General features: G+C 59.8%; 217 protein-coding genes, 7 tRNA genes and 4 pseudogenes (2 of these 228 cut by a window edge). 121 read left to right on the plus strand and 107 right to left on the minus strand.

All coding sequences use genetic code 11. The features are described 5' to 3' along the window. The 3 genes from ACSBPU_RS07890 to ACSBPU_RS07900 all read right to left on the minus strand — a co-directional run. Nucleotides 1-21, minus strand: partial view of a YciE/YciF ferroxidase family protein gene (locus ACSBPU_RS07890; protein WP_442597028.1) — the 5' end (the start) only. The gene continues 480 nt to the left of window position 1, outside the view; only the first 21 of its 501 coding nucleotides appear in the window; it begins with the start codon at nt 19-21; its stop codon lies off the left edge, out of view. A gap of 178 nt (nt 22-199) precedes the next feature. Continuing rightward, nucleotides 200-766, minus strand: coding sequence for an SAM-dependent methyltransferase (locus ACSBPU_RS07895; RefSeq protein WP_442597030.1), 567 nt, complete (start codon nt 764-766; stop codon nt 200-202). 32 nt (nt 767-798) lie between these two features. Then, entirely contained in the window at nt 799-2190 is a 1392-nt protein-coding gene (locus ACSBPU_RS07900; RefSeq protein WP_442597032.1) for an APC family permease, read from the minus strand. 196 nt (nt 2191-2386) lie between these two features. Here ACSBPU_RS07900 and ACSBPU_RS07905 point away from each other — a divergent pair, with 196 nt between their 5' ends. The 3 genes from ACSBPU_RS07905 to ACSBPU_RS07915 all read left to right on the plus strand — a co-directional run bounded on the left by ACSBPU_RS07905 (nt 2387) and on the right by ACSBPU_RS07915 (nt 6185). Continuing rightward, nucleotides 2387-3229 (plus strand): methyltransferase domain-containing protein, encoded by an 843-nt coding sequence (locus tag ACSBPU_RS07905; RefSeq protein WP_442597034.1) that lies wholly within the window; start codon nt 2387-2389, stop codon nt 3227-3229. A 135-nt stretch (nt 3230-3364) separates the two neighbouring features. Continuing rightward, nucleotides 3365-5752, plus strand: coding sequence for a mechanosensitive ion channel domain-containing protein (locus ACSBPU_RS07910; protein ID WP_442597036.1), 2388 nt, complete (start codon nt 3365-3367; stop codon nt 5750-5752). A gap of 103 nt (nt 5753-5855) precedes the next feature. Continuing rightward, entirely contained in the window at nt 5856-6185 is a 330-nt protein-coding gene (locus ACSBPU_RS07915) for a DHCW motif cupin fold protein (protein ID WP_442597038.1), read from the plus strand. 16 nt (nt 6186-6201) lie between these two features. Here ACSBPU_RS07915 and ACSBPU_RS07920 read toward each other — a convergent pair whose 3' ends face one another. Continuing rightward, a complete protein-coding gene (locus ACSBPU_RS07920) occupies nt 6202-6975 on the minus strand; it encodes a TrmB family transcriptional regulator (RefSeq protein WP_442597040.1) in 774 nt (257 codons plus the stop codon). 339 nt (nt 6976-7314) lie between these two features. Between ACSBPU_RS07920 and ACSBPU_RS07925 the strand changes: the two genes are divergently transcribed. The 9 genes and pseudogenes from ACSBPU_RS07925 to ACSBPU_RS07965 all read left to right on the plus strand — a co-directional run bounded on the left by ACSBPU_RS07925 (nt 7315) and on the right by ACSBPU_RS07965 (nt 14965). After that, nucleotides 7315-8613, plus strand: a complete 1299-nt coding sequence (locus ACSBPU_RS07925) for an ABC transporter substrate-binding protein (RefSeq protein WP_442597042.1) — start codon at nt 7315-7317, stop codon at nt 8611-8613. Between the two features lie 13 nt (nt 8614-8626). Continuing rightward, complete coding sequence (locus ACSBPU_RS07930) at nt 8627-9529, plus strand: branched-chain amino acid ABC transporter permease (protein ID WP_180067428.1); 903 nt, start codon at nt 8627-8629, stop codon at nt 9527-9529. Beyond that, nucleotides 9526-10482 carry a branched-chain amino acid ABC transporter permease gene (locus ACSBPU_RS07935; protein WP_442597045.1) on the plus strand — a complete coding sequence of 319 codons (957 nt, stop codon included), beginning with the start codon at nt 9526-9528 and terminating at the stop codon, nt 10480-10482. Before ACSBPU_RS07930 ends, ACSBPU_RS07935 begins: the two co-directional genes overlap by 4 nt. Further along, a complete protein-coding gene (locus ACSBPU_RS07940) occupies nt 10479-11225 on the plus strand; it encodes an ABC transporter ATP-binding protein (RefSeq protein ID WP_442597047.1) in 747 nt (248 codons plus the stop codon). The genes ACSBPU_RS07935 and ACSBPU_RS07940 overlap by 4 nt, the downstream gene beginning before the upstream one ends. After that, nucleotides 11226-11909 (plus strand): ABC transporter ATP-binding protein, encoded by a 684-nt coding sequence (locus ACSBPU_RS07945; protein WP_442597049.1) that lies wholly within the window; start codon nt 11226-11228, stop codon nt 11907-11909. Nucleotides 11910-11925: 16 nt separating this feature from the next. Next, nucleotides 11926-12867: a carbon-nitrogen hydrolase family protein gene (locus ACSBPU_RS07950; protein WP_442597051.1), complete on the plus strand. Its 942-nt coding sequence runs from the start codon at nt 11926-11928 to the stop codon at nt 12865-12867. A gap of 27 nt (nt 12868-12894) precedes the next feature. After that, a complete protein-coding gene (locus tag ACSBPU_RS07955) occupies nt 12895-13524 on the plus strand; it encodes a DJ-1/PfpI family protein (protein WP_442597053.1) in 630 nt (209 codons plus the stop codon). 12 nt (nt 13525-13536) lie between these two features. Continuing rightward, the gene (locus tag ACSBPU_RS07960) at nt 13537-14562 is read left to right on the plus strand and encodes a histone deacetylase family protein (RefSeq protein WP_442597055.1); all 1026 of its coding nucleotides are present in this window, start codon (nt 13537-13539) and stop codon (nt 14560-14562) included. 167 nt (nt 14563-14729) lie between these two features. Further along, a pseudogene (locus tag ACSBPU_RS07965) lies at nt 14730-14965 on the plus strand (BrnA antitoxin family protein). A 151-nt stretch (nt 14966-15116) separates the two neighbouring features. Here the strand turns inward: ACSBPU_RS07965 and ACSBPU_RS07970 are convergent. Beyond that, complete coding sequence (locus ACSBPU_RS07970) at nt 15117-15260, minus strand: hypothetical protein (protein ID WP_442597057.1); 144 nt, start codon at nt 15258-15260, stop codon at nt 15117-15119. A gap of 353 nt (nt 15261-15613) precedes the next feature. Between ACSBPU_RS07970 and ACSBPU_RS07975 the strand changes: the two genes are divergently transcribed. From ACSBPU_RS07975 to ACSBPU_RS07985, 3 genes are all read left to right on the plus strand, one after another. Continuing rightward, nucleotides 15614-15817, plus strand: coding sequence for an Arc family DNA-binding protein (locus ACSBPU_RS07975; protein WP_442597059.1), 204 nt, complete (start codon nt 15614-15616; stop codon nt 15815-15817). Nucleotides 15818-16014: 197 nt separating this feature from the next. Then, nucleotides 16015-16914, plus strand: coding sequence for a manganese catalase family protein (locus ACSBPU_RS07980; RefSeq protein WP_442597061.1), 900 nt, complete (start codon nt 16015-16017; stop codon nt 16912-16914). A gap of 424 nt (nt 16915-17338) precedes the next feature. Continuing rightward, the gene (locus ACSBPU_RS07985; protein ID WP_442597063.1) at nt 17339-18079 is read left to right on the plus strand and encodes an ISL3 family transposase; all 741 of its coding nucleotides are present in this window, start codon (nt 17339-17341) and stop codon (nt 18077-18079) included. A gap of 113 nt (nt 18080-18192) precedes the next feature. Here the strand turns inward: ACSBPU_RS07985 and ACSBPU_RS07990 are convergent. Beyond that, nucleotides 18193-18268 (minus strand) — tRNA-Thr (locus tag ACSBPU_RS07990). Between the two features lie 67 nt (nt 18269-18335). Between ACSBPU_RS07990 and ACSBPU_RS07995 the strand changes: the two genes are divergently transcribed. Then, nucleotides 18336-18482 (plus strand): DUF2141 domain-containing protein, encoded by a 147-nt coding sequence (locus ACSBPU_RS07995; RefSeq protein ID WP_442597065.1) that lies wholly within the window; start codon nt 18336-18338, stop codon nt 18480-18482. 20 nt (nt 18483-18502) lie between these two features. Next, complete coding sequence (locus tag ACSBPU_RS08000) at nt 18503-18871, plus strand: MAPEG family protein (protein WP_442597067.1); 369 nt, start codon at nt 18503-18505, stop codon at nt 18869-18871. Nucleotides 18872-18975: 104 nt separating this feature from the next. On the opposite strand, the gene ACSBPU_RS08005 is transcribed toward ACSBPU_RS08000, so the two are convergent. The 3 genes from ACSBPU_RS08005 to ACSBPU_RS08015 all read right to left on the minus strand — a co-directional run bounded on the left by ACSBPU_RS08005 (nt 18976) and on the right by ACSBPU_RS08015 (nt 21881). Beyond that, nucleotides 18976-20070 (minus strand): AI-2E family transporter, encoded by a 1095-nt coding sequence (locus tag ACSBPU_RS08005; RefSeq protein ID WP_180067420.1) that lies wholly within the window; start codon nt 20068-20070, stop codon nt 18976-18978. Nucleotides 20071-20134: 64 nt separating this feature from the next. Further along, nucleotides 20135-21316: an AI-2E family transporter gene (locus tag ACSBPU_RS08010; RefSeq protein WP_442597070.1), complete on the minus strand. Its 1182-nt coding sequence runs from the start codon at nt 21314-21316 to the stop codon at nt 20135-20137. Between the two features lie 43 nt (nt 21317-21359). After that, nucleotides 21360-21881 (minus strand): DUF2569 family protein, encoded by a 522-nt coding sequence (locus ACSBPU_RS08015; protein ID WP_442597072.1) that lies wholly within the window; start codon nt 21879-21881, stop codon nt 21360-21362. 268 nt (nt 21882-22149) lie between these two features. Between ACSBPU_RS08015 and ACSBPU_RS08020 the strand changes: the two genes are divergently transcribed. Then, a complete protein-coding gene (locus ACSBPU_RS08020; protein ID WP_180067417.1) occupies nt 22150-22890 on the plus strand; it encodes a YjbE family putative metal transport protein in 741 nt (246 codons plus the stop codon). Nucleotides 22891-22899: 9 nt separating this feature from the next. On the opposite strand, the gene ACSBPU_RS08025 is transcribed toward ACSBPU_RS08020, so the two are convergent. Then, entirely contained in the window at nt 22900-23541 is a 642-nt protein-coding gene (locus ACSBPU_RS08025) for a carbonic anhydrase (RefSeq protein ID WP_180067416.1), read from the minus strand. A 185-nt stretch (nt 23542-23726) separates the two neighbouring features. Between ACSBPU_RS08025 and ACSBPU_RS08030 the strand changes: the two genes are divergently transcribed. The 5 genes from ACSBPU_RS08030 to ACSBPU_RS08050 all read left to right on the plus strand — a co-directional run bounded on the left by ACSBPU_RS08030 (nt 23727) and on the right by ACSBPU_RS08050 (nt 26197). Beyond that, nucleotides 23727-24143: a VOC family protein gene (locus tag ACSBPU_RS08030; protein WP_442597075.1), complete on the plus strand. Its 417-nt coding sequence runs from the start codon at nt 23727-23729 to the stop codon at nt 24141-24143. A gap of 198 nt (nt 24144-24341) precedes the next feature. Further along, the gene (locus ACSBPU_RS08035; protein WP_442597076.1) at nt 24342-24578 is read left to right on the plus strand and encodes a hypothetical protein; all 237 of its coding nucleotides are present in this window, start codon (nt 24342-24344) and stop codon (nt 24576-24578) included. Nucleotides 24579-24630: 52 nt separating this feature from the next. Further along, the gene (locus tag ACSBPU_RS08040) at nt 24631-25467 is read left to right on the plus strand and encodes an alpha/beta hydrolase (protein ID WP_442597078.1); all 837 of its coding nucleotides are present in this window, start codon (nt 24631-24633) and stop codon (nt 25465-25467) included. Nucleotides 25468-25536: 69 nt separating this feature from the next. Further along, entirely contained in the window at nt 25537-25956 is a 420-nt protein-coding gene (locus ACSBPU_RS08045) for a RidA family protein (RefSeq protein ID WP_442597080.1), read from the plus strand. 164 nt (nt 25957-26120) lie between these two features. Continuing rightward, nucleotides 26121-26197: transfer RNA gene (locus ACSBPU_RS08050), tRNA-Met, on the plus strand. Between the two features lie 165 nt (nt 26198-26362). Here ACSBPU_RS08050 and ACSBPU_RS08055 read toward each other — a convergent pair. Beyond that, nucleotides 26363-26593 (minus strand): hypothetical protein, encoded by a 231-nt coding sequence (locus tag ACSBPU_RS08055; protein ID WP_442597082.1) that lies wholly within the window; start codon nt 26591-26593, stop codon nt 26363-26365. Nucleotides 26594-27113: 520 nt separating this feature from the next. Between ACSBPU_RS08055 and ACSBPU_RS08060 the strand changes: the two genes are divergently transcribed. Then, nucleotides 27114-27521 carry a GNAT family N-acetyltransferase gene (locus ACSBPU_RS08060; RefSeq protein WP_442597084.1) on the plus strand — a complete coding sequence of 136 codons (408 nt, stop codon included), beginning with the start codon at nt 27114-27116 and terminating at the stop codon, nt 27519-27521. A 91-nt stretch (nt 27522-27612) separates the two neighbouring features. On the opposite strand, the gene ACSBPU_RS08065 is transcribed toward ACSBPU_RS08060, so the two are convergent. Then, nucleotides 27613-27688, minus strand: a tRNA-Asn gene (locus ACSBPU_RS08065). Nucleotides 27689-27928: 240 nt separating this feature from the next. Between ACSBPU_RS08065 and ACSBPU_RS08070 the strand changes: the two genes are divergently transcribed. Then, nucleotides 27929-28864: a DMT family transporter gene (locus ACSBPU_RS08070; RefSeq protein ID WP_442597086.1), complete on the plus strand. Its 936-nt coding sequence runs from the start codon at nt 27929-27931 to the stop codon at nt 28862-28864. Between the two features lie 126 nt (nt 28865-28990). Here the strand turns inward: ACSBPU_RS08070 and ACSBPU_RS08075 are convergent, their stop codons facing one another. Both ACSBPU_RS08075 and ACSBPU_RS08080 read right to left on the minus strand, forming a co-directional pair. Further along, nucleotides 28991-30187 (minus strand): DUF3734 domain-containing protein, encoded by a 1197-nt coding sequence (locus tag ACSBPU_RS08075; RefSeq protein ID WP_442597088.1) that lies wholly within the window; start codon nt 30185-30187, stop codon nt 28991-28993. Then, nucleotides 30184-31101: a LysR substrate-binding domain-containing protein gene (locus tag ACSBPU_RS08080; RefSeq protein WP_442597089.1), complete on the minus strand. Its 918-nt coding sequence runs from the start codon at nt 31099-31101 to the stop codon at nt 30184-30186. The genes ACSBPU_RS08075 and ACSBPU_RS08080 overlap by 4 nt, the downstream gene beginning before the upstream one ends. A gap of 98 nt (nt 31102-31199) precedes the next feature. Between ACSBPU_RS08080 and ACSBPU_RS08085 the strand changes: the two genes are divergently transcribed. Beyond that, nucleotides 31200-32270: a YeiH family protein gene (locus ACSBPU_RS08085; RefSeq protein WP_442597091.1), complete on the plus strand. Its 1071-nt coding sequence runs from the start codon at nt 31200-31202 to the stop codon at nt 32268-32270. Between the two features lie 90 nt (nt 32271-32360). Here ACSBPU_RS08085 and ACSBPU_RS08090 read toward each other — a convergent pair whose 3' ends face one another. Then, nucleotides 32361-32735, minus strand: coding sequence for a SirB2 family protein (locus ACSBPU_RS08090; protein ID WP_442597093.1), 375 nt, complete (start codon nt 32733-32735; stop codon nt 32361-32363). Nucleotides 32736-32788: 53 nt separating this feature from the next. Beyond that, the gene (locus tag ACSBPU_RS08095) at nt 32789-34603 is read right to left on the minus strand and encodes an ABC transporter ATP-binding protein/permease (RefSeq protein WP_442597095.1); all 1815 of its coding nucleotides are present in this window, start codon (nt 34601-34603) and stop codon (nt 32789-32791) included. A 278-nt stretch (nt 34604-34881) separates the two neighbouring features. Between ACSBPU_RS08095 and ACSBPU_RS08100 the strand changes: the two genes are divergently transcribed. Continuing rightward, nucleotides 34882-35256 (plus strand): tautomerase family protein, encoded by a 375-nt coding sequence (locus ACSBPU_RS08100; protein ID WP_442597097.1) that lies wholly within the window; start codon nt 34882-34884, stop codon nt 35254-35256. Nucleotides 35257-35355: 99 nt separating this feature from the next. On the opposite strand, the gene norR is transcribed toward ACSBPU_RS08100, so the two are convergent. Next, nucleotides 35356-36948 carry a nitric oxide reductase transcriptional regulator NorR gene (gene norR / locus ACSBPU_RS08105; RefSeq protein WP_442597099.1) on the minus strand — a complete coding sequence of 531 codons (1593 nt, stop codon included), beginning with the start codon at nt 36946-36948 and terminating at the stop codon, nt 35356-35358. A 154-nt stretch (nt 36949-37102) separates the two neighbouring features. On the opposite strand from norR, the gene ACSBPU_RS08110 reads away from it, so the two are divergent. Next, nucleotides 37103-37624: a hemerythrin domain-containing protein gene (locus tag ACSBPU_RS08110; RefSeq protein ID WP_180067402.1), complete on the plus strand. Its 522-nt coding sequence runs from the start codon at nt 37103-37105 to the stop codon at nt 37622-37624. Next, entirely contained in the window at nt 37617-39896 is a 2280-nt protein-coding gene (locus ACSBPU_RS08115) for a nitric-oxide reductase large subunit (protein ID WP_442597102.1), read from the plus strand. The genes ACSBPU_RS08110 and ACSBPU_RS08115 overlap by 8 nt, the downstream gene beginning before the upstream one ends. Before the next feature lie 174 nt (nt 39897-40070). Here the strand turns inward: ACSBPU_RS08115 and ACSBPU_RS08120 are convergent, their stop codons facing one another. Together ACSBPU_RS08120 and cadR are read right to left on the minus strand one after the other, a co-directional pair. After that, the gene (locus tag ACSBPU_RS08120) at nt 40071-41339 is read right to left on the minus strand and encodes an alpha/beta hydrolase family protein (RefSeq protein WP_442597104.1); all 1269 of its coding nucleotides are present in this window, start codon (nt 41337-41339) and stop codon (nt 40071-40073) included. Between the two features lie 128 nt (nt 41340-41467). After that, on the minus strand, nt 41468-41899 hold the full coding sequence (gene cadR, locus ACSBPU_RS08125; RefSeq protein WP_442597106.1) for a Cd(II)/Pb(II)-responsive transcriptional regulator: 432 nt from the start codon (nt 41897-41899) through the stop codon (nt 41468-41470). 167 nt (nt 41900-42066) lie between these two features. Here cadR and ACSBPU_RS08130 point away from each other — a divergent pair, with 167 nt between their 5' ends. Then, entirely contained in the window at nt 42067-43710 is a 1644-nt protein-coding gene (locus ACSBPU_RS08130; protein WP_442597108.1) for a SulP family inorganic anion transporter, read from the plus strand. A gap of 74 nt (nt 43711-43784) precedes the next feature. Here the strand turns inward: ACSBPU_RS08130 and ACSBPU_RS08135 are convergent, their stop codons facing one another. From ACSBPU_RS08135 to ACSBPU_RS08160, 6 genes are all read right to left on the minus strand, one after another. Beyond that, nucleotides 43785-43979 (minus strand): ribbon-helix-helix protein, CopG family, encoded by a 195-nt coding sequence (locus ACSBPU_RS08135; RefSeq protein ID WP_180067397.1) that lies wholly within the window; start codon nt 43977-43979, stop codon nt 43785-43787. Between the two features lie 103 nt (nt 43980-44082). After that, nucleotides 44083-44649 (minus strand): disulfide bond formation protein B, encoded by a 567-nt coding sequence (locus ACSBPU_RS08140; protein WP_442597111.1) that lies wholly within the window; start codon nt 44647-44649, stop codon nt 44083-44085. A gap of 4 nt (nt 44650-44653) precedes the next feature. Further along, nucleotides 44654-44812, minus strand: a complete 159-nt coding sequence (locus ACSBPU_RS08145; protein ID WP_442597113.1) for a DUF5993 family protein — start codon at nt 44810-44812, stop codon at nt 44654-44656. Between the two features lie 78 nt (nt 44813-44890). Next, entirely contained in the window at nt 44891-45670 is a 780-nt protein-coding gene (locus ACSBPU_RS08150) for a lipoyl protein ligase domain-containing protein (RefSeq protein ID WP_442597115.1), read from the minus strand. Nucleotides 45671-45673: 3 nt separating this feature from the next. Then, entirely contained in the window at nt 45674-46141 is a 468-nt protein-coding gene (locus ACSBPU_RS08155; RefSeq protein ID WP_180067394.1) for an NINE protein, read from the minus strand. Between the two features lie 70 nt (nt 46142-46211). Further along, complete coding sequence (locus ACSBPU_RS08160; protein ID WP_442597117.1) at nt 46212-47363, minus strand: methyltransferase; 1152 nt, start codon at nt 47361-47363, stop codon at nt 46212-46214. Nucleotides 47364-47539: 176 nt separating this feature from the next. Between ACSBPU_RS08160 and ACSBPU_RS08165 the strand changes: the two genes are divergently transcribed. Both ACSBPU_RS08165 and ACSBPU_RS08170 read left to right on the plus strand, forming a co-directional pair. Next, nucleotides 47540-47863 carry a helix-turn-helix domain-containing protein gene (locus ACSBPU_RS08165; protein ID WP_180067392.1) on the plus strand — a complete coding sequence of 108 codons (324 nt, stop codon included), beginning with the start codon at nt 47540-47542 and terminating at the stop codon, nt 47861-47863. Nucleotides 47864-47872: 9 nt separating this feature from the next. Continuing rightward, nucleotides 47873-49174, plus strand: coding sequence for a type II toxin-antitoxin system HipA family toxin (locus ACSBPU_RS08170; protein WP_442597119.1), 1302 nt, complete (start codon nt 47873-47875; stop codon nt 49172-49174). Here ACSBPU_RS08170 and glpK read toward each other — a convergent pair. After that, entirely contained in the window at nt 49171-50664 is a 1494-nt protein-coding gene (gene glpK / locus ACSBPU_RS08175; RefSeq protein WP_442597121.1) for a glycerol kinase GlpK, read from the minus strand. The genes ACSBPU_RS08170 and glpK overlap by 4 nt on opposite strands. A gap of 139 nt (nt 50665-50803) precedes the next feature. On the opposite strand from glpK, the gene ACSBPU_RS08180 reads away from it, so the two are divergent. Continuing rightward, complete coding sequence (locus ACSBPU_RS08180) at nt 50804-52396, plus strand: FAD-dependent oxidoreductase (RefSeq protein WP_442597124.1); 1593 nt, start codon at nt 50804-50806, stop codon at nt 52394-52396. 139 nt (nt 52397-52535) lie between these two features. Here ACSBPU_RS08180 and ACSBPU_RS08185 read toward each other — a convergent pair whose 3' ends face one another. Further along, nucleotides 52536-53063, minus strand: coding sequence for a C40 family peptidase (locus ACSBPU_RS08185; protein ID WP_442597126.1), 528 nt, complete (start codon nt 53061-53063; stop codon nt 52536-52538). Between the two features lie 350 nt (nt 53064-53413). On the opposite strand from ACSBPU_RS08185, the gene flhD reads away from it, so the two are divergent. From flhD to flhF, 14 genes are all read left to right on the plus strand, one after another. Continuing rightward, a complete protein-coding gene (gene flhD, locus ACSBPU_RS08190; RefSeq protein WP_442597128.1) occupies nt 53414-53737 on the plus strand; it encodes a flagellar transcriptional regulator FlhD in 324 nt (107 codons plus the stop codon). A gap of 20 nt (nt 53738-53757) precedes the next feature. Beyond that, nucleotides 53758-54372, plus strand: a complete 615-nt coding sequence (gene flhC / locus ACSBPU_RS08195) for a flagellar transcriptional regulator FlhC (RefSeq protein WP_180067387.1) — start codon at nt 53758-53760, stop codon at nt 54370-54372. Nucleotides 54373-54537: 165 nt separating this feature from the next. Next, nucleotides 54538-55410 (plus strand): flagellar motor stator protein MotA, encoded by an 873-nt coding sequence (gene motA, locus ACSBPU_RS08200; protein WP_442597130.1) that lies wholly within the window; start codon nt 54538-54540, stop codon nt 55408-55410. A 6-nt stretch (nt 55411-55416) separates the two neighbouring features. After that, nucleotides 55417-56355: a flagellar motor protein MotB gene (motB, locus tag ACSBPU_RS08205; protein ID WP_180067385.1), complete on the plus strand. Its 939-nt coding sequence runs from the start codon at nt 55417-55419 to the stop codon at nt 56353-56355. Nucleotides 56356-56476: 121 nt separating this feature from the next. Next, complete coding sequence (gene cheA, locus ACSBPU_RS08210; protein ID WP_442597132.1) at nt 56477-58603, plus strand: chemotaxis protein CheA; 2127 nt, start codon at nt 56477-56479, stop codon at nt 58601-58603. Nucleotides 58604-58631: 28 nt separating this feature from the next. Continuing rightward, on the plus strand, nt 58632-59132 hold the full coding sequence (locus ACSBPU_RS08215) for a chemotaxis protein CheW (RefSeq protein WP_180067383.1): 501 nt from the start codon (nt 58632-58634) through the stop codon (nt 59130-59132). Nucleotides 59133-59190: 58 nt separating this feature from the next. Next, complete coding sequence (locus ACSBPU_RS08220; protein ID WP_442597134.1) at nt 59191-60933, plus strand: methyl-accepting chemotaxis protein; 1743 nt, start codon at nt 59191-59193, stop codon at nt 60931-60933. Between the two features lie 33 nt (nt 60934-60966). Then, entirely contained in the window at nt 60967-61776 is an 810-nt protein-coding gene (locus tag ACSBPU_RS08225; protein WP_442597136.1) for a CheR family methyltransferase, read from the plus strand. A gap of 44 nt (nt 61777-61820) precedes the next feature. Further along, nucleotides 61821-62873, plus strand: a complete 1053-nt coding sequence (locus ACSBPU_RS08230) for a protein-glutamate methylesterase/protein-glutamine glutaminase (RefSeq protein ID WP_442597138.1) — start codon at nt 61821-61823, stop codon at nt 62871-62873. A gap of 45 nt (nt 62874-62918) precedes the next feature. After that, nucleotides 62919-63308: a chemotaxis response regulator CheY gene (gene cheY, locus ACSBPU_RS08235; RefSeq protein ID WP_180067379.1), complete on the plus strand. Its 390-nt coding sequence runs from the start codon at nt 62919-62921 to the stop codon at nt 63306-63308. Nucleotides 63309-63318: 10 nt separating this feature from the next. Continuing rightward, nucleotides 63319-63966 (plus strand): protein phosphatase CheZ, encoded by a 648-nt coding sequence (cheZ, locus tag ACSBPU_RS08240; protein ID WP_442597140.1) that lies wholly within the window; start codon nt 63319-63321, stop codon nt 63964-63966. A 298-nt stretch (nt 63967-64264) separates the two neighbouring features. Further along, complete coding sequence (flhB, locus tag ACSBPU_RS08245) at nt 64265-65425, plus strand: flagellar biosynthesis protein FlhB (protein ID WP_442597142.1); 1161 nt, start codon at nt 64265-64267, stop codon at nt 65423-65425. Beyond that, a complete protein-coding gene (gene flhA, locus ACSBPU_RS08250; protein ID WP_442597144.1) occupies nt 65422-67536 on the plus strand; it encodes a flagellar biosynthesis protein FlhA in 2115 nt (704 codons plus the stop codon). The genes flhB and flhA overlap by 4 nt, the downstream gene beginning before the upstream one ends. Then, entirely contained in the window at nt 67533-69905 is a 2373-nt protein-coding gene (gene flhF, locus ACSBPU_RS08255; RefSeq protein WP_442597146.1) for a flagellar biosynthesis protein FlhF, read from the plus strand. Before flhA ends, flhF begins: the two co-directional genes overlap by 4 nt. A 172-nt stretch (nt 69906-70077) precedes the next feature. Here the strand turns inward: flhF and ACSBPU_RS08260 are convergent, their stop codons facing one another. The 3 genes from ACSBPU_RS08260 to flgA form a co-directional block, all read right to left on the minus strand. Continuing rightward, nucleotides 70078-70545 (minus strand): flagella synthesis protein FlgN, encoded by a 468-nt coding sequence (locus ACSBPU_RS08260; protein ID WP_442597148.1) that lies wholly within the window; start codon nt 70543-70545, stop codon nt 70078-70080. A gap of 13 nt (nt 70546-70558) precedes the next feature. Then, on the minus strand, nt 70559-70855 hold the full coding sequence (gene flgM / locus ACSBPU_RS08265) for a flagellar biosynthesis anti-sigma factor FlgM (protein WP_442597150.1): 297 nt from the start codon (nt 70853-70855) through the stop codon (nt 70559-70561). A gap of 106 nt (nt 70856-70961) precedes the next feature. Then, nucleotides 70962-71672, minus strand: coding sequence for a flagellar basal body P-ring formation chaperone FlgA (flgA, locus tag ACSBPU_RS08270; protein ID WP_442597152.1), 711 nt, complete (start codon nt 71670-71672; stop codon nt 70962-70964). 196 nt (nt 71673-71868) lie between these two features. Here flgA and flgB point away from each other — a divergent pair, with 196 nt between their 5' ends. The 14 genes from flgB to ACSBPU_RS08340 all read left to right on the plus strand — a co-directional run bounded on the left by flgB (nt 71869) and on the right by ACSBPU_RS08340 (nt 86140). Beyond that, the gene (gene flgB, locus ACSBPU_RS08275) at nt 71869-72282 is read left to right on the plus strand and encodes a flagellar basal body rod protein FlgB (RefSeq protein ID WP_442597154.1); all 414 of its coding nucleotides are present in this window, start codon (nt 71869-71871) and stop codon (nt 72280-72282) included. Between the two features lie 19 nt (nt 72283-72301). Next, entirely contained in the window at nt 72302-72718 is a 417-nt protein-coding gene (flgC, locus tag ACSBPU_RS08280; RefSeq protein ID WP_180067370.1) for a flagellar basal body rod protein FlgC, read from the plus strand. A gap of 26 nt (nt 72719-72744) precedes the next feature. After that, nucleotides 72745-73440, plus strand: a complete 696-nt coding sequence (locus tag ACSBPU_RS08285) for a flagellar hook capping FlgD N-terminal domain-containing protein (protein ID WP_442597157.1) — start codon at nt 72745-72747, stop codon at nt 73438-73440. Between the two features lie 107 nt (nt 73441-73547). Beyond that, nucleotides 73548-74795: a flagellar hook protein FlgE gene (gene flgE / locus ACSBPU_RS08290; RefSeq protein WP_442597159.1), complete on the plus strand. Its 1248-nt coding sequence runs from the start codon at nt 73548-73550 to the stop codon at nt 74793-74795. A gap of 10 nt (nt 74796-74805) precedes the next feature. After that, nucleotides 74806-75549 carry a flagellar basal-body rod protein FlgF gene (gene flgF, locus ACSBPU_RS08295; RefSeq protein WP_442597161.1) on the plus strand — a complete coding sequence of 248 codons (744 nt, stop codon included), beginning with the start codon at nt 74806-74808 and terminating at the stop codon, nt 75547-75549. 2 nt (nt 75550-75551) lie between these two features. Beyond that, nucleotides 75552-76337 (plus strand): flagellar basal-body rod protein FlgG, encoded by a 786-nt coding sequence (flgG, locus tag ACSBPU_RS08300; protein ID WP_180067366.1) that lies wholly within the window; start codon nt 75552-75554, stop codon nt 76335-76337. Between the two features lie 3 nt (nt 76338-76340). Beyond that, nucleotides 76341-77027 (plus strand): flagellar basal body L-ring protein FlgH, encoded by a 687-nt coding sequence (locus tag ACSBPU_RS08305; RefSeq protein WP_442597163.1) that lies wholly within the window; start codon nt 76341-76343, stop codon nt 77025-77027. 4 nt (nt 77028-77031) lie between these two features. Further along, entirely contained in the window at nt 77032-78174 is a 1143-nt protein-coding gene (locus ACSBPU_RS08310; RefSeq protein ID WP_442598273.1) for a flagellar basal body P-ring protein FlgI, read from the plus strand. 8 nt (nt 78175-78182) lie between these two features. Then, nucleotides 78183-79172, plus strand: coding sequence for a flagellar assembly peptidoglycan hydrolase FlgJ (gene flgJ / locus ACSBPU_RS08315; RefSeq protein WP_442597165.1), 990 nt, complete (start codon nt 78183-78185; stop codon nt 79170-79172). 103 nt (nt 79173-79275) lie between these two features. Continuing rightward, a complete protein-coding gene (flgK, locus tag ACSBPU_RS08320; RefSeq protein ID WP_442597167.1) occupies nt 79276-80955 on the plus strand; it encodes a flagellar hook-associated protein FlgK in 1680 nt (559 codons plus the stop codon). 17 nt (nt 80956-80972) lie between these two features. Next, on the plus strand, nt 80973-82505 hold the full coding sequence (gene flgL, locus ACSBPU_RS08325) for a flagellar hook-associated protein FlgL (RefSeq protein WP_442597169.1): 1533 nt from the start codon (nt 80973-80975) through the stop codon (nt 82503-82505). 79 nt (nt 82506-82584) lie between these two features. Next, nucleotides 82585-84042, plus strand: coding sequence for a methyl-accepting chemotaxis protein (locus tag ACSBPU_RS08330; protein ID WP_442597171.1), 1458 nt, complete (start codon nt 82585-82587; stop codon nt 84040-84042). Continuing rightward, the gene (locus tag ACSBPU_RS08335) at nt 84042-84404 is read left to right on the plus strand and encodes a hypothetical protein (protein WP_442597173.1); all 363 of its coding nucleotides are present in this window, start codon (nt 84042-84044) and stop codon (nt 84402-84404) included. Before ACSBPU_RS08330 ends, ACSBPU_RS08335 begins: the two co-directional genes overlap by 1 nt. A gap of 17 nt (nt 84405-84421) precedes the next feature. Then, nucleotides 84422-86140: a methyl-accepting chemotaxis protein gene (locus ACSBPU_RS08340; protein WP_442597175.1), complete on the plus strand. Its 1719-nt coding sequence runs from the start codon at nt 84422-84424 to the stop codon at nt 86138-86140. A gap of 108 nt (nt 86141-86248) precedes the next feature. Here ACSBPU_RS08340 and ACSBPU_RS08345 read toward each other — a convergent pair whose 3' ends face one another. The 5 genes from ACSBPU_RS08345 to ACSBPU_RS08365 all read right to left on the minus strand — a co-directional run bounded on the left by ACSBPU_RS08345 (nt 86249) and on the right by ACSBPU_RS08365 (nt 91855). Continuing rightward, complete coding sequence (locus tag ACSBPU_RS08345) at nt 86249-88138, minus strand: hypothetical protein (RefSeq protein WP_442597177.1); 1890 nt, start codon at nt 88136-88138, stop codon at nt 86249-86251. A gap of 118 nt (nt 88139-88256) precedes the next feature. Continuing rightward, the gene (locus ACSBPU_RS08350; protein ID WP_442597179.1) at nt 88257-89072 is read right to left on the minus strand and encodes an SDR family oxidoreductase; all 816 of its coding nucleotides are present in this window, start codon (nt 89070-89072) and stop codon (nt 88257-88259) included. Continuing rightward, a complete protein-coding gene (locus tag ACSBPU_RS08355; RefSeq protein WP_442597180.1) occupies nt 89069-90016 on the minus strand; it encodes a tripartite tricarboxylate transporter substrate binding protein in 948 nt (315 codons plus the stop codon). Before ACSBPU_RS08355 ends, ACSBPU_RS08350 begins: the two co-directional genes overlap by 4 nt. A 59-nt stretch (nt 90017-90075) precedes the next feature. After that, nucleotides 90076-90909, minus strand: a complete 834-nt coding sequence (locus ACSBPU_RS08360; RefSeq protein ID WP_442597182.1) for an amidohydrolase family protein — start codon at nt 90907-90909, stop codon at nt 90076-90078. Next, nucleotides 90902-91855: an isocitrate lyase/PEP mutase family protein gene (locus ACSBPU_RS08365; RefSeq protein WP_442597185.1), complete on the minus strand. Its 954-nt coding sequence runs from the start codon at nt 91853-91855 to the stop codon at nt 90902-90904. The genes ACSBPU_RS08360 and ACSBPU_RS08365 overlap by 8 nt, the downstream gene beginning before the upstream one ends. A gap of 104 nt (nt 91856-91959) precedes the next feature. Here ACSBPU_RS08365 and ACSBPU_RS08370 point away from each other — a divergent pair, with 104 nt between their 5' ends. Continuing rightward, complete coding sequence (locus tag ACSBPU_RS08370) at nt 91960-92895, plus strand: LysR family transcriptional regulator (RefSeq protein ID WP_442597187.1); 936 nt, start codon at nt 91960-91962, stop codon at nt 92893-92895. A 100-nt stretch (nt 92896-92995) separates the two neighbouring features. Here ACSBPU_RS08370 and fliR read toward each other — a convergent pair whose 3' ends face one another. The 13 genes from fliR to fliF form a co-directional block, all read right to left on the minus strand. After that, nucleotides 92996-93784, minus strand: a complete 789-nt coding sequence (gene fliR, locus ACSBPU_RS08375; RefSeq protein ID WP_180067353.1) for a flagellar biosynthetic protein FliR — start codon at nt 93782-93784, stop codon at nt 92996-92998. A 22-nt stretch (nt 93785-93806) separates the two neighbouring features. Then, complete coding sequence (gene fliQ, locus ACSBPU_RS08380; RefSeq protein ID WP_180067352.1) at nt 93807-94076, minus strand: flagellar biosynthesis protein FliQ; 270 nt, start codon at nt 94074-94076, stop codon at nt 93807-93809. 12 nt (nt 94077-94088) lie between these two features. After that, the gene (fliP, locus tag ACSBPU_RS08385) at nt 94089-94880 is read right to left on the minus strand and encodes a flagellar type III secretion system pore protein FliP (RefSeq protein ID WP_442597190.1); all 792 of its coding nucleotides are present in this window, start codon (nt 94878-94880) and stop codon (nt 94089-94091) included. A 1-nt stretch (nt 94881) separates the two neighbouring features. After that, a complete protein-coding gene (gene fliO / locus ACSBPU_RS08390) occupies nt 94882-95208 on the minus strand; it encodes a flagellar biosynthetic protein FliO (RefSeq protein ID WP_442597192.1) in 327 nt (108 codons plus the stop codon). 7 nt (nt 95209-95215) lie between these two features. Continuing rightward, a complete protein-coding gene (gene fliN / locus ACSBPU_RS08395) occupies nt 95216-95764 on the minus strand; it encodes a flagellar motor switch protein FliN (RefSeq protein ID WP_442597194.1) in 549 nt (182 codons plus the stop codon). A gap of 10 nt (nt 95765-95774) precedes the next feature. After that, the gene (gene fliM, locus ACSBPU_RS08400) at nt 95775-96767 is read right to left on the minus strand and encodes a flagellar motor switch protein FliM (RefSeq protein WP_442597196.1); all 993 of its coding nucleotides are present in this window, start codon (nt 96765-96767) and stop codon (nt 95775-95777) included. Next, on the minus strand, nt 96768-97262 hold the full coding sequence (locus tag ACSBPU_RS08405; protein ID WP_180067347.1) for a flagellar basal body-associated FliL family protein: 495 nt from the start codon (nt 97260-97262) through the stop codon (nt 96768-96770). Nucleotides 97263-97387: 125 nt separating this feature from the next. Next, complete coding sequence (locus ACSBPU_RS08410; protein WP_442597198.1) at nt 97388-98776, minus strand: flagellar hook-length control protein FliK; 1389 nt, start codon at nt 98774-98776, stop codon at nt 97388-97390. Between the two features lie 12 nt (nt 98777-98788). After that, the gene (gene fliJ, locus ACSBPU_RS08415) at nt 98789-99238 is read right to left on the minus strand and encodes a flagellar export protein FliJ (RefSeq protein WP_442597200.1); all 450 of its coding nucleotides are present in this window, start codon (nt 99236-99238) and stop codon (nt 98789-98791) included. After that, nucleotides 99231-100715 (minus strand): flagellar protein export ATPase FliI, encoded by a 1485-nt coding sequence (gene fliI / locus ACSBPU_RS08420; RefSeq protein WP_442597202.1) that lies wholly within the window; start codon nt 100713-100715, stop codon nt 99231-99233. The genes fliJ and fliI overlap by 8 nt, the downstream gene beginning before the upstream one ends. After that, entirely contained in the window at nt 100712-101458 is a 747-nt protein-coding gene (gene fliH, locus ACSBPU_RS08425; RefSeq protein WP_442597204.1) for a flagellar assembly protein FliH, read from the minus strand. The genes fliI and fliH overlap by 4 nt, the downstream gene beginning before the upstream one ends. Next, nucleotides 101451-102452, minus strand: coding sequence for a flagellar motor switch protein FliG (gene fliG, locus ACSBPU_RS08430; RefSeq protein ID WP_180067342.1), 1002 nt, complete (start codon nt 102450-102452; stop codon nt 101451-101453). Before fliG ends, fliH begins: the two co-directional genes overlap by 8 nt. After that, the gene (gene fliF, locus ACSBPU_RS08435) at nt 102439-104136 is read right to left on the minus strand and encodes a flagellar basal-body MS-ring/collar protein FliF (RefSeq protein WP_442597206.1); all 1698 of its coding nucleotides are present in this window, start codon (nt 104134-104136) and stop codon (nt 102439-102441) included. Before fliF ends, fliG begins: the two co-directional genes overlap by 14 nt. 337 nt (nt 104137-104473) lie before the next feature. Here fliF and fliE point away from each other — a divergent pair, with 337 nt between their 5' ends. Beyond that, nucleotides 104474-104809, plus strand: a complete 336-nt coding sequence (fliE, locus tag ACSBPU_RS08440) for a flagellar hook-basal body complex protein FliE (RefSeq protein ID WP_442597208.1) — start codon at nt 104474-104476, stop codon at nt 104807-104809. Between the two features lie 143 nt (nt 104810-104952). Here fliE and ACSBPU_RS08445 read toward each other — a convergent pair whose 3' ends face one another. From ACSBPU_RS08445 to ACSBPU_RS08470, 6 genes are all read right to left on the minus strand, one after another. Then, nucleotides 104953-105258: an EscU/YscU/HrcU family type III secretion system export apparatus switch protein gene (locus tag ACSBPU_RS08445; protein WP_180067339.1), complete on the minus strand. Its 306-nt coding sequence runs from the start codon at nt 105256-105258 to the stop codon at nt 104953-104955. After that, a complete protein-coding gene (gene fliK, locus ACSBPU_RS08450; protein WP_442597211.1) occupies nt 105255-106652 on the minus strand; it encodes a flagellar hook-length control protein FliK in 1398 nt (465 codons plus the stop codon). The genes ACSBPU_RS08445 and fliK overlap by 4 nt, the downstream gene beginning before the upstream one ends. Next, entirely contained in the window at nt 106649-106987 is a 339-nt protein-coding gene (locus ACSBPU_RS08455) for a flagellar protein FliT (RefSeq protein ID WP_442597213.1), read from the minus strand. Before ACSBPU_RS08455 ends, fliK begins: the two co-directional genes overlap by 4 nt. Nucleotides 106988-107095: 108 nt before the next feature. Continuing rightward, complete coding sequence (fliS, locus tag ACSBPU_RS08460) at nt 107096-107533, minus strand: flagellar export chaperone FliS (protein WP_180067336.1); 438 nt, start codon at nt 107531-107533, stop codon at nt 107096-107098. After that, nucleotides 107530-108954: a flagellar filament capping protein FliD gene (gene fliD / locus ACSBPU_RS08465; RefSeq protein WP_442597215.1), complete on the minus strand. Its 1425-nt coding sequence runs from the start codon at nt 108952-108954 to the stop codon at nt 107530-107532. The genes fliS and fliD overlap by 4 nt, the downstream gene beginning before the upstream one ends. Nucleotides 108955-109087: 133 nt before the next feature. Beyond that, complete coding sequence (locus tag ACSBPU_RS08470) at nt 109088-109486, minus strand: flagellar protein FlaG (protein ID WP_180067334.1); 399 nt, start codon at nt 109484-109486, stop codon at nt 109088-109090. Between the two features lie 192 nt (nt 109487-109678). On the opposite strand from ACSBPU_RS08470, the gene ACSBPU_RS08475 reads away from it, so the two are divergent. The 3 genes from ACSBPU_RS08475 (at nt 109679) to ACSBPU_RS08485 (ending at nt 113010) form a co-directional block, all read left to right on the plus strand. Then, on the plus strand, nt 109679-110455 hold the full coding sequence (locus ACSBPU_RS08475) for an RNA polymerase sigma factor FliA (RefSeq protein WP_442597217.1): 777 nt from the start codon (nt 109679-109681) through the stop codon (nt 110453-110455). Nucleotides 110456-110686: 231 nt separating this feature from the next. Continuing rightward, nucleotides 110687-111100, plus strand: a complete 414-nt coding sequence (locus tag ACSBPU_RS08480) for a hemerythrin domain-containing protein (RefSeq protein ID WP_442597219.1) — start codon at nt 110687-110689, stop codon at nt 111098-111100. A gap of 155 nt (nt 111101-111255) precedes the next feature. Beyond that, the gene (locus tag ACSBPU_RS08485; protein WP_442597221.1) at nt 111256-113010 is read left to right on the plus strand and encodes a methyl-accepting chemotaxis protein; all 1755 of its coding nucleotides are present in this window, start codon (nt 111256-111258) and stop codon (nt 113008-113010) included. Here ACSBPU_RS08485 and ACSBPU_RS08490 read toward each other — a convergent pair whose 3' ends face one another. Both ACSBPU_RS08490 and ACSBPU_RS08495 read right to left on the minus strand, forming a co-directional pair. Next, the gene (locus ACSBPU_RS08490) at nt 113011-113730 is read right to left on the minus strand and encodes a transglycosylase SLT domain-containing protein (RefSeq protein WP_442597223.1); all 720 of its coding nucleotides are present in this window, start codon (nt 113728-113730) and stop codon (nt 113011-113013) included. It abuts the gene before it with no gap. 233 nt (nt 113731-113963) lie between these two features. Then, nucleotides 113964-115502 (minus strand): serine hydrolase, encoded by a 1539-nt coding sequence (locus tag ACSBPU_RS08495; RefSeq protein ID WP_442597225.1) that lies wholly within the window; start codon nt 115500-115502, stop codon nt 113964-113966. A 221-nt stretch (nt 115503-115723) separates the two neighbouring features. On the opposite strand from ACSBPU_RS08495, the gene ACSBPU_RS08500 reads away from it, so the two are divergent. The 14 genes from ACSBPU_RS08500 to hutG are packed head-to-tail and all read left to right on the plus strand — an operon-like array spanning nt 115724 to nt 129814. Continuing rightward, complete coding sequence (locus ACSBPU_RS08500) at nt 115724-116623, plus strand: glycine betaine ABC transporter substrate-binding protein (RefSeq protein ID WP_442597227.1); 900 nt, start codon at nt 115724-115726, stop codon at nt 116621-116623. Between the two features lie 2 nt (nt 116624-116625). Further along, nucleotides 116626-118158: an HAL/PAL/TAL family ammonia-lyase gene (locus ACSBPU_RS08505; protein ID WP_442597229.1), complete on the plus strand. Its 1533-nt coding sequence runs from the start codon at nt 116626-116628 to the stop codon at nt 118156-118158. Then, nucleotides 118155-118775, plus strand: coding sequence for an ABC transporter permease subunit (locus ACSBPU_RS08510; RefSeq protein ID WP_180067329.1), 621 nt, complete (start codon nt 118155-118157; stop codon nt 118773-118775). The genes ACSBPU_RS08505 and ACSBPU_RS08510 overlap by 4 nt, the downstream gene beginning before the upstream one ends. Then, nucleotides 118772-119422, plus strand: coding sequence for an ABC transporter permease (locus ACSBPU_RS08515; RefSeq protein WP_442597231.1), 651 nt, complete (start codon nt 118772-118774; stop codon nt 119420-119422). Before ACSBPU_RS08510 ends, ACSBPU_RS08515 begins: the two co-directional genes overlap by 4 nt. Next, the gene (locus ACSBPU_RS08520; RefSeq protein WP_442597233.1) at nt 119419-120375 is read left to right on the plus strand and encodes an ABC transporter ATP-binding protein; all 957 of its coding nucleotides are present in this window, start codon (nt 119419-119421) and stop codon (nt 120373-120375) included. The genes ACSBPU_RS08515 and ACSBPU_RS08520 overlap by 4 nt, the downstream gene beginning before the upstream one ends. Further along, on the plus strand, nt 120368-121087 hold the full coding sequence (hutC, locus tag ACSBPU_RS08525; protein WP_442597235.1) for a histidine utilization repressor: 720 nt from the start codon (nt 120368-120370) through the stop codon (nt 121085-121087). The genes ACSBPU_RS08520 and hutC overlap by 8 nt, the downstream gene beginning before the upstream one ends. A gap of 52 nt (nt 121088-121139) precedes the next feature. Next, the gene (locus ACSBPU_RS08530) at nt 121140-122117 is read left to right on the plus strand and encodes a Bug family tripartite tricarboxylate transporter substrate binding protein (protein ID WP_442597237.1); all 978 of its coding nucleotides are present in this window, start codon (nt 121140-121142) and stop codon (nt 122115-122117) included. 31 nt (nt 122118-122148) lie between these two features. Then, entirely contained in the window at nt 122149-123159 is a 1011-nt protein-coding gene (locus ACSBPU_RS08535; protein ID WP_442597239.1) for an ornithine cyclodeaminase family protein, read from the plus strand. 1 nt (nt 123160) lies between these two features. Continuing rightward, nucleotides 123161-123979, plus strand: coding sequence for a phosphate/phosphite/phosphonate ABC transporter substrate-binding protein (locus ACSBPU_RS08540; RefSeq protein ID WP_442597241.1), 819 nt, complete (start codon nt 123161-123163; stop codon nt 123977-123979). Nucleotides 123980-124004: 25 nt separating this feature from the next. Beyond that, nucleotides 124005-125723 (plus strand): urocanate hydratase, encoded by a 1719-nt coding sequence (gene hutU, locus ACSBPU_RS08545; protein WP_442597243.1) that lies wholly within the window; start codon nt 124005-124007, stop codon nt 125721-125723. 12 nt (nt 125724-125735) lie between these two features. Further along, nucleotides 125736-126344, plus strand: a complete 609-nt coding sequence (locus tag ACSBPU_RS08550; RefSeq protein WP_442597245.1) for a HutD/Ves family protein — start codon at nt 125736-125738, stop codon at nt 126342-126344. Then, on the plus strand, nt 126344-127600 hold the full coding sequence (hutI, locus tag ACSBPU_RS08555; RefSeq protein WP_442598275.1) for an imidazolonepropionase: 1257 nt from the start codon (nt 126344-126346) through the stop codon (nt 127598-127600). Before ACSBPU_RS08550 ends, hutI begins: the two co-directional genes overlap by 1 nt. Continuing rightward, nucleotides 127597-128982 (plus strand): formimidoylglutamate deiminase, encoded by a 1386-nt coding sequence (locus tag ACSBPU_RS08560; RefSeq protein ID WP_442597247.1) that lies wholly within the window; start codon nt 127597-127599, stop codon nt 128980-128982. Before hutI ends, ACSBPU_RS08560 begins: the two co-directional genes overlap by 4 nt. A 10-nt stretch (nt 128983-128992) precedes the next feature. After that, complete coding sequence (gene hutG, locus ACSBPU_RS08565; RefSeq protein WP_442597249.1) at nt 128993-129814, plus strand: N-formylglutamate deformylase; 822 nt, start codon at nt 128993-128995, stop codon at nt 129812-129814. A 119-nt stretch (nt 129815-129933) separates the two neighbouring features. Here the strand turns inward: hutG and ACSBPU_RS08570 are convergent, their stop codons facing one another. Next, complete coding sequence (locus ACSBPU_RS08570) at nt 129934-130323, minus strand: type II toxin-antitoxin system VapC family toxin (protein ID WP_442597251.1); 390 nt, start codon at nt 130321-130323, stop codon at nt 129934-129936. Then, on the minus strand, nt 130323-130535 hold the full coding sequence (locus tag ACSBPU_RS08575; protein WP_442597253.1) for an AbrB/MazE/SpoVT family DNA-binding domain-containing protein: 213 nt from the start codon (nt 130533-130535) through the stop codon (nt 130323-130325). The genes ACSBPU_RS08570 and ACSBPU_RS08575 overlap by 1 nt, the downstream gene beginning before the upstream one ends. Before the next feature lie 169 nt (nt 130536-130704). On the opposite strand from ACSBPU_RS08575, the gene ACSBPU_RS08580 reads away from it, so the two are divergent. After that, nucleotides 130705-131553 carry a hypothetical protein gene (locus ACSBPU_RS08580; RefSeq protein WP_442597255.1) on the plus strand — a complete coding sequence of 283 codons (849 nt, stop codon included), beginning with the start codon at nt 130705-130707 and terminating at the stop codon, nt 131551-131553. A 91-nt stretch (nt 131554-131644) separates the two neighbouring features. Here ACSBPU_RS08580 and ACSBPU_RS08585 read toward each other — a convergent pair whose 3' ends face one another. Beyond that, on the minus strand, nt 131645-133180 hold the full coding sequence (locus ACSBPU_RS08585; protein WP_442597257.1) for a diguanylate cyclase: 1536 nt from the start codon (nt 133178-133180) through the stop codon (nt 131645-131647). A 453-nt stretch (nt 133181-133633) separates the two neighbouring features. Between ACSBPU_RS08585 and ACSBPU_RS08590 the strand changes: the two genes are divergently transcribed. The 3 genes from ACSBPU_RS08590 (at nt 133634) to ACSBPU_RS08600 (ending at nt 139538) form a co-directional block, all read left to right on the plus strand. Next, a complete protein-coding gene (locus ACSBPU_RS08590; protein WP_442597260.1) occupies nt 133634-135316 on the plus strand; it encodes a FliC/FljB family flagellin in 1683 nt (560 codons plus the stop codon). A gap of 190 nt (nt 135317-135506) precedes the next feature. Further along, complete coding sequence (locus ACSBPU_RS08595; protein WP_442597262.1) at nt 135507-139022, plus strand: O-linked N-acetylglucosamine transferase family protein; 3516 nt, start codon at nt 135507-135509, stop codon at nt 139020-139022. Between the two features lie 27 nt (nt 139023-139049). Beyond that, on the plus strand, nt 139050-139538 hold the full coding sequence (locus ACSBPU_RS08600) for an acyltransferase (protein WP_442597264.1): 489 nt from the start codon (nt 139050-139052) through the stop codon (nt 139536-139538). 185 nt (nt 139539-139723) lie between these two features. Here the strand turns inward: ACSBPU_RS08600 and ACSBPU_RS08605 are convergent, their stop codons facing one another. The 6 genes from ACSBPU_RS08605 to rfbF are packed head-to-tail and all read right to left on the minus strand — an operon-like array spanning nt 139724 to nt 144949. Further along, nucleotides 139724-140476, minus strand: coding sequence for a cephalosporin hydroxylase family protein (locus ACSBPU_RS08605; protein ID WP_442597266.1), 753 nt, complete (start codon nt 140474-140476; stop codon nt 139724-139726). Further along, nucleotides 140473-141297, minus strand: coding sequence for an NAD-dependent epimerase/dehydratase family protein (locus tag ACSBPU_RS08610; protein WP_442597268.1), 825 nt, complete (start codon nt 141295-141297; stop codon nt 140473-140475). Before ACSBPU_RS08610 ends, ACSBPU_RS08605 begins: the two co-directional genes overlap by 4 nt. Before the next feature lie 31 nt (nt 141298-141328). Further along, on the minus strand, nt 141329-142555 hold the full coding sequence (locus ACSBPU_RS08615) for a methyltransferase domain-containing protein (protein ID WP_442597270.1): 1227 nt from the start codon (nt 142553-142555) through the stop codon (nt 141329-141331). Further along, nucleotides 142552-143112 carry a dTDP-4-dehydrorhamnose 3,5-epimerase family protein gene (locus ACSBPU_RS08620; RefSeq protein WP_442597272.1) on the minus strand — a complete coding sequence of 187 codons (561 nt, stop codon included), beginning with the start codon at nt 143110-143112 and terminating at the stop codon, nt 142552-142554. The genes ACSBPU_RS08615 and ACSBPU_RS08620 overlap by 4 nt, the downstream gene beginning before the upstream one ends. Further along, nucleotides 143109-144185, minus strand: coding sequence for a CDP-glucose 4,6-dehydratase (gene rfbG, locus ACSBPU_RS08625; protein ID WP_442597274.1), 1077 nt, complete (start codon nt 144183-144185; stop codon nt 143109-143111). Before rfbG ends, ACSBPU_RS08620 begins: the two co-directional genes overlap by 4 nt. Continuing rightward, nucleotides 144179-144949: a glucose-1-phosphate cytidylyltransferase gene (gene rfbF / locus ACSBPU_RS08630; protein ID WP_442597276.1), complete on the minus strand. Its 771-nt coding sequence runs from the start codon at nt 144947-144949 to the stop codon at nt 144179-144181. Before rfbF ends, rfbG begins: the two co-directional genes overlap by 7 nt. Nucleotides 144950-145214: 265 nt before the next feature. Between rfbF and ACSBPU_RS08635 the strand changes: the two are divergent. Continuing rightward, nucleotides 145215-146544: pseudogene (locus tag ACSBPU_RS08635) on the plus strand (IS3 family transposase); the annotation flags it as partial. Here the strand turns inward: ACSBPU_RS08635 and ACSBPU_RS08640 are convergent. Continuing rightward, a complete protein-coding gene (locus tag ACSBPU_RS08640) occupies nt 146458-147708 on the minus strand; it encodes an IS256 family transposase (protein WP_442593333.1) in 1251 nt (416 codons plus the stop codon). The pseudogene ACSBPU_RS08635 and the gene ACSBPU_RS08640 overlap by 87 nt on opposite strands. A gap of 53 nt (nt 147709-147761) precedes the next feature. Here ACSBPU_RS08640 and ACSBPU_RS08645 point away from each other — a divergent pair. Further along, nucleotides 147762-147920, plus strand: a pseudogene (locus ACSBPU_RS08645) (IS3 family transposase); the annotation flags it as partial. Between the two features lie 265 nt (nt 147921-148185). On the opposite strand, the gene ACSBPU_RS08650 reads toward ACSBPU_RS08645, so the two are convergent. Next, the gene (locus ACSBPU_RS08650) at nt 148186-149133 is read right to left on the minus strand and encodes a LysR family transcriptional regulator (RefSeq protein WP_442597278.1); all 948 of its coding nucleotides are present in this window, start codon (nt 149131-149133) and stop codon (nt 148186-148188) included. Nucleotides 149134-149330: 197 nt separating this feature from the next. On the opposite strand from ACSBPU_RS08650, the gene ACSBPU_RS08655 reads away from it, so the two are divergent. Then, nucleotides 149331-150308 carry a Bug family tripartite tricarboxylate transporter substrate binding protein gene (locus tag ACSBPU_RS08655; protein WP_442597280.1) on the plus strand — a complete coding sequence of 326 codons (978 nt, stop codon included), beginning with the start codon at nt 149331-149333 and terminating at the stop codon, nt 150306-150308. Between the two features lie 9 nt (nt 150309-150317). Beyond that, nucleotides 150318-151760, plus strand: coding sequence for a sulfatase-like hydrolase/transferase (locus ACSBPU_RS08660; RefSeq protein ID WP_442597282.1), 1443 nt, complete (start codon nt 150318-150320; stop codon nt 151758-151760). A gap of 86 nt (nt 151761-151846) precedes the next feature. Here the strand turns inward: ACSBPU_RS08660 and ACSBPU_RS08665 are convergent, their stop codons facing one another. Continuing rightward, entirely contained in the window at nt 151847-152764 is a 918-nt protein-coding gene (locus ACSBPU_RS08665) for a LysR family transcriptional regulator (protein ID WP_442597284.1), read from the minus strand. Nucleotides 152765-152946: 182 nt separating this feature from the next. Here ACSBPU_RS08665 and ACSBPU_RS08670 point away from each other — a divergent pair, with 182 nt between their 5' ends. The 6 genes from ACSBPU_RS08670 (at nt 152947) to ACSBPU_RS08695 (ending at nt 157347) form a co-directional block, all read left to right on the plus strand. Next, nucleotides 152947-153399: a MaoC family dehydratase gene (locus ACSBPU_RS08670; protein ID WP_442597286.1), complete on the plus strand. Its 453-nt coding sequence runs from the start codon at nt 152947-152949 to the stop codon at nt 153397-153399. Next, nucleotides 153396-153851: a MaoC family dehydratase gene (locus ACSBPU_RS08675; protein ID WP_442597288.1), complete on the plus strand. Its 456-nt coding sequence runs from the start codon at nt 153396-153398 to the stop codon at nt 153849-153851. The genes ACSBPU_RS08670 and ACSBPU_RS08675 overlap by 4 nt, the downstream gene beginning before the upstream one ends. Before the next feature lie 110 nt (nt 153852-153961). Further along, nucleotides 153962-155155 (plus strand): ATP-grasp domain-containing protein, encoded by a 1194-nt coding sequence (locus tag ACSBPU_RS08680; RefSeq protein ID WP_442597290.1) that lies wholly within the window; start codon nt 153962-153964, stop codon nt 155153-155155. Between the two features lie 11 nt (nt 155156-155166). Further along, nucleotides 155167-156087: a succinate--CoA ligase subunit alpha gene (locus ACSBPU_RS08685; protein WP_442597292.1), complete on the plus strand. Its 921-nt coding sequence runs from the start codon at nt 155167-155169 to the stop codon at nt 156085-156087. 48 nt (nt 156088-156135) lie between these two features. After that, on the plus strand, nt 156136-157122 hold the full coding sequence (locus ACSBPU_RS08690) for a Bug family tripartite tricarboxylate transporter substrate binding protein (RefSeq protein ID WP_442597294.1): 987 nt from the start codon (nt 156136-156138) through the stop codon (nt 157120-157122). 75 nt (nt 157123-157197) lie between these two features. Next, nucleotides 157198-157347, plus strand: coding sequence for a L,D-transpeptidase family protein (locus tag ACSBPU_RS08695; RefSeq protein WP_442597296.1), 150 nt, complete (start codon nt 157198-157200; stop codon nt 157345-157347). On the opposite strand, the gene ACSBPU_RS08700 is transcribed toward ACSBPU_RS08695, so the two are convergent. The 7 genes from ACSBPU_RS08700 to ACSBPU_RS08730 all read right to left on the minus strand — a co-directional run bounded on the left by ACSBPU_RS08700 (nt 157338) and on the right by ACSBPU_RS08730 (nt 164844). After that, nucleotides 157338-159029 (minus strand): methyl-accepting chemotaxis protein, encoded by a 1692-nt coding sequence (locus ACSBPU_RS08700; protein ID WP_442597298.1) that lies wholly within the window; start codon nt 159027-159029, stop codon nt 157338-157340. The genes ACSBPU_RS08695 and ACSBPU_RS08700 overlap by 10 nt on opposite strands. Nucleotides 159030-159282: 253 nt before the next feature. Next, nucleotides 159283-161172 carry a TRAP transporter large permease gene (locus tag ACSBPU_RS08705; protein ID WP_442597300.1) on the minus strand — a complete coding sequence of 630 codons (1890 nt, stop codon included), beginning with the start codon at nt 161170-161172 and terminating at the stop codon, nt 159283-159285. Further along, nucleotides 161172-161801 (minus strand): TRAP transporter small permease subunit, encoded by a 630-nt coding sequence (locus ACSBPU_RS08710; RefSeq protein WP_442597302.1) that lies wholly within the window; start codon nt 161799-161801, stop codon nt 161172-161174. The genes ACSBPU_RS08705 and ACSBPU_RS08710 overlap by 1 nt, the downstream gene beginning before the upstream one ends. A gap of 82 nt (nt 161802-161883) precedes the next feature. After that, nucleotides 161884-163047: a TRAP transporter substrate-binding protein gene (locus ACSBPU_RS08715; RefSeq protein WP_442597304.1), complete on the minus strand. Its 1164-nt coding sequence runs from the start codon at nt 163045-163047 to the stop codon at nt 161884-161886. Between the two features lie 323 nt (nt 163048-163370). Continuing rightward, nucleotides 163371-163589, minus strand: coding sequence for a hypothetical protein (locus ACSBPU_RS08720; protein ID WP_442597306.1), 219 nt, complete (start codon nt 163587-163589; stop codon nt 163371-163373). Between the two features lie 123 nt (nt 163590-163712). Continuing rightward, the gene (locus ACSBPU_RS08725; protein WP_442597308.1) at nt 163713-163892 is read right to left on the minus strand and encodes a hypothetical protein; all 180 of its coding nucleotides are present in this window, start codon (nt 163890-163892) and stop codon (nt 163713-163715) included. Nucleotides 163893-163968: 76 nt separating this feature from the next. Continuing rightward, nucleotides 163969-164844: a DUF72 domain-containing protein gene (locus tag ACSBPU_RS08730; protein ID WP_442597310.1), complete on the minus strand. Its 876-nt coding sequence runs from the start codon at nt 164842-164844 to the stop codon at nt 163969-163971. 137 nt (nt 164845-164981) lie between these two features. Between ACSBPU_RS08730 and ACSBPU_RS08735 the strand changes: the two genes are divergently transcribed. After that, on the plus strand, nt 164982-167417 hold the full coding sequence (locus tag ACSBPU_RS08735; protein ID WP_442597312.1) for a DUF3772 domain-containing protein: 2436 nt from the start codon (nt 164982-164984) through the stop codon (nt 167415-167417). Nucleotides 167418-167430: 13 nt separating this feature from the next. Here ACSBPU_RS08735 and ACSBPU_RS08740 read toward each other — a convergent pair whose 3' ends face one another. From ACSBPU_RS08740 to ACSBPU_RS08760, 5 genes are all read right to left on the minus strand, one after another. Beyond that, nucleotides 167431-168798, minus strand: coding sequence for an MFS transporter (locus ACSBPU_RS08740; RefSeq protein WP_442597314.1), 1368 nt, complete (start codon nt 168796-168798; stop codon nt 167431-167433). A 98-nt stretch (nt 168799-168896) separates the two neighbouring features. Further along, entirely contained in the window at nt 168897-169058 is a 162-nt protein-coding gene (locus ACSBPU_RS08745) for a DM9 repeat-containing protein (RefSeq protein WP_442598277.1), read from the minus strand. Between the two features lie 44 nt (nt 169059-169102). Continuing rightward, nucleotides 169103-170611 (minus strand): IS5 family transposase, encoded by a 1509-nt coding sequence (locus tag ACSBPU_RS08750; protein ID WP_442593432.1) that lies wholly within the window; start codon nt 170609-170611, stop codon nt 169103-169105. 545 nt (nt 170612-171156) lie between these two features. Next, the gene (locus ACSBPU_RS08755; protein WP_442597316.1) at nt 171157-172185 is read right to left on the minus strand and encodes a methionine synthase; all 1029 of its coding nucleotides are present in this window, start codon (nt 172183-172185) and stop codon (nt 171157-171159) included. 27 nt (nt 172186-172212) lie between these two features. Beyond that, nucleotides 172213-173196, minus strand: coding sequence for a DUF1852 domain-containing protein (locus ACSBPU_RS08760; RefSeq protein WP_442597318.1), 984 nt, complete (start codon nt 173194-173196; stop codon nt 172213-172215). A gap of 337 nt (nt 173197-173533) precedes the next feature. On the opposite strand from ACSBPU_RS08760, the gene ACSBPU_RS08765 reads away from it, so the two are divergent. From ACSBPU_RS08765 to ACSBPU_RS08785, 5 genes are all read left to right on the plus strand, one after another. Next, nucleotides 173534-173659 (plus strand): hypothetical protein, encoded by a 126-nt coding sequence (locus tag ACSBPU_RS08765; RefSeq protein ID WP_442597320.1) that lies wholly within the window; start codon nt 173534-173536, stop codon nt 173657-173659. Nucleotides 173660-173749: 90 nt separating this feature from the next. After that, a complete protein-coding gene (locus tag ACSBPU_RS08770) occupies nt 173750-174814 on the plus strand; it encodes an efflux transporter outer membrane subunit (protein ID WP_442598279.1) in 1065 nt (354 codons plus the stop codon). Between the two features lie 99 nt (nt 174815-174913). Then, a complete protein-coding gene (locus ACSBPU_RS08775) occupies nt 174914-175096 on the plus strand; it encodes an AlpA family phage regulatory protein (RefSeq protein ID WP_442598281.1) in 183 nt (60 codons plus the stop codon). 89 nt (nt 175097-175185) lie between these two features. Further along, complete coding sequence (locus ACSBPU_RS08780; protein ID WP_442597321.1) at nt 175186-175434, plus strand: type II toxin-antitoxin system CcdA family antitoxin; 249 nt, start codon at nt 175186-175188, stop codon at nt 175432-175434. Beyond that, the gene (locus ACSBPU_RS08785) at nt 175434-175733 is read left to right on the plus strand and encodes a CcdB family protein (protein WP_442597323.1); all 300 of its coding nucleotides are present in this window, start codon (nt 175434-175436) and stop codon (nt 175731-175733) included. Before ACSBPU_RS08780 ends, ACSBPU_RS08785 begins: the two co-directional genes overlap by 1 nt. A 217-nt stretch (nt 175734-175950) precedes the next feature. On the opposite strand, the gene ACSBPU_RS08790 is transcribed toward ACSBPU_RS08785, so the two are convergent. Then, nucleotides 175951-176244 (minus strand): hypothetical protein, encoded by a 294-nt coding sequence (locus ACSBPU_RS08790; protein WP_442597325.1) that lies wholly within the window; start codon nt 176242-176244, stop codon nt 175951-175953. A 103-nt stretch (nt 176245-176347) separates the two neighbouring features. After that, the gene (locus tag ACSBPU_RS08795; RefSeq protein WP_442597327.1) at nt 176348-176986 is read right to left on the minus strand and encodes a hypothetical protein; all 639 of its coding nucleotides are present in this window, start codon (nt 176984-176986) and stop codon (nt 176348-176350) included. A 291-nt stretch (nt 176987-177277) separates the two neighbouring features. On the opposite strand from ACSBPU_RS08795, the gene mobC reads away from it, so the two are divergent. Beyond that, the gene (mobC, locus tag ACSBPU_RS08800; protein WP_442597329.1) at nt 177278-177592 is read left to right on the plus strand and encodes a plasmid mobilization relaxosome protein MobC; all 315 of its coding nucleotides are present in this window, start codon (nt 177278-177280) and stop codon (nt 177590-177592) included. Then, nucleotides 177582-178826: a relaxase/mobilization nuclease domain-containing protein gene (locus tag ACSBPU_RS08805; protein ID WP_442597331.1), complete on the plus strand. Its 1245-nt coding sequence runs from the start codon at nt 177582-177584 to the stop codon at nt 178824-178826. The genes mobC and ACSBPU_RS08805 overlap by 11 nt, the downstream gene beginning before the upstream one ends. A 162-nt stretch (nt 178827-178988) precedes the next feature. Here ACSBPU_RS08805 and ACSBPU_RS08810 read toward each other — a convergent pair whose 3' ends face one another. After that, nucleotides 178989-180074, minus strand: a complete 1086-nt coding sequence (locus ACSBPU_RS08810) for a pilin (protein WP_442597333.1) — start codon at nt 180072-180074, stop codon at nt 178989-178991. Between the two features lie 379 nt (nt 180075-180453). Here ACSBPU_RS08810 and ACSBPU_RS08815 point away from each other — a divergent pair. Beyond that, nucleotides 180454-180759, plus strand: a pseudogene (locus ACSBPU_RS08815) (replication initiation protein); the annotation flags it as partial. Between the two features lie 104 nt (nt 180760-180863). Here ACSBPU_RS08815 and ACSBPU_RS08820 read toward each other — a convergent pair. Then, nucleotides 180864-182372 (minus strand): IS5 family transposase, encoded by a 1509-nt coding sequence (locus ACSBPU_RS08820; protein WP_442593432.1) that lies wholly within the window; start codon nt 182370-182372, stop codon nt 180864-180866. Here ACSBPU_RS08820 and ACSBPU_RS08825 point away from each other — a divergent pair. Beyond that, nucleotides 182304-183110, plus strand: coding sequence for a hypothetical protein (locus ACSBPU_RS08825; RefSeq protein WP_442598562.1), 807 nt, complete (start codon nt 182304-182306; stop codon nt 183108-183110). The two genes, ACSBPU_RS08820 and ACSBPU_RS08825, sit on opposite strands and share 69 nt — an antisense overlap. A gap of 195 nt (nt 183111-183305) precedes the next feature. On the opposite strand, the gene ACSBPU_RS08830 is transcribed toward ACSBPU_RS08825, so the two are convergent. From ACSBPU_RS08830 to ACSBPU_RS08855, 6 genes are all read right to left on the minus strand, one after another. After that, nucleotides 183306-184043 carry an endonuclease NucS domain-containing protein gene (locus ACSBPU_RS08830; protein ID WP_442597335.1) on the minus strand — a complete coding sequence of 246 codons (738 nt, stop codon included), beginning with the start codon at nt 184041-184043 and terminating at the stop codon, nt 183306-183308. A gap of 62 nt (nt 184044-184105) precedes the next feature. Continuing rightward, on the minus strand, nt 184106-184417 hold the full coding sequence (locus ACSBPU_RS08835) for an H-NS histone family protein (RefSeq protein ID WP_442597337.1): 312 nt from the start codon (nt 184415-184417) through the stop codon (nt 184106-184108). A 53-nt stretch (nt 184418-184470) separates the two neighbouring features. Then, nucleotides 184471-185814, minus strand: coding sequence for a tyrosine-type recombinase/integrase (locus ACSBPU_RS08840; protein WP_442597339.1), 1344 nt, complete (start codon nt 185812-185814; stop codon nt 184471-184473). 81 nt (nt 185815-185895) lie between these two features. After that, nucleotides 185896-185972, minus strand: a tRNA-Met gene (locus ACSBPU_RS08845). A 227-nt stretch (nt 185973-186199) separates the two neighbouring features. Continuing rightward, entirely contained in the window at nt 186200-187876 is a 1677-nt protein-coding gene (locus ACSBPU_RS08850; RefSeq protein ID WP_442597341.1) for an FMN-binding glutamate synthase family protein, read from the minus strand. A 67-nt stretch (nt 187877-187943) separates the two neighbouring features. Continuing rightward, nucleotides 187944-188852, minus strand: coding sequence for a DMT family transporter (locus ACSBPU_RS08855; RefSeq protein ID WP_442597343.1), 909 nt, complete (start codon nt 188850-188852; stop codon nt 187944-187946). 151 nt (nt 188853-189003) lie between these two features. On the opposite strand from ACSBPU_RS08855, the gene ACSBPU_RS08860 reads away from it, so the two are divergent. Beyond that, complete coding sequence (locus ACSBPU_RS08860) at nt 189004-190191, plus strand: diguanylate cyclase (protein ID WP_442597345.1); 1188 nt, start codon at nt 189004-189006, stop codon at nt 190189-190191. A gap of 129 nt (nt 190192-190320) precedes the next feature. Here ACSBPU_RS08860 and ACSBPU_RS08865 read toward each other — a convergent pair. The 4 genes from ACSBPU_RS08865 to ACSBPU_RS08880 all read right to left on the minus strand — a co-directional run bounded on the left by ACSBPU_RS08865 (nt 190321) and on the right by ACSBPU_RS08880 (nt 193285). Next, nucleotides 190321-190405: transfer RNA gene (locus ACSBPU_RS08865), tRNA-Leu, on the minus strand. Nucleotides 190406-190481: 76 nt separating this feature from the next. Next, complete coding sequence (locus ACSBPU_RS08870) at nt 190482-191249, minus strand: class II aldolase/adducin family protein (protein WP_442597347.1); 768 nt, start codon at nt 191247-191249, stop codon at nt 190482-190484. Between the two features lie 16 nt (nt 191250-191265). After that, nucleotides 191266-192276 (minus strand): alpha/beta fold hydrolase, encoded by a 1011-nt coding sequence (locus ACSBPU_RS08875; RefSeq protein WP_442597349.1) that lies wholly within the window; start codon nt 192274-192276, stop codon nt 191266-191268. A gap of 40 nt (nt 192277-192316) precedes the next feature. Beyond that, nucleotides 192317-193285: a Bug family tripartite tricarboxylate transporter substrate binding protein gene (locus ACSBPU_RS08880; protein WP_442597351.1), complete on the minus strand. Its 969-nt coding sequence runs from the start codon at nt 193283-193285 to the stop codon at nt 192317-192319. A 122-nt stretch (nt 193286-193407) separates the two neighbouring features. On the opposite strand from ACSBPU_RS08880, the gene ACSBPU_RS08885 reads away from it, so the two are divergent. Next, the gene (locus ACSBPU_RS08885; RefSeq protein WP_442597353.1) at nt 193408-194355 is read left to right on the plus strand and encodes a LysR family transcriptional regulator; all 948 of its coding nucleotides are present in this window, start codon (nt 193408-193410) and stop codon (nt 194353-194355) included. A gap of 137 nt (nt 194356-194492) precedes the next feature. Here the strand turns inward: ACSBPU_RS08885 and ACSBPU_RS08890 are convergent. After that, nucleotides 194493-194577, minus strand: a tRNA-Leu gene (locus ACSBPU_RS08890). 103 nt (nt 194578-194680) lie between these two features. Here ACSBPU_RS08890 and rnr point away from each other — a divergent pair. From rnr to ACSBPU_RS08920, 6 genes are all read left to right on the plus strand, one after another. Further along, a complete protein-coding gene (gene rnr / locus ACSBPU_RS08895; protein ID WP_442597355.1) occupies nt 194681-197125 on the plus strand; it encodes a ribonuclease R in 2445 nt (814 codons plus the stop codon). Nucleotides 197126-197206: 81 nt separating this feature from the next. Beyond that, nucleotides 197207-197956 (plus strand): 23S rRNA (guanosine(2251)-2'-O)-methyltransferase RlmB, encoded by a 750-nt coding sequence (gene rlmB, locus ACSBPU_RS08900; RefSeq protein WP_442597357.1) that lies wholly within the window; start codon nt 197207-197209, stop codon nt 197954-197956. Between the two features lie 90 nt (nt 197957-198046). Beyond that, entirely contained in the window at nt 198047-199276 is a 1230-nt protein-coding gene (locus tag ACSBPU_RS08905) for a cystathionine gamma-synthase family protein (protein WP_442597359.1), read from the plus strand. Nucleotides 199277-199618: 342 nt separating this feature from the next. After that, complete coding sequence (locus tag ACSBPU_RS08910) at nt 199619-199891, plus strand: HU family DNA-binding protein (protein WP_093970339.1); 273 nt, start codon at nt 199619-199621, stop codon at nt 199889-199891. Nucleotides 199892-200018: 127 nt separating this feature from the next. Beyond that, nucleotides 200019-200094 (plus strand) — tRNA-Val (locus ACSBPU_RS08915). Between the two features lie 209 nt (nt 200095-200303). Then, complete coding sequence (locus ACSBPU_RS08920; RefSeq protein WP_180070845.1) at nt 200304-200765, plus strand: YetF domain-containing protein; 462 nt, start codon at nt 200304-200306, stop codon at nt 200763-200765. A gap of 40 nt (nt 200766-200805) precedes the next feature. On the opposite strand, the gene ACSBPU_RS08925 is transcribed toward ACSBPU_RS08920, so the two are convergent. Next, nucleotides 200806-201168 carry a hypothetical protein gene (locus tag ACSBPU_RS08925; RefSeq protein ID WP_442597361.1) on the minus strand — a complete coding sequence of 121 codons (363 nt, stop codon included), beginning with the start codon at nt 201166-201168 and terminating at the stop codon, nt 200806-200808. Between the two features lie 320 nt (nt 201169-201488). On the opposite strand from ACSBPU_RS08925, the gene ACSBPU_RS08930 reads away from it, so the two are divergent. From ACSBPU_RS08930 to ACSBPU_RS08955, 6 genes are all read left to right on the plus strand, one after another. After that, the gene (locus ACSBPU_RS08930; protein WP_442597363.1) at nt 201489-202310 is read left to right on the plus strand and encodes an energy transducer TonB; all 822 of its coding nucleotides are present in this window, start codon (nt 201489-201491) and stop codon (nt 202308-202310) included. 10 nt (nt 202311-202320) lie between these two features. Further along, the gene (locus ACSBPU_RS08935; protein ID WP_442597365.1) at nt 202321-203181 is read left to right on the plus strand and encodes a MotA/TolQ/ExbB proton channel family protein; all 861 of its coding nucleotides are present in this window, start codon (nt 202321-202323) and stop codon (nt 203179-203181) included. 3 nt (nt 203182-203184) lie between these two features. Further along, nucleotides 203185-203688 carry an ExbD/TolR family protein gene (locus ACSBPU_RS08940; protein ID WP_442597367.1) on the plus strand — a complete coding sequence of 168 codons (504 nt, stop codon included), beginning with the start codon at nt 203185-203187 and terminating at the stop codon, nt 203686-203688. Nucleotides 203689-203741: 53 nt separating this feature from the next. Further along, nucleotides 203742-204425 carry a response regulator gene (locus ACSBPU_RS08945; protein WP_180070835.1) on the plus strand — a complete coding sequence of 228 codons (684 nt, stop codon included), beginning with the start codon at nt 203742-203744 and terminating at the stop codon, nt 204423-204425. Nucleotides 204426-204432: 7 nt separating this feature from the next. Next, nucleotides 204433-205494 carry a sensor histidine kinase gene (locus tag ACSBPU_RS08950; RefSeq protein WP_442597369.1) on the plus strand — a complete coding sequence of 354 codons (1062 nt, stop codon included), beginning with the start codon at nt 204433-204435 and terminating at the stop codon, nt 205492-205494. 100 nt (nt 205495-205594) lie between these two features. Then, nucleotides 205595-207487, plus strand: a complete 1893-nt coding sequence (locus tag ACSBPU_RS08955; RefSeq protein WP_442597371.1) for a potassium transporter Kup — start codon at nt 205595-205597, stop codon at nt 207485-207487. A 48-nt stretch (nt 207488-207535) separates the two neighbouring features. Here ACSBPU_RS08955 and ACSBPU_RS08960 read toward each other — a convergent pair whose 3' ends face one another. The 7 genes from ACSBPU_RS08960 to ACSBPU_RS08990 form a co-directional block, all read right to left on the minus strand. Then, nucleotides 207536-207949: a hypothetical protein gene (locus ACSBPU_RS08960; protein WP_442597373.1), complete on the minus strand. Its 414-nt coding sequence runs from the start codon at nt 207947-207949 to the stop codon at nt 207536-207538. Between the two features lie 105 nt (nt 207950-208054). Continuing rightward, nucleotides 208055-208432 (minus strand): monovalent cation/H(+) antiporter subunit G, encoded by a 378-nt coding sequence (mnhG, locus tag ACSBPU_RS08965; protein WP_442597375.1) that lies wholly within the window; start codon nt 208430-208432, stop codon nt 208055-208057. Continuing rightward, the gene (locus ACSBPU_RS08970; RefSeq protein ID WP_442597377.1) at nt 208429-208710 is read right to left on the minus strand and encodes a K+/H+ antiporter subunit F; all 282 of its coding nucleotides are present in this window, start codon (nt 208708-208710) and stop codon (nt 208429-208431) included. The genes mnhG and ACSBPU_RS08970 overlap by 4 nt, the downstream gene beginning before the upstream one ends. Next, on the minus strand, nt 208707-209195 hold the full coding sequence (locus ACSBPU_RS08975) for a Na+/H+ antiporter subunit E (RefSeq protein WP_442597379.1): 489 nt from the start codon (nt 209193-209195) through the stop codon (nt 208707-208709). Before ACSBPU_RS08975 ends, ACSBPU_RS08970 begins: the two co-directional genes overlap by 4 nt. Continuing rightward, nucleotides 209192-210832, minus strand: coding sequence for a monovalent cation/H+ antiporter subunit D (locus ACSBPU_RS08980; RefSeq protein ID WP_442597381.1), 1641 nt, complete (start codon nt 210830-210832; stop codon nt 209192-209194). The genes ACSBPU_RS08975 and ACSBPU_RS08980 overlap by 4 nt, the downstream gene beginning before the upstream one ends. After that, the gene (locus ACSBPU_RS08985; protein ID WP_180070819.1) at nt 210829-211173 is read right to left on the minus strand and encodes a Na+/H+ antiporter subunit C; all 345 of its coding nucleotides are present in this window, start codon (nt 211171-211173) and stop codon (nt 210829-210831) included. The genes ACSBPU_RS08980 and ACSBPU_RS08985 overlap by 4 nt, the downstream gene beginning before the upstream one ends. Beyond that, nucleotides 211173-214109, minus strand: a complete 2937-nt coding sequence (locus ACSBPU_RS08990) for a monovalent cation/H+ antiporter subunit A (RefSeq protein WP_442597383.1) — start codon at nt 214107-214109, stop codon at nt 211173-211175. Before ACSBPU_RS08990 ends, ACSBPU_RS08985 begins: the two co-directional genes overlap by 1 nt. 255 nt (nt 214110-214364) lie before the next feature. On the opposite strand from ACSBPU_RS08990, the gene hemN reads away from it, so the two are divergent. Continuing rightward, a complete protein-coding gene (gene hemN / locus ACSBPU_RS08995) occupies nt 214365-215786 on the plus strand; it encodes an oxygen-independent coproporphyrinogen III oxidase (RefSeq protein WP_442597385.1) in 1422 nt (473 codons plus the stop codon). Here hemN and ACSBPU_RS09000 read toward each other — a convergent pair. Further along, nucleotides 215779-216198, minus strand: coding sequence for a YbaN family protein (locus tag ACSBPU_RS09000; RefSeq protein WP_442597387.1), 420 nt, complete (start codon nt 216196-216198; stop codon nt 215779-215781). The genes hemN and ACSBPU_RS09000 overlap by 8 nt on opposite strands. Before the next feature lies 1 nt (nt 216199). Here ACSBPU_RS09000 and ACSBPU_RS09005 point away from each other — a divergent pair, with 1 nt between their 5' ends. After that, on the plus strand, nt 216200-216880 hold the full coding sequence (locus tag ACSBPU_RS09005; protein WP_442597389.1) for a Crp/Fnr family transcriptional regulator: 681 nt from the start codon (nt 216200-216202) through the stop codon (nt 216878-216880). 105 nt (nt 216881-216985) lie between these two features. Here the strand turns inward: ACSBPU_RS09005 and ACSBPU_RS09010 are convergent, their stop codons facing one another. Further along, nucleotides 216986-218335 (minus strand): hypothetical protein, encoded by a 1350-nt coding sequence (locus tag ACSBPU_RS09010; RefSeq protein ID WP_442597391.1) that lies wholly within the window; start codon nt 218333-218335, stop codon nt 216986-216988. A gap of 451 nt (nt 218336-218786) precedes the next feature. Here ACSBPU_RS09010 and ACSBPU_RS09015 point away from each other — a divergent pair, with 451 nt between their 5' ends. Then, complete coding sequence (locus ACSBPU_RS09015; protein WP_442598283.1) at nt 218787-219923, plus strand: NAD(P)H-dependent flavin oxidoreductase; 1137 nt, start codon at nt 218787-218789, stop codon at nt 219921-219923. Nucleotides 219924-219979: 56 nt separating this feature from the next. Here the strand turns inward: ACSBPU_RS09015 and ACSBPU_RS09020 are convergent, their stop codons facing one another. Further along, complete coding sequence (locus ACSBPU_RS09020; protein ID WP_442597393.1) at nt 219980-221146, minus strand: YbfB/YjiJ family MFS transporter; 1167 nt, start codon at nt 221144-221146, stop codon at nt 219980-219982. Next, nucleotides 221146-223127, minus strand: partial view of an ATP-dependent DNA helicase gene (locus tag ACSBPU_RS09025; protein WP_442597395.1) — the 3' portion only. Its footprint extends 349 nt past the window's final position; the window shows 1982 of its 2331 coding nt (coding positions 350-2331); the start codon falls outside the window, past its right edge — the gene reads right to left on this strand; it ends in the stop codon at nt 221146-221148. Before ACSBPU_RS09025 ends, ACSBPU_RS09020 begins: the two co-directional genes overlap by 1 nt.

Consider the following 223127-nt stretch of genomic DNA (forward strand, 5'->3'; position numbering starts at 1 on the left):
TTCTAAAGTCTTGACTGGCATGGGTGGCTCCAAATGACGGCGACATGCCGTGCAGTAGGGCGATGCTAGCAACTGCAATGCCTGCCTTTGACTCTTGTACGGTGTCTCCGTCGGAGCTGGGGTCAGACCCCGTACGTGATGGAGTTGGGGTCAGACCCCGTACGGGGTCTGACCCCTCAGCCCCCCGGCAATCGAACCGTCACGGCTTGGGCACGGTCCAAAAGTAGATGCGCTTCTGGTTCACGATCAAAGTCTGATCGGGTTCCCAATCGCCCATGTCGAAAGCATGGGAGACGATGCGGGTGCCGGGCTTGAGCTTGAGCAGCGTGGGGCGTAGCCGCATGTTCAGCGTGGGCAAGAGGTACAGGCTGATGACGGTCGCCTTCGACAAATCCTGTTCGAACAGGTCGCCTTCTATGAAAGTGACCTTGTCGCTGACGCCTTGCTGCTCGGCGTTTGCACGGGCCTCTTTGATGCGGGTCGGGTCGATGTCTATGCCTACGCCGCGCGTGCCATGCCGCTTCGCCGCGGTTACGGGTATGCGCCCGTCGCCCGATCCCAGGTCGTAGAGCACATCGCCGGGGCCGACTTTGGCCACGTCGAGCATGGCATCGACGACTTCCTGCGGCGTGGGAACATAAATGACATCCGGTTCGCGTGTTGCCTGGGCGGTGGCGCCTTGCGACGTTTGCGCTTGTGTGGGAGGAGGAAGGGCGGTGAGGCCCAGTCCCAGGGATACGGCGAGGACACTTAGCGTATGCTTCATGATGGCTCCTTGGAGAGAGGAAAGACGCAAGGCTACGACGACGTTACCGGATTGGATGAAGAGCGCGTAAGCAGTAGCAGCAGCGCGCCCACGGCCAGCACCGACAGGCCGACCAGGGCGCCGATGCCGGTATGGCGGACGCTGGCATACAGAAGGTAGGCGCTGGTGGCGCAGAAGATGAGCGGCAACAGCGGGTACAGTGGGACGCTATATGGCCGGACCCGGTCTGGGAACTTGCGGCGCAGCACGAAAAGCGCCACGCCCGTCAGCACGAAGAAAAGCCAGAAGACCGGGGCGGTGTATTCCACCATGGTGGCGAATCCACTGCGGGTCAGTGCCCCGACCAGGATCAGGCCGAGCACGATGGCCGCTTGCACCCACAGCGCGCGGACCGGGGCATTGCGCTCGGGATGCCAGTGCCCCAAAGCAGAGAACAAGCTGGAATTGCGTCCAAATGCGAAACCGGTGCGGGCGCCGGTAAGTATGGTCGCGTTAGCGGATGTCAGTGCCGACACGGCGATCAGCGTGGCGACGATGCCGGCGCCGGCCGGACCCAGCGCAATCTGCATCATGTCTGCCGCAATCGTGTTCGACTGGCTGAGCGCGGGCAATCCGAGCACGCTGAGATACGCCCAATTCACCAGGAAGTACAGCGTGGTAATCAAGGCCAGGCTGATCGCCAGGGCCCGGGGCAGGTTCTTGCCCGGCCCGAGGACTTCAGCGGAGACGTAGGCGGCCTCGTTCCAGCCACCGTAGGTAAGCATGACGAAGATCAGGACCAGCCCCCAGTTCGAAACATTGCCGGCATCGCCCCAGTCTGGCAGGCCGGATGTTGGCGGCGCATACCAGAATCCGACGCCGATGATCAGCACCACGCCCAGCACCTCGAGCATGGTCAGGATATTTTGCGTGGTCTTGCCCGACTTCAAGCCGACCACATTCAACGCGGTCAGCATCAAGACCATGGTAGCGGCATAGATGGCCGATGAGTACGGCCCGAGCTCATAGAGCTTGGTGGCATAGTCGCCGAACACGAAGCCCAGCAGGGCGATGGATCCGGTCGGAATGATGGTGAGTCGGGCCCAGGCAAACAGGAAACTGACTCTGTGGCCAAAGGCCAGCCGCAGGAAATGGTATTCGCCGCCGGCGCTGGGGTGGGTGGTTGAAAGCTCCGCGTAGCACAGGGCGCCTCCCAGGGAGATCAGGCCGCCCAGCACCCACGCAGCCATCATCTGGGTGACGCTGGAAGAATTGGCGGCGACCAGGGCAGGTGCGCTGAATATGCCGGCGCCTATGACGATGCCTGTGATAATGGCAATGACGTCTATCGTTCCAAGCAGCTGCTTGGGTGAGCTTGCCTCGGTGACGCCCTGGTTGGTGGGGACGGGTGTTGCATGTACGGCCCGATGATCATCACGAGGCATGTGCTGTCTCCTGGAGTCGTGAGTAGGGGGGTACTGCCAGCGTGCTGCGCTGTTCTTGGCTCAACGCGTAGAATAATACATGGGCTTTTGCGGGCTCGTGACGATGGAATCTTAAAAGTTATTTCTGTTGATTACGCCTGCCAACTTTTTGTTTGCATGGCGTACGGTATTAAGGTAGACACAGGAGCATGCAGGTATGTGGGGTTTAAAGAGTGGGGCGTTGGCCGGTTTTGCAGCGGCGGCTTTTCTTGCGGGTTCGGTCGCACACGGGGCGGATCAAGCCGCGAAGGAGCCGGCCAATCAGCCGTTTGCCTATATTGAACTCGATGTCCCTTACGTCCAGACACCAGATGCCGTCGTAGCCCGCATGCTTGAGTTGGCGGACGTGCAGCCATCCGATTTCGTCTATGACCTGGGTTCCGGCGACGGCCGCATCGCGATCGCAGCCGTGCGCGACCGCAAGGCCAAGGGCGCCTTTGGCGTCGAGATCGATCCCAAGCTGGTCGACGAGGCAGGGGCCAATGCAAGGCGGCAGGGCGTTTCCGACCGCGTGAAATTCGACGTCCAGGATCTGTTCACCACCGACTTTTCCCGTGCCACCGTGGTGACAATGTACCTGTTGCCCGATGTGAACTTGAAGCTCAGGCCGACACTGCTCGACATGCCGGCCGGCACACGGGTGGTGTCGCACCAGTTCGACATGGGTGACTGGGCCAGCGATTTCCACGAACGCCAAGGGCGCCGCAATCTGTATCTATGGGTCGTGCCCGCCAAGCTGGGCGGCAAGTGGACGCTCAAGCAAGCGCATGGCGATGACTTGGTGCTTGAGCTCGACCAGCGCTATCAACGCTTTGAAGGCGTGGCTTCCCGTGGCGATACCCGCCATCAGATACGGGACGGCTGGATCCGTGGCAAGGAAGTCCACTTCCAGCTGTATGCCGAATCGGGCGTGCATCATTATGCCGGTCGCGTCGAGGGTGACACCATCGTGCCGTTGACCGGATGGGGTGGCGAGGAAGGGTGGCAGGCGCGGCGCTGAACGTGCCGTCCTGAACGCGCTCGGCCTTTGTCCTTTTCCTTGTATCAGGGCCGCGTATTTTTACCGTGTTACCCTTTTAAAAGCACGTTCCAAGGAACGTGCTTTTTATTTTCATCGAACGACAAAGGGGAGCCCGTGATTTACTTGCCGGCACGCACACGCCTACGTCGGGGCCGATTGTCCCAGATTCTGGCTATCGTTTTCTTTGCGATCCATTTCCTGTTTTTGGCCGCATCGCCGCATGCGCAGCCCGTTGGCGGCGTTGAAAAAACCGTCGGCGCTCCGGCCGAATCCGGGCAGGCGGCTTACGGCGCGCTGGCCGATACGCTGGAAGACCCGGAAGCGCGGCACAGGCTGATCGATGAGTTGCGCGCGCTGGCGCAAGGACGGGAGCTGGCGGCGGTGCAAGGCGGCGACAGACGTGGCGCCCAAGATGGTGCCCAACTGTCGGCGGTCTCGGGCATTGCGGTGCTGTCGCAGCGGCTGGGGAATGTTCTGCAAGAGGTGACTGCGCAGTTGGGCAGCGACATCTCCGCCACTCTGGATGCCGTGGGCCGGCTGGGCAGCAGCGGAGGCGTGACTCAGGGCAAGCTCGATGACCAGATGCCGGCATTGCGTGCGCTGGGGCTGGCAATCGCAGCCACCTTGCTGGCGTATGCCATTTTGCGAGGTATTGCCGGGCTTCTGTTCGGGCGATTGAATGCATGGATACGGCGAAAGCCGGCGGGCGAAGCCCAGGATCAGGCTGCCGAATCGTCTGTCCGGCCGTCCCCGAGACGCGAAGGCCGTCACCGTCTAGGCCGTATCACGCTCAGCCGCAAGCTGCTGGGTGTACTGCTCGCGCTGGTCGTGGATCTCGCCGCATCGTTGTTGGCCGCTTTGGCGGGTTACGTGGCGGTGGTCGGATCGAGCCAGCCGGCATACGGTAGCGCCTTCGCCTTTCAGTTTCTGACGGCCTTCGTGCTGATCGAAGCGGTCAGGTCGATATCCCGGGCGGTGTTCGCCACGCGTTACGATGAATTGCGCCTGCTTCCCCTGCAACCGGCCACGGCCCGTTTCTGGAACCGCTGGATCTCGCTCTTGATTGCCCTGACTGGTTATTGCCTGCTTGTGGTGGTGCCAGTGGGGCAGGTGGTATTTGCACCATCCGTTGGACGTTTGATCGGCTTGGTGATCATGCTTTGCGTCTACATTACCGCGTTGCGAGTGGTCTGGAGCCAAAGGCTGGCGGTGCGTACCGGCCTGATGCAGCGAGCCGATGCGGCCGGTACCGCCATCATGGGGTCCCTGTTGAGGATACTTGCCCGGATCTGGCATTGGGTGGCGTTGGCGTACTTCACCGTGTTGCTGGTAACGAGCCAGGCCGACCAGGCTGCGGCGCTGGCATTCATGCTGTCGGCTACGGTACAGACACTCATTGCCGTCGTGGCCGGCGCACTGCTGGCGGCAGGCCTGCGGCGGCTGGAACTGCGCCGTATCGTGCTGCCGCCTAGCTTGGGTCGTAATTTCCCATCGCTCGAGCAACGCGTCAATGGCTACAAGAATCCCGCCTTGCGTGGGCTGCACCTGGCATTGGTGATTGTCGTGATCCTGGTGGTTCTCGATGCCTGGCACGCCTTCGATTTGGCGGCATGGCTCGACTCTGAGCGTGGCCGTGCCGCCGTAGCGCTGGTGCTGCGGGTTGGTATCGTGCTGGCCATCGCAGCCCTTTCCTGGACCGTGCTGGCCAGCTTGATCGAACATCGGGTCGGCGCAAGGGACGGGCGCGGCGCCAGCGAGCGCGAAAAGACTTTGTTGATGCTGTTTCGCAATGCCGCCGCCATCACCATCGCCACAATGACGGTGCTGATTGTGCTGTCGCAAATCGGCATCGATATCGGGCCGCTAATTGCCGGCGCCGGCGTAGTGGGCCTGGCCATCGGCTTTGGCGCGCAGAAGCTGGTGCAAGACGTGATCACCGGCGTGTTCATCCAGCTTGAAAACGGCATGAATCAGAACGATATCGTCGAGGTGGCGGGGCGTTTCGGCACGGTGGAGAAAATCACGGTCCGTTCGGTCGTGGTCCGGACCTTGGATGGTGGCTACCATCTGATTCCATTTTCGGCGATCGATACGGTCAGCAATCACACCCGCGACTTTGGCTACCATTATGCCGAATACAACATCGCGCACCGTGAAGACGTGGACCAGGCCGTTGCCGAACTCGAGCTTGCATTCAAGGATTTGATGGAAGATCCGGCGCTGGCGGCCCAGGTATTGTCAGAGATAGAGATACCGGGCGTGACCGCATTGAACGAGCGCGGTTTCACCGTGCGGGTGCTGATAAAGACCACGCCGGGCAACCAATGGATGATACAGCGGGGATTCAATCGTTTGGTGAAACGGCGCTTCGACGCCGCAGGCATCGAACTGCCTTACCCGCAGACCGTGGTGCATTTTGGCCGGGATGAAAACGGGCATGCCGCGCCGACGGATGCCAAAGCAATAGAGGTCTTGCGACAGAGCACGCAGACGGCATCATAGGCATGTGGGGCTTGGGGCTGCGTCAATGGCAGACCCCCCGGAGACAGCGTCTTGCGGAGCGGATAAGATGCTCCTCGGCGGTAGTTAAAACATGGGATGAAGAATGAAAATTACTGACTTGCCTTTTTCCACGGTCGATTGGGCCACGGTAGAGCCTACCGAACACGCTGGCGAGCGGGGGATGGCTTTGTGGCGCACGCGCCAGTTTGGGCCTATTCGTGTACGGCTGGTCGAATACAGCCCCGGCTATCTAGCGGACCATTGGTGTTCCAAGGGGCATATATTGTTTTGCGTGGCCGGGACGCTTGAGACGGAGCTGTCGGATGGAAGACGATATGTCCTGACGCCTGGCATGTCCTACCAAGTAGCCGATGAAGCAGAGCCCCACCGCTCGACGACCGAGACCGGCGCAACGCTGTTCGTTGTGGATTAGGGTTGCAGAGCATCTGTCAAGGAGCGTCAGTAGGCTGCCCGGACACGGAAGGCTGCGCTGGTTCAGATGCCATCCAGACTGCTTCGAACAACATGCCTTGATGAGCTGCATACTCCTCGCTTTCGATAATAAGGCCGTAGTTTTCGCGTTTCGATGAAATCAGGGCAACGGTATCGCCGTAGATCAAGGTTGTCATGGCCAGCGTCAGCGTAGGCGGAGTGAAGCGCACTTCGCGCATATCTTCTTTGCTGCTCGGCCAAATCGCGTGCGTGTCTCGGCTGCGTGAACGGATGGCGCGCATGGAAATGTTGCGTTCGATTCGAGTCTGGCGGTATCGCTCTATTTCATCTAGTCCTGGTGTCCCCTCGATTTCGTACATTGAGAACGTGGCGCGCAAGGTCAGCGAGCTATCACGCAGAGAATCCCAGAGCACGGTGCGTATGCCTTCCAGTCCTTCATAGAACCTGATTTGTGGCTTGCCCCTCACGTGGTTGTACATGGATCGCAGTTGCGGCAGCATATCTGTCACCATTTGTCGCCGTGCCGCCACATATTCCATCAATACGCTAGGGTCTCGCGCTACCACGGTTCGCTTGCGTCCGCTGCCTTGAAATTCAACCAAACCCTCCTCTTCTAGCCGCGTTACGGCATCGTAAGTTGTAGTACGCGGTAAGCCTGTGCGCTGTGCGAGGCTTGCCACCGTTGCTGTGCCAACGTCTATGGCGCTTAGATAAACCGTAAAAAGATTGCCGCTGATTCCGAGACGGCCGAGCTTGTCCTGAAGATCCATCCTGTTGCTCCGATAAGTTGCGATGCACGACCGTCGCGAAGATGCCGAAACATTATCCCGACGTGCCGGCCCGGCGACAAGTCCAAGAGTATAGGGCAGCCCTCATCGCCAAGTACAATTTGTCGGATAAAACCGACTAATATTACTAACCAAGTAAATTTTTATAAAAAAATCTCCTATAGTCATTGATATTTATAGGTTTTACCCTAGTAGTAACGGTAAATTAATTGACGGAATATACCGTCGATATTAGTATGGCGATGGCTTGCACGGCAACATGCACTTTTATGCTCGTTCATTGCAAGCGCATGTCTTTCTTCAACGAACAATAGGTGGAGTATGAGCATTTCAAAATGGAAGCAGGCGACTGCGGGGCTAGTGATGGCCTCATTGGCAACATTTCTGCCAGGCGCATCGGCGGTTGCCGGCGAGCCCATCCGAATTGGCGTTTCAACCTTTTTGTCAGGAGCAGGGGCTGTGTTCGGTGTTCCGGCTCAGCAAACCGCACAGTATCTGGTCGAACAGATCAACGAAGCGGGCGGCATCAAAGGCAGTCCGATCGAACTGGCGTTCCTTGATGAAAACCGCGGTGTTGACAACACCGTGGTCGAATTCCGATCATTGGTCGAGAGCAAGCGTGTCGACGCGATGATCATCGGCTTGTCCAGTTCCATTTGTCTCGCCGTGGCGCCTGCCGCCGAAGAGTTGAAGATGCCGACCATGTTCTGGGACTGCGGCACGGAACGTCTCTACGAAGAGCGCAAGTACGACTACGTATACCGGACATCTGACTGGACTCCGCCCAACAATCTAGCCGTAGCGCTTTATATGCTCAAGTCCATGCCGGAGGTCAAGACCGTAGCGGGCATCAACCAGGATTATGCTTTCGGGCGCGATAATTGGGCCGCCTTCAAGCAGGCTGTGCAAGTTCTGCGTCCCGATGTAAAAATCGTGGCGGAGCTGTTCCCCAAGCTCGGCACTGCGGATTACTCGACAGAAATTTCCAGGCTTTCGGCCCTGCGCCCCGATGTGGTCTTTACCTCATTGTGGGGCGGCGATATGAATACCTTTATTCGCCAGTCCTCCTCGCGTTCGCTGTTCCGCAACTCGACCCTAGTTAGCCCCAACGGTGAAAGCTCGCTGCAGCAACTGGGAAAATCCTTCCCCGAGAACGCCATCATCGGAATGCGGGGAGACAGCTGGGCGCTTGATCCCAAGATGAAGGACGTAACCGGCCACCAGGCGTTTATCGACGCGATCAAGGAACGCACTGGCGCTTATCCGAGTTTTCCTTCCTACCATATGGCCCAGGCCATACGTTCGATCCAGGTGGCTCTTGAAAAGAATTGGGATGGGCGTCGTGAGACTCTGCAGCAGGAGTTGCTGGCAGGCTGGAAGGGTCTAAGCCTAAAGGACTTCACCGGCGAACTGGTATTGCGTGAAGACAATCAATCAGTCGAAGGCCAGTTGGTTGGCGTAACGGCTAAAAGCGATGCGCACGACTTCATGATCCTGGATAAGTTGGTGTTGTTTCCCGGCGACTCGATCACGCCACCGGTAGGCGTCAAGGCGCAGGAATGGCTTAAATCCTTGCCAGCGGGAATGCTTGAGCAATTCAACGTTCCCACAAAAAACTGAGTTAGGAGCCCCAATGTTGCAAACCGTCTTATTAGCCATCATGGATGGAGTGGCTCAGGCCTCCGTCTCCTTCATGGTGGCGGTCGGGCTGAGCTTGGTGTTTGGCATTATGCGCATCTTGAACATCGCCCATGGCAGTCTGTATGCCTTGGGCGGTTATACCGCAGCAGCGGTCGGACTCTGGTTCTCGGCGACTTGGGGTGACGGTCCATGGCTGTATTTGGTTCTGGTGCTGTCGGCTTTGGCGATCGGGGTGCCCTTGGGCGCCGTGATCGAGCGGGTCCTGCTGCGCCGCATCTACGGGAAAGAGCACACTCTTCAGCTATTGATAACTTTCGGCATCTTCATGATGCTGGAAGACGCTCAGAAACTGATATTCGGTGTTGAACCGTACTTCAATGATGCGCCGTTGGCCATGCTGGGCGTCATAGAGGTAGGCGGCATTTATTACACCGCTTATCAGTTGTTGGTTTTGCCTTTGGCAGCAGTGACCACCATGCTGGCGCTTGCCTGGTTCTTTAACCGAACGCGCAAAGGCAAGTTGATTACCGCCGTGATCGAAGACTTTGAAATGGCGAGCGTCATGGGAGTCAATGCGCGCAGCGTTTACTTTTGGACGTTCGTGCTGGGCGCTACGTTGGCCGCTTTGGGTGGGGCGCTGTCTTCGCCGGTTACGTCGTTGGTGCCAGGTACGGGCGCGGGGACCATCGTGCTGTCGTTTGCGATCGTGGCGTCGGCCGGCCTAGGCCATTTTCAAGGCGCTGCAGTGACCGCCTTGTTGATCAGCCTGGCTCAAGCGTTTAGCGTGCATTTTTATAGCAGTATCGCGGCGGTGATGCCTTATCTGGTAATGACGCTGATTCTGATCGTCAAGCCCTATGGCTTGTTTGGCAAACCAGAGGTGCGCAGAATATGAATTCGAATTTTCGGGCTTTGTTGCCTCCGATCATCGCGCTCGCCCTGATATCGATAGTGCCCTTGGTATCGCCGTCCTTACGCCCGCTGCTATTGGTCGCCATGAGTATCTCCTTGTGCGCGATAGGTCTGCTTATTCTGTTGCGAGCCGGGCAGGTTTCCTTCGGCCATGCTTTGTATTTCGCCATAGGAGCCTATGTGGTCGCCTTTGCTTCGCGCAAGGGAGGACTGGATCTCTGGGTATTGCTAGGCTTGGCGCTGATCTGCAGCGTCGTGGTGGGAGCGCTGCTGGGAACCATTCTGGTGCGCTATCGCGGTATTTTCTATGGCATGCTCAATTTGGCGTTTTCCATGCTGGGCTACACCATATTCTTACGAGCATACGACTATACCGGTGGAAGCGATGGCCTCAGAGTGGTATCTCCTCCGATTCTAGGCTTCTCATTGGGCGCATATGAGTTCGGTTGGGGCTTGTACTATTGCGCCGTTGCTTTGTTGGCGCTTGTTTTTTGGGTCGTCCACCGCTATTTGCACAGTCCCTTGGGCGCCGCGTTAGGCGCGGTCAAGACCAATGAAGTGCGGCTTGAGTACTTGGGGGTTTCCGCCTATCGCGTCATGTTCGTCGCACACGTCAGCGCGGCCGGTCTGGCCGGGCTGGGTGGCGGTCTGGTGGCTTTTTCAACGGGCCACGTAACGCCGGATCTTGCCTACTGGAGCCTTTCCGCCGAGTTTGTCTTCGTGGCGGTGCTAGGCGGTACGGCCAACGTGGTCGGTGCATTGATCGGCGCCGTTTCTTTCGAGCTTATCCGCGGCTACGCCAGCGCCTACGCCGGGAATGCATGGCAATTGATTCTGGGCGCCGTGCTGGTGTTCGTTGTGCTATTTGCTCCGCAAGGCCTATGGGGCGCCTTGCAGCGGATGTTGCCGATGCGAGCCAAGGGGAAACAACTATGAGCCGCGTCACCGTATTGCAATCAAAAGGCTTGCACGTCGAGTTCGGCGGCGTCAAGGCTGCCAATGGTGTCGACCTAGATCTCTATCAGGGGGAAATGGCATCGATTATCGGGCCCAACGGGTCGGGCAAAACGACTTTTCTTAACTTGTGTACAGGCTACGTCCGGCCGAGCAAAGGCGAAGTGATTTTCGCAGGCAAGGACTTGACCCGCATGCCGCCGCGTGACATCACCCGCCTGGGCGCGGTGCGCACCTTCCAATTACCGCAGCTCTTTACCGAAGACACGGTCATCCAGAACGTTTTGATCGCTTTGGCGGCACGTACCGGGTTCTGGAATTTGCGCGCGCTGGATCGCCCCGCCTTGCGCACAGAGGCGCTGGAGATACTTTCCATTTTCGGTCTGAAGGCGGAAGCGGAGCGCTATATACATTCGCTGCCTGAAGGAGTGCGCAAGCTGGTCGATATCGCCGTTTCCATCGCCTTGTCTCCTTCTTTGTTATTGATGGACGAGCCAACTAGCGGCGTCAGTTCGAGTGAGAAATTCGAAATCATGGATATCCTGATGCCCATCTTGCGCGAACGTAAGATTACAGCGCTGCTGGTCGAGCATGACATGGAGCTGGTAACACGCTATATGGATCGCGTCATTGTTTGGAATGCCGGCCAAGTGATGGCCGACGGCGCGCCAGACGTCGTCCTGCGCGACGAGCGTGTGTTGCGTAACGTGGTGGGGGTTGCCTAAATGACATTGCTCAGAGTGAATCGGGCCGTTGCGGAGATTGCAGGCAGCCAGGTGTTGCGCCAGGTATCCGTCGACATAGCAGCGGGCGAGACCTTGGCTTTGATCGGCCGCAACGGAGCGGGGAAGACGTCGCTACTGCGGGTCATCATGGGTGCGCTGCCCCTAGTCCACGGATCGGTCGAATTCAATGGACGCAATATCGCCATGCTGCCTGCTCATGATCGGGTCGGTTTGGGCATCGGCTACGCCCCCGAAGAGCGGCGCCTTATCGGCAAGTTCACCGTGCGCGAAAACATTCTGCTACCTGCTTGGGCGGGGCGCTTGGGCACGGCTGAGATCCAGGAGCGTCTGGAGCTGATTTATTTCGTGGCGCCTGAACTCAAGGATTTGTCCGCGCGCTTGGGTGGCCTGTTATCAGGTGGGCAACAAAAGATGGTTGCCTTGGGCAGGGCGTTGATGGCAGGCAAGCATATGGTGTTGCTTGACGAGCCGTTTCAGGGTCTTGCTCCCGCCTTGGCGCTGAAATACGCCGATATGCTGCGCGCCCTGCGCGATGCGCGGCCCGACCTAGCCGTTCTGGTGACGGAATCCAATCCTCAGCTTCTACAGCCCATGGCCGACCGCATGATTGTTCTCGAGCGCGGTGAGATCCAGGCTGAAGCAACGGAAAAAGTGACAGTTTAAATAAGGGTTGTAAAACATGAAATTCAAAGCAGCAGTTGTACAGATGGCGTCCGTTCCTTTCGATAACGACGCGACCTGCGCCAAAGTCGTTGGAAAAATACACGAAGCTGGCGCGATGGGTGCCAAATTGATGGTGTTTCCCGAGGCCACCCTGTCTGGTTATCCCAAGGGCGCCGACTTCGGCGCGCGCGTTGGCGGCAGATTACCGCGCGGTCGTGAAGAGTTTCTAGAGTATTACAACGGAGCCATTGACGTCCCCGGTCCGCATACCCAGCAAATTGGCGCAGCTGCCCGCGAGGCCCAGGCCTTTGTGGTCATAGGCGTCATGGAGCGCGATGGCGGTACCTTGTACTGCACGACGCTGTTCTTCTCGCCTGAAGGGCTGCTGATGGGTAAGCATCGCAAGCTTATGCCCACAGCCATGGAACGGCTTGTTTGGGGCTGCGGGGATGGTTCCACCTTGCCGGTGTTCGATACGCCCATCGGCAAGCTGGGATCCGTTATTTGCTGGGAGAACTATATGCCCCTGTTGCGCATGGCCATGTACGACAAGGGCATTCAGCTGTACTGCGTGCCCACCGCCGACGACCGTGAGATCTGGACCAGCTCCATGCAGCACATCGCCATCGAAGGCCGTTGCTTCGTACTGAGTGCTTGCCAGTACGCGACTCGTGCCGATTACCCTGAAGACTACGACGCCATTCAGGGCAATGAGCCTGACACCGTCTTGATGCGAGGCGGCAGTGTCATAGTCAATCCCGCCGGCGAGGTGCTGGCCGGTCCGTCCAATGACGGAGAATGCATACTCACGGCGGAACTTGATTTGAATGACGTGGTGCGTGGCAAGTACGATTTCGATGTCGTAGGTCATTACGCGCGTCCTGACATCTTCAAGTTGATTGTCGATGAGCGGCCCAAGCGCTCGGTGACCCAAGTGAAAGAGTCTGGAGATGATTGAATCTTTTGTCTAAAAAGGAGCAAAGGGATGGATACGCAAGTCGTGTCGATATTGCTGTACGAAGATGTCGAGGTGCTGGACTTTGCCGGGCCATTTGAGGTGTTCAACGTAGCCGGCCTGTTGAGCGGGGTTCGGTGCTTTGATGTTTATACGACGGCGCAGCGGCTTCAGCCGGTTTTGGCGCGCGGCAAGCTCAGTATCAATCCCTCTTACCACTATGGTGACGAGCCGGAACCCCATATTTTAGTGGTACCGGGAGGGCCGGGATCGAGGCGCGAGTGCGTCAATGCAACGACCCTTGATCGTATCCGTAAGCACTACGAAAGAGGCGGCACCATACTGTCGGTTTGCACAGGCGCCTTGATCATCGCCAGTGCCGGGCTGGCCGATGGCAAATCGGCGGTCACTCATGCGGTGGGGCTGCCTATTCTGGAACGTATGGGTAAAGATATAGCGATTTACCCTAAAGCCCGGGTGGTGGACAACGGAAGACTGCTGTTCTCGGCCGGTGTGTCGGCGGGAACGGATGCGGCGCTTTACCTGGTTTCGCGGTTGTTTGGACTGGATATCGCGCAGCAAACGGCCCAATATATGGAGTACGATTGGCGCTACATTCAAGTTGACGGCGTCAATGTCATTGACGCGTGTAAGGCGTAATCCGGCGTAGGTATGAAAACATTCTTCCATCCTGATCAGTTGCTGCATTTTCCTAAAACCTATTTGTCGCGCGGCGCGATGCGCCAGCCACAAGAGGTGCCGGATCGAGCCACGCGCCTGTTGCAGGCGGTAAGCGATCTTGGTTTCGATGTGCAGGCTCCGCGCGACCATGGCATGGAGCCCTTGCTGGCCGTGCATAGCGCCGAGTACCTACGCTTTCTGGAAACGGCCCATGCAAGCTGGATCAATACCTCGCCGGATTGGGGCGATGAGGTCATGTCCAATGTCTACGTGCGCGAGCCCAACCCTTTGCGCGGCATTCTCGCCGAGGCTGCTCGGTATCTGGCAGATGGCAGTTGTCCGGTGGGGCCGATGACTTGGCGGTCCTCATACTGGAGCGCCCAGGATGCCGTCGAGGCTGCTTACGCGGTGCTCGGCGGAGAACGCTACGCCTACGCGCTTTGCCGTCCACCGGGCCACCACGCGCGCAAGGACGCGGCGGGTGGGTTCTGTTACCTGAACTCCGCGGCCATTGCCGCAGAAGTATTGCGACAGCGCTACGGCAAGGTATTGGTGCTGGATACCGATGCTCATCATGGCCAAGGGATACAGGAAATTTTCTACGACCGTGCCGACGTGATGTATATCTCTGTGCACGGGGACCCAACGAATTTCTATCCGGTCGTGGCAGGCCACGCCGACGAGCAGGGCGCCGGCCCCGGAATCGGATACAACCTGAACCTGCCGGTGCCCCATGGAAGTTCGGAATCCGTATTTTTTGAGTATGTTCAGCGCGCGCTGGACGCCGCGCGGGAATTCGCTCCTGATGCGCTGGTATTTTCCCATGGGTTCGACATTTATCTGGAGGACCCTCAAGCGCCGGTGCAGGTAAGCAGCGAAGGTTTTGCAAGATTGGGTGAACTGGTCGCGTCGCTCGATCTGCCTACCGTCGTCGTGCAGGAAGGCGGATACCATATCGATACCCTGGATCGTAACGCTCGCGAGTTCTTCGATGGGCTACTGAACGGACGCCGTTAGGGGCGGATTGCGTGGAGCATCGCTGACTCTTGTGCAGTCTGATCTATATAATCGTCATGCTACCCTGTCTGTGTTGCTACTGAGCAGTGCGATCATAGATGCTCCGTTGAGCCTGCGCAAAGCCAATTCGCGAGAGGTTCGGAACTATGAGCAAACGTAAACTGATCATGCCCACGCCGGAAGAGGATGCGGCAATAAATCGCGGCGTTGCCGCCGACCCGGACACCTACGAGCTGGGCGCGGAAGATTTCAAGCAACTGAAACGAGTGGGCCGGCCACCAAGGTAGCGGTGACGATTCGCTACGACAAGGATGTCATCGAAGCCTTCAAAGCGGACGGCCCCGGCTGGCGGACGCGGATGAATGATGTACTACATGCTTGGCTCAAGACGCGTCGGGCGTAGGGCTGCGAGCGGGCAAAAGTAAATCCGCCGGTGCGGATTGAGAAATACGAAGCCCGCCGTGGAAGCGAAAGAGTGCTTCCTAGAAAAGGGGGCGACATAGCATCATGCCACCACTATTACAAAACAACCAATGCCATGATTGGCGCGCTGCTCAGCCTTGAGGTTTCTCGCCAGTGGCATTTCGGCTGGGGTATTGTTTCGTTAGGTAACGAGAGCGTTCGGCGACTAAGGCTCCGATCAGCGAAATGACAAAGGCATCCTTGGCGTCCTTCTCGGTTGTTTCGTAGCGCTGCATTAGCGCAGCTTCTGGTCTGTCTGCGGATGCGAGACTGTCGCTGATTGTTTTTTGGTGATGGGAGAGTCCGTTCATGGCTGGAGAGGCGATTTACAAAACGATGTGTCCGCATTGCGGCGTGGAGAATATGGGCTTTACTTCGGTAGTTCAAATCCCGATGGATGGTGGGCGCGAGGCGTCTCACGGGTCGTTCTGGAATGTCTTCTTTGCATGTAATGGCTGCCGGGAGCGGTTGGTGGTGAAGGTGCATTCCAGCGCAGACTGTGGGCCGAAGGCTTCCCGGCCCACACGATGATCCCTGGGCCGGGATGGGATAGTAGGCGAAGCAGGATTGATTTTCTGGTCATTGATGCATGCCCCGCGCCTCCAACGCACATAAGCCCGACGGCCTGCGCGACCGCATCAACAAGCTCGCCACACGCAACGGCAGATCCGCAAACAGCGAGATCGTCGCCTTCATCGAGCAGGGTATAAAAAAGCCCACCGAAGCCGACGAACGCCTGGCCCGCATCGAGGCCAAGCTGGATGCGCTGCTGAGCCGGATGGACGGAAAGTAGGGCACCGGGTGAGAAAAACCCCCTCCTACAGGTGTGGCAACACGCTCTAACGTACGGTGGGCCTGGATGGACATCCAAGGCCGGCACGCCTTGACGCGACGGACCAGAAGACGCCTCATCCTGGGCATGCCATTTGCTTTTTTGGACCAGCCCGTCCGTAACTCTTTGGACGGCGCACACCCTAAAGGAGAGTCCCCATGTTTGCTCACAATAAGCGATTGCAATATACGGTAAGAGTTACAGAGCCCAATCCCGGGTTAGCCAACTTGCTACTGGAGCAGTTTGGCGGCCCACAAGGAGAGCTTGCCGCTGCCTGTCGTTATTTCACCCAATACATCGGCGAGGACGACCCCGGACGCAAGGATATGTTGATCGACATTGCGACAGAGGAGCTGAGTCACTTAGAAATTATCGGGCACCTGGTTGCAATGCTCAATAAAGGGGCGAAGGGCGAGTTGGCCGAGGGTGTCGATTCGGAGGCAGAGCTGTACCGCAAATTGCATGGCGCCGGCAATGATTCGCATGTCACCCAAGTGCTCTATGGTGGTGGTCCGCCCTTGACCAATTCAGGCGGCCAACTATGGACATCCGGATACATCGACACTATTGGCGAGCCTACTGCGGATCTGCGTTCAAACATTGCCGCAGAGGCCAGGGCCAAGATCGTTTACGAACGTCTAATCAATGTCACGGAAGACCCTGGCGTCAAGGACGCGCTCATGTTTCTAATGACTCGAGAGGCGGCACATTTGAAGTCGTTTGAGAAGGCCCTGTATTCGATCTCTCCAAATTTCCCGCCCGGGAAACTGCCGCCCGTACCTGAGTTCGCCAATACTTATTTCAATCTATCGCAGGGCGAAGGAGAGATGGAAGGGTCGTGGAATAGCGAAGTAAATTTCGATCGAGTCGATGCATGGGAGCAGATGTCGGCCGTAGATGGCGGTGATGGATCAGCATCAGTGGAGCTCGATGAGGAAGCGGCGAAAGTGGTTCAGGCCATGGCAACGCGTACAGCTTCGGATCCGACATCCAACCCCGAAACGGGCGCCGAGTTGGGCGCTATGATTCCGCCCAAAGAGGCGGGTAGTCCGAAGTAAAGCGCAATCGCTGGCTGTAAAGATAAATCGGAGACTGGTCGCGACCGCGCCCCGAGTCTTGGCGAGGCCGGCGCGCTCGCAAGCAAAAGATAGCCAGCCGGGGCGCGCGCAGAAATAGAGAAGCCCCTCGAGGAGGGGCTGTAGCAACTACTCAATCACACAAACGTAAAGCTGGCTGCTCACTTCTGCTGTCCAGGCTTTTGCCCAGATTGCCCTTGACCGAACTCTAAAATATTCTGGAGCACGAACACAATATGGGGTCGAGGCGGCCGCTCTCCTGCACCTGCTACCCCTTGCTCTTGCTCGGTTTGCCTGAACTGCAATCGGTATTTTCGCCACCGTTTCGCCGACATCCGGCCATGGCGCCGAGCCACCGAGCCACCGAGGCGTATCGCCTGGAGGTCTTCGAGGCCCACGATGGGGAGTGAGCCAGCGCCAACTGATGCGCACGCACCGGATCGGCAGCGCCACCACGCTGGTCGATTTGAAACACCATAAGGTGTTCGATGTGGTGCTGGGCCGCTCCGAAGGGAGTCTGCGGGCCTATTTGAAGCGTTTGCCAGGCCGCGAGCACGTGCGCGTCATTGTGATGGGCCTGTCCGAGACCTATCGGCGCATTGCCCAGGAGTACTTTCCCAATGCCATGATCGTGGCCGACCGCTTTCATGTCGTGCGGTTGGTGAACCAGCATTTTCTGAAGCTATGGCAGCAGCACGATCCTGAAGGGCGCAAGAACCGAGGGCTACTGAGCCTGATGCGCCGCCATCACTGGAATCTGTCATCCGTGCAAAAGGAGCGACTGCGCCAGTACCTGGCCCAGTCGCCGGTGCTGCAGGCGCTGTACTTCGCCAAGCAGCAGTTGAATGGCTTCTTGGTCATGAAGAGTCTGAAAAGAAAGCGCGCCCAGAAGATGATGCCCCAGTTCCTGGCGTTGATCGCGCAGTTTGAACAGAGTCCGGCTCGGGCATTGGCGCAAACGCTTAAGTCGTGGCTGGAACCTATCGTGCGGATGTGGCGCTTCACCAAATCCAACGGTGTCACCGAGGGCTTCCACACTAAAATGGAAATGCTCTCACGCCGTGCGTATGGGTTCAGAAACTTTGAAAATTACCGCATGAGGGTCTTGGCACAGTGCGGCTGGAACGGTGTGATCAACCGTGTCTAGCGGATGCCCATCCCCCGTTTATGGGGTAGAGCCGTGTAATGAATGCCCTGATCCCCCGATAATGAGGAAGAGCCAAAAAAATACCCCAAACCATTTATCGATAAGGGGATTTCTGGTGCCGATGAGAGGAGTCGAACCCCCGACCTTCTCATTACGAATGAGCTGCTCTACCGACTGAGCTACATCGGCCCACGCGGCGTACGAGAAAACATCCCGGATCCGCTAAGCCCGCTATTATACATATCCGCGTGGAAAATTGGAAACGGGCTTCGCCGGCATTCCGCGCAAGGCATACGGATTTTCGAACAGTCCCTCCAGCAGCTTGCACATACCGCGATATGATGAGACTCGGTTCACTATGTCGTCTTTCGACGCTCACGTCGTGATCCGGCTGATTGACTGACTATTTCTCAGGAGCAGCGAATGTCTACCATTACCTGGCTCATGCTCTGCGCCGCCTTTTTGCCCCTGGTCGCCACGGTGGCCGCCAAGGCCGGGGGCAAAGGCTTTGATAACGAAGCCCCGCGTGCCTGGCTGTCCGCGCAGGAAGGGTGGCGGGCCCGGGCGAATGCCGCGCAGGCTAATCTGTTCGAAGGCTTGCCATTCTTTTATGCGGCCGTATTGCTGGCCTTGTTCAAGGAAGCCGACCTGTCATGGCTCGCCGGCTTGATGCTGGCCTGGGTGCTGGTTCGCCTGGCATACATTGCCCTGTATATCGCGGGTTACGGCGTTCTGCGTACCGTCGCATGGGCGCTTGCCCTGGCCTTGAACGTGGCTATTTTGTTCGCTTAAGTGCAGAGGCTGTGGGGTCAGACCCCGTACGGGGTCTGACCCCTGTTGCCCAGCTTCGGGGGGGCAGACCCCTTATGGGGTCTGACCCCTGCTATGACCCTTGTTCACAGCGCGTCCGTGTCCTCGCGGCGCGGCAGCGATTGTTGCTGGTTCATGCGTATGGCCGAGGGGAAAAGATCCCAGCATGCGATGAACAGCGCGGCAAACAGAGGGCCTATGACGAAGCCATTCAAGCCGAATACGGCCAGTCCGCCCAGGGTGGAGATCAGAATCACGTAGTCCGGTATTTTGGTGTCCTTGCCGACCAGCAAGGGGCGCAGCAAGTTGTCGATCAGACCGATGACGAGAACGCCGAAGAGCGTCAGGGCTACGCCCTGCAGGATGGCGCCGGTCACCAGGTAATAGATGGCGACCGGAATCCAGATCAGCGATGCGCCGACGGCGGGAAGCAAGGAAAGAAACGCCATCACCACGCCCCAGAGCAGGGCGCCCTGTATGCCTAGGAAGGCGAACATCAGGCCGCCCAGCGCGCCCTGCGTGGCGGCGACCACCACATTGCCTTTGACGGTGGCCTTGATCACCGTTGCGAACTTGCGGAACAGATGCTGCTTGTGCTCTTCGCTAAGGGGAATCAGATGCCTGGCCTGGCGCGCCAGTTGTACGCCGTCGCGCAGCAGGAAAAACAGCATGTACAGCATGATGCCCAACCCGATCAGGAACTGAGCGGTATTCTGTCCAACATTGACGGCTTGCGTGGCCAGGAACTTGCTGCCCTGCAACGCGCTGGCGCTGAGCTTTTCCCTCAGGCTGAAGATGTCTCCCACGCCGAAGCGGGTCAGGGTGTCATGGACGCTGGCCGGCAGCGCATTCATGATCTGCTCGAAATAGGCGCCAAGATTGAGTTCGCCTGAACTGATCCGCTTATAGATGACGGCGCCTTCTTGAAGCAGGGAGCCGGTGATGAAGATGACCGGCAGAATCACGATCAGGATGATGACGAACAGGCTGATCAGGGCGCAAAGATTGGGGCGGCCCTTGAGGCGGTTTTCCAGGCGCCGTTGCAAGGGCTGGAAGATGATGGCCAGTATGGCGCCCCAGAATATCGCTCCGTAGAAGGGCAGCAGCACCCAGATGAAGGCGACCGTAACGGCCACCAGCAGGAACAGGAAGGACCGAAAGTAGAGTCTGGAATTATTCATTGATATCCGCGAAGAGAAAAGCGCTGAAGGCCGCCGGCCGTTCCGATTCTATGCGATAGAGCGGCTATTCGCTGAGTAGTTCCGCAATCGCATGTAGATCCTCGACATGCTGCGAAACCACTTTGATGACGACGATGACGGGCACGCACAGCAGCATGCCCCATACCCCCCAGAGCCACGCGCCGAACAGCAGCGCCACGAAGACCGCCACGGCGTTCATCTTGGCGATGCGGCCGGTCATCCAGGTGCTGACGAGCATGCCGACGAACGTGGAGATCGCAAGCGTCGCAAACGCTGCCAGCAGCATCATGGAAAATGATTCGAACTGCAGGAACGCGGCGAAGGCGATCAAGGCCATCGCGATCATGGAGCCGAAGTAGGGAATGATGTGCGTGAGCGCGGCAACCAGCGCCCACGCGCCCGCATTGTCCAGGCCGATCCAGTGCAGCGCCAGCCAGGTGAGCAATCCCAGCAGGGTGTTGGTGATCAGCAGCATGAGCATGTACTTCTGAATGGATGTATTGATGTCGTCCAGTATCTGCACCGTTATTTTTTTGTTCGTCAGCGAAGGTCCGGTCAGCTTGACCAGCTTGCGCTTGAATGTGTTGCCCGACACCAGCGCAAAAAACACCAGAAAAAGCACCATGGTCAGCTGGCCGATGAAGGCCGCCGCGCTTTTGGAACCGGCCAGCAGCCAGTCGTTCAGGTCGAAGTCCGGCTGCTTGATGAGGACGGCGGGCGGCGCGGAAACCGAAGTTTCGAGCTTGTTGTCCGCATCATTGTCGGAGCTTGCCGCCTTTTTCAAGGTGTCGGCAGCGTTGCGAAGCTTGTCCAGCGGCCCCTGTTCCCCGTTGTCCAGCTTGCGCAGCGCATTGGTGAGCTTATACGTGGCCACGGGCAATTCGTCCATGATGGCCTGCGCTTCGTTATAGACCGAGCTGACGACCAGGATGCTGGAGCCGAGCAGCGCGAGCATGACGACGGAGCTCGCCAGCGCGCGCGGCATGCGCAGGCGTTCGAGCCAGATGACGACCGGGTTGAGCGTATAGGCGATGAGTATGCCGAAGACGAGCGGTATGAAGAAGTCGCGCGCCCACTGGAGGGCGAAGACGAATGCAAGCGCCGCGATTATCGTCAGCGCGGTGTCGCCGGGGCGTCGAACCGGCGCAACCGGGGCTTCGGGTGACGGGGACGGAATGGCCGGGCTTGTACTTGATGCCGGATCATGATTCTTGGCGGTATCCATCGCTGCCTCTATGGAGTGAACATTTCGGATGGGCGGCAGTCGCCTAGATATAGGTGTTCTTTACCCGGACGGATGTGAGCAGATAGCAGGTCCATACCGTGGCGAACATGACGGTTGCCGCCATGGCTGAGTAATCGTCTTCCACCAGATAATCGCCGAAATAAGTCTTGGCCATCACGAATTCGGTGAGGGCCGCGACAGGTCCGGCTATCCAAAGTGCGGCGATCGTCCGGTGCACGGCCCGCCGATGGCGATTGATCGTGAGCATGGCCGCAGCCCCGATCAGCAGAAACGCCTCCAGCCACGCCAGTCCGAGCGCGTAGCGTATGTATTCCTGGTAGTCGGGGCTTTCGAGTGCGGAGGGAACCAGCACGGCGATTTCGTGGCGCACGCGATAGAACTCCGCCAGCTCCTGCATGGCCCAGAAGACCAGGAAGACGCTGAGTGCGATGAGCCAGCCGCCGTACCCCCCGATATTCGCGCTCTTGCCGCGCCTGCTCGTCCATACTGCGATCAATGTCATGGCGATGAATATCGCGAAATGCCAAAGACTCCAGAACCCCATTGTTGCTTCTCCTGATGGGCAGTCGCCGCGTCACAAAGAGCGAATGGTAAATCTTTGTCACTTCCATGTATAGCAGCCTGGAACCGATTCAATGGCGTCCATGGTGTTACTGCGCGGTACTAGTGTATAGACGAATGACCATGACGGGAACGCCGGTATTAAATGCTTATGGAAAGTTTTATTTAGAATCAGTCAGAAGGGCGCCCTGAGCCGGTCGGTTGCACCTGCCGGCGGCGCTTCCATTCTCTTTTTTCGGACTGGCTGATCCATGCTTGAAATTATCGAGACGCTCCATTGGGGCGCCGTAATTCAAATCATTTTGATCGACATCTTGCTGGGTGGGGACAATGCGGTGGTCATTGCTCTTGCCTGTCGCAACCTGCCGACCGCTCAAAGAATGAAGGGCATACTGTGGGGCACCGCGGGCGCCATTGTGCTGCGCATCATACTGATTGCCTTCGCGCTTGCCCTGCTCGACATTCCCTTCTTGAAGGTAGTGGGCTGCGCCTTGCTGGTGTGGATCGGGATCAAGCTGCTGGTACCGGAAGAGGACGAGCATGGCAACATAACCGGCGGCACGTCGGTATGGTCCGCCATCAAGACCATCATCATCGCCGACTTCGCGATGAGCCTGGACAACATCATTGCAATCGCCGGGGCGGCTCAGAACACCCACGCCGACCATCAACTGTATTACGTGATTTTCGGGTTGTGCGTCAGCGTGCCCATCATCGTATGGGGCAGCACCCTGGTGCTGAAGCTCCTTGACCGCTTCCCGGTAGTCGTGACTTTTGGCGCCGGCCTGCTTGGCTGGATTGCCGGCGGCATGCTGATTACAGACGTCTTCGTCATCGAATGGCTGGGACCGCCCAGCGCCATGCTCAAACTTGCCGTCGAGGCACTGGGGGCGTTGTTCGTGATTGGCATGGGGAAATGGCTGGTCCTTCGCAAGCGGCGCAATTCGCCCATGCGCGAGGAACCCGCCTCCACCAGCGGGATCTCCGAATGACGCAGCGACCTATGCCGCGTCGCGATACGCCACGAATTCCTTGGTGTTCGGGTCGCGTATAAAGAGCAGCCCCGTGCTGATGCCGAAATAAGCGCCATGCAGCGTCAAGGCGCCTTTTTCGACCTCCTCGCGCACCGTCGGGAAGCTCATCAGGTTTTCCAGGCTGTATTCCACGACCGCCCATTCCAGCTGTCGTATCCAGCTTTGGCGGTCGGCGCCCGGCGCGCCGACACGTTCGGCCACCGGCGCGATCTGCGACATCCACTTGCCGATGAAGTCGCGCTTTGTCAGCGGCGGGCTTTGGTTGGCGAAGGCCGCCACGCCGCCGCAGCTGGCATGTCCCAGCACAACGATGTGCTTTACCTTCAAGGCGTTGACGGCGAATTCGATCGCGGCGCTGGTACCGTGGAAAGAAGTCTGGGTGTCCGGTTCGCAAGGAGGGACGAGATTGGCGATATTGCGTATGACGAAAATTTCGCCAGGACCCGCATCGAAGATGATTTCGGGCGCGACGCGCGAATCACCGCAGCCGATGACCATGATCTCCGGATGCTGTCCGGATTCGGCCAGATCCTCATAGCGCTTTTTTTCCCGGCACAGCCGGCCGTCTAGAAAAGCCTTGTACCCGTCATACAGCCTTGATGGAAACACACTGATTCCTTTTGAATTGGTAAACCTGGAAATTTTACGCCCTGTGGCGGGATGCTGACAATAAAACATGGGGACCGAGGTGTTCGACCCCGGATGAGGTTTAGGGGTCAGACCCCGGATGGGGTCTGACCCCATGCGACAGCAATGGTATATTTTTCGTTCGATTATTCGAAGAGAAAAGCGGCATGCAACCACGGATCAATTTCATCACCCTTGGGGTGGATGACCTGGACAGGTCATTGCGCTTTTACCGGGACGGCCTGGGGTTCGAAACCGAAGGAATTGTCGGCAAGGAATTCGACCATGGCGCGGTGGTCTTCTTTGACCTTCAGCCCGGCCTGCGCCTGGCGCTCTGGCCGCGTGCCAGCATCGCGCACGAAATCGGCCGGCCTGTCGGAAGGCCCTCCGCAACCGAGATGATGCTCGCGCATAACGTTACTTCCAAAGCCGAAGTGGACGATGTGATGCGGCAGGCGGAAGCGGCGGGCGCCGTCATCCTGAAGCCGGCGAACGACACCTTCTGGGGCGGCTATGCGGGATACTTTCTGGACCCGGACAATCACGTCTGGGAAGCCGTCTGGAATCCCGCCTGGCAACCATAGGGCCACAGGATCAGTAGATCTATTGCCGGCTGGCCAACGCGGATCTGAGCTGTGCAACGATATGACACACCCCGGTGCTTGCTGCCGAACTATCATGCTTCTCTTGAGGGAAGCGGCATTCGACGAGCACCGGCGGCAGGAAGGGCTCTCGGAGGCGGGTTATGAAAATGGCTACAGCAATTATGTAAGGCAGGGAAAATGTCCATTCGAGCTTTGATCCGATGCGGCGCAGCGCTTTTTTTTGTCGGACTTGTCGCGGGATGCTCCGTGATCGGTTCCGATACCGCGGTTCGCAGCGATGAGTGCAAGGCGAACCGCCGCGCATGCCTTTATGAGGGTTCGTACGAGCCGGGAGAGCGCGACTACGCCGAGCACGAGGCGGCCCGCCTGAATCAGGCTGCGATTGCGAAGCTGCGCCGCAACTCTATCAGATGAGCTGTCACTATTCCGCAAGTGCCGCTTGCAGAGATCGACACGGCACTACGGAATGCGAAAGTCATTGGCGTTCGCCATCATTGCGCCATTGATGGGTCGGGCTGTGGTGCGCGCGACGGCGCATGGCGGCGAAGACATTCTCGTGAGTCGGGCCGTAGGCTGGCAAAAAGGCCTGGAGGCCTTCTTTGTCTGGTGCAAGGAAAACGCCGGCCAGTGCCTCATCAGCGCCGACCCCGAGGGCGGGTTCCGCCAAATGCAGGCCTTGGCCCATAGCCAGCCGGCAACACTGGATTACAAAGGCAGCCCCATCACACTGTCATCGGGCTGGGTAACGCTGCTTTCCGTGCTGCGCATCTACGAAACCACGACCTACCCGCAACTGGCGGAAATGATCCACGCCGCGCTGCAGCCCACGCCCGATTGGCGGCTGTTCCAGACCCGGGCGTCTGATTTCGCCAATAGCGAATCGCTCGGCCCTTCGGTATGGACAAGCTGCATGGACCAGCCGCTGCGGCGGGGAGACGCCTACGAGGCCATGGTCACGCGGGCGGCAGCCGCCGCGCCGCTGACCGGAGCGGTACAAGCCAATATCAATCGGCCCTGTGCCTATTTGCCGGTAGATCCCGATCCGGTGCGGCGCGATTACAAGGCACAAGGTTCCCCGGCCATCATGGTCTGGGGTTCGACGGGCGACCCCGCAACGCCCTATCAGAATTCCCAAGAGGCTGTAGCTCAACTGAGCAATGCGTCGCTGTTCACCTTCGTCGCCAATCAGCATGTGGCCATGGGCGGCGGCCCGGAGCGTAAGGCATGCGTGGTGGACGTGCAGTCCGAATATCTGCTGACGGCGGTACTTAAGCCTCAAGCAGCTCCCTGCCTGGTCGACTGAATAGCGGCGTAGTTGAACGCGCTGGCTTGTCGTTATACTGATCATCAATCCAAATTTCGGAAGACGGTCATGACTGATACATTCCAGAAGCATTTTCATCCTTCTGCTGCATGGTCTCGTGATTTATTCGCCGAGGTTGTAACGGTGAGCGGGCCAGGCACAACGCTCTACCTGTCGGGAATAGGCGCCGAGGCACTTGGCGAGCAGGCAGGCGATATCCAGTGCATAGGCGATGTCTATGCTCAGACACAATTAGCGTATAAAAAGGCCGCGCAAGTCTTGGCCAAGCATGGCGCAGAACTGTCCGATGTCGTCAAAATCACGGCTTATTTGCTGGACGCGCGTTTATTGCCCGAATATCACCGTGCGCGCAAAGAGGCTTTTCAGGGCATGCCTGCACCTGCTCACACTTTGCTGGTGATCTCGGCTTTGGCGTGGCCAGGCATGCTGGTCGAGGTGGATCTGACTGCGGTGCTCGGCAGAGCGTGACGAAACCTTATACGGCGAGGTGGCTCAGGATTCATCAATTAGGATTTATCAATTGACGTAATCCTTTTTCTGTCCTAAAATGCTGTCTATCGATACAGTGCGTTTTGCACTCGATATAAATTTAGAAGCCCCGCCTAATGCGGCGGGGCTTTCATTTGGTCAGACGCGGGATGGAGCAGTCTGGCAGCTCGTCGGGCTCATAACCCGAAGGTCGTAGGTTCAAATCCTGCTCCCGCAACCAGAACAAAGCCCCGGCACGAGAAATCATGCCGGGGTTTTATTTTGCCTTGTCACGTAACATGACTGCGCGAACGAAAGAACAACGGATTCAATAGATGGTCGAGAAATCAGCCCGAGGTTTCAGTCCACCCTTCGAGGTCGACAGGGCTTGCGTTTCTGCGGGACGCTAAGTGTTCTTATTGAGCAGGTACTGCAAACGCTCCTGGTTCGGGTGCGCTTTGATGTCAAGTCGGATGGCATCAACCAAAACGGCAAAAATTTGATCTGAATCCGCTTGGTGTTGATCTGCCAATTCGCGAATCCTATCCGAACGCTGCTGATAGTAGGCGGCGTCGAACTCCTCGACTCCATTCAGTTGGTCGAGTATCTGTAAAGCAAATGCGTAATCGTCTTCCATGCGGCATCCATCGGCTAGACAAGCTTATAGAACGTATCAGTGCCTCGATCAACGAACTCGCCGTTTTGGCTTATGACCGGCAGGCTCTCGACAGTTTCATGCATAAGGGTGTCTCCATGGCTATTTTTGACTGCCCTCAGCGTTGCGATTGCGAGAGTTTTTGCGCTTTTCTATAAGCCGGATCCGATTCCGTACTTGAATGCGAATTTCGTCGTCGGCCTCTATCTCATGCAGAGGGGTAACAGCGGAAGGGAAAGTGGCCGGCGCGCCACTATTGGCGCCCTTGCCGGGCGCCGTCGATGATTGGGGCTTCATATTGGATCCTGTTCACGAGTCGAGGAGGATCCAAGACGAGCATATTATTTTTGCTACCCGACCACTCTACGCCAGATAAGCTCGTTGAAGTGCTTTTCATTTGAAACAATTCATACGGGTCCTGTGTAGCTGAGACTCCATTTTTTGGATACGGACTTTAATGATTCGTTTACAGGTGCTAATGTGCCTTCAGAACGGAGATTGTATGTATATTGAGATTTCGCTTTCCGACAGCGTCACTACGGATGAGGTGCTTAAGTTGTATCGCGCAAACGGATGGTCATCTGCAGAGAAGCCGCAGCAGCTTATGGCCGCGCTTCGGGGCTCTCATACTCTAGTAACGGCGCGCAGTTCCAGCGAGTTGATAGGTTTGGGAAATGCCATCTCAGACGGTCACCTCGTCGTTTATTTTCCTCATATGCTTGTGCTGCCGCAATTTCATAGGCACGGAGTGGGACGGAAGATGATGGAGTCTATGCTAGAGAGATATTCGGATTTTCACCAAATAATGCTTACTGCAGATGGCGAGGCCGTTGACTTCTACAAATCGCTGGGTTTTGTGAGGGCAGGCAGAACGGAGCCCATGTGGATCTACGCAGGCAAGGAGCACTGAAAGTGCGACAGTGTCTCATCGTGCCGTCACAGGCAAGAAAAAAGCCCTTGGCGCATGAAACGCTAAGGGCTTGATTTTCTTCGGTATTCTGTGGCTCCCCGAACTGGGTTCGAACCAGTGACCTGCGGATTAACAGTCCGTCGCTCTACCGACTGAGCTATCGGGGAACATCAAAGAAGCAAGACTATAACATGAAAAATTAAAGGCATGCAAGTTGCACTGGAAGAGCTTCACTCAATTTGCCGCCATGCATCGTCTTGCCGAAGCAGGCAGCATTATAGCGTATCTATTTCAATGGCCTGCCCGCGGCACTTCTTTGCCAGCAACAGGGCATATCGGGCAAAATAGCGCCTTGCTTCTTCGTGCCGTCCGTCTCTTCGGCCGTCTTCATTTCATCGATTCCGTCTATGTCCGCCTCTCTTACCCGCAGCACCAAACCACGAAGCAAGGAATTCTGGCTGGGTTTTGTGTTTGCAGCGACGGGAGCGGTCCTGTTTTCGGCCAAGGCCATCGTGGCCAAGCTGACGTATCGATACGGCGTGGATGCGCTGACCGTCATCGGGTTTCGCATGCTGTTGTCCCTGCCGTTCTTTGCCGTCGTGGCTTGCATGCAGGCCCGGCTGGCCGGTCGCGGTGAACTTCCCCGACTGACTTGGCGGGAGAGCCTGCAGATCATTTTTCTTGGGTTTCTGGGGTATTACCTATCCAGTTATCTGGACTTCCTGGGGCTGGAATATATCTCCGCCGGTCTGGAGCGGCTGATACTGTTTCTTTCCCCCACTTTTGTATTGCTGCTGTCCGCGCTCTATTTGAAGCAAGTCATTTCTCGTGGCCAATGGGCGGCGCTGGCGCTGTCTTACCTGGGCGTCGTCTTTGTCTTTGTCCAGGATTTGTCGCTGACCGGAGATGGTGTCATGCTGGGCTCGGCGTTCGTCATGGGTTCCGCTTTAACTTACGCCTTTTATCTCATTTCCTCGGGCCAGATCATTCAGCGTGTGGGGGCGACCCGCCTGGTCGCCTACGCCATGTCCGTGTCGGCCGGCTTCAGCATCGCCCATTTTCTTGCGATCAAAGGCTTGCCAGGACTTATGCAGCCCGCGCCGGTCTATTGGCTGTCCATTCTGCATGCGGTCGTCCACACCGTCATGCCCACTTTCATGACCATGTGGGCGGTGGCAAGAATCGGCGCGCCCATGACGGCCCAGCTGGGATTGCTGGGGCCGGTGTCGGTGCTGTTTCTTGCAGGTTGGCTGCTGGATGAGCTGATCACCACCTTGCAATTGGTAGGTACCGCCTTTACGCTGGCCGGAGCCGTGGTGCTGGCGCGCACGCGGCGGACTTGATGAAGGGGATGGGGTCAGACCCCGTCCGGGGTCTGACCCCTCGGCCCCCTCGGCTCGAAAGCTGGAGGGGGTCAGACCCCACAAGGGGTCTGACCCCCACTTCGTCCGCGCCCGAGGTCTGACCACTCACTTGCCCGCTCCTCCCATCAGCCGTTCTATTTCCTCTCGATGGACGTCGTGCGTGACAAAGCCGGAGGCGTTTTCGGGCATGGCCAGGCGGGATGGGTCGGCCAGTGTCTGGCGGATGTCCTCCAGCCCGCTGGACCAGTGCTCGCGCATCGTGCTCAGGCCGAACTGGAAGTCCTTGTAGTGTTTCTCGTAAGGGCGGTTGCGGTATATAAGGTGTATGACGTTGTATCGCTTCGCGCAGGCCAACTCCTTCGCCATGCGGCAATATGGGTCGCTGGCGCGAATGTCTTCAGGCACCTTGTCCAGCACATGCTGCATGACATGCCTGACGTACTGTTCCCAGCGCAGGCGCTCGGTGACCATGCGGGTCCGGCTGGAGTACCGGATGTCTTTCATGCGGTCGGAAACTTCGCTCATATTGGTGGGCGGGGCGCCGCGGGCGCTCCATAGGTCGACCTGGAAGGCGAGCGTGTCTTTTTGAGGACGGGTATCCAGCACTTGAGCCAGCGGTGTGTTCGACACCAGGCCGCCATCCCAGTAGCGTTCGCCGTCTATTTCCACCGCTGCGAAAGCCGGTGGCAGCGCGCCGGAAGCCATGAAGTGCTCGGCCCGCAGGCGTATTTTGGCGTTGTCGAAGTAGACGAAGTTGCCGCTGCGCACATTGACCGCGCCCACCGATACTTGCATGGCGCCGGAATTGATGAGGTCGAAGTCGCACAGGTCTTCGAGCGTCTGCTTCAGGGCAGTGGTGTCGTAATAGCTTGCCGTGGCTTCATCGCCGGGTGAGACCGAGGACGGTGGCGGAAAACGGGGACGGAAGAAGCCTTTCTGGCCATTGAAGAGTGCGCTGCCGGCCTGCACGGCGCTCATGGTCTGCCGCACGGTATCGTTGATGTTGAAAAGCGTTTGCTCTATGAAGGGCGACAGGGGCGGGCCTACGTACGGTTGGCAGATCGTTTCCCAGAACTCCAGCAAGCGCTCCACGCGCCGGTGGGGCGGATTGCCGGCGATGATCGCCGTATTCAGCGCGCCTATCGATATGCCGGAAAGGTGGTGCAATTCGATGCCGGCTTCATGCAAGCCCTGGAACACGCCCGCCTGATAGGCGCCCAGCGCTCCGCCGCCCTGCAGAACGAGGGCAATGGTTTCATAGGGAGGCACGGTGATCCGCGACACGGCATCTGCACTGTTCATGGTATGGAGCTCCTGGCGTTGACTGTGTCCGGGTCGGCGGGTATCAAGCTGGCGACGAAGGCTTCGATGAGCACCCCGCGATACCTGGACTTGTGCAGCACCAGCGACAGCCGCCGATGCAGATTGAGAAAAGGCGTGTGCAGGACGACCAGCCTGCCGGTGGAAACCGATTCCGAAACAGCGGCTTGGGGAAGGCAGGCGATGCCCAGGCCGGCGATCACCGCCTGCTTGATGGCTTCCACCTGGCCCAATTCCAAAAGTATCTTGCCCGGCGGCAGGGAACTGAGCGCAAGTTCGGCCTGGGCACGCATGGCCGAGCCGTGCTCGCGCAATATCCACTTCGCATCCTTGAAATGCCGAGTCTTCAGCACAGGCTGATGTGCAAGCGGGTCGGTCGCGGCGGCGCAGACGACCAGGGCGTCATCGCGCCAGGGCAGGGCTTCCAGTTGATGATGATTGACGGGCCCTTCTACGCAGCCGACGTCGAGGCTGTGGTCGAGCAGGCCGGCAGTGATGGCTTCCGTATTGTCGACGCTGACCTGCAGCGAGACTTCAGGATGCCGGCTGACGAAAGGCCCCAGCAAGTCGCCGACCAGGTAATTGCCGACCGTGTTGCTTGCGCCGACTCTCAGTTCGCCCGTCAGGACGATGGGATGGTCGGCCTGGTGCTGCATCTCCTGTATGCGTTCGATGACCTCTTGCGCGGCGGGCAGCAGTTCTCGTCCGCGCGGACTAAGGTGCAGGCGGCCGCGGTCGCGGTCGAACAGTTGGGCGCTCAGTTGCCGCTCCAGCTCGGCCAAGGCCATGCTTACGGCGGGCTGAGTCAGGAACAGGCGTTGCGCCGCCGCGCTGACTGTGCCGGCCGATGCCACCGCCACGAAAACTTCCAGTTGTCGGACGCTGATGCCAAGCATAAATTCGTTTTATATGTCGAATAAAAATTAATGAATTTATTTATTGTAGGCGGATTTCTAAAATAACTCGCAGTTATTACTAAATACGGTTTTCAAGCATGACGGCACCGACTTCTTCCGCAATTCCGGCCACGGCCGCGTCCGCATCGGCGGCGGCTCAGCGCCAGGATACCCTGCCTCGCAATCCCTCGCCGCTTTATGGCCTGGCTTTGGCGGTGGCCGTGGGTATTTTCGCGATGATGCTGGGCCGATGGATGCCCATCATAGGGGGGCCGGTGTTCGGCATTGTGCTGGGAATCGCCATCCGCAATACGGTGGGCGTCGGTCCCGTCTTCCGGCCCGGCTTGCAGTTCGCTTCGAAGCAAATATTGCAATGGTCCATCATCGCCCTGGGTTTCGGCTTGAGCATACAGCAGGTCGCAAAGACCGGCCTGGAATCGTTATGGGTCACGCTGGTCACCTTGGCCGTCGCGTTTCTTTCCGCCTGGCTGCTCGGCAAGTGGCTGGGTATTCCGTCGAAGCTGAAGACACTGATCGGCGTCGGCACGGCTATTTGCGGTGGATCGGCCATTGCGGCGGTCACGCCCATCATCAAGCCGGAAGAACACGAAGTCGCGTTCTCGATCTCCACCATCTTCATCTTCAATATCGTAGCGGTGTTGGCTTTCCCGGTGCTCGGCCACTGGCTGGGCATGTCGGACGAGGGCTTCGGCATGTGGGCCGGTACCGCCATCAACGACACCTCGTCGGTCGTGGCGGCGGGCTACAGCTACAGCGTGGCGGCGGGCGACTACGCCACGATCGTCAAGCTCACACGCGCAACCCTCATCATCCCGATCTGCCTGGCCCTGGCGTTGCTGGTCGCCTGGCGCGAGAAGAAGCAGGGCGGCAGCGATTTCAACCTTGCCCGCATTTTTCCGTGGTTCATCCTGTGGTTTCTGGTCGCCGCCGCATTGCGTTCGACCGGGCTCATCCCGCCGGAGATCACCTCCAGCCTGCATTTGCTGGCCCAGTTCCTCATCGTCGTGGCATTGACCGCCATCGGCCTGTCGTCCGATTTGCGGCGCATGATGACGGCCGGCATCCGTCCCATTCTGCTGGGCCTGGGAGTATGGGTGGCCGTCGCGGGCAGCAGCCTGGCGGTGCAGGGAGCGATGGGCGCCTGGTAGGATTTTTTGGGGTCGGACCCCATCCGGGGTCCGACCCCTTTTTCCAATCGCATGGGGTCAGACCCCGTACGGGGTCTGACCCCTACCTCGTCATGCCCACCACGACAGCGCGCTCTTGGTCATGGCAACGCCCACGATATAGACGAAGATGGCCACGGCGATGATCGCCGCGATGGCGCGCGTTTTGGCTGTCTTGCCGCGTTTGATGGCGATGGTACCCACGCCGATGTAGGCGATCAGCGCAATGATCTTCACCAGTATCCAAGGCTGCTCGGGGCCGATCATGGCCGCGAGCGTAATGCCGGCAAGCAGCAGTACGGTATCGATGACGTGGGGCAGGGTCTTGACCAGCCGGTTCTGCAGCAACGTCGAACCCTGGACGGACCAGAAAGCGCGGACCACGAAAAACAGAATGCTCAGGCCTGCGGCCGTCATGTGCAGGTGTTTGATGAGTAGATAATTCATATGCAGGGATGTCGTGTTGGGGGATGCAGGCGCTATCGTAGCAGCTTCGCTCCTCACGCAGCGGCGGCGACCTCCCAGGCGCCGGTGTTATTCCCCTTCAGGGTCAGCTGCTGGGCATGATGGCTCAGCAGCGTGCCGCGATGGCCCACGCTGACGAGTATCGTGCCGGGCAGCCGTTCCCGCACCAATCGGTACATGGCATCTTCCAGTCCTTCGTCCATGGCTGACGTGGCTTCGTCCAGAAAGGCCGCGAGCGGCCGGGCCAGCAGCAGGCGGCCGAAGGCCAGGCGCTGCTGTTCACCCAGCGAAAGGATGCGGGCCCAGTCCGCCGCTTCGTCCAGTTTGCCGACCAAGTGGCCGAGCTGGACCTGTTTCAGCACGTCGACGGCGGCTGTGTCGGAGCCATGTGGCGTCGCTGCGGCGTCGTGAGGCGAAGGCTGCGGATAATACAAGGCGTTGCGCAGAGTGCCCAGCGGCAAGTACGGCTTCTGGGACAGGAAAAGGACATCGCGCTCGGGCCGGACGATCGTTCCGTCGCAGTATGGCCATAGGCCGGCAATAGCCCGCAGCAGTGTCGTCTTGCCCGCGCCGGATGGCCCCCGTATGAGCAGAGGCTTGCCAGGTTCGACCTCCATTTGCAGCTTGTCCAGCAGCAGATCGCCGCCAGGCGTCTTGACCGTCAATCCCTCCAGCGCGAGCCGCCCGCCTTCGGACCGCAGCTCCGGCTCGGGAAGCGCATGCGCGTCTTCGATGGCGCGGGTAAAGCCGCTCAGCCGGTTCAGCGTGGCGCGGTAGGTTGCAAAGTCGTCATACGCGTTCCGGAAGAAGGACAGGTTGTCCTGCAATCGCCCGAACGCCTGCGAGGTCTGCATCAGGTCTCCCAGGCTGATCTGCTTTGAGAAGAATCGCTGCGCCTGGATGATCAAGGGGAAGACGACGGCGGCCTGCGTGACCGAAAAATTGAAACCCAGAAACTTCAGCGACCGGTACACGATCGCCCAGGCATTGCCGATGACTTGCGCGAACCGGCTGCGCAAGAGGGCGCCTTCGACTTTTTCGCCGGCGTAGAAGGCGATGCTTTCCGAGTATTCGCGCAATCGGACAAGCGCATACCGGTAGTCCGCGTTGAAACGCTCGTTGAGGAAGTTCAGCAGAATCAGCGGCCGGCCGATCTTGATGGCGAAAACCGTCGCCACCAGCACGTAGAGAAATACCAGGAACACCATGGCACGCGGTATTTCTGCGCCGAAGACGGCGATGGGGCCGGAGAGATTCCAGAGGATGATGGTGAAGGCGACCGTGGAAACCAGGGCGTTCACCACACCCATCGACAGGCTGAGCGTCATCTGGGTGAAAACCGTGATGTCCTGCTGGATGCGCTGGTCGGGGTTGTCGACGGCGGTGTCGAGATACTGGCTGCGATAGTAGCTTTGCTTGTCCAGCCATTGGCTCAGCAGCTTTTCGTTAAGCCACTCGCGCCAGCGTATGGTGAATGCTTGCTGCACGTAGAAGTCGAGCAGGGAGCGCAGCACATGGACGGAGGCCAATACCGCGAACAGCAGCATGGCCATCCAGAAGCCGGCTTCGTCCAGCTGCTGCAGCGAGGTATACATGGTGTTGTACCAGTCGGAAAACAGGACATCCAGCCGTACCGCGCATAGGGTAAGGAGCAAAATGAACGCAAGCGTGGCGATCGGCCGCCAATGCCGGCGCGGCGAAAAATAGTCCGCAGCCAAGGCGCTGAACTGGCGGCCCCAGACCGTGTGCCGGGACAGCAGCCACACCGTGACGATAGCGATTGCGATGGTTGCCGCATAAGCTTTTGCCAGCCATATGCCGCTGTCCATCAATGCGGTCTTCCAGTCCATTCGTGCTCCGAGCGACGCGTAAAAACATAAAAGATCGCATTCTGCGGCAAATGTTCCCGGCGCGCCAGGCTGGGAGGGGGTCAGACCCCGGATGGGGTGACCCCGCCACATCCCCCAAGGGGTCGTACCCCGAATGGGGTCCGACCCCAAGCCCAGGCTTCTCAGGGGGGTCAGATCCTTTGGGTCTGACCCCAACAAAACCCAGGCTTGTGGCAATCTCGGTGCGCAGCGATAATCGTGGCTTCTTTCTCTACCATTGACCTGCATTGAGGACAGCCATGCCCTACGTCACCATTACCGCCACTGAAGGATATTCCGAAGAACAGAAGAAGAGGCTGCTCCAGGGCAGCAGCGATGCCGTGGTGGAAAGCATAGGCGCGCCCCTGTCCAGCGTGCGGGTGATGCTGCACACGATCCCCGGCAGCCACTACTTGAACGCGGGCGAATTCAATACGCCCGGGCTGATGTTCGTGGTGGACTTCATCGAGGGTCGCACCGACGCCCAGAAAGATGCGCTGATTGCGGCCTTGAGCAAAGTGGGCGCGGGCGCCGCCAATCTGCCGGAAAGCGAAGTGCGGGTGCGCCTGGTGGATTTTCCGAAGTCGAACATGGGCATGGCCGGCGGCGTAAGCGCGCGCGCCATGGGGCGTTGAAGATAGGGGGGCAGACCCCATGCGGGGTCTGACCCCGGCTGAAGGCGCTTGGATAGAAAGGGGTCAGACCCCGCATGGGGTCTGACCCCCACCCTCGACTCAGGTCCTGGCCTCTTCCAGTCCTTTCAGGCCCAGCTTGCGGGCCATTTTGTGCAGATTGCTTGCGTCGATGTCCAGCATCCGCGCAGCCTGTGCCCAGTTCCCGCCTGAGGCGTCCAGGGCCCGTTGGATGCAGGCTTTCTGGGTATTCTCGAGTGTCAGGCGCAAGGGTTGGATGCCGCCGCTGCGGCCGCCTTCCCATTCCGTCGCCGGCCCGACGGCGCCTTCGGCGCCGTAGAACGGTTCGGTCTCGTACAGGTCTTGCGCCGCATCCGGCCGTCCCGTGTCGACATCCAGAAGCTCGGGGCCCAGTGTCAGGATCTGGTCGCGCGAGGCGCCGCGGGTGAGCATTTTCAGGGCGGCTCGGCTGATCACGTGTTCCAGCTCGCGCACGTTGCCAGGCCAGGCATAGGCCAGCAGCGCCCGTTCCGCGGCATACGACAGCCGCAGGCCGCGCAGGCCCAGACGCGCGCGGTTGAACTCCAGAAAATGGCCGGCCAGGATGAGCACGTCGCGGTCGCGGTCGCGCAGGGGCGGGATATGCACGGGATACACCGAAAGCCGGTGATAGAGATCGGCGCGAAACGTGCCGGCCCGTGTGTTTTCCTTCAATTGGCGATTGGTGGCCGCGATGATGCGGACATCGGTCTTGATGGTGTCGTCGGTGCCCAGGCGCTGGATTTCGCCGTTTTGCAGCGTGCGCAGCAGCTTGGCCTGCACGCCCAGCGGCAACTCGCCGACCTCATCCAGAAAGAGGGTGCCTCCCTGAGCGGCTTCGAAACGCCCCGGACGATCGGCATTGGCGCCCGAGAACGCGCCTTTCACGTGGCCGAAGAGTTCGCTTTCGGCCAGTGATTCGGGCAGGGCGGCGCAGTTGACGTGAATCATGGGCTTGCGGCAGCGCCGCGACCGTCGATGCACGCGCCGGGCAAAGAGTTCTTTGCCCACCCCTGTTTCCCCCAGCAGCAACACGGGCAGATCGGAGTCGGCGACGACGTCGAGTTCATGCAGCAATTGCGAAATGGCTTCGCTTTCACCAATGATTTCATGCAGCTCGCCAAGCGGGCCGGACTCGCCTTGTGCGCTGCCCAACTGGCGAAGGCTGCGGTTTTCTTTCTCGAGCGCGCTGACGCGTATGGCCGCCTCGAGCATGAGCCCATAGCGCTTGAGTTCGGTTTGCATGGCGGCGTCGAAGGTTCCGGTCTTGAGCGCATCGAGCGTCAAGGCGCCCCAAGGCCGGCCCTCGATGTGCAGGCTGATTCCCAGGCAATCGTGCACGGGCAACGGTACCCCCTTCTTGTCGTCCAGCAAGCCATCGTACGGATCGGCCAGGACGCTGCCTGGCTCGAACCAGGTGGGATCGCGCCGCGACATGATGGTGGCGAAGCGCGGGTGCTGCGCCACGATGAATCCCCTGCCCAAGGCTTCGTGTGCGAGCCCCGCCGCCGCCACCAGCCTCAGTGTATCGCCGTCGAGGCGTAGAAGGCCCACTGCGTCGCACATGAAATGCTGGCGCAAAGTATGTACCGCCCGTTGCAAACGGACGGCGTTGGGAAGGTCGGTGACGAGGTCGGCAAGCAAGAGTTGGTCCATAGGGTAGATTATACCCTCAGGGTGAAATCAACCCTCTTGGAAGATGGTGGATTTCACCCATTCCAATTAAAGCTCCATGGAAAACCCTATAAAAAAACTGGCATGCATTTTGCGTAAGCGACAGCGACATTAGCAACAAAAGGATGATGCCACTATGGACACGATTTTGCCGGAGCGGACTACCGACGCCGACTGGCGCGAGGCGTCCGCGGGCGAGCTGGTCAGTTATCTGGTGACGCGCTTTCACGAGCGTCACCGGGTGCAGCTGCCCGAACTGATACGCCTGGCACGGCGCGTTGAGCACGTGCATGCGGGGCGGGAGCTCTGTCCCGCCGGACTGGCCGATGTGCTGGAAGGACTTCAGCAAGAGCTGGAAAGCCACATGTTGAAAGAAGAGCAGGTGCTTTTCCCCATGCTCGCGAACGGCATGGGCGCCAAGGCTCGCGGCCCGATCACCGTCATGCTGTTTGAGCACGACCAGCACAACAGCGCGCTCGAAGCCATTGACCGCATCACGCGGCAATTGACGCTGCCCGCCGACGCCTGCAATACCTGGCAGGCCTTGTATGGGCAACTGGATACGTTCCGCAAGGATCTGACGCGGCATATTCATCTTGAGAACAATGTGCTGTTTTTAAAAGCCTCTAATGCAGGAGAAGGAGCCCATCATGGGTGAATACAAGAAGTTATGGTGGTTGCTGGGCGTGGTCCTGGCCATTACGTTCGGCATACTGGGATGGAGCGGAGTCGAAATCTACAAGCAGGTGCCGCCCATTCCGGAGAAAGTGGTAACGGTCTCCGACAAGGTGTTAATGACCAAAGAAGGCATTCTGGATGGTCAGACCGCATGGCAAAGCACCGGCGGCATGCAGGTGGGTTCCATCTGGGGCCATGGCTCCTATCAGGCTCCCGACTGGACCTCGGACTGGCTGCACCGTGAGCTGACGGCATGGCTGGATCTGGGTGCACAGCAGGAATACGGCATGCCGTTCGCGCAACTGAGCGCCGACCGGCAGGCCGTTCTGCAGGCGCAGCTCAAGACCGAGTATCGCCGCAATACGCTGGACGCGAATACAGGTATCGTCACCGTTACCGACCGGCGCGCGCAGGCCATGGCCCATACCGCCGACTACTACAAAAAGCTGTACGGCGATGATCCCGAGCTCCAGCAGACCCGCGCCAACTTCGCCATGAAGGAAGGAACGCTCCCGAGCGCGGAACGGCGTCACGATCTGACGAACTTCTACTTCTGGACGGCCTGGGCGGCGGCAACGGAGCGGCCCAATTCGCATGTGACCTACACCAACAACTGGCCGCATGAACCGCTCATCGACAACAAGCCGTCGGCGTCCAACGTCATCTGGTCGATTGCCAGCGTGGTCGTGTTGCTGGCCGGCATCGCCTTCCTGGTCTGGGGCTGGGCATTCCTGCATCGCGAGGAGCCCGAGCCGGTCGTGCCCAAGGAGGACCCGCTCAGCCTGGGAGCCTTGACGCCTTCCCAGCGCGCCCTGGGCAAGTATCTGTTCCTGGTCGTGGCCTTGTTCGTCTTCCAGGTCCTGCTCGGCGGCTTCACGGCCCACTACACGGTGGAAGGGCAGACCTTCTACGGTATCGATGTGTCTCAGTGGTTCCCGTATTCCCTGACGCGTACCTGGCACCTGCAGACCGCGCTGTTCTGGATCGCCACGGGCTTTCTCGCGGCCGGGCTTTTCCTTGCGCCGGTCATCAATGGCGGCAAGGACCCCAAGTACCAGAAGCTTGGTGTCGACGTGCTGTTCTGGGCCTTGGTCGTTCTAGTTGTCGGCTCCTACATCGGCAACTTCCTTGCGATCAAGCACATCATGCCCGAGTCCCTGAACTTCTGGCTCGGTCACCAAGGCTATGAATACCTGGAACTCGGCCGCATCTGGCAGATCGTGAAATTCCTGGGCCTCGCCTTCTGGCTGGTGCTGATGCTGCGCGGCATGCTGCCCGCCTTCAAGAAAGAGGGCGACAAGAACCTGCTGGCCCTGCTGGCCGCGTCCACCGTCGCCATAGGCTTGTTCTACGGCACCGGCCTGTTCTACGGCGAACGCACGCACATCACCATCATGGAGTACTGGCGCTGGTGGGTGGTCCACCTGTGGGTCGAGGGCTTCTTCGAAGTATTCGCCACGACGGCACTGGCCTTCATCTTCTCGAGCATGGGCCTGGTCTCCAAGCGCGGCGCAACCATCGCCAGCCTGGCCTCGGCATCCCTGTTCATGCTGGGTGGCGTGCCCGGCACTTTGCACCACCTGTACTTCGCCGGCACGACGACGCCCGTCATGGCCATTGGCGCAAGCTTCAGCGCACTTGAAGTGGTGCCGCTGATCGTGCTGGGCTACGAAGCCTGGGAAAACTGGCGCCTGAAGGCCCGCGCGCCATGGATGGAAGCGGTGCGCTGGCCCCTGATGTGCTTCGTGGCCGTAGCGTTCTGGAACATGCTGGGTGCAGGCGTATTCGGCTTCATGGTCAACCCGCCCATCTCGCTGTACTACATCCAGGGCTTGAATACCACGCCCGTGCATGCCCATGCAGCGCTGTTCGGTGTGTACGGTTTCCTGGCCATCGGCTTCACCTTGCTGGTGCTGCGCTACGTGGTCCCTGGCTTCCAGTTCAACGAAAAAGTCATGCGCACGGGTTTCTGGGGCTTGAACCTCGGCCTGGTGCTGATGATCGCCACCAGTCTGCTGCCCATCGGCATCATCCAGTTCTACGCCAGCGTGACGGAAGGCATGTGGTATGCGCGTAGCGAGGAGTTCATGCAGCAGCCCATCCTGCAGACGCTGCGGTGGGTCCGCACCTTCGGCGACATGGTCTTCATCGTGGGCGCATTCGCCATCTTCTGGCAAGTGGTGCTGGGCCTGATCCAGTCCCGCGGCCGGAAAGTCGGCGTCGCCTACGGCTCCACCGCTGCCGCGGAATAAAACGGTAGTTTAGCAAGCAGGGTCAGACCCGGAAGGGTCTGACCCTTTTGTTTTGGGGTCAGACCCCATACGGGGTCTGACCCCGTGTGCGGAAGGGTCTGACTTTTTTTTGGGGTCAGACCCCGTACGGGGTCTGACCCCGTGCGCGGCGTGTTCGGGGTCAGACCCCTTCATCTATCTAAAGCGCTCATCGAGCCAATCGAACAGCACTGCGGCCGACAAGGGCAGATTGGTCAGCTGGCAATGGGCGTCCGCCCCTTCCGCGTGGGAAAAGACATATTCGTCGACTGGGCCGGCGGCGTGGGTCTTGAAGTACTCCGCTTGCTTCAGGGGTTCGGCGCCTTCTGCCGCGCCGACCATGGACAGGCAAGGGATGCGCAGGTGCGCCAGGTCCTCGCGGCATTTGAATGCGTCCAGCATGCTTACCCATTCCCGCAGCGAATTCGTTCCGAAGCGGAAGAGGGCGATCTTCAACAAGGCGCGCAGGGAGTCCGGCAATTCGGCGGACGGGATGTCGTCGAACCATTCCAGCAGCAGCTCCGGCGGGTCGTCCGCCGTTCCGGGCGGGAAGAATCCCAATTGATAGGCTTTCAGGTCGACGATGGGCGAATTGACGGCCAGCGCTTTGATGCGGGGTTCGTGGCAGGCCACCCGGGTGGCAAAGTAGCCGCCCAGGCTGATGCCATAGCAGGCGATCCGTTCCGGGTCCACGTCGGGTTGGGCGCACAGCCAATCCATGACCGCCATGATCGGGACTTCCCAGTCGGCGCGAAACTTCAGTTGCGGATGCAGGCGGGTCATGCCCGTTTGTCCGGGGCCGTCGATCAGCAGCACGTTGTAATTGCGATCCAACGCCGCGCGGCCCACCTCGAAATACAATTCTTCGCCACTGCCGTCGAAGCCCGTGTTCACCAACAGGGTCTTGCGGCGTTCATGGGGGCTTTCTTCCGGCGAGGCCGTGAAATAGTAGGCCGGTATCCATAGCCCCTCATAGGGTATTTGCACGACCTTGACGGGGATGTCGAGCAGGCTTGCGCCCAGTATGAAGGCTTCGCGGGATGCAATGCCCCAGCGTCGATGGTCAGGCTTGAAGGGGTCGCAGAAGTATTCCGCCGCCCGGTAGTACATGCTGGCTCGCATCAGGTGCTCGCGAGCGCTGACGCGGTGTCCCCGGGCAAGCGCTCGTTGCCCGTACTGCTCTACTTGCTGGGCGAGTGTGGAGAACGAGGCGGTCCAGGCGCGCGCCGGATCCGCCGTTGGAGACTGAGGATCGCGCATCCGTTGTTCGATGTTTTCCCGAGCCACCATGATTTCGCCCAGCGTCCCGCCACCGTAGTTGGAAACCCCCAGCCCCCGCAGCAACTGAAACTCCATTTCGGGTTCGTCGAATCCGCTCAGGCGGGTGGCTCCGCGGGCGACGCCTTCTGTGCTTGGCTCGTTCATGGCTATCCTTTTCTGATTGGGGTCAGGCCCCATACGGGGTCTGACCCCGGCTGCGTCCTTGCTGCGGGGGCGGGGCTCTGATGGGGGGTCAGACCCTGTACAGCGTCTGACCCCTTTGACCCCCGTGTTCAACCAAGATGGGTTTTTGACATTTGCTTTTCCTCGGCGGGCATCGAGGCCAGGCCTTGAATGATGCCGCAGTGGGCAATGGAATCCGCCTGGGCGCAGCGATGACGTAGATCGACCAGCAGGCTTCGTAATGCTCGTAATTCCTTCAGGCGGATGTCGACGTGTCCGATGTGCTCGTCCAGCAATTGGTTCACCGGCCCGCAGCCGCTGTCCGGATCATCCGCGAAACGAAGCAATTGGCGGATTTCATCGTGCGTCATGTCCAGGCTGCGGCAGTTGCGAATGAAGCGCAGGCGTTCCAGATGTTCGTCCCGGTAGTTTCGATAGTTGCCTTCGGTGCGGTCGGGCGCGGGAAGCAGGCCTTCCTTTTCGTAGAAGCGTATGGTTTCCGTGCCGCAGTTGGCCGCCTTGGCCAGTTCGCCGATTTTCATGGCTATCATTCCTGTGCGATTGACCTTGTAGTTACTTTAAGGTCTGTGCGGTCGGCAAGCAAGCGTTTTTTTGTTGCGCAAATAGGACTGCACCCAAGGTGGCGATCTTTAATGGATGCACATTACATTATAATGGCAGGCACATTTCGTATGTCCAAGTGAATAGCATGTTTGTCCTCCTTGAAGCGAAGCGCGCAGGCCTGCTTGGCCGCCGGCATTGGCTGCCCAATATCGTGGCCGGCCTTATCGTGGGCGTGGTCGCCTTGCCTTTGGCCATGGCGTTCGCGATTGCTTCCGGCGTCAAGCCCGAACAGGGCCTGTACACGGCCATCATCGCGGGTATCGCGGTATCGCTGTTCGGCGGCAGCCGCGTGCAGATCGCCGGGCCGACCGGTGCATTCATCGTCATCCTGGCCGGCATTGTCGCCCAGCATGGCGTGGAAGGGCTGCAAATCGCCACGCTGATGGCCGGCATCATCCTCGTGCTTTTCGGCGTCGCGCGCATGGGCGCCGTCATCCGCTTCATTCCGGCGCCGGTCATCGTCGGCTTTACCGCCGGGATAGGCGTGATCATCTGGGTAGGCCAGTGGAAGGATTTTTTCGGCCTGCCGGCGGTGGAAGGCAGGCATTTTCATGAGAAGCTGTGGCAGTTGCTGCAGGTCTTGCCTCAGTTCGACTGGGCCACGACCGCACTGGCTCTTCTGTCGCTGGTGCTGGTCGTCTACACGTCTCGCATTCCCAGGTTCGCGCGCGTGCCGGGGCCACTGGTCGCCTTGGTGGCGGCAACGCTCATACAGGCCGTGTTCGGTTTCGAAACCGTCGCCACCATCGGCAGCACCTTTGGCGAGATTCCGCGCGGCCTGCCGTCTTTCCAGTGGCCTGAAATCACCATGACGCGGCTGGTGGAGCTCATCGGCCCCGCTTTTGCCATCGCCATGCTGGGCGCCATCGAGTCCATGCTGTCCGCCGTCGTAGCGGACGGAATGGCAGGCACGCGGCACAATTCAAATCAGGAACTCATCGGCCAAGGCATCGCCAACGTGCTGTCGCCGCTGTTCGGCGGCATTGCGGCCACCGGCGCCATCGCCCGTACGGCCACCAACATACGCAATGGCGGGAACAGCCCTATCGCGGGTGTCGTGCATGCCCTTACGCTGGTGCTCATTCTTCTTTTTCTTGCGCCGTTCGCGGCAGGCATCCCGCTGGCCGCGTTGGCCGCCATTCTGTTCATGGTGGCCTGGAACATGAGCGAACTGCGGCACGTGGTCAAAATGATCAAGCGCGCGCCAAGGGCCGATGTATTCATTCTTGTGGCGACGTTCTGCCTGACGGTGTTCGCGGACCTGGTGGTCGCGGTGAACATCGGCGTCGTGCTGGCCATGCTGCATTTCATGCGGCGCATGGCTGAAAGCGTGGTGGTCCGCAGGCAAGACGCCGGCTCGCTCAAGCACGAACTGCAGCGCGAAGGCTGGGACGAGTTGCCCGCGAACGTACTCGTATATTCCGTTGACGGCCCATTTTTCTTTGCCGCGGCGGACGCCTTCCAGCGCGCGCTTGGCACCACCCACGGCGATCCACGGATCCTCATCATCCGCCTGGGCCATGTCCCCTTCATCGATGCAACGGGTTTGCAAGCCATGGAAACCGTCGTGCTGAGCCTGCACGAGCGTGGCGTGCGCGTCATCGTCTCCGAGCCGAACCCGAGGGTGTACGGCAAGCTTCGAAAAATGGGCCTGGTGGACAAATTGGGCGCTGATGACGTCGTACCGACGTTTGCCCAGGCGCTGGCCCGTATTGATCAACCGGTCTAGGGGTCTGACCCCGTACGGGGTCAGACCCCATAAGCGGGGGCAGGCCCCTTTCGGAGTCTGACCCCTTGCGGCCGTCAACCAGCCCGGCTCTTCACCTTGGGATTCGTGGTGGGCTTGCCGTAGCTCACGCCATGATCGGCCAGGTAGTCGCGGATCAGTTGCCGTACGACTTGGGAAGGCGTGATGTCCTGGCCGGCGCAAAGTTCTTCGAAGGCTTTTTTCTTGGCCGGATCAATGAGCACGGTAAGGCGTGCAGTCTTGCGTTCCATATCTAGTCATCATTATTTGATGTTAACCAGATTGTAATGCAATTGGACGGGGTCTGCCCCCGAATGGGGTCTGACCCCACAGGGGCCTGGCCTCATTATTTTGCTAAGACAACCACAAGTAGCTGACTGGGTCGTCCGGGCAGGCGCCAAAGCCGCATTCGAGCATGGTCGATACCATGTTGCCCAGGACGAGAATGAAGAAAAGCCACATCACCGCCCCGGCAAGCTTGCTGACGGGACGCGGTATGGCTTGGTCGGCGTAGCGGCGGTCAAGGATCAGCATGAGCCCGCAGTACACCAGGAAGGCCACGAACAGGAAGAGGGCCCAGGTATAGAAATGCAGCCCCAGGAACGGCGGTCCATAGCCCGCGTCGCCTGGTGCGATGTGCAGCAGCACCTGGCGTCCGGCGGCCACGACACCCGCTAGCGCCGATATAACGATCATGCCGTAGTGCATGGGTGATGGACCGAACCGTACGTTCAGGACCAGGGCGATGCCGATCATGGCGAATGCTGCGCGTTGCAGCAGGCACAGGGGGCAGGGCAGGTCGTCGAATGCGATTTGCCAGACGAAAGCAAGCAATAGCACGGCGCAGATGCCGGCCAACGCCAATGTGTTCAGGGTACACGACAGCTGCGGTGATCGGGGGTAGGAGTAATCGGTGGCCATGATCTTACAAAGAGAGTCCGAGAGCATCGGTCATATGGAATTTGCACCAGGCGGCATAGATGACGAGCGTTGCCAGCCAGGCCCAGAGGCATAGCCGGCGCCGGCCACGCATGCCGAACCACGCAGCCAGTGCGCCTGTCAGGAAGGGCAGCATCATGATCATGAAATATCGACTCCAGAATAGAGATGGATGTGATGGAGCGATATTATGTTACGAATTTCGATGCGACGATAGTTTTTATTACATTCGAGCCGTGGCTGCTTTTCGTGCCAGCGCAGCCTTTAAATCCTCCACCAGCGTGCCGTTATCCTTCCGCAGGAGAGTATGTGCCGACACGGTTTTTTCGGGAAAATAGCGCCGACCGCTGCCCAGGGCTTCCTCAAAGGCATTGGCCATGGCGCTGGCCGCTACCACGTCCGTGCGCACCAGGATCAGCGCATGCACCAGTCCGATTTGCTGGAAGCCGCTGCCGTCTGGCAGGGGCCTGCGCCTCCAAAGCTGGGCGGTTCCCGCAATTTTCTTTGCCTGTGCGCCCGTGCCGACGGCCAGGTTGTACCGTCCGTCGCAGAATGAGCCTTCCACTGCCTGGGGATGCGAGGCGATGCCGAACTCCTCCAGGGCCTCGCTGATGAGGCGGCATATGAGCTCATAGGCTGTAGTGGAGTGATCCAGCGGTTTGCCCTGCACGGCGCGTGCAAGGCTGAAATTCACGATGCCCGGCCCCTGCGGCACGATGCCACCGCCCGACTGCCGCACCGAAACCGGCCAGCCTGCTTGCGCGAATTGTTCGCAGGCTGCCGAGAATGCATCGTGATGCGCATACGTACGGGGCACCACCAGGCCTTGCCCGGCCTCCCAGACACAGGCGGCGGGCTGGCCGCTTGAGGCAAGATCGATCAATGCTTCATCGGATTGAGGGGTCTTTGGGGTCAGACCCCGTACGGGGTCTGACCCCTCAATCCGATGAAGCCCCAGACCCCGTACGGGGTCTGACCCCAATGAGCCTACGACGAAAAACATGATTCAGATGCGTACCGGCATGAAATCTTCGTCGCTCATGAAGACATAGCGAATGGCGTCGATCAGTGCCAGGACGATGACCAGCGGCGTGAAGACATAGAAAATGATCAGGTACAGCACACCCCAGCCGATCTGGCCGAGATAGAAGCGATGCGCGCCGAGCCAGCCCAGGAAGATCGCCAGGACGATGGCGATCTTGCGATGCGTATTGGGTTTCTTCAGTTCGTCGCTTTTGCTTTTGATGATCCATAGGCTGATTGGTATGGTCAGCAGCAGGGCAAGAAGGACTTTGGCCGCATGCGCGCGCACGTAATCATGGATGGCGTAGTAGATATCCGAAAAGTTGTGGATGACCAGACCGGTCAGATGGGAAATCCAGGCGAATGCTTCGACGAGTATGGCCTCGCCGAAGGTCAGGGCAACCAGGATGACGACGAATACGGCGATGGCGAGGATGATTTTTTGCAGCATGATCGGCTTGTGACCTGTACGCGTAAAACCCTAGTTTAAATGCTATGCGCCTGCCGCATTCATTGCAAGGTCAAGCATGCCCCAGGCGCCATAGATAAGTGACTTCGCCGGACCGGGCGGCATGCAGCGGATCGTCGGCATTTCTGGACTTGGGGTGCTGGGGACGCGTTTCGAGCTTGCCCAACACCCGCAGGCCGGCCCGCGCGATGGCGTCGGGCAGGAAAGTCCTGTCGCGCAGCCCCAGGCGTTCAGCCAGGTCGGAAAGAATCAGCCAGGCCTCTCCGCCGGGCTCCAGATGGCTGGGAAGGCCTTGCAGGAAGCCCAGCAGCATGCGGTTGCCTGGATCGTATATGGCATGCTCGATGGGAGTCGTCGGCTTGGCGGGTATCCAGGGCGGATTGCACACGATCAAGGGGCTGCGGCCTGCGGGAAACAGGTCGGTTTCCTGAAGCTCGACCACGTGATCGAAGGAAAGGCGCTTCAGATTGTCCCGCGCGCAGTCGAGCGCGCGATCGGAGACATCTGTCGCGATGACTTTCCGTACGCCTCGCTGTGCCAGAATGGCGGCAATCACGCCGCTGCCGGTCCCGATATCGAACGCCAGGCGGTCCGAGGACAGGGGGGCGTCCCACAGCAGCGTCAGGTATTCCCCGCGCACGGGCGAGTACACCCCATGGGGAACGTGTATGTTGTGCTCCAGTCCCGGCACCGGTACCCCTTTCCGAAACCATTCATGGGCGCCGATGAAGCCCTGCAAGGCGCGCAAGGGAAGAAGGAAGGGGGCCGGGACGCTGCCCAGCGCGGACCGGCATGCCTCGGCGATGTCGGGGGCGCGGTTCAGGCCGAGCGTGAACTCGGACCCGGCTTCAACGAGCAGATGATTGAGAAGATCGCTGCGCTGGGCCTGTTTCATACGGTGGCGGTGAAAGGCTTCCGCCGTGCTGGCCGGATTCGCGGTGGGGGGAACGTCTTTTCCGCTTTTTCGGTCCGCCCGCCGGGCAAGAGCCAGCAGCAGTTGCCGTCCGTTATGGAAGTCGCCTCGCCACAGGATCGCGGTGCCTTGGCTTGCCAGCCGGTATGCCGCGTCGGCGCCGAGCGTGTCATCGGCGACGGCGATGCGTTTTGGCGGCTTGCCGAATTGTGGAAGCCAGTAGGCGCTGCGAGGACGGTCCGCTTCGGCCCAGTCGACCGTGACGGGTGGGGTAAGGGTAGGATGGATCATGGCGTGCGCTGGATAGGAAAAGCATTGTAAAGCAGCGAGCCCTTGATTTTATTTATAGGCAATGAGTATTTTAAGTATCTTATTTAGATTAAAGATACTTAAAATACTCATCATCTGGAATTCAGCTTGAAAATAAGATACTATTAATACTCATATCATAGAAAAAGAGTATTTTCATGAACAATATGCTGCGAGAACTGGAAACGGCAAGAAAGCATGCCGCGCTTACCCAGGAAGAGCTTGCGGCGCGCGCGGGCCTCAGCCGCATGACCATACAACGGCTGGAAAGCGGGAAGCTCGATCCCCGATTTTCCACGCTTCAGGAAATCGCACGCGTGCTGGGGCTGGAGATCATGCTGGTGCCGGCTTCACTGCGCAAAGAACTCGAGGGGTTCGTGCGTTCGGGAGGGCGGTTGCTGGGGCAGGCGCCGGGGGCCGACGCCCCGCCGTCCGTCGTCGATCTGCTTACCGGCGGGCGCGGCCCGGCTTCCGAAGGCTAGGGCCTGGCCATGAGCACATTCATCAAGTACCTGCGCATGTATATGCATTTGCCCACCGGGGAAAGAAGAGCCATTGGCTACCTCTCTCAATATGGGGACATTCTGCGCGCTTCCTTCGATACCGATTACATCAACGACCCGGGCAGGCCGCTGCTGTCCCTGGCGTTCCGGGCTGCCGATGAAGCGGGGACCCGTGAAATCCTGTCTTCTCCGCGCGACGCGCGCCTGGTCAGGAACGACGGGCGCTGGCCGGTTTACTTCCAGAATCTGCTGCCCGAGGGCCACAATCGCGAGCGCCTGGCCCAAGAGCGTCACTGCAGCCCGGATGACGAATTCGAGCTCTTGGCGGCGGCGGGCCACGATTTGATGGGAGCACTGGAAGTCGAGCCGGTGCCTGCGTCGGAGGGCGTGCCGGAGGTGGTGCGCCGCTGGCACACGGCCTTGGGGCTGGACGTGCTGGAACCGGGATTCGTCGAGTCGCCGGTCGAAGACGCCGCATCGATACCCGGCGTCGTGCAGAAGTTCTCCGCCGTGCGCGAGGGCAGGCGCTATGTGATACGGCGCAAAGGCGCGGCGGGGTCATTCATCTTGAAGCTGCCAACCAGCCGTCATCCGGACCTTGTGCAGAATGAATACACCTGCTACCAGTTATGCCGCGCCTTGGACCTGAATTGCGCGCAGGCCGAGATCATTTCCCGCCGGGATGCAGATCTGCCTTCGCACTTGCCGTTCGACCAGATGCTGGCCGTCCAGCGCTTCGACCGCGGTCCGGGCGGTTTGCGCGTGCACATGGAAGAATTCGCGCAGGTGCTGCAATACGAACCGCGCCACAAATATGGCCGTGGCATTCTTCACGACTATGGCGGCATGCTCCGTATTCTGGACGCCCTGTCCGGCACGCCGGTACCCGATCTCGAGGAGTTCATCGGGCGCTTCATCGCCTTCATTCTCTTGGGCAACACCGATGCGCACCTGAAAAACTGGGCACTGACCTATCCCGATGGCGTCACGCCGCAGCTTTCCCCCTTGTACGACCCAATCTGCGTGAGCGCCTTGTTCGAAAGCGTGCCCCCCGCCGATTACGCCGTCAATCGGTCCATAGACGCCAAGCTCAGGGCTTTCGGATGGGCGGATCTGGAAGCCCTGTGCCGATCCGCCGGGTTGTTGCGCCCCATGCGCTACGTGGCGCTGGCGCGCCGCCTGCTGCGCCGGGCCCAGGCCGAGTGGCCACGGCTGTTGAACGACGCGCCGCCCGCCGTGCGCGAATCCGTGCTGGAACGCTTGAATGGCGGGGTCGCGCTTGCCGCCTAATCGGCGCAAGCCTGGCGCACCGCATGTTCCCATTTTTGCATGAGCTCATCGGCCTGGCCGGCCGGCATGCCGGGCGTAAAGCGTCGCTCGATCCGCCATAGCGCGGACAGCTCTTCCTTGTCTTGATAGATGCCGTGATGCAGGCCGGCCAGATAAGCCGCGCCCAGCGCCGTCGTTTCGATCATGGTCGGACGCAGGACGGGGATGCCCAGGAGGTCCGCCTGAAACTGCATCAGCAGGTCATTCACGCAGGCCCCGCCGTCGACACGGAGCTCGGCCAGGGGTGCGGCGCCCGCGGCCACGGCATCGCGGCTCATGGCCTGTAGCAGTGCTGCGCTTTGGAACGCGATGCTTTCCAGCGCCGCGCGCGCGATATGCGCCATCGTGCTGCCTCGCGTAAGGCCGGTGATCGTTCCGCGGACATCAGGCTTCCAGTACGGTGCGCCCAGACCGGTAAATGCCGGCACCAGCATGACGCCGCCGGAGTCGGGCACCGATTGCGCGAGCGCTTCGACCTCGCTGCTTTTGTCGAAGGCGCCGAGCCCGTCGCGCAGCCACTGCACCACGGCGCCGGCGACGAAGACACTGCCTTCGAGCGCATATTCGGTTCGCCCGCTGGTCTGGGCCGCGCTGGTCGTGACCAGGCCATTGCGGGAGATCTGAAACTTTCCGCCGGTGTGCATCAGCATGAAGCATCCGGTTCCATACGTATTCTTGGCCATGCCTTCGGAGAAGCACGCCTGCCCGAACAAGGCGCTCTGCTGATCGCCTGCTACGCCGCATATCGGTATGGCACGGCCCAGCCATTCGGCGTCCACGTCGCCGTAATGCGCCGAGGAGGGAAGCACGTCGGGCATCAGGCCTGGCGGGATGTCCAGCAAGCCCATCAGCGCATCGTCCCAGGTGTTGCGATGCACGTCGAACAGCATGCTGCGCGACGCATTGCTGACGTCCGAAGCGTGGATGCGGCCCTTGGTCAATTGCCAGATCAGCCAGCTGTCTATCGTTCCGAACGCCAGCTCTCCTTTCTCGGCCAGCCGGCGCGCCTGCGGCGTGTTGTCCAGTATCCATTTCAGCTTGGTTCCTGAAAAGTAGGCATCCACGCGCAGGCCGGTTTTTTCAAGTATCTGGGTGTCGTGCCCTTGCTCGCGCAGCGCCGCGCACGTGGGTTCCGAGCGCCGGTCCTGCCACACGATGGCCCTGCATACCGGTTCACCGGTCTTGCGATTCCAGACCACCGTGGTCTCGCGCTGATTGGTGATGCCCACGCAGGCGATGTCCGACGCCTTCAGGCCGGCCTTGGCGATCGCATCGCGCGCGGTTTCCAATTGCGTGCGCCATATTTCCATGGGGTCGTGCTCGACCCAGCCCGGCTGGGGGTAATGCTGCGTGAGTTCCTTCTGTGCCAGAGCCGCAATATTTCCCTGTCGATCGAAGACAATGCTGCGTGAGCTGGAGGTTCCCTGGTCGAGCGCGAGTATGTAAGTCATGAGAGCATAGGTGGAAAAATGGACGTTCGAAGTGTAAGGGCAGTCAGCGCGCGCTACAAGCCGCATGGGCGAACCCAACCATTCCGTGCCGGCTGCTTTAAACTTACGGGGCCTCTTCTTTTTTCAGGTTGCCATCCATATGACTAGTCTCGTTCCACCTTTGACCACAGAGCGTTCTCGGCTCATCGCGACGCTGGCGGGATTGGATGCCGTCGACATGGTCGTCATCGGAGGAGGCGCCACCGGGCTGGGCGTGGCGCTGGATGCGGCTTTGCGCGGCCTGTCCGTTGTGCTTCTTGAATCGCATGACTTTGCCAAGGGAACCTCGTCGCGCGCAACCAAGCTGGTGCACGGCGGCGTCCGGTATCTGGCCCAAGGCAATATGGCGCTGGTGCGCGAAGCGCTTCACGAGCGCACGATACTGTTGCGCAATGCGCCGCATCTGGCCCGACCTCTGCCATTCGTCATGCCCGGCTACAAATGTTGGGAAACACCTTTTTATGGGGTGGGCCTGAAGGTCTACGATGCCTTGGCGGGCAAGGCTGGCCTAGGCAGCACCGAGTTCCTCGGGGCAACCCAGACCCGTCGCTGCATACCCGGCGTGCGCGCCCAGGGCCTGAAGGGCGGCGTCAAATATTGGGACGGGCAGTTCGACGATGCCCGGCTGGCGCTGGCGCTTGCCAGGACGGCCGCCGCGCAGGGCGCGCTGCTGATCAACTATTGTCCTGTCACCGGGCTGATCCACGACCAGCAAAAGGTGGCGGGCGTCCAGTGTCGCGACACGGAGACCGGCGCAGTCTATACGATCAAGGCGCGCTGCGTCGTCAATGCGACGGGAGTCTGGGTGGACGGCATCCGGCAAATGGACGGCGATGCCGGCGGCCGCGCGACGCAGGCGATGGTGGCGCCCAGCCAGGGGGTGCATCTGGTGGTGGACCGCGAGTTCTTTCCCGGCGAACATGCCTTGCTGGTGCCCAAGACGCAAGACGGACGCGTACTGTTTGCCGTGCCCTGGCTGGGCAAGGTCATATTGGGCACCACGGATACGCCTTCGGCTAACCTGGACCCCGAGCCGCAAGCCTTTGCGCAGGAAGTCGACTTCATTCTTGGCGAGGCCGCCAAGTATCTGGAACGCGCACCCGGGCGCCAGGATGTCCGCAGCATATGGGTGGGGCTGCGTCCCTTGGTGCGTCCGCCCGACAACGAGGGCGCCAGCACCAAGAAGATCAGTCGCGAGCACACCGTCCTGTCCAGCCCCAGCGGCTTGGTAACCGTTACCGGCGGCAAATGGACCACCTATCGCGCCATGGCCGAAGATGTTCTGGAAAAATGCGTCGAGGCGGGTTTGCTCGATCGCCTGCCGCCCTCCGAGACCGCCGGCTTCGCCTTGGTGGGCGGGCAGGGCGGCCAAGCGCGGTCCGCCATGGCGGCGGCGCCGGGACTGGAAGCCTACGGCAGCGAGGCGGCCTTTGTTCAGTCGCTTCCCGGAAGCGACGTGCTGCTGGCCGATGGGCTTACCGAAGCCATGCTGCGTTTTGCCGCGCGCCACGAATATGCGCGCAAGGTCGAGGACATGCTGGCCAGGCGCTCGCGCCTGTTGTTCCTGGATGCGCGGCTGGCAGAAGAGCTGGCCCCCCGTGTCGCGGAAATCATGCACGAGGAAACCGGCGTCGACCCCGGCCTGGAAGACTTTATCGCCCTGGCCCGCCGCTATCAGACCTTGCCCGGCTGAATCGTAATGGGGTCAGACCCACGGGTCTGACCCCATGCGGAGCCTGACCCCTTCGGGCCATGAGTTGGGGTCGGACCCCGTACGGGGTCCGACCCCTTTTCAAGAGTGGGGTCAGATCCCGCATGGGGTCTGACCCCCTTCACGAGCTGAACAGGGTTCGCGCCGATTCGAAGCGCTGGGCGAAGTAGGGATTATCCAGCGAATCGATGCGGACGCGCCCGCCGCTGGACGGGGCATTGATGAATTTTCCCTCGCCTATGTAGATGCCCATATGCGAATACGGACGATTCAGCGTATTGAAAAAAACGAAGTCGCCGGCCTTCAACTGGCGTTTCGATATCTTGCGGCTGAGCTGCGCAATTTGCGCGGTATTGTGTGGCAGGCTTTGACGCGCCGAGTGGTTGAACACATAGGCCACCAGTCCGCTGCAGTCGAAGCCTGAATGAGGATGGGAGCCGCCGTAGCGATAGTTCGATTCGAGGAGGCTCAGCGCCGTCAGGACGACATCGCCGCGCTGTTGCGGATGCACCGAGATGCTTCGGCCGACGAGGGCAGCGGAATCCCGTCGACCCCTGCTGGGGCCGGCGCATGCGGCAAGCATCGCGGCGAGTCCCGCCACCAGAAAGGAGCGGCGCGGCCGTGTGTTCTGGGTAACAGTCTGCATCATGCTTACATTATGGCGAGTTTTCCCCGCGGTTCAATATATTGATGCCGCCGGCAGTGTTGTTTATTGGCCGGGAACTGTAACTTTGCCTGAGAAAAGCTCTTATTTTATGTAACACAGCTTGGCTGTAATGTAATCAACTATGAATCTTTGATACCATTACGCCTAGTTTCATGCGATATCCGCATAGACACTAGGGGCAAAAAAACCAGCTGGCAAACGTTTTTTGCTGTGGATCAAAAGAGTTGTCATTTTTGCTCACTACAATTGGTTTTGCTTACTTAATTAACAAATTTTGTCGTTACATATACTTTCGTTTTTGTAACGCTAGTTCGATTTCTCAGGAGGGGCAAATGCCCGTCATAGATAACTCAGCATTAAGTGATATTCAAGAAGTCAATTTGTCATACTTGATGCTGGCGCAGCGCCTGTTGCGGGAAAACTACGCAGCGGGTATGTTCCGCCTCGGTCTGGATGCGGACGTTGCGGAAACGGTTATGCGCCTATCGCCTGCCCAATTGGTCAAGCTGGCTTCATCCAGCTCCTTGATCTGCAAGTTTCGACTCAACGACTACGATCTCCTGAGCACCCTTACGCAAGACGTCCTGGGCGGCGTGCTGCAGCAAGCACACTCCACCATCTTGCTGGCCCAGCAGCCTGTCCAGCAAAACGTCTGATTCGACGCGGGTATACAAGCATGGCAACCAAGAGCGTGGCGAAAGAAGCGGAAGAAATTCTGCTGGCCACCGAAATGATCCGTCTCGGAGCCCGCCTGCAGGTGCTGCAAGCGGAGACCAATCTCAGCTACGACCGCCTGGCCCGTTTATACAGGGAAATCAAGGGCTGCTCGCCACCCAAGGGCATGCTCCCGTTTTCGGTGGACTGGTTCATGACGTGGCTACCCAACATACATTCCAGCCTGTTCTACAGTGTCTACAAGTACATGGACACCTACACGCCGGCCAAGAAGGCCCATGCGCTGGTGCAGGCTTACCGCATGTACCTGGAACAGGCTTCCGCGGGCCGCCCCGACGATACGGACGACGAACCGGTGCTCAGCTTCACGAGGGCATGGATGCTGGTGCGCTTCTTCGACAGCAACATGCTGCAGTTGTCCAGCTGCACGCGTTGCAAAGGCGGCTTCGTCGCGCATGCCCACGACCCCCAGGGTGATTTCGTATGCGCCATTTGCAGGCCGCCTCCGCGTGCCGGCAAGACTCGCGCGCGCAAGACGGCAATGGGCAACCCCACGGCCGCGCTGCGAACCGCCCGCAAGGCAGCGGCCCAGCAGTCCGGCTCATTGACCGGCTGATGCGCCGCCGGCGGGCGCCGCCACGGAAACGCGCCGCCTCGGCATGCCGGGGCGGTTTTTTTTGCCTAGAGCGGGGATTTAGGCTCAAAAAGCCCCTTTGAATGGCGCTTTTGCGCACGTGAAAAAAGGGATCATATACGCCATGTGTTTAATGAAGGCCCATCCGTGTTTATTCTCGTCGGTTTCCTGATCGTATTTTTTTCGGTGTTCGGAAGCTTCATTGCTTTGGGCGGACACCTCGGGGCCTTGTATCAGCCCTTTGAATTCGTGCTGATCGGCGGCGCGGCGCTGGGCGCCTACATAGCGGCCAGCAGCGGCAAATCGGTCAAGTTGCTCGTCGATGCCTTGCCCGCCGTCGTCCGCAAAAGTCCTTACAGCAAAGAGCTGTACATGGAGCTCATGGCGCTGCTGTACGTATTGCTCAACAAAGCCAGGCGGGACGGCCTGATGTCCATCGAGACGGACATCGAAGAACCGGAGTCGAGCGCGATCTTTGCGGAATACCCGCGTATTCTGCGCGACAAGAAACTCATGGAGTTCCTGACGGATTACCTGCGCTTGATGGTCAGCGGCAACATGAGCCCCTATGAAATCGAAACCCTGATGGATCAGGAAATCGACACCCATCTGCATGAACTCAACATTCCTTGCCATGCATTGCGTGCCGTGGCCGACGGCTTGCCGGCCTTCGGGATCGTCGCGGCGGTGCTGGGTGTGATCAAGGCGCTGGCTTCCGTGGATCAGCCTCCCGCCATTCTTGCCGACCTGATTTCCAAAGCCATGGTGGGTACCTTCCTGGGCATCTTGCTGGCCTATGGCTTCGTCGCGCCCTTGGCGTCGGTGATCGAGCGCCGCTCGGTGGCGTCGGCCAAGGTGCTGGAATGCATCAAGGTGACGCTGCTGGCCAGCATGAACGGCTATCCGCCGCCACTAGCCGTCGAGTTCGGCCGCAAGGTGCTGTACTCATATGTGCGGCCCTCGTTCATGGAACTCGAAGACCACGTCCGCCAGACTCGCAATCCGGGCAAGAAAGCGTAAGGCTCCATGAAGAAGACGGAACCGCGCATCGTAACGCGCCGCAAGCGCAAGCATATCGAGCCTCATCACGGCGGCAGCTGGAAGATCGCGTACGCGGACTTCATGACCGCCATGATGGCGTTCTTTCTCGTGATGTGGCTGTTGTCGCTGGTCACCCCCAGGGATCTCCAGATCATCGCCGAATATTTCCGCATGCCCCTCATGACCGCCGTCACGGGCGGCATGAAGGACGACCGGAGCGCCAGCGTCATTCCCGCGGGGTCGCCCAGCATCATCCCGAATCCCATGCCGGTTCCTTCGCGAGGCGATACGCATACCGAAGGCGACATCCGAGATGTCCAGCGGCTGGAGCGCTTGCGCGAGGAACTCGACAACATGATAGAAACCGATCCGGTGCTGCAGCAGTTCCGGCCGCAGTTGCTGCTGGACATGACGCCCGACGGCTTGCGGATACAGATCGTGGACAAGCAGAATCGTCCCATGTTCGCGACCGGCAGCGCGCAGGTGCAGCCATACATGCGCAGCATCCTCCGGCAACTGGGGCCGGCGTTCAATCAATTGCCGAACAGCATCACCATTGCGGGACATACCGATTCCGCCCAGTACGCCACCGGGGAGCGTCACTACAGCAATTGGGAGTTGTCCGCGGACCGGGCCAACGCGGCGCGGCGCGAGCTGGTCGCGGGCGGACTGTCCGAAAACAGGATCAAGCGGATACTGGGCCTGGCGGACAGCGTCAGCCTTGTTAAAGATAACCCGGCCGCCGCCGTTAACAGACGCATCAGCATTGTTGTGCTGAATCGCCGTGCCGAGCAGCGTATCGACGACATGAACGCGTCCGCCGGCGCGGGCGCCAATATCACGGAGCTTCTGGCCCCGGTACCCGCGCCGATGTTGAACGTGCCTGGCATGCCGATCACGCCGGTACCTCCCCTTGAGCCCTGAAAAAGCCCATCCGGGGTTAGAATGCCGGGGGTAACGTGATGTAAACGGCTGTTACCGTTCGGTGGCGGCCTGGGCGCGGAGCACAGCAAATGACAGAGCTTTACAGTGAAAGGAAGCAAACATGAGCGCGGGCGTCGATCTGAGCCAGTTTTTCGAAACGTTTTTTGATGAGGCCGACGAGCTGTTGGCCGATATGGAGCAACAGCTGCTCGGCTTGGATCTCGATAACCCTGAACCCGATCAGCTCAATGCCATTTTCCGGGCGGCGCACTCCATCAAGGGCGGCGCCGGCACGTTCGGCTGTTTCGGCCAGTTGGCCGATACGACCCACCTGCTTGAAAACCTGCTGGACAGCATCCGCCGTGGCGAAATGGCGTTGCGTAAGGACATGATCGATCTCTTTTTGGAAACCAAAGATGTGTTGACAGCGCAAGTGGCGGCCTACCGCAATTCAGCAGAACCCGATGCTGGCGCCTACGAGCGGATCTGCGCCCAGTTGCGCCAACTGGCGCTAGAGCAGAAAGGCGCCGCGGCGGCTCCGCCGTCCATGCCGGCTCCGCCTGCGGCCGTCCAGGCGCCTCCCGTGCAGAAGGCGCCGGAACCTGCGCCGCAGCCGGCCGCGGTGTCCGCAGACACGGCAGGGCTGCCGCTCTGCGTGCGCCTGAGCAAACTCAGCGAAAAGGATGCCGAGGCCCTGGCCGCCGAGATGGCGCTGCTGGGCGATGTCGTCCATCAGGAAAAAGCGCAGGGCACGCTGGCCATCTGGCTGAATACCACGGCGTCGGTCGCCGATCTCGAAGCGGTCTGCTGCTTCATCGTCAACAGCGATCAGGTCCAGGTGCGTCCGGAGGCCTTGCCGGCTGCCGCGGCTCTCCCCGCCGCCGCGCCGCCAGTGGCAGCACCGCTCGCAACGTCGGCCGCCGCAACACAGGTTGCCGCAACACAAGGTGCCGGAGCACCGCCTGCGGCTGGCAAAGCCGCCGTGCCGCCTGCATCGCCGGCCGCAGCGGCCGTGCCTGCGCCCGTCAAGACTGAGAACAAGGCGCCCGCCAAAGCCGCGGCCTCATCCAGCAGCAACAGCAGCACCATTCGCGTGGGCGTCGAGAAAGTCGACCAGATCATCAACCTGGTCGGCGAGCTGGTCATCACCCAGGCCATGCTGGTCCAGACGGCCTCCACGCTCGATCCCGTGCTGCACGACCGATTGCTCAACGGCATCGAACAGCTCGAGCGCAATGCCCGTGACCTCCAGGAAGCGGTGATGTCGATCCGCATGATGCCCATGGACTACGTCTTCAGCCGTTTCCCACGCGTAGTCAGGGAAAGCGCGGCGAAGATGAACAAGCAGATCAAGCTCACCACCTATGGCCAGGCGACCGAGCTCGACAAGAGCCTGATCGAGCGCATCATCGATCCATTGACGCATCTGGTGCGCAACAGCATCGACCACGGCATCGAGGCGCCCGAGGTCCGCATCGCCGCAGGCAAGGGCGCCGAAGGCAATCTCACGCTTTCCGCGCAGCATCATGGCGGCCAGATCGTGATCGAAGTGTCCGACGACGGCGCCGGCCTGAGCCGCGAGCGCATCCTCAAGAAAGCCATGAGCCAAGGGCTGCCCGTCACGGAAAGCACCCCCGACGAAGAGCTCTGGCAGTACATCTTCGCGCCGGGGTTCTCGACGGCCGAGAAAGTCACCGATATTTCCGGGCGCGGAGTCGGCATGGACGTCGTGCGCAGGAACATCCAGGGCATGGGCGGGCACATCCAGCTTTCGTCCAGGGCAGGTCAGGGCACGACCACGCGCATCATCCTGCCCCTGACGCTGGCCATCCTGGATGGCATGTCGGTACGAGTAGGCGAGGAAACCTTCATTCTGCCGCTCAGCCACGTTACGGAATCCATGCAGCCGGAGCCGGAACAGGTTCGCCATATTTCGGAAACCGAAAGCGTGCTGCATGTGCGCGGCGAATATCTGCCCATCGTGGCCCTGCACAATGTATTCGATGTGCAAGGCGCCGAAACGGAGATCACCAAATCCATCGCGGTGATCCTGCAGGCGGAGGATGTCCGCTTCGCGCTGATGGTCGATCACCTCATCGGGCAGCACCAGGTGGTGGTCAAGAACCTTGAATCCAACTACAGGAAAATTCCAGGCGTTTCCGCCGCGACCATCCTTGGCGATGGCAGCGTTGCGCTGATCGTCGACGTCTTCGCCCTGCGGCGCGTCACGCGCGACAAGACGGTATAACGCCTTTTTGAAAGTTTCGGAGAACGCCATGACTACACAATTCGGATACAACGCCACCCAGGGCGACACGGCAGGACAGGAATACCTGGTATTTACGCTGGCGGCCCAGGAATACGGCATCGACATCCTCAAGGTCCAGGAAATTCGCGGCTACGACAGCCAGAGCGTCACACGGATCGCGAACGTGCCTTCATTCGTGAAGGGGGTGACCAACCTGCGCGGCATCATCGTTCCCATCGTCGACATGCGCATCAAGTTCAACCTCGAGAACGTGGAATACAACCACCAGACCGTGGTGGTGATCCTCAACCTGCAGTCGCGGGTCGTCGGCGTGGTGGTGGACGGTGTGTCCGACGTCCTCATGCTGCAGCCATCGCAGATCAGCGCGGCACCGCAATTCGGCACGGCGTTCTCGACGGAGTATCTCACCGGCATCGGCACGCTGGGCGAACGCATGCTGATTCTCGTCGATATCGAAAAACTGATGACCAGCGAAGAGATGGCGCTGGTGGAAAGCGCGGTGGTGTAGGGAAGGCCGGATCCGCATCCGCCGGCATGGACGAAACAACCTGAAGGGCATAGCAGTTATGGGCAAAAGTTCTTTACTGGCCAATCTCAAGATACGCACCAGCCTGATCCTGGTGCTCGTCTTCTTTCTGGCGATGCTGGTAGCTGGCGCGGCGCTCGGCGTGCTGTCCCTCAGGGCGAACAACCAGGCCCTAAACAGCATCGTATCCAATCAGCGCATGGGCGTCGGCCTGATGACAGCGCTCGACGGCTACAAGACCATCCAGGCCACGCTCGGACGCGCGGTGACCAGCTATGTCGTATTCGACGACCTGAATGCCGCCGCCATCGCCAATGCCTGGGGCGGCGAGGGGTCGGCCGGCAAAGGCGCAGTCAGCGAGGAATCGCGCGCGCTCATCGCCGAGGCCCGCGGCCTGTATGACCGGTCGCTGGCCGGCTTTGCCGATTTCCAGGCCCTGGTCAAAGACATGCCCGAGGGCGCCGATCGATATGAGCCCGTGGTGCGCAACTACCAGGCGCTCATGCAGCAGGGAGTGCAGCCGCTGTTCGGCTTGCTTTCCGATGGCCGCCTGAGCGACTACCATGCCTTCCTTGGCAATACCACCCAAAAACTCGAAAAAAGCCTGTATTCCTCGCTCAGCGGGCTGCGGGCGCACCAGCAGGAAGTCATCGACCAAATCTATCAGCGGGAAGGCAGCCAGTACGCACTGGTGATCAAGCTGGTTTCCGTCGCCATGCTGGCCTGCGTGCTGATCGCGCTCTTGACCTACATCTTCCTGGGACGGATGGTGTTGCGGCCCTTGCGCCAGGCGGGCGCCTATTTCGACCGCATCGCCAGCGGGGATCTCACCCAAAGAATCGATGTCAGCTCGCGCAATGAAATCGGCGTTCTGTACGAGGCGGTGCGCCGCATGCAGGACGGCCTTATTCGTACGGTGAGCGCGGTGCGCGAAGGCGTCGAGGAAATCAACCTGGGCGCGCGCGAAATCTTCGCCGGCAACAGCGACCTCAGCGGGCGCACGGAACAACAGGCGGCCGCGTTGCAGGAGACGGCCGCCAGCATGGAGCAGCTCTCCAGCACGGTGCGCCAGAACTCCGATAACGCGACAGAGGCCGACCGGCTCGCGAAAAGCGCGTCCGGAGTTGCCCAGCGCGGCGGCGCAGCCGTGACCGAAGTCGTCGGCACCATGCGCGAGATCTCCGACAGCTCCGGCAAGATGGTCGAAATAGTAGGGGTGATCGACGGAATCGCTTTCCAGACGAATATCCTGGCGCTCAACGCGGCGGTCGAGGCGGCGCGCGCAGGCGAGCAAGGCAAGGGTTTCGCGGTCGTGGCCGGCGAAGTGCGATCGCTGGCGCAGCGCAGCGCGCAGGCCGCCAAGGAAATCAAGCTTCTGATCGAAGAATCCCAGGTCAGAATCCAAGAAGGCGCGCGCCAAGTGGGCGATGCCGGCCAGATCATGAACGAGGTGGTCGGGTCGGTGCAGGGCGTGACCACCATCATGGCGGAAATCAACTCTGCTTCGCACGAGCAGTCCGAAGGCATCGAGCAAGTCAATCGGGCGGTCGCCGAAATGGACGGCGTGGTGCAGCAGAACGCCGCTCTGGTCGAAGAGGCGGCAGCGGCGGCGGGGTCTCTGCCGGAGCAGGCCGCGCGGCTTGCCGATGCGGTATCGGTGTTCAAGCTCAATGCCAGGGAAGTCATCGACGTGACGGCGACCCGCCTCCGGCAGGAAAGCCCGCCCCAGGCCGACGACGCTCACGGCCTCACACACAATTTTGGGGCGCTCGCACGCTCCTGATCTATGTCGATTACAGCAGACTCCATATTTACCATGCCTGATCTCCCCGAGATCGGGCATAACGATTTTGAGAAGGCCTCACGCATACTGCGCGCGCGCGCCGGCATCGTGCTGGGCGGACACAAGCGCGAGATGGCCGAACGCACGCTGGCCTTGAAAGCCCGCAGGTTGGGGCTGCAAAGCGTCAAGGAGTACCTAGACCATCTCGAGGCCAACAGCCAGTCCGAACACTGGGACGGATTCGTCAACGCCTTCACGATCAACCACACGGCGTTTTTCCGCGAGCAGCACCATTTCCCCATCCTGGCCGAATTCGCAAAGCGGCGGAAAAAGCCCTTCTCGGTGTGGTGCTGCGCCAGCTCGACCGGCGAAGAGCCTTATTCCATCGCCATCACGCTGCGCGAGGCCTGCACGGCGCCGGACACCGGCATATCCATATTTGCGACCGACATCGATACGCACGCCGTCGAGCGCGCGCGCGAGGGCATGTATTCGATGGAACGGGTCAAGCCGGTTCCCGAGGAATACCTGCACAGATATTTCCAGCGTGGCGCGGGCAGGCGGGCCGGCATGGTGCGGGTCAAGCCCGAACTGCGCGGGATGATTGAATTCGACGTGCTGAACCTGCTGTCGACCAACTGGCCGCCCAGCCAGAGCTTCGACGCCATTTTCTGCCGCAACACCATGATCTACTTCGACAAGGCGACCCAGACGCGTATTTTGGAACGCTTTGCGGGCGTCTTGAAACCAGGCGGCTTGCTGTTCGCGGGCCATTCCGAGAACTTCACCTACCTGACCAAAGCCTTTCGCTTGCTGGGGCAGACGGTGTACGAGGCAATCTAGTGTCCACGGAGCCTAGAGCCCGTCATTTATAGATTTACGCAATAATGAAAAAGATTCGTGTCCTGTGTGTCGATGATTCCGCTCTGGTCCGAGGCTTGATGACGGAGATCATCAACAGCCATCCGGATATGGAAGTGGTCGCGGCCGCTCCCGATCCTCTTGTCGCGCGCGAACTCATCAAGCAGCACAATCCCGATGTTCTCACGCTGGACGTCGAGATGCCCCGCATGGACGGACTGGACTTCCTGGAGCGCCTGATGCGGCTGCGCCCGATGCCCGTCGTCATGGTTTCTTCGCTCACCGAGCGCAATTCGGAAGTCACGCTGCGCGCGCTCGAACTGGGCGCCGTCGATTTCGTGACCAAGCCCAAGCTGGGCTTGCGTGACGGCCTGCTCGACTACAGCGAGCTCATCGCCGACAAGATACGCGCCGCCGCCCATTCGCGCCCGCGACAAGCCAGCCAGCCGCCAGGAACGCCGGCGCGCCGGCTGGTGCAGCATTTTTCCACGACCGAGAAGCTGGTCATGATCGGCGCGTCCACGGGCGGTACCGAGGCCATTCGCCAAGTGCTCGAGCCCTTGCCCGCCAACAGCCCTGCCATTATGATCACGCAGCACATGCCGGCCGGTTTCACGCGTTCCTTCGTGCAGCGGCTGGACAACCTGTGCGCCATGCAGGTCCACGAGGCGGAAGACGGCCAGCGGGTGCTGCCCGGCCATGTGTACCTGGCGCCGGGCGGCGTGGCCCACATGAAGCTTGCCCGGTCCGGTGCGAATTACGTCGTCAAGCTGGATCACAGCGAGCCCGTCAACCGGCACAGGCCTTCCGTCGACGTCCTGTTTCATTCGGCGGCCGAGGTGGCGGGAAAGAATGCCATCGGAGTCATCCTGACGGGCATGGGCAAGGATGGCGCGCAAGGCTTGCTGGCCATGAAGGAAGCGGGCGCGGTAACGTTCGCCCAGGACGAGGCCAGTTGCGTCGTGTTCGGCATGCCGCGCGAAGCGTTGCACATAGGCGCCGCGGATGCCGCGGTGCCCTTATCGGAAATCAGCGAACGGATTCTGGCGAGTGCCGGGTCTTATGGCCATCGGGTCTGACGTCCCTGCGGACTCTTGGCCGATTAATTATTTGGAGAATGTTAAGTGGTACAGAAAACCATGAAGATCCTGGTTGTTGATGATTTTCCGACCATGCGCCGGATCATCAAGAACTTGCTGAAGGATTTGGGCTTCGAGAACGTGGATGAGGCCGAAGACGGCGCCATGGGTCTCGAAAAGCTGCGCAACGGCAACTTCGACTTTGTCGTCTCCGACTGGAACATGCCCAACATGGACGGCCTCGATATGCTCAAGCATATCCGCGCCGATCCCAACATGAGCAAGCTTCCGGTACTGATGGTGACCGCCGAAGCCAAGAAAGAAAACATCATTGCCGCGGCCCAGGCCGGCGCCAACGGCTACGTGGTCAAGCCGTTCACCGCGGCGACGCTCGAAGAAAAGCTGAACAAGATCTTCGAAAAGATCGGTTCGTAAGGAGAACGCGATGGAAGCGCCCGAGAACAGTCCGCCCCCGAATTTTCCCGAGGACCAGCCCGTCGACCTGATCCACCGCATTGCGTCGCTGACCCGCATGCTGCGCCAAAGCATGCGCGAACTCGGACTCGACCAGGCGATCAAGGATGCCGCGCACGCCATACCGGATGCGCGCGACCGCCTGCACTACGTGGCGCGCATGACCGAGCAGGCCGCGAATCGCGTGCTGAATGCCGCGGAGCAGACGCAGCCCTTGCAGGACAGCATGATCCGAGACGCCAAGGCGCTCGACCAGCGGTGGCAGCAATGGTTCGACCATCCGGTCGAACTGGCAGACGCCAGGGAACTGGTCGACGACACGCGCGCGCTGCTCAAGGATATCCCCGCCAAGGCGCAGGCATCCCAGAACAACCTGCTCGACATCATCATGGCGCAGGACTTCCAGGACTTGACCGGCCAGGTCATCATGAAGATGCTGGGCGTGGTGTCTGCCATCGAGACTGAACTGGTGCAAGTGCTGATCGACAACGTGCCCCAAGAGCGCCGCGAAGAAGCGGAGTCCTTGCTGAACGGCCCCGAGGTCAATCCTGAAGGCAAGGTCGACGTCGTGACCAGCCAGGACCAGGTCGACGACCTGCTGGCCAGCCTGGGCTTCTAGGGCCGCAATCGTTCTGATGCCTGAGGTCAGACCCCTTCCCATGCCTGGGGTCAGACCCCGTACGGGGTCTGACCCCTCGATGTGAAGGGGGGCCAACGCCTGGGGTCAGACCCCATGCGGGGTCTGACCCCTCGATGAACGGTTCCTCAAACGCGCACCTGGGGTCAGACCCATTTGGGGTCTGACCCCGCCCCGCCGAATTGAGCGCTTTTCTCCGCATAGCTCCGCCCATTCACCGCTCAGGCGGTCGATTAGAATCTGCCTGGATCATTGTGACCAGTCACTTTTTGGGCATTGAATGGCAGAGGACAGCGACCTCGAGAAAACCGAACCGGCCTCACCCCGGCGCCTGGAGAAGGCGCGCGAGGAAGGGCAGGTTGCGCGTTCGCGCGAGCTGAATACTTTTCTTTTGCTGGCCACCGGCGTCGCCGTGTTGTGGATAGGCGGGGCGGGCATGTACCAGCGCCTCACCGATATCCTGCGTGCGGGGCTATGGTTCGATGTGCGCGTGGGGCACGATGCCAAGGTCATGCTCGACGTCGCGGCCGGTTCCGCGACCCAGGCCTTGTTCATGCTCCTGCCGATGTTCGGACTGCTGACGGTCATGGCCGTGCTGGCGTCGGTGCTGCTCGGCGGCCTGCTGCTGTCGGCCAAGGCGCTGGCACCGAAATTCGAACGGCTCAATCCACTGAAAGGCGTCGCCCGCATGTTTTCCGCGCAGACCCTGGTCGAGCTGCTGAAGACGCTGGTCAAGGCGGCCGTGGTGGGCGGCGTGGCCGTCATGGTCATCACCCGGCATATCGACCAGATGATCTCGCTGATGCATGCGTCTCCGACCGAGGCGCTGGCCGCGGGCATCGGCCTGGTCGCCTTGTGCTGCGCCCTGATCGTGAGCGGACTGATCGTGATCGTGCTGATCGACGCCCCTTGGCAGCTGTTCAGCCATTTCAAGAAGCTGCGCATGTCGCGGCAGGACGTGAAGCAGGAAAACAAGGAAAGCGACGGCGATCCGCACGTGAAAGGGCGGATCCGGCAGCAGCAAAGGGCGATGGCGCGGCGCCGGATGATGGCCGAGGTCCCCAAGGCGGACGTGATCGTCACCAACCCCACCCACTATTCGGTGGCGCTGTCGTACAAGGAAGGGCAGCAGGGCGCGCCGATGGTCGTTGCGAAAGGCTCCGGCCTGACGGCGGCCCGCATACGCGGCGTGGGCGAAGAGCACAAGGTACCCATCCTGAGCGCGCCACCCCTGGCCCGGGCGCTCTATCACAACGTCGAGATCGGCCAGGAGATCCCGGCCGTGCTGTACTCGGCCGTTGCCGAAGTGCTGGCCTGGGTGTTCCAGCTGCGCAACTGGAACATGGGTACGGGCGCCGAGCCACGGCGTCCCGAGCAGTTGGTCATTCCACCGGGGCTGGACCCTGAAAGCAAGGAAAAGGTTGCGGTAAACGCATCATGAACAGTTTTTTAGCCATACTCAAAGACAGCGGTTCCGCGCATGCGCGCCTGATGGCGGGCCCGGTGCTGATCCTCATGGTACTTGCCATGATGATCCTGCCGCTGCCGCCCTTCATCCTGGACCTGCTGTTCACCTTCAATATCTCGTTGTCGGTGATGATATTGCTGGTTGCGATGTTCACCAAGAAGCCGCTGGACTTCGCCGCTTTCCCGGCCGTCCTGCTGTTTGCCACGCTGCTCCGGCTGGCCCTGAACGTGGCTTCGACCCGCGTCGTGCTCATGAATGGACACAAGGGCCCGGACGCCGCCGGACAGGTCATCGAGGCCTTCGGGCACTTTCTGGTGGGCGGAAACTTCGCCGTCGGGATCGTGGTGTTCGTGATCCTGGTCATCATCAACTTCGTCGTGATCACCAAGGGTGCGGGGCGTATCGCCGAAGTCGGCGCGCGGTTCACGCTGGACGCGATGCCGGGCAAACAGATGGCGATCGACGCCGACTTGAACGCCGGGCTGATCGGCGAAGACGAAGCCAGGCGCCGCCGTACGGAAGTCAGTCAGGAGGCCGAGTTCTACGGCTCCATGGACGGCGCCAGTAAATTCGTGCGGGGCGACGCGGTCGCCGGCCTGCTCATCATGGTCATCAACGTCGTCGGCGGCCTTATCATCGGCGTGGCGCAGCACGACCTCAGCTTTGGCGAAGCGGGCCGCGTCTATACCTTGCTGACCATCGGCGACGGCCTGGTCGCCCAGATTCCCGCGCTGGTGATTTCCACGGCGGCGGGCGTGGTGGTGTCGCGCGTGGCCACGGACCAGGACGTGGGCCAGCAGATGGTCAGCCAGCTGTTTGCCAATCCGAATGTGCTGTTCATCACGGCGGGCATCATGACCGCCATGGGCTTGATTCCAGGCATGCCGCACGTGGCCTTCCTGTTGCTGGCTGCTGCAATGGCGACCGGCGGCTGGTACATGCATAAGCGTCAGGTGGCGGAGCGTGCCAAGCTGGTGGAAGAGCCGCAGAAAGTGCAGGCGGCCGTCGAGGCGGCCGCCGCCGAGGCGAGCTGGGATGACGTGTCGCTGGTGGATCCGCTGGGACTCGAGGTGGGCTATCGCCTGATATCCCTGGTCGACCATGCGCAGAATGGCGAACTCCTGCATCGCATCCGCAGCCTGCGCAAGAAATTCGCCCAGGATGTCGGCTTCCTGCCGCCCGTCGTCCATATACGCGACAACCTCGAGCTCAAGCCCAACGATTACCGCATCCTGTTGTCGGGCGTGGAAGTGGGGCGCGGTTCGGCCACGCCCGGCCAGTGGCTCGCCATCGATCCGGGCGGCGTGACCATGAAGCTCCCCGGCACGCCCACCACCGATCCGGCTTTTGGCCTGCCTGCCGTCTGGGTCGATGTCGGTCTGCGCGAACAGGCGCAGATTGCCGGCTACACCGTCGTGGATGCAGGCACCGTCATCGCCACTCACTTGAACCATCTGATGCATCGTTACGGGGCGCAATTGCTTGGACGCCAGGAGGTCCAGCAATTGCTCGACCATATCGGCCGCGAAGCGCCCAAACTGGTCGAAGACCTGGTGCCCAAGACCGTCAGCCTGACGCTGCTACAGAAGCTGTTGCGAGGCCTGCTGGACGAAGAAGTGCCGATACGCGACGCGCGCACCATCATCGAAACGCTGGCGGAGCACGCGCCAAGGCTGGCCGCGCTCAACCCGAACGGCACCGGGCCGGATGCGGGCGAGTTGCTGGCGCTCACCCGGGCCGCGCTTGGCCGGGCCATCACGCAGCAGTGGTTCCCGGGCGAGGGTGAACTGCGGGTCATCGGCCTGGATCCCCGCCTGGAACGGGTGCTGACGCAGGCGCTGACCACCAGCGGCGCCCTGGAGCCAGGCCTGGCTGAAAGCGTGCTGACAGAAGCGGATCGCGCGGTACAATCCCAGGAGAACAATGGCGATGCGGCGGTGCTGGTGGTTCCACCGGTCCTGCGCCCATCGCTGTCACGATTTCTGCGGCATCATTTCCCGCAGCTGGGCGTGCTCTCCAGTGTTGAAATCCCCGATGAACGTGTCCTGCGGATTACCGCGGTGATAGGTGGTAGCGCAGCGTGAACATAAGTCGTTTCTTCGGCAGCACCAATCGCGAAGCATTGCGGCAGGTGCGCCTGGCTCTTGGGCCTGATGCCCTCATCGTATCGAATCGCCGTGTCAATGGTGGCGTGGAGATCCTCGCCACCGATCCAACGTCGGCCGCGGCGGCGCAGCAGGCTCAGGGCCAGGCGCAGGCACAGGCCCCGGCGGGCGCCGCGGACCTGCCGCCATCCGTCCTCTCGGACAAGGCTCAGCCGGTCGACGTCATGAGCGCCATCGGCGACATGCGCGGCGCGCTCGAAAGCCGCATCGACGAATTGCTCTGGGGCAACCAACTGAGGCGGGCGCCGCAAGCCGTGACACTGTTCCAGACTCTGTTGGGATTCGGTTTCAGCACGGCGCTGCTGCGGGCCATGCTCAAGCGCCTGCCTGAACAGTTGTCCGCCAAGGCGGCCTTCCAGTGGGCGCGCAATGAGCTGGTCCGCCACTTGCCGGTCCTGAGCAGCGAAGACGATCTCTGGCAGCCCGGCCTGGCCCTGGCGCTGGTGGGCCCCACCGGCGTGGGCAAGACCACGACCATCGCCAAGCTGGCGGCGCGCTGCGTGCGTCGGTCCGGTCCGGGCGGCCTGGTTCTCGTCACGACCGACACCTATCGGATCGGCGCCCACGAGCAACTCAAGATATACGGGCAAATGCTCCGCGTGCCGGTACACGTCGTCCAGAACGTGAATGAACTGCGCCAGGTCATGCAGACGGTCAGGCCCGACCAGACCCTGCTGATCGACAACGTGGGCATCAGCCAGCGAGATCGCTACGTGGGCGAGCAGGCAGCCATGCTGGCAGGGGCGGGCCGGCCGATTACCCGATTGCTGGTGCTCAATGCCTCCAGCCATGGGGATACGCTCGATGAAGTCGCCCGCAACTATGCCAATGATGGCGGCACGCCGCTGAAAGGCTGCATCATCACCAAGGCCGACGAAGCGAGCCGCCTGGGCGCCGCACTGGATACCGCGCTGCGCTACAAGCTGCCCATTCATTATGTCTCGACGGGGCAGAAGGTTCCCGAAGACCTGCATTTCCTGCACGCTGCCGAGCTGGTCGACCAGGCGCTCGTGCACAGCCATCACGTCAAGGCGTTGTACGCGCCCACCGAAGCCGATCTGGCCGCGCTCATGTCGATCAGCAAACCGTCCGGCGAGCAGGCCGAGGCGGCGTTGGCCGAGACGCGCCGCAAGCATCTTCTGCCGCGGCTGCTTTCCATGGCCGGTGAAATGGGTTCGGAACTGTCCATGGCCGACATCGCGTCGGCGTGCGCGTACATCGACGACTGCGCCGCCGTCTCCGAGGCCTACGACCTGTGGCGTGGCGAGACTTCCGAACGAGCGGATCCCGCGCCGCTGGACAGCTATGTCCGGCACATGATGCGGGTCGCCCAGAACGAAATGTCGGCGGGCGGCTTTCCCTTGCTGCTGGCCCTTCATGACCAGATTTCCCTGGCGCCGTCCGACGGCGAACGCATGCAGCTCAGGACAACGATGCTCTTCGGCGACAAAGGCCAGGCCTTGGCCACGCCCATGCAGCAGCTCGCATCCGGGCAGGGCTGGTTGTCGTCCAGCGGCGACAGCGCCCAATCTGCGCCGTCCGCGGCCGACGCCTTGCTTCACCAGATCGAATGGCTGACCGACGGACACGCGGGCCTGCCGGTCCTGCATGTGTTCGATGGCGGGACTCAGGCGGTGTGGCGCCGTGTCCATGGCCTGGACGGGCGGTGGCTGGCGGTGTGCGCTCCGACCACACGGGTCGAAGCGGACGGCAGTGCAAGCACGGCCCGCGCGGTTGCCAAGACACTGCGGCACAGCCTGATCGGAGACGACGCCAAGCTCCCGCAGTTTGCCGAGATCGCAGGCCAGCCTGGAAGCAATATCGCGCTTTGGGTCGCTTCGGAAGCAGTCCGATTGACCGCCCGGCAGAGCCCGGACCTGGACGTATGCCTGGTGTCCCTGCGCCTCGTTGACCGGGCAACCGGGTCCGTCATCAAGTCTTTGCTGGGTATCGGCAACGCGCCCGCTGCCGGCACGGACATCGAAACACTGGCGCGCGCGCTGCTGCTCAAGTCGGAAGTGAAACAGGCCATGCGCTTCAGCGCCCGCATCTGGCAGATGCTGCCCCGGCGTGGCGATGCCCAGGCCGCTCAGAAGAAAGCACTGGTGGCGATGCAGTCCGGCCTTGCCGCTTGGGAGCTCAAGCAGTCGCCCGACGCCGCGCTCGCCCGCAGGGTGGGGGGCGACCTGATCTCGAAACCCGGCTTGCCGGGCCTGAGCCCGACCCAGGCCTTGTACAAATTGTTCGCCTTGAAAGAACTGTGGGGTCAGACCCCGAATGGGGTCTGACCCCTTAACCGCTGCACAGCGTCAGACCCTGCAAGGGTCTGACCCTTTAACCGTTGATCAGGGACAGACCCCGCAGGGGTCTGTCCCTTCCTTCAAGCACAGCCCCGGGGTCAGACCCCTGCGGGGTCTGACCCCTCACTCAAAGACGACGGGGTCTGACCCCCATCAGGCTCTACGCTTTGATATTCCGGGTCTTGGCCTTGCTGGAGCGGCTGCGGCCCTTGGCGTCGTACAAATCGCCAATGCCCGCCAGTTGGCGCAAGGTGTCGAGGGTTTGCTGGTTATGGGCCAGAAAGGTATCGATCATGATGCCGTTGGCGGTGTTCAGCTCCTGGCCGCGCCGGGCCTGGTCCAGCAAGGCCTTGCTGCCGGCCTGCAGCGACGCATGGTCCTTGACCGCGGCATCCAGTCCTGCCTTGTCGGCTTCGTATCCCATCTGGTTCAGCAGCTGATTGCGCCGTTGGCCCGCCGCGGCCAAAAGTTCGGCGTACTGGTTTTTTTTTGCGGTGCTGTCCGTCAATGCGCCGTCGTTGCCGGCCGAAAGGGCTTCGGCTTCGGCTTCGAGGATGGTGTTGAATTCCTGAACCAGCTCGAGCTCTTGCTGCAGGCTGTCTTCAAGCTGTGTGACGGCTTCGTTCATGTGGGAAAAATGGTTATTTCAGCAGGTCGCGCACGCTGGCAAGCAGGCCGTCGGCAATGCGGCTGGGATCGATCTTGAGCTGGCCGGAAGCCAGGGCGTCGCGGATTTCCTGCACGCGGGCGACATTCACGTCGTTCTGGCTGCTTTCCAGGCTGGACAGATTGCGCGCCGCCGCGCTGAGATCCACCGCGCCTTTGCCGCCGGCAGTGGTAGAAGCGGAGGACGCGTATGCACTGGTCCCACTGTCCGTCCGTGCGCCTGCCAAAGGGCTGGCTGCCGGGCTTTTGATAGAGGGTGAAGTGATTTTCAAAGCGATCTCCGTAATGCTGGCGGGTAGTTTACTGCGTGGACCTGCCTTTCTTTACGGCCAACAGGCGTCAATCTTTAGCCTAATTGCGGCATTTCATGGCCGATGCCTACATCGTAACCTGAACGGTGGTGCCGTTCACCACCGTACCTGTAACAATTTGGCCGGAGCTGGTGCGGACCTGTATCTGCGCACCGGGTGCGCCGCTTTGCAGGGCCTGGCCTTCGCCGTTGGCTACGAAGCCCACGCCGCGGGCCTCGGTGCGCACGGCCTGCCCGCGCACAATGGAGTCGGGGTCGCGCAAGGCGCTGGACTTGATCGGCGCGCCGACAGGTATGCGCTGCTGTGCAATGTACCCCACAACCTGACTGGGATCGAAGACGACGCCGTTCGACAGGCGCAGGATATCGCCTTCGCGCGCGTTCAGGTCATCCAGGCCGAGCGTGTCGCCCACGTTGATGCTGCGATTGGCAACGTAGTAATAGCCCTGGATGCTCAGGTTGGCCTGCACATAGGTCGTCCAGGCGTTGGGCGCCATGCAGCGGACGCCGACCGTCATGCGTGAGCGCAGACGCTGTCCACTGCTTAGAAAAGGCTCAAGGCGATCGCATTGGGACTGCTGGCCAAGGCGGGGTGTTTCGACTGAAATGGAGGCGGAACCGGGGTAAACGACGGCCTGGGCCTGAAGGAATGCTTCGACTTCGGCAACGACCTGGGCGGGATCCTGCAAGGATTGCGCCCGCTGGCCCCAGGCGGCCGACACCGTCAGCAGGGCGGAAGACCCCGCGATCAGGGTAAGCAGTGCAAAGAGCTTGGGCATGGTCGAAATTGTAGCGGCAAGGCAGAGCGGTCTCAAGCCGGGAATTGGCTGTCAATTAGCGCCTTATTTCATACTTTGTCGAAGCCGCAGCCACCTTACTATGCTGGTGTAGGAGTGGTGAAAGACCGCTCATCCACACGGCCGCGATGGCGGCCCCATTTTATCGTTAAGGCCCCGGCAATCCGGTGGACGGCAAATGATCGACAGAATCGGCGACGACTTAAAGTTTCATCAACTCGCGCTTGGCCTGCGGCAGCAGCGCCAGGAAGTCCTGGCCGCCAATATCGCCAATGCGGACACGCCATTTTACAAGGCGCGCGACTTCGACTTCAGCGCCGCCCTGCAGGATGCCATGGGTGGAAGCGGCAGCCTTCGCTTGCCTGATACCCAGTTGGCCCTGACCGCGGCGCGGCACATACCGGGCAAGGCCGCGGGAAACGAGACCGCCGACTTGCTGTACCGGCAACCGCTACAACCCAGTCTGGATGGCAACACCGTGGACATGGACGTCGAGCGCGTCCAGTTCGCCGACAACACCATGCGCTACCAGACCGATATCTCCGTCATTTCGGCGCGCATCAAGAGTTTGATGTCCGTCTTGCAGCAATAAGCCCAGGCAGGAAGCATCCATGTCCACATTGAGCATATTTCAGATTGCCGGTTCGGCGCTCACCGCGCAGTCGCAGCGCATGAACGTCACGGCCAGCAACCTGGCCAACGCCGACAGCGTGGTCGGCCCGGACGGCCAGCCCTATCGCGCGCGCCAGGTCGTTTTCCAGATGACGCCCGTCGAAAGCCAGCAGGCGCCGAACTCGGTCGGCGGCGTGCGGGTGGCGCAGGTGCTGGAAAGCAATGCGCCGCATCGCCTGCAGTACGACCCCAAGAATCCGCTGGCCAACGAAGACGGCTACGTCACCATGCCGAACGTCGACGTGGTGGCCGAAACAGTCAATATGATCTCGGCTTCACGCTCGTACCAAGCCAATGTGGAAGTCATCAACACGGCCAAAAGCCTCATGCAGCGCACTCTGACCATCGGTCAGTAATACGCATTTTCTTTACGGAGCGATCAGTGACCACGATCAACCAAACAGATGGCGCAGGCAGCGCGGCGACCGCCTTGGCCGCCGCCACCAACAGCACAAAAAGCCTGATGGACGATACTCAGGAGCGCTTCCTGACGCTCCTGGTGACGCAGTTGCAGAACCAGGATCCGCTCAATCCCATGGACAACGCCGAAGTGACCTCGCAGATTGCGCAGCTGTCCACGGTGAATGGCATCAACCAGCTGAACAACACCTTGCTGGCCCTGTCGGGGCAGATGGACGTGTCGCAGTCCATGCAGGCCGCATCGCTGATCGGCAAGGACGTCCTGGTGCCCGGCAGCAAGATCTCCCTGGGCAGCACGGGCGAGGGCGGCGCAAAGGTCGCCACGCCGTTTGGCATGGACCTGATTTCTGGTGCGGCCAAGGTCGTGGTCACCATCACCGACAATTCCGGCAAGGCCATCCGCACGATCGAAATGGACGCCACGCCTTCGGGCGTGTATTCCCTGGAATGGGACGGCAAGGACGACGGCGGCGTGCCCGCACCGGACGGCGCCTACAACGTGCAGGTCGCCGCCTACGACGCTTCCAACGGTCCGGTATCGGTGGGTGCGCTGACCTATGGCAAGGTGTCCAGCGTGGCGTATTCGTCCACCGGCCTGCAGCTGGACCTGGGCCTGGCGGGCAGCTATTCGCTGCTGGACATCCGCAAGATCATGTAGTTCAGGCATGGGTCGGCGGCCCATGCCAAGGCAACACAATAAACGAGCGCCTTCGCAGTTGCGAAGGCTCCAGCAGATACTTGAAGATCATTACACGAGGTTAAATCATGGGTTTCGGACAGGCTTTGAGCGGCTTGAACGCCGCATCGCAAAATCTGGATGTCATTGGCAACAACATCGCCAACTCCGCCACGGTCGGCTTCAAGGGCGCCACGGCAACCTTCGCCGACGTCTTCGCGTCGTCCCGCGGCCTGGGTACGCAGGTGGCCGCCGTCAATCAGCGCTTCACCATCGGAACGGTGGCCATCACCGGCAACCAGTTCGACATGGCCATCGATGGCGCAAACGGACTGTTCCGTGTCCTGGATACCAGCGGCGCCGTGATGTACACGCGCAATGGCCAGTTCTCGGCGAACGAGGAAGGCTATCTCGTGAATGCGCAGGGGCACAGGCTCACTGGCTTCATGGATAACCCCGCCACCGGCGTGCGCGGCACCGTGCCTACGCCCATCCAGGTGCCCAGCGGCAACATCGCGCCACGTGCGACGGGTACGCATCCGGATGCCACGCAAGCAGGTGTGAGGGTCAAGTTCAATCTGGATCAGGCTGAGCAGATGCCTGCAGTGGCTTGGGGCACCAATTTGCCGGCCCCCGCTACCAATACTCCGGATCCTGGCAGCTACAACCACGTCGTGCGCATGACGGTGTATGACTCTTTGGGCAAAGACCATCAGTTGACTCAGTATTTCCGTAAAACAAATACGGACAATCAATGGCAAGTTTATTACCAGCTCAACAATGACCCGGTAGCCGCTGCTCCAAGTCCTTTTCCCATATCTTTCAATTCCGATGGAACCCTCACCCCGGCCAGCGAGACGACATCGGTCAATTTTGGTGCAATCGCCGGATCTGACCCATTGATTGTCCCCATCAGCTACGCTGACTCAACCCAGTTCGCCGGCGATTTCGGCTACACCTTCAAGCAAGACGGTTACCCCACGGGCGCCTACGCCAGCATGGCCATCGCGCCGGACGGCAAGATCATCGCCAGCTACACCAACGGCGAAACCCAGGAAATGGGCGAGCTCGTGCTGGCCAACTTCGCGAACGTGCAGGGCTTGCAGGCGGTGGGCGGCAACGCCTGGGTGGAAACGGCGCAGTCCGGACAGCCGCTGCTGGGCACGCCCGGCTCCAACGGCCTGGCGAGCATCGTCGGCCAGGCCGTCGAGGAGTCCAACGTGGACATGAGCCAGGAACTGGTCAACATGATCATCGCCCAGCGCACCTACCAGGCCAATGCCCAGACCATCAAGACGCAGGACCAGCTCCTGCAGACCTTGATCACCATGCGCTAAGACGGCATAAATGGATCGCATCATCTACACGGCGGCGGGCGGCGCCGCCCGCGTACTGGAACAGCAGTCCGTCATCAGCAACAACCTGGCGAACGTCAGCACGACCGGCTTTCGCGAGCAGATGGCGCACTACCGTTCCGTGCCGCTGGTCAGCGAGCAGGGCCTGCCCACAAGGGTCGGCACCGTAACGGCCACCCCCGGCAGCAGTTTCCAGCAGGGCGTGATGACGGAAACCGGTCACGCCCTGGACCTTGCCATTACGGGCGACGGCTGGTTCAGCGTGATGACGCCGCAAGGCGAAGCTTACACACGCGCCGGCGAGCTGGCCGTGAACCAGGACAACCTGCTGGTCACCCAGCAAGGTTACCCGGTGCTATCGGCCGACAATGCACCCGTGGAAGTGCCGGAGCGCGGCATCGTCACGTTTTCGGTCGATGGCCAGATTTCCGCGCTGGGTGCCGGCGACAATCCCAATGATCTGCAGATGCTGGGCCAGCTCAAGCTGGTGAACCCGCCCGCCGCAGACATGCTGCGGGGCGACGATGGCGTCTACCGCCTGGCCAATGGCCAGCCCGCGCCGCAGGATCCGCAAGTACGCATGGTTTCGGGTTTTCTTGAAAAAAGCAATGTGAATGCCGCCGAGGCCATGGTGGGCATGATCGCCAACGCCCGCCGCTTCGAACTGCAGATGAAGGTCATCCAGGACGCCAGCACCAACGCTGAGCGCGCCAATTCCATATTGTCGAGTAATTAAACATGATACGTTCTCTCTGGATCGCCAAAACTGGTTTGGAAACACAGCAAACCAATATGGATGTGATTTCCAACAACCTGGCCAACGTCAACACCAACGGCTTCAAGCGCACGCGCGCCGTGTTCGAAGAGCTGATGTACCAGACCGTACGCCAGCCGGGCGCTCAAGTGGGCGCGGCCAATCAGTTGCCATCCGGACTGCAGCTTGGCACGGGCGCACGCACCGTGGCCACCGAGCGCATCCACACCCAGGGCGACCTGAAAAATACCGGCAACAGCCTGGATATCGCCATACAGGGCAAGGGATTCCTGCAGGTGGAAATGCCCGACGGCACCTTCGCCTACACCCGCGACGGAAGCCTGCAGGTGGATCAGAACGGCCAGTTGGTGACGGCCGGCGGCTATCCTGTACAGCCGCCCATCAATATTCCCGACAACGCCCTGGAGATCACGATAGCGCGGGACGGCACGGTGTCGGTCACCCAGCCCGGCGCGGTGGGCACCAATGTCGAGATCGGCCAGCTGCAGCTCAGCACCTTCATCAACCCCACCGGCTTGCAGAGCATGGGCGAGAACCTGTATGTGGAAACCGATGCGTCGGGCCCCGCGAACTTCGGGCAGCCCGGCCTGGACGGCGCTGGACTGGTGTTGCAGCAGTACACCGAAACGTCGAACGTCAACGTGGCGGAAGAGCTGGTCAACATGATCACCACCCAGCGTGCCTACGAAATGAACAGCAAGGCGGTCCAGACCTCCGATCAAATGCTGGCACGCCTGGCGCAACTGTAATCGATGCTTAAACGAGTTTTTCGTCTTGTCTCCTGCCTGGCGCTGGCTGTGGCGTCGGGTTGCGCCTTGGTGCCGCCCGAGCCGGTCGTGACCGGCCCGTTGACCGCGCAGCCGCCGCTGCCGTCCATGCCGGCCGCCGAGGCCAACGGTTCGATCTATCAGCCTACGGCCTACGGCAATTACCCCTTGTTCGAGGACAGGCGGCCGCGCAACGTGGGCGATATCGTGACGGTGGTGATACAGGAAAAGACCAACGCCGCCAAGAACGTGCAGACCTCCACCAACCGCACGGGCAGCGCCTCGCTGGGATGGGACGGCGTACCGGCTTTCCTGCCCAGCAGCGTGGGGGACAAGCAGAACTTCGACGTGGAAGGCGGTAACGCCATGGACGGCAAGGGTTCGACGCGTGCCGACAACACCTTTGCGGGCACGCTGACGACCACGGTCGTCGGGGTGCTGCCCAACGGCAATCTCCAGATTGCGGGCGACAAGCAGATAGCCATCAATCGGGGCAGCGAGCACTTGCGTTTCTCCGGCGTCGTGGACCCACGTTCCATCACGGGCTCGAATACCGTTTCGTCCACGCAGGTGGCGGACGCCCGAATCGAATTCCGAAGCAAGGGCGTGATGGACGAAGTCCAGACCATGGGTTGGCTGCAGCGCTTTTTCTTGAATATTTCTCCGTTCTGACATGATGGCCGCGTTTCGATACCTCCGTCTCCCTGCGTTGTGGCGCTTGTTGTCGCGAGCCGCGCTGGCCGCTGTGTGCGGGCTTGCCGCAACGGCCGCGCAGGCCGACCGCATCAAGGATCTGGCGTCCATCCAGGGTGTGCGCGAAAACCAGTTGATCGGCTACGGTCTGGTCGTGGGCCTGGACGGCAGTGGCGACCAGGTCAGGCAAACGCCTTTTACGCAGCAGAGCCTGACGAACATGCTGTCCCAGCTGGGCGTGACGGTGCCGCAGGGCACCAATATGCAGGTCAAGAACGTGGCAGCCGTCATGGTGACCGCGCGCTTGCCGGCCTTTGCCCAACCGGGTCAGGCGCTGGACGTCGTCGTGTCTTCCATGGGCAACGCCAAAAGCCTGCGCGGCGGCACCTTGCTGATGACCCCGCTCAAGGGCGCCAACGGCCAGGTTTATGCGCTTGCCCAGGGCAACCTGCTGGTCGGCGGCGCCGGTGCCCAGGCCGGCGGATCCAGCGTGCAGGTCAACCAGCTAAACGGCGGCATCATCGCCAATGGCGCCATCGTCGAACGGAGCGTTCCCACGGCCTATGCGCGCGACGGCATCATCCGGCTGGAACTGAACGACACGGATTTCGGGACCGCGCAGAATGTGGTCACGACGCTGAACAAGCAGTTCGGCTCCGGTGTCGCCACGGCGCTGGACGGGCGTGTCATCCAGCTTCGCGGGCCCACCGATCCGGCTGCCCAGACCGCCTTTCTTTCGCGTGTCGAGAACACCCAGGTGCAGTTGCCGCCGGCCCGCGCGAAAGTGGTGATCAACGCCCGCACCGGCTCGGTGGTGATGAATCGCACGGTGATGATAGAAGAGGCGGCTATCGCTTACGGCAATCTGTCCGTCGTCATCAGCCGGGAACAGCAGGTCAATCAGCCCGACACGCCTTTCGCCGGCGGCCAGACAGTGGTCACCGAGAACACCAATATCGAGATGCGGTCGGAAGCCGGCAGCGTGCAGCATGTGCGCACCAGCGCCAACCTGGCCGACGTGGTCCGGGCCTTGAACGCCCTGGGCGCGACCCCGCAGGACCTGCTATCGATACTGCAGAACCTGAAGAGCGCCGGCGCGCTGCGCGCGGACCTGGAAATCATTTAGGCGCGGCCATGACCTTTGTTCAATACATCCCGCGGCCTGGAAATGCACAAACGCCCTCAGCGCTGGACTTCCGTGGCCTGGACAGCCTGAAGAAAGGCGTCAGCGGTCCGCAGGGCGCAAGCGCCGACCAGGAAAAGCAGGTCGCCCAGCAATTCGAGGCCTTGTTCCTGCAGCAGATGCTCAAGCAGGCCCGGCAGGCGGCCACACCCACCATGCTCGACAGCGACCAGACCCGTTTGGCCCAGAGCATGTCCGACGAGCAAATGGCCCTGAGCCTGTCCAAGCCCGGCATCGGCCTGGCGCAAGCCTTGCTGGACCAGATCCGGCGCGCCAGGGGCGGCGCGCCTGAAACGGAAGGCGAGGCCGTTCCGCCCGAGCTGGCCAAATCGCGCCTCCCCGGTCTTCGTTCATCGATCGGCGCATCGCGGCGCGAAGACGCGCCATCCATCGACGCGCTGATCGGCTTGCTGACAAGTAACCCGGCAACGGAAAGAATCTATTCCGCGATCAAGGGCGCGCCGGAGCACATACAGAATTTCGTCAGCCGCATGACGAACGCCGCCCGCGTGGCCGCGCGCGAAAGCGGCGTGCCGGAAAAGCTGATACTGAGCCAGGCGGCGCTGGAATCGGGCTGGGGCCGCAGCGAGATCCGTCGCGAGGACGGCAGCACGTCCCACAACCTGTTCGGGATCAAGGCCAGTCCCGGCTGGAAGGGCAAGGTCGTGCATGTGATGACGACCGAGTACGAAAATGGCGTGCCGCAGAAAGTGAAGCAGCCGTTCCGCGCCTACGATTCCTACGAGGAGTCTTTTGCCGATTATGCGCGCCTGATCAGCCAGAACAAGCGCTACGGCGCCGTGGTGGAAGCCCGCACGGCGGAGGACGCCGCGAGGCGCATACAGGAAGCGGGCTATGCCACCGATCCCAAGTATTCGGACAAGCTGATTTCCATCATGTCGTATTTCGATTCAGGCAAGCGCCTGGCGTCCCGTGATTGAGCCCGCGCGGGCTAAAGCTTTCGGGCCGCTGGTCGTTAACCTGACACAACGTATTTAAACGCGGACGGCATGCGTGCCGGCCCGACTGTAAGCGGATTCAAACATGAACTTAGCCAACCTGGGTCTTTCTGCAATGAATGCGGCGCAGAACCGCCTGCAAACGGCCGGCCACAACCTCAACAACGCCACGACGGAAGGCTACAACCGTCAAACGGTGCTGGTGCAGACGGCGGGGGCCAAGGCAACCGCCGCAGGCTATATCGGCCGTGGCGTCCAGGCGGTCACCGTGCAGCGCGCCTACGACGGCTTCCTGTACAAGCAACTGGCCGACGCGCAGAGCAAGGGGGCATCGATCACCTCCTACGGCAACGAAATCGTGCAGATCAACAATCTGTTTGCCGACCGCACGGTGGGCATCACGCCCGCATTGCAGAAGTTCTTCGACGGCCTTCAGGCCGTGGCGTCCGAGCCGGCCGACAGCGCAGCGCGCCAGGAGCTCCTGGGCCGCGCCGCCAGCCTGGTGGGGCAGATCAATGATGCCAATGCGTTCTTGAATGACCAGCGCGGCAATATCAATACCCAGATTTCGACCGTCGTTGAACAGGTCAACAGCTATGTAGTGCGCATTCGCGACCTCAACACCAAGATCGTCGAGGCGCGTGCCTCCTCTTCGCAGCACGAACCCAATGATCTTCTGGATCAGCGCGACCAGTTGCTGACCGAGCTGAACCAGCTGGTCGGGGTGAAGTCCTTCGAACAGGACGGCAGAATCAACCTGTCCATCGGCAATGGCCAGATGCTGCTCGGGGCGGATACCGTTTACCCCTTGCGCGCGCAGCCTTCCGCCGACGATCCGCAGCGCACGGTCGTAGCCTACACCATCGTCGACAACAGCGGCAATGCGCACGGCATCGAACTGGACGAAAGCCGCATCACGGGCGGCAAGCTGGCCGGGCTGCTCCAGTATCGCCATGAGGCCCTGGATACTGTGCAGAACAATCTGGGACGGCTTGCCATGGGGTTGGCCCATGCCATGAACGACGCCCATGGCAATGGGGTTGACCTGGCGGGTGATCCCGCTACAGATTTCTTCAGCGTGGGTCCCGTGACCGTGCTGCCATCGGGCAGCAATTCCGCGGGCGCGCCCACCGTTACCGTAACGCTTGACGACGTCAATGGCCTGACCGCCGACGACTATCGGATTTCCGTGGAGCGGGATTCTGGAGGCAATCCGGTTGCCTTCCAGCTTACTACGCTTCCAGGCGGTGCGGTCCAGTCCTTTCCGACCTCTTCACCTGCCCAAGTGAGCGTTGGCGGCATTACCATCGCACTTTCAAATGGCGCCCCTGGTCCTGGCTCAGCGGCGGACCGCTGGCTCATCCAGCCCACGCGCGCCGCAGGGACGACGCTCAAGCTCGAGATCACCGACCCGGCCAAGATCGCCGCGGCGACGCCGGGAACCGGTACTGCCAATGGCGACAACGCGCTGGCCATGGCGAAGCTGCAAACCGAGAAAACGCTGGGCAATGGCTCCATGAGCTTTAACGAAGCCTACTCTCAGATCGTCAACAAGGTGGGTGTGCTGACCCAGCAGAACGGCACGGAAGCGAAGGCTACCGCCACCCTGATCCAACAGAATTTCTCGGCTCAGCAGGCGGTGTCCGGTGTGAACCTGAATGAAGAATACGTACAACTGATGCAGTTCCAGGAACAGTTCCGCGCGGCGTCCAAACTGATCGACGTCAGTTCTTCGCTGTTCGATACCTTGCTCAATCTGCGTTAATTTTCAGGATTTCGACCATGCGTATCAGTTCCTCCTTGTTCTTCCAGACCGGTCTGAACTCCATCAATGCCCAGCAATCCGACCTGATGCATATCTATCAGCAGGTTGCCAGCGGCCAGCGCATGGTCACGCCGGCCGACGACCCTCTGGCGGCGGCGCAGGCCGTGAACATCAGCCAGTCGCAAAGCCTCAATGCGCGCTTCGATGCCAATCGCAGCGTGCTGAACCGCAACCTGGGGCTGGAAGAAAACACCTTGAATTCGGTGACCCTGCTGCTGCAGGACGTCAAGACGCGTCTGGTGGAGGCCGGCAACGGCACGATGTCCGACGTGGACAGGGCCACGCTCGGCAACGTACTGAAAGAGGCACGTACCAATCTGCTGGGCCTGGCCAATGCCACCGACGGAAGCGGGCAGTATCTGTTCTCGGGCGCCAGGGGCGACGTTTCGCCATTTCAGGAAGTCGGCGGCAAGGTCGTCTACATGGGCGACAGCAATCAGCGCAAGATCCAGGCCGACCAGACGCGCCAGATCGCCAGCAGCGATGTGGGCAGCGACATCTTCGGGCGTGCGGCGCCAGGCACTCAGGGCTATCTGACTCGCGCCGATTCGAACAATACGGGCTCCGGCACCGTGGGCAAGCCCACGCTGACCGACCCGGGCGGCTACGGCGTAGGCAATACCTTCATCGTGAATTTCACCTCGCCCACTTCTTATTCGGTCGATGTCCTGGACGCCGCCGGCAACAGTGTCTACGAGTTCGTCGGCTCTGGATTCACGCCCGGGAAAGTCAACACCATTACATTGCAGGGCGGGGTGCAGGTCGAACTGGGCGGCAACCCGGCAACGGGCGACAAGTTCACGATCGAGCCGGTCAGCGCGCCGGGTTACACGGCGTATCCCACGACTGTCCCCGGTCCTTCGACCGCGCCCATCATGGGCACGCCGAAGGTGGTCGATGCGTCCAAGGTCTTGCCCAACACCAGCTATCAAGTCGGTTTCGATGGCACAGACTACACCGTCAGCTACTCGGATCTCGACGGAAATCCGGTCACAAGCACGGCCTCTTTCGACCCTGCGACGAATATGCTGTCCCTGACCAATGAAGGCCTTGAAGTGTATCTAGGCACAAGCCCGGACAGCGGATTCGAGTTTACGATCGAGCCCACTGCCGATGGCGTCAACACCGACCTCAATATCTTCGATACGCTGGATGGCATCATCGCGGCGCTCGAGAACGGTACGGGCGGAACCGCGGGCGGCGCCCAGTTCCAGAACATGCTGGCCACCGCCCTGCAGCGCATCGACGTCAACTACAACAATGTGCTCACCGTCCGCTCGTCGGTGGGCGCTCGCATGAATGAAGTGGACGCCTTGAACGCCAATGGCGCCCAGCGGCATCTGAGCTACACCAACCAGCTTTCCAAGCTGGAAGACCTTGACTATTACGCCGCCACCGCCCAGCTCCAGTTGCGCACTTCAGCGCTGGAAGCAGCCGCGATGGCATTCAAGAAAATCCAGGCCACAAGCTTATTCAACATGACACAATAAAGCACATGCTTTGTTGTGGCAGGTGGAGACAGCACTTGGACATCACCGTTACGGTTTGTTAGGAAAGTGAGAATAATTAATGAGTTTCACAGAGTTGCGGCTTAGAACCAGCCTATCGATAGTGGTTTTCCTGTTATGCCTGTTGACCCTGGGCGCGATATTCACCGGCTGGTACAGCCAGGGGCAGGTCAGCGCGCTGCTGGGCGGCGCGGGCGCCGCGTCGGCGGTGGAGCAGCATTTCTCCACGGTCACCTATGTGTACGCGGGCCTGCTGGTCCTGGCCGTGCTGGTGGTCATCTTGCTGTACTACACCCTTTCCCGCGCCGTGCTGCGTCCGCTGGAGCATGTCAGCAGCCAATTCGAACAGATTGCCGCGGGTGATCTCACGCAGCGCATCGAAGTTGTCTCCGACAATGAAATCGGCACGCTGCACCTGGCGCTCAAGCATGTGCAAGATAACCTCGTCCGTATCGTGGGCACGGTACGCTTGGGCATGAACGAAATCCAGAACGGCTCGCAGCACATCGTGGCCGGCAATTCCGACCTCAGCAGCCGCACCGAGCAGCAGGCGGCCGCCTTGCAGCAAACGGCGGCCAGCATGGAGCAGCTTGCCAGCACGGTCAAGCAGAATGCCGACAACGCGCGCCAGGCGAATCAACTGGCCGCCACGGCTTCCGAAGTCGCGCAGCGCGGCGGGCAGGCGGTGGGCGAAGTCGTGACGACGATGGAGGGTATCTCTTCCGCGTCGCGCAAGATTTCCGACATCGTGGGCGTGATCGACAGCATCGCTTTCCAGACTAACATCCTGGCCTTGAACGCGGCGGTGGAAGCCGCGCGCGCCGGCGAACAGGGCAAGGGGTTTGCCGTGGTGGCCTCCGAGGTGCGGGCGCTCGCGCAGCGCAGCGCGCAGGCCGCGAAGGAAATCAAACAGCTCATCGAAGACTCGGTTCGCCAGGTATCGGAAGGGTCGGTGCAGGTCGAACGCGCAGGCGCGACCATGCAGGAAATCGTGGATTCGGTGGCGCGCGTCACCGACATCATGGGCGAGATCTCCGCGGCGACGACCGAGCAATCATCGGGTATCGACCAGATCAACCGGGCGGTCATGCAGATGGACCACGTCACGCAGCAGAACGCCGTGCTGGTCCAGGACGCCGCGAATTCCGCCGTGTCGCTCAGCGAACAGGTCGGCAGCATCAGTTCCGTGGTGGCGGGCTACAAGCTCTTGGGCAACCAGATCATCGACGTACCGGCCAAGCAAGTGGCGGCTCCCGCCAGGCGCGCACCGGCACTGGATGCGGGCCATAAGCCGGAATCCGCCAAAGCCGCGCCTCCCGGCGCCGCCGCGGCGCTGGGCCACAACGGGGCCGCGCCGGCCGCCGCCCGCACAGCCGAACGCGTGCGCAAGGCGTCCGCCGCGCAAAAGCCGGCACCCGCTACGTCCGAATCCACTGCCGGCAGGCCTTCCTACGTCATGAAAACGCCCGGCGCATCCAAGCAAAGCAACCCGGCCGATGACGAGTGGGTCGAGTTCTGATGTACCGCGCCTTATCGGTTCTGAGCATTGCATTCGCTTTGGCGGCATGTAGTACGGTCGGGCGCAATTTCGATACGTCGTCGCTGTATTTGATCACCCCTGGCCAGACGACGCTGCAACAGGCCAGTGCATTGATGCACGCTGATCCGGTGGATGTCTATCGGCAGTCGGACGGCTCGGTGCTCGCCAGATGGGCCTACAAGTCCACGCTGGCGACCGATGCCGTGTACTTCAACCGCGAGCTATGGCTTTCCTTCGGCCCCGACGGCCGGTATGAGCGCGTTGTCAATGCAATCAACATCCCACGCATGAATCAGTATGGGTATGACGGCGAACATGCGGCGCCGGTTCGCAGTTTCTAAAGTTCTTAGGTCCTGTTATGTCTACTTCCAAAAAAACCTCGGCTCTCGATAAAAAGAAATCCCGCAACAAGCGCCGCTTTCGTTTGTCCGACGCCAAAGTCAGCACCACGCTCATGCTGGTGCTGGCCATGTTCATGGTCCTGATCGTCGCGGTGGGCGGTATGGGCGCCTGGTTCCTTTCCAACAACCTGGATCAGGTCAATGCCATGGCGCGCCAGAACAAGCGCGCGCAGCAGGTCTATCAACTCGGCATGCACATGCTGGATGCGCGGGTTTCGCTCCTGGTTGCCGCGCGCTACCAGCAGGAGTCCGCCGCGGCCGGCACTGGCGCAAATGAAGGCGCTCGCAACATGCTGGATACCGCCAAGCAAAAGCTGGAGCTGGTCAAGAACGAATACGATGAATTCCGCAAGGACGCTGCCGAAACGGCGGAAGGCCGCCGTCTTGCAACCCGCATCATCAGCTCCTACCGGCCCTACATCGATGACGGCATCGAACCCATGGTGCAGGCGCTTGAAACCAACGACTACACGACCTTCTATTTCGTGAACAATGAATTCGGCATCGCTCGGGCCGCGGCGTTCCAGGAAGGCATCGAGGCGTTTGTCGACCATGTGGATCGTGTTCAGGCCGGTTTCTACAACGAGGCCGAGAAAAGCTTCCATACCGCCATCATCGCGATCGGCGGGGCGGTGGTCATGGGTTTCTTGCTGATGATCCTGATGCGCATCGTCTTTGGCCGCATGGTCGTCCGGCGCCTGGTCGAAGCGGGCACGCATTTCGACCGCATCGCCAACGGCGACCTGACCCAGCGCGTGGACATGCAGTCCCGCAATGAGATCGGTGTTCTGTACGATGCGCTGCGCCGCATGCAGGAAAGCCTGACACGCACCGTAAGCGTGGTGCGGGACGGCGTCGAGGAGATCAACCTCGGTTCGCGCGAAATTTTCGTTGGCAATACGGACCTGAGCAGCCGTACCGAGCAGCAGGCTGCGGCGCTGCAGGAAACCGCCGCAAGCATGGAGGAGCTGGCCAGCACCGTGCGCCAGAACACCGACAACGCGACGGAAGCCGACAGCCTGGCCAAGAGCGCCTCGGAAGTCGCGCTGCGTGGGGGTAAAGCGGTATCGGAAGTCGTGGAGACCATGCAGGAAATCTCCACCAGCTCGGGCAAGATGGCGGAAATCGTCGGCGTGATCGACGGCATCGCCTTCCAGACGAATATCCTTGCGCTCAACGCCGCGGTCGAAGCCGCCCGCGCCGGAGAGCAGGGCAAGGGCTTTGCGGTGGTCGCCGGCGAGGTCCGCTCGCTGGCCCAGCGCAGCGCCCAGGCCGCCAAGGAAATCAAGGTGCTGATCGAAGAATCGCAGCGCAAGGTCCAGGCCGGCGCCAAGCAGGCCAGCGACGCAGGCGAGATCATGCGCGAAGTCGTCGGCTCGGTGCAGGGCGTCACCACCATCATGGGCGAAATTTCCTCGGCCTCGCACGAGCAGTCCGAAGGTATCGACCAGGTCAACCGCGCCGTCACCGAAATGGACGGTGTCGTTCAGCAGAACGCATCCTTGGTGGAAGAGGCCGCCGCGGCCGCCGGCTCGCTGCAGGAACAGGCCAAGCGCCTGGCCGACGCCGTGTCGGTCTTCAAGATCAACGCCAACGAAGTCATCGACATGCCGGCCAAGTCCGTCGAAGTAGCCGGCCCGCGCGGCATCGGAGCGCTGGAAAGCTCTTATTCTTGATGTTTGAGGGGTCAGACCCCGTACGGGGTCTGACCCCTTTCAGCGGCATATGGGGTCAGACCCATTGGGTCTGACCCCTCACTTCCCCAACGGGTCTGACCCCTCATTTCAGCGCACCGCGTCGTCCGAATAAATCATCATCCAGCCCTTGCTGCGGCTTTCGATGAAGCGCGCGGATTTCAGGCTGGAGCCTTCGAGCAGGGCTTTGGCTTCCGGGCCGACAATGGACGGGTTCAACTGTTTTTCCACCGCCAGCGTGTAATCGCAAAGATAGCCGGCCTTACCCACCGCAGGTGCGCATCCGAGCTTTTCGAATTGCAGGATCTTGGGCACGGCTGCGTTGGCCGTAATGCCGGTCGTCAGGCCCTTGTATAGCATGAGGGCGGCGCATACCTGGTTCATCATCATGTCGTTGCTGCGCACGCCGCGGCTGCATTGGGCCATCATGTCGTTCTGGCGCTTGGTCGCATCGGCAAGCACCGAATGGACCAGGTCGTACATCACTTCCTCGCTCGGCTCGCCGCCCGCCGTGTCGCGGTTCGCCGCGTTGCCGCCGGATGGGGCAGCGGCTGGCCCGTCGGCCGCAGGCTCGGCTGGAACGGTCGTCGGCCGACCCAGCGCCAGGCTTTTGTCTATCTCTTGCCGCCTTTGGGCGATTGCGGTCATCAAGGCCGTGCCCGGTGCGCTGTAGGCGTCCTCGCTCATAAGGTACTGTGCCTGCAGCCGTTGAAGCGCCTCATGATTCGAAGCTTGATTGATGGAACCTTGGAAGTCGGGTTCGCCCGCCGCGAGTGCCAGTTCACGTTTTCCACGGAAGTAGGAAAGCAGTTCGCTCAGTCGGGAAGCATGATTGGCATAAGGCGCCACGCGGCTTTGATAGTCAGCATGCCAGATTTTTCCTTGTTCCAGCGCCACCAGGCCCGTGCCCAAGGCGTCGATACGCGCTCGTTCCGTTGCGGCAATCTGGGCAGCAATGGCGTCCATGCCCTTGCGCAGTCGTTCCAGGCATTCTTCGCGCGTCTTGATTCCCGCTGCGTCCATGATGGCTCCCTCGCTATAAAGCCGGGGATTGACGTCGCGTTCCGCCAAGGTTGCCAGGGTACGCAGTCCTTCCAGCCCCTTGGCCGTCGCCAGTGCCTCGTCGACGATGCCGGGTAGCGCCGGAGCTACTGCGACCGTGTCCGCCTTTTTCATGTTTGCCTGGTAGGCATTGCGGGTGGCCGGCCGTGCTTCGTTCAGCATGGCGCCGGCTTGCGTGGCGATCTCGCGCCAGCGATTGACGCCCGCCTTGCTGGGTTCCAGCGTAAGCGCCTCGTCCGCCAGCTTCTGCAGCGCTGCGTCGCGCGCTTCGAACGAGGCAAGATAGCGCTTATGCGTCGATTGCTGCGTAGGTGTCAAAGACTGCGAGACGAGAGACCGCTCGCGTGTGGGCATGCTTGTCAACGGCCCGTCGGATCGCAGGCATTGCGATGCCGAGGCCGACAGTTCCCTGAGTTCGACATCGGACATATCCTCGTAGCGCGTACCGAAAAACGGCTCGAAGCGGTCCGCTCGCAGCACAGCCACGATGGCCACCGTGCTGGCTCTGCCGCCCGAGTAATAGGGTATGGCTTCTGCGTCTATCCACTTCTGGATATTGGCGCAAGTCAGCAGGAATCTTTCCCTGGCTGCCTTCTTGCGTGCTTCATTTTCCGCTCTTGCCTGCCGTTGCTGCGCGGCGCGCTCGGCCTGCGCCGCCCGCCGGGCGTCCTGATTCGCTTTGCGAGCGGCCTCCTGCTGTCGCTTTTTCTCCTCGCGTTCCGCCTGCTCCACTGCCCGCTGAACGGCTTTTTGCGCATCGAGCGCTGCTCGTATCACATCGTTGCTTGCATGCGCAGGTGCTCCCGGAAGCAGGAGGAAAAGGCCGATCACGGCCGCCCCGCACAGCGCCAACGATCTGGATTTGGGCTGAACTGGGCATTGCAGGAAAAAACGCCGGAACATGCTTGCTTGAGCCATGGCGTCCCCCATAGGAAGCGTTGCGGATCGTTACATCGTAGGAACGCCGCAGTGCGCTGTCCATGGGCCGAATGCCGGGTTTGGGGTCAGACCCCGTAGGGGGTCTGACCCCATGCCGCTATCGCCTCATCGTTTCGAGGTTGCCGCATACGCCCAGCGATTGCCCGCTGATATGCCGACCTTTTGCCGAACAGATGAAGAGGATGAGGTCGGCGATTTCTTCTTCGCTTGTTTTTTCGCGCAGGGAGATGGTCTCCAGATAACGCGTGTTCATGGCCTCTTCGCTGATGCCCAGGCGTGAGGCCTGGGCGGACAACTGCCGGCGATGCCGTTCTGTGTCGACGATGCCCGGCAGGATGGCGTTGACGCGGATGCCGAATTCGCCCAGCTCCATGGCCAGTGTCTGCGTCAGTCCGATGATGCCCCATTTGGAGGCGGCGTAGCTGCTTCGCAAGGGATAGCCCAGCCGCCCCGCGACCGAGGACATGTTGACAAGGCTGCCGCCGCCCGCCGCTTTCAGAAGAGGCACGCCATAATGGGCACAGTTGAACTGCCCCACCAGGTTCACGGAAATCGCTTGCGCCCAGAGCGCCGGGTCATTCTCGTCGACCGGGCCGAAGGGGCCGGTAATTGCCGCGTTGTTGACCAGCACGTCGAGGCCGCCGAGCGCGTCGCTTGCGCCCGCCATGAACGCCGCCACCGATGCCGGATCGGCGACGTCGGCCCGTTCGGCGCGAAGCTTTGGATCGGTATGCGAAAGCGCGGCCAGCGCCGCCTCGTCGTTGTCGCACACGAGCACTTGCGCGCCCTGAGCCAGGAAAGCGCGCGCGATGGCCAGCCCGATGCCGCGGGCCGCGCCGGTGACGACGACCCGTTGCGCCTTGCGAATGTCCGGATGTGGAGCGTCTGCTGAAGAGCGTTTCGCCTGCATCATTGCTTCTTCAGGTCAAGGCTCTTCACCAGCGCGCCGAGTTCGGCGTATTCCTTCCTGATGTGTTCGGAAAACTCCTTGCGCCGAAGAATTCTCTTCTCCACGCCGGCGGTTTCAAAGAAAGCCGCCATTTCTGGCGAGTCCGCCGCCTTTTCGAAAGCGTCTTCGATGCGCTTCACCGCGGCGTCCGGGGTGTTGGGCGGGACCACGATCCCATGCCAAAGCAGCGTTTGTTTTTCGGGAATGCCAAGCTCGGTAAGAGTCGTCGCGCGGGGCAGGGCCTTGACCGGGTCCGCGCCGGTGGCCAATAGGCATTTCACGTCGCCCTTCTTTTCCATCGCGGCGGCGGGCGGCACGGAGCCCACGTAGATGTCCACCACGCCGCCCAGCAGCGCCGGCATGGTTTCGCCCGCGCCCCGATATGGAATGTCTCGCGCTTTGACATCGAAGGACTGGAACACGCGTTCGGTGGCCAACTGGCCGGGGCCGGCGACGCCGTCGGTGCCGAAGGTATAGTGTCCGGGTTTCGATTTGAGTTCCTGCAGCAGCTCCTTGCCGTCCTTCGCTGGGAAATCGGGACGCACGCAAAGCACATAGGGCGCCGCATCCAGTTGAATGACGGGTATGTAATCGTCGAGCCCGTACGTCGTATCGATCGTGTGGGGGGCGACGGTAATGGGGCCCATCCACACTCCCGCCATGGTCAGGCCGTCCGGCTTGGCCCGGGTCAACTGGCTCACGCCGATTGCGCCGCCGGCGCCTCCGACGTTCTGTACGACCAGCGTGGCATCCAGGTGCGGCTCGGCATATTTGGCGATGGCCCGAAAAAGCGTGTCGGTACCGCCGCCCGGCGCGGTGGGAATGATCAGTCTTGCCACGTCTTTGCCTGCTGCCGCGCCGGCCCAGGCAATCAGGGCGGCGGTGCCGAGAAGTTTATATTTATTCATGGTGTTGTCTCCAGATGGATGAAGCAATGACAAAACAAGTGGCCGGGCAGGCCGCCCGTCTACGGCTTGAACCCAAAAGCTTCATGCGCGTTTAGCGTAAGGATCCGGTTCCGGCTCGCCTCACCGGGAACGCACTCGAACAGCGAGTCTATGCAATGCTGATACGTGATCCGGTCCTCGAAGCCCACCCATGGCCAATCCGTCGCCCAGACCGCGCGTTCCCCGCCGGACTGATCGATGATTGCCTTGGCGAGGGCTGCCGGATTGCTGCCTCGTAGCCTGAAGGGGGCTGAAAGCTTGACCCAGGTATTGCCGGCTGCGAGTGCATCGAGCAATGCCCGGAAGCCTTCGCTGTCGATGCCGTCGGCGCCTGGCGGGTTGCCGAAATGATCGATGACCGCGCGTGCGCCGCTGGCATTGATGGCCTTGAGCACCGGTGGCAGATGCTCGCCTTCCAGATAGACCTCGATATGCAGGCCGAGATTGCGGGCGTTGGACAGCAGGTTCCGGTATTCGCCGGAATTGATGTCGGGCAGCGCATCGCGTTTGACCCAGTTCAGCCGGATGCCGCACACGCCCTGGTTTTTCATGTCGGACAGGATGGATTCGCTTACGGTTGGCTCGACGATGGCGGTGCCTCGCAGCCGCCCGCCCGACGCTGCCAGCGCATGCAGCAGGACTTCGTTATTCGTTCCATAGAAACTGGGTGCGGTAAGAAGTCCGTAGTCGACTCCGTGTGCATCGAGCGTGTCCAGGTAGTCCGAAACGCTCGCTTCGCGTGCGGGCTGAGAGTGCCGGTTGCTGGACAGAGGCTGATTCATCTTGATGACGTGCGCATGGCAGTCCACCGACCCCGGCGGCAAGCGCCGTGATTCTTCTTGTGGGTCAGCCATGGGCGGCCTCTGCGCCGACAGGCCCGACGGCATCGCGGCCATACTTCGCGGCCTTCTGGGCGTCCGTCAGGAAGCTTTGCTCCAGGCGATTGATTTCGCCCATTCCCATGATCTCGTTGAGTTCCTCGAAGCTTACCGCCGCATCGGGACGATCCTCGGGTTTGCCGCTGGTCAATGACTGCGCCAGGATCTCCAGGCCTTTCTTCATGCCGGCCAGAGCGCAGGCCGTCAGGAGCCTGGGGTAGATGACGACCGCCACGCCCAGGTCCTGCAATTGCGCTGCGGAAAGCAGTGGAGTCGTCGATCGCTGGCGAATGCCGAAGCCCATGTTCACGCATAGCGGCTTGGGCACGTTGCCGGCGACTGTGCGGATCTGTTCGGCGTCCAGCAGCGCGTCCGCGAAAAGGAGATCGGCGCCGGCCTCGGCATAGGCGTTCAGGCGCTTGATCACTTCGTCGAGCCCATGCGTGGCCAGCGTGTCGGTGCGCGACTTGATGACGAAATCCTTGTCCGTGCGCGCTTCGCAGGCCGCGCGCAGCTTCTGCACCATTTCATCCTGGGGAATCACTTCCTTGCCGCGCATATGGCCGCAGCGCTTGGGCCATACCTGGTCTTCGAGCATGATGCCGGCCGCCCCAGCGCGTTCGAAAGCGCGCACGGTGTGATAGGCGTTGATGGCGTTGCCGTAGCCGGTGTCTCCGTCCGCCAGGAGCGCAAGGTCCGAGCACGCGGCGATGTTGCGCACCGCGGCGACGTTCTCTTCCATGCCCATTATCCCCACATCCACCTGGCCCAGACGCGTCTCGCTGACGCCGCTGCCGGTGATGAACGCGCTCTTGTAGCCCATATGCTCGACGAGCCGGGTACTGAAGCCATCGAACACGCCCGGTTGCACCAGTATTTCAGGGGCATAAATGGCTTCCCTCAATTGTTTTGCCTTGCTCATCCGCTCTCCGTCATGAGTAATCGTTTTGGTGACCGATCTATGCTATCAATTGGCATCCTATTAAACTAATTAAAGTTTTCAGGGATTTTTGATAGGAAAATCTTATGCGACGCTACTCGCTTGCGCAGATCGAGGCATTGGCCGCCATCGCGAAGCTTGGATCCTTCCAGGCCGCTGCGCGCCATATGCATGTAACCCAGCCGACGATTTCGCTGAGAGTGCGCGAGCTTGAAGAGGCGCTCGGTACCCGTCTGTTCGAGCGGGACGGAAGAGCCGCCAAGCTCAATGCGGAAGGCGTGGTGGCGATGCATTACACCGACCAGATACTGCAGCTGCTGGATGAGCTGGAGACGCGGTTGCGCACAGGCGATCCGCTGCAGGGAGTCCTGCGCGTGGGGTCCTCCGAGACCATAGCCATTGCCGTGCTGCCCAAGATCATCACCTTGCTGGGCGAGCGCTATCCGCGCTTGACGGTGGAGCTAAAGGTCAGCGACAGCTTCGTGCTGCTGAACGAGCTTGCGGCCAACCGCCTGGACATCGCGATCATGGCCAATCCCGGCCGTCCGGCCAATCTTCAGGTCGAGCCGCTGGCGATGGCGCGCGTTGCATGGATAGGAAGCCGCGCCAAGCCGCTGCAAAGCAGAATCGCCGACCCCCAGACTTTGGCGCAATCAACGATATTGGGCATGCCGCAGCCCTCGCCGCTGCACGACATGATGGCTGAATGGTGGGATGCCGAAGGCGGAGGAGCGCTGCGGGTAAGCACCTGCAACAGCCTGGCGATGCTCGCGCGCCTGGTGGTCGGCGGCGTCGGCGTCGGGGTGTTGCCGACCTGCATCCTGCGCGACGAGATCCAGCGCGGGTCGGTCGTGGTCTACCGCCAGCAAAGGCCGTTCGAATCCTTGCAGATTTGCGCGGCGTACCCAAAAGTCATGCACTCGGAAGGACTGGAGGCGCTCGTCAGCATCGCACGGCGAGTGATGCTCGATTCGAGATACTTCACCCGCTTGGGAAGGGGTCAGACCCCGCATGGGGTCTGACCCCGATTCAAGGCAGCAAAGGGTTCAGACCCCATGCGGGGTCTGACCCCGGCTCAAAGCGGCTATGGGTTCAGACCCCGTACGGGGTCTGACCCCACACCTAAGGCCCAGCCAAAGCATAGATCAGTCTTCCCATGGTGGCGTAGCCTTCCTCGAACAGGCGGGAAAGAAAGGGGGACGACTGGGGCAGGACGACGGTAAGCAGGACCAGGCCGGTCGTCAGGCTGATCGGAAAGCCCACCGCGAAGACGGAGAGCTGCTGCGCCGTACGGTTCAGGATGCCCAGCGCCAGATTGATGGACAGCAGCACGATGATCAAGGGCAGGGCCAGCAGCATGCCGGACACCATGACTTCGGAGCTCCATTGCAGCAGCACGCCCCAGCCGTTGATGTCCAGGGGACCCTGGCGCACCGGCAAGGCGTCGAACGTGCGCAGCAGGCCGCCCAGCATCAGCAGGTGTCCGTTCAGGGCCAGGAACAACAGCATCGCCATCGTATTCATGAAGCGCGCCAGCACGGCGGTGTTCGCGCCCGTGGCCGGATCGAAGAACGATGCGAAGGACAGACCCATCTGCAGGCCGATGAACTCCCCGGCCGTTTGAACGGCGGCGAAGACGATGCGCATGACCAGGCCCAGCGCGATGCCGATCAGTACCTGCTGCACGGATATCCAGATCCCGGCGAATGAACCCGTGGGCAGGTCGGGCATGGGCGGCAGGGCGGGCGAGATCGCGATGGCGACGAGCGCGGCCAGGCCCACTTTGACCTTGCCCGGAATGGCGGAGTCGCCCAGCAAGGGCGCGGTGCCCAGAAGGCCGAGCAAGCGGAAGAACGGCCACAAAAAGGCGTTCATCCACGTGTAGAGCTGGTCGATGTTGAACGAGATCATGGCACCGGCGCCGTTCCGCCGCCTACGACACCAAGCCAGGAATCTGCGAGAACAGGTTCTGCATGTAGTCCACCATCGTGGTGATCAGCCACGGGCCCAGCAACACCAGGGCGGCGCCGACGGCGAGCAGCTTGGGAATGAAGGACAGCGTCATTTCGTTGATCTGCGTCGCGGCCTGGAAGATGCTGATCAGCAGGCCGACGGCCAGCGTGACCAGCAGCAGCGGCCCCGCCATGAAGAGCGCGACCTTCATGGCAAGGTAAGTCATGGACATGACGGTTTCGGAGGTCATGGACGCTTATCCCTATTGATAGAAACTACGGGCCAGCGAGCCCAGCAGCAAATGCCAGCCGTCGGCCAGCACGAACAGCATCAGCTTGAAAGGCAGCGAGATGGTGACCGGCGGCACCATCATCATGCCCAGCGACATCAGCACGCTTGCCACGACCAGGTCGATGATCAGGAATGGAATGAAGATCGTGAATCCGATCTGGAAGGCGGTCTTCAATTCGCTCGTGACGAAGGCTGGAACGAGCACCCTCAATGGAACTTGCTCGGGGCTCTCGAGTTCGCCGATATTCGCCATATTGGCAAACAGCGTCAGGTCGGCTTCGCGTGTCTGGTTCAGCATGAATGCATGCAGCGGTTTTACGCCGCGGTCCAGCGCTTCCTCCATGGCGATGGCGCCGCTGCTCAGGGGCTGGTAGGCATCTTGGTAGATCTGGTCGAAGACCGGCGACATGGCGTAAAAAGTCAGGAACAGCGCAATGCCGATCAGGACGGAATTGGGCGGCGAGGCGCCGGTGCCCATGGCGTTGCGCAACAGCCCCAGCACGATGATGATGCGGGTGAAGCCCGTCATCATCATCAGCATGGCGGGCAGGAAGGACATCAGGGTCAGCAGGACCAGCGTCTGCACGCTCAGCGACCAGGTCTGGCTGCCATTGGCATTGGTCGTCGACGTGATGGCGGGCAGGGCGGCCTGTGCAAAGCCGTCCCGCGGGAACAGCAGGATCAGCGCCAGCGCGGCGAGCGACCAGAGCAGGGTCCGGGCGAGAACGGGGGGCAGCCCGAAGACTGCAATGGGGCGATTCATTTCAATGGCGCTTGATGGCCCTGCCCAGGGCGGCGGCGAAGCCTTGGGCGGCCGGTTCGGCCGGTATGCCGGCGGGATCGGCGGGGGGCAGTGTATGCAATAGACTGATCTGGTTGGCGGTCACACCCAGCACGAGCCGGGCGTCTTCGACTTCGACCATGGCAAGATAGGCGCGGGCGCCCAGGCTTTGCGTGCTGACGACCTTGAATGCGCCCGGCTGGGCGCCGCGCAGCCAGCCCGCGCGCCGTACCGCCCACATGCCCGCCAGAATCAGCACAATGACGAATACCAGGCTGACGATCAGGCGCAGGGTGTCGGCTTCGGTCATGGCGGGTTCAGCGCCGGCCGTTCAACCGTTTGATGCGGTCGGATGGGGTGATGATGTCGGTGACGCGGATGCCGTACTTGTCTTCCACGGCGACGACTTCGCCCTGGGCGATCAGATAGCCGTTGACGTAGATGTCCATGGGTTCGCCGGCCAGCCCGTCGAGCTCCACCACAGACCCTTGCCCGAGCTGCAGGATGTTCTTGATGGTCAGCCGGGTGCGCCCCAGTTCGACCGACAACTGGACGGGGATGTCCATGATCATGTCGATATCGCTGTTGCCTTCGACGGCGCTGTCCACCAGGGGGCGGAACAAATGCGGTGCCGGGCTGGCGGCGGGCGGCTCCGCGGGCGCGGCGGCCGAAGCCCGCATGCCGGACGAGGTGGCCGCGGTCTGTTCGGCCAGCGCGGCCGCCCAGTCGTCGGCGGCATCGGCCAGGCCGTCGGCCTGGGTCGATTGCGTATGCGCAGTCTGTTCCGACAGCGCAGCCGCCCAGTCGTCGTCCAGGTTCTGCCCGGTGTCGTCGTCTTTGTCGAGGTCCTTTTCGGGATCAGTCATTTTTCAGTGCTCAGGAGATATCTGTTTCAGAGGTCGTCAGCATCCGCTTCACGCGCAATGCGTATCGCTCGTTGTAGGTGCCATAGCTGCATTCCATGACGGGAACGCCGCCGACACGGGCGGTCACGGCGGAGGGAATGGCAATGGGCAGGATGTCGTTGACTTTCAGCTTGATCAGTTCGGAAACGGTGGAGTCGATCTGCCCGAACTCGGCGACGAGTTCGACGTCGGCGCTGCGCACCTGCCGGGACAACTGCTGTATCCAGCGCTGGTCTATGGCTTCTTCGCCGATCTCCTGCATGGGCCGCGTGAGCAGGTCGCGCACGGGCTCGATCATGGAGTAGGGCAGGCAGATGTTCAGGTTGCCGCCGCTGGCGCCCAATTCGATGTTGAACGAGGATACGACGACGATTTCATTGCCGCGGGTGATGCTGGCGAACTTGGTGTGCATTTCCGAACGCACGTATTCCATTTCCACCGGATGCACTTGCTCCCACGCGCCCGCATAGCTTTCCAGCGTAAGGTTCACCAGGCGCTGGATGATGCGCTGCTCGGTGGTGGTGAAGTCGCGGCCTTCCACGCGGGTGCTGTAGCGCCCGTGTCCGCCGAACATGCTGTCGATGACCAGGAACACCAGGTTGGGGTCGAAAGTGAACAGGCCCAGCCCGCGCAGCGGCTTCATGGCCACCATGTTCAGGTTGCTGGGCACCGGCAGGTTGCGTTCGAAGTCGGAATACTTCTGGACCCGTATGGTGCCCACCGTGATGTCGGCGTTGCGGCGCATGAAGCTCAGCAGCACGGCCCGCAGGCGGCGGGCGAAACGCTCGTTGATGTGCTCGAGCGTGTGCATGCGATGGCGCACGACGCGGTCCGGCGAGGTCAGGTCATAGGACCGGACCGCGCCCAGCTCTTCGGCTTTCTTCGAGTCGTCGCTGCTTTCGCCGGTTACGCCGGCAAGTAGCGCGTCGACTTCATCTTGCGAAAGTAAGCTTTGATATGACATTTATTGAATCACGAAGGCGGTGAACAGCACGCCGGTGACCACCGGGCCACGCGGATTGGGCGTGTAGGGCGCCTCGACGTCCTTGGTCAGCGCGGCAACCAGCGCGCTGCGGCCTTCGGGCGTTTGCACGTAGTCGGCGCGCTGTTCGGACAGCCGGCGCAGGATGCGGTCGCGGACTTCGGGCATGTAGCTGGTGATTACCTTGCGCGACTCTTCGTCGGCCACGCGCAGCGTGACGGCCACATACAGGATACGGCTGCTGGTCTCGGTGCGCAAGGTTACCGTGAACGGCTCCAGCGGCGTGAAGATGGGGGCCGGCAAAGGCGCGGGCGGCGGCTCGACGGGCGCGGCCGCCAGGCTGCCCAGTCCGCCGATGCCGCCGCCATAGCGTTCGTAATAGAACAAAGTGGCGCCCACGCTGGCTACAACGATGAGAACGGTCGCCAGAACGGACTTCAAGAATTTGGCGAATTTACTGGGTTCTTTTTTGGCCATGGCCGATGGGCTGAGTAACAGTTAGAAAAGGGCAACATATTGTGCCGTATGCCGGAGATCGGGATCGAAGCGAATAACCCATGGAAAGCTTGTCAACTTGAGCCTTTGCCGGCAGCGCGGCACCGTCACGCAAAGGTATCGACCAGCGCGTCCGGCGCCACGGCCCTTCGGGCGACCGGCGCCGCGGCGGCATCCATGGCTTCGCCGCCGTTCAGCGTGAAGCCGGCGCCGGCCCGTGCAGACCCCGTTCCGAAGCGTTCGTTGAAGGCTTGTTCGGCTTGCTGTCCCTGGTCGCTGACGTTTGCCTCGCCCAGCGAGATGCCGGCCTGTGCAAGCGCCTGCTGCAGCTGCGAAAGCGAGTTCTCGACCGTCTGGCGGACGGAGGCATGGGGCGACACGAACACGGCATGGGCGACGTTATCGCTGATGTTGATCGAGATGCGCAAAGGGCCGAGTTCCGGCGGGTCCAGGCGAAGTTCCGCCGTGTGCGGCGCATTCTGCCCACCTTGTGCCAAGGAGATGAACTGGCGGCTGAAGTCGGCGCCCCACTGCGGGCTGTTCAGCGGCGTGGCAATGGCGGCGTTTGCGCTCACCGGCTGGGTCAGTGCGGCCAGGGTGGCGGACGAAGCGCCGTTCAGGCCTGCTGCAACCGGAATTGCTTGCGGGTCCGTCAGCGAGATATCGGCTTGCCTTCCGCGATCGCCCGGCAGGTCGGCCAGCACTTGCGCCAGAGAGTCGTCAAAGCCCATGCCGGCAAGGCCGAGGGCTTGCTGCACGACCGTGCCTGGCGCCGTGTCGGTGGCCTGGGCGCGTGCCTGCATCGTCAGGACGGCCTGCTTTGCGCCGGCGATGCTGGCTGCGCGGGCGGGGCCGAGCAGACTGCCGCGCGGCGCGAGCGTCGTGTCGTCGGCAAGGCGCCCGGCAGGCGATGCGACGGAAGCCGGCAGGCCGACCAATGCCGGCTCGAACGCTTGCCGTACTGCGGTATCGAGGCCGAGGCGGTTTGAGGTGTTTTCCAAGCCGGTTGCCGCGCGGGAATCCCTTGCGTCGGAGGCGGCGGGGCGGCGGTCTGTGGCGTTGCGGGCGGTGAGATCGCCGGCGCGCGAGGTCAAGGCGGGGGCGGTGTCCGCTTTGCTTTCCACGGTGCCGCGACCCGATACCGCTTGCCGCACCGCTGCGATTTCAGCGGCCAGTTGCAGGGCGATTTGAGGCAATGTCCGGCTGGCCGGCTCGCCGCTTTCAGTGCCGGCTGCGGTATGAGCCGGTTCATGCACGGGCGCTGGCCCGCCGGGCAAGCCGTGTTCGGCGGCGTTCTTGGCCAGCTCCGCGTCGTCGTTGCGGCCGCGTGCGGGTTCGGCATCCCGGGTGGAAGAGGGCACAGGCGGCGTCAGCGCCGATTGCTGACTGTCCAGCACGTTGGAAAAACTGCCGCCCTCGGCGGTGCCGCTGCTGCGATTGCGGTCGGTTCCCGATGGGGCGTTGGGCAAGACGGCGGAAATCGTGGTGGTGTTCATGGCACGGCCTGATCAATGATTGCGGCGCACCCGACGGTGCATGATGGCCGACATCTCGTCGTTGGCGAGCTGTTCGGCCCGGTTGTCGCGCAGCGCCTGTTGGCGCGCCTGACGAGTCTGCAAGGTTTCGAAGGAGCTCAGGCGGCGCTTTTCAGCGTACCAGCGCTGCCGGCCGCTTTCGATCTTGACGTCAATATGGGCGACCACTTTATTTTGCTGCGAAATGGCCTCATCCAAAGTGGCGATAAACTGCCTAAAATTATGATAGTTCGACGCGGAGAGGCCGCTTTCCGTGGCGACCTGCAAGCGCAGCGCGTAATCCTGGCGGTATTCCAGCAGCATGTTCAGCTGGCTTTCCGCGTTTTTGCGTTCTGTTGACAGAAGTTGCAGCTGTTTTCCCGCTTCATCGGCGTTTTCTTGCGCCAGCTCGATCAGGGTGTCCAGGGAAGAGGGTTTAGCCATGGTTCATATCCTGCGCCGGCCACTCGGGGCGGCTTCCGGACCGGTTGAACAAGGCGCTCAATTCCCGGGCCGCGGTGGGGTAGTCGACGCGTGTTTCGATTCCTTGCTGAAGGAAGGCCTCCAGGAAGGGATAGCGCGCGATCGCTTCGTCGATTTCAGGGTCGTTGCCGGTGGTGTAGGCGCCCACGGCGATCAGATCCCGGTTGCGCTGATAGCGCGACAGCATCTTCTTGAAGCGGTGCACCATTGAAAACTGTTCGCCGGGCACGATGGCCGCCATGACACGCGAGATCGAAGCCTCGATATCGATGGCGGGGTAATGGCCGGCTTCGGCCAGGCTGCGCGACAGCACCACGTGGCCGTCGAGGATGGCGCGCGCCGAGTCTGCTATCGGATCCTGCTGGTCGTCGCCTTCGGTCAGCACCGTATAGAACGCCGTGATCGAGCCCGCCGGGCGACCCGCCACCGGGGCGCCGTTGCCGGCGCGTTCCACCAGCGCCGGCAGCTTTGCAAAGACGGACGGCGGATAACCCTTGGTGGCCGGCGGTTCGCCGATGGCCAAGGCGATTTCGCGCTGGGCCATGGCATAGCGCGTCAGCGAATCCATGATCAGCAGCACATGCTTGCCCTGGTCGCGGAAATGCTCGGCGAGCTTGGTCGCATAGACCGCGCCCTGCAGGCGCAGCAAAGGCGAGACATCAGCCGGTGCCGCCACGACGACCGCCCGCTTCAAGCCTTCGGGGCCCAGGTTGTGCTCGATGAATTCCTTGACCTCCCGGCCCCGCTCGCCGATCAGCCCCACCACGATCACGTCGGCCTTGGTGTAGCGTGCCATCATGCCCAGCAGCACGCTCTTGCCCACGCCCGAGCCGGCGAACAGGCCCATGCGCTGGCCGCGCCCCACGGTCAGCAGGCCGTTGATGGCCCGCACGCCCACGTCCAGCACGGTATCGATCGGCGCACGCGTCAGCGGGTTGATGAATTCTGCATTCAAGGGGGCGGAGCTGACGCCGGCCAGCCCGCCCAGGTCATCCAGCGGGTGGCCGGCGCCATCCAGAACCCGGCCCAGCAGCATGTCGCCCACCGGAAGATGGCGCGACAGGACGGGCGGGGGACCGAGTTCCTGGCTGGCCCGAAGAGGCAGCGGCACTTGGCTCTGTATGGCGGGCTCGATGGGTACGACGCGCGCGCCGGGCGGCAGGCCCGAGATGTCGCTTTGCGGCATCAGGTACAGCGTCTGGCCATGGAAGCCCACGACCTCGGCATCGGCCCATAGGTTCTGGCCCAGCGAGATTTCGATCTTGCAGGCGGCGCCGACCGCCAGGCGCAGGCCGGTGGCTTCGAGCACCAGGCCCGTGGCGCGCGTCACCCGGCCGCTGATGTGCCAGGACTCCGTGGCCGATACGCGGCGCATGCACGCCTGCAGTTGCGCGCGCCAGCGCGCAGCGGCATCGGGAAGGAGTTCGGCGCCGCTCATGGCGCGGGCTTGCCGGCCGGCGGTGCCGGGTGGCCCAGGGAGGAGGTCACGCGCTCCCAGCGGGTCTTGAGCGTGGCGTCGATATTGCCCAGCGCGGTTTCGGCCAGGCAGCCGCCGCGCTCGATGGCCGGATCCGCCAGCAGCCGCCAGTGGTCGGATTCGCCTTCGTCGCGCAGATAGGCCTGCACCAGCTCGAGATCCGCTGGATTCACGCGCAGCTTCAGCAGTCCGCCCTTGCCGGTTTCGACATGCGTGATGTCCCGGACGAGATCGAGGACTTTCTCGGGGTGCTCGTCCAGCGTGCTGCGCAGGACCTGTTCGGCGATGCGGATCGACAGCGCGATCAGGGCCTGTCCCATTTCCGCTTCCACTGCCGTGAGGGAGCGGGCGAAGGCCTGGGCGAGACCCGCCAGTTGGTCGGCCTCGCCCCGCGCTTGTTGCCCACCGGCCTCCAGGCCTTCGGCATAGCCTTTCTCGTAGCCCTCATGCTGGCCGAGCAGACGACCCTCTTCCTTGCCGACGGCCAGGCCTTGTTCATGGCCTTCCGCATAGCCTTCGGCGCGGCCGCGGGCCTGTGCCGCGTCGCGCAGGCGCTGCACTTCGGCGCGCAGGACTTCGGGGTCTGGCGCGGGCGGGGGAGGAGGGGCGACCGGCTCGGGCGCCTTGGGATCCTCGAAGGATTCCATCTCCCAGCGCTTCCAGGCCTGAGCGGCCTGAAGCCGGCTCGGCCACTTGTCAGACATATTCGTCGTTTCCTTGTCCGCCCAGCGTGATCTGGCCTGTCTCGGCCAATCTGCGGGCGATCATGACGATATTCTTCTGTTCTTCCTCGACCTTGGACATCCGGACCGGACCTTGGGCTTCCAGGTCGTCGCGCAGCATTTCCGCCGCCCGGTTCGACATGTTGCGGTAGAACTTGTCGCGCAATTCCTCGGGCGCCGCCTTCAGCGCGATGGTGAGCGAGGTGGTCTCGATTTCCTTCAGGATCAGCTGGATGGCGCTGTCTTCCACGTCCACCAGGTTCTCGAAGACGAACATTTCGTCGACGATCCGCTGTGCCAGGTCGCCGTCCAGTTCGCGCAGGCTGGCCACCACGGCTTCTTCCTCCGAGGAATTCATGAAGTTCAGGATCTCGGCGGCGGTGCGCACGCCGCCCATCTTGCTGCGTTTGGCGCCCTGGCCGGACAGCATGCCATTGAGCACATCGGTCAGCTCGTGCAGCGCCGCCGGCTGCACGCCGCCGAAAGTGGCGATGCGCAGCATGACGTCGTTGCGCAGCCGCTCGTTCAGCAAGGCAAGCACACTGGAGGCCTGCATGCGTTCGAGGTGGACGAGAATGGTGGCGATGATCTGCGGGTGCTCGTCGCTGATGAGTTCCGCGACGCTGTTGGGCTCCAGCCAGTTCAGCGCGTCTATGCCGTTGCCGCCTTCGCCCGCCTCCAGGATGTCTTCGATCAGTCCGGCGGCGCGGTCGGTGCCCAGGGCCTTGGTCAGCACGCTGCGGATGTAATCGTCCGAGCCCAGGGTGACCGCCATGAACTGATCGGCCTCTTGGCGAAACTCTTCCAGCACGCCGTCCACGTCCGCGCGCGTGACCTGCTTCAAGTTGGCCATGGCGCTGCCGATCATCTGGACTTCGCGGGCGCTCATGTACTTGAAGACTTCCGCCGCACCATCCTCACCCAGGGACATCATGAGGATCGCGCAGCGGTCCAGATTGGTATCAACGGTTGCCATCTTTCTTTTCCATCCAGGAGCGCAGCACCATGGCCACGGCGCGCGGATCCTTGAGCGCCATGTTGCGGGCCGTGGTCAGGTTGTCTTCGTAGCGCGACATCTCGGCGGCCAGGCGTTCGGCACTGGCCATTTGCTCGCGGTTCTTTTCCTCTTCCGCCTTCTCGGCTTCGCGGTCCAGGCGGGCCTGGGCGTTGTTTTCGAGCAGGGGCCTGACGATGCTGCGCCATACGATGAACAGCGCGAGTGCGATCAGCAAGTACTGGATCAACTGCAAGGAGTAGTTCAGGTAAACCGGGTTTTCCCAGATCGGCGGCGCCGGCGGCGTGTCGTCGCTGAACGGACTGTTGATCACGCTGACCGTATCGCCGCGCTCGGTCGAATAGCCCATGGCCTGCTTGACCAGTTCGTTGATCTTCTCCAGCTCGCCTTCCGGAATGGGCTCGGCCTCGCCATCGGCGTTGTTGCGGTAATTGACCACCACCGCGACCGACAGCCGGCGCAGCGATCCGAGCTGGTCCTTCACATGGCTGATGGTGCGGTCCACTTCATAGTTGATGGTGGCGTCGTTGCGCGAGGTGCCTGTATTCTGAGCGGGCGCATTGCCGGCGGTGCCCAGCGCATTCGGCGCATTGTTCGCGCCGCCCGGCTGTGCATTGGGTGCCGCGTTGGGTGCGCCCGGGTTCTGCTGCGCGTTATCCTGGGGCGGAAGCTGGATCTCGGCCGTCGGGTTGCCCGGCGGCTGGTTGGTGAGCGCACCCGGCACGCCCTCGGGCGGCAGCACGCCGTTCTGTATGGAAGCGCTCGTCTGCTCGCTGCGCACGGCCGCTTCGCCCGGCTTCTGGTTCGGGCGGTAGACTTCCGAAGTCTGCTCGCGTTGCGCGAAATCAACGTCGGCGCTGACTTGCGCGCGCACGTTGCCGGCGCCCATCAAGGGGTTCAGCAGCGTCAGGATGCGTCCGACGGTGCGCTGCTCGATTTCATTGACCAGGTTGCGCCGCGTGCTGTCCATGCCTGCGTCGCCCGACGGGGACGTCAGCAGCCGGCCATTCTGGTCCACGACCGAGACTTTCTCGGCCGTCAGGTGCGGGACGCTGGAAGAAACCAGCCAGGTGATGGCGGCTACTTGCGCCTCGCTGAGCGTGCGGCCGGGGTAGAGGGTCAGCAGGACGGAAGCCGTGGGCGGCTGGCGGTCGCGCACGAACAGCGACTCGCGGGGAATGGCCAGATGGACCCGCGCGGCCTGGACGGCGTGCAGGCCTTGTATGGAGCTGACGAGTTCGCCCTCCAGGGCACGCTGATAATTGACCTGTTCCGTGAACTGGCTGGCGCCGAACCGCGTCTGGTCCAGCAGCTCGAAGCCCGCTTCGCCGCTGCGGGGCAGGCCTTGCTGGGCCAACTGCAGGCGGACTTCATGGACCTTGTCGGCCGGCACCAGGATGGCGTTGCCGGTGGCGGACAGCTTGTAGGGCACGTTCATCTGCCCCAGCGCAGTCACGATGGCGCCGCCGTCGCGGTCTTCGATGTTCGAGAACAGTACTTTGTAATCGGGGCCGCGGCTCCACAGCGCAAGCACGACGATCAAGGTGATGATCGCGGCGCCGCCCGCCATGAGCGCGGGCTTGGGCAAACCACCGATTCTCGCAAGTGCCGGAAAGCGGGCCAGCAACTGGGCCGATTGGCTCATTGACGACCTCGGGGACTGGGGCATTTCTGCAAGAAGGGACCGGCGCAGTGGTTTAGCAACTTGGACATGCGACAACGTAAAATTAAGGGATGCTGAATTATGGCGTGTTGAGTCAAGACGCCAAGCCTCGAAAAACAAGGCTTTTGGGTGTCATTTAGTACGACTGCAGTTGGGTGGGAAAAAAGCGGGCAGGGGGACTATAGCCCCGTTGGGCGGTGGGGGAATCGCTTGAACTGCGGCGGGATATGGCGCTTTATATACCGCTTGCGCGAGCGCGATCCTGTGTAAAGTTGCATGGACAATCCGCAACACCCTTTACCAGAGCAAACACCGCGCCATGGCCATACAACACTTGACCGCTATCGAGAACATGCTGGCGCAAATGCGTGCCGTGGCCAACGCCGCCGCGTCGGTGCCTGCGCGCGGCCAGGCCTCGGGGGTGGAGGAAGGCGGCGGTTTCGCGGCCGAGCTCAGCCGCTCGCTGGAACGCGTGTCCGCCATGCAGAATGCCTCCAGCGCCCAGGCGCGCGCCTTCCAGATGGGCGCGCCGGACATCTCGCTGAATGACGTCATGATCGACATGCAGAAGGCCGGCATCGCCTTCCAGGCCACCCTGCAGGTACGCAACCGGCTGGTCCAGGCGTATCAGGAAATCGCCAGCATGCCGGTGTAGTTTTGCGGGGTCAGACCCGTAGGGTCTGACCCCAGGCTCGACACGGGGTCATACCCCGAATGGGGTCTGACCCCTCCACCAAGCATGGGGTCTGGCCCCTTGTTGTTGCGCTTGGGGTCAGACCCCGTACGGGGTCTGACCCCTCAAGACGCCGGTTTCAACAGATCCGCGCCTTTTTCATTGTTTTCCAGCGCATATAGCCAGGCCAGCAGCTCCGCGATCGCCACATAGAGCTGGGGCGGGATGTGCGCATCCAGGTCCACCTGCATGAGCAAGCCGACGAGTTCGCGCGATTCGTGCACGTACAGGCCGTGATCCTTTGCGGTGCGGATGATGTTTTCCGCCACGGTGCCATAGCCTTTTGCCACCACGCGCGGCGCCGAATCGCTTTTGTCGTAGGCGACGGCCACGGCCGTCGCGCGATGGTCGGGAGTATGGCGCGGCGTCACGGCTGTTCCTCATCGGAAACGAAAGGGGGCTCCGGCGGCGTGGCCTCGGCCTGCGCGGGCGCCGCCGTCCTGGCAATCGACAATTGGCTGAGCGTCAGCCCCTGCGCGGTATAACGGCTGCGCAGTGTTTCGGCGTGCTCGTCCAGCACGCCCGCCGATTCCGGTGCCACCACGTGCATGACCAGTTGCTGGCCCGAGAGCGTCAGCCGGGCTTCCACCTGGCCGAGGCGGGGAAGATGTATGGAGATGCGGGTCGCCCAGTTCATGTTTTGTCCTTCCGCGCCACCCTCGGCCTGCTCTTCACGGCGGCCGATCTCCCATTCCATGGGCGCATCCGGCCACGCTTCGCCGCGCCATGCGAAAGTCTGGTTGGCCAGGACTTCCAGCTGCTGGCGCACCAGAAGATGGGTTTGCGGATCCAGCCCGCTCATCGAGGACGCCGGCGCGGGAGCGGGCGCCTGCCCGGAATCGCCGCCGCGCGCGGCGCCGGCTTGTGTGCTTGTTTCGCCGGCAGCGCCCCGGGTGGCGGATTGTTCCCCCTGAGTGGCCGCTTGCTGGGCGGCGGGCTCGGCCTGCGCCTGCCGGCCGGCCGCGGCCTGGGGTTCCTGCATGAGCTGCTGCGCCGTCATGCGCCCGGTCGCGAGCTGGCTCAGGTGCGATTCATAGAACATGCCGCTGCCTTGCAAGGCTTGCGACAGGGCCTGCGCCAGTTGGCCTGCTACCGAGCCGGCGGGCCCCTGCGCCATGGCGGCCGTTCCCTGCGCGGCGCCGGTGGCCGAGGCGGGCGTGCCGGGCGTCCCCCCGGCGGTGGGGGCGCCTTTCGCGGCGCCCGCATCAGGGCCGGCCGATGTGCCGGCCTGCCCCGACTGGCCCGGGCGTGCTTCAGCGCCTTGAACCGTTCTTTGCTGCACGGAATCGTCCTGCTGCGCCGTGCCAGCGGCGCTTGCACCTGGTCCGGCTGCCTGTCCTGCCGATTGGCCGAACAGGGGACGCTTGCCCTGGACGCTTGCCGGCTGATCGCCGTACTGCGTCAGCAAGGCCAGGATCGTGCGGGCCGCTTGCCCCAGCGTGGTGGGCGCGGATCGGGTGAACGCGGTATTGGGAGCGTTGCGCGCTTGCAATAGCTCGCTGGCGCGGGCGTCGAGCTTGGCCTGGTCGACGGATTGGCGGCCTTGCTGTCCCGACTGCGATGCCGCGCGATCGACGGCTTCACGCGGGTGCCGCAGCATTTCATTGCGGGCGGCATTGGCTTGCTCGGGGTTGGCGGCTTGTGTGACGGCGTCCGGCCGGGCGCCGGTTGCCAGGTTCGCCTGCTGCGATAAGGTGGTGCCCAGGACGGCGTCCAGCCGCTGCACCAGCAAGGTGCCGAGGGCCGAAGGGCCGCCTACGCTCATGAGTGCAGGTTAAGGGCCGGCGCGCAATAGGTTTGGAGCACGGCGTGCTGGCGCTTCATGTTGCCCATGAGCGCGCCCAGGCGGCTGAGCTCTGGCGCGGCCAGGCTGCGTATGGTGGCATCGTCGTTCAGTATTTTGGTCAGCAATTCGCGCCTGGCCTGGCGGTCGTCGTCTCCCAGGTGATCCAGTTCGCGCAGCGACTCCACCGCCGTCTGGTACTGCTCGCCCAGGGCGATGACTTCTTCCCAGTGGCTAGCGCGCGCTTCAGACAGCATTTGGCTGGAGATATCGGCGATGGCTTCGTAATAATGAAGGACGGATGAGGTTTTGCTCATGGTAATGTCGCAGGACTATGCCGCCGGTTGGTAAATTGCACGATACGAGCAAGCATAAAAAGATTCAAGAAAACACGCCATAGGGTATATGGCGGACCGGACGGGCGTTCAGCCTGCAAGCCCCTCGTCCCTGATCGGGTCGACGGCACTGCGCCAGGCGCCACTGATGTCTTTCAGCATTTGCCCCGCCAAGTCCAGCTTGGCGGCGTCGGCATGCAGATTGGCAAGCATCAGGTTGCGTATGATGAGCTCGTAGCTGGCGACCAGGTATTTCGCGACTTCGCCGCCGGCCTCCAGGTCGACCGATGCCTTCAAGCCCGAATCGACGATGTCGATGGCCTTGGAGATCGCCATGCCGCGGCCTTCGAGGTTGTTGTTTTCCATGTGCAGCTTGGCCTTCAGTATGGCCGCTTGCGCGCCATTGAACAAAAGGGTGATCAGGTGTTCCGGGCTGGCGCTGAGCACTTCGGTTTCCAGGCCTATGTTGGCGTAGGCCTGGACGGAATGCCGCCGCTTCGGGCCGCGTGCAATGGATGAATACGTCATTTGTCGCTGTTGGAGCTAAGGTTGTTGAGCATGGCCAGTTGCTGCGTAAGGTAGCTGCTGACCGAATTCATTTGCGCCATCATGCTGTCCAGGGCCACGAACTGCCGACGGTAGGATTCCATTTTGGCATCGATGCGTTCCGTGGTGGCGTCGTACTGCTTTTCCAGATCCTTCAGTGTCTGCGAGATGCTGTCCGTGGCATTGGCAATGATGCCGCCGCTTTTGGTGAACTCGGTGGCAACCGCGGCCATGCGTGCGCTAAGGCCGTTTTCCCCGGCGAACAGTTTTTGCACGTCGGCCATGTTGTCTTTGAGGGCCGCCGTCAATTTCTTGTCGTCCACCTTCAGGTTGCCGGTGACGGGGTCCGTACTGATGCCCATCTGCGACAGGTTGGCGATGGCGCCCGAGGCTTCCGAGGAATTCAGCGCGGCGCGCACTTGGGTCTGTACCCGCCGGGCCAGGCTGTCGCCGGTCAGCGCGGCGCCTTTCTGGCTGTCTACGTCGTAGGCCGTCAATGTCTTGATGATGCCTTGCAGGTTGTTGTAGGCCGACACGAAGGTGTTGATGGCCTTGGACGTTACGGAGTCGTCGCGCGTGATCGACAGCGTATTGGTCTTGCCTGCCTCGGTTTCCTTGCTGAGCGTAAGGGTGACGCCTTCAATGGCGTCTTCGATGGTGTTGCCCTGGCTGACGATGTCGATGCCATTAATGCTGAGTTCGGCATTCTTGGCCGCCGTGACGGTCAGGCCGGTACCGCCGGCGGGCTCGCCCGCGCCGAAACCGATGAGATTTTGAAGCTTGGAAAAATCACTGGCGCCATTGGTTTCGCCGGCGGCCACGGTAATGCCCTTGACCGCCGCCTTCTCACCGGTATCGTTGGCGGTGATCAGCAGGCGATGGGGGGTGCCCGAGCCATCATTGACCATGGTGGCCGACACCCCGAGTCCGGATTCGGCATTGATGGCCTTGACCAGGCCTTCCATGGTGGCCTGGTCGCGAGACAAGGTGAAGTCCTTGGATTCGCCGTTTTCTAGCGCAATGGTGATCTTGACGGAGCCGTCGGCCAACTCTTCCTTGCGGTCCGCGTAGCCGCCGCTGGTGAGTGTCTGCGCCGTGGCCAACTGCGTGACATTGACGCTGTACTGGCCGGCGATGGCCTTGTTGGAGGCGCTGGCGGTGAAGGCGTCGGTGTTCACGCTGGTTTTCAGGGCGCCGAAGGTTTCGGACTTGCCCAGCGCATCGGACGCCGTCTTCAGGGCTTCGATGGAGCTCTTGATGGTTCCGTAGGCGGTAAAGCGGTTCTGGTAGTCGGTCGCCTTCGACTGCAGCAGCGCCAGCGGGGCATTTTCGCTTTTGCGCAAGTCTTCCAGCAGTTGGTCCAGGGGCAGGCCCGAACCGACGCCAATTGATGAAATAGCCATAAGAAACTCCAGTTGTGGGTATTGTGCCGCAAGGCCTGCCTACCCAATGCCTATGTTAGCGGGCTTTAGACTTGTCAATTTAAGCGTTTACCCGGGCCCGCCGCCGCGAGTTCGCTTCCTTGAATGCGGGGTGTCAGGCGGTGGTGTCGACCATGCTGCCCTGCAGCTGCACGATCATCTTTGCCACGCGGATGACGGCGTCGCTGGGCACGGTGCGGATCACATCGCCGGTTTCGCTGTCGATGATGGACACCACCAGGCGCTGCGCTTCGTCGTCCATGTCGAAGCGCATGCCTGTCGCCCAGGCCTTCATGCTATCGTTCAGGGACTCCAGCGCTTTTTCCAGCGACGGATTTTCCGTGCTTGTTTCCTGGCCGTTTTGCTGCGACGTGGTTGCAGTGCCGCTGCCCTGGGCACCGCTGCCGGGCGTTACCTGTACCGCAGGCTCGGGCAGCGACGGCGGCCGTTCGAATTCGGCGGACATCTGCCCGAACTGACCCGAGGGCAGGCTGGAAGCAATCGGATTCACCATGCTGAAGCTCCTGATCAAGGTAGGGGTCAGACCCCGAACGGGGTCTGACCCCAGATATTGCGAATGTAACGGCAGCGGCGCGAAAAACTTTAATCCCGGGAATAGGCGATGAATCATTGCGCTGATTCCCATAACATGGTTCGTCCGCCTGGCGCACAATAAGCGCCTGATTTTCAGCTTTTTTCTTTACGCATGCCTCGTACGCCCAGTACCGAAGACCGCCTTGTCGGACAGTACGCTCCCCTGGTTCGCCGCCTGGCCTTGCAGCTCGTGGCCAGGCTGCCGGCCAGCGTCGAAGTCGACGACTTGATGCAGGCCGGCATGATGGGCCTGCTGGACGCCGTGCGTCGGTACCAGGAAACGGCCGAGGCCCAATTCGAGACGTACGCCGTCACGCGCATCCGGGGGGCCATGCTGGACGAACTGCGCAGCCAGGACTGGCTGCCGCGCAGCGTGCGCAGCAAATCCAAAAGCATAGAGCAAGCCATCCATGCGCTCAGCCACCGCTTGCTGCGCCCGGCGACGGAAGCTGAAATCGCCGAAGAGCTGGAAATTCCCCTGAGCGAGTACCAGTCGCTCCTGGAAGAGGCGAGGGGTGTGCAGATCATTCACTACGAAGACCTGGTGCGTCAGGCCGGCGACGCATCCGACCCCCTGGAAGGCAGGGTGGCGCAGGAAGTCCACGCGCAGGCGCCGCAATGGTCGAACCCCTTGAGCCGCCTGATGTCGCAGGCCCTGCGCGGAGCGCTCGTCGACGCCATCCAGAATCTGCCCGAACGCGAGCAATTGCTGCTCTCGCTGCAGTTCGAACAGGATCTGAACCAGAAGGAAATCGCCGCGGTGCTCGGCGTAACGGAAGGCCGAGTGTCTCAACTGCGGTCCCAGGCCGTCGCCCGCATCCGCGCCGCGCTGGCCGACAGCCACTGGCAGGACAGTCCCGGCGAAGAAGCCATGCATATGCTGCTTTAAGGAGGGCAGGGGTCAGGCCCCATTCAGACCAAGGGGTCAGACCCTATAGGGTCTGACCCCAAAAACCAGCCAGGGTCAGACCCTGCATAGGGTCTGACCCTTGAAAGAACACTGGCTCGGGGTCTGTCCCTTTAAACAGCAGACCGGGGTCGGACCCCGTACAGGGTCCGACCCCTCAATCCCAAAAAGATATATAATAAATGTATCTTTATATGATCAAAGGTGAGTGCCATGGATATCGACCGATTCAAGCAGCATCACGTAGACATTCTCAAAGGAATAGCCACGCTGCGCCGCTTGGCGCACGATGGAATTGCCGAACATGCAAAAGACATTGCGCGCGAGCTGGGGGCCTTGAGTTCGCTGGTGCAGCTGCACCTGGCCATCGAAGATCGCATCTTGTATCCCACCTTGCAGAAAGGCCAGGACGCGCAGTTGGCGGCCATGGGCAAGGCCTACCAGGACGACATGAAAGGCATCGCTCATGGGTACATCGCCTTTTCTCGCAAGTGGGGGCTGGCCACCGCGCTGGCAAAGGCGCCGGAAGACTTCCGCGCGGAAGCCAATTCCGTTCTGAAAGCCTTGCACGCCCGCATGCAAAGAGAAAACACCGAGTTCTATCCTGCTATTGAAAGGGCCGCGTGAAACAGGCAATTGACCGCTTGATTGAGCTTATTTCATCAAATTAAATCTCTTTTAATAAAAATAAAATCAAGTTGGTAATTTCCCTAGGTGCTATGAATCGCACTGCTCAGCCATTCACGGCACCTTCCATCCCAACAAGATAAGAGAGTAGATGAATGAAGCGGGTCAAAAGCCTGACTGTTAGGGCCAAGTTGATTGGCGGTTTTCTGATTGTTGCCGCGGTGGCTGCCTTGATCGGCGTCGTCGGCCTGTTCGCGCTGGACCGTGTGGATGCCATGGCCGTCCAGATGTACGAGCGGGAAATCATCGGCCTGCGCCATGCGGCGGACACGCGCGGCCAGATGATCGGTGCGGGCGGCGCCTTGCGCAGTGTCATGCTGGCCAAGACGGAGTCCCAGAGCAAGGCGGGCATCGAGCTGCTGAAGCGGCGTTTCGCCAATGCCTATGCCAGCATGGAGCCGCTGGAAACCCTGTTCGTTACCGAGCAGGGAAAGGCGGCATTGAGTTCCGTCCGGGCCACCATAGAGGAATTCGAACGCGCCGCTTTGCAGGCCGTCGCGCTGGATCAGGACGCCTCTTCTGCGCTGGCCGCGCAGCAGGTCGAAAAAGCTCTGGATCTGGTGGCGCAGGTCGAGGCCGAGATGCACCAACTGGTGGACCGCAAACAGCAGAACGCGAAGCGCCTCGACGAGGAAATCAACGCGGTCTACCGCAAGATGCAGGTGCTATCCCTGGCGCTGACGGCGGCGGGCGTGGCGCTGGCGCTTATTCTTGGCTGGCTGCTTACACGCAGCCTGACTCGCCAACTGGGCGGCGAGCCGGCTGAAGTAGCGCAGATCGCAGCTTCCATTGCCAACGGAGACCTGTCCACCGCCATCGATCAAAGCCGGGCGTCGGAAGGCAGCGTCGTCCATGCCATCGCCCAGATGCAGGCCGCCTTGCGGGAGATCGTCTCTGCGGTGCGCTCGGGCAGCCTCAATATCGCCAGCGGCTCGTCCCAGATTGCGGCGGGCAGCACCGACCTGTCGCAGCGCACCGAGGAACAGGCCGCGAATCTGACCGAAACCGCTTCGGCCATGGAGGAGCTTGCCGGCACGGTCAAGAGCAACGCCGACGTCGCCCAGCAGGCGGCACACATGGCCCAGTCGGCCAGCGGCGCCGCCCAGAAGGGTGGCGGCGTGGTGGGCGAAGTGGTGCACACCATGGAGGACATCAACGCGGCGTCGCGGCGCATCGTCGACATCATCGGCGTGATCGACACCATCGCCTTCCAGACCAACATCCTTGCCTTGAACGCAGCGGTGGAAGCCGCGCGCGCCGGCGAGCAGGGCCGGGGATTCGCGGTGGTGGCGAGCGAAGTGCGCACGCTGGCGCAGAAAAGCGCCGCGGCGGCCAAGGATATCAAGTCGCTGATCGACGACAGCGTTGCCAAGGTGGAAACCGGCAGCCAGATGGTCGATGCGGCGGGCGCGGCCATGCGTGAAATCGTCGAGCAGGTCCAGCGTGTGACGGACCTGATCAGCGAGATCAGCGCCGCGACGAAGGAGCAGACCACCGGCATAGCCCAGGTGAACGAAGCCGTGTTGCAACTGAGCGACGTGACGCGGCAGAATGCCGCACTGGTCGAAGAGTCCGCCTCCGCGTCGGCCAGCCTGAACGAACAGGCCGGGGCATTGGTGGATGTGGTGAGCGTGTTCCGGCTGGGGCAGGAGCACGAGCAAGGGCATGAGGCTCGCGGCGCGGCGAGTGCTGTTGCCAAGCCTCGCCTTGCTCCGTCATCTGCCGCCAGGCCGGTTCATGTCGACTCGACCAAGCAATCCGCCGCCGGCCTCAAGCCGCTTCCGTCGAAGCGATCGCTGACCATGGGCAAGCAGGAGCCCGTGCGCGAAGAAGAATGGGAAGAGTTCTGATCAGCTCTGCGTCAGTGCCACGACTGCCGCTGCCTGGTCGGCAACCCGAGCCAGCTTGCGCGACTCCTTGAGTATCGTGTTCGCGTAGCCACGCGCATTGCCCGAATATTTCGCCAAGGCCTGATGCAGGCTGCCGTCCGCCAGCTCCAGATATTCTTCGAGAATATCGGCGGCTACGCGGACGTTCACCTTGGGGTCGAAAAGCGATTCCGACGGATCCAGCTTGTCGCGGTGCCAGCGGCGGATCACCTGCATCAGCCCCTGCGCACCCTGGCGGCTCTGTACCTTGGCGCTCAAGGAGCTTTCCTTTTGCATGATGGCAATGAGCAGCTCGGGATCGAGTCCATCGCGCTTGCCGGCTTCTTCCCAGGCCAGGTTCACGTACTCGCGCACCGTCTTGGGAGAGCGCCCCCATTTGGCGGCGAGGTATTTGGTCTGGGCCTGTTTGCTGGCTTCTTCGGTCAGCGACTGCAGTGCCTGATCGTCCTGGAGGCCGGGCTCTGCGTCCGGCAATGCGGTTTGATCCGGCCATTCATGCAGGGCAAGCTGCGCGGCGGGCGCGATCTCCAGCTTGCCGGTGATGTCCTTGGCATGGACGGCGGCGGGCGCGCACAGGCAGGCTGTCACGCATAATGCCGTGATGGACAAGTATTTCTGAGTGCTGAACGCTGTATCGTGGGCGAACTTCTGAAAGGCGGTTGGAGTGGTCTTGACTATCATCGATCCATGGCATCCGCGCCCAGTCCATGCCTTCAGGGGTGATCCCTGAAACCTCGCCTTACTTGATCGCACGGGCGTGGGCGCATGAATAGACCTGCGTTCGCCCATTCAAGCTCAAACGCGGTTGGATGCATTTCAGTATTGACAAACGACGCCCTGGGCGCCGCGCTTTTCCTTAATAATCATAGCACTGTCGGGATGCCTGTCCTGCTTCGCGGTGTAAGAAAACGCAACTAACGTGAGAAGCCGCCAAGGCCCTGCGCATTGAAAACCTCTATCGACATGTCGTCCATGATGCCGCCGGGCCCGCCGGAAAAACTTAGGGCCGAGCGTGATCCCGCCGGAGCGATTTCACCGTCGGGCTCGAAGACGAAGAGGTTGCCGTCCCAGTGCTGCAAGGGAAAAAGCCGGTTGGCGGGACCGATGGCAAGGACCAATTGACCGTCGCGCTGTTCCACCCGCGCCTCGCCGTAATAGGAGTTGGCATAGGTGCCGACGTAGGCATTCGCCGCGAGCGCCGGCGTGGGATTGGAAGGGAAAGAAAGGCCGGCGAATTCCCCGGTGGGCGCCGTCAATGTCGCGAACCTGGGCTGGTAGAACGCGAACCAATCCCGCGTAAGGTGTCCGAAGCGCACCATGTCCATGTACATCATGCTGACCGCCTCGGCCGCGCCGACGGGAGCGGCATTGGTCAGCACCACAATGCCGGTGTCGGCGGCCGGCAGCAGGTTGAACGTCGTACCCGCCCCGAGTATGAAGGCGCCGGAATGGCTGAGCTGCTTGCCGCTCGCGGCGGAGCTTGAAATACTGAACCCATAGCCATAATGGCCTGCGGGCGAGCTTTCGGTGGGCGGGGATGATTCGACCTGCGGCGTCAAGGCGGGCAGCAGGGCATCGCGGGGAATGATCTGCCGGCCCTCGTGCTTGCCTTCATGCAGTACCATGGCCATCCACGCCGCCATGTCGCGTACGCTGGAACTGACGCCGCCCGCTGCCGATTGCGCATCCGGTTGCCGCTGAGGCCCTGGCTGGAATACTCCATTGACGAGAATGTGCGGACGGGCCCGATTGCCGCGGGCCATGAAGTCCGCATAACGCGAGCTCGTGGCCCGCATGCCTAGCGGGCGGTATAGCACCTGGTCGGACAGGCTTTCCCAGTCGGTGGCGGAAGCCACGGCGACCGCCTCCGCCGCCGCGGTCAAGCCGAAATTCGTATAGGCATAGCGCGAACGCAGAGGCGCCGACGGCAGGAGATGCAGGCGCTCCAGGACTTGCCTGCGGCCGTAGCCCACTTCTTCCAGCTCATCGCCGGCGTGATCCGGCAATCCCGACCGATGCGAGTACAGGTCGCCCACGGTGACCTGCGCCGTCGAGGCGGGGTCGCGCAGCGAGAACCATGGCAGATGCTGAACGACCGGGGTGTCCCACGAGACCAGCCCGCTTCCCACCTGAGCCGCGACCACCGTCGCGCCTATGGGCTTGGACACAGAGGCCAACTGGAACACCGTATCCGGATCGATGGCTGCGGGCTCCCCCAGCCGGCGTACGCCGAGACCCTTGGCATAGACGATTTTTCCCTGATGCACCACCGAAATGGCCATGCCTGGGATACCCGAGCGCGTGAATACCTCGGCGGCCATTTCATCGAGCTGCGCCACGGCGCGCGTGACGTTTTCAGGCGGAATGGAGGAGATGGAATCCGAGTTTCCTCCTTCGCCGCAAGCGGTCAATACCAGCAAGGACAGCAGCAAGAACTTCTTGTGAGTTTTCATCTTGTGTCTCTGGATTCAGTGCGATGGTGAAGCAGGGCGATCAGGTTTGTAACTGAAGTATACACGTGCCGCTAAGGGTTTCTACGGTCTGGATCGCAGAGCCTATTGATATTACGATTCATCCAAAGTGGTATGTACCAGTTGTTAATGGTAGATACCAGTTGAAGATTGAACACATGTTGCTTCCATCAAACAAGCAGGTAAGGCATAGGAACGAAATCATGGCTTTGTTAGCGAACGGCGGTATGCGCCGAGGTATGGCTTTGTTGGTAATGGGCTTGGCGACTGCGCTGGGCTCCGCGTCGGCGGCGGCCGATACCGTGAGGGTGGGGTCCAAGAACTTTACCGAGCAATACGTCCTGGCCGAGATCTATGCCCAGGCCTTCGAAGCCGAGGGCATGAAGGTGGAACGCAAGCTCAACCTGGGCGGCACGCTCATCGCTCACCGGGCGCTGCTTGAAAACCAGATCGATTTCTATCCTGAATACACGGGCACCATGCTGTTGGCCGTACTGAAGGAAAAAGTCATGACCGACCCCGATGCCGTCTACGAGCGGGTAAAGCAGGCCTACGCCACGCAGGGGGTCGCCGTTCTCGACCAGGCGCCGATCAACAACACGTATGTGCTGGTCATGATGCCCGAGGTGGCAAAAAAGAACGGTGTCGCCACCTTGTCCGATCTGGCCGCTCATGCGCAGAAGTGGACGCTGGGCGCCGGCCCGGAATTCCGTGACCGCGAGGACGGCATCCCGGGGCTGAAGCAAAAATACGGCATGAACTTCAAGTCCGATCAGCAGCTTGCCATCGGCTTGCGCTATCGCGCCCTGAAGGACAATCAGGTCCAGGTCGTCAATGGCTATGCCACGGACGGCATGATCAGCGCCATGGGCCTGGTGCGCCTGACGGACGACAAACAGCTTTGGCCGCCTTACTTCGTTGCGCCGGTGGTGCGCAAGGATGTCATCGAGAAAAACCCGAAAGTGGCGGAAGTCGCCAACAAGGTCAGCGCGATGCTGAGCGACGAGATCATGTCGCGCTTGAACTATCTGGTCGACGGCGAAAAACAGGAACCTGCCGACGTAGCCAAGGATTTCCTGAAGACCAAGGGAATCGCAAAGTAAGCATGATGAGTCCTACGCTAGACCAGCCTTCCTTCGTCCTGGGCAATCGCGATTTGCGTGTCGAAGACGTGCTGCACATCATGCGCTCGCATCCGCTGATCTCGGTCGAGCCCGCCGTGCTGCATCGGCTCGAGCAAGCGCGCCGCGTGGTGGAAAAGCATGTCGAGTCCGGCACTCCGGTCTACGGCCTGACGACCGCGCTGGGGGCCAATGTGGGCAAGACCATCATGCCGTCCGAGCTCCAGGCCTATCAGGCCCGCGCCATATGCGCCCGCAGCGTCGGCATCGGGGAGGCCGCGTCCGACGAACTCGTGCGCGGCGTGCTGTTCACGCGGCTGGCGGGCCTGAGCACAGGCGGATCGGGCATTTCGCCTTCGGTATTCCATGCGCTGCTGGCCTTGCTCAATTCGGGTATCTGCCCCGTCATTCCCTCGGTCGGCTCCATCGGGGTCGCTGACCTGCCCGCCATGTCGCATGCCATGCTGGTCTTGATGGGCCAGGGCAGGGCGCGTGCCGGCGGCAAAGAGATCGACGCCGCGCAAGCGCTGTCGGACGCCGGCCTGGCGCCGGCCGCGCTCGGACCCAAGGACGGCTTGGCGCTGATCAGCTCCAACGCCTGGTCCGTCAGTTGCGCGATCGACGCGTTCGACAAGGCGAGCCAGGCGCTTGCCAACTTGAATCGAGCCGCCACGCTGACCATGGAAGGGTTCCGGGCCAACCTGTCGCCGCTGGACGAGCGCGTGCAGGCGGCGCGGCCGACGCCGGGCCAGCAGGCCAGCGCAGCGCAGATCAGGGCATTGCTGGATGGCAGCGGATTATGGGAAAAGGGCGCTGCCCGGCGGGTGCAGGACCCTCTCTCGATACGCTGCGTCCCCCAGATCCACGGCGCGGTGCTCTGGGCAAGGCAGGGGCTGCGCGAGCACATCGAATGCGAACTGAACGGTTCCGGCGACAGCCCTCTGGTGGTTCAGAACCCCGACGCGCTTCTATCAAGCAGCAATTTTCACATTCCAGGCCTTGCGCTCAGCCTCGAATCGCTCGGCGCCTCGCTGGCACAGGCTGCCTCGGCCTCGGTGCAGCGTTGCTTGCGGCTGTACTCCCCAGCCACCAGCGGTCTGCCCATGCAGCTTACGACGCACGGGCCCGAACACTCGGGGTTTGCAACGGTCCAGAAAACGCTGACCGCGCTATGGAACGAAGTACGGCATCTGGCCAATCCCGCCTGCCTGGACTTCTTTCCGGTTTCGGAAGGGGCGGAAGACCATGCGCCGATGGCGCCGGGCGTGGCCGCCAAAACGGCACGCCTTGCCGAACGCGTAACGATGATGGCGGCGATAGAGATGCTGAGCGCCGCCCAGGCGGTGGACCTTGCGCAAGTCTCGCCCCGGGGCGCCGGTACTCGAGACACCTATGCGCGCATCCGCGAACGTGTGCCTGTATTGGACACCGATCGTCCTTTGGGGCCCGACATGGAGCTGGTCATCGACATGTTGCGCGAAAGTCCTTTCGATCTGCCCGAGCAGGTGGCGCCATGAACTGGCTGATGCGTAATTGGGAGAACGTGGCCGTCGCCTTGTGGCAGCACATCGCGATCTCCGGCTCGGCACTGGTGATTTCGCTGGCGGTGGCTTTTCCCTTGGGCGTGTTCGCGGCGCGCCACCCCAGGGCGCGCGGCCTGATTCTCGGCATCACCAGCACCTTGTACACCATACCGACCATGGCGCTACTGGCCCTGCTCATTCCCATCGTCGGGCTGGGGCGCACCAACGCGATCATCGCCATGGTGATGTTCTCGCTGCTGGTGCTCACGCGCAACATCATGGCGGGCATTCAAGGCGTGGCGCCGGACATCGTGGATGCCGCCAAAGGCACGGGCATGACCTCATGGCAGGTGTTGGCCAAAGTGGAACTGCCGCTTGCGATGCCGGCCATCGTCGCCGGCCTGAGGGTGGCCGCCGTAACCGTCATCAGCGTCACGGTGGTGGCGGCCTACGTCAATGCGGGCGGCTTGGGCAAGCTCATTTTCGAAGGCATGGCCAGTGATCACGCGCCCAAGATCTGGGTGGGCGCGCTGACCGCCTGCCTGCTGTCGGTGGTCGTCGATGTGTCGCTCGCGCACGTCGAAACCCGCCTGGGGAGGCGCGCGCTATGAGCCTGCTGCTCGAAACCTTGCACTTCGTGCAGAACAACAGTGATCGCGTCATCGATGCGGGAATCCGGCACGTCAATCTGTCTTTCTCGGCCTTGCTCCTCGCCTCGGTATTCGCGATTCCCGCCGGTATATGGCTCGCCCTTTCCGGCCGCTACACGCTGCTGGCCATCAATATCGCCAACGTGGGACGCACGGTTCCGTCTTTGGCCATCCTCGCCCTGGCGATGCCGTTGCTGGGCACGGGATTCGTTCCTTCCCTGCTTGCCTTGTCGCTGCTGGCGGTGCCCCCCATCCTCATCAATACCTATGTGGGGTTCGTCGGGGTGGACGCCGACACGATCGATGCCGCGCGCGGCGTCGGCCTGCGCGAATCCCAGATCACCCGGCAGGTGCGCCTGCCCCTGGCCTTGCCCATGGTGTTCGCGGGCCTGCGGACCGCGGCGGTACAGGTCATTTCCGGCGCAGTGCTGGCGGCCTACATCGGAGGCGGCGGATTCGGGGAGTTCATCACCAGCGGGGTGGCCATGATGGCCATGCCCATGCTGCTCGTGGGCGCCATACCGGCCACCATCCTGGCCATCGCCGTCGATGCCCTGTTCGGGGCCTTGCAGAAAACCATGACACCCAGAGGAATCAGAACGTCATGATACGCATAGAAGGATTGAAGAAACAGTTCGCGGGCACCCCGCGCCCGGTCGTCGACGGCTTGAACCTCGACATACAGGAAGGCGAGTTGTGCGTGCTGATCGGCTCGTCGGGCTGCGGGAAGACGACCACGTTGCGGATGATCAATCGCATGATCGAAGCGGACTCGGGCCGTATCGAAGTATCCGGCCGCGACGTCAGCCGGCAGGATCCCGTCGAACTGCGCAGGCATATCGGCTACGTCATACAGCAGGTCGGCCTCTTTCCGCATCAGCGCATCGCCGACAACATCGCCACGGTGCCCAGGTTGCTGGGATGGAAGCCCGCGCGCGTACAGGAACGCATCGACGAGCTCCTGACGCTGGTGGGACTTGAACCAGCCCAGTATCGCGACCGTTACCCGCGCGAGCTTTCGGGCGGACAGCGCCAGCGCGTGGGCGTCGCCCGGGCATTGGCGGCGGACCCGCCCGTCATGCTCATGGACGAGCCCTTCGGCGCCATCGATCCCATCAACCGCGTGAACCTTCAGGACGAATTCCTGAACATCCTGCGCAAGCTGAAGAAAACCATCGTCCTGGTCACCCACGATATCGACGAGGCCCTGAAGATGGGCGATCGCATCGCGATCCTGCATGAAGGAAAAGTGCTGCAGGTCGACACGCCGGACGCGCTGCTGAATTCCCCGGCCAACGACTTCGTGGCCTCGTTCCTGGGCAGCGGCCGATCGCTCAAGAGGCTGGCCCTGTTGACCGCCAAAGACGTCTGCATCCCGGGGCCCGCCGCGGCAAACAGCCCCGTGATCCAAGACGGCAGCCCGGCCAGCACCGCATTGTCGATGCTGCTCGAGTCCGGCAGCGACACGCTTGGCGTCCGGGACTCGGCGGGCGGCGAAATCGGCCATATCACCATGCAGACATTGAAGGCCCATCTGGCCAGGACGGACAGCGATGAGTGACAACGAAAAGCAGAAAGCCATCTACGAGGGCGTCGAATCGGAGCTGCGTCGCGCGATCGAGAATGGCGGCTGGAAGCCGGGCTTCAAGCTGCCATCCGAGCGCGAACTGGCCGAACGCTTCCAGTGCGCGCGCATGACCGTGCGCCGCGCGCTGCAGGAGCTTCAAGCCGAGGGGTTGATCGCGCGCAGGCATGGGTCAGGTTCTTACGTTGCGGACCTTCAACCCATGTCCAATATCCTGTCCATCAAGGACATCTACGAAGAGATCGCCAGCCGCGGGCATGTGCATCATAGCGTGCTGCTGTCGCGCAAGACGATACGCGCTACTGCGGCCGTCGCCGCGGCCATGGGCATCGAGCACAACGCGCGCGTGTTCCAGTGCAAGCTGGTCCACTACGAAAACGGCACGCCGGTCCAGTTCGAAGAACGTTTCGTCAATCCGGAGGTGGTGCCCGAATTCATGACCCTGGACCTGGGCAAGCAGACTCCGTCCAGCTACCTCTTCAAGCACGCGCCGTTGACCGCCGCCGAGCAGGTGGTCGAGGCGGTCAATGCGGATGAAGCGATGGCGACGCACCTGGGCATCGAGGTCAATGCGGCTTTGCTGAAGATATCGCGCCGAACCATTTCGCAGGACAAGGTCGCATCGCTGGCCAACCTGTACCACCCCGGTAACTGCTACCGCATCATCGGAAAGTTTTCCGTGGCCTGACGCGGGCGGCAACACAGCCCGGTCCGCCGGGCAACTATTGAGAGGAAATGCCATGAAGATCATTCCCACCCTGTTGGCCGCCTTCGCGATGGCCGCGCCCGGCGTCGCCGTGCAGGCCCAGGAAGCCGACTACCCGAATCGGGCCGTGACCATCGTCGTGCCCTACCAGGCGGGCGGCGTGGCCGATGCCTTGCCTCGCATGGTCGGCGAGAAGCTCGGCAAGAAATGGAATGTCCCCGTGATCATCAAGAATACGGCGGGCGCATCCGGCAATATCGGCATGGACAGCGTGGCCAGGGCGAAAGCCGATGGCTATACGCTTGCCCTGGCGCCGGCGGGCAACCTGACGGTCAATCCTTTGCTGTTCACCAACCTGCCGTTCGACACGGCCAAGGACTTCACCCCAGTCACCCTGCTGGCCACGTCGCCCAATGTACTGGTCGTCAACAGCAAGCTGGACGTGCACTCGGTCAAAGAACTGGTGGACTATGGCAAGAAGAATTCCGACAGCCTCAGCTATTCTTCTCCCGGCGTGGGCAGCGGCGCCCATCTAGCGGGCGAACTGTTCAACCAGCAGTCCGGCCTTGCCATGCTTCATGTCCCCTATGGCGGCATGGCGCCCGCGGTCAACGACCTGGTGGGCGGCGTCGTGAATGTCATGTTCGCAGGCGTATCGACCGTCGTGCCCCATATTCAGACCGGAAAACTGCGCGCCATCGCCGTTGCGGGCCCCGATCGGCTGCCTGTGCTGCCCGATGTGCCCACGGTCGCCGAAAGCGGGTACCCGGGCTTCGACGTGACGTCCTGGTACGGGCTCGTGGCTCCTGCGGGCACGCCCGACGCCGCCATCCAGAAGCTGGCGACCGACATCGGCCAGGTCTTGAAGGACCCGGACATCCATCAGAAATTCGCCCAACTTGGCGTCACGCCCTCCGGCATCGCGCCCGATGCGTTCGCCACCCTAATTCGGGACGAGACCAGAAAATGGTCGGACATCGTCCGCAAGGCCAACATCAAGCCAATTCAATAAGCAATCCAGGAATCGAAGGAGAATCAGGAACATGCAATCCATTGACATTACCTATCTGAACGGGCCGGACATCGCCGCCCTGGGCCTCACCGACCAAGAAATACTGGCGGCGGTGGAGAAAGTGCTGGACGCCCAGGGGCGCCGAAAAACGGTTGTGGAACCCCGGGTGCATCTCGTGCCGGAATCCTCGGACAAGGGCCATTTCAACGTCCTGCGCGGATACGTCGAACCGCTTGGAGTGGCCGGCGTGAAGGTCGTCAGCGACTTCGTCGACAACTACAAGCAAGGCCTGCCCTCGGAGATGGCGATCCTGAACCTGTTCGACCCCGAAACCGGCAAGCCGCTCGCCATCGTCGACGCCACATCGATCACCGACATGCGCACCGGCGCCATGACCGCACTGGGCGCCAAGCACCTGGCCCGCAAGAACAGCAAGGTGCTGGGCCATATCGGCGCGCGCGGAACGTCGTACTGGAACGTCCGGCTGCTGGACAGCCTGTTCGACTTCGACGAGATCCGCGTGCATTCCCGTCGTCCTGAAAGCCGCAATGCCTTCGGCGAACGCCTCTCGCGCGATCTGGGCAAGCCGGTCAAGGTGGTCGAGGACTGGGAGTCCTGCGTGCGCGACGCCGACATCGTGGTCGAGGCATCGCGCCTGCCCGAACCGGCTCCCATGCTCAAGACGGAATGGATCAAGCCGGGCGCGCTGGTCATGCCCTACGGCACGATGAGTGCGGTCGAGCTCTCGCTGACCGACATCATGAGCAAGGTCGTCGTGGATGACTGGAGCCAATGCCGCAAGGGCCTGCCTTTCGGGGCGCTTCGGGCCCATGTGGACAGCGACCGGGTCACCGAGGAAAACCTGCATGCCGAACTCGGCCAGATCGTCGCCGGGCTGAAACCGGGACGCGAGAACGACGAGGAAAACATCCTGTTCTGGCACCGCGGCCTGTCCATCACCGACATCGCCCTGGGGCAGGCCATGCTGGACAAGGCGCGCGGCATGGGATTGGGCCAGACGCTGAACTTCGCCCGGTACTGACATGCTGATCACCTCCACCCGCCTGTATGATGTCACGCCTTCGGCGCGCGACGCCTGGACGGCGGTATTGAAAGCGGCCTACCTGCAGGCCGGCCTGCAGGTGGAGTTTGTGGCGCACGGCTGGCCGACGCCTGTCGGCGAGCTATGGGAGCGGCCGGGATTATGCGGCGCTTTCATGTGCGGATGGCCGTTCGCCCAGGCATTGAGCGAAGGCAAGAGCTTCCAGGCCGTGGCGAGCGTCGTGCCCGCCTGGCCTGAATATGGCGGCCTTGCCCGCTATCGCAGCGAATTCCTGGTGCGCGACGACGCGCCGTGGACGACGCTGGAAGACGCCTTCGGATCGCGCTACGGCTGGATGGTAAAGGATTCGCAATCCGGCTGGAACGCGCCTCGCGGCGTGCTGGCGAATCATGCCGCAGGCCGGCGGTCCGGCCTGTTCAGCGAGTCCAAGGGGCCGTATGGCAATCCGCGCGGCCTCATCCGCGCGCTGCAAGAAGGTGAAATCGATCTCACAGCCGTCGACGGCTGGTATCTCGATCTGCTCCGCGCCCATGACCCGCTTGTTTTGCAAGGCTTGCGCACGCTTGCCCATACCCCCTGGACCCCCAACCCGCTGCTGGTGTGCTCGCCCGACGTCGACCGGCAAACCGCGTCGGCGCTCGCTGACGCATTGACCGCCATGCATAAGGACCCCGACGGCGCGGCGCTGCTGCGGCGGGCACATGTAGAGAAATTCGTTCCGCCCGACGTGGATGCCTACCAGGTCACGTTGCGCGTGGCGGAGCAGGCGCTGAGCGCCGGCTACCCCGAAATTAGATGATGATTTGCAAGAACAGGATACTGAAATGACAACCGTTGCTACCGAACCCACCAAATTGGCCGACCCCCGCCACGACCCACAACGCCGCATTGCCGCACCCACCGGCAGTACCCTCAGCTGCAAGAGCTGGCTGACCGAGGCGCCGTTTCGCATGATACAAAACAATCTGCATCCGGACGTGGCCGAGCGGCCGCAGGACCTGGTGGTATACGGCGGCATCGGCCGGGCCGCGCGCGACTGGGCGTGCTTCGACCAGATACTGGCGACGCTCAAGACGCTGGAAGACGATGAAACACTGCTGGTGCAATCCGGCAAGCCGGTGGGGGTGTTCAAGACGCATCCCGATGCGCCCCGGGTCCTGATCGCCAACTCCAATTTGGTACCGAAGTGGGCAGACTGGGAGCACTTCAACGAGCTGGACCGCAAAGGCCTCTTCATGTACGGGCAGATGACGGCCGGCAGCTGGATCTACATCGGCGCCCAGGGCATCGTCCAGGGCACCTTCGAAACCTTCGTGGAAGCCGGGCGCCAGCACTACGACAACGATCTCAAAGGCCGGTGGATACTCACCGCCGGCCTGGGCGGCATGGGCGGCGCGCAACCCCTGGCCGGGGTACTGGCGGGCGCATGCGTGCTGGCCATCGAATGCCAGCAAAGCAGCCTGGATTTCCGGCTGCGCACGTCCTACCTGGACAAGCAGGCCCGGGATATCGACCACGCGCTCGAACTCATACAGCAGCATACGGCGAAAGGCGAAGCCATCTCGATCGGCCTGCTGGGGAACGCGGCGGATGTCCTGCCGGAGCTGGTCAAGCGCGCCAAGGCGGGGGGCCCGAAGCCCGACCTGGTCACCGACCAGACGTCGGCGCATGACCTGATCAATGGCTACCTGCCGTCGGGCTGGACCATAGAGGAATGGCGCGCGGCGGCGTCCGACCCCGCTCTTCATGCGAAACTGAAGGCGGCCGCTGCGCAAAGCTGCGCAGTGCACGTGCGCGCCATGCTGGATTTCCAGGCCATGGGCATACCCACGGTGGACTATGGCAATAATATCCGCCAGGTTGCCTATGACGAAGGTGTGAAGGACGCATTCAACTTCCCGGGTTTCGTTCCCGCGTACATCCGGCCGCTGTTCTGCGAAGGCAAGGGGCCGTTCCGCTGGGTGGCTTTGTCCGGCGACCCCGAAGACATCTACAAGACCGACGCTAAGATCAAGGAACTGTTCCCCGAGAACAAGCATACCCACCGCTGGCTCGACATGGCCCGCGAACGGATCGCCTTCCAGGGCCTGCCGGCTCGCATCTGCTGGCTGGGACTGGGCGAGCGCCACCTTGCCGGACTGGCATTCAACGAAATGGTCAAGAACGGCGAGCTGAAGGGACCGATCGTCATCGGCCGGGATCATCTGGATACGGGCTCCGTGGCCAGCCCGAACCGCGAGACGGAATCCATGAAGGACGGCACCGACGCCGTATCGGATTGGCCCTTGCTCAACGCCTTGCTGAACACGGCGGGCGGTGCGACCTGGGTCAGCCTGCATCACGGCGGCGGCGTGGGCATGGGCTATTCCCAGCATGCGGGCATGGTCATCGTGTGCGACGGCACGGACGCCGCGGCAAAGCGCATCGGCCGCGTGTTGTGGAACGATCCGGCCTCCGGCGTCATGCGCCACGCGGATGCGGGCTACGACATCGCCGTGGCCACCGCCAAGAAGCATGCGTTGAACCTGCCCATGGTGAAGTAAGGGTATCCCGACATGAACTGGCACGATTTCAACTGCGCCGATCTGCCCGACATGCCCTGGAAGAACGGGGGCGGCAGCACCAAGGAGCTTGCCCGCTGGCCGGCCGGCGCAACGCTGGACGATTTCATCTGGCGCGCCAGCATCGCCACCATCGCAAGCGATGGACCGTTCTCCGCCTTTGAAAACGTGGACCGGGTCATCGCGCTGCTGGAAGGGCCGGGCGTGCGCCTGACCGCCGGCGATGCGGGAATCGACCATGTGCTCGATCAACCCTTGCTGGCCTACGCCTTTCCCGGCGAAGCCGCCGTCCATTGCTCGACCGGCGGGGCGCCGTCCAGGGACTTCAACATCATGACGCGGCGCGGCCGGGCCAAGGCCGAAGTCCGGGGATTGCGTCAGTCCGCCGCCATGAGCATGCCGACCCAGGGCCTCGTGCTGGTTGCCGAAGGCCGATGGCGCATCGCCGGCGGCGACGGATCCTGCCAGGAGATCAGCGCCGGGCAGGGCGCATGGTGGGACGGCGCGGAAGCCGGCGCCGTGTTCGACCTGGCGCCGCTGGAGGAACAATCGGCCCTGCTGTGGGTGGCCATTGAGTTACAAGGAGACGATGCATGTCCATGATGCAATCCGGTTCCGGCGCGCCCAGCGCCGATGGTATCTGGCACTCCTTGCGCTTGCTGTCGCACCCTGGCGCGGAGGCGCTGGACGTGCTCGATGATGGCGTCATCGTCGTGCAGGATGGGTCCGTCGCCTGGACCGGCCTAGGGTCCGATCTTCCTTCCCGGTACGCCGCGCTGCCTCGGCACGACGGCGGCGGTGCGCTGGCGACACCCGGGCTGGTCGATTGCCATACCCATCTGGTGTATGGGGGCCAGCGGGCCAACGAATTCGCCATGCGCCTGGCGGGCGCCAGCTACGAAGAAGTGGCGCGGGCCGGCGGCGGCATCGTTTCCACCGTGCGGGCCACGCGCGATGCGTCTGAAGATGAACTCTTCGCATCCTCGGCACGGCGCCTTCAGACGCTGCTGGCAGAGGGCGTGTGCGCCATCGAGGTGAAATCCGGCTACGGGCTGGCCCTTGAGCACGAGCGCAAGCAGTTGCGCGTGGCGCGACGCCTGGCGGACGCCTTCGGGGTCACCGTCAAGACGACTTTTCTTGGCGCCCACGCGCTTCCGCCCGAATACACCGGGCGCAGCGCTGAATACATACGCATGGTCTGCGAGATCATGCTTCCCGCGCTGGCGCGGGAAGGCCTGGTCGACGCCGTCGACGTGTTCTGCGAGAAGATCGCCTTCAGCCTCGACGAAACCGAACAGGTGTTTCGCGCCGCGCAGGCGCTGGGGCTGCCGGTCAAGCTGCATGCCGAGCAGCTGTCCGACATGGACGGCGCCGCCCTGGCCGCCCGCTACGGGGCATTGTCCTGCGATCACATCGAGCATCTTTCGGCCAAGGGCATAGAGGCCATGCGCCAAGCCGGGACGGTGGCCGTGTTGCTGCCCGGCGCCTTTTACACCTTGCGGGATACCCAGGTCCCGCCAATATCCGCCCTGCGACAGGCGGGTGTGCCCATGGCCGTATCCACCGACCACAACCCCGGCACGTCGCCCGCATTGAGCCTGCTGCTGATGGTCAACATGGCGTGCACGCTGTTTCGCCTCACCGTTCCGGAAGCCGTGGCGGGTGTCACCCAGCATGCCGCGCGGGCGCTGGGCCTGCAGCACAGCCATGGCGCCATTATTGTCGGCCAGGCCGCGAATTTCGTTCTTTGGAATCTGCAAGACCCTGCCGAACTCGCCTACTGGTTCGGCCAGCGTCCTGCCCGGACCATCGTCCGCCAGGGCAAAATCCGGATCATAGACAGCACGGAGGCATCATGATCAAGCAAGCATGGACCGAAGCCGCCTTGCTGCCCACCGGCTGGGCCAGGCGTGTCCTGCTCGAATGGCAAGCAGACGGCGCCTTGGCCCGCATCCATGCCGATTGCGACGCGCCCGACGGCTGCACCGTGCTGCCCGGGCCCGTGATCCCCGGCATGCCCAACCTGCATTCGCACGCCTTTCAGCGGGGCTTTGCCGGCCTGACCGAATTCAGGGCGCAAGACGCCGACAGCTTCTGGAGCTGGCGAGACCTGATGTACCGCTTCGCCGCCCGCATCCAGCCGCAGCAGCTGGAAGCCATCGCCACCTGGCTGTATGTGGAAATGCTGGAAGCCGGCTATACCTCGGTCTGCGAATTCCACTACCTGCATCATGATCCGGCAGGCCGGCCCTATGCCGAGCCGCAGGCCCTCAGCCAGGCCCTGTTGCGGGCGGCGCGCCGCGCCGGCATCGGCATGACCCTGCTGCCGGTGCTCTATCAGCACAGCAACTTCGGAGGCCAGGTGCCCACCGAAGGCCAGCGCCGTTTCGTCCAGAGCACGGATGACATGCTGCGGCTGCTGGAGCGCTTGCTTCCCGAATGCCAGGCGCAAGGTGCGCAGCTGGGGCTTGCGCCCCATTCGCTGCGCGCCGTGACGCCGGCGTCCTTGCGCGAATCGTTGGCGGGGCTGGATGCGATCCATCCATCCGCCCCCATCCACATCCATATCGCCGAGCAGACCAAGGAAGTGGACGACTGCATCGCCTGGAGCGGCCGGCGTCCCGTGCAGTGGCTGCTGGATGCGGCGCCGGTGAATGAGCGGTGGTGCTTGGTGCACGCCACGCACATGATCGGCGACGAGGCGCTTGCGGCGGCGCGCAGCGGCGCCGTGGCCGGCCTTTGCCCCACGACCGAGGCGAACCTGGGCGACGGCATCTTCGACCTGGCGCAATGGCGGCAAGGAGAAGGGCGCTGGGGCATAGGATCCGACAGCCATGTGTGCGTCAACGCCGCCGAAGAGCTGATGCTGCTGGAGTATTCGCAGCGCCTGGCAACACGGCAACGCAATATCATTGCCGACGAAGCGCAACCGCAGGTGGCGACGGCCTCCATGCTGGCGGCCGTCGCCGGCGGGGCGCAGGCAGCGGGAAGACCCGTCGCCGGGCTGGCCCCGGGCCAGTCGGCGGATTTCGTCGTCCTGGACGCGCGGCACGTTGCGCTGTCAGGCCTGGACCCGCAAGACATGCTGTCGGCGCACGTGTTTGCCAGCGCCCGAAGCTCCGCCGTCCGCCAGGTCTGGCAAGCCGGAAGCTGCCGGGTCGACGACGGACGGCACGCGCTGCACGACGACGCGGTCGCCGGTTTCGCCGCGGCGCGCAGCGCACTTACCCAGTTTCAATAAGGCATAACTCATGAATACCTCTATTACCGACAAGCCGGCCTTCATCCTTCGCGAAGGCACGGTGCCGCTGCTGATCTCGATGCCGCACGTCGGCACCCACGTACCGGCCGGTATCGCCGCCCGCATGACGGACGAAGCGCGCCACGTGCCGGACACCGATTGGCACCTGGAAACCCTGTACGACTTCGCCGACGAGCTGGGCGCGTCCGTACTGATCGCCACCCATTCGCGCTATGTCGTCGACCTGAATCGCCCGCCCGACGGGTCCAGCCTGTATCCGGGCCAAAGCGTCACGGGCCTGTGCCCGGTGGACACCTTCGACGACACCCCCGTCTATCTTCCGGGCCAGGAGCCCGACGATCAGGAAGTGCAAGCCCGCCGGGAAGCCGTCTGGCGGCCCTACCACGAAGCGCTGGATCGCGAACTGACACGGATCAGGACCAAGCACGGCGTGGCCGCGCTTTGGGATGCGCACTCCATACGGTCCGTGCTGCCCCGTTTCTTCGAAGGCAAGCTGCCCGACCTGAACCTGGGCACCGGCAAGGGATCGAGCTGCGACGACCGCGTGGTGCAGGCCGTGCTGAAGGTCGCCAAAACGGCGGAGCAGGGCGGCTACACCGCCGTGCTGAACGGCCGCTTCACTGGCGGATACATTACCCGCCACTATGGGCGCCCGGCGCAGAACATACACGCCATCCAGCTGGAAATGACGCAAAGCAGCTACATGCAGGAAGCACTGCCATTCGATTACCTGCCGGCCACCGCTGCGGGGATCAAGCCCTATGTGCGGGGGATGGTGGAAGCGATGCTGGCGGAGCTGCGTCCGGTCTAGGTGGTGCTGATTGCTCTGTTTAGGCCGATGCCGGATTTAGTCAATGCTGATGCCTCAGCCACTCTTTTAGCGTTAACAGGCCCTAGTCTCGCTGACGATCAATATCACGCCCGGAAAGATCAAGCGTTCTTGATGAACAATGCCACGTTAGGCAGGTTCTTGAAATGGGCATCGCAGGTGAGTAGTTCCGCACCGTGCTGGCGCGCCGTCGCGTAGACGATCGCTTCGGCAGTGGCTAGCTTGTGTTCGCGATGCAGGTCGGCCGCAAGCAAGGCGATGGTCGTGTCCAAATGCACGACGATGCACTTCTGCGTGTAGGCGATTACCTGATTGGCTTGGTCTTCGCCCACTTCGCGCGTCAGCCACTTCGACAACTCAAGTTGTACGATGGTCGGCACGATACATCTCGATTTGTCCGGGATCTGCTTACCGAGTCTGCTACCCAGCATGCTGCCTGTGAGCCATTCGATCCAGGCCGAAGTGTCTACTACGCATAACGGCTGGGCCATCAGTAACGGTCCAGGCGATCTCGGAAATTATTCTTGCGAGCACCCTTGGCAATGCCGGCCAATTGGTCCAGCTCGGGTACGGGCATGATCAGTACACCTTTGCCTTTAGGAATGAACACGAATTCCTGCCCTGCTTCCCAATGCTGATTCTCTCGGACGGCTTTGGGGATGGAAATCTGAAACTTGCTTGACAGTGTCGCAGTGGCGGTCATTTCATACTCCTGGCATATCGATAGGTATATTGTAAGAATAAGCGATTCCGCCTCTGGAAGCCAGCTGCGCTCTTCGGGCGCGCATGCGATGCTGTTTCAAATATAATTAATCAGAATCATTTCGTATAATTCAGGTATGAGAACTTCTTATACCAAGCGTCAGATGCTCATGTTGGGCCTGATGATCTGCTTCGGCATTGTCGGAGTATGGCTTATTGCCATCGTGGTGGGCCTGCAACCGGAAATTCGGGCCTACACGCAACAGCCTTTTTCCGATGCCTTCAGCGGAATCAATGCCTTGTTCGCGGGCTGTGCATTCGGCGGGGTCATCCTGACCATTTGGCTGCAAATCCACGAGCTCCAGGAAACTCGCGACGAGTTGCAAAAGACGGCATCGGCCAACCTGATGATGGCCGATGCCAGCCGTGTAATGGCCATGCATGCCGACCAGAAAGCAATTCTGGATGTCTTCCAGACCTATTGCAGTGAATATTTTCAGGGCGTAAAAAATGACGCCATGAGCGTCTTGATTCCTTGCGTTGCGAGCAGCCGCTATTGTGAGTTTGTAGTCAGTCGATTCTTTGTCGCCGATCAGCAGGCATTTCCAACCGAGTGCTGGGAACGGGTCTCGAAAGCCAGCTATTGCAAGACGCTGGACGAGTTCCTCGCTAAAGAACAGGCCTATCGCTATAAGCTGGATGAACTGATCAATTTTTTCACCATGCTTTCCAGCCAGGAGAATTCCAAGAGCATCATCGCAAATTGCGATTTTTCGTACTCATGGTGGCGGCCGCTATTATGGATGATCGCTGTCCAGCAGGAAGAACGTTATGCCAATAATGAGGCCGTGCGCAAATACGGCACCGTTCCATACTTGTTGAACGTGGTCAAGCGCCTGGACGACGCCTACGGCCTGGTGCCGTTCAAAACTACTGAAGCCTTCTGGCGCTTCTTCGTTGGTCATCCGAAAGTTCGGCAGTATGGGATGGACGAAGCGTATCACGCTCGAATTGGGTAGCGTGGCGACAGAGAATCGCTAGGCTGGTACGGAGTGGGCAGGCTCCACCTCCAGCGCATCGCCCGTTTGCTCTGCCTGCCAAAGCTCAACGCTAACCCGCTCGCTTCTGCAACACTGCACGCCCGATGATGGTTGCGCGGACACGATTCCGTCCCAACTGCTTGGCGGTATAAAGCTGGGCGTCCGCTTGCGCAAACAGTTCCTGCGCCCCTGGGTCGCCTTCCAGGATGGTTGCCACGCCAATACTCAGCGTCAGGTGGGGCGGAATGACCGACGCATTGGGAAGATTCAGATCCGCGACGCCGTGGGCGATGCGCTCCGCCACTGCCCAGGCGTCCTCCGGCGCCGTGTCGGGCAGCAGGCAGGTGAATTCCTCGCCGCCGTAACGCGCCACCAGGTCGGTGGAGCGCGCCACACTGCTTTCCAGGACCCCGGCGATGGCACGCAGGTAGTCGTCACCCACTGCATGGCCGTACTGATCGTTCACGTTCTTGAAATGATCCACGTCGATGACGAGCAGGCTAAGAGGCGAACCCGTGCGCCGGTAGCGCCCGTATTCATGGGGCAGCATCTGGTCGAAATGCCGACGATTCGACAGCCAGGTCAGGCCGTCCGTCCGGCTCAGCGTCTGCAGCTTCTTGTATGCCTCTTGCAAAGCCTGTTGCTGTTGCTGGATATGGGCATTGCGCTCGGCCAAAAGCCGGGTCAGTCGGCGATAACGAAGCAACGCCAGGCAAAAAACCAGCGCCAGCAAGGCCGCCGCTGCGCTGGCCGATTGCAGCAACACGCGCTGATCGCGCTGCGCCATGTAGCGCTCGAAGAAATGACGTTCGCCTTCCTCGTGAATCATTACCGACGCCGAAACGTCGATGACAGCCAGATAACGGTCGAACGCCTTGACCAGGCTCTCGTGCGCGGGCGAGCGGCTGAAATAGTAGCGGTAAGCGCGCGGATACTCGTGCAGAGTGTGGACCACGTCGAGATCGAAGAACTCCTGGCGATAGCGCTTCTCGATAAAAATGACCTTGTTGAACACCGCAACGTCGATTTCGCCATCGCGCACCGCCTGGAAGATCACGTCGCTGGTCGTGTCGTTGTAGGTGATCAATTGAGCCGCGGGAACGACCTTCTGAAGCAGAGGCTGCAGCGACACCCCTTGCACGACCCCCACCTTATAGTTGGCCAGGTCCGCCACGCTATGCACCGAAACGCGACTGCCATGACGCGCAATGACCGCATAGTGGCTTTCGTAATAGGGAAGGGTGAACAAACCGCGCTTCTCGCGTTCGGCCGAATGGCTTAGCGGTATGAATACGTCGGCAAGCCCCTCCTGCACTTGCCGGATCTTATCGGCCACTGTTTGGTCCCGGCCCGGGGTAATTTCGAAGCTTAAGCCAAGCTCCTGCGCAATAAAGCAGAAAACATCTATGGCAATGCCGCTATAGGTTTGGCTGTCGTCATCGTAGCGCGCCATGGGCGGCGCACCCACCGCCGAGACTCTCAAGGGCGGCATGGCTCGAAACTCCGCCCGCTGCTGGGCGGTAAACTCCACCGGCTTCAGCAAGCGAATGTTCTGAGCCCCATCGCACGCGGCGGCGGAATGGGCCGGCAGAGCCCAAACCGCCACGCACAGCGCCATGAGCAACGGGGTCAGACCCCGCACGGGGTCTGACCCCCCGCCTTGCATCGCTCTTATCAAGCGCAGTGGGTTCGCCAGAAACATGGATGTGATTAAGAAGCCAGAACCAGGATTGCCTGATGAGAATGCCAGCGATTCTACTGCGTGACAGCATGCGCCCTAAAGAATCGCCCATGACAACCGTAAATGGAGCCAACAGGGTATCAAACAATGCCCGGGTTCTTGCAGCGAGGTTCGTCAAGCAGTGTAAACGCCGCCAAGTACCCGAAAGTTTGATCCACCCACCCTAAATTTTGGCTGGCAAGTACCGTAAACCAGGCTGTACAGGAAATACCGGGCCTGCCCAACACACAGGTGAAGGGCCAGGATTCCACCCGGCAACGGGTTTTCCTGGTCAACCGGCAGCAGAGATCGCTGTCTTTTCACTCACAGGAGTAATCCATGTCTGTTATTAATACCAACTACCTGGCTCTGGTCTCGCAGAATAATCTGACCAAATCGCAAGGCGCCCTGGGCACCGCCATCGAGCGTCTGTCCTCCGGTCTGCGCATCAACAGCGCCAAGGACGACGCTGCCGGCCAAGCCATCGCCAATCGCTTCACCGCCAACATCAAGGGCCTGACCCAGGCTTCGCGTAACGCCAACGACGGTATCTCCATCGCGCAAACGACTGAAGGCGCGTTGAACGAGATCAACAATAACCTGCAGCGCGTACGTGAGTTGTCGGTCCAGGCGGCCAACGGCTCCAATTCGCCTACCGATCTGGACTCCATCCAGGCCGAAATCAAGCAACGCTTGGACGAAATCGACCGTGTATCGGCACAAACCCAATTCAACGGTGTGCGTGTATTGGCCAGCGACAATAGCCTGAAAGTTCAGGTTGGTGCCAACGACAACGAAACTATCTCGGTCAACCTCAGCCAAATCACTGCCAAGACCCTGGGCCTGAGTGGTTTCAACGTGAACGGCGGCGGTATCGTTGATAATCGTAAAGCCAACGTCACCGATCTGCAAACGATTGGCGGTGGCACGGTCTCCACTGATGGTGCGACCGCTAGCGTTACTACCACACACGATGCATTGACTGCGGAAGGCGCGTTTGCACGTCTGGAAAATGGCAACAAGGTTACAGCCGGCGCTACTCCTACCGTTTATACCTTCGACGCAGAGGCGGGAGACTTCACGTTCGGTGCCACCACGGCTTCGGGTGGTATTGGTGGTTTGGCGACTTCCATCCTAGGCGAGTTGGGTGCTAACGAAAAGATCACTGGTACATACGAGAACGGCGGTAGCGGTACAGTCACGTTTACTGTCGACAAAGCTGGTGCTGTTACGATTGACGGTCAGGCTGCCTATATTGACGGTGCCGGCAACTTGTCGGTCAATAGTGGCGGCGGTCAATCAGCTGCCACGCTACAAAATGTACTGGAAGGCGCCGGTAAGGCATCCACTGACGGTCGATTGGAGCTGGCTGGTACAGTATATAAGGGCAACGCCGCTAGCGGACTGGAATTTACTGATCGCCTGGATTCGGACGCGGTGCGAGCGCTGGTTGAAGGCGCCAATGCTGCAACTGTTCAGCTCGGCACTGGCGTGTTCAGCCATAGCGTGACGTTTGCCGCCGCTACCGGCACGAATTCAAATAGCACATATGTGGATAACGATGGGGAGTTGACGACTACTCAAAGTTTTCAAACCACCTACAATATTGACGCAAATACAGGCGAAATCACTGTTCGGGGCGGCGATGCAAACGCTACCGGAAAGTATGAACCGACTGTTGGTGCTTCGCTGTATGTCAGCAATGATGGCAAGCTGACCACCGCGACGACCAGCACGGGCGCGCAGACGGAAGATCCGCTGGCCAAACTCGACGAAGCCCTGGCTAAGGTGGATTCCCTGCGTAGCGATCTGGGTGCAATCCAGAACCGCTTCCAGTCCACCATTGCCAACCTGACCAACACGGTAAACAACCTTTCTGCAGCTCGCTCGCGTATTGAAGACGCCGACTACGCCGTCGAAGTCTCCAACATGACCCGCGCACAGATCCTGCAACAGGCCGGCACCTCGGTTTTGGCACAAGCCAACCAGATTCCGCAGACCGTGTTGTCGCTGTTGCGTTAATCGCATGGATTACAATCCTAGGGTAACTTAGGGTTGTCGGCGCCGCTGCTTGCGGGGGCGCCGGATAAATCCACCGTTTGGTGCAAGCCCTGGCTCAGTTATATGGGCTAGGGTTTTTTGTTGTGTAGTCCTATGCCATGGCTCAATTAGCCATATCTGTGCGGATCACCACTTTTCTCATTTAATGTCCATGTCAAGCCAACCTGCCGCCAACGAATTTCCTGAAAACGACGCGCCGGAAGCCGACCTGCAGGAAAAAGCTCCTGTTCGTGATGGCGTAAACCTGGAGCGCATGCCGACTTTGAACCGTCTACAGGCGGCTGCACATTTTTACGGAGTGACCGCCGCACCACCGGCAACGGCTGCAGTCTTAGCGATTGGAAAGGGCTGGGAGCCTTTACTAACCTGGGCATGCGTATTCGGTGGGGCCAGTCTTGTGCTGCTGCTGGATACTGAAGACGATGTAATTTATGCACGCAGGGAAGTCGAGCGCTTGGGTTGCAAAAACGTACAGGTGCTGACCCTCTGGGAGCCTGGCCCTCTATCAGGATCCTTCGATTATGTGATTGTGCATGGCCTCTATAGCCGATTGCCGGCGAAGGCGGGCGAGGAGTTGTTGCAGTTATGTACGGCCATGTTGAGCGCGGGCGGAATTGCGTGCGTTGACTACGACGTCTATCCTGGTGGCAAGTCGCTGGAAAATGTGCTGCAGCTGGTGGGTCTGCATTTGCACGGGATCGATAACCCACATGAAGCCGATGCTGCTGTACGGGCCATCCTGCGCTATCTGGAAGAAGGTTCTGCACCCGGAGAGGTCTGCACGCCGGCTCAGCAGGAAGCTGCGCGGCGTGTGCTGGCTGAATTGAACGACAATGGTATACAGGCCTTATGGGCGGAACGCCGTGGACCTTGCCATTTTCTGGAATTCGCAGCCAATGCGGAGGCTGCAGCGTTAGTTTGTGTGGGCGATATCGAGCCATTGCGAGATGTGCCGCGCATGTTTGGTACCACAGTTGCGCTCAATCACAGCTTGCATGCTTTGGGTAAGCCTGCTCTGGTAAGGCAGCAATACTTGGACTTTGCCACGGGCCGTTGGAGGCGTAGTTCCTTATTGGTGAAAGCGGATTCGGCCGTATCTGGTTCGGTGCCTAATTTGACGCGCATGACCGAATTGCAGTGGGCCGCCGGTTTCCAGCGACTGGACGGGAGCAATATTGCACCGGGCCAGGCCAGCTTTATGGACGCGCTGGGCCGCACACTGCATTCTACGTCGGCGGTGCTGACTGCCATGGTGGATGTCTTGTCCTGGGCCTGGCCGAGCTCTGTGTCGCTAGAGGCGTTGCATCGAGAGGTGTCCCTCGCTACGGCATGCAAGGACGAGACCGCAGACTATCTGACCGATCGGATTCTGGATGCGCTGCAGGACCTGATGATCCGCGGGATGGTCGAGTATAGCTTGGGCCCAGGACCTTACGACCTGCAACCAGACCGCCCGGCTACGCTGCTGCCGGGGTTTGCCCGTACGTTGACCGAAGATGTGACGGCGCAGAAGCCACGCGATCTCTACAATCTTTGGGGCCAGGTGATACACAATCGATTTCCAGGGCAAGATATTGATATATTGACCTCACTTGAACAAGGATTCGAGGGTGAAATAGGGGCTTTGGGCGATGCTGCCGGCAAGGAAAATATAGCCGTTTTCCAAGCAGGTAAACTAATTTATCAAAACCCCATCAAGTCGCGGCAGCAGCGACTATCGTTGCTCAACTGGCATGGCTTGATTCTGTCAGGTGCGCAATCATGGGAAACAGTGTTGCGGTCGTTGTTGCTGACTTCCGATGGTTGCGGGCCCTATTGGTCGGAATACGTCGCCGCATTGGCACGTGTACGTGTCCAGTCGTTGGAGGGAGATGGAGGGGAGGAATTCCGCCCTACGCCGCAGATGCAGCGTCGCCTAGATGGTTTGCTGGACCAGCAGGCTCGGCTTGGACAGTCCCGCGAGGTTGAGCCCCTGGTGCGGCAATTGGTGGCGGCAGCGCCAAATTGGGTTGCACCACTGGAATTGCTCAGCCGTTGTCTGATTGATTTGGGGGGGTATGACGAAGCGTTGGCCTGGATACTGCAGGCATTTTCAACCAAGAATTATCGCGCGCAGACCTATCTGGTGCTTGCCGCTGTGCTAAGCGCCAAATCACGCACCCATGAAACCATTGTGGCTGCGCGCCAGACGCTGGCACTGGATCCCGACAAAAATCAGGCTTATCTGGCTCTGGGTAATGCCTTGAAGCTGGCCCGCAGGTACAAAGAAGCAGAGCTCAATTATAGGGTGCTCCTGGATCGCGATCCGGGCTCTGGGGGGCTCTGGGTCAATTTATTGTCTGTACTGACGGAAATGGGGTTGATTGAGGATGCCTTGGAGATTGGCGAACGAGGCTTGAAAAAGTTTCCGGCATTGCCAGGATTACGTAGCAACTACTTTTTTGCACTCAATTATTCCCAGCGCTCGGCCCAGGAAATCTACGCCAAGTATTCTGAGGCTGAGGCACAGATCTATTCATCGGGGCGCACTTTCTGGAAATCTCACCGAAACTCCAGGAATACCAAGCGCCGGTTGAAGATAGGCTATGTGTCCCCGGATTTCCGTGCTCATGCTGTCGCGCGATTTCTGGAGCCACTGCTGGCCAACCATGACCATACACAGTTTCACATTACGGCATATGCGGATCTATTTGCAGAAGACGGGTATACAGAACGCTTCAAGAGCTATGTCGATGTTTGGCGCAATACCACAGGATGGACGGCAGAGGCTGCTGCTACCCGTATCCGAGAGGACGAGATCGATATTTTGATTGATGTGGCAGGGCATACAGGCAATAATCGATTGACGACGTTTGCGCTGAAGCCCGCGCCCATTTCCGTGACGTGGTTAGGCTTTGGCTATACAACCGGACTGAAGGCTATCGACTACGTTTTGATGGATAATGAAATGGCGCCGGCCGGATCGGAGGAACTCTTTTCAGAAACCCCATGGCGCCTTTCGGGCACGCCGTTTGTGTTGAGAATACCGGGGCAGGCCAAAATCGCCTTAGAAGAATTACCGGCATTGCGTAATGGCTATGTGCGCTTTTGCACTTTAAGTCGAGCTATTCGCATCAATCCCGAACTCGTTTTGACCTGGGCTTCCATCCTGAAGCGCGTGCCCGGATCCAAGCTGATTGTGGATAGTTCGAATTTTGATGATCCTTGGGTGGCCAAGCGTCTGCGAGGCATGTTTGCCGAACAGGGGGTAACGGCCGACAGGCTGGAAGTGGGATTCCATACGCCGCCGTGGAAACTACTAAATCAGGTAGATATCGGTCTAGACTGTTTTCCGCACAACTCCGGCACGACGTTGATAGAGATGCTATACATGGGACTACCATACGTGACAATGCGCAGTCGCCCCAGTGTCGGTCGGCTGGGGGCTAGCATTCTAAGTAGTATCAACCGTAGCGAATGGATTGCAAATTCTCCGGAAGAGTATGCCGATATTGTGGTCTCACTGGCTTCAGATCTACCTGCTCTTGCGGAGATTCGTGCTGGTTTGAGGGCAGCTATGGAAAACTCGCGCCTGATGGATGAGGCCGGGTTTGCGCGCGAGGTTGAGGAAGCCTATCACGCAATGTTCCGGAGATGGTGTGATGAACAACGGAAAGGCGAAGCTTGAGAGCTTTAACTTGAGCGGGCATAAAACATGAACAAGATTTCCCCACTAGCCAAAATTTCCCCACTAGCTGATATCGAATCTTCAGTTCGCGGTAGCGAACTTAGCGTTCAAGCCGACGCTAGCATCGACAGCTTTGTCAAGATAAAGTTTGCTGGAGGGTCAGGCAGTATACAGATAGGCCAAGGCACGCACCTGAACTCTGGCGTAGTAATTTATTCTGGTAACGGGGTCATCCTTGGAAAAGGGGTCCTGGTTGGTGCCAACACTACCTTCGCCTCCACTAACCATGCCTACCAGAGCAAGGAAAAAACCATTCTCGAACAGCGTTTTCTGCCAAGCAAGGGCGGAATTCTGGTCGAGGATGATTGCTGGATTGGTGCAGGCTGCATTTTGTTGGATGGCGCGATTTTACGTAGAGGTTGTGTCGTAGCTGCTGGTGCTGTCGTACGTGGCGAATGGCCTGCCTATTCTGTACTGGCGGGCACCCCCTTGAGGATTGTTCGTATGCGGGAATAGTTTTGTTGTCGGCTTTCATTGGCAATGGGACTGCTTCTTAGCTTTTTCACATTGCACGTCCTGACTGTTGGATGCCCTAAGACAAGTGATTCACCAGGGTTTTTGCTGCATTTGCAGTCGCGCATCGGGTTAGACTAAATGCACGACTGAATCAATGGGCTTATCGGCGCATCAAATGAGTTGTATCAGATTATCCGTCGTAGAAATCCGTCAGGCGCGGAAGTAACTAAGAGCTTGTCCTCAATGGATTTGTCTATCTGAAATTCTGGATGGAATTTTAGCCATTCCCATACGGCTGTTTTGGGGTTATTCCCCTTGGCCCAAGGGCGATCTTCCCAGATGTGGCCATCCGGCATGTCTTCTACAAACGTATCGAATACGACGCAGTAACTGCCAGGACTGACTAATCCAGCATAGGCATTCAACTCGGCAAGTACATGTTCATGGGTGTGGTTGGAGTCTAGAAAGACCAGAGTGCGCTTGCCTTTGGCCAAGGCGTGCACCTGTGCCACGATATTGGTATCAATGCTGGAGCCTTGAAGCAGAGAAATGCGGTGCGCCATAGGGTGTGACTCGATAGCTGTTCGATTGTGTGGGCGGATATCTATATCTATTCCCACCACTTCGCCATGCCCGAGTAATTGCAGCATCGAAGCTGAAAGGATGACTGAACCGCCGTGCGCAATGCCTGTTTCCACGATCAGGTCTGGTTTGACCGCCCAGATAATCTCCTGCATGGCGATGGCATCAGTAGGTAATTGGATCATGGGCCGGCCAAGCCACGAAAAGTTGTTCATGTACTTACGTTCTAGTGCTTTGGCGCGCCAAGTGGCAGACAGAGTACGAAACTCTTTATCATCGGCAAAGTTGGCGATGCGTTCGCGTTTCTCGCTGCGATAGTCTTCAACGGCGGTGGGGGTGGTTTCCAGATAGCTCATGAAAGGCCTTTGGTATTGCGATATTGACGAAGGAACTCAGGAAAATAATCGTCGAACGAGCGAGGAGTGAAATGAAACTCTGTGCGCAGCCGTCTCGTGTCGATGGGTTTGAATTCCCAGCTGGTTGCATTGGGCGCCACATCAAAGGAAAAGCCCATGTGCTGAGATAGCATGCCTATAATCTCGAGGTTGCTTACGGTGTGACCACTTGCAACATTGATGATACCCTGCGCCGGCGAGGCAGCAATGCTAGTCAAAGCCTGTACGGCGTCATCGATGTAGAGATAGTCTTTATTTGAATCGAGCGAGGTCTGTAGGTGAATATGCCCGGTGCTACGCGCCTCTTCAAGAAGTTGGTCGATGAAGGTGTCTGGGTCAGGTCGTACGCCGACAATGTTTGACAGGCGTACCACGCGGGCTAGTGGGTGACCGCCATGCAGGCATAACGATTCCCCCAACAACTTGGATAGGTTATAGAGATCGCCCGGCGTGTTAGGATTTACGCTCAGAATACTGCGTTCATGCGTCTCGCTACTCCCCGTGTAAACGCGAGTGCTCGATAGATAAGTAAGCGACGTAAAATTGCCCCGAGCCAGCAGTTGGCGCAACACACAGACGTGAGCTTCTACCGTATCCAGCGGGTACAGACGAAAATCCGCAGTCAAGCCGATGCAGTAGATCACGTGGCCCAGCGATTCTGTGCCCAAGGATTCGTTCTTGTGTGGCGCCCGGTAGTCCAGGTCGTTACGAGCAAAATGCTGTACCAGATGGCTGCCTATAAAACCTCTACTGCCCAAGACGGTGAAATGCTCGGTGCTCATCAGCGCGCTCCTTTTACCTATGGCGTATCAGTCAGAGAACCGTCAACGTTGGAACTGTAACTACAAAATTGACGTTAGAGTGCATGAGGGGTTGGAGTTGGGCGCAGATTTCTTCGTGTAAGTTCCATGGCAGAATCAACACATAATTTGGTTGGTGTCGAATAAGATATGCTTCATTCACAATAGGAATGCGACTTCCAGGCAGGAATTTATCCTGTTTGGCGGGATTCCTGTCCACTACATAAGGTAGAAGATCAGGGCGCACACCTGCGAAATTCAGCAACGTATTGCCTTTTGCTGCAGCGCCGTATGCGCCTACTTGCTTGCCCTGCTGTTTGGCATCCAGCAGAAATCCCAATAGGTCATTCTTAATCTTTTCCGCCTCTATCTGAAAATCGCTATAGAACGTGGTGGTCGTGATTCCAGCGGTCTGCTCACGTTGCCGCATTTTATCCAGACGAGCCGAGACTGTATGTGTACCCGTATCGCTGCGTTGAGCGTATAGGCGCAGGCTGCCGCCATGCGTGGGTAGTTCTTCGACGTCGAATAGCGCAAGCCCATTGTGAGCAAATATTGTTTCTGCTGAGGTAAGGGACAGATAGGAATAGTGTTCGTGGTAAATGGTGTCGAACTGGTTTTCCATTACCAGGCGTAGTAGATGTGGGAACTCAAAAGTAGCGACACCATCTGGATTCAATAACGTTGCAAAACCACGGGTAAAGTCGTTTATATCCGGTACATGTGCGAGTACATTGTTGGCAATCAGCAAGTCTGCTCGTTTGTCTTCTTGAACTAAGGCTTCAGCTAGTGCGACACCAAAGAACTCCTCGATGATGTTCAGCCCTTTTTCACGGGCGGCAGCGGCGGTGCTGGCAGTCGGTTCTATACCGGTGCAGGGGATGCCAGCTTGTTTGATATATTGCAATAGATAGCCGTCATTGGCGGCGATTTCGACTACGTGGCTATTTTTGGTCAGGCCAAACCGGGGAATAATGCTGTTCACATACTGTCTTGCATGCGCCAGCCAGGAATCGGAATACGAACTGAAATAAGCGTAGTCGTCGGTGAACAATGCTTCACGCCCGGCGTAGTCTTCCGTCTGCACCAACCAGCAGTGTTCGCACACTAGTACGCGCAGGGGATACCAGACTTCTGGTTCCTGTAAAGTACTTGCGCTAAGGTAGGCATTGGATGGTGGAGCGCTGCCCAGGTCTATCAAGGAAAGATGCAGCGTCTGGCCGCAGTGACGGCATTTCATGTTTTTATTCCTGCGAAATCTTCTGAAATCAAGGGGTGATGGGCATCACGCTCCGACATGACGGTAATGGGTTTTGGCCACCTTATAGACAGCGCGGGGTCTTTGGGGTTCAAGCCTGCTTCTGCTTCTGGGGTGTAGGATTCATCGTGGCAGTACAGAAGAGTGACGTTATCTGTCAAAGCCTGGAATCCATGGGCAAAGCCAGCCGGTATCAGTAAAGCATGCAGATTATCCGCTGACAGTTCTTCAGCATGCCACTGTAGAAAGGTGGGAGATCCTTGACGCAGGTCGATAGCCACGTCCCACACACGACCCTGAAGGCAACTGACCAGTTTTGTCTCAGCATGAGGCGGCCGCTGATAATGCATTCCACGCACAGTGCCCTTCAGTGCGGTGTGAGTGTGGTTTATTTGTGCAATGGGCTTATGCCATCCGGCAGCGTCGAGCTCGTCTGCACAGTATAGGCGTGTTAGATACCCACGCTCATCACCCAGACGTGTTCGTATCACTCTTTTCAAACCAGGGACGGGCAAGGGTGTGAGGATGAAACGACTCATGATTGTGCGGTGAAGTGGTCGATATCCATCAGACACAGTTGACGGGAGTTCCGTCCCTCATGCTGGGCCCGATACCATTGCATTGTGTACTGCACCGCCTGCTGTAGAGACCATACCGGCACATGATCTAGTACCTGCCGGGTGAGGGTGGTTTCCAATGCCAACCAAGCGGCTTCGTGCGGCCCCTGCTTGTCGTTGCCGAAATGCGCCTTGCCGCCACCGTAGGCAGCTTGCGCTAATTGGATGACATCGCGTACGGTGGCGGCCTCATGTGGGGCAGGGCCGAAGTTGTAGGCATTTGCCAAGGAGGGCGTTCGCCACAGTTGCTCGGCTAAACGCAAATAGCCCGACAGAGGCTCCAGCACATGTTGCCAGGGGCGAATAGCGTCAGGACGACGAATCTCCAGAGGAGCGCCGGTTTGCCAAGCGCGTACCGCGTCGGGAATCAATCTGTCTTCCGACCAATCTCCACCGCCTATTACATTGCCGGCGCGAGCACTAGCGATAGCTACGCCCTGAGACTGCAGAAATGCATCGCGATAGCTGGAGATGACCATTTCGCTGGCTGCCTTGCTGGCGCTGTAAGGGTCATATCCACCTAGCGGATCAGTTTCGCGGTAGGGGTAGGAAGTATCAGTGGAACGATACACCTTGTCGGTAGTCACCATTACAGCAACTTTGATGCTGTCCAAGTCACGGAGCGCATCCAATATGTGCGCTGTTCCCAGTGTGTTGGTGTGATAGGTACCGAGTGGATCGCGGTAGCTGGCGCGCACCAATGGCTGCGCTGCCAAGTGGAACAGAACGTCGGGTTTGGCGGCACGGATAATAGCGGCGGTTCGAGCCGCGTCGCGAATATCGCAAAATTGGCTGTCAAGTGTCTGCCCTACACCAGCCTCTACGTACAAGCTCGGTGTAGTGTTAGGCGCAAGTGCGAGACCCGTAACCTGTGCCCCCATGCGCACCAGCCAGATGGCCAGCCAGCTCCCCTTGAAACCTGTATGTCCAGTGAGTATTACGCGCTTTCCATGCCAAAAATCGGCATGCGGGGCGGCAGTGTGAGCGGCTACCATATTTTCCAGGGTGCCTGATTGTTATGCCAGAGTTCCTCCAAAAGGTTTTTCTCTCGCAAGGTATCCATGGGCTGCCAAAAGCCCTTGTGTTCAAAGGCATGTAATTGCCCACTGCGAGCCAAAGTTTCCAACGGCTCACCTTCCCAACTGCAGGCATCGTCGTCAATCAGATCCAGCGTGCTAGGGGACAACACAAAGAAGCCGCCGTTGATCCAGCCCCCTTCGCCTCTAGGTTTTTCCATGAACCCCTGGACGGCGGTATCATCGCGCATTAGCGCACCATACCGACCTGGGGGAAGAACGGCCGTAATGGTTGCTTGCTTGCCGTGCGCCTTATGGAAGGAGATCTGGGACGTGATATCAATGTTGGCAACGCCGTCCCCATAAGTAAAGCAGAAGGCCTCTTCATTTTGCAGATATGAGGCGACACGCTTCAGGCGTCCACCAGTCATGGTGCTTTCGCCGGTATCAACCAGTGTGACGCGCCAAGGCTCCGCGTTGCGTTGATGGACTTCCATCTGGTTATTCGCCATGTCGAATGTCACATCGGACATATGCAGGAAGTAATTGGCAAAGTATTCCTTGATCAGGTAACCCTTATAGCCGCAGCAAATGATGAAGTCCTGGATGCCGTGAGCGGAGTAAATCTTCATGATATGCCACAGTATAGGGCGACCGCCTACTTCGATCATAGGTTTAGGGCGCAAATGGGTTTCTTCCGAAATGCGGGTGCCGAGTCCTCCCGCAAGAATCACTGCTTTCACCGTGGAATCCTGTTTTGAAACGTTGTGTAACTTTCGCTGAAGCCTATGGGGTTTTTTTGATTCTAAGACGAAGCAGCGGCTTCGGAAGGCACGAATAGCGGGCCTTTCATAGCTTATTTTTAGATGGCAAGGGCATCATGCTAACTTTTTGCGAAACGCCTTTGAGCGGCGGAGCGTCGTTACTTCAGTGGACCGGTTCGGCTACCTGTGAATCGCCCCGGGAATGAACTGACCCCCAAGAGTTGGACACAACCTTGGAGGGCATATGAGGAAATTCGACCTCAGGTTCAAACTGAAAGTGGTTCGTGACTACCTCGCGGGCAAAGGGGGATACAAAATCCTCGCAGCCAAATACGGCATCGCTAACAGCCTCGTCAGAAGTTGGGTGGCGGCATACCAACACCATGGCAGTGCCGGTCTCGTGCGTCAGCGCGGCCGATACACACAAGAGTTCAAACTGGAAGTGCTGCACCGTAGGGCAGCTGAAAATCTGTCTTACCGTGAGCTTGGCGCTATTTACAATATCGGTAACCCTCATAGCATCATGTTATGGCAGCAACAACATGAACGCGGCGAGCTTCGTGCGCCGCAGAGCCTTCCATCATTGGACCATTCGATGTCGACAAAGAAAAAGAGGTCGCCTCGGTCGCCAGAATCTGAGCTGTCAGCGGAAGACGGACTACTGCGCGAGAATCAACGGTTACGCGCGGAGGTCGCGTACTTAAAAAAAGTCAGTGCCTTGGTTCTAGCGAAGAAATTGGCGCAGCGGAAAGGGCGCAAATAGTGCTGGAACTGAGGCATGAATTTCCCTTGACAGACTTGCTGCATGTTGCGCAACTGCCCCGCAGCACGTTTTATTATCAGGCCAAGGTTTTGCGGTCGCCTGGTCGACATGACGAGCTCAAAGCGAAAATTCAGGCCGTCTATGCGGAACATCGCGGCCTGTATGGTTATCGTCGCATCACGGCGACTATCCGTCGTGATGGCCATCTGGTCAATCATAAGGCCGTACAGCGACTTATGAGTGAAATGGGCATGAAATCGCGCGTGCGCGCAAAGAAGTTCAGGTCTTATAGGGGCGAACTCGGTGAGGCTGCCCCCAACTCTCTGAACCGCGAATTTGCTGCATCGCAAGCAAACCAGAAATGGGTGACGGACGTGACCGAGTTTGCCGTGGCAGGCAAGAAGCTGTATCTGTCGCCGGTTATGGACCTCTACAATGGTGAAATCGTGGCTTACCAGACCAGCAATCGACCCGATTTCTCACTGGTCATTAATATGCTCAAGAAAGCCGCAAGGAAATGCACAGGGACGGACGGTCCCCTACTTCATTCCGACCAAGGCTGGCACTACCGGATGCAGCCGTATAAAGCGGCCCTAGCCCGATACGGCATGAAGCAAAGTATGTCGAGAAAGGGGAATTGCTTTGATAATGCAGCTATGGAGAGCTTTTTCGCTACCTTGAAAGCGGGGGTGTCAGAAATTCCGTGTTCGAGGCGGGTTGAGCATTACATGGAACGGCGGATGAATCGATCCTCGTAGAGAATGGCGAATTGGTTCATGGCTTGCTTCCAGTCGTGAGCGGAACGGCTCCATTTTGCCGTGATATTACGCAGCGCCAGCCAGAGCAGTTTAGCGGCAGCCTCATCGTTGGGGAAATGCCCTCGGGTCTTGATGATTTTGCGCAGTTGCGAGTTGATGTTCTCGATGGCGTTGGTGGTGTAGATCACGCGGCGCACGGCCGGCGGGAAGGCGAAGAACGGAATCACCCGATCCCAGGCATTGCGCCATGCCGCGCTGACGGTTGGGAATTTCTGTCCCCAAGGGCCGTTGGCAAAAGCCTCCAATTCGGCCTGTGCGGCCTCGGCACTGATGGCGGTATAGATCGGCCGGATGGCAGCCGCCAGGGCTTTACGGTCTTTCCAGCTCGCATAATCCAGGCTGTTGCGGATCAGGTGAACGATGCAGGTTTGAAGCGTGGTGGCCGGGAAGACGGCGGCCAGCGCCTCGGGCATGCCTTTGAGGCCATCGGTGACGGCGATCAGGATGTCCTCTACGCCCCGGGTCTTCAGGTCGTTAAACACCTTCATCCAGAATTTGGCTCCTTCGGTGCCCTCGATCCACAGCCCCAGGATGTCACGGGTGCCGTCGGGCAGCACCGCCAGGGCCAGGTAGACGGCCTTGTTGCGTACGACGGCATCCTCGCGGATCTTGACCCGCAGGGCATCGAAAAAGACCACCGGATACACCGGCTCCAGCGGCCTAGCCTGCCAGGCGGCGACCTCGGCCATGACTTCGTCGGTAACGGAACTGATGAACTCCGGCGAGACCTCAGTGGCGTACTGCTCCAGCAGAAAGCCCTGGATCTCGCGCACCGTCATGCCCCTTGCATACATGGCGACGATCTTGTCGTCAAAGCCGGTGAAACGGCGTTCGTGTTTGGGGATCAGCAGCGGCTCGAAGCTGCCGTCGCGGTCGCGAGGCACCTCGATGCGGATCGGGCCGTCCTCGGTCAGGACCGTCTTGGCACCCTTGCCATTGCGCTGGTTGGTGACCGCCGCTGGCTTGGCGGCTCCGGCCGGGTAGCCCAGGTGATGGTTCATCTCACCGGCCAGGGCGCGCTCGATCAGCGCCTTCTTGAAGGCCAGCGATGCAGCATTGATGGCTTCGGCCGTCATCGGGCCGTTACCGAACGACTCCAGCAGTTCTGGGGCAATGGTCGGCAGCGTGGTCGCTTGGGTTCTTGGTTTGCGTGGCATAGACACTCCTTGGCGTCATGTTATGCCTCAAACACGAAATTACTGACAGGCCCTTGAAAGCCGAGTATTTCCATCTCTCCGATTTCGACGATATCGAGCAACTGAATGCGGGCCTGAGGCGCTACATCGACTACTACAACCGGCACCGTATCAAACTCAAGCTTGGCGGAATGAGTCCAATGGAATATCGGCTACGGGCAGTATCCCATTAAAACTTAACCGTCCAACTCTTGGGGGGCAGTTCATTCCCGGTGTGATTCAAGGTCGTCCTGCTCGTCAGCCGTCAGATAATGTTCAATTCGGTATAGGCTCATTTTCGTTTATGACGAATGAAAATCAATAGGCTCAAACTGCCGGGGTGACTGGCGCATAGAATCGCCGTCAGTATGGACACAGCATGTGAACGATGCCGCATTCTCGTGTGCTGTTAATGCCATACTTATCCTTCAAGCGGAATGCCTGTACAAGCCTCGATCCTCACAACCGCCCATAAACCCGCCCGCAGTACTCCAAGCACTCCTTCATCAATAACCCGCTCGGACTCAAATCCTTTTCTCTCCACACCGCGTGCACCCGCCCCAACACCGACGAGATATCCAGCGGAACAATGAAAAGCTTCCCGTTGGAAACATGCTCATTTGCCAAGGTCCTCGGCAGCAGCCCAATCAGCGATGTACGCGAAATCAAACCGATATTTGCGATAAGGGACACCGACTCCACGCTGCCGTTCGGCAATTCCAGTCCGTGGTTTCGAAGCAGTTCGATCAGGGCATGGTAGACCGGGGAAGTCGTGGTGGGCACGATCCATGGATTGCCTTTCAGGTCTTTCCATGTCGGGCGCATGCGGGAAGCCAAGGGGTGCTGCCGGGAAACGACGATCACCAGCGGGTCGCTGGCAATCGCCGTGCTGCGCAAGACGTGGCTTTCGGGCGGCGCGGGGTTGCGCGCTACCACCAGGTCCAGGTGGCCATGCTCCAACCGGGGGAAGAGCAAGTCGGCGGTGCCTTCGGTGATGATGACCGAAGTGTTGGGCGCCCTGGCGCGGAAGGCGGCGATGGCCTCCGGTATCAGTACCGGCGTGACGGTGGTGACGACACCCAGTGACAAGGTTGCGGCATCGCCCGACAGCAGGGTGTCGAAGTCTTTGCGCGCATGATCCAGCTGATGCAGGATCTCGCGCCCACGGTCGACCATGACGTTGCCGAATGGCGTGAAATCAACGCCTTGTCCCGCGCGGGTGATCAGATCTATGCCCAGCGCGGCTTCCATTTCGGCAATGCGTTTCGATATGGCCGGCTGCGACACGTTGAACGCCTGCGCAACGGCTTTGACCTGCTTGAGATCCGCCAGAGTGACCAGGATGCGCAAGTGCTGCAGCTTCAGGCCGGATTCGAAGAAGCGTTCAATGGTATCGGTGCGATGCATAGTGTGTTGAGGGTCAGACCCCGAATGGGGTCTGACCCTTCTGGCCCAGTGTTTGGGGTCAGACCCCGTACGGGATCTGACCCCTTGAATTACCAAATAGTTATGAATTTAACCTGAAAAGTAATTTTTCAGTAATGTTGGTCGCTGCTATAGTGGCCAACTGACTCAGCCACACCATCATTGCAAGGGCCACAATAATGACCACACGGAGACAATTCCTTTCGTTCGCCGCCGCGGCTGCCGCGGGTTCTTCTTTGGGTTTGAGCCGGTTTGCCGCCGCGCAGTCCGGCGTCACCAAGCTGATGGTCGGCTTCCAGGCGGGCGGCGGCTTCGATGCCATGGCGCGCATCGTGGCGGAGCAATTGCAAAAGCATCAGCAGAAGACCTTCATCGTGGAGAACAAGCCCGGCGCGGCCGGCCGCTTGGCGGTCGATACGGTCAGGCGCTCGGCGCAGGACGGTTCGGTGCTTCTGGTGACGCCGTCGCCGGTGCTGACGCTGGCGCCCCATACGGAAGGCGATGTGGCGTTCGATCCGCTGCGCGATCTCGCGACGATCGCCCGCCTGGCGTCATTCGACTATGGCTTTGCCGTCAGCGCCGCGTTGAATGTTTCGACGCTGCAGGAATACATCGATGCCGTGCGCAAGGACGGCCAACTGGGCGCGTACGGCTCCCCGGGCGTCGGGCTGACGCCGCATCTGGTCGGCATGATACTTGGCCGCGAAGCGGGAATCGACATGCTGCATGTTCCCTACAAGGGCACGGCGCCCGCGCTGCAGGACGTGATGGGCAACCAGATTCCTGCGGTGTGCGCGACCGCTCCAGCATTGGTTGCCGGCCACAAGAGCGGGCGCATCCGCGTCCTGGCGACCACCGGTTCCAAGCGCAACCCCGATCTTCTAGATGTGCCCACCTTTACCGAGGCGGGGCTCAAGAACCTGACCATCGAGGACTGGGCCGTGCTGAGCGCGCCGGCGGGAACGCCGGCGGAAGTGGTCGACGCGCTAAGCCAGGCAGTGCAGGCATCCTTGACCGATTCCAAGCTGCAGCAGCAATTCAAGCAGCAGGGCTTCTACCCGGCTGGCTTGTCGGCTGACGCGGCTACGGCATTGCTGAAGTCCGACTACGAGCAATGGAAGACGCTCGTCAAGGCGGTGGGTTTCAAAGGCAATTAGAGCATTATCATGAGTTCCAGGAACGTTATCGTCTTGCTGTCGGACGAGCACAATGCCGACGTCATGGGTTGCGCGGGTCATCCCATGGTCCGGACCCCCAATCTGGATGCGCTCGCGAAACGAGGCACCCGCTACACCGCGGCCTACACACCGTCGCCGATCTGCGTGCCGGCGCGCGCCAGCATCGCCACCGGCCGCCATGTGCACGAGCATCGCTGCTGGGACAACGCCATCGCCTACGACGGCCGCAGCCCCAGTTGGGGACATCGCCTGCAGCAGGCGAACATGCGTGTCGAATCCATAGGCAAGCTCCATTACCGCAAGGAAGAGGACCCCACCGGATTCGATCGGCAGCAATTGCCGGTGCACATCATGGATGGAATCGGGCAGGTTTTTGGGTCGGTGCGCGACCCGTTGCCGGAAAGCATCGGCAAGATGCCTCTTTTCGACAAGATTGGCGCGGGCGAGTCGAGCTACAACCGTTTTGATCGAAGCGTGACGGAACTGGCCGTGCAGTGGCTGCATGATCGCGAACAGGTGGATGACGGCCGGCCGTGGGTATTGTTCGTCGGCCTGGTCGCGCCGCATTTTCCCTTGATCGTGCCGCAGGCCTACCTGGACCTTTACCCGCTGGACAAGATCCCCATGCCCAGGCTTTCACCCAAGAATGGCTATGTGCGCCACCCTTGGGTGGAACGGCAGGTCAGGTATTCGGATCACGATGCGGCGGTGGGCCCCGATGAGCGCAAGCGGCTTGCCATTGCGACGTATTACGCACTGACCACTTTCATGGACGAGCAGGTCGGCAAGATCGTGGCGGCCCTGGACGCCTCGGCTTTCGCGTCCAACACCACCATCGTGTATTCCAGCGACCATGGCGACAATATCGGCGTGCGCGGCACGTGGAACAAATGCTTGATGTACAGGGAGTCGACGGCCGTTCCCATGATACTGTGCGGCCCCGGCGTGCCATCGGACCAGGTGTGCGGCACGCCCGTCAGCCTGGTCGATCTGTACCCGACCATTACGGACGAGGTCGGGCTGAGCCGGCATGCGGACGATGCCGACTTGCCGGGCAAGTCCCTGGTAAAAGTGGCCAACGAAGAAATGGACGCGGATCGCCTGGTTTTGAGCGAATACCATGCCATTGGTTCGGACTCGGCCGGCTACATGATTGCCGATGCCCGGTACAAGTACCACGAGTATGTCGGTTATCCGCCCGAGCTTTTCGACCTGGAGAACGATCCGGGTGAAACCGTCAATTTGGCCGATGAGCCGCAGTACAGGGCGATCGTCGAACGCTATGCCGAGAAACTGCGCGGCATGCTGGATCCCGTTGCGACCGATGCACGGGCGAAACGGGATCAGGCGGCGCTGGTCGCCTCCTTCGGCGGAAGGGAAAAAGCGCTGGCCATGGGCACGCCGGGAGCCTCGCCGGTACCGGCGACGTAGGGGTCAGACCCAACGGGTCTGACCCCGGATCACGCCGCCTGCGTCCGGCCCGATGGCTGGTATGAAATCCGCAGGTGCGAACCGCCTCAGGCACCTTTCCTCGATAGCGTAATCGCAGGCTGCGCTACCACAGGGTCCTTAGGCACGGCCAGCAAGCCGTCTTGCAGCGCGTCGATCAAGGGTTGCCGTTCATTGCCCATTTTGTAGACTACGCCGATCTCGCGCGTCACCCGGGGCCGGGCCAATGGCATCACGGCCACACGTTCGTCCAGGCTCCATCTAGCGGGCGTCAGCGGCAGAATCGACACGCCGAAGCCGCGCGCCACCATGCCGGCAATCGTTTCAATCGAATCCAGCTCCATGGACTCTCGCACGCGCAGGCGATATTGCCGCAAAAGATTGTGAATCAGTTGCCCCGTCCATGATGTACGCGTGATGCTGATGAACGGGTGGCTGGACAGCACCTCGGGCAGCGGCTGTTTCGTAAAGGGCGCCGGCGCCAGCAGCACCAGCGGCTCGTCCGAGACCTTGCTCCAGGCCATGCCGCCATGCAGACGATGCGGCGGTGGCCCGACGATGGCCACGTCAAGCTCTCCGCGCTCGACCTTGTGCGTCAGTTCGCTTGATACGCCGGTTGATACGTGCACGGTGATGCCGGGATGGCTGTCTCGCAGTCTCAGCAAGGCGTCGGGCAGCAAGCCCGAGAAGGTAGGAGGAATGGCGCCCACCGCCAGTGTGCCGCCCAACTGCTGTTCATCGAGATTTTGCGCAATGTTTTCGTAAAGGCGCAGCAGTTCGGCTGCCCTTGGCACCAGCAATCGGCCCGCGCGGGTAAGCACGACCTTGCGCGCGCTGCGGTCGAAAAGCTGCACTTTCATGTCTTCTTCCAGGCCTTTCATCTGGATGCTGATGGCCGCCTGGGTAAGTCCGATATTTTGCGAAGCGGCGGCGTAGCTGCCGTATCGGGCGACGGCAAGAAAGGTTTTCAGCGAGCGGATGTTCATTGGGTGTCCTGGGGATCTCTGACGCGTTGAAATCATCTGGCAAACGCTTCGATCGCGGCGCTTACGCAAAGGTTCATCTGCGCACCTATTCTTAAATAAATTTTAAGATAAATAATAAAAATATTAACTTTTATTGCTGATATGGCCTACCTATAATCGATGAAATAAATAGGAGACGCCCGTTGGACAAGTATGCCCACGAACTGCAAGCGGGGGACAGCTACGAGCCCTTGCGGTTCATCGTGACGCCCGAGCTGAATCAGCAATTCCTTTATGCGGTCGAGGACTTCAATCCCATCTTCATCGAAGGCCGGAATGGTCGACCGCCCTTGGTGCATCCGGTGCTGCTCATGCACATGAGTCCCCGCACGCGCAGCCCATCCTACAAACAGGCGCCCGGCATGGGGTCGGCTTTCGCCAGCGACCGCAGCACCTATCTGGCGCCAGGCTACGTGGGTGACACATTCGAGGTGCAGTGGCGCATTGTCCAGACCTATCCGAAGCGCGACAAGATCTATCAGGAATACGTGGCCGAGATCCGCAATTCCCGGGGCCGGACCGTGCTGCGACGCGAGCTTGCGTCCACGTTCTTTTCCCAAGGAAAGATCAAGGCTGTGGAGGAAGCACGACCATGAAGCTGCCGATCGATGAAATGAAGCCCGGCGATGTCCGTTGCGGCAAGCCGCGCAGCCTGACCATGGCGCGCGCCCTGGCCCTGTCGGGCGGACCTTTTGACAAGCCGGGCTGGCCGGATAGAAACCTGCATACCGACGCCGAGGTTGCCCGGTCCACGGGCTTGCCGGACGTGGTCGTGTCGGGTACGCAATGGGAAGGTTATCTCGTCGGATTGCTGGTCGATACGTTCGGCATGGATTGGTTCAATGGCGGCAGGCTGCAGATAAAGATACCGCGCAGCGTGCGGATCGGCGATACGGTCCAGGCCAAGCTGCGGCTGGACGAGGTTGCCGATCAGCATGGTCAACGCCTCGCGAAGATGACGGTTTGGTGTGAAAACGGGCTGGGTCAGGAGGTCATGGTCGGAACGGCGGAATGCCCGGTCGGGGGTCAGACCCCGAATGGGGTCTGACCCCAAAAGAACCGTACAGGGGTCAGACCCTAAGGGTCTGACCCCATCTCCGAGCTGCAACGGGGTCAGACCCCGCATGGGGTCTGACCCCTCAAAAAGGTGAAGCGCAATTGAAAGCACTTAGCGAAGCACAAACGAAAACATGGCTGCGGCAGCGCGGTTTGCCCGTGCCTTGGGGCATGGCGGCGCAGAGCCCCCACGAAGCGCTGGCTTCGCACCAGGCGCATGGGGGCAGGGCGGTCGTGAAGGCGATGATTCCCACTGGACGCCGGGGCAAGGCGGGCGCGGTGATCATGGCGGACGACGCGGAGCAGCGGGCCTCGGCGGCCGATCATCTGCTGGGCAAGGTCGTTAACGGTCATGCCGTCGGCGCGGTGTACCTGGAAGAGCGGGTCGAGATCGATCACGAATACTTCCTGTCCTTTTCCATCACCGAGGGAAGACCGCAAATCTTGCTGAACCTGACCGGTGGCGTCGATATCGAGGACATCGCGCGCGCGCATCCCAGCAGTTTCGTGCGTGAAGACATCGATATCGCGGCCGGAATCACGCCCTGGAAGGCCACCGAGCTCTGGCTCCGGGCGGGCGCTCGCGGCAAGGCATTGACCACGCTGTCGGATATTACCTGTCGCCTGTTTGCCGCATTCCGCAAGGCCGACGCCATGACTCTGGAAATCAATCCGCTCGCCATGGGCAAGGATGGCAAGCTCCACATCGTGGGGGCGATGATGGGCGTGGATGATAATGCGCTGTTTCGCCACCCCGATTGGCGTGTGCAGGCCGGCGATCTTCCGGACAATCCCCGCGAGCGTGCGGTGGCCGTCGCGAACCAGGAGTTCGAGGGCGGGGAGGCCCAGTACGTGGAATTGGAAGGCGACATCGGCTTGCTGGTCGGCGGCGGGGGCGCGGGCCTCTACATACACGACATGGTGATCGCCGAGGGCGGCGCCCCGGCCAACCATTGCGTGACGCCGCCAACGTCCAGCGACAATCGCAAGCTGAAAGCGGTGCTGAACGCCATTTTCGAGAAGCCCGGACTGAAGGGCCTGTTGATCGGCTTCAACTTTGCGCAAATGGCGCGTACCGATATCCGGGTGCGCACGCTGGTCGAGTTGCTGGACGAAAAAAAGATCGATACGGCGCATCTTCCCATCGTCATCCGGCTGTTCGGCACGGGCGAGCAGGAGTCGCGCCAGATGGTCGCCGGCCGCCCCAATATTCACTATCTGCCGCGAGGGGCGACGCTGCGCGACGCGGTGCAACTGATCGTGCGGCTGACGTCGCCGATGGCGATACAGGCGTAAAAGGGGCGGGCATGGGCATACTCATCGATGCGGACACACGGGTGATCGTCCAGGGCATCACGGGCGCTCAGGCAAGATTCGACACCGAGTCCTGCCTGAACTACGGCACGAAAGTCGTGGCGGGCGTGACGCCGGGCAGGGGCGGCGAGACGGTGCACGGTATCCCGGTGTTCGATACCGTGCAGCGTGCGATGCAGGGGCGCCGCGTGGATGCCTCGGTCATCTATGTGCCGGCGGGCATGGTCAGGCAGGCAGTGCTGGAAGCCATCGAGGCGGGCATCAAGCTGCTTGTCGTGACCGCCGAATATGTTCCCATCCACGATGTGATCGAGATCGTCGGCATTGCGCGCAAGAACGGCGTCCGGCTCGTGGGCTGCAATACGAACGGCCTGATCTCCCCGGGAGTGGGCAAGCTTGGCGGCGCGGGTGGTCCGCACCCCGAACAGATCTACACGCCCGGCCGCATCGGCGTGGTGTCGCGCTCCGGCGGTATGATGGCTGAGATCGCGCTCGCACTGTCGGCGGGCGGCATGGGCGTCTCGTCCTCCATAGCCATGGGAGGTGACCTGATCACGGGGTTGACCATGTCCGACTACTTGGCGCTGTTCGAGGAAGACGACGGCACCGAAGCTGTGGTGCTTTTCGGGGAACCCGGTACCGACAACGAAACCGGCGTTGCAGCGCTGGTGGCCGGCGGCGGTATCCGCAAGCCGGTCATCGCCTTGATTGCGGGCGAATTCCAGGAAAACTATCCGGCGGGCGTAAGCTTCGGGCATGCGGCCGCCATGATCACCGACAACAATAAAAGCGCGACCGCCAAGCGTCGCATGCTGGCCGATGCCGGCGTGCGCGTAGCCGCGGCGTTGGACGATATTCCGGAGATGATTCGGGGCGCTTTAGGAGGCAGGAGTCAGACCCCATGCGGGGTCTGACCCCACGCACTTGACTTCGCGCACTTCCACCAATACAAGGAGACGATAATGCGCAACCCACTAGTAAAACTGGCTCTTCTCTGCGCTTCATTGCTGGCCGGCGCGGCGGCGATGCCGGCCACGGCCGCCGGCAGCCCCAACGACTATCCATCGCGGCCGATAAAGATGGTCGTGCCTTATTCGGCGGGCGGGAACACGGACGCCATCGCCCGTTTGCTGGCCCAGCGTTTGTCCGAGTCCATGGGGCAGCAGGTGATCGTCGACAACAAGCCGGGCGGCAATACCCTGATCGGCACCGAGGCCGTCGCGCGGTCCGCAGGAGACGGCTACACGATACTCCTGACGACGCTTACCTTCGCCGTGCTTCCCAGCCTGTACAAGCAACTGCCTTACGATACGCTCAAGGATTTTTCTCCCGTCACACTTGCGGTCACGCTGCCCAATGTGCTGGTGATCAACAAGAAGGTGCCGGCGCAAACACTGCCCGAACTGATCGACTATGCCAAGCAGCACCCAGGGGTTCTGAATTACGCTTCCACCGGCAGTGGAACATCGCCGCATCTTTCCATGGAGCTGCTCAAGCACATGAGCGGCATAGACGTGGTGCACGTGCCCTACAAGGGCGGTGGCCCGGCGATGACGGATCTGCTCGGCAACCAGATCCAGGCGCAATTCATCGGGCTGCCCGTCGCGATCCCGATGATAGAGTCCGGTAAGCTGACCGCCGTCGCCGTGACCAGCGAGAAGCGTTCGGAAATCGCGCCTGAAATCCCGGCGATCGCCGAGTTCCTGCCAGGATACGCAATGAATCCGTGGTTCGGAATCCTTGGGCCCAAGGACATGCCGGCACCCGTCACCAAGCGCTTGCAGGAGGAAGTGGCCCGTGTCCTGCAGGAGCCCGAGGTCAGAAAGCAGCTGCAGCAACTGGGCGCCGAACCGGTTGGAAGCACACCGGACTCATTTGCCGAACACATCAAGAACGAAATGAAGCTTTACAAGGGCGTCATCGATGCGGCGGGAATCAAGCTGGAGTAGGGCCAGTGCCGCCTTACGTACTTCCCGCAAGCAGCCTGGTTCCACGCTCGCCCGTATCCAGCACATCGATTTACGATGCGGCGCTACATCTACATACATGGCTGCCCGGATTCGGAGCCGATGGGGATTCCGCGTTCGCACGGCTGCGTAAGAATGCGCAATGCGGATGTCATTGAGCTCTTTGATCAGGTCGAGAGGGGAACTAATGTACTGATTCAGCCTTGAGAAACCAGCCTGATGCCACCGCGAGCCGTCATGCCATGACGCATTTCAGGCGCCGGCAGCGCCATGCCCTGTGTGGTTTCGGCCGACGCATGCGCAAGCCTGTTTTTACCCGTGTTCAACACTGCGATCGACAGGCGCAGGTTCTCGGCTTCGTCCCCCAGTGCCCGCACGGTATGGCCCAGATCCTGCACCAATGCCGCGTTCTGGTGCGTGACGCTGTCCATTTGCGCAATGGCCTGGTTGATTTGGTCCAGTCCGCTGGATTGCTCGGCGGAGGCGGTGGATATTTCCGCCATGATGTCGGTGACCTTGCGCACGGATTCAACGATTTCTTCCATGGTCTTGCCCGCCCGAGCGGCTTGTTCGGAACCGATGGCCATGCGATCGACCGATACGTTGATGAGGTCCTTGATTTCCTTGGCGGCGGTGGAGCTCTTCTGTGCCAGGCTGCGCACTTCGCCGGCGACCACGGCGAAGCCTTTGCCGGCCTCGCCGGCGCGGGCCGATTCGACCGCCGCGTTCAGGGCCAGGATGTTGGTCTGGAAGGCTATCTCTTCGATCAGGGAAACGATGTCGCCGATCTTGCGCGAGCTTTCGTGTATGCCGTGCATGGTGGCGACCACGTCGTGCACGACGGCCCCACCACGCTGGGCGGTCTGCATGCTGGCATCGGCCAGTTGGCTGGCCAGGTTGGCGTTGTCGGCGTTCTGCTTGACGGTGACGGTCAGCTGCTCCATGCTGGCGGCCGTTTCCTGCAAGGACGCGGCCTGGTCTTCCGTGCGGGCGGAAAGGTTGGTGTTGCTGGTTTCCAGGACTTGTGCGGTATTGGCGGTGGCGTAGGCGCCATTGTGAACATCGGTGGCGATGCCCAGCAGGCTCTTGCGCATCATGTCCAGATAGAAATAAAGATTGCCGACTTCGCCTCTTTGATCGGCGTCGATGTCTATCAACAGATTGCCCGCGGCGATCTGCCTGGCGATGCGGGCGGCGCCTTCCAGAGGTTGCACGACCCGCTGGGCGATGACCCAGCCGTAGGCGAGGCTGGCGATGGTGGCCGCCGCAATGCCGCCCAGCGCCCACCACCGGTAGGCATCAGGCATGCCTCCGGTCAGCGCGAACCATGATGCAGCGGCAATGGTGGCGGTGGTGAGCGTGGCCATGCGCAGCATGCCTGCCCGCAGCGTGTTGCTGAAGGGCAGGGCAAGCAGATCCACGGTCCGCCGCCAGCCGGTGCGTACGCGCTGCCCGGCCTTGACGGTGTAGCCTCGAGCCTGCCCGGCATTGATCTGTTCGTAGAACTCCTGGGCTGCCGCGACCTGGTCTTCGGTGGGCTTGATGCGCACCGAGGCATAGCCCGTTACTTCGCCATCTTCGTATATGGGGGCGGCGTTGGCCAGCACCCAGTAATACCCGCCATCTTTCCTGCGATTCTTGACCAGGCCAAGCCAGGGCTTGCGAGCATGCAGCGTATCCCACAGGTCCTGGAACGCTTCCGGCGGCATGTCGGGGTGGCGGATAAGATTGTGGGGCTGGCCGATCAGCTCTTCGCGGGTGTACCCGCTGATTTCGATGAAGGCGGGGTTGGCGTAGGTGATTCTGCCTTTCTTGTCGGTTTTGGAAATCAGGTACTGATCCGGTCGCAGCTTGGTTTCTACATCGTAGACAGGATAATTCTTACGCATGGTTCGGGTTCGGAGTGTCTCTTGAGTCGGGAGGCTGCGGCGTCAACGCTTGTAAAAAGGCCCTGGGGTGTCCAGGGCCTGCGTATGCCGTTTGCTTACGTTTTGTTATATGCAGCGGTGAATTGTTTATTTTATACTATAAACCATGCTTGAAGAATGGTTATTGCCATAGTATTTAAAGCGCGCATTCGCAGGTTGAAATGCAAGGGGGCCGCCCTGTACGAGGACGGCCCCCTTGCGTTCATGCATTACGTCAATACAGCACTTGCGGCAGCCACAGGCCAATGGCCGGGAACAGGTACAGCAGCACGATGGCGATGATCTGGATCCCCATGAAAGGCAGCATTCCCGCAAAGATCTGATTCAAGGTGACATGCGATGGGGCCACCCCCTTCAGGTAAAAGGCGGACATGGCCACGGGCGGCGACAGGAAGGCGGTTTGCAGGTTCAGCGCAACCAGCAGCCCGAAGAACAGCGGGTCGATCTGGTAGTGCGCCAGCAGCGGCAGGAAGATAGGCATGAAGATCACGATGATCTCGGTCCATTCCAGCGGCCAGCCCAGCAGGAAGATCACGATCTGGGCCAGTATCATGAATTCGATCGGCGTCAGGTTCATGCCCATGACCCAGCTGTTGATGATTTCCTGCCCGCCCAGCAGCGCGAAGGCCGCCGAGAAAATGCTGGACCCCACGAACAGCCAGCACACCATGGCGCTGGTCTTGGCCGCCAGGTACACGGACTCCTTCATCATCTCCATGTTCAGCTTGCGGTAGGCCAGTGCCAGCAAGATGCCTCCGAACGACCCCATGGCGGCTGCTTCGGATGGTGTCGCAAGGCCGAACACAATGCTGCCCAGCACCGCCAGAATCATGATGGCCAACGGAAAGAACGAGCTGAGCAGCATCTTGAAGATTTCAAGCCGCGCAAAAGTGAAGATGGTGTAGAAGGCGATAAGCAGTATCGTCCCGATGATGAGAGTGATCCAGAACGATTGTGGAGCCGGCGTGGCTTGGGCTGCGGCGTCTTCCCCGGCCCCTTCGGCGGCAGCGGTCGACGCCGTGGCTTCGGTGCTGCCGGCCGCGCCCAGTTGCTCGGCCCCTTCGGGTTCGGCCAAGCCGCCTGAATACTGGTCCTGGCTGTCGAATTCGGCCGAAAAACCCATTTCGACCAGGCCGGTTGCTTCCGCTGGCGCCGGGGCGGTGACGATTTTGTAGGTGAGGCCCATGGCCGCTACGAAAACGAGAGCGGGCAACAGAGCAATGAACGACTGCCCGAGCAGCGTCTTCATGGGGACGTCGACGTTGCGCTTGCCCTTCATTGCGCCGATCAGGCCGGGCAGCGCCCGATTGCTGACGTTGTCCTTGACTGTCTGGGCGAACTCCGGCAGGGTCACGCGGCGTTCTTCCTCGGACAGCGGAGGAGCCGACTTGGGGCTGATCTTGGCGACGGTCATGACGTAGATGACGTACAACAGCGCGAGCATGATGCCGGGGAAGAATGCGCCCGCATACAGCTTGACGACGGACACGCCGGCAACGGCGCCGTACACGATCAGCAGCACAGACGGCGGGATCATGATGCCCAGGCAGCCGCCGGCCGTGATGGCGCCTGCGGACAGCCTCACGCTATAGCCCGCCTTGAGCATGGCGGGCAGGGCCAGCAGGCCCATCAGCGTGACGACCGCGCCCACGATGCCTGTCGCGGTGGCGAACACCGCGCATGTGATGATGGTGGCCACAGCCAGCGACCCCGGCACGCGCGCCATGGCCAGGTGCATGCTCTTGAACAGTTTTTCGATGAGGTTGGCGCGTTCGACCAGGTAGCCCATGAAAATGAACAGCGGTACGGCGATGAGCACATCGTTGGTCATTACCGCGTACGTACGCAGCACCATCAGGTCGAGCGTTTGCTCGATCGCTATCTGGGCACCCATGTTCCGGTAGGCAAGGTAGGTGAACATCACCCCCATGCCCATCAAGGTAAAGGCGGTGGGAAAGCCAAGCATGATGGTCACGACGATGAGCGCCAGCATGAGCAGGCCCAGGTGGCCATTGGTGATGTCGGCCGGGGCCGGCATCAGGACGAGTATGGCGATAATGACGGCGGCCAGAATGGATAGGCCGAACCAGACTTCTTTTCTCATTATGGGTTCCCTTCCTGTTTCTTGTCGTCGGGCCCGATGCCGAGCTCTTTCATGTCTTCTTTGCTGACGTGGACCATGTCCTTGAGCTTGTCGACGTCGACTTCCTCAACGTCCTTGTCGCGCTTGGGCCACTGGCCTTCTTTCAGGCACTGTATGCAATAGACGATTTCGACGAAGCCCTGGAACAGCAGCGTGATGCCGGCCAGGGGAATGATTGCTTTGAAGGGATAGATTGGCGGGCCGTCGGCCGTGATCGTGGAGTGCTCGTTGATGATCCAGGACTCGGATGCATAGTTGTACCCGGCCCAGGCCAGGGCGACGACGCCGGGGATGAAGAACAGGATGTACAGCGCCAGGTCCAGCCCGGCCTGCAGGCGTGGCGGAAAAAAACCATACAGCACGTCGCCGCGCACGTGACCATTCTTGGAAAGCGTGTAGGCTCCCGCCATCATGAACAAGGCGCCGTACATCATGTTCATGGCGTCGAACGCCCATGAGTGCGGTTGCCCCAGCGCATAGCGGGAAAAGACTTCGTAGGTAACAAATAAGGTCAATGCCAGGACGAACCAGCCGAACAGCTGTCCGATCCAGGTATTGACCTGGTCAACAGTACGCAAGAATTTTTGCATGGAAAGACTCACCTTGCTGGGGGGGACGGCGGCGCCGCCCGGATCGTCGGGTGGCGCCGCTGTGAAGCAGAGCTAAGGGTGATCAGCTCTTTTTCGGAGCAGGCTTCCTGCCAAAGTAGTGGTTATAGGCCATGCGACGATTATTGTTGGTGTCCATGTCCCACGCCATTGCCCTGGCGGCGAATGCGCGCTGGGATTCGTCGATTTCCTTGAACAGCGGATTGGTCTTGCTCTTTTCGGCAATGATCTGGTCCCATACCACCAGCTGCTGCGACAGAATGGCGTCGGGTGTCTTGTAGAAGCGCACGCCGTCTTCTTTCTGCAGCTTGATGTAGTCTTGCGAATAGCGATCGACCGCTTTCCAGGACATGTCTGCTGACGCCGCTTCGACGCCGTTGGCGATGATGGCCTTCAGCTTGTCGGGCAGGGCGTTGTACTTGTCCTTGTTGAAGATGATTTCGAAGGTTTCCGAGGACTGGTGGAAGCTTTGCAGCATGCAGACCTTGGAAACATCGGGGAAGCCCAGCAGGCGGTCGGACGTGGCATTGTTGAATTCAGCGCCGTCCAGCAGGCCGCGGTCGAGCGCAGGCACGATTTCGCCGCCAGGCAGTGCGTTCACGGCAGCGCCCATGGTGGTGAACAGGTCAATGGCCAGACCGTTGGTGCGGAACTTGAGCCCCTTCAGGTCTTCGGTTTTTGTAATCGGTTTCTTGAACCAGCCAAAAGGCTGCGTGGGCATGGGGCCGGAAAGGAAGGTGACCACGTTGCCGCCGATTTGCGAATAGAGCTTGTCGAGCAGTTCTTTGCCGCCGCCGTATTTGTGCCATGCCAGCACCATGTTGGCGTCCATGCCAAAAGCGGGACCGGACGAGAACAGCGCCAAGGCATTCTGTTTTCCGTAGTTGTAGCCGAGCACCCCGTGGCCGCCGTCGAGCGTGCCCTTGGATACGGCGTCGAGCAGTGCGAAAGCCGGAACCACCGCGCCTGCGGGCAGGACTTCGATCTTCAGTTCGCCACCCGTCATGTCATTGATTTTCTTGGCGAAATCGAGCGCGAACTCATGAAAGATGTCTACAGTCGGCCATGTGCTTTGGAAGCGGAAGTTGGTCGGACTCTGCGCACTGACGATAGCGGGGAAGCCCATGGTGACCGCAGCGGCGGTACCAGCTGCTGCGCCCCCCAGAAACTGGCGGCGCGTGGGTTTGGATAGGACGGTTTTGCTGTCCACTTTCTTGCTGCTGTTCATTGGTTTGTCTCCTGGCTTTTTGTGCTACGTGGTTGCATGCAACGCGTTACATGCAAATTAACTGCCGAGGCATTTATAGGCGATAGCGAGCGCTATCGTCAATAATGTGGAAACCCCTAAGAGCCATATTTAGTTTAGGTTTAAACTAAATGAAAAAAAACCAAGGCGCAATATCCATGCGGGTTTTCAGCGCATGGTAAGAATTGCGCAGCGTCCGCAGCTGAACACTGCCCCTCGACGCTGGCAGGGTTATTACGTAGTCACGAGTTTTATTTTTTGGTTACGGCTGTGCTTTTTTGTTATTGCCGCATGCCTGCCGGCATTTATGCGTAGCGGCGAATGCCGGCAGGCATCCAGAGCAACGACCCGTGGCCCGGGACAGTGGTTTTGCGCATTTTGCGCTTGCGTTTCGGGGCCGGCGCGTCTTCGCTGACTTGCCAGGAGTCTTTCGTCAGGGAAAGCACGCGCTGTATGGACGTTGCGAGAACTTCGTCACTCGGCCCTGCTTGGGCATTGAAGTCGGTATGCGTGTCGGTATTCATGCTGGACAGTATGGCGGCGAAAGTTGACGGGCGTGTGACAAATGGAATCTGGGTCGAACGGCGCTCATGGCCTCCAAGGCGGCGCTCGCCCTCTGTGTAACCAGGCTGGGGCCTTCGGCAGGCCTAGTTGGGCGGCTGGCGATTTTGCCCGGGCCCGCGCTGGCGCTGGCTGACCTGGTCCTGACTGCTGCCTATCTGGCTGGTATGGCCGTCCTTTTTGCTGCGTTGCTGCTGATCTCCATGGCTGCGCTGGTTTTCACGAGGCGGATCGTCGTTCTGCGGATTCTCTGTCTTGCGATTCATGATGTGCTCCACGTATTGGGGATGAACTCCTCAGCAAGCGGCGTGCCCAAGGCCGGGCAAGCGTACGAAGGCGCCCCTAATTGTCCGAAAGGCGCTGCATCAATCTGCGCGCGTCGAATGGCGCCTGTACTTTCTTGTCATTATCAAAATAGCAGTAGACGTCCCTTCCGGCTCGCCGCCGGGCCGGCTTCGATGATATTCGCTGCACATCCTTGGGCTCGAGACCGCTCGCCCATTTTCTGATGCGAATCGACCAATGTTCCAGAGCGGCATCGCTGTATTCGCCACCGTACAGCGTTTGCGTCCCGTGCAGGCGCAGATAGGTGAAATCCGAGGTCATGTCCTCGGCATAAGGCCAGTCGGCCACCGAATCCGATATCACCAGCGCTGCGCGATACTTGCGCAACAGCTTTATGAACGCTTCGTCGCAAAAGCTGGGATGGCGTATCTCTATGGCGTATCGCAGCCGTCGTTTGCGTCCGGGCGAGAGACAGACTTCTTTGACCTGTTTGTCATGCTTCGCCGCGAGACTGGCCGCTTCGTCGGTATGCGCGGGCAGAGATTGAAGGATGGCTTCGAAGGCCACGCGGTCGAACTTGAAGCTGGGCGGAAACTGCCAGAGGATGGGACCGAGCTTCTCATGCAAATTGAAGATGCCCGAGGCAAGGAAATTGGCCAAGGCAACGCTGGCGCGTTCGCCGCGAAAGCGCAGCATGTGAGTCAGGTAGCGTGGGCCTTTTACGCTGAAGACGAAACCTTTGGGCGTTGCCTCATACCAGCGCGTATAGCTTTGCGGCGACTGAAGAGAGTAGTGCGACCCATTGATTTCTATGGTCTGTACCTCGCGCGACGCGAACTCAAGTTCCTGCGCCTGCTTGAGCTTGGCAGGATAGAACACGCCACGCCATCCAGCGTAACGCCAACCTGATATACCGATGCGGATACGGGCCATGAAGGAAACGTACAGCCATGCCTTGCGCCCGTCAAGTACGAAACGGCTGGGTGAAATGCGGGGGGATGCCTTGGTCTTTAGCCTGGCAAGCTACTTGCTGTCGTAACGGCTTCGTCACTTCCACGAGTCGAACCTGCATGGCGCGTCTGTCTCGTCTTCCTATCTTTGCCATGGTTCTTTTATACCTGGCGTTATTGCTCGGTTCGGGCGGTACGGCATCGCAAGCCTATGCGCAGTCCGCTCCGGCACAGGACGTCGGCGCAATACTGGACAAGACGCAGTCCTCGGTCACCAACATCCAGGAAAGGCTGAAGCAGAAGCCGCAAGACATCGATGACACGGGCCTGGTTGCAATTCGCGACACCTTGCAGGAAGCGCAATCCGTGGCCGACGACATCGTGGTCAAGCTCGAGCCCGAGTTGGCCAGTGTCGAGGCGCGATTGAAAGAGCTCGGGGTGCCCACCGGCGAAGCTGAGGAGCCGGCCGACATTGCGCAGCAGCGCGCCCAATTGAAGAAGCGGCAGGCTTTGCTTGACTCCCAGATCAAGCTCGCCAAGCTCATGGGAGTGGATGCCAGGCAAGGCCAGGACCAGATTTCCCTATTGCGACGTGCCCGCTTCCAGGCCGAGTTGGGCACGCGATCGCAATCGCTGTTGGTGCCGAGCTTCTGGCGTGATGTCGCGCGTGATGCGCCGCGCGACATGCGCCGCCTGAATGGCTTGCTGAAACAGTTGGGCGCCAACCTTAAAGCCGTGCCGACCCATGTCTGGTCCCTTGCTTTGGGCATGGCATTGCTGCTGCTGATCGTTGGTGAAACGGGAAGGCGAGGCCTGGGCGCCTTCACTGTCAGGCATACGAAGCCGGCGCGCCTGCGCCGCTCCATCTTCGCCTTCTTGACGGTTGTGCTCTACACCGTCGTGCCGGGCTTGCTCGCCACCATCATGCTGTTTGTCATGCGATGGAACGGGGGACTGGATCAGGCCCTGAACAGTTTCCTGGAACAGAGCGCCGCCCTGGTTTACGTTGCGGGATTCGTAGCCGGACTGGGTATGGTGCTTCTTTCACCCGCCCGCCCCAGCTGGCGTCTGCCTGCGCTATCCGATGGACTGGCCAGGAGACTCGCATGGGTGCCCCTGGTGTTTGCCGTCACGATCGTGCTGGCGTGGTCGGCCCAGCGCGCGCTGGACCTGATCAACGCCACGCTGAGCACAACGCTGCTTGTCAACGGCATCATGACGGTGGTGCTCAATATCCTGATCGGCTTTACGGCACTGAGCCTGCGCTCCAGCAGTCAGCACAAGCAAGGGCAATCGGCGCAGGTGGATGAACCGTCGATGGGATCTTCCATGGCCGCATGGGCGAGGGCGATACCATCCGTGCTGGTTGTCGTCGTCTCTGCGAGCCTGGCCGCTTTCCTGCTGGGCTTCATTGCACTGAGCAGTCTGGTCGCCCAGGAAATCATCTGGCTGACTTTGGTCGTCAGCACCGCTTACCTGTTGGTGGTGCTGGTGACCGATGTGTTCGACAGCCTCGTCGCCAGGGTCGAGCAGGAGCAGGCTGCTGATTTACTGGCGGCGCAACAAGCGCGCACCCGTTGCCAGGTGCTGGTGCTGGTGTCCGGCGCGCTGCGGTTGATGCTGATTCTGTTCGCCATCGCGCTCGTACTTTTGCCCTTTGGAGAGGATCCGGGAGATTGGCTGCGACGCCGCCTGGGCTTCCTTCTGGTGGGCTTTCAGATCGGCGAAGCGCAGATAAGACCCGCTTCGATCGCGGTGACCCTCGTCGTTCTGCTGGTCGGTGCCTATTCGGTAAGAGTGATGAGGTCCTGGATATCGGATCAGTTCCTGCCCGTTACGCGGCTGGACGAAAGCATGCGCACTTCCGCGGCGAATCTGCTGGGCTACCTGGGCTACTTCGCCGTCATCATGATAGCCGTCTCGTCGCTAGGCATAGGCCTGGAACGCATGGCCTGGATCGTCAGCGCCTTGTCCGTGGGTATCGGTTTCGGCCTGCAGGCGGTGGTGCAGAACTTCGTATCCGGCGTGATACTGGTGGCGGAGCGGCCCATCAAGGTGGGCGATTGGGTAAGCCTTGATGGGGTAGAGGGCAACGTGCGGAAAATCAGCGCCCGCGCCACGGAAATCGAAATGTTCGACCGTTCGACGATGATTGTTCCCAACTCGGAGTTCATCACCAAGAAAGTTCGCAACGTGACGATGGCCAATCCCTTGGGCGTGGTCACGCTCAAGTTCAACATGCCGCTGGATGTCAATGCCCAGGCGGTGCGCGAGATCATGATGGACGCCATACGCGGGCAGCCGGCCGTGCTGGGCGACCCGGCGCCGTCCGTCACGCTGGAGGCCTTCAGCGAAGCGGCGCTGACGTTTTCAGCCACTTGTTATGTGATCTCGCCCCGCCATGCCGGCAAGGTGCGCAGCGAGCTGATGTTCGAGATACTGGGCGCTTTACGTAAGCGCGACATCAAACTGCATTCATTGCCGCCGGCGGAGCCTGCGGCGTCCGTTCCGACGGGCGCCGCGGCGCCGGCGCCGCCCGATATGCGGGCAGGATAGCCTACATTACAAATCACACGCCCATCGGAAATACGCGATGACTCGGGCTGTCCTTGCGGCGGCGCATTTCTTCCGGATGGTCCAGCCAGTTGACCCCGCGGTTGCTCAGCAGGAACAAATAGACCAGCAGGGAGCCGAAGATCAGAACGGTGACGTAGGTGATGAACAATGGCACCTGACCGCTATGCAGTGCTGCCGAATAAAACACCGGCGCGGTGCCGCCAAAGGCCGAGTTGGCTATTGCGTAGCCGAACCCTACGCCCAGCGCACGTACGTGAGTCGGGAAGAGTTCCGCCTTGACCACGGCATTGATTGACGTATAACCCGTCAGGATTATGAAGCCGAGGGTGAGGATGCCAAACGAGAGCATCGCGTTGGTGGTATGCGGAAGGACCGTGAAGATCACCCAGGTGAACAGCGTGCCGCCCACCCCAAAGAACACCAGAAGCGTGCGTCGTCCGATGCGGTCTGAAATAAAGCCCCCGATGGGCTGCAGCACCATCAGGATGGTCAGTGCGACAAGTGAAATGACGGATCCAGTGACCGGATCGCTTTGCGCGAAGGTTGCTTTGATGATGTTGGGGCCATTGATGGAATAGGCGTAGAAGGCAACCGTTCCGCCCATGGTCACGAGAAAGCAGGCAGCAAGCTCTTTCCAGTAATGGCGCAGCAGTTCAACCATGGATCCCGAGTCTTTGGTTTTCTTGGCTGACTCGATGGCGTCCTGGCTCATGGATTCGTCCATGGTGCGGCGCATCCATAAGACGACGAGGGCGCCGACGCCGCCGATGGCGAATGCAAGGCGCCAGCCCCAATCGCCAATAGCGTCTTTCGAAGTGGACAGCATGAGGGCCAGAAACAGAGCCTGCGCCAGCACGTGTCCGCCCACCAGCGTGACGTAATGAAACGATGCGAGAAAGCCGCGATGCTTGGGAACGGCGGCTTCGCTTAAATAGGTGGCCGACGTGCCGTACTCGCCGCCGGTGGCAAAGCCTTGAAGCAGTCGGCACAGGATCAGGATTACAGCTGCCCACTCGCCAATGGAAAGGCGCGAGGGCGTGAAGGCAATCACGAACGAACACAGCGACATGATGGTCACCGATAGCGCCAGCGCTGCGCGGCGTCCCTTGCGGTCGGCATAACGGCCAAAATACCAGGAACCAACGGGTCGCATCAGGAAGGTAAGGGCAAAAATGGCCCAGATATAGACGTCGGCGTTCTTGTTGTCCGGACTGAAGAAATGGTGCTCGAACGACGCGGCAAAAACCGAGTAGACATAGACGTCGTACCACTCGACGAGATTTCCGGCAGAGCCTTTGATGGTGTTGGAAACCGAGCGGCGTAAGTTGGACGGTGGGTTGGCTGCGTCGATGTCTGCCATATCGCCTTTCAAATTAGAGGGTCTCAAGACTGCTTATGCCAAGACCTTGCGCCGTGAAAGCGTGCGCCAATAAATTGTATAGGCTTAGATGGCGGATGTCATCGATAGCGTTCGCGATCCCGTTCGCGGTAGTAGCGGCCGGTCGAGACCAGGATCTCGAAGTGGTGAAGCACGACTTCCTGGCCGCCCCATCCGATGTTGCATTTTCCGCTTAGAAGCTTGCCCGGATGAATCCCATTGATGTAGTGGGCTCGGCATATGTAGTCGGTCCTGAAATATTCATTTCAACGGTCATTCGGGCGTTTCATGCCGCCAAGAGCCACAGCTTCCGAACGCCGAGACTGTCATTCAAGCGGTCACCAGGCCGGCTCGCAGCCAAGGCCAGCCAGAACCAGCGTGGCATCGTGCCTTTCACGAGGCGCAAAAAAAGCGCCCTCAGGAAGGGCACGCCCTTCTTGGCGATCATGCGCAGCAGCCACTTGATGTTGTAGCCCGCCGCGCACAGCACCGCGTGCAGCCGGTCGCCGTATTCGCCCTTCAAGTGACAGCGGTCCATCCGGTGATCCGCTTTCAGGTGTCCGATGATCGGCTCGATGGCCTGGCGTCGCTTGAGCTGCCGTCTTTCCTGTGCCGTCAAGCGCTTGGGCTTGCCCCGGTGCACCACGCGTACGCCGGGATTCTCGGCATCGACGCCCCGGTAGCCCAGATCAACAAAGACCGTTTCAGGCGCGGCGGCACAGTCCTGCATGAGAATGGTGGCCTGCTCCAGTTGGGAACTCAGCGTGTGGCCATCATACGGATTACGATGAAACGCCCGAGCCCCCACAATCAGGTTGCCTTTGAAGGTGCTGGCAATGCCCACCTTCACGCCAAACTCGTAAGGCCGGCGCGCCTTGCCCTTGCTGATACAGCTGACCTCCGGGGCGTGCCAGGCGTACAGCTTGGGCTGGCCGTCGACAGTCGTGCGCTGGGCACTCTGAGCCCCAATACGCTGGGCCTTGCCCAACACCTCGTCCAGTGCTTCGCGCACGGCCTGCCCCATCGCACTGGCTTTGCGGTCGATCTCGCGGGCCAGCCGCCCGACGATGGTTCGCTGACGTTTGATCGCCCGGCGCATCCGCTTGAACTGGCGTGCATGAGCGAAGCGCCCGGCCTGGCGGCTCAGTTGCTCGCCTTCCTTGGCAAAGGTCTGCTTGAGCGCAATGCCGGCATCCTTGGCTGCTCCCACCAGCTTGATCCGTGCGATCTCCAGCAGCCGGCTGTCCGTCGGGTGGGCGATGGCCTTCTCCTGCACCGTGCTGTCCACGATGACTCGACTGAGCTCCTGCGGCTTGATGAGCTTGAGCTCGACGGCCACATTGATGGTCTGGGCCAGCAACTCTTCTACACCGTCCTCGCCCAGCAGTTTGCGAAACTTCACCAGCGTGGTGGCGTCACAGGGCGGGCGATCCTCGTAGTAGCTCTGCCCCGAAAAGAACTGCCAGCGCGGCGTATCGGCCCAACGGGCCACCACGCCTTCGTCTGATTCGTTGAAGGCATGCTTCAGATACAGCAGCGAAATCATGATCCGCAGAGGCACGCGTGGGCGCCCGGCATGGCTGCGCGACACCTGGCGCTGCACCTTCTCGCCAAACAAATCCAGGTCCGGCATGGCCACGCCGTCGTGCGCCTTGCGCAAGAACCGGTGCGCCACCGCCGCCTCAATCTCCTGCCACGGCATGCGCGAGGCCAGCACTGCCAGCGGATGGCGCAGGTCGATCATTTGGTCGATACGGGCACGGAAAAAGTCATCGGTGGCAGGGCAGGCAAACATCGCAATCAAACTCCCAGAAAACAACCTCTATTGGACAACAAGCCGGGAGTTCCGGGTATCGGAAATTGCCCCAATCATCAGTGTTTATGCGGGTTGCGGGGATTATTCAAGGCCGACTATGTACAACGGAACCCTGCCGTTTTGATCTACGCCGCCTCTAACGGCGTTTGCGGGCAACCGGCCTTTCCAGGGCCGCCATTCGACCCCATCGTGCGCATGGGACGCTGCCGGCAAGGTTAAAGCCGAGCCAAACAGCAGTATTGCCAGGGTCCGTCTCATGTTCGATCCATTTCATGTTGCTTTTCGGGATGATTTGCCAAGATTAGCAGCTATTGGTTACATGTACAAGATCAGAACCTGCGATGCGCAAGGTCAAACACCATTCTGATTCTTCACCATCCATGGCAGAGGCTCCGCCCCGTTAACGGGAAAGAGCCGCCAAAAGCACTAGGCCAATTCCGAAAAGTTGACCTAGTGCTGGATATCCGTCCGCAGAAAGCCGTTCGGCGATCCTCCGCTCGCCACTTCCGACTTCCAGTTCAGGACTAGATGGAGAGTTCTTTTCGGACGATTTCCGCACCTGCACTTAAAGCGGTCAGCTTGCCTCTTGCTACCGCGCGGGATAAAGGAGCCATGCCGCAGTTGGTGCAAGGATAGAGCTTGTCGGCATCTACAAACTGGAGTGCTTTTCGTAAAGTATTGGCTACTTCTTCTGGTGTCTCGATGGTATTGTTTGCCACATCAATGGCTCCTACCATCACTTTCTTACCTCGAATGAGCTCGATGAGATCCATTGGAACACGAGAGTTGTGGCATTCCAGGGAGATTATGTCGATATTTGATTTTTGCAGCTTGGGAAATGCTTCTTCATATTGTCGCCATTCCGACCCAAGAGTGTTTTTCCAATCTATGTTGGCTTTAATGCCATAGCCATAGCAAATATGCACGGCAGTTTCACACTTAAGGCCTTCAATTGCCTTTTCTAAAGTGGCAATTCCCCAGTCGTTCACTTCATCAAAGAAAACATTGAATGCGGGCTCATCAAACTGGATGATGTCAACACCGGCAGCCTCCAATTCTTTGGCTTCCTGATTGAGAATTTTTGCGAATTCCCAAGCTAGCTTTTCACGGCTTTTATAATGGGCATCGTAAAGCGTATCGATCATGGTCATAGGACCAGGAAGAGCCCATTTTATGGGTTGTTTGGTTTGCTGGCGTAAAAACTTGGCATCTTCGACAAAAACAGGCTTTTGGCGAGTGACGGAACCAACGACCGTCGGCACGCTTGCATCATAGCGATCACGAATCCTGACGGTCTCACGTTTCTCAAAATCTACTCCGTCGAGGTGTTCAATAAATGTGGTGACAAAATGCTGACGCGTTTGTTCACCATCACTGACGATATCAATGCCTGCTTGTTGTTGTTCTTGCAGTGACAAACGTAAAGCATCTTGTTTTCCTTCAACCAACCCTTCATCTTGCAATTTCCAAGGTGACCAAAGCGTCTCGGGTTGTGCAAGCCAAGAGGGTTTAGGCAGGCTGCCGGCAGTTGAAGTAGGTAACAGTTTTTTCATAATGGATGATCTTGTGTTTTGAGTTAATCAAACAGCGTAGCTTGCAGACCACTGCTCAAGAATGGCCTGGTATGGTTTGATGAAGTGTTCCTCGGCAAATTTCCCCTGCTCGATGGCTAATTGGCTACGCTCTTCTCGATCATATACGATTCGAGTTAATGAATAATCCTGGTGCTTCAAGCTCGGCTGATAGGATTTGCCTGCCGCAGAATTCGCATTGTAAATCTCAGGCCGGTAAATTTTTTGAAAGGTATCCATTGTGCTGATGGTACTGATAAGCTCGAGATTAGTGTAATCACTAAGCAAGTCGCCGGAAAAATAAAAAGCCAAAGGCGCAACACTATTTGGAGGCATGAAATAGCGAGCCCGCAATCCCATTTTTTTGAAATATTCATCAGTTAAAGAATATTCATCCTGCTGGTATTCAACACCCAGTATAGGGTGCCGATTTTCAGTCCGGTGATAGGTCTTGCTGCTCGAGACACTTAGGCATATGACAGGCGGCTTACTAAAGTTGTCTCTGTAAGCGTTTGAATTAACGAAGCAATTAAACAGCTTTCCATGCAAATCACCGAAATTTTCCGGAATGCTAAATTCGGCTTGATCCTTATTATGGTTCAGCAGCAGCACGCTGAAATCATAATCTCGCAAATAAGACGAAAAGTTATTTCCTACAATGCCCTCGATGCGTTCATTCGTTTTTCGATCAATAATGCTGGTTTTCAATATTTCAATCAAGGGCAGGGCATTACCGCCGCTTTCAACATCAATATTCATCTCAACGGAGATGATTTTAAGTTCTATAGCATAACGATCGCCTTTAGGGTTGTCCCAATGTGCCAGGGCATTAAAACGGTTGTCGATCATGGTTAGGGCTGCACGCAAGTTCTCTTGGCGATTCTTTCCTCTGGCCAAATTGGCAAAGTTGGTAGTGACGCGCGTATTTTCAGAAGGCTGATAATTCTCATCAAAACAGATGCTCTTGACGGCAAATGTGAAATCTTTATTCATGGTGATCTGTTGCCCTGCCTTCTACGATAAAGCCGAAACTTCTTTAGGTTTCCCTGTTTTTCTGGCTGTCTTGGTCAGCAATATTCATATTTTCAGAGTTAATCAAAAATTTTATACCGCGTCGATGATTGATTAAAAATGATTTGATTTCATTGAACGATTAGTTGTGCTCATGATTGATGGCCTGCCCATGGCGAGGTTGCCCGCGCGCACCTGGCTCGAGAGTGGATTGACGGTAGCACAAGCTGGCGCAGCTCAAGCATGCCCGACAACAACGCTTGGCGAAAGATGGCGCCACACGGGAGCGCTACCTGTTTCGCCTGCGCAATGGCATCAGATGCCACACGACACAGCCAATAGCACCGCCGCTGTACTGAATGAGGACGGCGGCACGCACTGGTGGACGCGATTCGGCAGCCAGGCGCTGACGGCGGCAATCGAGCAGGTATTGACGGGTAATTAGGACATCGCCGCCTCCGCCGCGCGGCTGGAGCAAGCCTGGGCATTGGCGCGCATGGTTAGGGCGTCGCGCTGACCCGAGGTCACCGCCGGGCTGGACGTCTCGCGCGAAGGGCGTATGGGTGGGCAGACGCCAACCAGCGGTTCGCGCTTCGCACTGGGACTGACCGCCAGTTACGAAGCCGATCTTTGGGACCGCTTGCGGGCCGAGCGCGAATCGGCCACGTTCACCGCCTTGGCCAGCGAACTGGATGCCCGCACCGTCGCACTGACAGTCAGCGCCGAGACGGCGGCGGCATGGGTCTCCTTGCAGAGCCTGCGTCAGCGGTCGGCCATCGCCCAGTCTGATCTGGACAGCGCCCAGCGCTTGTCGGCCTGGGTGTGTACCCGTGTAGAGGCGGGTTCGGAATCGCAACTGGTCCTGGCCCAGCAGGAAACCCTGGTGGCCAATCAGCGCGGGCATCTGGCCGCCTTGCGCCAGCAGGCGGCGCAAGCCGAAATGCTGCTCGCGTTGTGGATGGGGCAGGCGGATGTGCAGGCAAGCGGCCCGGACTCTGGGCCGGTGAGTCTGGCCCAATTGAGCATTCCCGACTTGGCGCCGGGCCTGCCTTCCGATCTGCTTACACGGCGCCCCGACATTCGATCCGCCGAAGCACGGCTGCAAGCGGCTGACGGAAATGTGGCGGCGGCCCGCGCAGCCATGTTTCCCAACCTGATGTTCATGGCCACAGCGGGTGGCGCGGATGGGCGATTTGCTCACATGCTTGCCAATCCCGTCTATTCCGTGGCGGGCGGGTTGCTGGCACCCATCTTCAACGCCGGACGCCTGGCGGCGGGGCATGACTTCGCACTCGCACAGCGCCGGGAACTGCTCGCCCATTACCGGCAATCCATCCTGAGTAGGTTTGCAAATGTGCAGATGTCGCTGGACGCCGTGAACGGTACTCAGGCGCAATGGGAAGCGCAAGCAGAAGCGCTGGCGCAGGCGAATCGGGCTTTTGCGCTCGCTGAAGCCCGTTATAGCGAAGCTGCCGAGACCGTGCTGACTTTGCTCGATGCCCAGCACAGCCTTTATGCCGCGCAGGACGCCGCCGTGCGGCGCCAGGCCGAGCGGTTATTGGCGGCGGTGGGTTTGTACCGCGCCCTGGGGGGAGGCTGACATGCCGTGGAACAATCGTGAATTTCATGAACCGACGAGCAAGGAATCACCAAGCGAGCGGCACACACTGCTTTCCCTGTAGCGCATGCGTTCTATCGCATCGTCGACGTGATCCGCATCACGGCGCTCAGTCGCGCGACGATTTATCGGCGAATAGCAGAGGGGCGCTTTCCGCGTCCAGTCAACTTGGGCGGTCACGCATGCGGTTGGACGCCGACGGCCTTAAACGAGCGGATAGGGAATCCTCAGGAGGTACAGGAACGAGGAGTACGAAATCGTTAGATAGAAATACCCTCCTTGCTTGGTTGGTATGCACATATAATGTGTTGTGAAAGGTGCGCATGTCAGCGCTATTGAACAGTGAGAGTGTCATGTTGACCGTCAACCGTCCCCGCAGTGCGCCCAGGCGTGCTACGAATGTGTCACTGCCCGAGGACCTCCTCTCCGAGGCAAAGGCCTTGCAAATTAATATCTCGCAGGCCGCTGAAGCAGGTGTTGCCCAGGCCATCGCACGCACGCGTAGCGAGCGCTGGCTTGCTGAGAACAAGGAAGCCATTGAGAGCTCCAACGCTTTTGTCGAAAAACACGGCCTTCCACTGGCAAAGTACCGGATGTTCTGATGAGCCGCTACGACGTTTACGCGAACCCGTCAGGCCATGGGTATCTTCTTGATGTCCAGGCGGACATTCTGCAGCCGCTAAATACTAGGGCTGTTGTGCCCCTGGTGCCCCTGAGTGAAGGGCCCAAGCCGGCGAAGACACTTAATCCTGTTTTCGACATAGATGGTGAGCTACATGCGATGATTACGCAATACATCGCAGCAGTTCCGGTCAGCGAACTACAGAACCCCGTATGCAGTCTCCGACAGTTGCACGACGATATTGTGGGTGCCATTGACTTTTTGTTTCATGGATTCTAACTCGTCAAACCGGGAGGCCATGTGTGTTTCGATATCGCAAAAAAACTGCCCCGAACCTTGCGGTGTCGGGGCAGCTTGTATTCCTTGGTGGCGCATCCCTGAGATTTCACCAAAAAAATAAAATCTCTTTGCCATCAACACCTTAGCCTCGGTGCGAGTCGGATTGATAAAAAATACTGACACACCAAGGTACCACGTTCACCACCAAAAAGCATCTTCAAACAAGGTTCAGCATAAACCGTGCTACGTGTTCAGTATGGGAAGGTTCATCAAGAACATCCAGCCAGGTTGTGAGCACACGCACACGATCAGCACGATCCATACCCTGCAACTCTTCCAACGGCTCACCAACGTTTCCTACAAGCAGTTGTGAGAGCATAAAAGCTGCATTCTGGTAAAGCTCAATGTTTGGTAGTTCTTCAATGGCCTCACGGTTGAACATCCCTTCAAGCTGTTCAGCAGGAAAGTTGATGAAGTGTGTTCCGTGTTCAAGAAATTCGTTGAGTGTCATAGTGCCTCGCAGGAAAACCAAAAATCCTACCACAGCAACGCCAACCCGTTAGGGTAAGGGGCACCGTCCCCTTTACTCTCCCGAAGGATAACCAACGACGAGATTAAACATTTCCCATTGACTTCAAAACAATGTCACGTAATGCGTTAAGCATTTCTTTCTTTGGTTTGCCTTTTGAAGAATTAAACGCTTGTGCAATTCTATCTTTATTGTGAAATCTTTGATCAGGTGACTTCATAACATCAGCAGTAAATTCCTCTATGCTGTTGTATGTGTCAGGAACAACATTTTTTTGTTCTTGTATTGGTTTATATTCTTTATCATTAGATACATTAGGATCTAAATTGTTTGCGCTTTGAGAAATGCTATTAACCACATTAGGATCTACATTTTTTTGTTCAGTGTTCAATAGTTCTTGTACAATTTTATCAATCCTCTGCTCTATCTCACCATCTTCACGCCATTTCTTTGACGCTAAACTAAGCATACGCCCATTAGTAATTTGATCTCCTTTTAGATCCAATATTCTATTAACCTCGTTAGCAACACCGTCCCAAGTAAAACCTAATTTTTTCAGTGCAAGAATATAAACGCAGTTTATGTCAAGCACACTTTTTTTACTGTTCCTTTGATTGTCTAATGATGCTTTTAATTCGATCATCCATTGGGCATGTGTAGTTCCTTTTGTAGTAGATTGTGTAGTGCTTTGTGCAGTGCTTTTGTTTATTGTTTTATTGTTCATAAATCACCCCTTTGTAGTTCATACAATAAACATAACGCATGGAAAAACAATGTCAACTTTTGCCAGATTTTAATTATTGAAGACCCCGTTACTCTTATAGGTTTGTTGACATTCAAAATCTATCAATTATGATTAAAATAAGAATCTAAGCAAGGTCACTCCTTATATACCCACTTCGGGGTATAACGGAGCCTTGTAAGGGCTAAGCCCTTAACCCATATGGGGCGAGCCCCAACCCCCCTGAAAACCTCGCTTACTTTCTTCTAAAAAATAATAATTAGAGAGGAAGAAATGAGAAATCATAATAAGAAAAAACATCTCTGGGTTTCAGAGGAACAAGACAATAAATTAACCAAACTAAAAAATGAACTTGGCTTAAATGCCAGTGATGTTTTTAGAATGGCAATTGATAAAGACTACCCCTATATAAATCTCTACTATGCAATTTCAGCAGAACTAAAAAAGCAGGGAACGAATATTAATCAAATAGCAAAGCGATCTAACACAAACAGGAAAGTCGATGAGCAAATCCTGAAAGAAATTCAAGAGATAAAAACCAATCAGCAAGCCATTCTAAAAACATTGAGGAATAGCTATGATAATTAGAATCTTTTCTACCAAGGGAGGTGCAACATCAGCAGTAAATTATTTTCTTTCAAAGAAAGATCACAAAGGTAATTTGCGTGAAGTTAAACCGGAGATTTTAAGAGGTGATGCCCAATACACAAAAGACCTCGATGGTTTAACGAAAAAGTATGCTCATCAAATCGTGTCTGGTGTCATTGCTTTTAGGGACAATGAAACATTAACCCCAGAACAAAAAGAAAAATTATTAGACGATTTTGAGGATACTTTCATCGGTTCAGAAATGAAAGAAAAAGTGAACTCCTTTTTTGTAGAGCATTACGATAAAGGTAATTTAGAAATTCACTTTGTGATCAACCGTGTTGCCATAATGGAAAATGGTAAGCACAAGCACTTCAACCCATTTCCACCTGGTCACGAAAAATTGGCTAATAGTTTTGTTGCGCTGAAAAATGAAGAATATGGATTTGAACAAGTAGAAGAAAAAACCATTCTAAAAACCAAATACACAGGAGCAGAAAGAAAAGCAATCAGAGCAGGTAAGCACGGCTTTGAAAACCTAAAAACAAAATTCGAGCTTGATAAAGCGATGAGAGAGATGGTTAAAAGTGGTGAAGTAAAAAACAGAGAGGAACTAATAGACATTCTAAAAAGTAGTGGGCACACTCTTTCCAGAATTGGTGATGACTATATAAGCATTAAGAATGACAATGGTAGAAATATGAGGTTCCGAGGTGGGATCTATGCTCATAACAATGGGAAAGACTATCAAAACATCATCGATCTATTCAAAGAAAAAAACAAAAGTAAAACGTATTGTAGAGAATCAACTCTGAAAACATATAACGAGGAACTATCAAAGCGTGTTTCTTTTAATTCAAAACGCTATCAGGTCAATGATGATTCATTTGGTTACCGTCCAGCCCCCACAGTGAAGGTAGATAACAGCCCTGCATCTAGTGTTCTCAAGTTTTCGTTCAATAACATACCCGCCGTTGATCCCAAGAAGTGGGCTGAAATAAAAGAAAATGCCAGAATACCAAGCAAAGGTAGGAATTACCCTGTAATGAGAAGTTCAGCACAAGAAAGATTGAGTGATGCTTTATCAGATTTAGCTAATGCCAGAACACCAACAGAAACAGCAAAAGCACAAAAAGCTGTTGCCATTGCTAAAGCATTATTAGAAAGAGAAAATGCAGAGAATAAATTAAGGTTAGACAGAAGCTATCAAGCAACAACACCCAAACTACATTAAGGGCCGAACCCTTAATAATCCCATTCCAAACCAAATAAGAAAACCAGCTTATCGCTGGCTTCCTTATTTGATTCGGTTTGTTGAAAATATATGTCAGTTTGAATCTAATTAAATTGTTTATTAAGATCCATTATTTTTTGTTTAAAATTAAACTTGTGTATATTAATTCACGTAATTGGGATAAATTGGAATGCTAAATTTTGAGGAAAAATCACAACCTGATAGCTCTGAACTATAAGTAACTTTGCCATCAGACCAAACATATCTGAATTTATAGGTTTTCTGTGCATAAGGCTCTCCATTATTAGGGTTGCACCAAAATCCAGCTTTTGTCCCAGTTATTTCTCTATAAGCAGTCCATGTTACTTCTGCTACGCAAGTATTAGTTTTGACAGCCCAAGTTCCATAAGTAGGATTGGTAACACCATAATACTTTGTAACTGTTCGTTCTTCTGTAATTGAGCCTATTTGATTTGAGGAGCAATTTAATATTCTCGTTTCTTTTGTTATCGTAGGACTTGGTGTATAACAAGTATTAGTTTTATCAGTCCAACCTCCTATAGTTGGGTTTTCAACTCCATAATAAGTCGTAATAGATCTTTGTTGTATTCTGGTTCCCATTTGTGTAGAAGAACATCCTACATTTCTTTCTTCATAAGTCACAACAGCAGGTGGTGTATAACAAGTATTAGATGTATTAGCCCATTCACCATAAGAAGGAGTTCCACGCGTGGGAGTCATCACATCTCTTTCTTGTGTAATTTCTCCCATTTGAGTTGAACCACAACTCACAGTTTGAGTCTCTTTACTTAATGTTGGTGGTTGCTGTTGTTGGCACCCTGTAGGCATATATTTTTCTTCCAATGTGCCTTCACAATCCCATTTTAAGTTCTCACTTTCAGTGGGCCAGGGAAAGAGAGATAAAAACCTACCTTGTGCATCGGAGTGAGCATTAGGCCCAAAAATTGTTCTTATCTCACCTTCCTCGTGAATTTCTGTTGTGCTGATCAAGCTACCTGTAGCGCCATTAAATCCAAGATCCTCATTGCTTTCAGGAAATTCACCGTGATTAGAATAATATTCTGCGACTTGAACTTTAGCACCAGAAGCTAATGAAAGTCCTTCAGTGACCTGTGAACGAATGGTGTAATCTTGATATGCTGGAACAGCAACGGCGCCCAGTATGCCAATAATAACCACTGTCACCATTAGTTCTATGAGTGTGAAACCTTTGTTATTTATTTTCATTTTGGTTTTCCTTTGTTATTGTTGTACTTATAGAATATTTGAAAATTTACCATTGTCAATATTCTTTCCGTTTATCAAAAAAACCCGATACAAGATCGGGTTTCTTTTTACTGCAACAATAACAAGGACAACAATTAAATCTTATTGAAAATAAATCACTTGTCAATAAGGTTTGACAATTTCTGAAAATCAATTATAAATAAAACAGAAAAGAAAAAAGACCCAATCGCAAAATTGAGTCTTTTAGTAAAACGGTTGAAGATTGGCAAGCCTTTAACCAGAAAGTGATACTATTATTAATGAAATTAATGTAAATGTCAATAGTCTGGTAAATCAAAAATCTTCAATCTAATAAAAATAATTAGAAATTGGAGATTTTATGATTGAGCAGTTTATAGAAAGCCTACCAGAAAAAGTAAGATGCACAGATAGCTTTGAAAATGGAACAAAGCACAGGAAGAAAGATAAAGCCTTATCTTTCCCCTACATTGAACACAATCAGCTATACAAGAAGTACATTGCCATTGACGTAGATAAGCCAGAGAGTGCTTTTTTATGGGAAAAGCACGGACTACCACCACCAACCTTCATTGTCGTAAATCCAAAGAACAGCCATTGCCATTATTTGTGGCAATTGAGAGCACCAGTAATTTACACAGAAGGTGGAAGAAGGAAACCACAACAATTCTATGAGAACGTGGATTGTAGCCTTACCAGGTCACTACCTGGTGCAGATCCAGCCTATGTAGTCGGTCCTGAAATATTCATTTCAACGGTCATTCGGGCGTTTCATGCCGCCAAGAGCCACAGCTTCCGAACGCCGAGACTGTCATTCAAGCGGTCACCAGGCCGGCTCGCAGCCAAGGCCAGCCAGAACCAGCGTGGCATCGTGCCTTTCACGAGGCGCAAAAAAAGCGCCCTCAGGAAGGGCACGCCCTTCTTGGCGATCATGCGCAGCAGCCACTTGATGTTGTAGCCCGCCGCGCACAGCACCGCGTGCAGCCGGTCGCCGTATTCGCCCTTCAAGTGACAGCGGTCCATCCGGTGATCCGCTTTCAGGTGTCCGATGATCGGCTCGATGGCCTGGCGTCGCTTGAGCTGCCGTCTTTCCTGTGCCGTCAAGCGCTTGGGCTTGCCCCGGTGCACCACGCGTACGCCGGGATTCTCGGCATCGACGCCCCGGTAGCCCAGATCAACAAAGACCGTTTCAGGCGCGGCGGCACAGTCCTGCATGAGAATGGTGGCCTGCTCCAGTTGGGAACTCAGCGTGTGGCCATCATACGGATTACGATGAAACGCCCGAGCCCCCACAATCAGGTTGCCTTTGAAGGTGCTGGCAATGCCCACCTTCACGCCAAACTCGTAAGGCCGGCGCGCCTTGCCCTTGCTGATACAGCTGACCTCCGGGGCGTGCCAGGCGTACAGCTTGGGCTGGCCGTCGACAGTCGTGCGCTGGGCACTCTGAGCCCCAATACGCTGGGCCTTGCCCAACACCTCGTCCAGTGCTTCGCGCACGGCCTGCCCCATCGCACTGGCTTTGCGGTCGATCTCGCGGGCCAGCCGCCCGACGATGGTTCGCTGACGTTTGATCGCCCGGCGCATCCGCTTGAACTGGCGTGCATGAGCGAAGCGCCCGGCCTGGCGGCTCAGTTGCTCGCCTTCCTTGGCAAAGGTCTGCTTGAGCGCAATGCCGGCATCCTTGGCTGCTCCCACCAGCTTGATCCGTGCGATCTCCAGCAGCCGGCTGTCCGTCGGGTGGGCGATGGCCTTCTCCTGCACCGTGCTGTCCACGATGACTCGACTGAGCTCCTGCGGCTTGATGAGCTTGAGCTCGACGGCCACATTGATGGTCTGGGCCAGCAACTCTTCTACACCGTCCTCGCCCAGCAGTTTGCGAAACTTCACCAGCGTGGTGGCGTCACAGGGCGGGCGATCCTCGTAGTAGCTCTGCCCCGAAAAGAACTGCCAGCGCGGCGTATCGGCCCAACGGGCCACCACGCCTTCGTCTGATTCGTTGAAGGCATGCTTCAGATACAGCAGCGAAATCATGATCCGCAGAGGCACGCGTGGGCGCCCGGCATGGCTGCGCGACACCTGGCGCTGCACCTTCTCGCCAAACAAATCCAGGTCCGGCATGGCCACGCCGTCGTGCGCCTTGCGCAAGAACCGGTGCGCCACCGCCGCCTCAATCTCCTGCCACGGCATGCGCGAGGCCAGCACTGCCAGCGGATGGCGCAGGTCGATCATTTGGTCGATACGGGCACGGAAAAAGTCATCGGTGGCAGGGCAGGCAAACATCGCAATCAAACTCCCAGAAAACAACCTCTATTGGACAACAAGCCGGGAGTTCCGGGTATCGGAAATTGCCCCAATCATCAGTGTTTATGCGGGTTGCGGGGATTATTCAAGGCCGACTATGTAGGCAAGTTCATAAAGAACCCGTTGTCGAGCTTCTGGAAGACCATACGCCACAATGCTGAATATGACCTTGAAGACTTCAAAGAATACATCGATACCACACCCATCAGAAAGCGTCAGAACCTTGTGTGGGATGCTTTAGGTAGGAACAGCACTCTGTTTAACAATCTTCGTTTCTGGGCTTATCCCACAGTCAAACACTACCTAAATAATCACGCAGGCTTCATATCAGCAGTTGAAGAACAAGCATTTGAAATCAACAGCCAATTTATTTCCCAATCTGATAAAGGCTCATTGCTTCATAAAGAAGTGCTTTCAACAGCAACCTCTGTAAGTGGCTACACTTGGAGGAACAGGTATGGTGATTTTAGAAGAAAAGGAATTATGCAACTTCCTGAAGATATGCCACAAAAACAAAAGGAATCTTTGGGAGCTTGCTACACCAATAAAGTAAGAAGCCAATCAGTTAAAGAAAAGATTGTTCAAGCTGTAGCAGAGTTAAAGGCGCAAGGAACACCAATCACCCAAAAGTCTGTTTCTATTCGTGCTGAATGCTCTATTGACAGTGTAAAGAGAAGTTGGAATGAAGTGGGAAAACAATTTAACTTGTACGCTTAATTACTTAGTTGTGATTTTCTACTTTGGTGGCTCACGGGGTATATCAGATAATTACCCTTATAGGGTGCGAGCAAAACTAATCCCGTAAGGGAATCATCCAAAAGAAATTGATAAAACCAAATTCAAAAAATAGATGATCCGTTAGGAATGAGCGATAGCGAATAAAATTGGCGAAATTAGATTTTGGTGTGTTGTTCAGCTATTTTCAGTAAATTTGAACTCAATGCTGTAATTCATCAGTTTCAGAGTCGGTACAACTCTTGCAGCGGCTTTAGCTCTACGATCAAAATCATGGGCAACGAGAATACCTCTAACTTGTTTGGCGCTTTCTTCTTCTTGTAAATCACCCATATAGCCGAGTATCTGACCGATAGCGCGACTGTCAGCCTTTCCAGCTTTCAACTCAATGACAACAATTCCGTTATCATCTTCACAAGTTATATCAATTAGACCAGAATCAACAGCACGTTCGACACCATCATCAATAATTCTCAGACCAGAATCAAGCAAGGCAATGTTTTGCCTTAAAGCAACTTGCATATCACGTTCTAAAGTGAATCTTTGTTGTGTGGATTCTTGAGATGTTTGTGGAGTATCGGAAATGTCATTGATAGCTTCCGATCTTACTGATTCAGCTTTGAATCCGTCATCCATCAAAAATTTCCTGTATCGAACTACCGCATTTTTGTAGGATTGAAGATTGTTTCGAATATTACCTTCAAACTGAATTTTAGAGGGGTTCGGTTTATTTTGTCTTTCGTCTTTTGTCGAGTATTCCAAATCGTCAATAATGCTTTGGAGAGTTCCGTTCTGGAAATGTTCATCGAGATTCCCGTAACACTCCTCCACTTTTTGGACCCGATATAATTGTGCAGTTCTCGTGCCGTCTGAATATTTTTGTTCAGTAAGCCAATTAATATAATCGTTTCGCATAAAATCTCAACAAATTGTTACGTTATAAGAAATAAAAATGGCCCCAAATGGAGCCTATTTATTTACACAGCAAAATCTTCTTTGCTTTTTCCTTCTGCAATGGCGTCTTTAATCCATTGTGGTTGACGTCCCATACCAGACCACGTTTCACCATTGTTATTTTTGTAGCGAACAACAGCAGGTGTAGAAGGTCCAACTTTTTTGGAAGCCTTTTTACCTGAAACAGCAAAGCCCAAATCAGAAGCAGTGATTCCATACTCCTGCATCTTGGTTTTTATGTCTGCTACAACTTCAGCAATTTCTTTCTTCCTTGCCTCTTCAGCTTGTTGCATCAGTTTTTCGGCTTGAGCTTTCAATTCAAGATAAGTTGCCATTCTATTTCCTATGGAGGTGGACATTGACAGCAGAACGATAGCACAGAAGTAGATTAGTAGAAATGCTGAATTGGAAATTCAAGCTTATCAATGACGTCTTTCAGCACCTTCATAGGTTTCTGGTGCTGGTAATTTGTGAAGTGAGGAGATGAGAAATCAACTTTGGATTGTTCGTAGTGCCCCACAATTGACATTATCAATGCTGGATGAACACCCATATTTGTAAGCCGATTAATAAAAGTATGCCTGAATGAGTGAAAAACTTTCCTGTCGTCTTTGATCCCAATTTTATCTAACCACAGACCAAATTTTCGGGAAGTGTTTTTAGAGTAACCATTTTTTGTTTCTACCAAATGAGGAAAAAGCATCGTTTCCTTTTTTTCCTTTAAATTCCTCACATAGTTCAAGAATTTGGATTGAACTAAATTTTTGTGCAGTGGAACCTTTCTAACTGAATTAGCGTTCTTGGCCCTTTGGATGTCAAAAACCCAAATCCCATCCTCTTCATAAACCTGTTCTAAACGAAGGCTGGCTAACTCTTCTAGTCGAGCACCAGTATAAAGACCCATAATCGGTAGCCAATAATAATCAGCCTTGGTCATAAAATCTTTATAGCCCACTTCCTCAAAGATTGATTTTAAATCGTCGTCGCTAAATTCCTTATAGGAACGTGTCATTTGTTTAATCTTTGATTTAGTGGAAACCTTCACCTTCTCAAACGGATTTTCAGCAAAATAAAGATTGTTATTTATTGCATACAGAAAGAGCATACGCAAATAGGACATTTTAGAGTTAATTACACTAACTCCTGTTCCATTTGCCAGAAGCCTATTCTTATAGGCTACAGCGTCATTTGCTGTATATTCGTTAATGTCCTTATCTGAAAAAAACAGCGTAAATTCTTCATAGACCCTGTTTTTGTCATAAATGGTTTTTGCCACATTCTCTAATTGAGCTTCATTCAAATAGAGTTTTGCAACTTCGGACAGTAGTTCACTTTTCTGTTCAACTGCTTTGGGTTTTGGTGCAGGAACACCCGGAACATTTGGATTGCCAGTAGCAATAAGATTCTGGACTTGGCTACCACTGAAATTAGTAAGCTGTTCAGCAGAAACCCCCAACTTGGACAGCAGGCTGTCTATCAATGCTTCATCACCAGCTTTGATATCAGAGAACTTGATACCAGTTGGCGAAAGTTCCATTTCAAGTTTGCGAAGCTGGTCTAAATCAAAGGGCTTACTGGTCATCTCAATTTGCAGGTTCAAGGCTAATGCAGCAATCTTAGCCCTTGAATAGTCCTTTGTCTTGAGCGACCAACGGACCTTCTTTTTGTGCTGTGTGAGCCTGAAGTAGTAGACGCCGTGGCGCGACTTGTAGAGCCGTGGAAGAACATTCATTTGGAAAGTGACTCACCAAATGACCCACCCCAATGAGAAAAGCCCTCAATTTCGTCAATGAAATCAAGGGCTTAGGTGTTCTGGTGGCGCATCCCTGATTCGAACAGGGGACCTGCGGATTATGATTCCGTCGCTCTAACCGACTGAGCTAATGCGCCAAAGAACGTAACTTTAGCATATTTTTTTTCGTCTGTGTAGCGAGGCGGTAGGGCGTATGTCAGAAATGCGAAGGCCCCGCCTCTTGGCGGGGCCTTACTGCCTTCTAGGCAGTGGGCACTTACACGAAGGTAGTGCGGCTTGGACTACCTTGGGGGTAGTCGCACTGCCATGCGGCAGTGACTTAACGATAGTCCTCTTCCTTTTGAAAAAGAACTAGGGTTTATACCTATGAGGTTGCGGGACTGGTGCCGGCATTTTCGGGCATGAGGCTGGCGTTGCCTGAGAGGGCGGCGCTAAGGCTGTACAAGGGCGAGAAAGAGTCCGCCTGCGCCATGGGCCAGGCGGTGCGGAAGATGGTCTGGCGGAATTTGCCTTCCAGCAATTCGCCTTTTTCAAGATCGGGAAAAAGCGCTGAAAGCACGCGGACCTCTCCGTTTGGAATGCGCTTGGCGATATGGTGCGGCCTGAGTTCGGCCGGATGATTCAGCCCGGCCGCGCCCAGCAGTTCCGCAAGTGCTTTGAGGGTGTTGCCATGGTAATTGGCCACCCGCAACGATTTGTCGCCGACCACCAGTGCCGCCTGGCGTTTCGGGTCCTGAGTGGTGACGCCGGTGGGGCACATGCCGGTATGACAGGTTTGGGCCTGTATGCAACCCACGGCAAACATGAAGCCGCGCGCGCTGTTGCACCAATCGGCGCCCAGCGCCATGATGCGCGCCATGTCGAACGCACTGATGATCTTGCCCGACGCGCCCAGCTTGATGCGTTCGCGTAGCCCAATGCCCACCAGCGTGTTATGCACCAGCCGTAGTCCCTCGCGCAGCGGGGTGCCGACGTGGTCCACGAATTCCACGGGCGCCGCGCCGGTGCCTCCTTCAGCGCCATCCACGACGATGAAGTCAGGTGTGATGCCTGTTTTGAGCATGGCTTTGGCGATGGCGAACCATTCCCACGGGTGGCCGATGCACAGTTTGAATCCGACGGGCTTGCCGCCGGAGAGTTCTCGCAGGCGTGCAACGAAGTGCATGAGTTCGAGGGGGGTGCGAAAGGCGCTGTGGCTGGGCGGCGAGTCGCATTCCTTCCAGGGAGGGACGCCGCGGGCTTCGGCTATTTCCGGGGTTACCTTCGGACCCGGCAATATGCCTCCATGTCCGGGTTTGGCGCCCTGCGACAACTTGATCTCTATCATCTTTATGCTGTCTTGCCGCGCGCGCTTGGCGAATATTTCGTCGGAAAACCGGCCGCTTTCCCCACAGCCGAAATAGCCCGAACCGATGTTCCAAATCAAGTCGCCTTGATGCTCGAGATGGTATCGGCTGACACCGCCTTCACCCGTGTCATGCGCGAAACCGCCCAGGGCCGCGCCCTTGTTCAGGGCCAGCACGGCATTGGCCGACAGGGCGCCGAAGCTCATGGCCGAAATATTGAACACTGAAAGGGAGTAGGGCTGTGTACAGTCGGGGCCGCCCACGGTTACGCGGAATGTCTTGGAGTCGGGGTGCGAGGGCTCCATGGAATGATTGATCCACTCGTAATCGTTGCGATAGACGTCGCCCTGGGTGCCGAATGGGCGTTTGTCGATTTCCTGCTTGGCTCGTTGATAGACCAGCGAGCGATCCGCCCGGGAAAACGGCTGCGAGCTGGTATCGTCCTCGAAAAAATACTGGCGCATCTCGGGTCGGATGAACTCGAAGAAATAGCGCAGGTTGCCGATGATGGGGTAGTTGCGGCGGATGGCGTGCCGGGTCTGTTTCAAATCATAGATGCCCACCAGGACCAGCGCGGCGCAAACGGCCGAGGCCAGCAGCCATGTACTGCTTTTCATCATGCCCATCAACAGGAAGATGACGGTTCCCACTATGGCGAGGTAAAAGGCAGTGTGGCGGGTCAAATAGCGTTCCATGCTTGGATGCTCCTTGTTTCTGAATATTGCCGTGCGACCCGTCTACTATATCTCGCGGCGCCGAGTTTCAGTCCTTTGCCCGTCGTCCTCTTCTCACGCGGAACTTCAGTTCGCTGACGATGACGCCCGCCACGATCAGGGCCCCGCCCAGCAGGGCAAGTCCAGGAAGGCGCTCGCCCGCGATGCGGCCGATGATGCCGGCCCATACAGGCTCGCCGGCATAGATGACGGTGGCGCGCGTGGGCGAAACGGATTTCTGTGCCCAATTCATCGTGAGCTGGATCAGCGCGCTTGCCAGTCCCATCGCCGTCGCGATGCCGACAAGCAGCCAGGAGAATGGCGGGATAGGCTCGCCCGTAATGGGCATGCCCAGCAGCGCAAGCAGCGAGGTGAAGGCCAGTTGGACAACGGTCACGCGGCGGCTGTCCACGCTGCCTGCGAATCGGCTGATGAGAATGATCTCGACGGCGATCGACAAGGCGCCGATGAGGGTCAGGAGTTCTCCTTTGCCAAGTTCCAGCGTGCCGGCGTCCGGGCCGGTCAGCAGTACCAGGCCGACGAAGGCCAGCGTGACGCCGATCCAGCTCATGAGGCTGGGCGGGCGCTTCAGTACGCACCACTGGAGCAAGGGCACCATGGGGACGTACATGGCGGTGATGAACGCGGATTTGCTGCTGCTGATGGTCTGCAGGCCGTAGGTCTGCAAAGCATAGCCGAAGAAGATGCATACGCCGATGGAAGCGCCTGCCCAAAGTTCGCGCAGTGTCAGTCCGCGCAAGACCTTGAGCGAAAGCAGGGCCGCCAGCAGGGCGGCCGTGGCAAAACGCAGCGCGACAAAGAACAGCGGGCCGCTGGCGGTCAAGGCGATCTGGACTGCGAGAAAGGTGCCGCCCCAAACCATGGTGACGGCGATCAGGGCAAGCTCCTGGCGGCTCAAGGTCGGAAGACGCGAGCTTTCCTGTTGCGAGTGGGACATGAGGCGGATCGAGAGTGTGATTGGGAGGCAACAACTGCGCGCATAGTAACAGGACGCCGTGGTGGATTTGATTAGAATGGGCGCTTTCGGTTTGGTGGTGCGGCCGGGAGCGGCGGCGCCAGTGTCACAACCAATCCAGGACCTCATAGGCATGGCATTCTTGAAGCGTTGTTGGGAACACATACTGCACGACATTGTCGCGCCCACGCGGCCGTCTTCGCATCAATTGGTCAGGCTGGCGACACCGTTTGGCCGCAGCGCGTCGGTTCGCCGTCAAGCTGCACTGGTCATCACGGCGCGGGTTCAATTCCTGAGCCTGATCTTTGCCATCCTGGTGCCGGCCTGCGCCATCATCGATCTGGTGCTCTTCGACTGGAGAACGGGCCTGTTGCTGACCGGCTTGCGTCTCGTGGCAGGCGCCGGTTTCGCAGTGCTGGCATGGCCGGGCGAGCGCGGCCAAGCGCAGGGCTACGCCTGGTCCATCGTGCGCCTGCTGTCCATGCTGCTCATACCCACGGTCTTCTATCTTGCGGCGCTGCATATCACCGGCGGGTTGGATCTTTCGCATACACAGTCCCTGGTGGTCCAGCTGTACGGGCTCATGCCCACCATCGTGCTGGCCGGGCTGGCCATCTTTCCTTTGTCGGCCCTGGAGATACTTCTGTATTCGATTCCCGTGCTCGGCATTGCTTCCTGGGGCCTGATGGACGCGGGCGGCGGCCTGTCTCTGGTTCAGCACGGACCGGTCTACTGGTTCATGTTCATGATGATCGGCGTTGCCATGATTTCAGGGATGAGCCAGTCGCACTACATGGAAAGCCTTGTGCATCACGCCAGCACGGATCCTTTGACGGGCGCGCAAACGCGTCGTGCCGGAATCGAGGCCATCGAGCGTTCCATGAGGCAGGCGCGTACTCACGACCGGCCGCTGTCCATCATGTTTCTGGACATCGACCACTTCAAGCAGATCAATGATTCATTCGGCCACGATGCCGGCGACCAGGCGCTCATTGCGTTCGCGAAAGGACTGCGTCAAAGCCTGCGGCGTGATGACGTACTGATTCGATGGGGCGGCGAGGAATTCGTTGCGGCCTTGCCCGGCATGTCCATGAAGACCTTGCCGGCACTATTGGAAAAAATACGCGTCAATGGCTTGGGGCTTCGGATCGATGGCAAACCGCTGGAAACCTCGATCGGCATCGCGGAAAGCAGTGTCGATCAATGCGTGGATTGGGTGGAGCTCGTGAGGCTGGCCGATGAGCGGATGTATCAGGCCAAGAGCCTGGGCCGCGCCCGCGCTGTGCTGCCAAGTGGGCAGGTGGTGGCGATGGGAGGCTGATACAGGGGTCAGACCCCGTACGGGGTCTGACCCCACGGGGCTCCGTACGGGGTCTGACCCCAGGGGTTGCATGCCCCAACAAAAAACCCAGCTAAACATGCGCTTAGCTGGGTTCTCTGTATTTAGCGGTGGTGCCCAGGAGAGGACTCGAACCTCCACACCTTGCGGCACATGGACCTGAACCATGCGCGTCTACCAATTCCGCCACCTGGGCACTGTTTTGTCGCTGTCTCTTCTTTGAAGAGGAAACGGATTATATGATGAAAAATTCCTTGGCGTCAAATTGACGGTTATGCGTCATGGCCCGGATTGCGACGATTCAAGCGGCGCAAAAGGCCCGGCCAGGCCAAGGATGCTTTCCTGGCGCGATCGGCTTTGGACTCTACTTGGGCGCGTTCAAGAATTTCCTGAGGAATATGGGTAAGCGTGCCACCGGCCTGCGCTCTGACTTGCACCATGCAGGCAGCTTCGAGGCGGTGCATTGCCTGGAAGGCTTCGGCGGGGCTGGCGCCTATGGTCAGCAAGCCGTGATTGCGCAGTATCAGGTAGCTGCTGTCGCCCAGGTCGCGTACCAGGCGAGGCTGTTCTTCCGGGTTCAGCGCCAATCCTTCATAGTCATGGTAGTTAAGAGACGGCAAGACAATGAAGGCGAATTGCGATAGCGGCAACAGCCCGCATTCTTGAGCAGATACGGCGACTCCATTGATGGAGTGCGTATGCAGCACGCATGTGGCGTCTTTGCGAGCGGCATGGATGCAACTGTGGATGATGAAACCCGCGGGATTGATATCGTATTCGGACTCCATGACCTTACGGCCCTGCAGGTCGACCTTTACGAGGCTGGATGCAGTGATCTCCTCAAACATGAATCCGTATGGATTGATCAGGAAATGGTCCTCTGTTCCGGGGACTTTGGCCGTGATGTGAGTGAAGATCAGGTCGTCCCATCCGAACAGCGCTACCAGACGATACAGTGCGGCCAAATTGCATCGCATTTCCCATTCTTCGCCGGAAACGAGACTGCGCAGAGAGGAGGGGGTGGGGCTGGGGGCGTTCATGAGGGCTCCGTAAGAATTAAATTGTTTGATCGAGACGTGCCAAAAACTGTGCCAATGCCTTTTCCCACTTGTACCATTCCTTGCCGCTTGACTGGTGCCCGTATTCGGTTTCCAGTTCAAAATATTGATAAGGTACCGAGTGCTGCGTCAGCTTGTTCAAGACCTCGGCAGCGTTTTTCGAGGGAAAGATTCGATCACTGCTTGCGAGCATGAAAAAGACTTTTGCAGTCAGGCGTCCCAACTGAGGCGTTGCGTCAAAATTTCTCATGGCATGGGCCAGGACGATGAGTGTGTTGGGATCGAATTCGGTGGCCCAGCGTGCGGCGGATTCCTGTATGCCAGACGTGGCGTTGTATGCCGTCAGTGTTTCGATACGAAGCTGTCGCAGCGCAGGCAAAATTCTATCGTCGTCGTAGACCCAGCCGTTGTTCCAGTGAGGGTCGTCAAGAAGCTTGCTCAAGCTGCTGTTTGGGCCTTGGGGCACGACGTGGCGGCCGCTGAGCGAAGACAGTGCGATGCCAAGACCGCTCATTGCGCCAGGGTATTGTATGCCCCATTGCCAAGCGGCAAATCCTCCCATCGAGACACCAATGACCGCGACGAATCTGCGGATACCCAGGCTGCACGCCAGTTGGTACTGTGCGGAGACGATGTCGCCGAATGTTATGCGAGGGAAATCGGGGCCATAAGGACGGCCGGTAAGTGGATTGGCGGACTTGGGACCGGTGCTGCCGAAGCATGATCCCAGTGCGTTGGGTGCTATGACGAAGTACTGGTCCGTGTCGATGGCTTTGCCTGGACCGATAAGGGGAGCCCAGGATCCTTCCGCGGCGTTCTTAGAGTCGTTGCAAACGAATTTGTGGCTCGATGTATAGCCATGCAGTACAAGAATGGCATTGGACTTGCCGGCATTCAACTTCCCACGCGTGACATAAGCAGTGTTTACGCTTTGTAGTGTTGCGCCGTTTTCCAGTTGAAGCGTTTTCAGAAAAAAGTCGTTGTGTTGCCATTCTTGCTGATGTGTCATTCCGAATCGTGCCCGAACAAATTTGACAAGTCGATTGTGGTTAATTCGATTGAATGCCGGCGCTACGTATCAATTCGCTCCATTTCTTGCGCTCCGCATCCAGGAAGGACTGGAGGTCGGTCGGAGTCCCTCCGCCGGCTTCAATGCCTTGCTCTTCGAACCGTTTGCGAAGCTCGGGGCTTTGCGAAAGAATCGTATTGATTGCGGCGGAGAGCTTATTGATGACGTGATCGGGTACCCCCTTGGGTGCCATGAATGCCATCCAGCCTCCGGCCTCGAAGTCACCGACGCCGGCCTCCTTGAATGTCGGATAGTCTTGAAGGGCGGGCCAACGTTCGTCGGTGCCCACCGCGAGGATGCGTACCTTGCCTGCTTTGGCGAGCGGCAGCGCGCCGGAAATATGATAAAAAACGAAATCAAGCCTGCCGGCGATCAGATCGTTCAACGGGCCCTGCGAGTACGGCACATGAAGGGCCGGCATGCCCGTTCTGGCTTTGAAGAGTTCCGCTGCCAAGTGAAGAGACGTGCCCGGCCCGGAGGAACCATAGGTCAGGGCATCCTTGCGCTGTTTGCCCAGGACAATCAGTTCTTCCACCGTGTTGACGGGTAAAGAGGTCGGCACGATCAGCACGTTCGGGTTGCGGGTGAAGAGCGCGACTGGAACCAGGTCCTTTTCGATGTCGTACTTAAGATTTTCATAAAGGAATTGATTGACCGCCAGCACGCCTATGGTGCCTGCCAGAATCGTGTAGCCGTCGGGCTCAGCGCGAACCGCTTCCTGGGTTCCGTTGATGCCGCTTGCGCCAGGGCGATTCTCCACTACGAATGTCTGGCCCAGCTGTTGAGCCAGTCTGATGGCGACTTCGCGAGTCAAAACATCGGGCGTGCTTCCAGCGCCGAAGGGAACGATGATGCGTACCGGTTTTTTCAATGGATAATCCACGTCGCTGGTCTTGGCCGCGCCTGGAGCCGCATACGCTAATGCGCCCGCACAGACCATGGCAGTCATGCCAATTGCTTTTTTCACCCATTTCATGGTTTTTTGTCTCCGAAGGGTCCGCTGGAGGTGCGGAGCAACGGCAAGTATATGGGTCCGATGTTAGTCTATCAATCTTAATAAAATTGACGTTTATGCGTATAAATCCGAACAATGTTTCCCTGCGGCAGCTTAGGGCTTTTCATGAGGTGGCGCGCGCTCAATCATTCTCCGCGGCCGCGGAGAAGCTTTGTGTGACCAAGTCCGCATTGTCGGAAATGATCAAGCAGCTGGAGATCCAGACAGGTTGCCGTTTGCTGGACCGGACGACGCGGAAAGTGCAGCTCAGCACCATCGGCGAAGAGTTCTTCCATGATGTCAGCGAGGTGCTGGGCGGTTTGGATAACGCCATGCAGCGTCTGGAGGACATAAGTTCGATTGGTTCCGGCCTGGTGCGAATCACAGGTGCGCCGTCCATACTCCAAGGGATCATTCTTCCGGCGTTGGCACGTGTCCGCCGGAGGCACCCTGAGATCCGCGTGGTCTTGCACGAGCAGGGCGCCTACGGGATAGGCCGGAAGATCCTGTCGGGCGAGGTCGATTTCGGTGTGGGTGCCTTGTATGACGACGACGTCGCCAGCTTGCGTTGCACGCCTTTGATAAGAGACCCTTATGTTCTCATGGCTCCGGTCGGCCACCCCTTGCTGCATGCCTCGCTAAAGAGCGTGCATATTTCGGATCTCGCTGGTCATCCTTATATCGGTCTTACCTCCGATACCCTGATCGGCCACGTCTTGTCCGCGACGGACGCGTTTCCAATGAATGTGCGTGAGCCTTTGCTTCGGGTGTCCAATACGTCGTTATTGTGTAGCGCCATTCAGAATGGGTTGGGTATCTCCATCTTGACCAGCCTGTCGACGCGGTTCCTGAATATGTCCGGCATCGAGTCGCGATTGCTGGCCAAACCGGCAATCGAGCGGGTTATACAAATGTTCAAGCGTCCGCAACGGTCCATGTCGCCGGCTGCCCAACTCGTTTGGGAGGAAATTGCGCACGATGTAAAAAACTTGCCCGAAACGGATGGCGTTTCCAGGTTGATCTAGGGCGGTGGGGGGCAGACCCCTGGGGCGGGATCCAGGGCGGTGGGGGTCAGACCCCGTACGGGGTCTGACCCCAAAGACTAGCCCCAACAAAAAACCCAGCTAAACATGCGCTTAGCTGGGTTCTCTGTACTTAGCGGTGGTGCCCAGGAGAGGACTCGAACCTCCACACCTTGCGGCACATGGACCTGAACCATGCGCGTCTACCAATTCCGCCACCTGGGCATAAAGTGTATGCTATCGACTTGCAGCAGATACTGCCGGTACCTCGCGCTACACTTTGAAGGCACGAAGTATAGCGCGCTTTTTGATGAAATGGAAACCACCTTTGACACGCAAATCTAAGAACGACCGCAACAACAAGGAAATCGTGGCGGGCCTGCAGGATCCCCCGCCTGATTTCGACCCGGACGTCCCCAGTCGTGAAGTCATTTTGCAGTATCTCCGTAGCGCTGAAAAACCCATAGCGCCCAAAGCGCTCGCCGGAGCCGTCGGCGCTACCTTTCCGCTGTCCATCGGTTTCGAGCGCCGTCTCAAGGCCATGGAGCGCGACAACCAGATTCTTTTCAATCCCCAGGGCCGCATCCTCCTGAACAACCAGCTTGATTTCATCGCCGGCAAGGTCCAGGGGCACCGGGACGGGTTCGGTTTCCTGTTGCGCGACGACGGCGGTCCCGACCTTTTCCTGTCGCCGCGCGAAATGCTGAAGGTTCTGCATGGCGACCGGGTATTGGCCAAGCCGGCCGGCGAATACCGCGGCAAGCCCGAAGGCGCGATCGTCGAAGTGGTGGAGCGGCGCACCAACAAGCTGGTGGGGCGCTTTCTGAAAGAGCGCGGCGCTTTTATCGTCGTGCCCGAAGACCAGCGCATCAAGCACGATATCCTCATTCCCGCCTCCGACACGGGCGAGGCCGAGCACGGCCAGGTCGTCACGGTCGAGATCGTGCAGCAGCCCACCCGCCATACCCAGCCCTTGGGCAGGGTGGTCGAAGTCCTGGGCGAGATCGACGATCCCGGAATGGAGATCGAGATCGCGGTGCGCAAGTTCGACGTACCGCACATTTTTTCCGACGCCGCGCTCAAGCAGGCGGCGGACGTGCCCGCCATGGTCAGGCCCGCCGACATCCGTGGGCGCATCGATCTTCGCGACGTGCCCTTCATTACGATAGACGGCGAAGACGCCCGGGATTTCGACGATGCCGTGTTCTGCATGCCGGTCGATCTCGGAACCGAAAAACGGCGCCGTCCGGGATGGCGGCTGCTGGTCGCCATTGCCGATGTCACGCATTACGTGAAGCCACACGATGGCCTGGACGGCGATGCTCTCGAGCGCGGCACCAGTGTGTATTTTCCGCGCCGCGTTATTCCCATGCTGCCGGAATCCTTGTCCAACGGCATTTGTTCACTGAATCCGCAGGTCGACCGGCTCGTCCTGGTGTGCGACATGGTCATCGCGGCCAGCGGGACGAAAGCGGGCAGCATCACGGCCTATCAGTTCTACGACGCGGTCATCCATTCGCATGCGCGCACCACCTACACCGATGTCTGGGCGGCCTTGCAGCAGCCCACCGGCCCGGCCGCGCAGTCCATGCACGAGGTCCTGCCCCATGTACAGCATCTGTACGAGTTGTACCAGCTGTTCGCAAGCGCCCGGCAGAAGCGCGGTGCCATCGATTTCGACACGGTCGAGACCCGCATCGTGTGCAATCCGCTGGGCAAGATCGAACGCATCGAAGCCTATACCCGCAACGACGCGCATAAGCTGATCGAAGAATGCATGCTGGCCGCCAACACGTGCGCGGCCGAGTTCATGAAGCGCAACAAGCGGCACGGCCTGTATCGCGTGCACGAAGGCCCCACACCCGAAAAGCTGCAGTCCTTGCGCGAATATCTGCGCAATCTGGGCCTCACGCTGGACGGCGGCGACGATCCCGGTACCCAGGATTACGCCCGGCTGCTCAAAGAGGCACGCAACCGCCCCGACTTCGAAATCATCCAGACCATGTGCCTGCGGTCTTTGCAGCAGGCCATCTACAGCCCAGAGCAGACCGGCCACTTCGGCTTGTCGTACGAGCATTACGCACATTTCACGTCGCCCATACGGCGCTATCCCGACCTGCTCACGCACCGTGTCATCAAGGGTGTCTTGAAAGGCCAGCGCTATGTCCCGGAAGTCGACGACGTATCCAGCCTGGCCGCCTTGCCCAAGGGCGAGCGCGAACACGCCATCTGGGAAAAACTCGGCTTGCTGCTGTCCGCACGCGAACGCCGGGCCGACGACGCCTCGCGCGATGTCGAAGCCTGGCTCAAGTGCTGGTTCGTGAAGGAGCATGTCGGTGAGGTCTTCAGCGGGCGGGTCACGGGCATCGCCAGCTTCGGCATCTTCATCACGCTCGAGACGCTCTTCGTTGAAGGCATGGTGCACGTCTCCGAACTCGGTTCCGATTATTTCCAGTACAACGAGTCGATGAACGAGCTGCGCGGCGAACGCACCGGCATCCGCTTCCGCCTTACCGATCAGGTGCAGGTGCAGGTGGCGCGGGTGGACCTCGAAGCCCGGCGCATCGAATTCAGGCTGGTGAAGGGCACTGGTTTCAAAGCCCTGAAGGCTGCCTCGGAATCGCCCGCCACGGAAGGGCGCAGCAAGGTGAAACGGGCGGCCCCGACCAAGCCTGCAGCGCTCAAGGGCACGACTTCCAGGCAGCGCCGGGCGGCCGCCAAGCGCGGCGCCAGTGCCGAAGCGCCCCGTAAAACGGGCCGCAGCCGGCGCTGAAACCCCAGGGCGTGCCGCCATGTCGCGGCGCGCCTTTGCGGGCGGGATTAAAATCAGGCGATACACACTCCAAGGAACACCATGTCGTCTCATCAGGTCCTGGCCGGCTTTCACGCGGTAACGGCCCGCTTGCGTCACGCGCCGGAATCGATCAAAGAACTCTACGTCGAGGCATCTCGCCGCGACAAGCGCATGCAGTCCTTCATCGAACAAGCCCAGGCGGCCAACGTGCGCGTCCGCCCGGTGCCGGCGGACAGGCTGGACGGCCTGGCAAACGGCACGCGCCACCAAGGCGTGGTTGCGCTGGCCCTGGCTCATGCGCTGGCGATCGATGTCGATGAAGTGCTGGATTTGCTCGAAGACCGCAGCGAGCCGGCCTTGTTGCTGATACTCGATGGCGTGACCGATCCGCATAATCTGGGGGCATGCCTGCGGACTGCGGACGCCGCCGGCGTGCATGCGGTGATCGCGCCACGGGACCGCGCTGTAGGCTTGAATACGACGGTTCAGCGGGTCGCTTGCGGTGCTGCCGATACCGTGCCCTACATCATGGTGACGAATCTTGCGCGCACCATGCGGCGGCTGAAGGAAAGAGATGTCTGGCTGGTGGGCACCGATGACCAGGCCCAGGCCAGCATGCACCAGGTGGATGCCCGCAGGGCAATGGCCTGGGTGATGGGGGCGGAGGGCGAGGGCATGCGCCGCCTGACGCGCGAAACCTGCGATGAGCTCGTCAATATTCCCATGCTGGGGTCGGTCGAGAGCCTGAACGTCAGCGTAGCCAGCGCCGTCTGCCTTTACGAGTCCGTGCGCCAGCGTCGAACGGCCTGAGACCATGGCGCTTGGCATGCCATCCATTTGTTCCGCGGCCGATTCGCCCGCGGCGTCCACATTCAATTCAATCACAGTCTGATCGTCATCATGGCCAAAAACGGATTCACCACAACCATCGTCCATTCCGACCGGCGCGCATCGGTCGAGCACGGGGCGATCCACAAGCCCATGCATCCTTCTTCGGAATACGCGTTTGCCGATTCACGCGAGCTGGCGGCGGTGTTCCAGGGAAAGGCGGGCTTTACCTACGCGCGCCAAGGCACGCCCACCACGGCCGCTCTGGAGGACAAGATCACGGTCATGGAGGGCGGCACGGGCACCGTCAGCTTCGCCACCGGCATGGCCGCCCTGGCCGCCACTTTCCTGACACTGCTCAAGGCGGGAGACCATCTGGTCAGCAGTCAGCATATATTCGGCAACACCAACAGCCTGCTCGGCACATTGAGCGATTTGGGTGTGCAGGTGACTCTGGTCGACGCCACGGACGCGCGCAACATCGAGGCTGCAACCCGCCCTGAAACCAAAATGGTCTTCACCGAGACACTCGCCAATCCCGGCACGCAGGTGGCCGATCTGGTTGCCATAGGCGATTACTGCCAAAGGAACAAGCTGGTGTATGTGGTCGACAATACCCTGACGTCGCCCTTGCTGTGCCAGGGCAGGACGGTCGGCGCGTCGCTGGTCGTGAATTCTTTGTCCAAGCATATCGGCGGGCATGGAAATGCCCTGGGCGGTGCGGTGACGAACACGGGTCTTTATGACTGGAGCGAATACGCGAACATCGCTGAACCATACCGGAAAGGGAATCCGGTGTCCTGGGGGCTTACCCAGATCAAGAAGAAAGGCTTGCGAGACATGGGCGGCACCTTGTCGGCGGAAGCGGCGCACAGGCTGGCGGTCGGTGCGGAAACGCTTGCGATGCGCATGGACAAGATCTGCTCCAACGCCCTGGAGCTTGCGCAGGCGCTGAGCCGCCATCCCAAGGTCTGCAAGGTCCATTATCCGGGCTTGCCGGCACATGGCCAGCATGAGCGGGCCAAGACGCTGTTTGGGGGCCGGTTCGGGGGGCTGATGGGCATCGAACTGGTGCCGCACATCGATGTGTTCGATTTCCTGAATCGGTTGAGGGTATTGGCGTTGGCCACCCATCTGGGCGACAACCGCACGCTGGTACTGCCGATGGCGCACACCATTTACTATGAAATGGGTCCGGAGCGCCGAGCGCAAATGGGGATTTCCGACAATTTCCTGCGTGTCTCGATTGGCATAGAGGATATCGGCGATCTGATCGGCGACTTCGAGCAGGCACTGGCGTAGGCGGCAAGCTTCGGGCAATCTGGCAAATATCATAAAACACGCGCTTGGGGCAGCTTCCGCGACAAAGTTTACAAAATTGACCATTCTTGCGGCATAAAAACACAACAGCCAACAACCGTGCGGGTTTTCAGCTGTTTTTTCTCTTGACAGGCATTTCGTTCAAAGGCTTAATACGCGGTAGCCAGCCGAGTGAGCTTGCGGGCTGTAATGCCACCCGGTTGCGCCCGCTTTGTCTATGGCGGGTAGTACGGGCAGCGCCGCGCCTGCTTCGTATATTTCCATCAAATGTCGAGCCTCCTTTTCAGGCGGCTCGACTACAATAATTTTTAGGGGTAATCCTTAATGAACAAAACCGAGCTTATCGAACATATTTCCACTAAAGCCGATTTGTCCAAGGCTGATGCTGGCCGTGCACTCGAGGCTTTCATCGGTGCTGTCAAGACGACACTAAAAAAGAAGGGCACCGTAACGCTCGTAGGCTTTGGTACGTTTGCAGTTTCCGAGCGCGCAGCCCGCACAGGACGCAACCCGCGCACCGGCGAAGCCATCAAGATCAAGAAGGCGCGCGTGCCCAAATTCCGTCCCGGCAAGGCGCTGAAAGACGCCGTCAACTAACTGGGCATATTCGGCAAGTTGCCAAGCCGCGCGGGTTAAGATATAATTTTTGTCTTGATTCGTAGCAGCAAAAGTGGCCCCAAGCGTTGTTTGTTCCAGGAGTGTTTTTCCGGAACTACGCGGCAATGGGTGCTTAGCTCAGCTGGTAGAGCGGCGCCCTTACAAGGCGTAGGTCGGCGGTTCGAACCCGTCAGCACCCACCACCAACTTGCAACGAATACGAATGATAGGCATCTAGAGTAATCTAGGTGCCTTTTTTGTTGGGGTCAGACCCCATGCGGGGTCTGACCCCTCAATCCTCCTTCGGCGCGGTTCATCCTGGGGTCAGACCCCGAATGGGGTCTGACCCCACACCGCCATCGGCACGCTTTTTGCCCGCATACTTGCGTTTGCAAGGAATGAGAGGCTTTCCATGTTCGATATGAGTCTCGCCTGGTGGGAGCTGATACTGCGGGGCGCCATGGTGTATTTGGTGATGCTGGCCATGGTGAGGGTGTCGGGCAAACGTACGGTTGGCCAGTTCACGCCTTTCGACTTGCTGGTCGTCATGCTGCTGAGCGAGGCGGTTTCGAACGCCTTGAATGGCGGCGACGATTCGGTGCAGGGTGGGCTGATTGTGGCGGCCACGCTGGTGGCCCTGAATATGTTGATTGCTTTGGGAACGTCGCGCAGCAAGCGTATCGAAACCATCCTGGAAGGCGAGGAAGTCTTGCTGGGCCGCAACGGCAAGATCTTCGATAAGGTACTGAAGGCGCATCGCATCAGCCGGAACGAACTAGACAATGCGTTCCATAAAATGGATGTCACCTACGAGGAGATGGAATGCGTGATTCTCGAAGCGGATGGAACCATCAATATTCTGAAAAAGAAATAGCCTGCGCCACCGGGTTCATGACGTCGTGCGCGGAAGACATTCAAGACGGCTGTTGCCGTTTCCGGATTTTGCCCGGATCAGGATGTTCGCCGGGTGCGTAGTTCGAGCCGGGTGGCGTGGAGCGGCCACCGGGGTTGTTCCGGAGTTGCGAGTCCGCGCAGCGAGGGTTGTTTTGCGCGCCCGGTCCGGCGCAGACATCGCTTTCGGGTCGAGCACCGAATCTTCCGGGATGCTCCGGCGAGCGCCTGTCGCGGCTACTGTCCTGCGGCGCGGCTTGTGTGCCTTTATTGGGATGGGCGTCGGTTCCGGCTCCCGTTCTGGCATTGGTTTGCGGCTGCGCCCAAGCATAGGGCACAAGCAGCAAGGAAAGGCAGCATGCTGCCGACGATAGCGTTCTTTTCATGTCAGTCTCCTGAGTACAAGGCCGGTCGGTCGTAGCAGGAAAGCAAGCGCTATACCCACAGCTATACCCACATTATTGCGAATCGTTCGCATTACTGTTAATATGCTTAACTTGTTTGGAGCAGCAGCCTTTTGTGCACGATACTAACGCTGTGCAGCTGTGCAACTTTATCTTTGGCCTGATTCATGCCGCGTTCTCGTGTCCAGTTTGTCAATCGCCCCGCCCTTGTCCGAGTCGCGGGGGGAGCAACTGCTTTGGGTTTGCACCTTGTCGTACTCGGCGCTATTTTGTCGGCACCGCCCGTCAAACCCGAAATAGAAATGCCCGAAACAGTGGAAGTGCGTTTCGTGGAAATTGCCGATGACGTCGTCGATGCGGCGGAAAATCCCGAGCCGGAAACCGAAGAGGTAGCGGTGGCGGCACCGCCCGAACCGGAGCCCGTCGTCGAGCCGGTTCCCGAGCCTGAGCCCATTCCAGAGCCGGAACCCGAGCCAGAGCCGGAACCTGAACCCATTCCAGAGCCCGAACCCATTCCCGAACCCATCCCGGAACCAGAGCCGGTGGTCGAGCCTGAGCCCGAACCCGTCATCGAGCCAGAGCCGGAGCCAGAGCCTGTCATCGAAGAGCCCGAGCCCGAGGCGATCACGCCCGAGCCGCCTCCACCGCCTCCGCCTCCGCCGCCGCCCCCCAAGCCGGAGCCGCCTCCAAAGCCGAAGCCGAAACCGGTGCCTCCGCCCAAGCCGAAGCCCGCTCCCAAGCCGGCACCAAAGCCCGCGCCCAAGGTGGAAGCCGCTGCGCCGGTGGGCAAGTCCGCCGCGCCCGCCATGCCGCAGGCCCCCGCAAGGCCGGTGGATCCCGACCGTCCGCGCATGATCGGGAAGGTGGACTACCTGGGCAAGCGGCCCATGCCGGTATATCCGCGCGCATCCGAACGCCGTGGGGAGCAGGGCAGGGTGGTGGTACGTGTGTTGATTTCGCCGCAAGGAACGGTGCTGCAGGCCAGCGTTCGTTCATCGTCCGGGCATGAGCGCCTGGACGAAGCCGCAGTCAAGGCCGCCCGCACGGCCCGCTTCAAGCCCTATACCGAAAATGGCATCGCTTATCAGGCCATGGCTGACATACCGTTTGATTTTGTTTTATAGGACACAATGAATGTTCGACTTACTAGATAGCGCTATACACGTGCTGGCGCAATTGGGCGAAGCCGGGGCGCTTGCCCCGGCCGACGCGCCCGCCGTGGCGAGCGCGGTTCCGCCGGCGGGGATGACGGCGCAGCAAGTTGCCGAGGCGGGCGGCATGCTGCACTTCATTTCGCAGAGCGACATCGTCGGCAAGACGCTGTTCGGCATACTGGTGATCATGTCCCTGACGAGCTGGTATCTGATCTTCGTGAAATCGTTCACCAATATGCGCATCCGCCGGCGCTCCAATAACTTCCTACGCGAGTTCTGGGCCGCCAGCTCGCTGGAGCAGGTCGAGAACGAGATCACCACGCACGGCGCGTCCGAGCCTTTCGCGCACCTGGCCAGCCATGCGATTCACGCGCAGAACCATCACACGAGATACGGCGCGATGAAGCTCGAAGAGAAAGGGTCGACGGGCGCTTTCGTCACCCGCACCATACGCAAGGTCATCGACGAGGAAACCGCCAAGCTGGAGAACGGGTTGACGGTGCTTGCCTCCATCGGCTCCACGGCGCCGTTCGTCGGCTTGTTCGGAACCGTATGGGGGGTTTATCATGCCTTGGTGGGCATCGGCTTGTCCGACGGCGTCACGGTGAACCGCATTGCGGGCCCCGTCGGCGAAGCGCTCATCATGACCGGCCTGGGCCTGGCGGTCGCGATTCCGGCAGTATTGGCCTACAACGGATTTGTGCGCAGCAATCGCGTCTATCTGGCGCGTCTCGATGCCTTTGCGCACGACCTGTTCACCTTCCTGTCGACCGGCCAGCAAGCCTTTGAGTCATCGGGCAGGGTGCGGCGCGTGAAGATTGCAAGCACGAAGGATGAATAAATCATGGCTTTCGGCAGTTTCGACAACAGCAAGGGCGCAGGCAGCACGGTCTCCGAGATCAACATGGTGCCCTTGATCGATGTGATGCTGGTCCTGCTGGTGATTTTCATCATCACCGCGCCTTTGCTCAGCCACTCCATCAAGATCAACGTGCCCCAGGCAACGGCGCAGCCGGTCGAGCAAGAACCCCGCATCATCGATCTGGCGATCAACGCGGATGGCGCCTTGTTCTGGAATGAAACCGCCGTAAGCCTGGATGAGCTCAAAGAGCGCTTCGCCGCTGAGTCGGTCCAGGATCCTCAACCCGAATTGCGGATCCGCGCCGACCTGAATACCCGCTATGAAACGCTGGCGCAGGTCATGGGCAGCGCGAAATCGGGCGGACTAAAACGCATCGGATTCATCACGCGGCCGGGCGCGACCGCAGCGCCGCCGGCGACGCAGAACGATGCACAAGGCGCGGCGCAAGGCACTGTCACGCAAGACAGCAATCCGTCAGGGTTGTAACACCCCCGGCGGGGCGGGAACCATTCGCGCGTGCTTCGATATAGAATCGTTCCATGCGAGTTCTAGTAATCGAAGACGACACCACATTGGGTCACGCCCTGCAGGAATTCCTGGTCCAGCAGGGCTATGCGGTCGACTGGCTGGCCGACGGCGAAACGGCGCTCAGCGCCATCGCAGGGCAAAGCTATGATCTCTTGCTGCTCGACCTGAACCTGCCGGGCAAGAGCGGGCTCGACATTCTTCACGACCTGCGAGCCAATCACGAACAGCTTCCCGTCCTTATCCTTACCGCGCGCGACGGGGTCGAAGACCGCGTCGCGGGGCTGGACGCCGGCGCCGACGACTACGTCACCAAACCTTTCGAATTGGCCGAACTCGCGGCGCGAGTGCGAGCCTTCGGGCGGCGCCGCAGCGGGCAGAAGCAGCCTCTCATCGAAGCGGGGCCGCTGCAACTCGATACCGTGGGGCGCGAGGTGCGCGTCAACGGCGATCGCCTTGCGCTTTCCGTGCGCGAGCTGTCGGTCCTGGAAATGCTGATGCTGCGTGCGGGACGCGTGGTGACCAAGCGCCAGATCGTCAATTCCCTGTCGGCCTGGGACGCCGATTTCAGCGAGAATGCGGTCGAAGTCTATGTATACCGGCTGCGCAAACGGCTCGAAGGCACGGGTGCGGGTATCCAGACGGTACGTGGCTTCGGCTATCTGCTCGATGTAGAAAGTGCTGTCCAGACTCCATAAGACGTTGATGCCGCGCGGCTCCCTGGCGCGCCATCTGGTCCTGAGGCTGTTCCCGGCCGTATTCGTGCTCATCCTTCTGGACATCAGCATCACCTGGCTGATGACACGCAAGATGACGCTGGAAGCCTGGCTGCTGCGCGACATCTTCTGGATGATGGTGGTCAGCCAGGCGCTGCTGGTGTCGATATTCGCGTGGATGCTGGTGTCCGGCGTGCGCTCGGGCTTGGCGTCCATCAACCATTTGTCCCAGGAAATAAGCCAGCGCTCGGTTGATGACCTCCAGCCGCTGGATTCGGCGGGCCTGCCTACCGAGGTCGCCCCGTTGGTGGGGCATTTCAATGACTTGCTTCTTCGGCTGGATGATTCCATGCAGGCTCAAAGACGCTTCGTCGGCCATGCCGCGCATCAGCTGCGCACGCCCCTGACAGGCCTCAAGCTGGAGTCCGAACTGATGCTGTCGCGCAGCGGCCTGCCCGAAGACGTGCGCGAGCGCGCCGAGCGCATCAAGTCGGTGACCGATCGCATGATACGCCTTGGCCAGCAACTGTTGGTGCTGGCCAAGGCCGACTCGTCCACCAGGCCGCAGGACAGCTTCTTGCGACTGGACTTGTGCGAATGGGTGCAGGGCAGCGGCGCGGAATGGATTCCCGCCGCCCGCGCCAAGAATGTGGAACTTCAACTGCAGGCGCCGGACCTCCCGGTCTGGATCGATGCCGATCCCCTCTTGCTGGAAGAGCTGCTCAGCAACCTGATCGACAACGCATTGCGCTATGGTCTCGGCGCTTCTTCGATCACCTTGCGGGTCGGCGCGAATCCCCCGACGCTTTCTGTCGAGGACGATGGGCCGGGCATTTCGCCTGTGGATGCCGAGCGTGTTTTCGAAGCGTTTTACCGTTCGCCCAACGCCGGCGCGGCGGGGTCCGGCCTGGGCCTGGCGATCGTACGGGAGATCGCCCTGGCTCATGGCGCCTGGTGGAACCTGGCAAGCCGGCCCGAGTTCCCGGGGACACGCATTACGGTGGTTTTTCCCGGGCCGCGGATAGGCGCCCGGCTGAGCAGGCAGGAATGAAAAGGGAGGGTCAGACCCCATGCGGGGTCTGACCCTAGGTCGACTCAAAAATGAATGGGGTCAGACCCCGTACGGGGTCTGACCCCTAACTCACAGAAACATGACATCTGAACATCGACGGGAACCGGCCGTGACTACGTCTTCCAGGACCCTGCTGCTGGGCGCCCTGGGCGTGGTATACGGCGACATCGGAACCAGCCCTCTATACGCCATCAAGGCATCGCTGTCTTTTCTCGAGCAGCCCGGCACCGCGGACATTCTAGGCCTGCTGTCCTTGCTCTTCTGGCTGCTGATGATCGTCGTATCCCTGAAGTACGTCATGATCATCGTTTGCGCGGACAACCGGGGCGAAGGTGGAACGCTGGCGCTGCTCGAACTGGCCCTGCGGGGTGTCAGCGGACGCAAGCGCTGGTTTTTCATCGTGCTGGGCTTGATCGGCGCCTGTCTGTTCTATGGGGATAGCGTGATCACCCCCGCCATTTCGGTGCTGTCCGCCATCGAAGGCATACGACTGGTGTCGCATACGCTCGATGCCTGGATCGTGCCGATTTCCGTTGCGGTCCTGGCGCTGTTGTTCCTGATCCAGTCGCGAGGCACCGGTGCCATGGGGCGCCTGTTCGGACCGGTGATGTTGGTCTGGTTCAGCGTGATGGGTGGCCTGGGCGCCTGGCATATTGCTCAGGCGCCGCAAATACTGCAAGCGGTGAATCCCGCCTGGGCGATAGGCTTCATCGCCAAGGCGCCCTGGACGGCCTACGTGCTGCTGGGTGCCCTGGTGCTGGCGGTGACGGGGGCGGAATCGCTGTACGCCGACATGGGTCACTTCGGTCGCTCCGCCGTGCGCCGCGCATGGTTCGGCATCGTGTTGCCTGCCTTGCTCTTATGCTATTTCGGACAGGGTGCGCTGATTCTTTCGCAGCCCGAAGCAATGGTCAATCCTTTCTTCCTCATGGCGCCGGCCTGGGCGCTTGCGCCGCTGGTGGCTCTGGCCACCGTGGCTACCATCATTGCTTCGCAGTCGGTGATATCAGGGGCTTTTTCGGTGACGCGCCAAGCGGTGCAATTGGGTTTCTGGCCCCGGATGGCCATTCTGCACACCTCGGCACAAGAAGAAGGCCAAGTCTACCTGCCACGCGTCAATGTCCTGCTGTTCGTGTCGGTGACGATACTGGTGGTCTCTTTTGGCTCTTCCGACAATCTGGCGCATGCCTATGGGCTCGCGGTCACGGGCACCATGCTGATGACTTCGCTGCTGGCGTTCGCAGTGCTGCCCCGCCGGCATGGCCCCGGAGTCCGGTGGCTATGGACGGCTCTGCTGCTCGTCTTCCTGGCTATCGATGTCGTCCTGTTCTCGTCCAATATGCTGAAACTTCTGGATGGCGGCTGGGTTCCGCTGTTGATCGGAGGCACGCTGTTCACCCTGATGGCTACATGGAAGCAAGGCAGGGAGCGCATGCATGAAGCCCTGGCGGCCAATCAGCCTCCGTTGGCGTCGTTCATGGAGGCGCTGGAGGCGGATCCGCCGACGCGAGTCCCCGGCACCGCCGTATTCATGAGCATGATCGCGGGAACCGTGCCGCCGGCGCTTTTGCACAACCTCAAACACAACAAGGTTCTGCACGAGCAGACTTTGTTTCTTACCGTGCAAAGCGCCGATATCCCATACGTGCCGCTTTCAGAACGTTGCAATCTGCTACGCTTGAGCAACACCAGTTGGCAGGCGATCGGCCGATGGGGCTTCAAAGAAGAGCCCAATGTGCCGTTGTTGCTTCAATATGTCCACCAAGAGCATCCGGAACTGGATCTGGATCCCATGCAAGTATCCTACTTCCTGTCGCGGCAGACCATCATCGTGGTCCGCAAGTTGCCTCTGCACTTGGCATGGCGTCGCCGGCTTTTTGCGTTCATGGCGCGTAATGCCAGCCGCAGCACGCGGTTCTACCGGATACCGCCGAACCGGGTGGTGGAAATGGGCATGCAAATGGAGTTGTGACCGCCAGGTCGCAGGGTCGGGCGCAGGCATGGCGCCCGACCTCGAAACCTATTGTGCGGCCGGGATCGTGATGGTTGTTTCACGCAGTACGCCGCCGCCTGCCACGCTGCCTTCCGTCCGTGTATTCTGGCCGGACATCTGGATGCGGCAGTCTTCACGCTGCGCAGCGGGCAGAGATTCGCAACGCGCCGTCTGGTTGCTGGTGTAAGAGGCGTCGCCGCGCATCAGGCGATTGCGGCGCGCCTCTTCCAAGGCGGCGCCCGCCTCGCGCAGGCATGTTGCTTTGTCCTGGTTGGTCTGTCCGGTGTTGCAGCGTTCCCTGTCGAGCCGGTATTGCGCCTGAGGGTCCATGCCGGATGTGGTGGATTGAGCCGCGACAGGCAGGGTGACTGCCAGGCATGCCGCAGCGGCGAGCATGCCAAACAGGTTACGGGAAAGTGTCGTTGTTCGAGCTTGACTCATTGACGTACTCCTTTCTGGTTGATCGCCTTCCTGGCAGGAAGGCTTTGGTCCAGTATAGAAGCGTGGCATTGCCTGAGTGTAACTAAATGTATAATTCTTTCGATGTCAGTTTTGTGAGTCCGGCTGATCGGACTCGCCGACCAGGCGTCCTTCTTCTACTTGTTTCTTCAGCTCGGCCCTGGCCTGGCGCTTGATGGCCGCGCGCATCAGCAGCATGGCCGTCACCGGCGAGGTGATGACCAAGAAGAACGTGATCAGGATTTGATGGACGACGACGCGCTCTTCGATATAGGAGGCGGTCAGGATGGATGCCACCAGTACGCAGAACACTCCGAGCGTGTTGCCCAGCGTGGGGGCATGGATGCGGCTGAAGAAATTGGGCAGGCGCAGCAGGCCCAGCGTGCCCGTAAGCGTGATGAAACCGCTGATGACCAGCAGCGCGGCAACGGGAATGGCAATCCAGAACGGCAAGGTCACGGTCATGGTTCGATTACCTCGCCGCGCAGCAGGAACTTGGCCATGGCGACCGAGCCGACGAAGCCGAATATGCCGATGATCAAAGCAATGTCGAAATAAATGCCCGACACGAACATCAGGCCCAGGACGAGCAGTATGAGCATGCCGTTGACGTACATGGTGTCCAGGGCCAACACCCGGTCGGAGGCGTTCGGGCCTTTCAACAGCCGCAAGGCGGCGATGGCAAGGGCCAGTACGTAGCAGCCGAGGGCAAACGTGGCAGCCCAATAGACGAGGCCGTTCATTCAAAGATCTCCATCAGGGGGCGTTCATAGCGCTGTTGTACGAGTTCGATCCAGGCTGCTTCATCCTTCAGGTCGAGCACGTGCAGGGTAAGTTGCCCATCGGCTTCGGCGAAATCGCTCCATACCGTTCCGGGCGTATAAGTGATGATGCATGCCAGTGCGGCCAAGCCGTGGGGATCGCGCATGCGTATCGGGATCTGGATGAAGCCGGGCGTCGCGTTTGCGCGGCGGCCCAGCCAGACGATGCGCGCCACCGCGATGTTGGACTTGGTGATGTCCACGGCGACATTCCAGATCAGGCGCAGCGCGATCAAGGGGCGCTTGGGATAGGCGCGCAGCGGACGCAATGCCGCGGCCAGCCAGGCCAGCAGCACGGCCAGCGCCGCTCCCAGCACCAGGTTGCCGGGCGACAGGGAATCATTCAGCAGCAGCCACAAGGCCAGCAGCAATGCGGGCAGGGACAGCTTCTTCAGAAGACGGCTCATTGGCTGGCTCCCCTGGTGTCTACCGGCTTGCCCGAGTTCTGGCTCAGCACGGCGTCGATGTAGATCGCGGGCCGGTCGAGGTAATTGGCAGTGCGCTCCAGGTAGGTCATGGTGGGGCCGGCCCAGAACGAGAGCGCGACGCAGCTCAGGATCAGCCCGGCGACCGGCACCGCCTCGGTCACGCGCAGGCGGGGCGTGATGGAGTCTTCAGAGCTCCAGAACAGGCGGATGCCGGTGCGCCCCAACGCTATGATGCCCGCCAGGCTAGAAAGCAGGACGGCAGCCACCAGCGACCAGGCCGCCAGCGAAGGCGCGTCGATGGCGGAGGTCTGCAAGGCGGCGGACAGCAGCGAGAACTTGGCCACGAAGCCCGAGAGCGGCGGCAGGCCAACGATGAGCAGCGCGCAGGCAATGAAGGACATGCCCAGGAAAGCCATGGCGGCGGGGATGGCCACGCCGATGACGTCGTCGGAACGGTCGGAGGGCTCCGGGTCTTCGAGGTCGAAGGCTTCCAGGCTGACGGCCAGCAATTCCGCGCCGAAGGCCTGGGTGCGCTCGACCATTTCGAGCAGCATGAACAGCGCGCCCAATGACAGCACGGAGACGATCAGATAGAAGAGAGCGGGGCCGGTCAGGGTGACGCCCGGCATGCCGAGCGCCGCCAGCAATGTGCCCGAGGACATGATGATGCAGTAGCCGGCCTGCCGCTCTGCCTGGGGCGCTGCAAGCATGCCTATGGTGCCGAAGATCAGCGTGGCCATGCCCAGGGGGAACATCCATTCGCCGCCGAAGGCGGCGGGTGCGCCGCTGGGCAGCAGCAGGGAACCGATGCGCAGCAGGGCATAGACGCCGACCTTGGTCATGATGGCGAATATGGCTCCCACGGGCGGCGCCGCGTTGGCATAGGCGGCGGGCAGCCAGAAGTTCAGGGGCCAGGCGGCTGCCTTTGTCAGGAACGCGATGCCGAGTATGGCGGCGCCGGCCTCGAAGAGCATGCGCTCCGAGCCGGCCAGCAGGCCTGCACGCTGCGCGAGGTCGGCCATGTTGAGCGTGCCCGTGACGCCGTAGATCAGTGCCATGGCGATCAGCAGCAGGAAGGAGGCCACGAGATTCACGACGATGTAGTGCAGGCCGGCGGCCACGCGTGCACGGCCCGAGCCGTGGAGCATCAGGCCGTAGGAGGCCGCCAGCAGCACTTCGAAGAACACGAACAGGTTGAACAGGTCGCCGGTCAGGAATGCGCCATTGAGCCCCATCAGTAGGAACTGGAACAGGGGATGGAAGTGAACCCCTGCGCGGTCCCAGCGGGCGGTGGCGTAGACCCAGGTCGCAGCGCCGAGGACGGCGGTAAGCAACAGCATGATGGTGGACAGGCGGTCGACGACGGCCACGATGCCGAACGGCGCCGGCCAGTCGCCGAGCAAGTAGACGCCGACCCCGCCGGGCCAGTCGGTGGGAACGTAGCCCGCCGTCATGCGCAGCAGGGTGACGGCCAGGAAGATTTGCGTCAGGATGGACAGCGAGCTCAGCACCAGCCGTGCGCGGCGATGCGAATCATTGAGCAGCAGCATGGCCGCGCCGACCATGAGCGGTACGGCGACAGGAAGAATGGGTAAGTGCTTCAACCATTCATTCACAGTGGCGTCTCCCTGCCGTCGACGTGATCGGTGCCGGACAGCCCGCGCGAGGCCAGCAGAACCACCAGGAACAGCGCGGTCGTTGCAAAGGCGATGACGATGGCGGTGAGCACCAGCGCCTGCGGCAGCGGGTCGGCATATTGGCTGGCGTCGGGTGCCCAGTCGGTATTGATGACGGGCGGCGCGGCCAGCTTGATGCGCCCCATGCCGAAGATGAACAGATTCACGGCATACGAAATAAGCGACAGACCCATGATGACCTGGAAGGTGCGCGGCCTAAGCAGAAGCCAGATGCCCGATCCGGCGAGCACGCCAATGGCCATGGCGAGTACGAGTTCCATTAGTTGATTCCTTTGTCGGTGGACAGGGCGCCGGCCTGGCCATGCGCCGGCTTGCGGTACAGGCGCAGCGACTGGTGAGCCAGGGCGACGAGCATCAAGACCGTGGCGCCCACGACGAGCATGTAGACCCCGATATCGAACAGCAAGACGGTTGAGAGATGAATGTGACCGACGAGAGGCAGGATGAAATCGACGCTGTACGCGGACAGGAAGGGCCGGGTGGCCCACCAGACCGACATGGCCGCCGTCCCGGCGGCAAGCAGGCCCAGCGATATCCAGGTCTGGGGATGGATGCGAGGACGGGCCTCGACCCAGATGACGCCGCCGACCATGTATTGCAGGATGATGGCCGTTGCCATGATCAGGCCGCCCACGAAGCCGCCCCCCGGAAGATTGTGGCCGCGTATCAGGAAATACAACGAGACGAGCGCGGCCATGGGCAGCAACAGCCGGACCAGCACCGCCGGAATCTTCATGACCCCATCCGGGACCAGAGTCTTGGGATCGGGATCCGCGAAGCTGTCCAGCAGCCTGCCGCCGGCCGGAAGCCGTTGCCGCGCCTTGGGCAGCGTCATGCTTTCTATGGGCGGACGGAAGCGGCGCAGCAGCGCGTAGACCGTCAGTGCCACGATGCCGAGCACCGTGATTTCCCCGAACGTGTCGAAGCCGCGGAAGTCCACGAGAATGACGTTGACCACGTTGGCACCGCCGCCCAGAGGAACCGATTGCTCGACCAGGAAGGACGAAATGCCTTGAGGATGCGGCCGGGTCAGGACCGCATAGGCGATGGCCGTCAGGCCGGCGCCGCTGATGACCGCGATGATGAGGTCGCGAAAGCGCCGCAGGAACGCGCGCAGCGAACTTTTCAGCAGGGCGGGCTGTTCGTCGTCGTCTTCGACGCGGGGTGGCAGCCAGCGCAGCCCCAGCAAAATCAGCACCATGGTGACGACCTCTACCGAAAGCTGCGTAAGGGCGAGGTCGGGTGCCGACAGCCAGGCGAAGGTCAGCGCGGTGATCAGGCCGGCGCCTCCCGTGAGCAGCAGCGAGGCGGGCCTGTGGTACTTGGCCTGTCGGGCGGCGCCGATGGCGCATGCGGCGCCCGCGACCCACATGAGGCCGAAGAAGGGATTGATCGGAGTATGGAGTTCGGGCCGGATCCAGCCGCCCGCCGTCAACGGCAGCATGGCCACGATAAAGGTGACGACGACGATCAGCAGCAGCTGGGGCTGCAACCGGGGGGACCGTGTCACGTCCAGAAGGACTGCGGCCAGTGTGTCGATGCCTTCGAGTATGGTCTCGAAGCCCCGGCGTCCGTCGAAGCGATAGATGAAGGGCGCCAGGCCCGGGCGGGAACGATGCCGATGGCGCAGCAGCCAAAGCAGCAGCATGCCGCCCAGGAGGGCGATGAAGCTCATGAGCAAGGGAAGATTGAAGCCGTGCCAGACACGCAAGTCATAAGCCGGGAGGTCTGATCCGAGTATGGCCTGCGCGGCATTCTTGAGGAAAAGGCCCACGGTAAAGCTTGGGAATATACCAACGACCAGGCAGGTCAGCACCAGGATGGCGCTGGGAATCAGCATGAGCTTGGGCGGCTCGTGGGGCGCGCGCGGGAGGTCGCGCGGGATGGGGCCGAAGAAGACCTGCAGCACGAAGCGCAGCGAATAGGCGACGCTGAACGCGCTGGCGATGACCGCGGCGGTTGGCAAGCCAACGCGACTGAACCAGCTGCCTGTCGCGAATACCGTTTCGGCGAAGAACATCTCCTTCGAGATGAAGCCATTGAGCAGCGGCACGCCTGCCATGGAAGCGGCCGCGACCAGCGCCAGCGTGGCGGTGAGGGGCATGCTTCGGTAGAGGCCGGATAGCCGGCTGAGATCGCGCGTGCCGGTTTCATGGTCGACGATGCCGGCGGCCATGAACAGAGAGGCCTTGAAGGTCGCGTGATTCATCATGTGAAAGAGCGCGGCGACCAGCGCCAGCTTGCTGTTCATGCCCAGCAGCAGGGTGATGAGCCCGAGATGGCTGATGGTCGAATACGCCAGCACGCCCTTCATGTCCATCTGGAACGTAGCCGCGTAGGCGCCCAGCACCAGCGAACATAGCCCGGCGCCGCCTATGATCCAGGTCCATTCTTCGGTGCCCGCCAGAATGGGCCAGAAACGCGCCAGAAGGAATACGCCGGCCTTGACCATGGTGGCCGAATGCAGGTATGCGGATACCGGCGTCGGCGCCGCCATGGCGTTCGGAAGCCATACGTGAAAGGGAAATTGCGCGCTTTTCGTGAGCGCCCCCAATGCCACCAGCACCAGGATGGTCGTGTACCAGGGGTGGGTGCGGATGATGTCGCCGGCCGCCAGGACCTGGTCCAGATCATAGCTGCCCACCACATGGCCGATCATCAGCACCCCGGCCAGCAGGCACAGCCCCCCCGCGCCCGTGATGGTGAGCGACATGCGCGCGCCCCGCCTGGCGTCGAGCCGGTGATGCCAGTAGGCGATGAGCATGAAGGACGAGAGGCTGGTGAGTTCCCAGAAGATCACGAGCTGGATCAGATTGCCCGACAGCACCACGCCCAGCATCGACCCCATGAACGCCAGGAAGAATGAGAAAAAGCGCGGGACCGGATCTTGCGGAGAAAGGTAATAGCGCGCATAAAGAACGATGAGCGCGCCCATGGCGGTGATGATGACGGAAAACAGCCAGGCATAGCCGTCCATGCGCAGCGTGAAGTCAACCCCGAAGCTGGGCATCCATGGCACGACGGCCTTGACGATGTGGCCGTCGAATACCTGCGGAAGCTGTATGCAGACGAGGGCCAGGCAGATCAGGGCGATGACGCCGGCCAGCCATGCCTCGAGGTTGCGCGCGTTGGACGGCAGCAGCGCAGCGATAATGCTGCCTGCGAAGGGCAGGGCAAGGATGAATACGAGCAACATCAGGGCGGGATCGTGTGGGTTTGCGTGAATCTAGCCTCAATAATACGATATGTTTTGTTAAGCTTCGCGAAAGCTCTGGTTTTTCATGCCGCATGCGCTTTTGACTTACGTCAAGACGGATTTTCCGGCATCCTTGCACAATATGTATGGGGACAGACCCCATTCGGGGTCTGTCCCTTTGCTGATATTCAAGCCGGCGCGCGCTTGCCATGCGCATTTCATGGTTAGGCGGGCCGGCACGATCGGAGAAAGGCGATGAATGCCTACGAACCCCTGGTCGGCCAGAAGGCCCCCATTTTTCCGGAAATAGAAATTTCCGAAGAGCTGATTCGCCGTTTCGACAAATCGGGGCCGCGCTATACCTCGTACCCTACCGCAGACCGGTTCCGGTCGGGCTTTGCCGAGCAGGACTACCTCGCCTACCTCGACGCGCGGGCGCGCGATGCGGCCAAGCCTCCGCTGTCGGTGTATGTCCATTTGCCGTTTTGCGAACAGCTCTGTTATTTCTGTGCCTGCAACAAGGTCATCACGCAGGACCACGGCAGGGCCGCCCAGTATCTGGAGTACCTCGACAAGGAAATGGAAATGGTGGGCGCCCGCCTGGGCGATGAGCGCAAGACCGTGCAGTTGCACCTGGGCGGCGGCACGCCGACTTTCCTCAGCGCCGACGAACTCACGTCGCTCATGGATTCCATACAGCGCCATTTCGAATTTACCGACGATGCCGAGCTGGGGGTCGAGATCGACCCGCGCACGGTCAACGAGTCGACGCTTTCCATGCTGGCCGGCCTGGGCTTCAACCGCACGAGCTTCGGCATCCAGGATTTCGATCCGGACGTCCAGGCGGCCGTGAACCGCATCCAGCCGCTGATCATGGTGGAACGGGCCGTGGAAGCCAGCCGCAAAGCGGGATTCGAATCCGTCAATGCGGATCTGATCTATGGCCTGCCCAAGCAGACGCTGGCCAGTTTCGGGCGCACGCTCGATCACACGATCCGGATCTCGCCCGATCGCATCGCGCTTTACAACTATGCGCATTTGCCCAGCCGGTTCAAGGCCCAGCGGCTCATCAAGGCCGAAGACCTGCCCTCCGCCGAGGAGCGCCTCCAGATCTTCCTGATGTCGACGCAACGCCTGCTGGACGCCGGCTATGTGTATATAGGTCTGGACCACTTTGCCAAGCCGGACGACGAGCTGAACAAGGCTCGGCTCGAAAAAAGCCTGCATCGCAATTTCCAGGGCTACACGACCCGGGCCGAGTGCGACATGATCGGATTCGGCGTGTCGGCCATCGGCAAGGTGGGCAGTTCCTACAGTCAGTCCGTGCGCAGCGTCAACGCCTATTATCAGTACCTCGACGAGGGCAAGCTGCCCATCGAGCGCGGCTACGACCTATCGGCCGACGATCTGCTGCGGCGCGAAGTCATCATGACGCTGATGTGCAGCATGCCGCTGGATTTCTCCGATCTCAACGGCCGACACGGCATCGATTTCAAATCGTACTTCCAGGCCGAACTGGAAAAGCTGGCGCCGTTCCAGGAGGCGGGCCTGATGAAGATGGACGATCAGGGCATCACCATCACGGCGAAGGGCCGGCTGTTCGTGCGCGCCATCGGCATGGTCTTCGACAAATACCTGGGGCAGCCGACGGTGTCGACGTATTCCAAACTTATTTAGGTTCTTTCGGAGCCCGGGGCAGGGTCTTCATCCTGAGCAGGTAATAGCTCACGCCTATGCCCGGAATCAGCAGCAGCGGGCGTACCCACGGCAAGGGAACGTACCAGGCGGAGAACGCCAGCGAAGCCCACATGAAGATCAGGGTAAAGACCTTGGCGCGCATGGGGATACCCTGGCCTGTCTGGATATTTGAAAGGTATTGTCCCAGCACGCGGTTCCCCAGGAGCCAGCGGTGCAGGCGTTCGGACCCGCGCAGGTAGCAGGCCGAGGCAAGCAGCAGGAAGGGCGTCGTGGGCAGCAGTGGCAGGAAGATCCCCAGGATGCCCAGGATCAAGGCCAGCGTTCCGGCGACGTTGAACAGGATTTTGATCACGATGGCAGTGGCAACGATACCGTTACAGGATTCTAGCAATATGACGACAGGCAAGGCACGGACTCAGGATTTTTTGGCAAGATTGCCCTTGTTCTCGGGGCTGTCCGGGCCGGAGCTCGACACCCTGGCCTCCGGCACGGTCGAGGTCCAGATCGCGCGCGGCGACATGCTGTTCCGCCGGGGCGAGCCCTGCGTTGGCCTCCATGCCGTCGTCTACGGGCAGATCAAGCTCATGTTCGTATCGCCAGGCGGCGATGAAAAAGTGGTGCGCATCATCGGTCCCGGCGACAGCTTTGGCGAAGCCTTGATGTTCATGGAAAAGGACTACATCGTTTCCGCGCAGGCGCTCGCCGACACCATGCTGCTGCATGTCGGCAAGGATGTGGTGTTCAGCGGCATCGAACGGCAGCCCGGCTTTGCCCGCAAGATGCTGGCCAGCCTGAGCCAGCGCCTGCATTCGCTCATGGGCGACGTCGAGGCTTATTCCTTGCGCTCCGGGACCCAGCGTGTCATCGGCTACCTGCTCAAGGATCAGCAGTGCGAAGATGGGCACCGGTTCAGGCTCTCGACAAGCAAGACCGTCATTGCCTCGCGCCTGAACCTGACGCCCGAGCATTTTTCCCGCATCCTGCACGATTTGGCCGCACACGGGCTCATCGAGGTCAATGGCCGCGAAATCACCATCATGAACGCCGCCAGGCTGAGGGCGTATCAGGATTAGCCGCGTTAGTCGGGGTCAGACCCCATGCGGGGTCTGACCCCCTTGCGGTCAACCGATCAGAGTCGGGGTCAGACCCCGTACGGGGTCTGACCCCATCGTCCCGGACTAGCGGGGGTCGGACCCCGCATGGGGTCCGACCCCTTGCCCGTCACGAACCGCCAAGGCGCGGGCAATATTCTTGAGCGCGCGCCGGTAGAAAAGCAGCGCGCGCGCCATATTCGCCGCCAGCCACAGCGCCGACACGGCCAGAAGCAGGGCGGCGGGCCGCGTGAAGTCCGCGGGCCACAGGCTCGCGGCCACGAGCGTTGCGACCGCCGCCAAGTGGACCCAATACTGGCGTGCCGCCATGTCGTCGGGCAGAATCTGCTTGACTTTGGGAACTTCGCGCAGCGCCACGTCCAGATCCCGCTGAGCGTTGTACCAAAGCAGGAAAGGCAGGATCTTGTACAGCATGCCGTTGACGGCGCTCCAGGCAAAGCCCACGATGAAGAGCACGCCCAGCGTCACGGCGAGATCGGAGCCCATGATGATTTGCGCCAGCCATACCGGGATGCACGCGGCCAGGCAGAAGACCGCGGTATGCCAGAATCGGGTGGTCGTATCGGCCTGCGGACGTTTCCGGGTCCACAGCAAACGGAAGGTGGCGTAGGCGTAGACGCCGTAGGCAAGCAACAGCAGAATGGCCAGCGTGTAGCCGATCTCGACGCCGCCGAGCGGATCGCGCAGCAGGTTGGCGCCGAAGGCAAGCAGCAAGACGAACACGACGATTGCAAGCCAGCGTGTGAGTACCTTGGGGTACAGTTCCGTCACCTGGAACATGGGAATCACCTGATAAGACATGCCCATGACCAGCAGCCCGACCCACCCGAGCAGGCCCCAGGCGCTATGCAGGTCGGTGAACAGGCGCGAGACGGGCAGGGGCCAGACAAAGCTGGCCGCCAGCAGCAGGCCCATGACGACGGTGACCAGCAAGGCGGCCAGGGCAAGGCGGGTCGCCACCAGTATCTCGGTCGAGCCCTTGGTCGCCTGGCGGCGGTCGCGCCACAGTCCACAGAACCCTGATATCAACAGCCAGGCGAAGGCGCCGCCCAGCAGCAGGATCGCGAGCTGAAAGAGGGCGGGGTTGACCGTCAGGAAGCCTGCGGCCAGGCCAAGTGTGCCGACGGTCAATAAAAGGTGCGTCGCGATGGAGGTGGCGCGCGGCGCCAACATGTTGATGCCGGTCGCCACCGGCAGGATCTGCATCATAGCGCCGATCATCGCGCTGGCCAGAACTCCCAGCGTGAACAAATGGGTCAGGGCGAGCGCATGGCCGGTCCATCGTGAGCCCAGCGCGCTGGGACCTGCCCACAGCAGGAGCAGGGCCGCCAGCAATACGAACAAAGGGGTGTTGATGAGAAAGCGCAAGGGGACGCCCAAGCGGGGTGAGTTGTTGAAGGATAATGCGCGCTGCATGGATTCTTGCTGATTCCGAGGGTTGGTCAGTAGCGGACGTGGATGGGGCCTGCCGGTCCGCTGACGTGAACATATATGCCGTTGCCGAGCCTGGTGCGAATAACCCCATGGCAGGTGGAGTTTTGGGGTCAGACCCCGTTCGGGGTCTGACCCCTGCTGCCTTGCCATCAGTGTTGTTCGGGGTCAGACCCCATTCAGCCAAGCCGGGGTCTGACCCCCGCCGCCTCGCCATTGTTGTTGTTTGGGGTCAGACCCCATGCGGGGTCTGACCCCCTTCAACCAAAGCGCATGAACCTTGACATTTATTAAGGAATCGCATGCGTTATGGCTGCATAGTGTCCGCTAGGCGTCAAGCCGTCAATCATTACCAAGGACATCGATTGTGTTGCACACCGTACTAGAAAGACTCAAGCTCAAGGGAAAATCTCTGTTGCCCATTGTACAAGGAGGAATGGGCGTCGGCGTGTCCGCCCATCGCTTGGCCGGCACGGTGGCCTCGCTTGGCGCCATGGGCACGATTTCGAGCGTCGACCTGCGTCGCCACCATCCCGACCTCATGGTGGAGACCGGCCGTTCGCGCGACCGGGCACTTATCGACAAGACCAATCTCATCGCGCTCGATCGGGAAGTGAAGGCCGCGAAGGAAATGGCGGAAGGGAAGGGATTTGTCGCCGTCAACGTGATGCGCGCGGTTTCCGAATACGCGTCTTATGTGCGCCAGTCATGCGAAAGCGGGGCGGACGCGGTCGTCGTTGGCGCAGGGCTGCCGCTTGACCTGCCCGAGCTCACCGCCGATTTCCCCAAGGTTGCCATTGTGCCCATTCTGTCCGATGTTCGCGGCATCAGCCTGATACTGAAGAAGTGGATGCGCAAGAACCGCCTGCCCGATGCCATCGTGATCGAGAATCCGAAATACGCGGCAGGCCATCTGGGCGCCCCCACGGCCGATGCGGTGAATAGTCCGAATTTCGCCTTTTCCAATGTGCTGGAAGGCACACGCCAGCTATTCAAGGATCTTGACCTGGAAAAGGAAAGCATTCCGCTGATTACGGGTGGCGGCATACATAGCCACGAGCAGGTAAAACAACTGCTTGGCATGGGCGCCAATGCCGTGCAGCTGGGATCGCCTTTCGCGGTGACGGAGGAAGGCGATGCCCATCCCAACTTCAAGAAAGTGCTGGTCGAGGCCAGGCCCGAAGACATTGTGACTTTCATGAGCGTCGCCGGCCTGCCTGCACGCGCCGTGCGCACGCCATGGCTGGAAGCCTATCTCGAAAAGGAAGAAAAACTCCAGCGCGCCGCCAAGCAGCGCCCGTGCACCGTGGGTTTCGATTGCCTGGTTTCTTGCGGACTGCGCGACGGCATTGCCAAGCATGGCCAGTTCTGCATCGATACCCGCCTGGCATTTGCACTGGCCGGCGACATCAAGCGCGGACTCTTTTTCCGCGGCTCCGAAAAATTGCCTTTCGGCAACGCCATCCGCCCGGTGCGCGAACTCATCGAGTACATGCTGACGGGCATCCGCCCCGTCCTGGCCGCCGTTGCGCCGCCGACCGTGCGTCCTATGCACGATCTCGTTCCGGCGTGAGGGGTCTCGGGGTCAGACCCTATTCAGGGTCTGACCCCAATCGCACTGTCGCGGGGTCAGACCCCCTGGTGGGGTCTGACCCCTTCAAGCGGTTTCTGCATCAGCGCAATGAAAGCGCCCAGAACGAGGATGGCCGCGGAAACCGCCAGGCCGATTGAAAGCGAGCCGAATCGGTCGCTGATCCAGCCGGCGGCGACCGGGCCTATGGTTTGTCCGATGGCGAAGAGGCTGGTGACGACGGCCAGTGCGCCGCCCCAGGCGGGTTTGGGAAGATTGGTCTTGACGAAGCCCGTGGCGGCCGAGGGCACCATGAACACGCTGGATCCGACAAGCGCTGCCGACAACCAGATTCCTGCGATATTGGGCATCCCAAGCGGCAGGGCGGCGCCGGCTGCCAGCACCAACATCGAGGCCGCCATGGGCAGCCCGTCCTGCCTGCCATTGAACAGCCGTTTCCACAGGATCGGCGCCAGCAAAGTCATGATGCCCAGGATGCTCCACATGATGGAGGTCGTGGCCGCGAGCGGCAGCGTCTGGATCGCGCTCTGGCGCAACCAGGCGACGATGAAAGTCATGTAGGCGATATAGCCCAGGCCGAACAGAAAGTATCCGGCGAGCTCGGGAACGCAGGGCCGCAGCGGCCATTTTGCCGAGCCGCCCGACACCGACGGTTCGATGATGTCCCGCATGGCGGCGATCGCGGCCACCGACAGGGGAATGCAGACTGCGCCGCACGCGATCCAGGCCCAGGTCCAGGCCGCGGGTCCGGCGAAGTCGAACAGCCAGGGCAGGAGCGCTCCGGTGAACAGCATGCCGATGCCGCCGCCGCTGAAGAAAATCACGATGGCCCGCGTGCCGACCACGCCGGACAGCACGCCGCCGCAGATGAAGGCTCCCGCCGCGCCGAATCCCGACAGAAAGCGAAAGGCGGTCAGGAGTTCGAAGTCGCGGGTCAGGCCGCTGGCCAGCAGCGAAAGCGTGGTGACCGCCAGACCGCCCAGAAACAGCCGCTTGTTGCCCAGGCGGCCAACCAGATAAATGGTGAGCAGCGACCCCAGCAGGTAGCCCAGCGCGTTGGCGGTATTGAGCCAGCCCGCTTGCGCGTAATTGAGATCCAGATCGGTCTTCATGGCCGGCAGGATCAGCGCGTAGCCGAAGCGCGCGAACCCCACCGCCACGGCCGCGCCGCCCGAAAGGGCCCAGGGTATGATCGCCGGATTCATCAGACTGTGTCGCCTCGTTCGTGGGTCTGGTTTTTTGTAGCGCCATCATAATCCACCTGCCACCAGTCGGGCAGCAGGCCGCGTATGCGGGTTTGCAGATAGCGGTCGTCGATGAGATGAAGGACGCCCTGGTCCGTCGGAGAGCGGATCACCCGTCCCGCGGCCTGCACGACTTTCTGCAGGCCGGGATATAAATAGGCGTAGTCGTAGGCGACTCGCTTGCCGAAGACCTGCTCCATGCACCGCATGCGCTGTTCGTTCACGGGATTCACTTGCGGCAGTCCCAGTGTGGACACGAAGGCGCCGATGAGCCGTGTGCCCGGCAAGTCTATGCCCTCCGACAAGGCGCCGCCCAGTACGGCAAAGCCGATTCCCGTGCCCTCCGGCGTGAACCGGGCGAGGAAGTCGGCACGGTCGGTTTCGCTCATGCGGCGCGATTGTGTCCAGACGGGGATATCCGGATGACTGAGCATGAAGGCTTGCGCGCATCGTTCCAGGTAATCGAAGCTGCTGAAGTAGCTCAGGTAGTTGCCCGGGCGCTGCCGGTACTGTTGCGCCATCAACTGCGCAATGGGGCCGGCCGAGCGTTCGCGGTCGGCGTAGCGGGTCGAGATATGGCCCGCGATGCGCACGTCCAATTGTTCGGCATGGAAAGGAGCGGCGACATTCACGTAGGCGGTGTCTGCAGGCAGGCCCAGCGTGTCGCGATAGAAGTGCCAGGGCGTGAGGGTTGCGGAAAACAGCACACAGCCGTGGCTGGCGGCAAAACGCTCTTGCAGGTGAGGAGCCGGGATCATGTTCCTCAGGCACAGGCGGCGATCCACGGAATGGTTCCGGCCGCCTTGGGCGGGCGACAGCGTCAAGTCGTAGATGGAATGGGACCCGAAAGACTCCGAGAGCTTCAGGAAGTGCTGAACCAGAAAATGCAGGGACTGCAGGTCGGGGTGAGGGGCCACCGCCGCCTGGGTGAAGTGCTCGGCCATGGCGACGCCGGCGCGCTGCAGCATGGGCAGCAGGCCGGCGGGTGGCTCTTCGTATGCACAATAAGCCTGGGGCTGGTCCTGGAATGCCTTGCGCCAGGCGCGCAACAAGGCGTCGAGCCGCTTTCTCATCGCCGGCGGCGCCGCCGGCCTGGCCGCAATGATGTCCGCTTCGCAGAGTTCCGCGCTGTACATGCTGCGCGCGCGTTCCAGCAGATTGTGGGCCTCGTCGACCAGCAAGGCGGTACGCCATTGCCTCTCTTGGCCCAGGCTGTACAGCAGTGCGCTGGTATCGAAATAATAGTTGTAATCGCCCACGATGACGTCGCACCACTTGGCCAGTTCCTGGCCCAGCCAGTACGGACACAGCTCATGCCGCAAGGCGATGTCGCGCAACCTGCGCTGGTCCAGGATTCCGGAGGCGTTCACGGCGTCGTGGCGGGCATGGGGCAGCTTGTCGTAGAAACCGCGAGCCAGGGGGCAGGATTCGCCATGGCACTGCAAGTCAGGGTATTCGCAGGTCTTTTCGCGAGCGGTCAGTTCCAGGACACGCGGTCCGATGGTGTTCGAAGCGGAATCGTCCGGGGCCAGGAGCGCCAGGGCGTCGAGCGCCAGCTGGCGGCCGGATGTCTTGGCGGTCAGGAAGAGTATCTTGTCGAGTTGCTCGCGTGGGGCGGCCTTGAGCATGGGAAACAGCGTGCCCACGGTCTTGCCGATGCCGGTGGGCGCTTGGGCGATCAGTTGGCGCCTCTGGCAGCTTGCTTTGTAGACGGATTCCGCGAGCGTGCGCTGGCCCGCACGAAAGCCGGCATGGGGAAAGGCCATGGCTTGGCATGCCTGATCCCGCGATTGCCGATGTCGTTGTTCCTGTTCGGCCCAGGCGAGATAACGCTCGCAGAGCGCCAGGAAGGCGAGTTCGAGGGCCGGCGCGGCGCAGTCCTCGACCAGCATCGATTCCCGTCCTTCGTCGACGTCGAAATACACGAGCGCGACGTGTATGC

It is taken from the genome of Parapusillimonas sp. JC17, from assembly GCF_052180245.1.
Lineage (GTDB): Bacteria > Pseudomonadota > Gammaproteobacteria > Burkholderiales > Burkholderiaceae_B > Parapusillimonas.

Excerpts from the sequence above, each read along its gene's own strand:
- ACSBPU_RS07895 (WP_442597030.1), bottom strand. The coding sequence starts at position 766 with ATGAAGCATACGCTAAGTGTCCTCGCCGTATCCCTGGGACTGGGCCTC.
- ACSBPU_RS07900 (WP_442597032.1), bottom strand. The coding sequence starts at position 2,190 with ATGCCTCGTGATGATCATCGGGCCGTACATGCAACACCCGTCCCCACC.
- ACSBPU_RS07905 (WP_442597034.1), top strand. The coding sequence starts at position 2,387 with ATGTGGGGTTTAAAGAGTGGGGCGTTGGCCGGTTTTGCAGCGGCGGCT.
- ACSBPU_RS07915 (WP_442597038.1), top strand. The coding sequence starts at position 5,856 with ATGAAAATTACTGACTTGCCTTTTTCCACGGTCGATTGGGCCACGGTA.
- ACSBPU_RS07920 (WP_442597040.1), bottom strand. The coding sequence starts at position 6,975 with ATGGATCTTCAGGACAAGCTCGGCCGTCTCGGAATCAGCGGCAATCTT.
- ACSBPU_RS07925 (WP_442597042.1), top strand. The coding sequence starts at position 7,315 with ATGAGCATTTCAAAATGGAAGCAGGCGACTGCGGGGCTAGTGATGGCC.
- ACSBPU_RS07930 (WP_180067428.1), top strand. The coding sequence starts at position 8,627 with ATGTTGCAAACCGTCTTATTAGCCATCATGGATGGAGTGGCTCAGGCC.
- ACSBPU_RS07935 (WP_442597045.1), top strand. The coding sequence starts at position 9,526 with ATGAATTCGAATTTTCGGGCTTTGTTGCCTCCGATCATCGCGCTCGCC.
- ACSBPU_RS07940 (WP_442597047.1), top strand. The coding sequence starts at position 10,479 with ATGAGCCGCGTCACCGTATTGCAATCAAAAGGCTTGCACGTCGAGTTC.
- ACSBPU_RS07945 (WP_442597049.1), top strand. The coding sequence starts at position 11,226 with ATGACATTGCTCAGAGTGAATCGGGCCGTTGCGGAGATTGCAGGCAGC.
- ACSBPU_RS07950 (WP_442597051.1), top strand. The coding sequence starts at position 11,926 with ATGAAATTCAAAGCAGCAGTTGTACAGATGGCGTCCGTTCCTTTCGAT.
- ACSBPU_RS07955 (WP_442597053.1), top strand. The coding sequence starts at position 12,895 with ATGGATACGCAAGTCGTGTCGATATTGCTGTACGAAGATGTCGAGGTG.
- ACSBPU_RS07960 (WP_442597055.1), top strand. The coding sequence starts at position 13,537 with ATGAAAACATTCTTCCATCCTGATCAGTTGCTGCATTTTCCTAAAACC.
- ACSBPU_RS07970 (WP_442597057.1), bottom strand. The coding sequence starts at position 15,260 with ATGCAGCGCTACGAAACAACCGAGAAGGACGCCAAGGATGCCTTTGTC.
- ACSBPU_RS07975 (WP_442597059.1), top strand. The coding sequence starts at position 15,614 with ATGCCCCGCGCCTCCAACGCACATAAGCCCGACGGCCTGCGCGACCGC.
- ACSBPU_RS07980 (WP_442597061.1), top strand. The coding sequence starts at position 16,015 with ATGTTTGCTCACAATAAGCGATTGCAATATACGGTAAGAGTTACAGAG.
- ACSBPU_RS08000 (WP_442597067.1), top strand. The coding sequence starts at position 18,503 with ATGTCTACCATTACCTGGCTCATGCTCTGCGCCGCCTTTTTGCCCCTG.
- ACSBPU_RS08005 (WP_180067420.1), bottom strand. The coding sequence starts at position 20,070 with ATGAATAATTCCAGACTCTACTTTCGGTCCTTCCTGTTCCTGCTGGTG.
- ACSBPU_RS08010 (WP_442597070.1), bottom strand. The coding sequence starts at position 21,316 with ATGGATACCGCCAAGAATCATGATCCGGCATCAAGTACAAGCCCGGCC.
- ACSBPU_RS08015 (WP_442597072.1), bottom strand. The coding sequence starts at position 21,881 with ATGGGGTTCTGGAGTCTTTGGCATTTCGCGATATTCATCGCCATGACA.
- ACSBPU_RS08020 (WP_180067417.1), top strand. The coding sequence starts at position 22,150 with ATGCTTGAAATTATCGAGACGCTCCATTGGGGCGCCGTAATTCAAATC.
- ACSBPU_RS08030 (WP_442597075.1), top strand. The coding sequence starts at position 23,727 with ATGCAACCACGGATCAATTTCATCACCCTTGGGGTGGATGACCTGGAC.
- ACSBPU_RS08035 (WP_442597076.1), top strand. The coding sequence starts at position 24,342 with ATGTCCATTCGAGCTTTGATCCGATGCGGCGCAGCGCTTTTTTTTGTC.
- ACSBPU_RS08040 (WP_442597078.1), top strand. The coding sequence starts at position 24,631 with ATGCGAAAGTCATTGGCGTTCGCCATCATTGCGCCATTGATGGGTCGG.
- ACSBPU_RS08045 (WP_442597080.1), top strand. The coding sequence starts at position 25,537 with ATGACTGATACATTCCAGAAGCATTTTCATCCTTCTGCTGCATGGTCT.
- ACSBPU_RS08055 (WP_442597082.1), bottom strand. The coding sequence starts at position 26,593 with ATGGAAGACGATTACGCATTTGCTTTACAGATACTCGACCAACTGAAT.
- ACSBPU_RS08060 (WP_442597084.1), top strand. The coding sequence starts at position 27,114 with ATGTATATTGAGATTTCGCTTTCCGACAGCGTCACTACGGATGAGGTG.
- ACSBPU_RS08070 (WP_442597086.1), top strand. The coding sequence starts at position 27,929 with ATGTCCGCCTCTCTTACCCGCAGCACCAAACCACGAAGCAAGGAATTC.
- ACSBPU_RS08075 (WP_442597088.1), bottom strand. The coding sequence starts at position 30,187 with ATGAACAGTGCAGATGCCGTGTCGCGGATCACCGTGCCTCCCTATGAA.
- ACSBPU_RS08080 (WP_442597089.1), bottom strand. The coding sequence starts at position 31,101 with ATGCTTGGCATCAGCGTCCGACAACTGGAAGTTTTCGTGGCGGTGGCA.
- ACSBPU_RS08085 (WP_442597091.1), top strand. The coding sequence starts at position 31,200 with ATGACGGCACCGACTTCTTCCGCAATTCCGGCCACGGCCGCGTCCGCA.
- ACSBPU_RS08090 (WP_442597093.1), bottom strand. The coding sequence starts at position 32,735 with ATGAATTATCTACTCATCAAACACCTGCACATGACGGCCGCAGGCCTG.
- ACSBPU_RS08095 (WP_442597095.1), bottom strand. The coding sequence starts at position 34,603 with ATGGACTGGAAGACCGCATTGATGGACAGCGGCATATGGCTGGCAAAA.
- ACSBPU_RS08100 (WP_442597097.1), top strand. The coding sequence starts at position 34,882 with ATGCCCTACGTCACCATTACCGCCACTGAAGGATATTCCGAAGAACAG.
- norR (WP_442597099.1), bottom strand. The coding sequence starts at position 36,948 with ATGGACCAACTCTTGCTTGCCGACCTCGTCACCGACCTTCCCAACGCC.
- ACSBPU_RS08110 (WP_180067402.1), top strand. The coding sequence starts at position 37,103 with ATGGACACGATTTTGCCGGAGCGGACTACCGACGCCGACTGGCGCGAG.
- ACSBPU_RS08115 (WP_442597102.1), top strand. The coding sequence starts at position 37,617 with ATGGGTGAATACAAGAAGTTATGGTGGTTGCTGGGCGTGGTCCTGGCC.
- ACSBPU_RS08120 (WP_442597104.1), bottom strand. The coding sequence starts at position 41,339 with ATGAACGAGCCAAGCACAGAAGGCGTCGCCCGCGGAGCCACCCGCCTG.
- cadR (WP_442597106.1), bottom strand. The coding sequence starts at position 41,899 with ATGAAAATCGGCGAACTGGCCAAGGCGGCCAACTGCGGCACGGAAACC.
- ACSBPU_RS08130 (WP_442597108.1), top strand. The coding sequence starts at position 42,067 with ATGTTTGTCCTCCTTGAAGCGAAGCGCGCAGGCCTGCTTGGCCGCCGG.
- ACSBPU_RS08135 (WP_180067397.1), bottom strand. The coding sequence starts at position 43,979 with ATGGAACGCAAGACTGCACGCCTTACCGTGCTCATTGATCCGGCCAAG.
- ACSBPU_RS08140 (WP_442597111.1), bottom strand. The coding sequence starts at position 44,649 with ATGGCCACCGATTACTCCTACCCCCGATCACCGCAGCTGTCGTGTACC.
- ACSBPU_RS08145 (WP_442597113.1), bottom strand. The coding sequence starts at position 44,812 with ATGATCATGATGCTGCCCTTCCTGACAGGCGCACTGGCTGCGTGGTTC.
- ACSBPU_RS08150 (WP_442597115.1), bottom strand. The coding sequence starts at position 45,670 with ATGTTTTTCGTCGTAGGCTCATTGGGGTCAGACCCCGTACGGGGTCTG.
- ACSBPU_RS08155 (WP_180067394.1), bottom strand. The coding sequence starts at position 46,141 with ATGCTGCAAAAAATCATCCTCGCCATCGCCGTATTCGTCGTCATCCTG.
- ACSBPU_RS08160 (WP_442597117.1), bottom strand. The coding sequence starts at position 47,363 with ATGATCCATCCTACCCTTACCCCACCCGTCACGGTCGACTGGGCCGAA.
- ACSBPU_RS08165 (WP_180067392.1), top strand. The coding sequence starts at position 47,540 with ATGAACAATATGCTGCGAGAACTGGAAACGGCAAGAAAGCATGCCGCG.
- ACSBPU_RS08170 (WP_442597119.1), top strand. The coding sequence starts at position 47,873 with ATGAGCACATTCATCAAGTACCTGCGCATGTATATGCATTTGCCCACC.
- glpK (WP_442597121.1), bottom strand. The coding sequence starts at position 50,664 with ATGACTTACATACTCGCGCTCGACCAGGGAACCTCCAGCTCACGCAGC.
- ACSBPU_RS08180 (WP_442597124.1), top strand. The coding sequence starts at position 50,804 with ATGACTAGTCTCGTTCCACCTTTGACCACAGAGCGTTCTCGGCTCATC.
- ACSBPU_RS08185 (WP_442597126.1), bottom strand. The coding sequence starts at position 53,063 with ATGATGCAGACTGTTACCCAGAACACACGGCCGCGCCGCTCCTTTCTG.
- flhD (WP_442597128.1), top strand. The coding sequence starts at position 53,414 with ATGCCCGTCATAGATAACTCAGCATTAAGTGATATTCAAGAAGTCAAT.
- flhC (WP_180067387.1), top strand. The coding sequence starts at position 53,758 with ATGGCAACCAAGAGCGTGGCGAAAGAAGCGGAAGAAATTCTGCTGGCC.
- motB (WP_180067385.1), top strand. The coding sequence starts at position 55,417 with ATGAAGAAGACGGAACCGCGCATCGTAACGCGCCGCAAGCGCAAGCAT.
- cheA (WP_442597132.1), top strand. The coding sequence starts at position 56,477 with ATGAGCGCGGGCGTCGATCTGAGCCAGTTTTTCGAAACGTTTTTTGAT.
- ACSBPU_RS08215 (WP_180067383.1), top strand. The coding sequence starts at position 58,632 with ATGACTACACAATTCGGATACAACGCCACCCAGGGCGACACGGCAGGA.
- ACSBPU_RS08220 (WP_442597134.1), top strand. The coding sequence starts at position 59,191 with ATGGGCAAAAGTTCTTTACTGGCCAATCTCAAGATACGCACCAGCCTG.
- ACSBPU_RS08225 (WP_442597136.1), top strand. The coding sequence starts at position 60,967 with ATGCCTGATCTCCCCGAGATCGGGCATAACGATTTTGAGAAGGCCTCA.
- ACSBPU_RS08230 (WP_442597138.1), top strand. The coding sequence starts at position 61,821 with ATGAAAAAGATTCGTGTCCTGTGTGTCGATGATTCCGCTCTGGTCCGA.
- cheZ (WP_442597140.1), top strand. The coding sequence starts at position 63,319 with ATGGAAGCGCCCGAGAACAGTCCGCCCCCGAATTTTCCCGAGGACCAG.
- flhB (WP_442597142.1), top strand. The coding sequence starts at position 64,265 with ATGGCAGAGGACAGCGACCTCGAGAAAACCGAACCGGCCTCACCCCGG.
- flhA (WP_442597144.1), top strand. The coding sequence starts at position 65,422 with ATGAACAGTTTTTTAGCCATACTCAAAGACAGCGGTTCCGCGCATGCG.
- ACSBPU_RS08260 (WP_442597148.1), bottom strand. The coding sequence starts at position 70,545 with ATGAACGAAGCCGTCACACAGCTTGAAGACAGCCTGCAGCAAGAGCTC.
- flgA (WP_442597152.1), bottom strand. The coding sequence starts at position 71,672 with ATGCCCAAGCTCTTTGCACTGCTTACCCTGATCGCGGGGTCTTCCGCC.
- flgB (WP_442597154.1), top strand. The coding sequence starts at position 71,869 with ATGATCGACAGAATCGGCGACGACTTAAAGTTTCATCAACTCGCGCTT.
- flgC (WP_180067370.1), top strand. The coding sequence starts at position 72,302 with ATGTCCACATTGAGCATATTTCAGATTGCCGGTTCGGCGCTCACCGCG.
- flgE (WP_442597159.1), top strand. The coding sequence starts at position 73,548 with ATGGGTTTCGGACAGGCTTTGAGCGGCTTGAACGCCGCATCGCAAAAT.
- flgF (WP_442597161.1), top strand. The coding sequence starts at position 74,806 with ATGGATCGCATCATCTACACGGCGGCGGGCGGCGCCGCCCGCGTACTG.
- flgG (WP_180067366.1), top strand. The coding sequence starts at position 75,552 with ATGATACGTTCTCTCTGGATCGCCAAAACTGGTTTGGAAACACAGCAA.
- ACSBPU_RS08305 (WP_442597163.1), top strand. The coding sequence starts at position 76,341 with ATGCTTAAACGAGTTTTTCGTCTTGTCTCCTGCCTGGCGCTGGCTGTG.
- ACSBPU_RS08310 (WP_442598273.1), top strand. The coding sequence starts at position 77,032 with ATGGCCGCGTTTCGATACCTCCGTCTCCCTGCGTTGTGGCGCTTGTTG.
- flgJ (WP_442597165.1), top strand. The coding sequence starts at position 78,183 with ATGACCTTTGTTCAATACATCCCGCGGCCTGGAAATGCACAAACGCCC.
- flgK (WP_442597167.1), top strand. The coding sequence starts at position 79,276 with ATGAACTTAGCCAACCTGGGTCTTTCTGCAATGAATGCGGCGCAGAAC.
- flgL (WP_442597169.1), top strand. The coding sequence starts at position 80,973 with ATGCGTATCAGTTCCTCCTTGTTCTTCCAGACCGGTCTGAACTCCATC.
- ACSBPU_RS08330 (WP_442597171.1), top strand. The coding sequence starts at position 82,585 with ATGAGTTTCACAGAGTTGCGGCTTAGAACCAGCCTATCGATAGTGGTT.
- ACSBPU_RS08335 (WP_442597173.1), top strand. The coding sequence starts at position 84,042 with ATGTACCGCGCCTTATCGGTTCTGAGCATTGCATTCGCTTTGGCGGCA.
- ACSBPU_RS08340 (WP_442597175.1), top strand. The coding sequence starts at position 84,422 with ATGTCTACTTCCAAAAAAACCTCGGCTCTCGATAAAAAGAAATCCCGC.
- ACSBPU_RS08345 (WP_442597177.1), bottom strand. The coding sequence starts at position 88,138 with ATGGCTCAAGCAAGCATGTTCCGGCGTTTTTTCCTGCAATGCCCAGTT.
- ACSBPU_RS08350 (WP_442597179.1), bottom strand. The coding sequence starts at position 89,072 with ATGATGCAGGCGAAACGCTCTTCAGCAGACGCTCCACATCCGGACATT.
- ACSBPU_RS08355 (WP_442597180.1), bottom strand. The coding sequence starts at position 90,016 with ATGAATAAATATAAACTTCTCGGCACCGCCGCCCTGATTGCCTGGGCC.
- ACSBPU_RS08360 (WP_442597182.1), bottom strand. The coding sequence starts at position 90,909 with ATGGCTGACCCACAAGAAGAATCACGGCGCTTGCCGCCGGGGTCGGTG.
- ACSBPU_RS08365 (WP_442597185.1), bottom strand. The coding sequence starts at position 91,855 with ATGAGCAAGGCAAAACAATTGAGGGAAGCCATTTATGCCCCTGAAATA.
- ACSBPU_RS08370 (WP_442597187.1), top strand. The coding sequence starts at position 91,960 with ATGCGACGCTACTCGCTTGCGCAGATCGAGGCATTGGCCGCCATCGCG.
- fliR (WP_180067353.1), bottom strand. The coding sequence starts at position 93,784 with ATGATCTCGTTCAACATCGACCAGCTCTACACGTGGATGAACGCCTTT.
- fliQ (WP_180067352.1), bottom strand. The coding sequence starts at position 94,076 with ATGACCTCCGAAACCGTCATGTCCATGACTTACCTTGCCATGAAGGTC.
- fliP (WP_442597190.1), bottom strand. The coding sequence starts at position 94,880 with ATGAATCGCCCCATTGCAGTCTTCGGGCTGCCCCCCGTTCTCGCCCGG.
- fliO (WP_442597192.1), bottom strand. The coding sequence starts at position 95,208 with ATGACCGAAGCCGACACCCTGCGCCTGATCGTCAGCCTGGTATTCGTC.
- fliN (WP_442597194.1), bottom strand. The coding sequence starts at position 95,764 with ATGACTGATCCCGAAAAGGACCTCGACAAAGACGACGACACCGGGCAG.
- fliM (WP_442597196.1), bottom strand. The coding sequence starts at position 96,767 with ATGTCATATCAAAGCTTACTTTCGCAAGATGAAGTCGACGCGCTACTT.
- ACSBPU_RS08405 (WP_180067347.1), bottom strand. The coding sequence starts at position 97,262 with ATGGCCAAAAAAGAACCCAGTAAATTCGCCAAATTCTTGAAGTCCGTT.
- ACSBPU_RS08410 (WP_442597198.1), bottom strand. The coding sequence starts at position 98,776 with ATGAACACCACCACGATTTCCGCCGTCTTGCCCAACGCCCCATCGGGA.
- fliJ (WP_442597200.1), bottom strand. The coding sequence starts at position 99,238 with ATGGCTAAACCCTCTTCCCTGGACACCCTGATCGAGCTGGCGCAAGAA.
- fliI (WP_442597202.1), bottom strand. The coding sequence starts at position 100,715 with ATGAGCGGCGCCGAACTCCTTCCCGATGCCGCTGCGCGCTGGCGCGCG.
- fliH (WP_442597204.1), bottom strand. The coding sequence starts at position 101,458 with ATGTCTGACAAGTGGCCGAGCCGGCTTCAGGCCGCTCAGGCCTGGAAG.
- fliG (WP_180067342.1), bottom strand. The coding sequence starts at position 102,452 with ATGGCAACCGTTGATACCAATCTGGACCGCTGCGCGATCCTCATGATG.
- fliF (WP_442597206.1), bottom strand. The coding sequence starts at position 104,136 with ATGAGCCAATCGGCCCAGTTGCTGGCCCGCTTTCCGGCACTTGCGAGA.
- fliE (WP_442597208.1), top strand. The coding sequence starts at position 104,474 with ATGGCCATACAACACTTGACCGCTATCGAGAACATGCTGGCGCAAATG.
- fliK (WP_442597211.1), bottom strand. The coding sequence starts at position 106,652 with ATGAGCGTAGGCGGCCCTTCGGCCCTCGGCACCTTGCTGGTGCAGCGG.
- ACSBPU_RS08455 (WP_442597213.1), bottom strand. The coding sequence starts at position 106,987 with ATGAGCAAAACCTCATCCGTCCTTCATTATTACGAAGCCATCGCCGAT.
- fliS (WP_180067336.1), bottom strand. The coding sequence starts at position 107,533 with ATGACGTATTCATCCATTGCACGCGGCCCGAAGCGGCGGCATTCCGTC.
- fliD (WP_442597215.1), bottom strand. The coding sequence starts at position 108,954 with ATGGCTATTTCATCAATTGGCGTCGGTTCGGGCCTGCCCCTGGACCAA.
- ACSBPU_RS08470 (WP_180067334.1), bottom strand. The coding sequence starts at position 109,486 with ATGGTGAATCCGATTGCTTCCAGCCTGCCCTCGGGTCAGTTCGGGCAG.
- ACSBPU_RS08475 (WP_442597217.1), top strand. The coding sequence starts at position 109,679 with ATGCCTCGTACGCCCAGTACCGAAGACCGCCTTGTCGGACAGTACGCT.
- ACSBPU_RS08480 (WP_442597219.1), top strand. The coding sequence starts at position 110,687 with ATGGATATCGACCGATTCAAGCAGCATCACGTAGACATTCTCAAAGGA.
- ACSBPU_RS08485 (WP_442597221.1), top strand. The coding sequence starts at position 111,256 with ATGAAGCGGGTCAAAAGCCTGACTGTTAGGGCCAAGTTGATTGGCGGT.
- ACSBPU_RS08490 (WP_442597223.1), bottom strand. The coding sequence starts at position 113,730 with ATGATAGTCAAGACCACTCCAACCGCCTTTCAGAAGTTCGCCCACGAT.
- ACSBPU_RS08495 (WP_442597225.1), bottom strand. The coding sequence starts at position 115,502 with ATGAAAACTCACAAGAAGTTCTTGCTGCTGTCCTTGCTGGTATTGACC.
- ACSBPU_RS08500 (WP_442597227.1), top strand. The coding sequence starts at position 115,724 with ATGGCTTTGTTAGCGAACGGCGGTATGCGCCGAGGTATGGCTTTGTTG.
- ACSBPU_RS08505 (WP_442597229.1), top strand. The coding sequence starts at position 116,626 with ATGATGAGTCCTACGCTAGACCAGCCTTCCTTCGTCCTGGGCAATCGC.
- ACSBPU_RS08510 (WP_180067329.1), top strand. The coding sequence starts at position 118,155 with ATGAACTGGCTGATGCGTAATTGGGAGAACGTGGCCGTCGCCTTGTGG.
- ACSBPU_RS08515 (WP_442597231.1), top strand. The coding sequence starts at position 118,772 with ATGAGCCTGCTGCTCGAAACCTTGCACTTCGTGCAGAACAACAGTGAT.
- ACSBPU_RS08520 (WP_442597233.1), top strand. The coding sequence starts at position 119,419 with ATGATACGCATAGAAGGATTGAAGAAACAGTTCGCGGGCACCCCGCGC.
- hutC (WP_442597235.1), top strand. The coding sequence starts at position 120,368 with ATGAGTGACAACGAAAAGCAGAAAGCCATCTACGAGGGCGTCGAATCG.
- ACSBPU_RS08530 (WP_442597237.1), top strand. The coding sequence starts at position 121,140 with ATGAAGATCATTCCCACCCTGTTGGCCGCCTTCGCGATGGCCGCGCCC.
- ACSBPU_RS08535 (WP_442597239.1), top strand. The coding sequence starts at position 122,149 with ATGCAATCCATTGACATTACCTATCTGAACGGGCCGGACATCGCCGCC.
- ACSBPU_RS08540 (WP_442597241.1), top strand. The coding sequence starts at position 123,161 with ATGCTGATCACCTCCACCCGCCTGTATGATGTCACGCCTTCGGCGCGC.
- hutU (WP_442597243.1), top strand. The coding sequence starts at position 124,005 with ATGACAACCGTTGCTACCGAACCCACCAAATTGGCCGACCCCCGCCAC.
- ACSBPU_RS08550 (WP_442597245.1), top strand. The coding sequence starts at position 125,736 with ATGAACTGGCACGATTTCAACTGCGCCGATCTGCCCGACATGCCCTGG.
- hutI (WP_442598275.1), top strand. The coding sequence starts at position 126,344 with ATGCAATCCGGTTCCGGCGCGCCCAGCGCCGATGGTATCTGGCACTCC.
- ACSBPU_RS08560 (WP_442597247.1), top strand. The coding sequence starts at position 127,597 with ATGATCAAGCAAGCATGGACCGAAGCCGCCTTGCTGCCCACCGGCTGG.
- hutG (WP_442597249.1), top strand. The coding sequence starts at position 128,993 with ATGAATACCTCTATTACCGACAAGCCGGCCTTCATCCTTCGCGAAGGC.
- ACSBPU_RS08570 (WP_442597251.1), bottom strand. The coding sequence starts at position 130,323 with ATGGCCCAGCCGTTATGCGTAGTAGACACTTCGGCCTGGATCGAATGG.
- ACSBPU_RS08575 (WP_442597253.1), bottom strand. The coding sequence starts at position 130,535 with ATGACCGCCACTGCGACACTGTCAAGCAAGTTTCAGATTTCCATCCCC.
- ACSBPU_RS08580 (WP_442597255.1), top strand. The coding sequence starts at position 130,705 with ATGTTGGGCCTGATGATCTGCTTCGGCATTGTCGGAGTATGGCTTATT.
- ACSBPU_RS08590 (WP_442597260.1), top strand. The coding sequence starts at position 133,634 with ATGTCTGTTATTAATACCAACTACCTGGCTCTGGTCTCGCAGAATAAT.
- ACSBPU_RS08595 (WP_442597262.1), top strand. The coding sequence starts at position 135,507 with ATGTCAAGCCAACCTGCCGCCAACGAATTTCCTGAAAACGACGCGCCG.
- ACSBPU_RS08600 (WP_442597264.1), top strand. The coding sequence starts at position 139,050 with ATGAACAAGATTTCCCCACTAGCCAAAATTTCCCCACTAGCTGATATC.
- ACSBPU_RS08605 (WP_442597266.1), bottom strand. The coding sequence starts at position 140,476 with ATGAGCTATCTGGAAACCACCCCCACCGCCGTTGAAGACTATCGCAGC.
- ACSBPU_RS08610 (WP_442597268.1), bottom strand. The coding sequence starts at position 141,297 with ATGAGCACCGAGCATTTCACCGTCTTGGGCAGTAGAGGTTTTATAGGC.
- ACSBPU_RS08615 (WP_442597270.1), bottom strand. The coding sequence starts at position 142,555 with ATGAAATGCCGTCACTGCGGCCAGACGCTGCATCTTTCCTTGATAGAC.
- ACSBPU_RS08620 (WP_442597272.1), bottom strand. The coding sequence starts at position 143,112 with ATGAGTCGTTTCATCCTCACACCCTTGCCCGTCCCTGGTTTGAAAAGA.
- rfbG (WP_442597274.1), bottom strand. The coding sequence starts at position 144,185 with ATGGTAGCCGCTCACACTGCCGCCCCGCATGCCGATTTTTGGCATGGA.
- ACSBPU_RS08640 (WP_442593333.1), bottom strand. The coding sequence starts at position 147,708 with ATGCCACGCAAACCAAGAACCCAAGCGACCACGCTGCCGACCATTGCC.
- ACSBPU_RS08650 (WP_442597278.1), bottom strand. The coding sequence starts at position 149,133 with ATGCATCGCACCGATACCATTGAACGCTTCTTCGAATCCGGCCTGAAG.
- ACSBPU_RS08655 (WP_442597280.1), top strand. The coding sequence starts at position 149,331 with ATGACCACACGGAGACAATTCCTTTCGTTCGCCGCCGCGGCTGCCGCG.
- ACSBPU_RS08660 (WP_442597282.1), top strand. The coding sequence starts at position 150,318 with ATGAGTTCCAGGAACGTTATCGTCTTGCTGTCGGACGAGCACAATGCC.
- ACSBPU_RS08665 (WP_442597284.1), bottom strand. The coding sequence starts at position 152,764 with ATGAACATCCGCTCGCTGAAAACCTTTCTTGCCGTCGCCCGATACGGC.
- ACSBPU_RS08675 (WP_442597288.1), top strand. The coding sequence starts at position 153,396 with ATGAAGCTGCCGATCGATGAAATGAAGCCCGGCGATGTCCGTTGCGGC.
- ACSBPU_RS08685 (WP_442597292.1), top strand. The coding sequence starts at position 155,167 with ATGGGCATACTCATCGATGCGGACACACGGGTGATCGTCCAGGGCATC.
- ACSBPU_RS08690 (WP_442597294.1), top strand. The coding sequence starts at position 156,136 with ATGCGCAACCCACTAGTAAAACTGGCTCTTCTCTGCGCTTCATTGCTG.
- ACSBPU_RS08695 (WP_442597296.1), top strand. The coding sequence starts at position 157,198 with ATGCGGCGCTACATCTACATACATGGCTGCCCGGATTCGGAGCCGATG.
- ACSBPU_RS08700 (WP_442597298.1), bottom strand. The coding sequence starts at position 159,029 with ATGCGTAAGAATTATCCTGTCTACGATGTAGAAACCAAGCTGCGACCG.
- ACSBPU_RS08705 (WP_442597300.1), bottom strand. The coding sequence starts at position 161,172 with ATGAGAAAAGAAGTCTGGTTCGGCCTATCCATTCTGGCCGCCGTCATT.
- ACSBPU_RS08710 (WP_442597302.1), bottom strand. The coding sequence starts at position 161,801 with ATGCAAAAATTCTTGCGTACTGTTGACCAGGTCAATACCTGGATCGGA.
- ACSBPU_RS08715 (WP_442597304.1), bottom strand. The coding sequence starts at position 163,047 with ATGAACAGCAGCAAGAAAGTGGACAGCAAAACCGTCCTATCCAAACCC.
- ACSBPU_RS08720 (WP_442597306.1), bottom strand. The coding sequence starts at position 163,589 with ATGAATACCGACACGCATACCGACTTCAATGCCCAAGCAGGGCCGAGT.
- ACSBPU_RS08725 (WP_442597308.1), bottom strand. The coding sequence starts at position 163,892 with ATGAATCGCAAGACAGAGAATCCGCAGAACGACGATCCGCCTCGTGAA.
- ACSBPU_RS08730 (WP_442597310.1), bottom strand. The coding sequence starts at position 164,844 with ATGGCCCGTATCCGCATCGGTATATCAGGTTGGCGTTACGCTGGATGG.
- ACSBPU_RS08735 (WP_442597312.1), top strand. The coding sequence starts at position 164,982 with ATGGCGCGTCTGTCTCGTCTTCCTATCTTTGCCATGGTTCTTTTATAC.
- ACSBPU_RS08740 (WP_442597314.1), bottom strand. The coding sequence starts at position 168,798 with ATGGCAGACATCGACGCAGCCAACCCACCGTCCAACTTACGCCGCTCG.
- ACSBPU_RS08750 (WP_442593432.1), bottom strand. The coding sequence starts at position 170,611 with ATGTTTGCCTGCCCTGCCACCGATGACTTTTTCCGTGCCCGTATCGAC.
- ACSBPU_RS08755 (WP_442597316.1), bottom strand. The coding sequence starts at position 172,185 with ATGAAAAAACTGTTACCTACTTCAACTGCCGGCAGCCTGCCTAAACCC.
- ACSBPU_RS08760 (WP_442597318.1), bottom strand. The coding sequence starts at position 173,196 with ATGAATAAAGATTTCACATTTGCCGTCAAGAGCATCTGTTTTGATGAG.
- ACSBPU_RS08765 (WP_442597320.1), top strand. The coding sequence starts at position 173,534 with ATGCCACACGACACAGCCAATAGCACCGCCGCTGTACTGAATGAGGAC.
- ACSBPU_RS08780 (WP_442597321.1), top strand. The coding sequence starts at position 175,186 with ATGTTGACCGTCAACCGTCCCCGCAGTGCGCCCAGGCGTGCTACGAAT.
- ACSBPU_RS08785 (WP_442597323.1), top strand. The coding sequence starts at position 175,434 with ATGAGCCGCTACGACGTTTACGCGAACCCGTCAGGCCATGGGTATCTT.
- ACSBPU_RS08790 (WP_442597325.1), bottom strand. The coding sequence starts at position 176,244 with ATGACACTCAACGAATTTCTTGAACACGGAACACACTTCATCAACTTT.
- ACSBPU_RS08795 (WP_442597327.1), bottom strand. The coding sequence starts at position 176,986 with ATGAACAATAAAACAATAAACAAAAGCACTGCACAAAGCACTACACAA.
- mobC (WP_442597329.1), top strand. The coding sequence starts at position 177,278 with ATGAGAAATCATAATAAGAAAAAACATCTCTGGGTTTCAGAGGAACAA.
- ACSBPU_RS08805 (WP_442597331.1), top strand. The coding sequence starts at position 177,582 with ATGATAATTAGAATCTTTTCTACCAAGGGAGGTGCAACATCAGCAGTA.
- ACSBPU_RS08810 (WP_442597333.1), bottom strand. The coding sequence starts at position 180,074 with ATGAAAATAAATAACAAAGGTTTCACACTCATAGAACTAATGGTGACA.
- ACSBPU_RS08825 (WP_442598562.1), top strand. The coding sequence starts at position 182,304 with ATGGCGCAGGTCGATCATTTGGTCGATACGGGCACGGAAAAAGTCATC.
- ACSBPU_RS08820 (WP_442593432.1), bottom strand. The coding sequence starts at position 182,372 with ATGTTTGCCTGCCCTGCCACCGATGACTTTTTCCGTGCCCGTATCGAC.
- ACSBPU_RS08830 (WP_442597335.1), bottom strand. The coding sequence starts at position 184,043 with ATGCGAAACGATTATATTAATTGGCTTACTGAACAAAAATATTCAGAC.
- ACSBPU_RS08835 (WP_442597337.1), bottom strand. The coding sequence starts at position 184,417 with ATGGCAACTTATCTTGAATTGAAAGCTCAAGCCGAAAAACTGATGCAA.
- ACSBPU_RS08840 (WP_442597339.1), bottom strand. The coding sequence starts at position 185,814 with ATGAATGTTCTTCCACGGCTCTACAAGTCGCGCCACGGCGTCTACTAC.
- ACSBPU_RS08850 (WP_442597341.1), bottom strand. The coding sequence starts at position 187,876 with ATGGAACGCTATTTGACCCGCCACACTGCCTTTTACCTCGCCATAGTG.
- ACSBPU_RS08855 (WP_442597343.1), bottom strand. The coding sequence starts at position 188,852 with ATGTCCCACTCGCAACAGGAAAGCTCGCGTCTTCCGACCTTGAGCCGC.
- ACSBPU_RS08860 (WP_442597345.1), top strand. The coding sequence starts at position 189,004 with ATGGCATTCTTGAAGCGTTGTTGGGAACACATACTGCACGACATTGTC.
- ACSBPU_RS08870 (WP_442597347.1), bottom strand. The coding sequence starts at position 191,249 with ATGAACGCCCCCAGCCCCACCCCCTCCTCTCTGCGCAGTCTCGTTTCC.
- ACSBPU_RS08875 (WP_442597349.1), bottom strand. The coding sequence starts at position 192,276 with ATGACACATCAGCAAGAATGGCAACACAACGACTTTTTTCTGAAAACG.
- ACSBPU_RS08880 (WP_442597351.1), bottom strand. The coding sequence starts at position 193,285 with ATGACTGCCATGGTCTGTGCGGGCGCATTAGCGTATGCGGCTCCAGGC.
- ACSBPU_RS08885 (WP_442597353.1), top strand. The coding sequence starts at position 193,408 with ATGCGTATAAATCCGAACAATGTTTCCCTGCGGCAGCTTAGGGCTTTT.
- rlmB (WP_442597357.1), top strand. The coding sequence starts at position 197,207 with ATGTCGTCTCATCAGGTCCTGGCCGGCTTTCACGCGGTAACGGCCCGC.
- ACSBPU_RS08905 (WP_442597359.1), top strand. The coding sequence starts at position 198,047 with ATGGCCAAAAACGGATTCACCACAACCATCGTCCATTCCGACCGGCGC.
- ACSBPU_RS08910 (WP_093970339.1), top strand. The coding sequence starts at position 199,619 with ATGAACAAAACCGAGCTTATCGAACATATTTCCACTAAAGCCGATTTG.
- ACSBPU_RS08920 (WP_180070845.1), top strand. The coding sequence starts at position 200,304 with ATGTTCGATATGAGTCTCGCCTGGTGGGAGCTGATACTGCGGGGCGCC.
- ACSBPU_RS08925 (WP_442597361.1), bottom strand. The coding sequence starts at position 201,168 with ATGAAAAGAACGCTATCGTCGGCAGCATGCTGCCTTTCCTTGCTGCTT.
- ACSBPU_RS08930 (WP_442597363.1), top strand. The coding sequence starts at position 201,489 with ATGCCCGAAACAGTGGAAGTGCGTTTCGTGGAAATTGCCGATGACGTC.
- ACSBPU_RS08935 (WP_442597365.1), top strand. The coding sequence starts at position 202,321 with ATGTTCGACTTACTAGATAGCGCTATACACGTGCTGGCGCAATTGGGC.
- ACSBPU_RS08940 (WP_442597367.1), top strand. The coding sequence starts at position 203,185 with ATGGCTTTCGGCAGTTTCGACAACAGCAAGGGCGCAGGCAGCACGGTC.
- ACSBPU_RS08945 (WP_180070835.1), top strand. The coding sequence starts at position 203,742 with ATGCGAGTTCTAGTAATCGAAGACGACACCACATTGGGTCACGCCCTG.
- ACSBPU_RS08950 (WP_442597369.1), top strand. The coding sequence starts at position 204,433 with ATGCCGCGCGGCTCCCTGGCGCGCCATCTGGTCCTGAGGCTGTTCCCG.
- ACSBPU_RS08955 (WP_442597371.1), top strand. The coding sequence starts at position 205,595 with ATGACATCTGAACATCGACGGGAACCGGCCGTGACTACGTCTTCCAGG.
- ACSBPU_RS08960 (WP_442597373.1), bottom strand. The coding sequence starts at position 207,949 with ATGAGTCAAGCTCGAACAACGACACTTTCCCGTAACCTGTTTGGCATG.
- mnhG (WP_442597375.1), bottom strand. The coding sequence starts at position 208,432 with ATGACCGTGACCTTGCCGTTCTGGATTGCCATTCCCGTTGCCGCGCTG.
- ACSBPU_RS08970 (WP_442597377.1), bottom strand. The coding sequence starts at position 208,710 with ATGAACGGCCTCGTCTATTGGGCTGCCACGTTTGCCCTCGGCTGCTAC.
- ACSBPU_RS08975 (WP_442597379.1), bottom strand. The coding sequence starts at position 209,195 with ATGAGCCGTCTTCTGAAGAAGCTGTCCCTGCCCGCATTGCTGCTGGCC.
- ACSBPU_RS08985 (WP_180070819.1), bottom strand. The coding sequence starts at position 211,173 with ATGGAACTCGTACTCGCCATGGCCATTGGCGTGCTCGCCGGATCGGGC.
- ACSBPU_RS08990 (WP_442597383.1), bottom strand. The coding sequence starts at position 214,109 with ATGTTGCTCGTATTCATCCTTGCCCTGCCCTTCGCAGGCAGCATTATC.
- hemN (WP_442597385.1), top strand. The coding sequence starts at position 214,365 with ATGAATGCCTACGAACCCCTGGTCGGCCAGAAGGCCCCCATTTTTCCG.
- ACSBPU_RS09005 (WP_442597389.1), top strand. The coding sequence starts at position 216,200 with ATGACGACAGGCAAGGCACGGACTCAGGATTTTTTGGCAAGATTGCCC.
- ACSBPU_RS09010 (WP_442597391.1), bottom strand. The coding sequence starts at position 218,335 with ATGCAGCGCGCATTATCCTTCAACAACTCACCCCGCTTGGGCGTCCCC.
- ACSBPU_RS09015 (WP_442598283.1), top strand. The coding sequence starts at position 218,787 with ATGGGCGTCGGCGTGTCCGCCCATCGCTTGGCCGGCACGGTGGCCTCG.
- ACSBPU_RS09020 (WP_442597393.1), bottom strand. The coding sequence starts at position 221,146 with ATGAATCCGGCGATCATACCCTGGGCCCTTTCGGGCGGCGCGGCCGTG.